The sequence below is a fragment of the Sinorhizobium terangae genome, from assembly GCF_029714365.1.
In the GTDB taxonomy this organism is placed as follows: Bacteria; Pseudomonadota; Alphaproteobacteria; order Rhizobiales; family Rhizobiaceae; genus Sinorhizobium; species Sinorhizobium terangae.
In genome coordinates this window covers 1-230,686 of sequence record NZ_CP121659.1, presented here as the reverse complement: position 1 = coordinate 230,686, position 230,686 = coordinate 1, and the positions used below count along the sequence as shown (strand labels likewise).

Annotated in this window: 202 protein-coding genes, 3 tRNA genes, 3 pseudogenes and 1 riboswitch (1 of these 209 cut by a window edge); of the genes and pseudogenes, 97 read left to right on the top strand and 111 right to left on the bottom strand. The window is 62.4% G+C overall.

The window, feature by feature from the left end:
* Window positions 1–373 carry the 3' portion of a methyl-accepting chemotaxis protein gene (locus QA637_RS01035; RefSeq protein ID WP_153438548.1) on the top strand. Its footprint begins 1,919 nt before the window's first position, so only the last 373 of its 2,292 coding nucleotides appear in the window; the start codon falls outside the window, past its left edge; it ends in the stop codon at window positions 371–373.
* Window positions 374–496: 123 nt separating this feature from the next.
* Here QA637_RS01035 and pncB read toward each other — a convergent pair whose 3' ends face one another.
* From pncB to QA637_RS01020, 3 genes are all read right to left on the bottom strand, one after another.
* Complete coding sequence (gene pncB, locus QA637_RS01030) at window positions 497–1,801, bottom strand: nicotinate phosphoribosyltransferase (RefSeq protein ID WP_153438550.1); 1,305 nt, start codon at window positions 1,799–1,801, stop codon at window positions 497–499.
* An 88-nt stretch (window positions 1,802–1,889) separates the two neighbouring features.
* Window positions 1,890–2,489 (bottom strand): bifunctional nicotinamidase/pyrazinamidase, encoded by a 600-nt coding sequence (pncA, locus tag QA637_RS01025; protein ID WP_153438552.1) that lies wholly within the window; start codon window positions 2,487–2,489, stop codon window positions 1,890–1,892.
* A gap of 116 nt (window positions 2,490–2,605) precedes the next feature.
* Entirely contained in the window at window positions 2,606–3,793 is a 1,188-nt protein-coding gene (locus tag QA637_RS01020) for a polysaccharide biosynthesis/export family protein (RefSeq protein ID WP_184108423.1), read from the bottom strand.
* 413 nt (window positions 3,794–4,206) lie between these two features.
* Between QA637_RS01020 and QA637_RS01015 the strand changes: the two genes are divergently transcribed.
* The 5 genes from QA637_RS01015 (at window position 4,207) to QA637_RS00995 (ending at window position 17,062) form a co-directional block, all read left to right on the top strand.
* A complete protein-coding gene (locus tag QA637_RS01015) occupies window positions 4,207–11,751 on the top strand; it encodes a type I polyketide synthase (protein WP_283062985.1) in 7,545 nt (2,514 codons plus the stop codon).
* Entirely contained in the window at window positions 11,748–13,163 is a 1,416-nt protein-coding gene (locus QA637_RS01010) for an aminotransferase class I/II-fold pyridoxal phosphate-dependent enzyme (protein ID WP_153438559.1), read from the top strand. The genes QA637_RS01015 and QA637_RS01010 overlap by 4 nt, the downstream gene beginning before the upstream one ends.
* Before the next feature lie 60 nt (window positions 13,164–13,223).
* Entirely contained in the window at window positions 13,224–14,027 is an 804-nt protein-coding gene (locus tag QA637_RS01005) for an SDR family oxidoreductase (RefSeq protein ID WP_153438561.1), read from the top strand.
* An 86-nt stretch (window positions 14,028–14,113) separates the two neighbouring features.
* On the top strand, window positions 14,114–15,730 hold the full coding sequence (locus tag QA637_RS01000) for an LTA synthase family protein (protein WP_184108422.1): 1,617 nt from the start codon (window positions 14,114–14,116) through the stop codon (window positions 15,728–15,730).
* A gap of 15 nt (window positions 15,731–15,745) precedes the next feature.
* On the top strand, window positions 15,746–17,062 hold the full coding sequence (locus QA637_RS00995; protein ID WP_153438563.1) for a capsule polysaccharide biogenesis protein: 1,317 nt from the start codon (window positions 15,746–15,748) through the stop codon (window positions 17,060–17,062).
* Between the two features lie 18 nt (window positions 17,063–17,080).
* Here QA637_RS00995 and QA637_RS00990 read toward each other — a convergent pair whose 3' ends face one another.
* From QA637_RS00990 to QA637_RS00955, 8 genes are all read right to left on the bottom strand, one after another.
* Window positions 17,081–18,091, bottom strand: a complete 1,011-nt coding sequence (locus tag QA637_RS00990) for a KpsF/GutQ family sugar-phosphate isomerase (RefSeq protein WP_153438565.1) — start codon at window positions 18,089–18,091, stop codon at window positions 17,081–17,083.
* A gap of 147 nt (window positions 18,092–18,238) precedes the next feature.
* Window positions 18,239–18,694, bottom strand: a complete 456-nt coding sequence (locus QA637_RS00985) for an RrF2 family transcriptional regulator (RefSeq protein WP_153438566.1) — start codon at window positions 18,692–18,694, stop codon at window positions 18,239–18,241.
* 275 nt (window positions 18,695–18,969) lie between these two features.
* Entirely contained in the window at window positions 18,970–19,179 is a 210-nt protein-coding gene (locus QA637_RS00980) for a hypothetical protein (protein ID WP_153438568.1), read from the bottom strand.
* 501 nt (window positions 19,180–19,680) lie between these two features.
* On the bottom strand, window positions 19,681–22,215 hold the full coding sequence (gene secD / locus QA637_RS00975) for a protein translocase subunit SecD (RefSeq protein ID WP_153438569.1): 2,535 nt from the start codon (window positions 22,213–22,215) through the stop codon (window positions 19,681–19,683).
* Between the two features lie 114 nt (window positions 22,216–22,329).
* On the bottom strand, window positions 22,330–22,740 hold the full coding sequence (locus QA637_RS00970) for a hypothetical protein (protein ID WP_234886839.1): 411 nt from the start codon (window positions 22,738–22,740) through the stop codon (window positions 22,330–22,332).
* 158 nt (window positions 22,741–22,898) lie between these two features.
* Complete coding sequence (locus QA637_RS00965; protein WP_283062981.1) at window positions 22,899–24,512, bottom strand: 5-guanidino-2-oxopentanoate decarboxylase; 1,614 nt, start codon at window positions 24,510–24,512, stop codon at window positions 22,899–22,901.
* Window positions 24,509–25,699 (bottom strand): pyridoxal phosphate-dependent aminotransferase, encoded by a 1,191-nt coding sequence (locus tag QA637_RS00960; RefSeq protein ID WP_153438573.1) that lies wholly within the window; start codon window positions 25,697–25,699, stop codon window positions 24,509–24,511. Before QA637_RS00960 ends, QA637_RS00965 begins: the two co-directional genes overlap by 4 nt.
* 28 nt (window positions 25,700–25,727) lie before the next feature.
* On the bottom strand, window positions 25,728–26,342 hold the full coding sequence (locus tag QA637_RS00955) for a TetR family transcriptional regulator C-terminal domain-containing protein (RefSeq protein ID WP_184108421.1): 615 nt from the start codon (window positions 26,340–26,342) through the stop codon (window positions 25,728–25,730).
* Window positions 26,343–26,616: 274 nt separating this feature from the next.
* On the opposite strand from QA637_RS00955, the gene QA637_RS00950 reads away from it, so the two are divergent.
* The 9 genes from QA637_RS00950 to QA637_RS00910 all read left to right on the top strand — a co-directional run bounded on the left by QA637_RS00950 (window position 26,617) and on the right by QA637_RS00910 (window position 36,383).
* Window positions 26,617–27,390, top strand: a complete 774-nt coding sequence (locus QA637_RS00950; protein ID WP_153438577.1) for an ABC transporter ATP-binding protein — start codon at window positions 26,617–26,619, stop codon at window positions 27,388–27,390.
* A gap of 36 nt (window positions 27,391–27,426) precedes the next feature.
* Window positions 27,427–28,209, top strand: coding sequence for a transporter substrate-binding domain-containing protein (locus tag QA637_RS00945; RefSeq protein WP_153438579.1), 783 nt, complete (start codon window positions 27,427–27,429; stop codon window positions 28,207–28,209).
* Window positions 28,210–28,361: 152 nt separating this feature from the next.
* Window positions 28,362–29,087: an ABC transporter permease gene (locus tag QA637_RS00940; protein ID WP_153438581.1), complete on the top strand. Its 726-nt coding sequence runs from the start codon at window positions 28,362–28,364 to the stop codon at window positions 29,085–29,087.
* 56 nt (window positions 29,088–29,143) lie between these two features.
* Entirely contained in the window at window positions 29,144–30,022 is an 879-nt protein-coding gene (locus QA637_RS00935; RefSeq protein ID WP_412766023.1) for an ABC transporter permease, read from the top strand.
* Window position 30,023: 1 nt separating this feature from the next.
* Complete coding sequence (locus QA637_RS00930) at window positions 30,024–31,190, top strand: M20 aminoacylase family protein (RefSeq protein ID WP_153438583.1); 1,167 nt, start codon at window positions 30,024–30,026, stop codon at window positions 31,188–31,190.
* A 226-nt stretch (window positions 31,191–31,416) separates the two neighbouring features.
* Window positions 31,417–32,802 carry an ArnT family glycosyltransferase gene (locus tag QA637_RS00925; protein ID WP_234886851.1) on the top strand — a complete coding sequence of 462 codons (1,386 nt, stop codon included), beginning with the start codon at window positions 31,417–31,419 and terminating at the stop codon, window positions 32,800–32,802.
* Window positions 32,803–32,984: 182 nt separating this feature from the next.
* Window positions 32,985–34,400, top strand: a complete 1,416-nt coding sequence (locus QA637_RS00920) for a cytochrome ubiquinol oxidase subunit I (RefSeq protein ID WP_184108420.1) — start codon at window positions 32,985–32,987, stop codon at window positions 34,398–34,400.
* Window positions 34,390–35,394: a cytochrome d ubiquinol oxidase subunit II gene (gene cydB / locus QA637_RS00915; protein ID WP_153438588.1), complete on the top strand. Its 1,005-nt coding sequence runs from the start codon at window positions 34,390–34,392 to the stop codon at window positions 35,392–35,394. Before QA637_RS00920 ends, cydB begins: the two co-directional genes overlap by 11 nt.
* Window positions 35,395–36,077: 683 nt before the next feature.
* Window positions 36,078–36,383 carry a chorismate mutase family protein gene (locus tag QA637_RS00910; RefSeq protein ID WP_153438589.1) on the top strand — a complete coding sequence of 102 codons (306 nt, stop codon included), beginning with the start codon at window positions 36,078–36,080 and terminating at the stop codon, window positions 36,381–36,383.
* A gap of 56 nt (window positions 36,384–36,439) precedes the next feature.
* On the opposite strand, the gene galE is transcribed toward QA637_RS00910, so the two are convergent.
* A complete protein-coding gene (galE, locus tag QA637_RS00905) occupies window positions 36,440–37,444 on the bottom strand; it encodes a UDP-glucose 4-epimerase GalE (protein WP_283062976.1) in 1,005 nt (334 codons plus the stop codon).
* 335 nt (window positions 37,445–37,779) lie between these two features.
* Between galE and QA637_RS00900 the strand changes: the two genes are divergently transcribed.
* Complete coding sequence (locus QA637_RS00900; RefSeq protein ID WP_153438593.1) at window positions 37,780–39,117, top strand: pilus assembly protein TadG-related protein; 1,338 nt, start codon at window positions 37,780–37,782, stop codon at window positions 39,115–39,117.
* 48 nt (window positions 39,118–39,165) lie between these two features.
* Here QA637_RS00900 and QA637_RS00895 read toward each other — a convergent pair whose 3' ends face one another.
* Window positions 39,166–40,332 (bottom strand): pyridoxal phosphate-dependent aminotransferase, encoded by a 1,167-nt coding sequence (locus QA637_RS00895; protein ID WP_153438595.1) that lies wholly within the window; start codon window positions 40,330–40,332, stop codon window positions 39,166–39,168.
* Window positions 40,333–40,576: 244 nt separating this feature from the next.
* Window positions 40,577–41,005 carry a large conductance mechanosensitive channel protein MscL gene (gene mscL, locus QA637_RS00890; RefSeq protein WP_153438597.1) on the bottom strand — a complete coding sequence of 143 codons (429 nt, stop codon included), beginning with the start codon at window positions 41,003–41,005 and terminating at the stop codon, window positions 40,577–40,579.
* 233 nt (window positions 41,006–41,238) lie between these two features.
* On the opposite strand from mscL, the gene QA637_RS00885 reads away from it, so the two are divergent.
* Window positions 41,239–44,793 carry a PAS domain-containing hybrid sensor histidine kinase/response regulator gene (locus QA637_RS00885; RefSeq protein ID WP_153438599.1) on the top strand — a complete coding sequence of 1,185 codons (3,555 nt, stop codon included), beginning with the start codon at window positions 41,239–41,241 and terminating at the stop codon, window positions 44,791–44,793.
* Window positions 44,794–44,945: 152 nt separating this feature from the next.
* On the opposite strand, the gene QA637_RS00880 is transcribed toward QA637_RS00885, so the two are convergent.
* Both QA637_RS00880 and QA637_RS00875 read right to left on the bottom strand, forming a co-directional pair.
* Window positions 44,946–45,593, bottom strand: a complete 648-nt coding sequence (locus tag QA637_RS00880; RefSeq protein ID WP_153438601.1) for a response regulator — start codon at window positions 45,591–45,593, stop codon at window positions 44,946–44,948.
* Between the two features lie 89 nt (window positions 45,594–45,682).
* Window positions 45,683–46,117 carry a hypothetical protein gene (locus tag QA637_RS00875; protein WP_283062972.1) on the bottom strand — a complete coding sequence of 145 codons (435 nt, stop codon included), beginning with the start codon at window positions 46,115–46,117 and terminating at the stop codon, window positions 45,683–45,685.
* 104 nt (window positions 46,118–46,221) lie between these two features.
* Here QA637_RS00875 and QA637_RS00870 point away from each other — a divergent pair, with 104 nt between their 5' ends.
* Window positions 46,222–46,569 carry a DUF952 domain-containing protein gene (locus QA637_RS00870; RefSeq protein ID WP_153438605.1) on the top strand — a complete coding sequence of 116 codons (348 nt, stop codon included), beginning with the start codon at window positions 46,222–46,224 and terminating at the stop codon, window positions 46,567–46,569.
* Window positions 46,566–47,654: a quinone-dependent dihydroorotate dehydrogenase gene (locus QA637_RS00865; RefSeq protein WP_283062970.1), complete on the top strand. Its 1,089-nt coding sequence runs from the start codon at window positions 46,566–46,568 to the stop codon at window positions 47,652–47,654. Before QA637_RS00870 ends, QA637_RS00865 begins: the two co-directional genes overlap by 4 nt.
* Here QA637_RS00865 and QA637_RS00860 read toward each other — a convergent pair.
* From QA637_RS00860 to QA637_RS00850, 3 genes are all read right to left on the bottom strand, one after another.
* Entirely contained in the window at window positions 47,630–48,997 is a 1,368-nt protein-coding gene (locus QA637_RS00860; protein WP_153438608.1) for an MATE family efflux transporter, read from the bottom strand. The two genes, QA637_RS00865 and QA637_RS00860, sit on opposite strands and share 25 nt — an antisense overlap.
* A gap of 147 nt (window positions 48,998–49,144) precedes the next feature.
* Window positions 49,145–49,648 (bottom strand): CAP domain-containing protein, encoded by a 504-nt coding sequence (locus tag QA637_RS00855; protein ID WP_153438610.1) that lies wholly within the window; start codon window positions 49,646–49,648, stop codon window positions 49,145–49,147.
* A 2-nt stretch (window positions 49,649–49,650) separates the two neighbouring features.
* Window positions 49,651–49,917, bottom strand: a complete 267-nt coding sequence (locus tag QA637_RS00850; RefSeq protein WP_153438612.1) for a DUF6460 domain-containing protein — start codon at window positions 49,915–49,917, stop codon at window positions 49,651–49,653.
* A 152-nt stretch (window positions 49,918–50,069) separates the two neighbouring features.
* Here QA637_RS00850 and QA637_RS00845 point away from each other — a divergent pair, with 152 nt between their 5' ends.
* The 4 genes from QA637_RS00845 to pdeM all read left to right on the top strand — a co-directional run bounded on the left by QA637_RS00845 (window position 50,070) and on the right by pdeM (window position 55,502).
* Window positions 50,070–51,008: a class I SAM-dependent methyltransferase gene (locus QA637_RS00845; RefSeq protein WP_153438925.1), complete on the top strand. Its 939-nt coding sequence runs from the start codon at window positions 50,070–50,072 to the stop codon at window positions 51,006–51,008.
* A 191-nt stretch (window positions 51,009–51,199) separates the two neighbouring features.
* The gene (locus QA637_RS00840; protein ID WP_153438614.1) at window positions 51,200–51,835 is read left to right on the top strand and encodes a YitT family protein; all 636 of its coding nucleotides are present in this window, start codon (window positions 51,200–51,202) and stop codon (window positions 51,833–51,835) included.
* Window positions 51,836–51,930: 95 nt separating this feature from the next.
* Window positions 51,931–54,477, top strand: coding sequence for a ligase-associated DNA damage response DEXH box helicase (locus tag QA637_RS00835; protein WP_283062966.1), 2,547 nt, complete (start codon window positions 51,931–51,933; stop codon window positions 54,475–54,477).
* Between the two features lie 299 nt (window positions 54,478–54,776).
* A complete protein-coding gene (gene pdeM / locus QA637_RS00830; protein ID WP_283065009.1) occupies window positions 54,777–55,502 on the top strand; it encodes a ligase-associated DNA damage response endonuclease PdeM in 726 nt (241 codons plus the stop codon).
* An 84-nt stretch (window positions 55,503–55,586) separates the two neighbouring features.
* On the opposite strand, the gene QA637_RS00825 is transcribed toward pdeM, so the two are convergent.
* The 5 genes from QA637_RS00825 to QA637_RS00805 all read right to left on the bottom strand — a co-directional run bounded on the left by QA637_RS00825 (window position 55,587) and on the right by QA637_RS00805 (window position 63,056).
* Window positions 55,587–56,144 carry a dihydrofolate reductase family protein gene (locus tag QA637_RS00825; protein WP_283062964.1) on the bottom strand — a complete coding sequence of 186 codons (558 nt, stop codon included), beginning with the start codon at window positions 56,142–56,144 and terminating at the stop codon, window positions 55,587–55,589.
* 228 nt (window positions 56,145–56,372) lie between these two features.
* Window positions 56,373–56,609, bottom strand: a complete 237-nt coding sequence (locus tag QA637_RS00820) for an Lrp/AsnC ligand binding domain-containing protein (RefSeq protein ID WP_153438619.1) — start codon at window positions 56,607–56,609, stop codon at window positions 56,373–56,375.
* Window positions 56,610–56,945: 336 nt separating this feature from the next.
* A complete protein-coding gene (locus QA637_RS00815; RefSeq protein WP_153438622.1) occupies window positions 56,946–57,749 on the bottom strand; it encodes a TIGR02186 family protein in 804 nt (267 codons plus the stop codon).
* Window positions 57,749–58,675: a sulfite exporter TauE/SafE family protein gene (locus QA637_RS00810; RefSeq protein ID WP_184108419.1), complete on the bottom strand. Its 927-nt coding sequence runs from the start codon at window positions 58,673–58,675 to the stop codon at window positions 57,749–57,751. The genes QA637_RS00815 and QA637_RS00810 overlap by 1 nt, the downstream gene beginning before the upstream one ends.
* A gap of 676 nt (window positions 58,676–59,351) precedes the next feature.
* Window positions 59,352–63,056, bottom strand: coding sequence for a peptidoglycan-binding protein (locus tag QA637_RS00805; protein ID WP_153438625.1), 3,705 nt, complete (start codon window positions 63,054–63,056; stop codon window positions 59,352–59,354).
* 427 nt (window positions 63,057–63,483) lie between these two features.
* Between QA637_RS00805 and QA637_RS00800 the strand changes: the two genes are divergently transcribed.
* From QA637_RS00800 to QA637_RS00785, 4 genes are all read left to right on the top strand, one after another.
* Complete coding sequence (locus QA637_RS00800) at window positions 63,484–65,280, top strand: acyl-CoA dehydrogenase C-terminal domain-containing protein (RefSeq protein ID WP_283062961.1); 1,797 nt, start codon at window positions 63,484–63,486, stop codon at window positions 65,278–65,280.
* 109 nt (window positions 65,281–65,389) lie between these two features.
* A complete protein-coding gene (locus QA637_RS00795) occupies window positions 65,390–66,598 on the top strand; it encodes an acetyl-CoA C-acetyltransferase (protein ID WP_283062960.1) in 1,209 nt (402 codons plus the stop codon).
* 23 nt (window positions 66,599–66,621) lie between these two features.
* Window positions 66,622–68,835, top strand: coding sequence for a 3-hydroxyacyl-CoA dehydrogenase NAD-binding domain-containing protein (locus QA637_RS00790; protein ID WP_153438631.1), 2,214 nt, complete (start codon window positions 66,622–66,624; stop codon window positions 68,833–68,835).
* 224 nt (window positions 68,836–69,059) lie between these two features.
* Window positions 69,060–69,641, top strand: coding sequence for a LysE family translocator (locus QA637_RS00785; RefSeq protein ID WP_153438633.1), 582 nt, complete (start codon window positions 69,060–69,062; stop codon window positions 69,639–69,641).
* Between the two features lie 33 nt (window positions 69,642–69,674).
* On the opposite strand, the gene QA637_RS00780 is transcribed toward QA637_RS00785, so the two are convergent.
* Window positions 69,675–70,148 carry an SRPBCC family protein gene (locus QA637_RS00780; RefSeq protein ID WP_153438635.1) on the bottom strand — a complete coding sequence of 158 codons (474 nt, stop codon included), beginning with the start codon at window positions 70,146–70,148 and terminating at the stop codon, window positions 69,675–69,677.
* 286 nt (window positions 70,149–70,434) lie between these two features.
* Between QA637_RS00780 and QA637_RS00775 the strand changes: the two genes are divergently transcribed.
* The 6 genes from QA637_RS00775 to QA637_RS00750 all read left to right on the top strand — a co-directional run bounded on the left by QA637_RS00775 (window position 70,435) and on the right by QA637_RS00750 (window position 75,100).
* Window positions 70,435–70,950 carry a winged helix-turn-helix transcriptional regulator gene (locus QA637_RS00775; RefSeq protein ID WP_153438637.1) on the top strand — a complete coding sequence of 172 codons (516 nt, stop codon included), beginning with the start codon at window positions 70,435–70,437 and terminating at the stop codon, window positions 70,948–70,950.
* A gap of 151 nt (window positions 70,951–71,101) precedes the next feature.
* Window positions 71,102–71,761: a S24 family peptidase gene (locus QA637_RS00770; protein WP_153438639.1), complete on the top strand. Its 660-nt coding sequence runs from the start codon at window positions 71,102–71,104 to the stop codon at window positions 71,759–71,761.
* A 13-nt stretch (window positions 71,762–71,774) separates the two neighbouring features.
* Entirely contained in the window at window positions 71,775–72,602 is an 828-nt protein-coding gene (locus QA637_RS00765; protein WP_153438641.1) for a thermonuclease family protein, read from the top strand.
* A gap of 47 nt (window positions 72,603–72,649) precedes the next feature.
* A complete protein-coding gene (locus QA637_RS00760; RefSeq protein WP_153438643.1) occupies window positions 72,650–73,060 on the top strand; it encodes a tellurite resistance TerB family protein in 411 nt (136 codons plus the stop codon).
* A 139-nt stretch (window positions 73,061–73,199) separates the two neighbouring features.
* Window positions 73,200–74,012, top strand: coding sequence for a sterol desaturase family protein (locus QA637_RS00755; protein WP_153438645.1), 813 nt, complete (start codon window positions 73,200–73,202; stop codon window positions 74,010–74,012).
* A gap of 139 nt (window positions 74,013–74,151) precedes the next feature.
* Window positions 74,152–75,100, top strand: a protein-coding gene (locus tag QA637_RS00750; protein WP_153441515.1) for an IS630 family transposase whose coding sequence is annotated in 2 segments (ribosomal slippage) — window positions 74,152–74,487 and window positions 74,489–75,100 — 948 coding nt in all. Because the reading frame shifts where the segments join, the coding sequence is not laid out codon by codon here.
* A gap of 170 nt (window positions 75,101–75,270) precedes the next feature.
* Here the strand turns inward: QA637_RS00750 and QA637_RS00745 are convergent.
* The 3 genes from QA637_RS00745 to QA637_RS00735 form a co-directional block, all read right to left on the bottom strand.
* On the bottom strand, window positions 75,271–76,122 hold the full coding sequence (locus QA637_RS00745) for a transporter substrate-binding domain-containing protein (protein ID WP_153438647.1): 852 nt from the start codon (window positions 76,120–76,122) through the stop codon (window positions 75,271–75,273).
* 172 nt (window positions 76,123–76,294) lie between these two features.
* Window positions 76,295–76,369, bottom strand: a tRNA-Gly gene (locus QA637_RS00740).
* 106 nt (window positions 76,370–76,475) lie between these two features.
* The gene (locus tag QA637_RS00735) at window positions 76,476–77,573 is read right to left on the bottom strand and encodes a 2'-deoxycytidine 5'-triphosphate deaminase (protein WP_153438648.1); all 1,098 of its coding nucleotides are present in this window, start codon (window positions 77,571–77,573) and stop codon (window positions 76,476–76,478) included.
* Window positions 77,574–77,647: 74 nt separating this feature from the next.
* Window positions 77,648–77,726: riboswitch (SAM riboswitch) on the top strand.
* Window positions 77,727–77,769: 43 nt separating this feature from the next.
* Here QA637_RS00735 and QA637_RS00730 point away from each other — a divergent pair.
* Complete coding sequence (locus QA637_RS00730; protein WP_283062952.1) at window positions 77,770–78,954, top strand: O-succinylhomoserine sulfhydrylase; 1,185 nt, start codon at window positions 77,770–77,772, stop codon at window positions 78,952–78,954.
* 51 nt (window positions 78,955–79,005) lie between these two features.
* Here the strand turns inward: QA637_RS00730 and QA637_RS00725 are convergent, their stop codons facing one another.
* The gene (locus QA637_RS00725; protein ID WP_153438653.1) at window positions 79,006–79,620 is read right to left on the bottom strand and encodes a CDP-alcohol phosphatidyltransferase family protein; all 615 of its coding nucleotides are present in this window, start codon (window positions 79,618–79,620) and stop codon (window positions 79,006–79,008) included.
* Between the two features lie 110 nt (window positions 79,621–79,730).
* Here QA637_RS00725 and apaG point away from each other — a divergent pair, with 110 nt between their 5' ends.
* Window positions 79,731–80,123: a Co2+/Mg2+ efflux protein ApaG gene (apaG, locus tag QA637_RS00720; protein WP_153438655.1), complete on the top strand. Its 393-nt coding sequence runs from the start codon at window positions 79,731–79,733 to the stop codon at window positions 80,121–80,123.
* A 75-nt stretch (window positions 80,124–80,198) separates the two neighbouring features.
* Here apaG and QA637_RS00715 read toward each other — a convergent pair whose 3' ends face one another.
* The 3 genes from QA637_RS00715 to QA637_RS00705 form a co-directional block, all read right to left on the bottom strand.
* A complete protein-coding gene (locus QA637_RS00715; protein WP_283062950.1) occupies window positions 80,199–81,194 on the bottom strand; it encodes an Hsp33 family molecular chaperone in 996 nt (331 codons plus the stop codon).
* Window positions 81,195–81,461: 267 nt separating this feature from the next.
* Window positions 81,462–82,379, bottom strand: coding sequence for an ornithine carbamoyltransferase (argF, locus tag QA637_RS00710; protein ID WP_283062949.1), 918 nt, complete (start codon window positions 82,377–82,379; stop codon window positions 81,462–81,464).
* A gap of 33 nt (window positions 82,380–82,412) precedes the next feature.
* Window positions 82,413–83,612 carry an aspartate aminotransferase family protein gene (locus tag QA637_RS00705; RefSeq protein ID WP_283062948.1) on the bottom strand — a complete coding sequence of 400 codons (1,200 nt, stop codon included), beginning with the start codon at window positions 83,610–83,612 and terminating at the stop codon, window positions 82,413–82,415.
* Window positions 83,613–84,029: 417 nt separating this feature from the next.
* On the opposite strand from QA637_RS00705, the gene QA637_RS00700 reads away from it, so the two are divergent.
* Complete coding sequence (locus tag QA637_RS00700; protein ID WP_153438662.1) at window positions 84,030–84,548, top strand: GcrA family cell cycle regulator; 519 nt, start codon at window positions 84,030–84,032, stop codon at window positions 84,546–84,548.
* Window positions 84,549–84,625: 77 nt separating this feature from the next.
* Here the strand turns inward: QA637_RS00700 and phoB are convergent, their stop codons facing one another.
* The 7 genes from phoB to phoR form a co-directional block, all read right to left on the bottom strand.
* Window positions 84,626–85,309: a phosphate regulon transcriptional regulator PhoB gene (gene phoB / locus QA637_RS00695; protein ID WP_034797168.1), complete on the bottom strand. Its 684-nt coding sequence runs from the start codon at window positions 85,307–85,309 to the stop codon at window positions 84,626–84,628.
* 121 nt (window positions 85,310–85,430) lie between these two features.
* A complete protein-coding gene (gene phoU, locus QA637_RS00690) occupies window positions 85,431–86,144 on the bottom strand; it encodes a phosphate signaling complex protein PhoU (protein WP_153438664.1) in 714 nt (237 codons plus the stop codon).
* 144 nt (window positions 86,145–86,288) lie between these two features.
* Window positions 86,289–87,104 (bottom strand): phosphate ABC transporter ATP-binding protein PstB, encoded by an 816-nt coding sequence (gene pstB / locus QA637_RS00685; RefSeq protein WP_153438666.1) that lies wholly within the window; start codon window positions 87,102–87,104, stop codon window positions 86,289–86,291.
* Window positions 87,105–87,117: 13 nt separating this feature from the next.
* Window positions 87,118–88,440: a phosphate ABC transporter permease PstA gene (pstA, locus tag QA637_RS00680; RefSeq protein WP_283062940.1), complete on the bottom strand. Its 1,323-nt coding sequence runs from the start codon at window positions 88,438–88,440 to the stop codon at window positions 87,118–87,120.
* The gene (pstC, locus tag QA637_RS00675) at window positions 88,437–89,921 is read right to left on the bottom strand and encodes a phosphate ABC transporter permease subunit PstC (protein ID WP_283062938.1); all 1,485 of its coding nucleotides are present in this window, start codon (window positions 89,919–89,921) and stop codon (window positions 88,437–88,439) included. The genes pstA and pstC overlap by 4 nt, the downstream gene beginning before the upstream one ends.
* 101 nt (window positions 89,922–90,022) lie before the next feature.
* The gene (locus tag QA637_RS00670; RefSeq protein WP_283062937.1) at window positions 90,023–91,057 is read right to left on the bottom strand and encodes a substrate-binding domain-containing protein; all 1,035 of its coding nucleotides are present in this window, start codon (window positions 91,055–91,057) and stop codon (window positions 90,023–90,025) included.
* A 193-nt stretch (window positions 91,058–91,250) separates the two neighbouring features.
* Complete coding sequence (phoR, locus tag QA637_RS00665; RefSeq protein WP_283062935.1) at window positions 91,251–92,510, bottom strand: phosphate regulon sensor histidine kinase PhoR; 1,260 nt, start codon at window positions 92,508–92,510, stop codon at window positions 91,251–91,253.
* A 140-nt stretch (window positions 92,511–92,650) separates the two neighbouring features.
* On the opposite strand from phoR, the gene ppk2 reads away from it, so the two are divergent.
* On the top strand, window positions 92,651–93,553 hold the full coding sequence (gene ppk2, locus QA637_RS00660) for a polyphosphate kinase 2 (RefSeq protein ID WP_283062933.1): 903 nt from the start codon (window positions 92,651–92,653) through the stop codon (window positions 93,551–93,553).
* 80 nt (window positions 93,554–93,633) lie between these two features.
* Here ppk2 and QA637_RS00655 read toward each other — a convergent pair whose 3' ends face one another.
* Window positions 93,634–94,788, bottom strand: coding sequence for a biotin transporter BioY (locus QA637_RS00655; RefSeq protein ID WP_283062931.1), 1,155 nt, complete (start codon window positions 94,786–94,788; stop codon window positions 93,634–93,636).
* A 394-nt stretch (window positions 94,789–95,182) separates the two neighbouring features.
* Here QA637_RS00655 and QA637_RS00650 point away from each other — a divergent pair, with 394 nt between their 5' ends.
* On the top strand, window positions 95,183–96,193 hold the full coding sequence (locus tag QA637_RS00650) for an NAD(P)H-dependent flavin oxidoreductase (protein WP_283062929.1): 1,011 nt from the start codon (window positions 95,183–95,185) through the stop codon (window positions 96,191–96,193).
* A gap of 76 nt (window positions 96,194–96,269) precedes the next feature.
* Window positions 96,270–96,345, top strand: a tRNA-Thr gene (locus tag QA637_RS00645).
* 114 nt (window positions 96,346–96,459) lie between these two features.
* Here the strand turns inward: QA637_RS00645 and QA637_RS00640 are convergent.
* Window positions 96,460–97,263 carry an aldo/keto reductase gene (locus QA637_RS00640; RefSeq protein ID WP_283062927.1) on the bottom strand — a complete coding sequence of 268 codons (804 nt, stop codon included), beginning with the start codon at window positions 97,261–97,263 and terminating at the stop codon, window positions 96,460–96,462.
* Window positions 97,264–97,536: 273 nt separating this feature from the next.
* Between QA637_RS00640 and QA637_RS00635 the strand changes: the two genes are divergently transcribed.
* Both QA637_RS00635 and QA637_RS00630 read left to right on the top strand, forming a co-directional pair.
* Window positions 97,537–98,196 carry a dienelactone hydrolase family protein gene (locus QA637_RS00635; protein WP_283062926.1) on the top strand — a complete coding sequence of 220 codons (660 nt, stop codon included), beginning with the start codon at window positions 97,537–97,539 and terminating at the stop codon, window positions 98,194–98,196.
* 4 nt (window positions 98,197–98,200) lie between these two features.
* Complete coding sequence (locus QA637_RS00630; RefSeq protein ID WP_283062925.1) at window positions 98,201–98,863, top strand: phosphoribosyltransferase; 663 nt, start codon at window positions 98,201–98,203, stop codon at window positions 98,861–98,863.
* Window positions 98,864–99,083: 220 nt separating this feature from the next.
* On the opposite strand, the gene QA637_RS00625 is transcribed toward QA637_RS00630, so the two are convergent.
* Together QA637_RS00625 and QA637_RS00620 are read right to left on the bottom strand one after the other, a co-directional pair.
* Complete coding sequence (locus tag QA637_RS00625; RefSeq protein ID WP_283062923.1) at window positions 99,084–100,262, bottom strand: AI-2E family transporter; 1,179 nt, start codon at window positions 100,260–100,262, stop codon at window positions 99,084–99,086.
* 177 nt (window positions 100,263–100,439) lie between these two features.
* Window positions 100,440–101,642: an MFS transporter gene (locus tag QA637_RS00620; protein WP_283062922.1), complete on the bottom strand. Its 1,203-nt coding sequence runs from the start codon at window positions 101,640–101,642 to the stop codon at window positions 100,440–100,442.
* 346 nt (window positions 101,643–101,988) lie between these two features.
* Here QA637_RS00620 and QA637_RS00615 point away from each other — a divergent pair, with 346 nt between their 5' ends.
* The gene (locus QA637_RS00615) at window positions 101,989–103,689 is read left to right on the top strand and encodes a long-chain fatty acid--CoA ligase (RefSeq protein WP_283062921.1); all 1,701 of its coding nucleotides are present in this window, start codon (window positions 101,989–101,991) and stop codon (window positions 103,687–103,689) included.
* Between the two features lie 301 nt (window positions 103,690–103,990).
* Complete coding sequence (gene pgi, locus QA637_RS00610; protein WP_283062920.1) at window positions 103,991–105,616, top strand: glucose-6-phosphate isomerase; 1,626 nt, start codon at window positions 103,991–103,993, stop codon at window positions 105,614–105,616.
* Between the two features lie 374 nt (window positions 105,617–105,990).
* Here the strand turns inward: pgi and QA637_RS00605 are convergent, their stop codons facing one another.
* The 7 genes from QA637_RS00605 to QA637_RS00575 all read right to left on the bottom strand — a co-directional run bounded on the left by QA637_RS00605 (window position 105,991) and on the right by QA637_RS00575 (window position 112,740).
* On the bottom strand, window positions 105,991–106,917 hold the full coding sequence (locus QA637_RS00605; RefSeq protein WP_283065007.1) for a carbohydrate kinase family protein: 927 nt from the start codon (window positions 106,915–106,917) through the stop codon (window positions 105,991–105,993).
* Window positions 106,918–106,997: 80 nt separating this feature from the next.
* The gene (locus tag QA637_RS00600) at window positions 106,998–107,696 is read right to left on the bottom strand and encodes an orotate phosphoribosyltransferase (protein WP_283062919.1); all 699 of its coding nucleotides are present in this window, start codon (window positions 107,694–107,696) and stop codon (window positions 106,998–107,000) included.
* A 77-nt stretch (window positions 107,697–107,773) separates the two neighbouring features.
* Complete coding sequence (gene pyrC / locus QA637_RS00595) at window positions 107,774–108,811, bottom strand: dihydroorotase (RefSeq protein WP_283062918.1); 1,038 nt, start codon at window positions 108,809–108,811, stop codon at window positions 107,774–107,776.
* A 207-nt stretch (window positions 108,812–109,018) separates the two neighbouring features.
* Window positions 109,019–109,639: a nucleoside triphosphate hydrolase gene (locus tag QA637_RS00590; RefSeq protein WP_283062917.1), complete on the bottom strand. Its 621-nt coding sequence runs from the start codon at window positions 109,637–109,639 to the stop codon at window positions 109,019–109,021.
* Window positions 109,636–110,418: an ATP-binding cassette domain-containing protein gene (locus QA637_RS00585; RefSeq protein ID WP_153438696.1), complete on the bottom strand. Its 783-nt coding sequence runs from the start codon at window positions 110,416–110,418 to the stop codon at window positions 109,636–109,638. Before QA637_RS00585 ends, QA637_RS00590 begins: the two co-directional genes overlap by 4 nt.
* Window positions 110,418–111,500, bottom strand: a complete 1,083-nt coding sequence (locus tag QA637_RS00580) for an ABC transporter permease (protein ID WP_153438698.1) — start codon at window positions 111,498–111,500, stop codon at window positions 110,418–110,420. The genes QA637_RS00585 and QA637_RS00580 overlap by 1 nt, the downstream gene beginning before the upstream one ends.
* A 214-nt stretch (window positions 111,501–111,714) precedes the next feature.
* Window positions 111,715–112,740 (bottom strand): sugar ABC transporter substrate-binding protein, encoded by a 1,026-nt coding sequence (locus QA637_RS00575; RefSeq protein WP_283062915.1) that lies wholly within the window; start codon window positions 112,738–112,740, stop codon window positions 111,715–111,717.
* Between the two features lie 388 nt (window positions 112,741–113,128).
* Between QA637_RS00575 and QA637_RS00570 the strand changes: the two genes are divergently transcribed.
* Window positions 113,129–114,361 carry an ROK family transcriptional regulator gene (locus QA637_RS00570; protein ID WP_283062913.1) on the top strand — a complete coding sequence of 411 codons (1,233 nt, stop codon included), beginning with the start codon at window positions 113,129–113,131 and terminating at the stop codon, window positions 114,359–114,361.
* Between the two features lie 16 nt (window positions 114,362–114,377).
* Window positions 114,378–114,806, top strand: coding sequence for an RbsD/FucU family protein (locus QA637_RS00565; protein WP_283062911.1), 429 nt, complete (start codon window positions 114,378–114,380; stop codon window positions 114,804–114,806).
* 80 nt (window positions 114,807–114,886) lie between these two features.
* Here QA637_RS00565 and QA637_RS00560 read toward each other — a convergent pair whose 3' ends face one another.
* Window positions 114,887–115,327, bottom strand: a complete 441-nt coding sequence (locus QA637_RS00560) for a DoxX family protein (protein WP_153438710.1) — start codon at window positions 115,325–115,327, stop codon at window positions 114,887–114,889.
* 214 nt (window positions 115,328–115,541) lie between these two features.
* On the opposite strand from QA637_RS00560, the gene QA637_RS00555 reads away from it, so the two are divergent.
* Window positions 115,542–116,246 (top strand): Crp/Fnr family transcriptional regulator, encoded by a 705-nt coding sequence (locus tag QA637_RS00555; RefSeq protein WP_153438712.1) that lies wholly within the window; start codon window positions 115,542–115,544, stop codon window positions 116,244–116,246.
* 5 nt (window positions 116,247–116,251) lie between these two features.
* On the top strand, window positions 116,252–118,132 hold the full coding sequence (locus QA637_RS00550; RefSeq protein ID WP_283062908.1) for a CHASE2 domain-containing protein: 1,881 nt from the start codon (window positions 116,252–116,254) through the stop codon (window positions 118,130–118,132).
* A gap of 9 nt (window positions 118,133–118,141) precedes the next feature.
* Here the strand turns inward: QA637_RS00550 and QA637_RS00545 are convergent, their stop codons facing one another.
* Entirely contained in the window at window positions 118,142–118,756 is a 615-nt protein-coding gene (locus tag QA637_RS00545; RefSeq protein WP_283062906.1) for a FecR family protein, read from the bottom strand.
* Window positions 118,757–118,975: 219 nt separating this feature from the next.
* On the opposite strand from QA637_RS00545, the pseudogene QA637_RS30960 reads away from it, so the two are divergent.
* A pseudogene (locus QA637_RS30960) lies at window positions 118,976–119,518 on the top strand (SEL1-like repeat protein); the annotation flags it as partial.
* 42 nt (window positions 119,519–119,560) lie between these two features.
* Window positions 119,561–119,836 (top strand): tetratricopeptide repeat protein, encoded by a 276-nt coding sequence (locus QA637_RS00535; RefSeq protein WP_234886853.1) that lies wholly within the window; start codon window positions 119,561–119,563, stop codon window positions 119,834–119,836.
* A 48-nt stretch (window positions 119,837–119,884) separates the two neighbouring features.
* Here the strand turns inward: QA637_RS00535 and QA637_RS00530 are convergent, their stop codons facing one another.
* Complete coding sequence (locus QA637_RS00530; protein WP_283062905.1) at window positions 119,885–120,919, bottom strand: proline racemase family protein; 1,035 nt, start codon at window positions 120,917–120,919, stop codon at window positions 119,885–119,887.
* 73 nt (window positions 120,920–120,992) lie between these two features.
* Window positions 120,993–121,172: a hypothetical protein gene (locus tag QA637_RS00525; protein WP_283062903.1), complete on the bottom strand. Its 180-nt coding sequence runs from the start codon at window positions 121,170–121,172 to the stop codon at window positions 120,993–120,995.
* On the opposite strand from QA637_RS00525, the gene spdA reads away from it, so the two are divergent.
* The 7 genes from spdA to QA637_RS00490 all read left to right on the top strand — a co-directional run bounded on the left by spdA (window position 121,159) and on the right by QA637_RS00490 (window position 129,600).
* Complete coding sequence (gene spdA, locus QA637_RS00520; RefSeq protein ID WP_283062902.1) at window positions 121,159–121,965, top strand: 2', 3'cyclic nucleotide phosphodiesterase SpdA; 807 nt, start codon at window positions 121,159–121,161, stop codon at window positions 121,963–121,965. The genes QA637_RS00525 and spdA overlap by 14 nt on opposite strands.
* Window positions 121,966–122,006: 41 nt before the next feature.
* Window positions 122,007–122,321, top strand: coding sequence for a YkgJ family cysteine cluster protein (locus QA637_RS00515; protein ID WP_283062901.1), 315 nt, complete (start codon window positions 122,007–122,009; stop codon window positions 122,319–122,321).
* Window positions 122,322–122,508: 187 nt separating this feature from the next.
* Window positions 122,509–126,216: a trifunctional transcriptional regulator/proline dehydrogenase/L-glutamate gamma-semialdehyde dehydrogenase gene (gene putA, locus QA637_RS00510; RefSeq protein ID WP_283062900.1), complete on the top strand. Its 3,708-nt coding sequence runs from the start codon at window positions 122,509–122,511 to the stop codon at window positions 126,214–126,216.
* A gap of 238 nt (window positions 126,217–126,454) precedes the next feature.
* On the top strand, window positions 126,455–127,039 hold the full coding sequence (locus QA637_RS00505; protein ID WP_283062899.1) for an IMPACT family protein: 585 nt from the start codon (window positions 126,455–126,457) through the stop codon (window positions 127,037–127,039).
* Between the two features lie 65 nt (window positions 127,040–127,104).
* Window positions 127,105–128,091, top strand: coding sequence for an aldo/keto reductase (locus tag QA637_RS00500; RefSeq protein ID WP_283062898.1), 987 nt, complete (start codon window positions 127,105–127,107; stop codon window positions 128,089–128,091).
* A 49-nt stretch (window positions 128,092–128,140) separates the two neighbouring features.
* Window positions 128,141–128,569: a DUF1810 domain-containing protein gene (locus QA637_RS00495; protein WP_283062896.1), complete on the top strand. Its 429-nt coding sequence runs from the start codon at window positions 128,141–128,143 to the stop codon at window positions 128,567–128,569.
* A gap of 353 nt (window positions 128,570–128,922) precedes the next feature.
* A complete protein-coding gene (locus QA637_RS00490; protein WP_283062894.1) occupies window positions 128,923–129,600 on the top strand; it encodes a methyltransferase family protein in 678 nt (225 codons plus the stop codon).
* A 12-nt stretch (window positions 129,601–129,612) separates the two neighbouring features.
* On the opposite strand, the gene QA637_RS00485 is transcribed toward QA637_RS00490, so the two are convergent.
* Together QA637_RS00485 and QA637_RS00480 are read right to left on the bottom strand one after the other, a co-directional pair.
* Complete coding sequence (locus QA637_RS00485) at window positions 129,613–130,242, bottom strand: helix-turn-helix transcriptional regulator (RefSeq protein ID WP_153438739.1); 630 nt, start codon at window positions 130,240–130,242, stop codon at window positions 129,613–129,615.
* Window positions 130,243–130,347: 105 nt separating this feature from the next.
* The gene (locus QA637_RS00480; protein WP_283062893.1) at window positions 130,348–132,063 is read right to left on the bottom strand and encodes a hypothetical protein; all 1,716 of its coding nucleotides are present in this window, start codon (window positions 132,061–132,063) and stop codon (window positions 130,348–130,350) included.
* 431 nt (window positions 132,064–132,494) lie between these two features.
* Here QA637_RS00480 and QA637_RS00475 point away from each other — a divergent pair, with 431 nt between their 5' ends.
* Window positions 132,495–133,688 (top strand): hypothetical protein, encoded by a 1,194-nt coding sequence (locus QA637_RS00475; protein ID WP_283062891.1) that lies wholly within the window; start codon window positions 132,495–132,497, stop codon window positions 133,686–133,688.
* A 186-nt stretch (window positions 133,689–133,874) separates the two neighbouring features.
* Complete coding sequence (locus QA637_RS00470) at window positions 133,875–134,690, top strand: class I SAM-dependent methyltransferase (RefSeq protein ID WP_283062889.1); 816 nt, start codon at window positions 133,875–133,877, stop codon at window positions 134,688–134,690.
* 122 nt (window positions 134,691–134,812) lie between these two features.
* Here the strand turns inward: QA637_RS00470 and QA637_RS00465 are convergent.
* The 5 genes from QA637_RS00465 to QA637_RS00445 all read right to left on the bottom strand — a co-directional run bounded on the left by QA637_RS00465 (window position 134,813) and on the right by QA637_RS00445 (window position 141,027).
* A tRNA-Arg gene (locus QA637_RS00465) sits at window positions 134,813–134,889 on the bottom strand.
* Window positions 134,890–135,058: 169 nt separating this feature from the next.
* Window positions 135,059–136,540: a sensor histidine kinase gene (locus tag QA637_RS00460; RefSeq protein WP_283062887.1), complete on the bottom strand. Its 1,482-nt coding sequence runs from the start codon at window positions 136,538–136,540 to the stop codon at window positions 135,059–135,061.
* 23 nt (window positions 136,541–136,563) lie between these two features.
* Window positions 136,564–137,988, bottom strand: coding sequence for a dihydrolipoyl dehydrogenase family protein (locus QA637_RS00455; protein ID WP_283062885.1), 1,425 nt, complete (start codon window positions 137,986–137,988; stop codon window positions 136,564–136,566).
* 17 nt (window positions 137,989–138,005) lie between these two features.
* The gene (locus tag QA637_RS00450; RefSeq protein WP_283062883.1) at window positions 138,006–138,803 is read right to left on the bottom strand and encodes a TVP38/TMEM64 family protein; all 798 of its coding nucleotides are present in this window, start codon (window positions 138,801–138,803) and stop codon (window positions 138,006–138,008) included.
* Between the two features lie 229 nt (window positions 138,804–139,032).
* Window positions 139,033–141,027: a methyl-accepting chemotaxis protein gene (locus QA637_RS00445; RefSeq protein WP_283062881.1), complete on the bottom strand. Its 1,995-nt coding sequence runs from the start codon at window positions 141,025–141,027 to the stop codon at window positions 139,033–139,035.
* Between the two features lie 331 nt (window positions 141,028–141,358).
* On the opposite strand from QA637_RS00445, the gene rpmH reads away from it, so the two are divergent.
* The 7 genes from rpmH (at window position 141,359) to QA637_RS00410 (ending at window position 145,714) form a co-directional block, all read left to right on the top strand.
* Window positions 141,359–141,493, top strand: a complete 135-nt coding sequence (gene rpmH / locus QA637_RS00440; RefSeq protein WP_012706673.1) for a 50S ribosomal protein L34 — start codon at window positions 141,359–141,361, stop codon at window positions 141,491–141,493.
* Window positions 141,494–141,514: 21 nt separating this feature from the next.
* Window positions 141,515–141,913 carry a ribonuclease P protein component gene (gene rnpA / locus QA637_RS00435; protein WP_283062873.1) on the top strand — a complete coding sequence of 133 codons (399 nt, stop codon included), beginning with the start codon at window positions 141,515–141,517 and terminating at the stop codon, window positions 141,911–141,913.
* On the top strand, window positions 141,913–143,697 hold the full coding sequence (gene yidC / locus QA637_RS00430; RefSeq protein WP_283065006.1) for a membrane protein insertase YidC: 1,785 nt from the start codon (window positions 141,913–141,915) through the stop codon (window positions 143,695–143,697). Before rnpA ends, yidC begins: the two co-directional genes overlap by 1 nt.
* Before the next feature lie 314 nt (window positions 143,698–144,011).
* The gene (locus QA637_RS00425; protein ID WP_283062872.1) at window positions 144,012–144,173 is read left to right on the top strand and encodes a hypothetical protein; all 162 of its coding nucleotides are present in this window, start codon (window positions 144,012–144,014) and stop codon (window positions 144,171–144,173) included.
* Window positions 144,174–144,210: 37 nt separating this feature from the next.
* Complete coding sequence (locus QA637_RS00420) at window positions 144,211–144,342, top strand: hypothetical protein (protein WP_283062870.1); 132 nt, start codon at window positions 144,211–144,213, stop codon at window positions 144,340–144,342.
* A 51-nt stretch (window positions 144,343–144,393) separates the two neighbouring features.
* On the top strand, window positions 144,394–145,050 hold the full coding sequence (yihA, locus tag QA637_RS00415; RefSeq protein WP_153438755.1) for a ribosome biogenesis GTP-binding protein YihA/YsxC: 657 nt from the start codon (window positions 144,394–144,396) through the stop codon (window positions 145,048–145,050).
* A gap of 127 nt (window positions 145,051–145,177) precedes the next feature.
* Window positions 145,178–145,714, top strand: a complete 537-nt coding sequence (locus QA637_RS00410; RefSeq protein WP_153438757.1) for a DUF1269 domain-containing protein — start codon at window positions 145,178–145,180, stop codon at window positions 145,712–145,714.
* An 87-nt stretch (window positions 145,715–145,801) separates the two neighbouring features.
* Here the strand turns inward: QA637_RS00410 and msrB are convergent, their stop codons facing one another.
* From msrB to QA637_RS00390, 4 genes are all read right to left on the bottom strand, one after another.
* Window positions 145,802–146,296 (bottom strand): peptide-methionine (R)-S-oxide reductase MsrB, encoded by a 495-nt coding sequence (gene msrB / locus QA637_RS00405; protein WP_283062868.1) that lies wholly within the window; start codon window positions 146,294–146,296, stop codon window positions 145,802–145,804.
* Window positions 146,297–146,548: 252 nt separating this feature from the next.
* Entirely contained in the window at window positions 146,549–147,106 is a 558-nt protein-coding gene (locus QA637_RS00400) for a fasciclin domain-containing protein (RefSeq protein WP_283062866.1), read from the bottom strand.
* Between the two features lie 160 nt (window positions 147,107–147,266).
* Complete coding sequence (locus tag QA637_RS00395) at window positions 147,267–147,977, bottom strand: anti-sigma factor (RefSeq protein ID WP_153438763.1); 711 nt, start codon at window positions 147,975–147,977, stop codon at window positions 147,267–147,269.
* On the bottom strand, window positions 147,974–148,513 hold the full coding sequence (locus QA637_RS00390) for a sigma-70 family RNA polymerase sigma factor (RefSeq protein WP_283062864.1): 540 nt from the start codon (window positions 148,511–148,513) through the stop codon (window positions 147,974–147,976). Before QA637_RS00390 ends, QA637_RS00395 begins: the two co-directional genes overlap by 4 nt.
* Before the next feature lie 174 nt (window positions 148,514–148,687).
* On the opposite strand from QA637_RS00390, the pseudogene argB reads away from it, so the two are divergent.
* Window positions 148,688–149,443, top strand: a pseudogene (gene argB, locus QA637_RS00385) (acetylglutamate kinase); the annotation flags it as partial.
* Window positions 149,444–149,457: 14 nt separating this feature from the next.
* On the opposite strand, the pseudogene QA637_RS30955 reads toward argB, so the two are convergent.
* The 4 genes and pseudogenes from QA637_RS30955 to QA637_RS00370 form a co-directional block, all read right to left on the bottom strand.
* Window positions 149,458–149,559 (bottom strand): annotated as a pseudogene (locus QA637_RS30955) (hypothetical protein); the annotation flags it as partial.
* A gap of 40 nt (window positions 149,560–149,599) precedes the next feature.
* Complete coding sequence (locus QA637_RS00380) at window positions 149,600–150,376, bottom strand: isocitrate lyase/PEP mutase family protein (protein ID WP_283062861.1); 777 nt, start codon at window positions 150,374–150,376, stop codon at window positions 149,600–149,602.
* A complete protein-coding gene (locus QA637_RS00375; protein WP_283062859.1) occupies window positions 150,373–151,452 on the bottom strand; it encodes a bifunctional transcriptional activator/DNA repair enzyme AdaA in 1,080 nt (359 codons plus the stop codon). Before QA637_RS00375 ends, QA637_RS00380 begins: the two co-directional genes overlap by 4 nt.
* A 65-nt stretch (window positions 151,453–151,517) precedes the next feature.
* Window positions 151,518–152,432: a DMT family transporter gene (locus tag QA637_RS00370; RefSeq protein WP_283062857.1), complete on the bottom strand. Its 915-nt coding sequence runs from the start codon at window positions 152,430–152,432 to the stop codon at window positions 151,518–151,520.
* Window positions 152,433–152,536: 104 nt separating this feature from the next.
* Between QA637_RS00370 and QA637_RS00365 the strand changes: the two genes are divergently transcribed.
* A complete protein-coding gene (locus tag QA637_RS00365) occupies window positions 152,537–153,250 on the top strand; it encodes a pyrimidine 5'-nucleotidase (RefSeq protein WP_234886844.1) in 714 nt (237 codons plus the stop codon).
* Between the two features lie 125 nt (window positions 153,251–153,375).
* Window positions 153,376–153,897, top strand: a complete 522-nt coding sequence (locus tag QA637_RS00360; protein ID WP_283062855.1) for an EF-hand domain-containing protein — start codon at window positions 153,376–153,378, stop codon at window positions 153,895–153,897.
* A 141-nt stretch (window positions 153,898–154,038) separates the two neighbouring features.
* Here QA637_RS00360 and QA637_RS00355 read toward each other — a convergent pair whose 3' ends face one another.
* Window positions 154,039–154,938, bottom strand: coding sequence for an LOG family protein (locus QA637_RS00355; protein ID WP_153438778.1), 900 nt, complete (start codon window positions 154,936–154,938; stop codon window positions 154,039–154,041).
* Window positions 154,939–155,243: 305 nt separating this feature from the next.
* On the opposite strand from QA637_RS00355, the gene dapD reads away from it, so the two are divergent.
* The 4 genes from dapD to QA637_RS00335 all read left to right on the top strand — a co-directional run bounded on the left by dapD (window position 155,244) and on the right by QA637_RS00335 (window position 159,474).
* Complete coding sequence (gene dapD, locus QA637_RS00350) at window positions 155,244–156,101, top strand: 2,3,4,5-tetrahydropyridine-2,6-dicarboxylate N-succinyltransferase (RefSeq protein WP_283062853.1); 858 nt, start codon at window positions 155,244–155,246, stop codon at window positions 156,099–156,101.
* 4 nt (window positions 156,102–156,105) lie between these two features.
* On the top strand, window positions 156,106–156,489 hold the full coding sequence (locus tag QA637_RS00345) for a DUF805 domain-containing protein (protein WP_283062851.1): 384 nt from the start codon (window positions 156,106–156,108) through the stop codon (window positions 156,487–156,489).
* Window positions 156,490–156,641: 152 nt separating this feature from the next.
* Complete coding sequence (locus QA637_RS00340) at window positions 156,642–158,522, top strand: DEAD/DEAH box helicase (RefSeq protein WP_283062849.1); 1,881 nt, start codon at window positions 156,642–156,644, stop codon at window positions 158,520–158,522.
* Between the two features lie 292 nt (window positions 158,523–158,814).
* On the top strand, window positions 158,815–159,474 hold the full coding sequence (locus QA637_RS00335; RefSeq protein ID WP_153438786.1) for a peroxiredoxin: 660 nt from the start codon (window positions 158,815–158,817) through the stop codon (window positions 159,472–159,474).
* Window positions 159,475–159,566: 92 nt separating this feature from the next.
* Here QA637_RS00335 and QA637_RS00330 read toward each other — a convergent pair whose 3' ends face one another.
* Entirely contained in the window at window positions 159,567–159,884 is a 318-nt protein-coding gene (locus tag QA637_RS00330) for a DMT family transporter (RefSeq protein WP_153438788.1), read from the bottom strand.
* 91 nt (window positions 159,885–159,975) lie between these two features.
* Between QA637_RS00330 and QA637_RS00325 the strand changes: the two genes are divergently transcribed.
* A complete protein-coding gene (locus QA637_RS00325; protein WP_283062846.1) occupies window positions 159,976–160,371 on the top strand; it encodes a winged helix-turn-helix transcriptional regulator in 396 nt (131 codons plus the stop codon).
* A gap of 32 nt (window positions 160,372–160,403) precedes the next feature.
* Here QA637_RS00325 and QA637_RS00320 read toward each other — a convergent pair whose 3' ends face one another.
* Window positions 160,404–161,315, bottom strand: coding sequence for a LysR family transcriptional regulator (locus QA637_RS00320; RefSeq protein ID WP_283062844.1), 912 nt, complete (start codon window positions 161,313–161,315; stop codon window positions 160,404–160,406).
* 139 nt (window positions 161,316–161,454) lie between these two features.
* On the opposite strand from QA637_RS00320, the gene QA637_RS00315 reads away from it, so the two are divergent.
* The 5 genes from QA637_RS00315 to QA637_RS00295 all read left to right on the top strand — a co-directional run bounded on the left by QA637_RS00315 (window position 161,455) and on the right by QA637_RS00295 (window position 168,780).
* Entirely contained in the window at window positions 161,455–162,282 is an 828-nt protein-coding gene (locus QA637_RS00315; RefSeq protein ID WP_283065005.1) for an alpha/beta hydrolase, read from the top strand.
* A gap of 29 nt (window positions 162,283–162,311) precedes the next feature.
* The gene (locus QA637_RS00310; RefSeq protein ID WP_283062842.1) at window positions 162,312–163,514 is read left to right on the top strand and encodes an efflux RND transporter periplasmic adaptor subunit; all 1,203 of its coding nucleotides are present in this window, start codon (window positions 162,312–162,314) and stop codon (window positions 163,512–163,514) included.
* A 132-nt stretch (window positions 163,515–163,646) separates the two neighbouring features.
* Window positions 163,647–166,832, top strand: coding sequence for an efflux RND transporter permease subunit (locus tag QA637_RS00305; RefSeq protein WP_283062840.1), 3,186 nt, complete (start codon window positions 163,647–163,649; stop codon window positions 166,830–166,832).
* A gap of 171 nt (window positions 166,833–167,003) precedes the next feature.
* The gene (gene dapE / locus QA637_RS00300; protein ID WP_283062838.1) at window positions 167,004–168,197 is read left to right on the top strand and encodes a succinyl-diaminopimelate desuccinylase; all 1,194 of its coding nucleotides are present in this window, start codon (window positions 167,004–167,006) and stop codon (window positions 168,195–168,197) included.
* Complete coding sequence (locus QA637_RS00295; protein ID WP_346283768.1) at window positions 168,184–168,780, top strand: hypothetical protein; 597 nt, start codon at window positions 168,184–168,186, stop codon at window positions 168,778–168,780. The genes dapE and QA637_RS00295 overlap by 14 nt, the downstream gene beginning before the upstream one ends.
* Window positions 168,781–168,811: 31 nt before the next feature.
* Here QA637_RS00295 and truA read toward each other — a convergent pair whose 3' ends face one another.
* The 3 genes from truA to def all read right to left on the bottom strand — a co-directional run bounded on the left by truA (window position 168,812) and on the right by def (window position 171,081).
* Window positions 168,812–169,555: a tRNA pseudouridine(38-40) synthase TruA gene (gene truA / locus QA637_RS00290; RefSeq protein ID WP_283062834.1), complete on the bottom strand. Its 744-nt coding sequence runs from the start codon at window positions 169,553–169,555 to the stop codon at window positions 168,812–168,814.
* On the bottom strand, window positions 169,555–170,490 hold the full coding sequence (gene fmt / locus QA637_RS00285; RefSeq protein ID WP_283062832.1) for a methionyl-tRNA formyltransferase: 936 nt from the start codon (window positions 170,488–170,490) through the stop codon (window positions 169,555–169,557). The genes truA and fmt overlap by 1 nt, the downstream gene beginning before the upstream one ends.
* 66 nt (window positions 170,491–170,556) lie before the next feature.
* Window positions 170,557–171,081 (bottom strand): peptide deformylase, encoded by a 525-nt coding sequence (def, locus tag QA637_RS00280; protein ID WP_283065003.1) that lies wholly within the window; start codon window positions 171,079–171,081, stop codon window positions 170,557–170,559.
* Window positions 171,082–171,231: 150 nt separating this feature from the next.
* Here def and QA637_RS00275 point away from each other — a divergent pair, with 150 nt between their 5' ends.
* The 3 genes from QA637_RS00275 (at window position 171,232) to QA637_RS00265 (ending at window position 176,111) form a co-directional block, all read left to right on the top strand.
* On the top strand, window positions 171,232–172,425 hold the full coding sequence (locus QA637_RS00275) for a DNA recombination protein RmuC (protein ID WP_283062830.1): 1,194 nt from the start codon (window positions 171,232–171,234) through the stop codon (window positions 172,423–172,425).
* Between the two features lie 52 nt (window positions 172,426–172,477).
* The gene (locus tag QA637_RS00270; RefSeq protein WP_283062828.1) at window positions 172,478–173,377 is read left to right on the top strand and encodes a ribokinase; all 900 of its coding nucleotides are present in this window, start codon (window positions 172,478–172,480) and stop codon (window positions 173,375–173,377) included.
* A gap of 343 nt (window positions 173,378–173,720) precedes the next feature.
* Window positions 173,721–176,111, top strand: coding sequence for a methyl-accepting chemotaxis protein (locus tag QA637_RS00265; protein WP_283062826.1), 2,391 nt, complete (start codon window positions 173,721–173,723; stop codon window positions 176,109–176,111).
* A gap of 269 nt (window positions 176,112–176,380) precedes the next feature.
* On the opposite strand, the gene QA637_RS00260 is transcribed toward QA637_RS00265, so the two are convergent.
* The gene (locus QA637_RS00260; protein WP_283062825.1) at window positions 176,381–177,325 is read right to left on the bottom strand and encodes a nucleoside hydrolase; all 945 of its coding nucleotides are present in this window, start codon (window positions 177,323–177,325) and stop codon (window positions 176,381–176,383) included.
* A 264-nt stretch (window positions 177,326–177,589) separates the two neighbouring features.
* Here QA637_RS00260 and QA637_RS00255 point away from each other — a divergent pair, with 264 nt between their 5' ends.
* Both QA637_RS00255 and QA637_RS00250 read left to right on the top strand, forming a co-directional pair.
* A complete protein-coding gene (locus QA637_RS00255; protein WP_153438808.1) occupies window positions 177,590–178,021 on the top strand; it encodes an Hsp20 family protein in 432 nt (143 codons plus the stop codon).
* Window positions 178,022–178,068: 47 nt separating this feature from the next.
* Entirely contained in the window at window positions 178,069–178,326 is a 258-nt protein-coding gene (locus QA637_RS00250) for a BQ00720 family protein (RefSeq protein ID WP_153438810.1), read from the top strand.
* 136 nt (window positions 178,327–178,462) lie between these two features.
* On the opposite strand, the gene trmB is transcribed toward QA637_RS00250, so the two are convergent.
* From trmB to mutS, 18 genes are all read right to left on the bottom strand, one after another.
* Window positions 178,463–179,161 carry a tRNA (guanine(46)-N(7))-methyltransferase TrmB gene (gene trmB, locus QA637_RS00245; RefSeq protein ID WP_283062823.1) on the bottom strand — a complete coding sequence of 233 codons (699 nt, stop codon included), beginning with the start codon at window positions 179,159–179,161 and terminating at the stop codon, window positions 178,463–178,465.
* Between the two features lie 159 nt (window positions 179,162–179,320).
* Window positions 179,321–180,604, bottom strand: coding sequence for a methionine adenosyltransferase (gene metK / locus QA637_RS00240; RefSeq protein WP_153438814.1), 1,284 nt, complete (start codon window positions 180,602–180,604; stop codon window positions 179,321–179,323).
* A gap of 265 nt (window positions 180,605–180,869) precedes the next feature.
* Complete coding sequence (locus QA637_RS00235) at window positions 180,870–181,289, bottom strand: helix-turn-helix domain-containing protein (protein WP_153438816.1); 420 nt, start codon at window positions 181,287–181,289, stop codon at window positions 180,870–180,872.
* Window positions 181,290–181,435: 146 nt separating this feature from the next.
* A complete protein-coding gene (gene lnt / locus QA637_RS00230; RefSeq protein ID WP_283062821.1) occupies window positions 181,436–183,031 on the bottom strand; it encodes an apolipoprotein N-acyltransferase in 1,596 nt (531 codons plus the stop codon).
* Between the two features lie 197 nt (window positions 183,032–183,228).
* Window positions 183,229–184,377, bottom strand: a complete 1,149-nt coding sequence (locus tag QA637_RS00225; RefSeq protein ID WP_153438820.1) for a hemolysin family protein — start codon at window positions 184,375–184,377, stop codon at window positions 183,229–183,231.
* A 12-nt stretch (window positions 184,378–184,389) separates the two neighbouring features.
* A complete protein-coding gene (gene ybeY / locus QA637_RS00220) occupies window positions 184,390–184,896 on the bottom strand; it encodes an rRNA maturation RNase YbeY (RefSeq protein WP_283062819.1) in 507 nt (168 codons plus the stop codon).
* A gap of 19 nt (window positions 184,897–184,915) precedes the next feature.
* Window positions 184,916–185,971, bottom strand: a complete 1,056-nt coding sequence (locus QA637_RS00215) for a PhoH family protein (protein WP_153438824.1) — start codon at window positions 185,969–185,971, stop codon at window positions 184,916–184,918.
* 26 nt (window positions 185,972–185,997) lie between these two features.
* A complete protein-coding gene (gene miaB / locus QA637_RS00210) occupies window positions 185,998–187,398 on the bottom strand; it encodes a tRNA (N6-isopentenyl adenosine(37)-C2)-methylthiotransferase MiaB (RefSeq protein ID WP_283062817.1) in 1,401 nt (466 codons plus the stop codon).
* 55 nt (window positions 187,399–187,453) lie between these two features.
* The gene (gene olsA / locus QA637_RS00205) at window positions 187,454–188,278 is read right to left on the bottom strand and encodes a lyso-ornithine lipid O-acyltransferase (protein ID WP_283062815.1); all 825 of its coding nucleotides are present in this window, start codon (window positions 188,276–188,278) and stop codon (window positions 187,454–187,456) included.
* A gap of 104 nt (window positions 188,279–188,382) precedes the next feature.
* Window positions 188,383–188,880 (bottom strand): GNAT family N-acetyltransferase, encoded by a 498-nt coding sequence (locus QA637_RS00200; RefSeq protein WP_153438830.1) that lies wholly within the window; start codon window positions 188,878–188,880, stop codon window positions 188,383–188,385.
* A gap of 6 nt (window positions 188,881–188,886) precedes the next feature.
* A complete protein-coding gene (gene tsaB, locus QA637_RS00195; protein ID WP_283062812.1) occupies window positions 188,887–189,546 on the bottom strand; it encodes a tRNA (adenosine(37)-N6)-threonylcarbamoyltransferase complex dimerization subunit type 1 TsaB in 660 nt (219 codons plus the stop codon).
* A 120-nt stretch (window positions 189,547–189,666) separates the two neighbouring features.
* On the bottom strand, window positions 189,667–190,233 hold the full coding sequence (locus QA637_RS00190) for a NifU family protein (RefSeq protein ID WP_153438834.1): 567 nt from the start codon (window positions 190,231–190,233) through the stop codon (window positions 189,667–189,669).
* 186 nt (window positions 190,234–190,419) lie between these two features.
* Complete coding sequence (locus tag QA637_RS00185; RefSeq protein WP_153438836.1) at window positions 190,420–190,911, bottom strand: universal stress protein; 492 nt, start codon at window positions 190,909–190,911, stop codon at window positions 190,420–190,422.
* A gap of 52 nt (window positions 190,912–190,963) precedes the next feature.
* Window positions 190,964–192,028, bottom strand: a complete 1,065-nt coding sequence (gene trpS, locus QA637_RS00180) for a tryptophan--tRNA ligase (protein WP_153438838.1) — start codon at window positions 192,026–192,028, stop codon at window positions 190,964–190,966.
* 104 nt (window positions 192,029–192,132) lie between these two features.
* Window positions 192,133–192,525 carry a VOC family protein gene (locus QA637_RS00175; protein ID WP_153438840.1) on the bottom strand — a complete coding sequence of 131 codons (393 nt, stop codon included), beginning with the start codon at window positions 192,523–192,525 and terminating at the stop codon, window positions 192,133–192,135.
* On the bottom strand, window positions 192,522–194,123 hold the full coding sequence (gene murJ / locus QA637_RS00170; RefSeq protein ID WP_283062808.1) for a murein biosynthesis integral membrane protein MurJ: 1,602 nt from the start codon (window positions 194,121–194,123) through the stop codon (window positions 192,522–192,524). Before murJ ends, QA637_RS00175 begins: the two co-directional genes overlap by 4 nt.
* Window positions 194,120–196,969: a [protein-PII] uridylyltransferase gene (locus QA637_RS00165; RefSeq protein ID WP_283062806.1), complete on the bottom strand. Its 2,850-nt coding sequence runs from the start codon at window positions 196,967–196,969 to the stop codon at window positions 194,120–194,122. Before QA637_RS00165 ends, murJ begins: the two co-directional genes overlap by 4 nt.
* A 315-nt stretch (window positions 196,970–197,284) precedes the next feature.
* Window positions 197,285–200,032 (bottom strand): DNA mismatch repair protein MutS, encoded by a 2,748-nt coding sequence (mutS, locus tag QA637_RS00160; protein WP_283062804.1) that lies wholly within the window; start codon window positions 200,030–200,032, stop codon window positions 197,285–197,287.
* Window positions 200,033–200,134: 102 nt separating this feature from the next.
* On the opposite strand from mutS, the gene QA637_RS00155 reads away from it, so the two are divergent.
* Window positions 200,135–202,420, top strand: coding sequence for an NADP-dependent malic enzyme (locus tag QA637_RS00155; RefSeq protein WP_283062802.1), 2,286 nt, complete (start codon window positions 200,135–200,137; stop codon window positions 202,418–202,420).
* A gap of 440 nt (window positions 202,421–202,860) precedes the next feature.
* On the opposite strand, the gene olsB is transcribed toward QA637_RS00155, so the two are convergent.
* The 5 genes from olsB to QA637_RS00130 all read right to left on the bottom strand — a co-directional run bounded on the left by olsB (window position 202,861) and on the right by QA637_RS00130 (window position 208,748).
* Complete coding sequence (olsB, locus tag QA637_RS00150; protein WP_283062801.1) at window positions 202,861–203,751, bottom strand: l-ornithine N(alpha)-acyltransferase; 891 nt, start codon at window positions 203,749–203,751, stop codon at window positions 202,861–202,863.
* Window positions 203,752–203,976: 225 nt separating this feature from the next.
* Entirely contained in the window at window positions 203,977–206,208 is a 2,232-nt protein-coding gene (locus tag QA637_RS00145; RefSeq protein WP_283062799.1) for an ATP-binding protein, read from the bottom strand.
* 55 nt (window positions 206,209–206,263) lie between these two features.
* Window positions 206,264–206,755, bottom strand: a complete 492-nt coding sequence (gene lspA / locus QA637_RS00140; protein ID WP_283062798.1) for a signal peptidase II — start codon at window positions 206,753–206,755, stop codon at window positions 206,264–206,266.
* The gene (locus QA637_RS00135) at window positions 206,752–207,612 is read right to left on the bottom strand and encodes a TrmH family RNA methyltransferase (RefSeq protein ID WP_283062796.1); all 861 of its coding nucleotides are present in this window, start codon (window positions 207,610–207,612) and stop codon (window positions 206,752–206,754) included. The genes lspA and QA637_RS00135 overlap by 4 nt, the downstream gene beginning before the upstream one ends.
* Complete coding sequence (locus QA637_RS00130; protein ID WP_283062794.1) at window positions 207,609–208,748, bottom strand: class I SAM-dependent methyltransferase; 1,140 nt, start codon at window positions 208,746–208,748, stop codon at window positions 207,609–207,611. The genes QA637_RS00135 and QA637_RS00130 overlap by 4 nt, the downstream gene beginning before the upstream one ends.
* Before the next feature lie 195 nt (window positions 208,749–208,943).
* On the opposite strand from QA637_RS00130, the gene QA637_RS00125 reads away from it, so the two are divergent.
* Entirely contained in the window at window positions 208,944–209,405 is a 462-nt protein-coding gene (locus QA637_RS00125) for an SRPBCC family protein (protein WP_153438858.1), read from the top strand.
* A 38-nt stretch (window positions 209,406–209,443) separates the two neighbouring features.
* On the opposite strand, the gene QA637_RS00120 is transcribed toward QA637_RS00125, so the two are convergent.
* The 3 genes from QA637_RS00120 to sppA form a co-directional block, all read right to left on the bottom strand.
* On the bottom strand, window positions 209,444–209,788 hold the full coding sequence (locus QA637_RS00120; protein WP_153438860.1) for a lipopolysaccharide assembly protein LapA domain-containing protein: 345 nt from the start codon (window positions 209,786–209,788) through the stop codon (window positions 209,444–209,446).
* A 135-nt stretch (window positions 209,789–209,923) separates the two neighbouring features.
* The gene (locus QA637_RS00115) at window positions 209,924–210,226 is read right to left on the bottom strand and encodes an integration host factor subunit beta (RefSeq protein WP_136506735.1); all 303 of its coding nucleotides are present in this window, start codon (window positions 210,224–210,226) and stop codon (window positions 209,924–209,926) included.
* A 121-nt stretch (window positions 210,227–210,347) separates the two neighbouring features.
* Window positions 210,348–211,301, bottom strand: coding sequence for a signal peptide peptidase SppA (gene sppA / locus QA637_RS00110; protein ID WP_283062789.1), 954 nt, complete (start codon window positions 211,299–211,301; stop codon window positions 210,348–210,350).
* A 260-nt stretch (window positions 211,302–211,561) separates the two neighbouring features.
* On the opposite strand from sppA, the gene lptC reads away from it, so the two are divergent.
* The 6 genes from lptC to ptsN all read left to right on the top strand — a co-directional run bounded on the left by lptC (window position 211,562) and on the right by ptsN (window position 217,005).
* Window positions 211,562–212,230, top strand: a complete 669-nt coding sequence (gene lptC, locus QA637_RS00105; RefSeq protein WP_283062788.1) for an LPS export ABC transporter periplasmic protein LptC — start codon at window positions 211,562–211,564, stop codon at window positions 212,228–212,230.
* Window positions 212,231–212,244: 14 nt separating this feature from the next.
* Window positions 212,245–212,808, top strand: coding sequence for an LptA/OstA family protein (locus QA637_RS00100; protein WP_283062787.1), 564 nt, complete (start codon window positions 212,245–212,247; stop codon window positions 212,806–212,808).
* Between the two features lie 12 nt (window positions 212,809–212,820).
* A complete protein-coding gene (gene lptB, locus QA637_RS00095) occupies window positions 212,821–213,633 on the top strand; it encodes an LPS export ABC transporter ATP-binding protein (protein ID WP_184108412.1) in 813 nt (270 codons plus the stop codon).
* 152 nt (window positions 213,634–213,785) lie between these two features.
* A complete protein-coding gene (gene rpoN / locus QA637_RS00090; protein WP_283062784.1) occupies window positions 213,786–215,345 on the top strand; it encodes an RNA polymerase factor sigma-54 in 1,560 nt (519 codons plus the stop codon).
* 447 nt (window positions 215,346–215,792) lie between these two features.
* Window positions 215,793–216,365, top strand: coding sequence for a ribosome hibernation-promoting factor, HPF/YfiA family (gene hpf, locus QA637_RS00085; protein WP_153442614.1), 573 nt, complete (start codon window positions 215,793–215,795; stop codon window positions 216,363–216,365).
* Between the two features lie 175 nt (window positions 216,366–216,540).
* A complete protein-coding gene (gene ptsN / locus QA637_RS00080) occupies window positions 216,541–217,005 on the top strand; it encodes a PTS IIA-like nitrogen regulatory protein PtsN (protein WP_153442597.1) in 465 nt (154 codons plus the stop codon).
* Between the two features lie 10 nt (window positions 217,006–217,015).
* Here the strand turns inward: ptsN and QA637_RS00075 are convergent, their stop codons facing one another.
* Entirely contained in the window at window positions 217,016–217,825 is an 810-nt protein-coding gene (locus QA637_RS00075) for a response regulator transcription factor (RefSeq protein ID WP_283062783.1), read from the bottom strand.
* A gap of 135 nt (window positions 217,826–217,960) precedes the next feature.
* Here QA637_RS00075 and QA637_RS00070 point away from each other — a divergent pair, with 135 nt between their 5' ends.
* On the top strand, window positions 217,961–218,728 hold the full coding sequence (locus tag QA637_RS00070; protein WP_283062781.1) for an SDR family NAD(P)-dependent oxidoreductase: 768 nt from the start codon (window positions 217,961–217,963) through the stop codon (window positions 218,726–218,728).
* 16 nt (window positions 218,729–218,744) lie between these two features.
* Complete coding sequence (locus tag QA637_RS00065) at window positions 218,745–219,980, top strand: D-arabinono-1,4-lactone oxidase (RefSeq protein WP_283062779.1); 1,236 nt, start codon at window positions 218,745–218,747, stop codon at window positions 219,978–219,980.
* A 76-nt stretch (window positions 219,981–220,056) separates the two neighbouring features.
* Here QA637_RS00065 and grpE read toward each other — a convergent pair whose 3' ends face one another.
* Window positions 220,057–220,680, bottom strand: a complete 624-nt coding sequence (gene grpE, locus QA637_RS00060) for a nucleotide exchange factor GrpE (RefSeq protein WP_153442593.1) — start codon at window positions 220,678–220,680, stop codon at window positions 220,057–220,059.
* Between the two features lie 154 nt (window positions 220,681–220,834).
* Window positions 220,835–221,914 (bottom strand): heat-inducible transcriptional repressor HrcA, encoded by a 1,080-nt coding sequence (gene hrcA / locus QA637_RS00055; protein ID WP_153442592.1) that lies wholly within the window; start codon window positions 221,912–221,914, stop codon window positions 220,835–220,837.
* Between the two features lie 157 nt (window positions 221,915–222,071).
* On the opposite strand from hrcA, the gene rph reads away from it, so the two are divergent.
* The 4 genes from rph to hemW are packed head-to-tail and all read left to right on the top strand — an operon-like array spanning window position 222,072 to window position 225,101.
* A complete protein-coding gene (rph, locus tag QA637_RS00050) occupies window positions 222,072–222,791 on the top strand; it encodes a ribonuclease PH (RefSeq protein ID WP_153442591.1) in 720 nt (239 codons plus the stop codon).
* 15 nt (window positions 222,792–222,806) lie between these two features.
* Window positions 222,807–223,226 carry a VOC family protein gene (locus tag QA637_RS00045; protein ID WP_153442590.1) on the top strand — a complete coding sequence of 140 codons (420 nt, stop codon included), beginning with the start codon at window positions 222,807–222,809 and terminating at the stop codon, window positions 223,224–223,226.
* Window positions 223,227–223,262: 36 nt separating this feature from the next.
* A complete protein-coding gene (gene rdgB / locus QA637_RS00040; RefSeq protein WP_283062778.1) occupies window positions 223,263–223,907 on the top strand; it encodes an RdgB/HAM1 family non-canonical purine NTP pyrophosphatase in 645 nt (214 codons plus the stop codon).
* Between the two features lie 12 nt (window positions 223,908–223,919).
* Window positions 223,920–225,101, top strand: a complete 1,182-nt coding sequence (gene hemW, locus QA637_RS00035) for a radical SAM family heme chaperone HemW (protein ID WP_283062776.1) — start codon at window positions 223,920–223,922, stop codon at window positions 225,099–225,101.
* Between the two features lie 24 nt (window positions 225,102–225,125).
* Here hemW and QA637_RS00030 read toward each other — a convergent pair whose 3' ends face one another.
* From QA637_RS00030 to dnaA, 6 genes are all read right to left on the bottom strand, one after another.
* Window positions 225,126–225,740, bottom strand: a complete 615-nt coding sequence (locus QA637_RS00030) for a glutathione S-transferase (RefSeq protein ID WP_283062774.1) — start codon at window positions 225,738–225,740, stop codon at window positions 225,126–225,128.
* 168 nt (window positions 225,741–225,908) lie between these two features.
* Window positions 225,909–226,772, bottom strand: a complete 864-nt coding sequence (locus QA637_RS00025; RefSeq protein ID WP_283062772.1) for a nuclear transport factor 2 family protein — start codon at window positions 226,770–226,772, stop codon at window positions 225,909–225,911.
* A 68-nt stretch (window positions 226,773–226,840) separates the two neighbouring features.
* A complete protein-coding gene (locus QA637_RS00020) occupies window positions 226,841–227,323 on the bottom strand; it encodes an SRPBCC family protein (protein ID WP_136506721.1) in 483 nt (160 codons plus the stop codon).
* Between the two features lie 73 nt (window positions 227,324–227,396).
* Window positions 227,397–228,662, bottom strand: coding sequence for an RNA polymerase sigma factor (locus tag QA637_RS00015; protein WP_283062769.1), 1,266 nt, complete (start codon window positions 228,660–228,662; stop codon window positions 227,397–227,399).
* Window positions 228,659–229,033: a YciI family protein gene (locus QA637_RS00010; protein WP_153442584.1), complete on the bottom strand. Its 375-nt coding sequence runs from the start codon at window positions 229,031–229,033 to the stop codon at window positions 228,659–228,661. The genes QA637_RS00015 and QA637_RS00010 overlap by 4 nt, the downstream gene beginning before the upstream one ends.
* A gap of 207 nt (window positions 229,034–229,240) precedes the next feature.
* A complete protein-coding gene (dnaA, locus tag QA637_RS00005) occupies window positions 229,241–230,686 on the bottom strand; it encodes a chromosomal replication initiator protein DnaA (protein WP_234887101.1) in 1,446 nt (481 codons plus the stop codon).

Sequence of the window (230,686 nt, the reverse complement as noted above, 5' to 3'; positions counted from 1 at the left end):
CAAGACCATCATCACCGCGTCTGCAGACGAGGTGGCGAATGGCGTATCGCTCGTGAGGGCGGCAGGCGACGCACTCAGCCGGATCTCCGGACAAATCCACGCTATCAACGACCAGATCTCGGAGATCGCCGCCGATGCGCGCGCCCAGGTGAGCGGCCTCCAGCACGTCAACGAAACCGTGCGCGCGCTCGACCGGATGACGCAGCAAAACAACGCGATGGTCGAAGAAAGCACGGCGATGACGCATCGTCTTTCGAACGAGGCGTCCGGCCTCTCGGAGCTCGTCTCGCAGTTCCGCATAGCCCTCGACCAGCCCGCCGAGATTGGCTACGTGACCGACACCGATGCCGAATTTGTGCGCCGGCGCGCGTGATCGCCGGCCACGGCGACCTTAACGCAAGCTTAAGATTCTATTGCTAAATCTGATAATGCGATGATGGACAATCGCAATCCCTTCTTGAAACCGGCGCTTGCCGGTTTCTTTTTTGGGGACCAATTAGACCCTGACAGTCTGCTCGACGAAATCCTCGGTTCCGAAGAACTTCAGATAGCGCTGCACTTCCTTGGGGTCTCCTGTCGCCTTGCGCGGGTTGTCCGAAAGCTTGACCGCGGGCCGACCATTGGCTTCGCTCACCTTGCAGACGATCGATATCGGGTTGAGGCCGCTGATTTCGGTCGGCGCGCAGCCGGCGAAATCGTTGGTAAGGTTGGTTCCCCAGCCGAAACTCATGCGCACGCGGCCCTCGAAATGGCGATAGGTCTTGATGATCGTGTCGACGTCGAGCCCGTCGGAAAAGATCAGCAGCTTTTCTCGCGGGTCGCGACCCATCTTCTTCCACCAGGCGATGATCTTCTCGCCGCCTTCGATCGGCGGGGCGCTGTCCGGTCGAAAGCCGGTCCAGTCCGCCACCCAATCCGGTGCGTCGCGCAGGAAGGCTGCAGTCCCGAAGGAGTCGGGCAGGACGATCAGCAAATTGCCGCCATAGAGCTGGTTCCAGTCCTGCAGAACCTTGTAGGGCGCCGCGGCAAGCTCCTTGTCGTTGCGTGCGAGCGCCGCCGCCACCATCGGCAGTTCGTGCGCATTGGTGCCGAGCGCCTCGAGATCGGTGTCCATGGCAAGCAGCACGTTGCTGGAGCCGGAAAACGAGCCGCCGATCCCTTCCTTCAATGCCTCGACGCACCACCGCTGCCAAAGAAAGCTGTGCCGGCGGCGCGTGCCGAAATCGGAAATCCGCAGGTCGGGATATTGTCGCAGCTGCTCGACCTTCGACCACATCTTGGCCTTGGCGCGCGCATAGAGCACGTCAAGCGTGAAGGGCCCCAGGCCTTTCATCGCGGCGCGCGAGCGCAGCTCGTTGATGATCGCCAGCGCCGGGATCTCCCACATCGTCGTTTCGACCCAGCGGCCGCGAAAGATCAGTTCGAACTGGCCGTCGCGGCGCGACAACTCGTATTCGGGTAGCTGGAACTTGGCGAGCCAGGCGAGGAATTCCGGCGAGAAGATCTGCTTGCGGCCGTAAAACGTGTTACCGGCGAGCCAGATCATCTCCTTCTTGCTGAAACGCAGTGTCCGCGCGTGGTCGAGCTGGTCGCGCAGTTCCTGTTCGTCGATTTCCTCGGCGAGGCGCACGGTCTTGGTGCGGTTGATCAGTGAAAAGGTTGCTTCGACATCCGGATGGAGCTTCCAGATCATCTGCAGCATCAGGAGCTTGTAGAAATCCGTATCCAAAAGACTGCGAATGATCGGATCGAGCTTCCAGGTATGGTTATAGACCCGCCGTGCGATATCGGTCTTTGGCATCTGCGACTACGCTCCTTCTGGATCATCCTGGCACTCGGCCGAGCCTGATCGATTTCGTTCTTTCGAGCGGTCCCGCTCCAGTGTGCGGCTAGACCAGCGTAACGCCCGCATCGCGCATGCGCTGCGTCATCGCCGCGAGAGATCCGTTCAGATCGATGCCACGGCAGGCGCCGAGCACAACGGAGGTGGAAAAGCCCTGGGCGACCGCATCGAGCGCCGAGAAGGCGACGCAGAAATCGGTCGCAAGACCGCAGAGCTTGACCTTGGAGATGCCACGCTCACGCAGGTAGCCGGCCAGGCCGGTGGGGGTCCGGTGGTCGTTCTCGAAAAAGGCGGAATAGCTGTCAATCTCAGTACGGAAGCCCTTGCGCACCACCAGTTCCGCCGTCGTCCATTCAAGACCGGGATGAAAATCGGCGCCCGGGCTGCCCTGAACACAGTGATCGGGCCAGAGCGTCTGCTCGCCATAAGGCATGGTGATCGTGGCAAAGGGCACCTCGCCGGGATGGGTCGATGCGAAGCTGGAATGGCCGGCCGGGTGCCAGTCCTGCGTGAGGATGACATGGGGCGACAGCTGGATGAGGCGATTGACGACGGGCACGACTTCATCGCCGCCGGCAACGGCAAGGGCGCCGCCGGGGCAGAAATCGTTCTGTACATCGATGACGATCAAGGCTTCCTCAGCCATGGGCCCACCTCGCGATCCGGCCGGACCGTGCCGGCCATCAACAAAATCGATTTAGCCCGAAGATCAATCACAGAATTTGCTTGGCAGCAAGCAGGTTCGCTGGCCGCCGAGCTCCATTAGTTCTGCAGATTGTCCAGGTTGTCCGCGATGTTGACGCCCGTATTCGCAATACCGATCGGCCGCGCCACGAAGTCGAGGAATTTCGAAATGTCGACGGAAGGATGACGCGATGCATAGATCACGTCGCGATTCTTGATCGGGAAGGTCTGGCCGACGATCAGGCTATCCGGATTGGTCATGTTGAAGCGATAGACGATCGGATAGCGCCCGACGCTGTCGGGCTTCATGCCCTTGCTCAGCATCGTGTTGAACCGCTCCCGCCCGAGCAGGCTCATGACGATATCCGGCTCTTCGTAACGGAAGACGAAATAGCCCTTGGCATCGACCGTCCGGTCCGAGCCGCCGCCCGCGAGCGCCACGGCTTCGAGCAGGTTCAGGTCATTGGCGCCGAACTCGACGCGCTGGTTCGCCCTGACCTGGCCAAGAATCGTGAACGTGCGCGGATCGCGGGTCACGAAGACCTGGTCGCCCGGCTTGACGTGAATATTTTCCGACGGGTTTTCGATGATCGATTTCAGCAGGACCGTGCCGGTCTTCTTGCCGCGCACGAGCGTGACGTAGGTCTCGTAAGGCTGCGCCGACGGACCGCCGGCCTTGGCGATGACTTCGTTGATCGACTCGCTGACGAGGTTCAACGGCACGACCGACGGACGGCCGACGGCACCGGAGACCGTGACGATGCGCGATGCCGTGGACGTGCTCGTCACGATGACATCGGGCTCCACGGCCTTCTGCTTCAGCGCTTCGAGAATTGCCTGGCGCGCCTGTTCCAGCGTCAGGCCGGCAAAGCGGACCGAACCGACGTAGGGAATGGCCGCCTTACCATCGGGCTGGACGACCAGATCGATGTTGGTCTGTTTTGATTCCGTTGTGGAAAACAGACCGTCGCTGCCGGCCTCGAAGATCGAAATTTTCAGCTGGTCGCCAACGCCGATGACGACCTGACCGACGCCGCCGCCAATGCCGAAGCGCCGGCTGAGCGTCGTTGAAACATAGTCCGAAACCAACCGTGCCGATTGGCCATCGACGTCGACGATATCAAAGACGGTCGCATTCTTTCTGCCGATCTGCGCACCGGACTGGCCAGCGTCCGCGACGATATCGGTTGTGAGAGGGCCTTCTCCCGGCACGGCCTGACATCCCGCAAGCGCGGTGCAAAGCAGAAGGGCAGTCACTCTTTTCACTACGATACTCCGTCTTCGGCACAGCGATGACTCTGCTTACAGATCTGCGCCGTATGTTTCCCCGGCAGGGAATCCGCCGGTCACTGCAAAGCACAATCGCCGTTCCACAACAAGCCACCTCACCGCCGGGCAACCAAAATATTCGGAACTGCGCCTTTCCGGTCATACCTCCTCGACATTGTTTACGATCCGTCGCCGTAATTGTCTGGATGGGGTCTTGCGACCTGTGTATCTAAGCCTTTGGGGTTGAAAGCTAGGTACTTTGAGTTAAAAGCTCACTAATACAGCGGGGACGGCTGGACGAATAAAATCGGGGAAAATAACAAATCGGTAATCTCACCAATTGCAATTTACGTTTGGCACGGCGATTGGCTAGGACAATTTTAACGGCAGTTTAGAGCGTTCGATCATACATGACTGTTGAAATCATAGGGCGTGCATGCCTTGCCCCCGGAGCGAAATCGCCTGAGGCGCTGTTTAGGATTCTTCGCCAGGGCAAATGCACCGTATCCAGCGTTCCCTCTGACCGCTGGGATTTGGCGCGCTTCTGGCATCCCGTCATGGGTGTGCAAGGAAAGACCTATTCTTTTGCGGCCGGCGTGCTCGATCAAGTCTACGATTTCGATCCGGCTGTCTTCGGCATGTCCCAGCGGGAAGCCATGTATATGGATCCGCAGCAGCGCGTGCTGCTGCAACTCGCCTGGCGCGCGCTTGAGGATGCCAATATTTCCATTGCGTCCCTCCATGGCGAGAATGTCGGCGTCTATGTCGGCGCGTCGAGCCTCGACCACGCAAACCTGACCGTCGAAGATCCGGCCGCCGCCGGTCCCTATTTCATGACCGGTAACACGCTGTCGATCGTCTCAAACCGCATTTCCCACATCTTCGGGTTGAGCGGGCCGAGCATGACGGTGGATACCGCCTGTTCCTCTTCGCTCGTGGCTCTCGATCAGGCGATGCGGGCGCTCAACGCCGGCGAGATCGACACCGCGATCGTCGGCGGCGTCAATATTCTTGCCCATCCCCTTCCCTTCGTCGGCTTCGCCCAAGCGCGGATGCTGTCGCCGGAAGGCCTCTGCCGGGCCTATGACAACGACGGCGCCGGATATGTACGCGCCGAAGGCGGCGTCGTCTTCATCCTGCGCCGCTCGGACCGGGCGCGCCGCGAACGCGACCGCAGCTATGCCAGGATCGTGGCGACCGGTGTCAACTCGGCCGGTCGGACCAACGGCATTTCACTGCCCTCACGCGAAGCACAGGCCAACTTGCTGAGAGCCATTTACGAAGGCAACGGCATCGACGCGAACCAGGTCGCTTTCGTCGAGGGCCATGGTACCGGCACGAAAGTGGGCGATCCGGCGGAAGTATGGTCCATCGGCACCGTCATTGGCGCCAAACGCAGGGCGCCGGTGCCGATCGGCTCCATCAAGTCCAATATCGGTCACACCGAGCCGGCCTCCGGTCTGTTCGGCATGATGAAGGCCGTTCTGGCGCTTGAACATAACTACCTGCCGGCGTCGCTGCACTTCGATACGCCGAACGAACACATCGATTTCGATGGACTGAACGTTCGCGTTACCGCCAACCCGATCGAATTGCTGAAGGGCAAGCGTGCACGGCTTGCCGGCATCAACTCCTTCGGCTTCGGCGGCGCCAACGCGCATGTGGTCATCAGCGACCCGGAGACGGCACCGGAAGAGAAAGCCGCGCCTTCGTCGGCTGGTCACGTGTTCATGGCCAGCGCCCACACGGCGTCGAGTCTTGAGAACCTGCTGAAGGAGTACAAGGCGCGCTTTGCGAGTGCCTCAAAGGAAGAGACGCGCGCGATGATCGCCGCCTCCGGCGCCAACCGCACCCATATGCGCCATCGCTTCGCGGCGCGCAGCGATCACCCCGAAGATATCGTGCGGGCGATCGCCAGCCATCTGGACAAGCCCGGTTCCGACATCGGCGAAGTGGGCGAAGCGCCGGTGAAGGATGCAAAAGTCGCGTTCGTCTTCTCGGGCAACGGTTCTCAATGGGCCGGCATGGGCGTCGAAGCCTTCCGCGAGAACCTGCACTTCCGCCAGTCCTTCACGTCCGTCAGCGCGCTCTTCAAGTTCCATTCCGACATCCTCCTGACCGATCTTCTGATGGATCCGGAACTCGACAAGAAGCTCTCGGATACGAAGATCGCGCAGCCGCTGCTTTTTGCTGTCCAGGCTGCTCTCTCCGACTCCCTGATCGCGATGGGCATCAAGCCTGCTGCGGTCTTCGGCCACTCGGTCGGCGAGATTGCCGCTGCCTATGCGGCCGGCGCCCTGTCGCTCGTCGATGCCGTGTCGATCGTGGCCAAGCGCTCGCTGCATCAGGACCTGCTAGCGGGCCAGGGAACGATGGCCGCGGTGATGCTCGGCGAGGCAGCCGCCCGGGCATTCGCGGAGGCGCGCGGTCTCAACGAACTCTGCGTCGCAGCCGTCAACGCGCATAATTCGGTCACCATGTCCGGTCCGGCCAACGAAATTTCCGCTTTCCGCGACGCTGCCCGCAAGGCCAAGATCCCGGTCCAGATTCTCGACATCAACTACCCGTTCCACCATCCGGTCATCGACCAGGCAAAGCAGGCCTTCCTTTCCGATATTCCGGATATTGCCCCAAGGCGGACAGAGCTGACTTTTCTCTCGACCGTGACCGGGGCCGCACTCGAGGGAACTGAGCTCGATCCGGACTATTGGTGGAAAAACGTCCGGGAACCAGTCCGCTTCCAGGCGGCTGCGGAGGCCGCACTCGAACTCGGCTGCCGGCTCTTCATCGAAATTTCCCCGCGCCCGATCCTGGCATCCTATGTCAAGGAAACGATCAAGCAGGCGGCCTTCCCGGCGGCGGTCGTTCCGACATTGCTCCGCGACGTCGGCGAGAGCGGTCACGATCCGATTTCGGCATCGATGGCGCGCGCCGTCGCGCACGGCGCGGCGGTCGACCGGCCCCGCGTCTACGGCAAGCGCAACGCTTTCGTCGAATTGCCGGCACTGCCCTTCGAACCGGTAGAATTGCGGCCTGCGGCCACGACCGATTCCACCGACCTCTTCGGCCGCTCCGGCCGGCCTTATCGCCTGACGGGCTGGCGCAGCGATCCGAACAGCGGAAGCTGGAAAAACCACATCGATGCGCATCTCTTCCCGGACCTTGCCGAGCATGTCGTCGACGGCAAGCCGATTCTGCCGGGCAGCGGCTTCATCGAAGTGGCGGTTTCCGCCGCGCAGCAATATTACGGCAGCGACGAGGTGGAGATCACCAATCTGGAAATCGTTCGCCCGCTGGAGCTCAACGACAGCCGCATCATGGAGCTCTCGACCATCCTGTCGCCCGAGACCGGTGACATCGAGATCCGCTCGCGCGAGCGCCTCTCGGAGGACGATTGGACGGTGCACGCCGTCGCGCGGAGCCGCAAGCCCGTGCCCGGAAAGAACAACGCCTCCCCGTCATTCGCCAAATTGGCGAAAACGGCGAGCGTCGATCCGTCGAAAGCCTACGAGACGGCGAAGCAATTCGGTCTCGACTACGGTCCGAGCTTCCAGCTGCTTTCAAGGGCGGTCGCATACGGCGACCGGATCATCGACGTCGAGCTGAAGGCGCCGAATGGGGCGGGGCACCCGCTCGTCAGCTATTCCCTTCATCCGATCTCCGTCGACGCCACATTCCACGGGCTCGTTGCGCTCTTCGACCGCTTTACGGGCGACAAGGGCGGCGCACCTTATATTCCGGTACGCTTCGGTTCCGTGCATGTCGTCAACGCTGGACGGCCAATCGCCCGTGCCACGATCGAGATCGAGCGCGTCAGCGCCAATTCGATCAAGGCAAGGTTCCATTTCTTCGACAAGTCGGGCGAAGCGATTGCGCATTTCGACGATTGTCGTTTCCGCCGCACTTATTTGCGAAAGCACAAGACGCTGGATGGGCTTTCCTTCCATTACGAGACCGTGCTGTCCGAGACGACGCTTCCCGGTGCCAATCCGGCCGTAGCCATGCCGTCCTTGCTGGCGACGCCCGCCGATGGCGACGACAGCGTGGACAACGCGACCTTGCTGTTCAACGCGGCGATCTACCGTGCCTGCCAGGAAATCGGGCTGAAGCTTGCAAGGGGAGCCGCCACGATCCGCGGCGATGCCCTGCCCGGCGACTTCGCCTTCCAGTGTTTCCTGACAAGCTGCCTCTACGTATTGGAGGACGCCGGGCTCAGCGAACATCAAAACGGGGTCTGGACTGTTGCGCGGGAGTTCAGCCTTCCGACCGTGGCCGAAATCCTCGGCGAACTCTATGGCGAGCGCCCCGATCGCGCGGTCGAAGCCGTACTCATCAACAATGCCTACGCCGAGGCCTTGAGCCGGCTCGACGCACTTCTCGCTGCTGGACCAGAAGGCGACCACACGCACGCCTCGAGCGCGGGCTTCATCAGCGACGCAACGCTCGACCACCAGGCCGTGCATTCCGTTGCGAGCCGGCAGCGCATGGAACGGGTATTCGGCGCGACGGAACGGGCACTGGCTGCGCAAACCGCCGGTATCCCCTTGCGCATTGTCGAATTCGGAAGCGTTTCGACGGGTTTCACGCGTCGGCTCGCCGACCTGGCGGCGCGTCATGGCGCGAGCCTGATCGTCGCCGAACCGCGCGACAACTTGCAACGCAACCTTGAGCTTGCATTCGAGAACGATGCGCATGTGCGTGTTCTGAAGAAAAGCGAATTCGCGACAATCGTCCCCTTCGATCTCGCCGTCAGCGCCTCGGACAATCTCTACCAGCTGATCGAGGATGAAACCGCGCTGCGCAGTGCATTGCGCTCGATGCTGCGTGAAGGCGGCGCGCTTGCCGCGGCCGTCAGCGCACCCTCGATCTTCGGCGACTTCGCTCTTGGCCTTTCCGACGGCTGGTTTGCCCGCAGCCAGACGGCCGAGTTCCCGATCGGCAACCTTGCAGCTGTACCGCATTGGCAGAAATGCCTTGCGGATCTCGGGCTGCGCGACATCGACATCGCGGACCATGAGTGCGCACACGGCAACATCATTCTGATCGAGGCCCGCGGCGCGGCCGCGACGACAGCATCCGGCGAAGCGGTGCAGGCGAACAAGACCGTTGCCGCCTCCTACCTGGTCATCCAGGTAGACGGTGCGTCGCCCGACGCGGCGTCGATGCCCAGCGATGCCGTGCCAGTTTCGCTCGTGGGCGACATGGCTGCGGACGTTGGCACGTTGCAGACCGCACTTGGCGCGTTGGGCGAGAATCCTGTTCGTGCAGTGCTTGTTTCGCCGGCGACACGTCACGCAAGCGACACCGATTCCGCCTCGTTGCAGGCTCACGTGCTTGCGCTCAGCGCCTTCGCCGAAGCGCTAAGGCAGCGTGTCGGAGACGCTGACCTATCCGGCGACGACCGCCCTCGGTTGGTGATCGTCGCTCCGGGCGGCGCGCCGGTTGCTTCGCGGGCAGATGGCGTCGCGTCCAGTTCCGGTGTGAATTCCGGCCTCTGGGCCTTCGCTCGTGTTCTTCAGAACGAATACGAATTCCTCGACGTCCATTCGCTCGACCTGGACGGGCATGACGACGCACGCCAGGAGGATAGCATTGCTTCGGCGCTGTCGCTGTTGACGGTGTCCGGTTCAAATCGTGAGTGGCTGCTCAACAAGGCCACTGGATTGCTCTCGGAAATCCGCGCCGTTCCCGGCCCGGCTGTCAGAACGGAAGGCAAGACAAGCGCCTTCGCGGCGGCGACCATCCGCCAGCGCGTCAGCTCGCAGGTTGCGAGCATCGCCTGGGAGGAAGCGGATGTGCCGCAGGCCGGACTGGGCGAGATCGTCGTCGCGGTCGCTGCTACCGGCCTGAACTTCCGCGACGTGATGTGGGCGATGGGCCTTCTTCCCGAGGAAGCGCTCGAGGATGGCTTTGCCGGCGCGACGATCGGCATGGAGCTTTCCGGCCATGTGGTCGCGGTCGGCAAAGGGGTCGACGACCTTGCCGTCGGCGATGCTGTCATGGCGATCGCGTCTTCGGCATTCTCGACGCATGTGGTCGTTTCCCGCGCCGGCGTTGCAAAACTGCCGCAGACCATCAGCCCCGTAGCCGCTGCCACCGTCCCGGTCGCCTTCCTTACCGCCTATTACGCGATGGTCGAGCTCGGCCGCATCCAGGCTGGCGAGACCATCCTCATCCATGGCGCTGCCGGCGGCGTCGGCCTCGCCGCGCTCCAGGTCGCCAAGCTCAAGGGCGCCAAGGTCATAGCGACGGCTGGAACGCGCGAAAAACGGCGCTTCCTGGCAATGCTCGGTGCCGATCACGTCTTCGATTCGCGGTCGCTCGGCTTCGTCAACGACGTGCGCGCCGTCACCGGCGGAGAGGGTGTCGATCTGGTACTGAACTCGCTGTTCGCCGAGGCGATGGAACAAAGCCTCGCGCTGGTGAAGCCTTTTGGCCGGTTCCTGGAACTCGGCAAGCGCGACTACTACGCGGACAGCAAGATCGGATTGCGGCCGTTCCGGCGCAATGTCAGCTATTTCGGCATCGACGCGGACCAGCTTCTGGTCAATGCGCCTGCGCTCACCAAGCGCATCTTCATGGAAATCGGTGTGCTTTTCGAGGAAGGCAAGCTGACGCCGCTGCCCTACCGCGCCTTCGATTTCGATGAAATCGGTAATGCCTTCCGCCTCATGCAGAATGCCGGCCACATCGGCAAGATCGTCGTCCTGCCGCCGGTCGCCGGCAAACACGAGATCGCCGCGAAGCCGCATAAGGGCGTCAAAGTGGATCCGGACGGTGTGCATCTCGTCGTCGGCGGCATCGGCGGCTTCGGGCTGGCGGCCGCCAACTGGCTGGTCGAGAAGGGTGCGCGCAGGATCGCGCTGTGCTCTCGCCGCGGCCAGGCGGATGCCGAAACGAGCGCGATGCTCGCACGCTGGAACAAGGCGGGCGTGTCCGCCTCGCTCCACGCCTGCGACATCACCGATGCGACCGCGGTCGACGGCCTCCTCGCGACGCTTCGCGCCGAGGCGCCGCTGCGTTCCATCGTCCATGCGGCGATGGTGCTGGACGACGCCCTGATCAGCAATCTCAACCGCGAGCGCAACCGGCCGGTGATTGACACGAAGGCCAAGGGCGCAGCGGTCCTCGACCAACTGACGCGTGGCGATGAGCTCGACAATTTCATCCTGTTTTCGTCGGCCACGACGCTCGTCGGCAATCCCGGACAGGCCAACTATGTCGCGGCCAACGGCTATCTCGAAGGCCTTGCCCGCGCCCGACGCGCGGAGGGTCTCGCAGGTCTCGCCGTCGGCTTTGGTGCGATAGCCGACGCCGGTTACCTCGTGCAGAACACCGATGTGAACGATCTTCTGGCCAAGCGCATCGGCAAGACCGCCTTGAAGGCCCAGGTGGCGCTGGACATGGTCGAAAGCCACATTGCCTCCGATCCCGGCACCGTCGATGTGGCGGTCGTGATGATCTCGGAGATCGACTGGACGGCGGCACGCAACCTGCCGGTTGCCCGTAACGCGCTCTTCGAAGTGATCCTGCGCAGCGCGGATCAGCACTCGTCCGGTGCCGAGGGAACGCAGATGGACCTCGTCGCGATGATCGAGGGGAAATCGCCGCAGGAAGCGGAAGACATCCTGTTCGATCTGGTGGCGGGCGAGATCGCCGCGATCCTTCGGGTGTCGAAGGATACGGTGACCCGCGGCAAGATCCTGAAGGAAATCGGCCTGGACAGCCTGATGGCAGTGGAACTCGGCATGAGCTTCCAGCAGAACACCGGCTTCGACATGCCCTTGAGCGGCGTCGCCGACAATGCGACCGTGGGCGACGTTGCGCGCAAACTCTACGAGAAGGTGAGCAAGCGGGACCAGGGCGAAGATGGCGAGGCGGCCGATGACCGGCTGGTAACCGAACTTGCACAGCGCCACGCCGGGGCGGACAGGGAAAAAGCACTGAGCCAATGAGCAACGACGGAAACGGCCAGACCTTCTCCAAGATGAACAGTAGCCTCAAGGAGAACCTGCTGGACAGGATGAGGAACACGCACCAATCGTCCGAGCGCAACCGGATGGCGCGCTCGGAACGGGAGTTGCCGCCGCCTCCCCGTCGCCGCCAGGCGCGTTTCGAGGACCTTCCGGAATATAAACAGGTGCTCACGCAAAAATTTGCGAGCGAGCAGCTGGGTATTGCCAACCCCTTCTATCGGGCACACCAGACGGCAGCCGGCGCGACGACCGTGATCGACGGCCGTACGATGATCAACTTCGCCTCCTACGATTACCTCGGGCTGAACCGCCACGCCCACGTACTCGACAGGGCACGCGACACGATCGGGAACTTCGGGATTTCCGCCTCCGCGAGCAGGCTCGTGGCCGGCGAGCGGCCCGTGCATGTCGAGCTCGAGGAAAAGATCGCGCGCTTCTACGGCGTCGAAGCGGCGGTTTGCTTCGTCAGCGGTTATCTCACCAACGTTGCCGCCATCAGCTGCCTGATGGGCCCCAAGGATCTCGTCATCCATGACGAGTTCATCCACAACAGCGCGCTCGCCGGCATCAAGCTTTCCGGCGCCACGCGCCGCCTCTTCAAGCACAACGACACGGCCGACCTCGAGCATGTGCTGCGCACGGTCGCCGGAGAATACCGTCACATCATGGTCATTGTCGAAGGCATCTATTCGATGGACGGCGATGTCGCGAACCTTCCCGCGCTGCTGAAGCTCAAGGCCGAATATGGCTTCTGGCTGATGGTCGACGAGGCTCATTCGCTCGGCGTTCTCGGGCTGCACGGCAAGGGTCTCGCCGAACATTTCGGCGTCGATCCCCACGAGGTCGATATCTGGATGGGAACGCTGTCGAAAACGACGTCGAGCTGCGGCGGCTATATTGCCGGGAGCGAGGCGTTGGCGGCGGTGCTCAAGGCATCGGCCGGTGGCTTCGTCTACAGCGTCGGCCTGGCACCGGTGCTCGGCGCTTCGGCGGTCGCCAGCCTCGATATCCTCGAACGCGAGCCGGAACGCACGGCGGCGCTCAGGCGCAACGGCGGTCTGTTCCTCAAGCTCGCCAAGGAGGCCGGCCTTGATACGGGTTTGAGCGGCGGCTTCTCGGTCGTTCCCGTCATCGTCGGCGATTCGTTGCGCGCCGTGCAGCTTTCCAACGATCTGCTCGCGGCGGGAGTGAATGTGCTGCCGATCATCCATCCTGCCGTGCCGGAAGGCTTGGCGCGGCTGCGCTTCTTCATTACCAGCGACCACACCGAGGAGCAGATCCGCCGTACCGTCGCGCTGACCGCCGAGCGCCTCAAGGATTTGACCGAACGGAATTTCGGGCTTGGCGGCGTCGATATCGAACAGATGTTGAAGGCGCTGTCGGCGCGCTAGATCATTTCGATGTTTCATTGAAACAACGAAGCCCCATTGAGCCGCAGGCGGAACCTCAGCATGACCCATGTGATCATCACCGGTGGCTCGAGTGGCATTGGCCTGGCACTTGCTTCGATCTACGCCGCGCGCGGGGCCCGGCTCTCGCTGATCGCCCGCTCGCGAGAGCTTCTGGAGCAAGCGGCCCAAAAGCTCGTCACGGAATACGGCGCCGGGAGCGGCGACATTCGCATAGAGACGGCCGACGTTGCTGAAGAGCAAGAGATCCAATCGGCGATATCCCGCTGTATCGAAACCTTCGGCCCGTGTGACATTCTCGTGACCTCGGCCGGCATCGTCGAACCGGCGCCTTTCGAGGAGCAGCAAAGCACGACCTTTCGCCGCCAGATCGAAACGAACCTCTCCGGCACGGTGCATGCCGTACGCGCCGTCTATCCGGAAATGAAGCGCCGGCGCGCCGGCCACATCATGATGGTCTCCTCGGGCGCCGGCTTGATCGGCATTTACGGCTATACCGCCTATTGCGCATCGAAATTCGCGTTGCACGGATTTGCGCAGGCGCTCAGGAGCGAGGCGCGCCGCTACAATGTCGGAGTGTCGGTGAGCTTTCCTCCGGATACCAAGACACCGCAGTTCGAGCGCGAACTTGGCCTGCGGCCGCCGGAAGCAAGCGTGGTGATGGGAGCGGTGCGGCCCTGGACCGCCGAAGCGGTCGCAAGCAAGATCGCGAAGGGCATCGACCGGCGCCGGTCCGAAGTCTATTTCGGCCTCACGCTTTTCCTGCTCGGTCGCTTCGGGCCGGCGGTCAGACCGCTCCTCGACTGGTGGTTCGACAGGGCTATTGCCCGTAACAGTGGACGGTGACCGCCACGGGGCACAGCCGCGCTTGTGCCGGCCTACATTAGCATTTAAGTGTCGAACGACGGCCTGCTGCCGAGGCGGTGTCGGCGGTGAAATGGCTCAAAGGTATCGGCTTGGCGCTTCTTCCCTTCCAGCTGCATGACTACCCGGCGGCGCTGACCCTGTTTTGCTATCTCCTGTCCTGTGCCGTGATTTTCTTCACGGATCGTTTCGCCCTGCCGGCGCGCGAGCGCCGGAGGAACAGGCCTCCCTACGGACGCAATCAGGACATCATCGACGCTATCGCGCGCCTTCCGGTCATAGCGCTCGTCTTTGCCGGTTTTTTCGCGATTTCCTGGCGGCCCCTCTATGCCGCCGCCGGCGTCATGAGCTTCTTCATCATCTTCACCGGCATTTCCCGCGCGAAGTTCAAGTTCATCCGCGAGCCGCTGGTATTCTCGGATATTGCCCTCGTCGCGGACGTCTTCAAATACAAGACGATCTTCTACGCGACTAAGCTCAATATCCTGTTTTGGATCGTCGCCTTTTGTTACGTGTTCGGCGTCTCCGCACTCTACATGTATTTCGAGCCGAACATCTTGCCCGCAAGAGGCAAGTTGTTCTGGATTCTCTTGATGGTCGTCGTTGCCAGCGCGCCCTGGGGCCTTTTGTTCTACGGGCCGGTGAACCGGCCGACAGCGGCCCTCGTGCAAGGGCTCGTCAAGGCCGTCAAAGTCAAGATGAATACGGTGCGCTTCGGGACGTTTGCCTCCGTCGTCTTCCATTTCATCATATGGCTGGGCGTGAAACGCGAAAAAATCGTCGCCGAACTCTCCGAACGGCTTCGCGCCGCAGTGCTCGATCTTATCGGGCACGAAGAAGCCCCGCTGATCGTCGTCTGGCAATCGGAATCCTTCATCGACATGCGCCATTTCGGCGTCAAGACAATCAAGCTGCCGACAATCGACCGGTTGCGCAAGCAGGCGATACAGTGGGGCCGCCTCAGCAACGTATTCGAGGGCGGCTATACCTTGCGCACCGAATTCGCCGTACTGAGCGGGCTTGTGCCGGACGATATTCATGTCGATGCGAGCTATCCCTATCTGCGCGCCTCCCACTATGCCGACGTCGTCTGGCCGGGGAAATTGAAGCGCGCCGGCTGGCATACACACTTCATCCACCCCTATGACCGCACCTTCTTTCTCCGGCACAAGGCGATGCCGCAGCTTGGCTTCGAAAAGCTCACCATGCTGGACGCCTTCGACCACAAGCCCGAGCGCGACGGGCTCTATGTCTCCGACGCGACGCTGACGGAACGAGTGATCGCGGAAGCGGAGAAGCTGCCGGAAGATGAAAGCGGCTTCTTCTTCGTCGCGTCCATGGCCAATCACGGCCCGTGGGAGCCCGGTCGCGTGGGCACACTCACAAATCCAGTCGATATCTATTTGGCAATCTTGCAGCAGTCGGATGCCGCCCTGAAGCAGTTGGTCAACAGTCTCAACAAGCTCGAGCGCCCCGTCTGGCTCGTCTTCTACGGCGACCACGCACCTCTCCTGAAATCCTTCGCCGACCCGTTCCCGGATCCCCGCACGGATTATTTTATCGTGCCGCTCGCCAAGGCCCGCCCCGCCCAATCGGGTGCGAAAGCACCGAAGGACGAGCACCCGTGGAACCTGATACGGTCGCTGCTCAGACATGCGAACCTGCAAAAGGATGCGCTGCAATAGCGGCGGCGACTGACAATGACAGGGGACACGACGATCAATCGCTCGACACTACGGACATTCCTGTTTCTGCAGGGGCCCTCGTCGTCGATCTTCGCCAAGATCGCAAACCGGCTCGAGGCATTGGGCCACACATGCCTTCGCATCAATCTCAATGTCGGCGACCAGATCTTCTGGCGACGCCGAGGCGCTTTCAACTATCGCGGCTCCATGTCGGGGTGGCCGGCCTTTGTTGAGGCCTTTATCCGTCGTCACGCCGTGAGCGACCTGGTTCTGCTCGGCGAAGAGCGCCCCTATCACCAAGCCGCGATCGCCGCTGCCCGCCGGACAGGTGCCGCCGTCTTCATCGTGGAGATGGGCTATTTGCGCCCGGACTGGCTGACGCTGGAGCGTGGCGGCATGTCGTCCAACTCGCATTTTCCGGCTGAACCGGACCAGATCCTCAGCGCGGCAGCCGGCCTGCCGGAACCGGACTGGCGGCGGCGTTACGAGCAGTCCTTCCTCGCCGAAGCAAGCTGCGATCTGCTCTACAATCTTCCGAACGTCTTCCTTTGGTTTCTTTTTCCGGGCTATCGCCGGCACGGGATCTTTCATCCCTTGGCGGAATATGGCGGGTGGCTCTTGCGCCTCGCCACGCAGAGGCGGCAACAACGCGCAGCCGATGCCCTCATCCGCTCGCTGGCCTCGGCGGGAAGCGATTATTTCGTCTATCCACTGCAGCTGGAGACCGACTACCAACTGCGCGCGCACTCGCCGTTCAACAGCCAGAAGGAAGCGATCCGCGCGATCCTCGCCTCCTTTGCGTACCACGCCCCCGCGGGCAGCAAGCTTGCGATCAAGACCCACCCTCTCGACAATGGCCTCATCCGCTGGCGCAAGATCGTTGCTGAAGCGGCGGGCAAGACCGGAATCGCAGACCGGGTCGCCTTTCTCGACGGCGGCAATCTGGACGCTTTGGTGCAGGGGAGCGCAGGCGTCGTCACGGTCAACTCGACGGCCGGCCTGCATGCATTGAAACAGGGTAAGCCTGTAAAGGTGCTCGGCAGTGCCGTATTCGATATTGCGGGGCTTACCGACCAGCAGCCGTTGGATACATTCTGGCAGGCGCCTCAGAGGCCGGATGCCGCCTTGAGTGCCGCCTTGTTCAGATTGATGGCCGCGGCGATCCAGGTCCGTGGCAATTTCTATTCAAGCGCGGGCACGAGCGCCGGTGCAAACGCTATCGCTGAGCGTTTGCACCAGGGTACGGTCAACGAGCCTGGGGCTTTCGTAGACCCTCCGCCCCGGCGAAAGCCGGCGAAAAGTGCGCCGTCCGCCGCCTTTGGCATTCGTTAGATCGCGATCGAAGATCTATCAGGCCACGCCGGCGCGCAAGAGATCGTGGATGTGCAGGATGCCGGCCGGGAGCCCGGCTTCGTCGACCAGAAAAAGGACGGTCACCTTGTGCTCCTGCATGAACTCCATGGCGGCGCTGGCAAGCACGTCGCCTTTGATGACCCTCGGATTGCGCGACATCACGTCCTCGACCCGCTGAGCCAGCAGATCGCCCGCCATATGGCGGCGCAGGTCGCCGTCGGTAATTACGCCGATCAGCGAGCCTCCTTCGTCGACAATACCGACGACGCCAAATCCCTTCGACGACATCTCGATGACGGCTTCGCTCATCGGGCGGCCGACGACGAGCAGCGGCACCTGTTCCGCCACATGCGCCAGTTCATGCACCAGGCGCAGCTGTGCGCCGAGCTTACCGCCGGGGTGGAATGTCTTGAAGTCTTCAGCCGAGAAACCGCGACGCTCCAGAAGCGCGATCGCCAAAGCATCTCCGACCGCAAGCTGCAGCATCGCCGAGGTCGTAGGGGCGAGCCCGTGCGGGCAGGCTTCCGGCACCTTCGGCAGCACCAGGGCAACATCGGAGTTGCGAGCAAGGATGCTGTCGCGATTGGCGCAGATCGAGACAACCGACACCTTGAAGCGCTTGGCATAGGTGAGCATGTTGCCAAGCTCGGCCGTCTCTCCCGACCAGGAAAGCAGAATCAGTACGTCCTGCGACGTGACCATACCAAGGTCGCCATGGCTCGCCTCGGTCGGGTGGACGAAATAGGCGGACGTGCCGGTGGATGCCATGGTCGCTGCGATCTTGCGGCCGATGTGCCCACTCTTGCCGACGCCCGACACGACGACCCGGCCCTCGCTGTCGCCGATCAATTCGACCGCGTCCACAAGGCTGCGCGCAAAGACTTCATCCGTCGTCAGGTGATCGGCAAGAGCCTTGATCCCATTGGTTGCAGTCGTCAGCGTCCTGCCGATCGAATCCAGTATCGCGGAACGGGATTGCCCATCCGCCTTTACTTCTCTCAAGCCCATCGTTGACCCTGGTCCCCCGCGACGAATTTGTCCGTAAGCCCGCTATTTCATCGAGCATTGGAGCATATAGAAGGCAGATAAGCGCTTTTTCTTGGCAAACCAAGTCTATTTGCGACTGTTTGCACTGAAACTGATTGTGTTTGGCCGTCAGCCCGCGCGTTTTTCTTCGATAACCTCGAGCGGCAGTTCACCATCGCCCGCAAATTCCGCGAGCGTCATCGAATCGAGGATGGCGGCGATCGCGTCACGAACCGTCGTCATCGATATCCGTACACGACAGGTCTCGGGGTCGCTGCAATCTTCGCAGACCTCATAGGCCGTGCGGCTGGCGCAACGGATCGGTGCCAGGGGACCGTCAAGTGTCCGGATGACGTGGCCGATGCGAATCTCCGATGCCGGACGGGAAAGCGAATAGCCGCCACCCGGTCCTTTCTTGGAACGGAGCATGCCGGCGTTGCGCAATTCGAGCAGAATCGTGTCGAGGAATTTCTTCGGTATGTTGTTGCGCTGAGCGATTTCATTGATGAACGCCGTCTCGCCAGGTTCGAGGCGCGCCAGATCGACGAGGGCCTTGAGGCCGTATTTTCCCTTCTTCGTCAGCATTCCCAGAAATTCTCCTCCCGGTTCCCTGAAACGCCGGGACCGTTGGCAACAACACACTCCTGTTTTGGCATAGCACAAGAAGCGCGTCGCCAATACACAATTTTGGTCGACAATTCGGGAGGATGAACTTCAAGTTTGATTGGATTTATTGCCTCATTGCGGCGGAGGCTGCAGCGCCGCGTGTCTCATCGGACGCGCAAGGGACGCTGTAGCACTTTGAGTTGCTGAATGTTTTCATCCTTAAATCGAGTACGATTTAAGGAACATGCAGTCGATCACGCCGCCGCAATGCCAACCTGATGGTTTCTGGCACCCTGGCCGGCGAGCAGGCGGCCGATCGCCGCTCGCGCTTCATCGGCCGAGCGGAAACGCTGCGCGTCCAAGTCCCAGACATGATACTTCACGGCCAAGAACTTCAGCCGGTCCTCGTCAGGGACAACAACGCCGACGGCTTCGCCGCCATATTCGATAACTTGCTTGCTCATGTAATAACGCTCCTCCACGCCTCGCGGCGCGGGTCATTCGATTCTCGGCAAAGATGAAATTTGGGAAGTTCAGACGGTCACATTCGGCGAAGTGCGCGAAGGTAACGTTTCACTGTTGCACGACAATAGGAACGCGAGCCGCAGAAAGCGGCGGTCGAGACGATTCCGGACATGTCACTCTCCTTTGGCTGGGGCCCGGCGCATCGCGCCGAGTCGGTTCATGAACAATGTGAGGCGGACTCCGCCCGTCACGGTTTCAAACTAGAATAATCTACCAAATTAGTCAATTTCAAAAACCGAGAGGAGAAAAATAATTCTCTACGCTCCCGCTTTGAATCATCATGGCGACAATTCTATTTCAGTCGTCCCCGCTGAGGACTCTGACGCTATCTAGGTAGCGACGAATCGATCTGCAAGGGACGATTGGTATAAAGACAGCACTTTCGGACGAAAAAGGGGCAGCCGCGGCCGCCCCTTTTGCTTTTGTCATTTGTGATCGGATCAGGCCGTCGGCGTTCCCGGCTGTTGCGCCGCGGAGCGGCCCGCCTCGCGATCTTTCCACCAGCGGCTCAGGAACAGCAGTATCGGACCACCGATGTAGATCGAGGAGGTCGTGGCGACGAAAACGCCGAAGATCATCGGCCAAGCGAAGCTGCGCACCGTTTCGCCACCCCAGATCGCCATCGGCACCAGCGAAAGGGCCGTTGCCATCGACGTGAAGATGCATCGTGCAATCACCTGGTTGATGCTCATGTCGATGAGATCGGAGAAGGGCATCGACTTGTACTTGCGCAGGTTTTCACGCATGCGGTCGTAGACAACCACCTTGTCGTTCACCGAATAGCCGATCATCGTCAGCAGCGCGGCAATCGCCGTCAGGTTGAAATCCACGCCGGTCAGGGCAAAGAAGCCCACCGTCTTGGTGATGTCGAGCAAGAGCACCGCGATCGCGCCGACGGCAAAGTGCCATTCGAAGCGGAACCAGATGTAGAGCAGGATCGCCACCATCGCGAGGCCGACGGCGAGGAAGCCGGAGCGCTGCAGCTCGCCGCTGACGGTCGGGCCGACGACTTCGGTCCGCTCCAGGGCCGCCCCCGGAACGGCGGTCGTCACGGCATCCTTGATGCGGTTCAGCGCAGCGGTCTGCTCCTGTTCGCCGCCCGGCTGGCGCTGGACGCGGATCAGCACCGATTGACCGTTGCCGAAGTCCTGCAACGCCACCTCGCCGAGATTGAGCGCTTCGAGCCCGTGACGCAGCGTGGCCAGATCGATCTTGTCCTTCGAGACCGCTTCTACCTGGATACCACCGACGAAATCGATGCCGTAGTTCAGGCCCGGCGTGAAGAACAGGACGACCGAGCTGATCGACAGGAAGGCGGAGAAGCCGATCGCCTGGAAGCGGCGCTTCATGAAGGAGATGGTCGGCAGGTGCGGAACCCCGCCGAAGAGCGACGGGATCTCCAGCTTCTTCATCTTGCGACGGATGACGACCTCGCGCATCAGCAGACGTACCACGGTGACCGAAGTGAACATCGAGATGACGATGCCGAGCATCATGGTGACCGCAAAGCCGCGGACCGGACCGCTGCCGAGCCAGAACAGAAGCACCGTGCCGGAGAGCGTGGTGACGTTCGAGTCAAGGATCGTGGCATAGGCCTTGTTGAAGCCGACATCCAGCGCCTTCATCGCACCGGCGCCCCCTTCCGTCTCTTCCCGGATGCGCGCGTTGATAAGGATGTTGGCGTCGACGGCCATGCCGATGCCGAGGATGATGCCCGCGATGCCGGGCAAGGTGAGCGTCGAACCGATCAGGCCGAGAACACCGATCGTCATGATCGTGTGCAGCACCAGGCCGACATTGGCGATCATGCCCCAGGCGCCGTAGAGCACGACCATGAGCGTCACGACGAGACCGAAGCCGGCAAGGCCGGTGTAGAGGCCCATGCGGATCGAATCGCTACCGAGGTTCGGGCCGACCGATCGCTCTTCGATGATCGTCAGCGGCGCCGGCAGAGCGCCAGAGCGCAGCAGCGCCGAAAGAACCGTCGCCGACTCGGCGGTGAAGTTGCCGCTGATCTGACCGCGGCCGCCGAGAATCGGCTCGTTGATGACCGGGGCCGTCAGCACCTTGCCGTCGAGGACGATCGCAAAAGGCCGCCCGACGTTTTCGCGGGTGATCTCGGCGAACTGACGGGCGCCGAGCGAGTCGAAGCTGAAATCGACCACCGGCTGGTTGGTGCGCTGGTCGAAGCCGACCTTGGCATCGTCAAGGCGCTCCCCGGAGATGGCGACGCGGCTTTCGACCGGATATTTGTTGTTGTCATTGGCGCCGGGAAGGATGTCGACGCCGCGTGGCGGCGGCTGCGTGACATCCACGGCCTGGTCGAGCATGTGGAAGCTCATCTGCGCCGTGGAGCCGAGGAGTTCGCGCAGACGGGTCGGATCCTGCAGTCCGGGCAACTGCACGAGGATGCGGTTCGAACCGATGCGCTGGATCAGCGGTTCGGCAACGCCGACCTGGTCGACGCGGTTGCGGATGATCTCCAGGCTCTGCTCGACCGCCTTGGTCATGCGGTCGGCAAGCCCCGCCTCGGTGATCGCAAGCGTCACCACGTCGGCGTTTGTCGTCACCTCGACCTCAGGAGTCGCGCCACCGAAGCCGATCGTGCTGACGGGGGTCGCCAGTTCCTGCAGCTTCGGCAGCACCTTTTCCCGATCGGCCGCGTCCGCGATGCTGACCGTCACGGCGTTGCCGCTGATGCGCGCCGACGAGGCGGAAACGCGTTCGCCGCGAAGAACCCGGCGGGTATCATCAAGAAGCGTATTGAGCCGCGCCTTCTGCAGGCCGGCCCCGTCGACCTCGAGAACGAGGTGCGAGCCACCCCTCAAATCAAGGCCGAGAGTCACCGGCTTGAAGGGCAGGATCGATGTGAATTGCTCTCTCATGGCCTGCGGCAGAACGCTCGGCACCGCCGCGAGGCATCCGAATATTATGATCGCGACATAGGCGAGGACCGCCCATCTGGATGTACGCATGTGGAAATTCCATGAATGCCAGAACGCGCTCAACCAGCGGCGTCCGGGCCAGGTTTTCATCAAAACTCAAGCGAAGCTGGAGATTGCCGGCTCCGCCAGACACTGAAGGATACTTTATGCCTGCGGTGGAGCGCGAATGCGTTCGCCGAAAAGCGCCACTCCTGCCGTGACGTCCGCCCGCGCAGACGACGACGGTCGAGCGCTTTCGAGGGCAGGCAAGCTGGCGAGGGCAAGGGGAAGAACCGGCGGGAGATCGCCTCCGGCCGTCGATTTTCCATCCGCCCGCTCGCCGACGAAACGGAGATCGGGCAAGGTAACGGCCCTGGAGCCCTGCCGCACTGTCGGGCGGTCGGAAGAACCGGTGTCCGGCCCAGCGACGTTGCCGGTCGACGCGCCTGCGGCGCGGCTGGAAACACTCTGCCCGACGGCAATGACCTGCATGGCAAAGGAGGCACAGAACAACCACAGCACGGCGAAGAGCCGGCTGGCCTGCATGCTCTTGCTGCCACCACCCAACAGGTCCATCGAGGACACTATCCCTTTTTCTCGACCGGGACACCGGCGAGACGAAATTCAGCCCGACTGCTTCAGCCTAGCGAAAGAACATGGCCGGATTCGAGCGTGCGCGCCCTTAACACCATTCCGGGGCGGAAAAGTCAAATCCGGCTCGGTTCGTCGCCTTGTCAGGCGGTGACGCCGACGGTCTTTGACTGGTGGATTTCAATCAGCGAAGGACCTGACCGCGCAGCGGCCTCAGAGAGCGCGCGCGGCAGATCGCGGACATCGGCCAGCCGCTCCGCCGGGACGCCATAGGCCCCGGCGGTCATGAGAAAGTCCGGAGCAGAGGGCTTCACGCCTTCCGGGGTGATACCGGAGCCGACCATGTAGGACTCGATTTCCTGATAGCCGTCATTGTTCCAGACGAGGAAGATCACCCTCGCCGCGGCATCGACCGCCGAGCCGATCTCGGCCAGCGAAAACTGGAAGCCGCCGTCGCCGACGAGGCAGACGACAGGCTTGCCGCGATCCGCCACGGCCGCGCCGACCGCCGCCGGTGGTGCATAACCCAGCGCCCCGTAACCGGTCGCCGAATTGAACCAACTCCGTTGCCGCGGCGCATCGCAATAGAGGTTGCCGGCGTAGACGGCCTGCGTGGAATCCCCGACGATCGTGCAATCCGAAAGCACCCGATAGATCATGTCGATCACGGCCACTTCCGCACGCATCTTGGCGGACAATTCCTTCAGCGCCGCCTTGCGAGCCATTTCCGCACGCTCCGCGCCGTCCTTTACACCCACATGGCCGGGCAGAAAGCCCAGGATGCCCGCCGTCGCCATCTTCGCGCCCGACAGAATGGAAAGTGCTGCCTGCGGCCCGCGGGCAAGCTGCGCGGCATCGATGTCGGTGCGGATCAGATTGCGGAGTTCTGGAAAGCCGCCATCGGCGTAGAGATCGTAGTCCGTTTGACCCATCTCCGTGCCAAGCGCCAGGACCAGATCCGCCGCGCGCAGCAGGGCGCGCACGGCCTTGAGGCTCGGGCTCGCCGGCACCCGTAAGGGGTGGCCCGCAAGCATGCCGCGCGCGTTGACGGTCGTGACCACCGGCGCGCCGATCTGCTCGGCGAGTTGCCTGACTACCGCTTCCGCCGTCAGCGCACCGCCCCCGCAGAGAATCACCGGACGCGCGGCGTCGGCGCACAGGATCGCTGCCTTCTGCAAGGTTTCACTATCGGAGCGCGGGCGGGTTGCCGCGGCAGGCATCGCCGGCTTGCTCTCGATCCGCAGAGCCATAACGTCGGTCGGAATCTCGATGTGCACCGGCCCGGGCCGGCCGGAAAGCAAAACCGCAAAGGCCCGGTCCACCACAAGCGGCAAATCGGTGGGGTTGAGCAGCGTGTGGGAATAAAGCGCCAGCGTCTTCATCATCCCGTGCTGGTCGGGCAATTCATGCAGCAGGCCGCGGCCGTGGCCGAGCGAATCGCGACGGTTGACGCCGGAAATGACCAGCATCGGGATCGAATCCTGGCGAGCCTGGGCCATCGCCGTAATCGTGTTGGTAAGGCCAGGGCCGGTGATGACCAGCGCCACACCAGGCTTGCCGCTGACGCGGGCATAGCCGTCGGCCATGAAGCCCGCGCCCTGCTCATGCCTCGGCGTGACATGGCGGATCTTCGATGAGGCAAGGCCGCGATAGAGCTCGACCGTGTGTACGCCGGGAATGCCAAAAACGACTTCGACGCCGTTTGCCTCGAGGAGATCGACAAGGACCTCGCCTACGGTTTTCATTTCAGCGGTCATGCGCGGCGCTCCCTGCGGGCGGTCAGGCGCTCCGCCAGGGAGCTGATGCGCTGGCATGCTTCGTCGATATCGACATCGGGCACGGTGAGGCTCACGCGCAGGAAATTCTGCGCTTCCTCGCCGAAGGAAGAGCCCGGCATCACCGCCACGCCTTCCTCTTCGAGCAGCGCCCATGCGAAGGCCTCGCCAGAGAAACCCGTACCAGAGACGTCGATCAGCGTGAACATGCCCGCTTCCGGCGGCAGGACAAAGACGCCCGGCGCATCGGCAAGGCCATCAACGATGCGCCGGGCGCGCCGCTTGTAGGCTTCACGCATCTTTTTCGCCGTGTCGATCTCGTGCGTCAGCGCATAAGCCGTCATGTCGGCGATGAAGGGCTGCACGCCGAAAAGCATGGTTTCGGAGATCGGCAGCAGACGATTGGTGAATTCGACAGGACCGACCGCCCAGCCGCTTCGGAAGCCGGGTGCGGCATGCGACTTGGAAATCGACGAGACGACCACGGTGCGCTCGGCAAGATCAGGATTGTCGAAGGGCGACGCGAACGCGGCATCGAAGACCAGTTCCTCATAGACTTCGTCGCAGACGATCCAGAGGTCGTGGCGACGGGCGACTTCGCCGATCGCGGCAATCTCGGCGGCGGTCAGCACCGCACCGGTCGGATTGTGCGGTGTGTTGAGGAGCAGCACGCGGCATTCCGGCGTGATGGCCTTTTCCAGGTCCTCCGCCCGCATATGGAAACCGAACTCGGGTTTCAGTGGGACGAGGACATAGTGGGCGCCGGTGGACCGGATGACGCCTTCATAGGTCGCATAGAGCGGATCGCCGACGAGCACGGCGTCGCCGGTCTCGACGAGGCCCAGCATGACGGCAAAGAGCGCCGTCTGCGTGCCCGGAAAGCACAGAACGTTTTCCGCGGTCACATCGGCCCGGCGCCGCCGGTATTTCTCCGCAAGAGCAGCGACGACGGACGGTTCGCCGCGCCCGTTCGAGTAGCGGTACCGCCCTGCATTCATGGCACGCTGGCATTCGTCAAGCAGTGAGCGGTCGGGCGGCAGATCCGGCTCACCGATCGTCAGCTCGATGATATCGGCCCCTTCCGCCTTCAGCTGGCGCGCGCGGATGTGCAGCGTCCATTTGCCGGAACCGAGATCGGCGAGACGTGAGGTGATCGACGCGTAGCGCAAATGTTTGCTCCGTTTTTCGAATTTCGATTTAATTTTCGATCGGCAGGCCGAGCACGGCCTCGACCGACGCCATGGCGATGCTGACCAGCTCGCCGTCGCGAAAGAGGTCGCCGGCCAGGCAGCCTTCGACCCAGAGCCCGTCTACCAGGCCGTTGATCGCAATCGCATAGCGGCGGCACGCTTCCTCGCTTGCGGGCCGACCCTTGGCGGCGAGGAACTCGCTCAGCAGTTCCTGCAAGGTGTTGCGGAAGGCGAGATATCCTTCGCGGTGAATCTCGGCGAGGATCGGATCGACCCGCACCTGGCTGATGAAGGCTGCCCAGAGCGAGACGCTGCGGCTATCGGCAACCGGCTCCGTGAAGTTGACCGCGATAAACTCTCTCAACCGCGTCGCAGGATCGCCTTCGACGTTCTGTGCCTTCTCTGTGAGAGAAGCGATGACGGCACGGTAGGCCTCCGCGACCATCTGGTCCTTGGATTCAAAATAATGGCGGACGAGCCCCGCGGTGACGCCGGCCCGGATCGCGATCTGCCGGACCGTCGCGCCTTTCAAACCGAATTCAGCGATACAATCGAGCGTCGCCTCGATCAGTTCCTGTCGCCGCTCGCCCTCGGGGGCGCGATGAAATGTGCGACGCGTCACTGCAGCCTCCGATACGCAGCGCCGCAAAACCAGATCGTCATTGTCAGCGAACCGGATAGGCTCATGCGTTGCTCCTGCGGTGATGCTCGTTCAGACAGCACGGCCAAAAAAACCGTGATGAAGTTATTATACGCTTGAATAATATCGGCACAAGTGCAACATTCCCCTCAATGAAACAGCGTGACAAGCCGAAGATGCTGCACGAGAGAACGACCAGGGGAACTGTTTTCATGCCTTCACGGAACGCTCTTCGAGCCACGGGAGTGGCGCGTCGATGACGAGTACGGCCCAGGCAATCGCAGTCACTGACCTGCACAAGCGTTTCGGGCCATTGGAAGTGCTGAAAGGTGTGTCGCTTACGGCTCGACAGGGCGACGTCATCGCGATCATCGGCGGCAGCGGCTCGGGCAAGTCCACCCTCCTTCGCTGCATCAACATGCTGGAATTGCCGTCGGCCGGACGCGTCAGCGTTCACGGTGAGGAAATCCGGATGAAGCCCGATGGTCATGGCGGGCTGATGCCCGCCGATCGCAAGCAAGTGCAGCGCATCCGCACCCAGCTCGGCATGGTCTTCCAGAGCTTCAACCTCTGGCAACACATGACCATTCTTCAAAACGTCATCGAAGTGCCGGTGCATGTGCTCGGCAAATCCAAGGCCGAGGCGATCGAGACAGCCGAAACATTGCTGCGCAGGGTCGGACTTTACGAGAAGCGCGACGCCTATCCGGCCTTCCTTTCCGGCGGCCAGCAGCAACGCGCAGCGATCGCCCGTGCGCTGGCGATCCAGCCGCTGGTGATGCTCCTCGACGAACCGACCTCGGCCCTCGATCCGGAGCTTGTCGGCGAAGTCCTCTCCGTCATCGGCGATCTCGCGCACGAGAAGCGCACGATGATCCTCGTCACGCACGAGATGAAGTTCGCCCGCGACGTCGCCAACCACATCGTCTTCCTGCACAACGGCGTCATCGAAGAACAGGGGCCGCCCGAGGCAATCTTCGGCGCGCCGAGATCCGAGAGGCTCAAGAGGTTCATCAGCTCCATTCACTGAATTCCGCAATGCTCAACAACCAAAAAAGGGAACAGCATGAAGAAGACATTGAAACTCCTGGCGGTCGCGGCCGCATTGTCGATCACCGGCGCCGTCGCGGCGCAGGCGGAAACGGTCAAGGTCGGCTTTGCCGCCGAGCCCTACCCGCCCTTTACCTCGCCTGACGCCAACGGCAATTGGGAAGGCTGGGAAGTCGAGTTCATGAAGGCGATCTGCGCCGAGGCGAAACTCGACTGCGTGATCACGCCGGTCGCGTGGGACGGCATCATCCCGGCGCTGACCTCCAAGAAGATCGACATGATCATCGGTTCGATGTCGATCACGGAAGAGCGCCTGAAGACGATCGATTTCTCCGACAAATACTACAACACGCCGACCGGCATCATCGGCACCAAGGGCGAGGACATCAAGCCGACGCCGGAAGGCCTTTCGGGCAAGACGCTCGGCGTGCAGGTTTCGACCGTGCATCAGGCCTATGCGACCAAGCATTTCGCCCCGGCCGGCGTGGAGGTCAAGGAATACCAGACGCAGGACGAGGCAAACCAGGATCTGGCCGCCGGCCGTGTCGACGCGGTGCAGGCGGATGCGATCGCACTCGACGCCTTCCTGAAGAGCGACCAGGGCAATGAATGCTGCGACTACAAGGGTGATGTCGCCCAGGATCTCGCCGTCCTCGGCCCGGGGGTCGGTGTCGGCCTGCGCAAAGGCGAAGCCGAGCTCAAGGAAAAGATCAACGCGGCGATCAAGGCGATCCGCGCGAACGGCACCTACGATACCTTCTCGAAGAAGTATTTCGACTTCGACATCTATGGCGGCTAAGCGTCTCGGCCGGCAGTCCCGCTGCTGCCGGCCGACGCTTTATAGCGCTGCGCACCCATTCGGAGCGCATGGTCGCTGTAACACCTTGATTGGCTGCATCTCTCCGGCTCGGCTCCGAGCTGGGGGCTATGCAGAAGGAGCATGAAGTCGCCATGGCTGCGGATTCCATCATCAACTGGAGCCTGCTTTCGCTCTCGGCGCCCGGCTGGGGCGGCGTATTGCTGCAAGGCTTTCTCCATTCGATTCAGATCGCGGTCGGCGGCTACGCGCTTGGCCTCCTGCTCGGCGTCGGCGGTGCCTTCGGCAAGCTCTATGGCGGGCCGGTAACGCGCGATCTTCTCGAATGCTACACCACCATCGTCCGGGCGGTGCCTGAGCTCGTTCTCATTCTCCTCCTCTACTATGCCGGGACCGACCTCTTGAACCAGCTTCTCGGCGCCGTCGGCTTCGAGGCGGTGGACATCAGCGGCCTGATGGCCGGCATCTTCGTCATTGGCGTCGTTCAGGGGGCGTATTCGACCGAAGTGTTGCGCGGGGCGATCAAGGCCGTACCCGCCGGCCAGATCGAGGCGGCGCGCGCCTATGGCATGTCGCCCGGAAAGGTCCTGCGGCGTGTCACCCTGCCTGCCATGCTGCCCTATGCCATCCCCGGCCTTGCCAATCTCTGGCTGATCGCCACGAAGGACACCGCCCTGCTCGCCGTCGTCGGCTTCAGCGAGCTGACGCTGGCAACCCGCCAGGCGGCCGGCGCAACCAAGGCCTATCTGCTTTTCTTCTGCGCGGCCGGCGCGCTCTATCTCGCGCTGACGCTCGTTTCCAACGTCTTCATCGGCGCGTTGGAAAGGCATGCCAGGCGCGGTTTCGTGGAGCAGCGATGACCAACGAAACAACCCACGCGCTCGATCACGCTGATTTTGGATTGAATCAATCCAAAATCACAAATGTGATCGATTCTAATAAGTTGGAGCGGGATGCGGGCGGAAAACCGCTTCACACTTTTCCTCATCCCGCTCTGGGCTTCACCCCCGAGGACCTGCCGAAGGGCGAGAGCTTCCTCAAACCGCATCGTATCGTGCTCATCCTCTTCGCCGCCGCACTCATAGTCGCCGTCGCAATCCTCATGCGCTGGGATTGGCTGCCGCGCTACCTGCCGAGGCTCGGCTCCGGCATCCTTGTCAGCATGGTGATGCTGTTCGCCACCTCGATTCTCGGTTTCCTGTTTGCCGTGCCGCTGGGTCTCGTCCAGGTCACCGGCCCCTGGTATCTCAAGGGCCTTGCCCGGATCTTCTGTACGGTCATCCGCGGGACGCCGCTGCTCCTGCAACTGTGGCTGCTCTATTACGGGCTCGGCTCGCTGTTTCCGCAATTCCCGGCGATTCGCCACTCGTTTCTCTGGCCGTATCTGCGCGAAGCCTGGCCGTATGGCGTCGCCGCACTCACCATCTCCTTCGCCGCCTACGAGGGCGAAGTGATGCGCGGCGCCTTTGCCGGCGTGCCCGCGGGCGAGCTGGAGGCGGCGCGAGCCTATGGCATGAGCCGCTGGACGATATTCCGGCGGATCTGGCTGCCGCGTGCGATTCACCGCGCGCTTCCGACACTCAACGGCGAAACCGTATTGCAGCTCAAGTCGACGCCGCTGGTCGCGACGATCACCGTCGTCGATGTCTACGCGGTCATCTCGAAGGTACGGCAGGAAACCTATCTCACCTACGAACCGCTGCTGCTGCTTGCTCTGATCTATCTGTGCCTTACGGGCATTCTGGTGATCGCCTTCCGCTATTTCGAAAACCGCATACCGACTCGTGGTGCCTGACATGAAGCTCTCCGCCGCCATCGACAACGCCCTGCCGGAACTGGTGGCGATCCGCCGCGACCTGCATGCGCATCCGGAATTGGGTCTCGAGGAGACGCGGACCTCGGCGTTCATTGCGCGGCACCTCGATGCGCTTGGCTACACGGTAACGACTGGACTTGCGAAGACCGGCGTGGTCGGCACGCTGAGGAACGGCACCGGGGGGCGCTCGATCGGCATCCGCGCGGATATCGATGCCTTGCCGATCCACGAGGAGACCGGTCTCGACTATGCCAGCACGACGCCGGGGTTGATGCACGCCTGCGGGCATGACGGCCATACGGCGATGCTGCTCGGCGCCGCCCGCGCGCTTGCCGAACGGAGGAATTTCGACGGCACGATCCATCTCATCTTCCAGCCGGCCGAGGAGAACTTCGGCGGTGCGAAGATCATGATCGACGAGGGCCTGTTCGAGAAATTCCCCTGCGACGCCGTGTTCGCGCTCCACAACGAACCGAACCTTCCCTTCGGCCAGTTCGCCCTGCGCGAAGGCCCGATCATGGCAGCGGTGGACGAGGCGCGGATCACCGTCCATGGCCGTGGCGGTCACGGCGCCGAACCGCAGGAGACCGCCGATCCGATCGTCTGCGGCGCCAGCATCGTCATGGCGCTGCAGTCCATCGTGTCGCGCAACATCCACCCCATGGACCCGACCGTCGTCACGGTCGGCGCCTTTCACGCCGGCTCCGCGAGCAACATCATTCCGGAGCGGGCCGAGATCGTCGTCGGCATTCGCTCCTTTGACCCCGCCGTTCGCGATGAGCTGGAGCGCCGCATCCGAATGATCACGGAGGCGCAGGCGACAAGCTTCGGCATGCGCGCCACCGTCGACTATCAGCGTAGCTATGACGCGACGATCAACCACAAGAGGGAGACCGATTTCGTCCGCGACCTTGCGATCCGCTTCGCCGGGCCAGACAAGATTGTTGATCTTGCTCGCCCGTTCATGGGCAGCGAGGATTTCGCCTACATGCTGAAGGAGCGGCCCGGCAGCTATTTCTTTCTCGGATCAAGAGTGACCGGCGACGAGAAACCGCTCCACCATCCCGGCTACAACTTCAATGACGACCTGCTGCCGATCGGCGCCGCCTTCTGGACCGAGCTCGCAGAGAGCTATCTTGCCGGATGAGCAACACTAGAAGCAGTTCTCAGCCCGAATCCAGCGTCTCAGCTTATTAGAGCCGATCACGTTTATGATTTTTGGGTCGATTCGGCCTAAAATCAGCGTGACCTAAAATGCATGCATGTAACGGTCAATGCGGGATGCCTTGTTTTGAGTGTCTGACAGCAACCAGACAGGTTCTCCGATCATGTTGTTGAGAGCAGCAACATCAGCGGAATCACACTGCGTGCATATGGCCCTTCCCGCGTGGACCAGGCTCGTTTGGCTCCCCCTCGTCGTTTTCATCCTCTTCCTGGCCGCGATTTCCTTCAGGCCGCTCCTGCCCATCGACGAGACGCGCTACACCAGCGTGGCGTGGGAGATGTATCTCAGCCAGGACTGGCTCAAGCCGCTGACGATGAACTTCGCGCCCTATCACCACAAGCTTCCCCTTCTCTTCTGGCTCATCAATGCCTCATGGGCAATTTTCGGGGTCTCTCGCTGGGCGGCAACGCTTCCGGTCGTGCTTTCGTCTCTGGCATGCGTATACCTTACGGTCGCTCTCGGCCGCGTGCTGTTCCCCGGTTTTCAGAGGCAGGGTGATCGCACGGCCATTATCATGGTCGCCGGCGCGCCCTTTCTCGCCTACAGCACTGTCATTTACTTCGACCTTACGTTGACCGTCTTCGTCTTGCTGTCCCTCATCGGCACGGTCGTCTATACGCGCGCGCGGGGTTGGCGCTCCGTGGTGCTTATAGGCGTGTCCCTGGGACTCGGTGTTCTCGCCAGGGGACCAGTGGCATTCCTCCACTTACTCTTCCCGATCTTGCTGGCACCGCTCTGGGCCAGCAATTTGAGGCAACCGGTGAGATGGTACCTCGGAATTCTTGCGGCCCTGGGTGTAGCGGCCGCAATCGTTCTCTGTTGGCTCATCCCGGTGCTGCAGCAGTCCGACGGCAAGTTTGCCTACGCGCTGCTCTGGATGCAGACCGTCGGGAGGGCGACCGGAAAGCTCGACGCCCACGTGCAACCCTTCTACTTCTATCTGCCCTTCTTGCCCGCGGCGCTTATCCCGTGGGTCTTCCTTCCCCGCTTCTGGAGAGGTGCTGCGGTGCTACGCGAAGGCTTATGGGAGACGGAAGGCATCCGGTTCCTCGTCTGCTGGTTCGTGCCCACATTCTTGTTGTTCTCCCTCATCAGCGAGAAGCAGCCGCATTATCTGCTGCCGCTGTTGCCGGCCGTCGTTCTTGCCATGGCCCTTTGCCTGAAGGAGGTCTCTACCCGGCAAATGGCGCAGGGCCTGGCGATCATGGTCGTCGCCATCGTGGCCGGCCAGGCCATCGCGTCGGTGACGATCCTGAAGCGCTACGATCTGGAGCCGGTGGCCGCCTATATGCGTGCAAATCGCGACAAGGACTGGGCTTTCGTCGAGAACTATCATGCCGAGTTGGGGTTCCTGGCGCGCCTTCAAAAACCGGTTGACGATGTCCCTCGGCATCGGCTTGCGCAATGGTTTGCCGACCATCCCGACGGGCGCGCCATCGTCGTATACCGGAACGCCAAGGACCTCGCCGGCTATCACTCGGTCTTGGACAATCCCTATCGGGCCAAAAGGATGGCTGTGCTCTCTGCTCAATGACAGGGGAGGCGGCGCGCGCCCAAAATGCCGCGGGCGAAACATTGCCGCAGTGTGACAACGTGGCGATCCGCCCGTCATTGACGTTTGGCAATATTGCTTCAGATTCAATCACACGATGAAATGACGGCTCCGGCTGACAGGCGGGCGCCTGGCTTTTCGGTAACGCCCAAGAGGATCACGTCGTGTTTGAATCCTTCGACGCAACCATGCTCGCCCGCATGCAGTTTGCCTTTACCGTCTCCTTCCACATCATCTTTCCGGCCTTCTCCATCGGCCTTGCCAGCTACCTCGCCGTCTTAGAAGCCCTCTGGCTCTGGAAGAAGGACGAGGTCTATCTGGAGCTCTTCAACTTCTGGAAGACGATTTTCGCGGTCACCTTCGGCATGGGCGTCGTTTCCGGAATCGTCATGTCCTATCAGTTCGGTACCAACTGGAGCGTGTTTGCCGACAAGGCCGGCCCGATCATCGGCCCTTTGATGGGCTACGAGGTCCTGACGGCTTTCTTCCTGGAAGCCGGCTTTCTCGGCGTCATGCTCTTCGGCCTGAACCGTGTCGGTCCGAGACTGCATTTCTTCGCAACCACCATGGTGGCGATCGGCACGCTGATTTCGGCGACCTGGATCCTGTCCGCCAATTCCTGGATGCAGACGCCGGCGGGTTTTGCGATGAACGGGGCCGGTCAGTTCATGCCGGTAGACTGGTGGGCGATCATCTTCAACCCGTCCTTCCCATACCGCCTTGTCCACATGGTACTTGCCGCCTATCTGACGACGGCGTTCGTCGTCGGCGCCTGCGGCGCCTGGCATCTTCTGCGCCAGACGGCACCACGCCGGGCCCGCACCATGTTCTCGATGGCGATGTGGATGGCGGCGATCGTTGCGCCGATCCAGATTCTCGCCGGCGACCAGCACGGGCTCAACACGCTCGAGCATCAACCCGCCAAGGTGATGGGAATGGAAGGCCACTTCGAAAGCCATCCCGACGGCGCGCCGCTGGTGCTGTTCGGCATCCCCAATTCAGCCGAGAAGCGCATCGACTACGCGATCGAGGTGCCGAAGCTCGGAAGCCTCATCCTGAAACACGATCTTGATGCGCCGCTTGCCGGACTCGACACGGTCCCCGCCGAATTGCATCCGCCGATCGCCGTGATCTTCTGGTCATTCCGCATCATGGTCGGCATCGGCCTCGCCATGCTCGGCATCGGGCTGTGGTCGCTCTGGTGCCGCTACCGCGGTACGCTCGACAGCGATCTCTGGCTCCACCGCGCCGCCGTACTGATGGGTCCTGCCGGCTTCGTCGCGGTTCTGGCCGGATGGGTAACCACGGAAGTGGGTCGCCAGCCTTACACCGTCTACGGTCATCTGCTGACGGCCAACTCGGTCGCGCCGATAGAAGCTCCTGCCGTTTCCGCTTCGCTTCTGGCCTTCATCATCGTCTACTTCTTCGTCTTCGGCGCGGGGACCTTCTACATCCTCCGGCTGATGGCGCGGCTGCCGCGCGACACCATGCCAGAGCTGGACGAGGGCCCGATCCGCGCGGCCGGTGTCGCACACGGCCCGGCAAGCGCCACATCCCATGGAGCGCATCATGGACTTTGATCTCCCACTGATCTGGGCCGCCATCATTGCCTTTGCCGTTCTGGCCTATGTCGTCCTCGACGGCTTCGATCTCGGTGTCGGCATCCTTTTCCCGCTTTTCCCCGAGAAGCATGATCGCGACGTGATGATGAACTCGGTTGCCCCCGTCTGGGATGGCAACGAAACCTGGCTCGTGCTCGGCGGCGGCGGCCTCATGGCTGTTTTCCCCCTTGCCTATGCGACGGTGCTGCCGGCGCTCTATGCGCCGATCATCGCCATGCTGATCGGCCTGATCTTCCGGGGCGTCGCGTTCGAATATCGCTGGCGCACCAAACGCGCCGAATTTTTGTGGAACTGGGCCTTTGCCGGCGGCTCGATGCTCGCCGCCTTCGCGCAAGGGATCGCACTCGGTGCACTCGTCCAGGGCATACCGGTCGAAAACCGCGCCTATGCCGGCAGCTGGTGGGACTGGCTGACGCCCTTTTCCATCGTTACCGGCATCGCGATCGTCGTCGGCTACGCCTTGCTCGGCGCGACCTGGCTCGTGATGAAGACGCACGGTGATCTCGCCGACCGGGCGCGCACGATTGCGCTCAGGTGCTGCTTTGCGACGGTCGGCGCGATGGGTGTCGTCAGCCTCTGGACGCCATTTCTCGAGCCGGTCTATCTGCAACGCTGGTTCGGCTGGCCGACTGCAATCTTCAGCGTCATCGTTCCCTTGCTCGTCCTTGGTTGCCTCTATCTCCTCATCAAGGGCATTCGTGACCGGTACGACGCGCAGCCGTTCGTCGCGGCCCTCGGCCTTTTCCTCCTTGGCTACATCGGCATCGGCATCAGTTTCTATCCCTATATGGTGCCGCCGTCGCTCACCATCTGGGAAGCGGCCGCGCCGCCGGAAAGCCTTGCCTTCCTGCTTGCCGGGGCGCTCGTGCTCGTACCGATCGTTCTCGCCTATACCGGCTATGCCTATTGGGTTTTTCGCGGCAAAGTCGATCCGGAGGAGGGCTACCATTGATGCGTGCGGACGGCACGGCCCGGAAGCTTCTCTGGTTTGTCGCGCTCTGGCTTGCAGGGGTGGCTGCAGTCAGCATCGTCGGCCTCGCGATCAAACTGGTGCTGGGCACTTAGCCTTTGTGTGCGCCTGATAAGGTGTGCTGCCGTCAGCGATAAAAGCCTCGCTCAAGTTTGAAGGCCTAGCGTCTTCATACACATCGGCGGGCGATCGTCGGCGGAGACAGGACCGCACCCTCCTCCCCGGCGATCACCCGCCGAGGTGACCACTCCGGGAGCCGCAGTGCCGGATCGAATCGATCCAAAATCATCGTAATTGTCATCATAAGTTTGAGCGGGATGCGGGTGGTAAACCGCACATTATTTTCCTCATCCGCCACTGCATGATTCCTTAAATCGAATCAATTTAAGGACAAAATCATGCAGCCATTCAAATTGCTAGAGCGCCCTTAGCGCTTCCGATTGGACGCGTGGCGCTGTAGGTCGCTGCGGTCGTTTTGCCTCTTCTCAGCCACGCTTCGCTTTGCTAGCAGTTCGGCCGCAACGAACCCTACGGCGCCGCGCGTCCTATCAGACGCCCAAAGGGCGCTGTAGCCTTTGAATCTCTGCGTGTTTTGTCCTTGGATCGCTACGATTCAAGGAAACATGCAGTCGGGCGGTTTCCGCCCCGCAGGAGCTGGACAAGCGATGCAGAAGACCCCCGCAGAATGCACGACAATGGCGGATGTGCGTGTCGAGATCGACCGGCTCGACCGCGCCCTGATGAAGCTGCTTGCGGAGCGCTGGGGTTACATCGATCGCGCGGCCGAGATAAAGCGTCCGCTCAAATTGAAAGCCGATATCCCGGCACGCGTGGCCGAAGTGCGGGCAAATGCGCGCAGGCACGCGAGCGAACTCGGCCTCGACCCCGATTTCTACGAGGGCATCTGGGCCCAGCTGATCGATCATGCCATTGCGCACGAACGCCGCCTGCTCGGCGAGGCTGAGGAGTAGCCCGCTACCTGACAATTGCCGCCATCGCAGCCGACACCGCGGTCCCGGCCAATTCTTCAGACCGCCTTGTCGTAGCTGTTCTTGCGGCTGAGATACCGCTCCCAGTCGAAGGCGCTCAGGACGATGTCTTCGAGGCTTGCATGGGTCGGCACCCAGTCGAGCTTCAGCCGCGCAAGCGAGGAGTCCGCGACGACCTGTGCGGCGTCGCCCGGACGCCGCGGTGCATAGTCTATACGGAAATCACGCCCCGACACCCGCCGCACCGCGTCGAGAACCTGCAGCACCGAAAAACCTTTGCCATAACCGCAATTGCTCGTCAGTGGTTCGCCGCCGCCTCTTAGATAGCCGAGCGCGTCCTTGTGTGCCGTAACCAAATCGGCAACGTGGATATAATCCCGAATGCCGGTACCGTCCGCGGTCGGATAATCGGTTCCGTAGACATCGACCTTGCGGCGTATGCCGAGAGCGGCCTCGCAGGCGACCTTGATCAGATGAGTCGCACCCGCAGTCGATTGCCCGGCGCGGCCGAGCGGATCCGCTCCGGCGACGTTGAAATAGCGCAGCACCACGTAGCGGAAATCATGAGCGGCAGCGGCGTCCTGCAGCATGATTTCCGACATCAGCTTCGAACGGCCATAGGGGCTCTCGGGACGCAACGTGGCTGTTTCCTTGACCGGGTCGGCAGTATCCTGAGTGCCGTAGACCGCCGCGGTCGATGAGAACACGAAATGGCGAACGCCGGCCGCGATCGTCGCGGCGACCAGCGTGCGCGTGTTCGCCGTGTTATTTTCATAGTAGGCAAGCGGGTCGGCGACAGATTCCGGAACGACCGCTGATCCCGCGAAATGGATGACCGCATCGATCTCGTTTTCCGCAAAGATCCTGCCAAGCAGCGTCCTGTTGCCGACGTCGCCGAAATAGAACTTTGCTTCCGGCGCGATCGCCCAGCGGAAACCTGTGGACAACCTGTCGACCACCACGACAGACTCGCCCGCATCGAGCAGCGACCACACCATGTGGCTGCCTATGTAACCCGCCCCGCCCGTTACCAATATCGCCATTGCCCGGTTTCCATCCCCTCAAAGATGGGGACAGGAAAGACGAGCTGAGCTTTCTGAATTGGTAAACTCGGGGCGCGCCCAGCGGCCTTCGCCCGATATTCTCGCGGTTGTAGTTAAATACCCATCTGCTGATTATCGAGAATTTTATACATCTGTACCGGACACGTGCCTTCAGCTTCCGCATGACTGGGCGTGAAGGGCGGTCATACATGCTCTTCTCACCTGAAACTCAGAAAATATTAAATTTTATTAAAAAACACACGCACTCACTAACGGATTCTGAAGTGGACATGCATTAGCCTTTCGAAATATTGGCCTTCCAGGGGGAACCACGAATGAGACGTGCGAAGTTCCATGCCCAATTGAGTCGATTGGCTCGCGACAAAAACGGCAATTTCGCCGTCCTCGGAGCAATCGCGATCGTCCCCATCATCGCCGCCGCCGGCCTGACGCTCGACTTCGTCGGTGCCTATCTCGAAGCCGAGAAAATGCAGGCTGCGCTGGACGCCGCCGCGCTTGGTTCCGTGCGAGCCTACGGCGAAGGCGCGGACGAAAGCGAAGCCTCCAAAGCGGCGGAGAAGTTCTTCTGGAGCAACTACGCGCTGCCGCAAGAAAACGTCGTCGACGGAGCCAATCTCGCGGACACACCCACGCAAGGCGCATTGTCCGTCGCGTTCACGCACAGCACGATCGAAGACGTCGCCGCAGCGGAATTCAGCTTCGACTATAAGCCGATGTTCCTGGAGCGCCTGCCGCTCAAAATCCGGCGCCAGGCCGTTGCGGCGCGCGCGGCCAGCGCGGAAGCCTGTATTCTGGCACTGCATAACACGGCCGACCGGGCATTCGAAGTCAGCGGCAGCGCAGCCGTCGATCTGACCGGATGCACCGTCATCTCGGACTCCAACGACGATCAATCGATCTATGTCGGCGGCACAGGCAAGCTCAAGGCGGAGTGTCTTTACGCCGCCGGCGGAATTTACAGTTCGCCGCTATCGGTCGAACTTGCTTGCGCCCAGGCGATGGAAGGCGCGTCACGCGTGGCCGACCCGTTCAAGAACAAGGTCCTGCCAAAAACATCGGCGTGGGTCGATCTTTCCGGTTGCGGACAGGACTTCATCGCCGGCGGCGGCGGCAATGGCGACTGTAACGGCACCGGCAAGACGCCTAAGAACAACAATGAGGGCTACGTCGTCACATTGAAGCCCGGAACCTATCACAGCCTGGACATCAAACGCGCCGTAAAACTCCTTTCCGGCAACTACATCATCGATGGCGGGCGTCTCGAATTCGGCAGCCAGGCCAATGTGACAGGGACCGGCGTCACTTTCTTCCTCATGAACGGCGCCGTGCTCAGCATCAACGGCTCTGCAACGTTCAATATCTCGCCGTCGCTCGTAGGCGATTGGGCCGGGTTCTCCATCGTCGCCGAGCATGGAAATGTGGAGACCGCGATCATCAACGGCAACAGCCGGTCGTCCTTGACCGGTATCGTCTACCTCCCCGACGCTGCTGAACTGCAATATTCGGGCAATGGCGCAACGAGCGGCGAGTGCATCCGGCTGATCGCCCAGGAAATCACCCTGACCGGTAACAGCACATTCAAGATGGATTGCACGACGGAGCTTGCCGACAAGAGCATCTACTACCCGGGCGCTATCCGGCTGGTGCGTTAGTCTCGCAGGGAATGGCCTGAGGACTGCTTCGGTCGAGCCGGGAGAATTCTACCGGCTCAATATGTAGCCGCTGAGGCGCTGGGCCGCCTCCGCTACTTGCGCCGGATCGCGCAGGAAGCAGGCGCGCATGAAGAGTGAACCGCCCTCGCCGAAGGCGGTTCCGGGCGCCAGTCCGACCCCCGTCTTGTCGACGATGTCGAGCGCCGCTTGCCGGGAATCAGTCACACCGTCGATCTTCAGGAATGCATAGAGCGCGCCATCCGGCTTCAGTGTTTCGACGCGATTGGTCGCGATCAGTGCGTCGCAGAGCAGATCGCGGCTCAGCGCGGCCTTGGCAATGTTCTCGTCGACAAAGGCATCTCCCTCATCGAGGGCCACAACCGCGCCGCGTTGCATGAATTGCGCAACGCCCGATGTCGAATACTGGATCAGATTTTCCAGCACCTGCCCCATCGCCGGAGGCGCAACGATCCAGCCGAGGCGCCAGCCGGTCATCGACCAGTTTTTGGAGAAGGAATTGACGAACAGGATCCGGTCGTCATCGTCCATGATGTCCAGGAACGACGGCGCTCGCCCGCCGGCATAGTAGTAAAGTGCATAGATTTCGTCGGCGATGATCCAGAGACCGTGCTTGCGCGCGAGCGTCAGAATGGCTCTGAGATCATCCTTCGTCGCGGTCCAGCCGGTCGGATTGGACGGCGTGTTGATGAACAAGGCCCGCGTTTTCTCGCCGATCGCGGCATCGAGGCTGTCGAGGTCGAGCTGCCATTTGCCATGCTCGAAACGAAGGGGCACGGAAACCGGCCGGGCTCCCGAAATCTCGGCGGCAGCGGCAAAGTTCGGCCAGGCGGGCGTCAGCAGCACAATTTCGTCGCCGGGCGACGTCACCGCCTCGATCGCGAGCTTGATCGCCTGCATCCCCGATCCCGTGACATAAAAATGTTCCGGAGACAGCGTCTTCTGGAACCGGCGCTGATAGTAGTGCACCAGCGCTTCGCGAAGCGGCGGGATGCCACGCTGCCAGGTGTAGAAGGTCTCGCCGGCCACAAGCGCTTCGGCCGCCGCCCGGCTGATGAAGTCCGGCGTGGCAAGGTCCCCCTCGCCCACCCAGAGCGGAATCACGCCTTCCCGACCGCGCGCATAATTCACAACCTCGACGATGCCGCTTTCGGGGGCCGAAAGAGACCGGGGGCTGAGAGTGTTCATGATCGTCATGTGGGGGCTCCTGCTGCATGACAAAATCGTGCAGCAATTCAATGTGCTACAGCCCGCAGCTTCTAGACGCTTTTGCGCGGACGATCACGCGACATTATCTGACTGGTTTATCGATTTTTGTGATGTTTCGCGGCACCTACAGCGCCGTGCGTCTTTTCAGACGCACAAGGGACGCTGTAGCACTTTGAATCCCTGGATGTTTTTACCGGCCAGCGAGATCGAAGCCGCAATCGCCGTGAGGCGATCAGGCGCGCTGTTTCAATAGATCGCGAATCTCGGAAAGAAGCAGGATATCCTGCGGCGGCGGAGCCGCGGGCGCCGCTTCCTTTTTCGTTTCGACCGAAGCACGTATCCGGTTCACGACCTTGATCATCAGGAAGATGATCCAGGCAAGGATCAGGAAATTGATGAGCACGGTGATGAAGTTGCCATAGGCAAAGACGGCGCCCTGCTGACGAGCCGCCGCAAGCGAGGGCGCGGTGACGTTCGCGGAAAGCGGAATGAAATAATTGGAGAAGTCGAAGCCGCCGCCGGTGATGGCGCCGACGATCGGCATTACGAGATCGTTGACGACCGAATCGACGATCTTACTGAAGGCGGCGCCAATGATCACGCCAACCGCAAGATCCATGACGTTGCCGCGGGCAATAAACTCCTTGAATTCGTTCAGCATGCGTCTCTCCGTGTAGTCCCCGTTTAAGAACGGCAACCGCATCTGTCCTAAGCGGCAACCGCTGGTTTGGAATCTAGACCAAAGGTCGCCCGGTGGGAACCGTTCTTTGCATTTGATCAAGTCGGATCAAACCCGGCCAAGAGAACGCCCGCATTCTTGGACTTAAGACGCATAGGCCAGGCAATTCTCAACCCGCTGGACTTGCCCTATGCTGACTTTCGGAGGAGTGAGGCATGCTTTCGGCTTCTGTTATTTTTGCCTCGGCCTTCGCCTATCTGCTGCTGCTCTTCGCAGTCGCAAGTTATGGCGACCGGCGAGCCAGGAGAAACAACGCTGCCAGCAAGGGCAGGCCGCTGGTCTATGCGCTCAGCCTCGCGATCTATTGCACATCCTGGACCTATTTCGGCGGCGTGGGACTGGCGGCCGAACGCGGGCTCGAGTTCACCGGCATCTATATCGGGCCGATCCTGATGTTCACGCTCGGCATGCCGCTAGTCCGCCGCATCATCCAACTCGCCAAGACCGAAAAGCTCACATCCGTCGCCGATTTCATGGCTGCGCGCTACGGCAAGAACCCGGCGGTTGCCGCGATCGTTGCGTTCATTTCACTGGTTGGGGCCATTCCCTATATCGCCCTCCAGCTCAAGGCGGTTTCGAGCTCGGTCGCGGCGATGATCGACACGAGCCATTATGGCATTGGTGCAGGGCAGACCTTCATCGATCTACCGCTGCTCGTCACACTTTTCCTCGCCTGCTTCGCGATCGTCTTCGGCACGCGCCATACCGATGCGACCGAGCATCAGGACGGTCTCATCCTCGCGATCTCCATGGAATCGGTCGTGAAGCTCGTGGCGATGCTCACGATCGGCGTCTACGTCGTCTTCGTCCTGTTCGATGGCCCCGCGAATCTGTGGGCGCAAGCCCAGCAAAGTCCTGCGGTCCTCGCCGCCCTCGAATACCGCACGCCGCCGGCGCGATGGATCCTGCTGATCGTGCTCTCGGCCTTCGCCATCATCATACTGCCGCGGCAGTTCCACGTCACCGTGGTCGAGAACCGGACCGAAACCGAATTGCGCACCGCGGGCGTTCTCTTTCCGCTTTATCTCATCGCAATCAACCTCTTCGTGCTGCCGATCGCCATCGCAGGCATCCTGACCTTCTCGGGCTCCGGCGACGCGGACCTCTACCTGTTGAAGCTGCCGCTTGCCGGCGAGGTCCCCCTCCTTTCGCTGACGACATTCATCGGCGGCTTTTCCGCGGCAACCGCCATGGTCATCGTCGCTTCGGTGGCGCTGTCGATCATGATTTCCAACGATATCGTCATGCCGGTGTTCCTGCGCCGGCGCCTCGGCTTGCGCGGCGGACTCCAGGAGGACATGGCGGGGACGCTGCTCAACATTCGCCGCACGGCGATCTTCGTCGTCCTTCTGCTCGGCTATGCCTATTATCGCTCGGCCGATATCAGTGCTGGCCTCGCTTCGCTTGGGCTTCTCTCCTTCGTTGCCGTATCGCAGATGGCGCCTGCGCTCCTCGGCGGCCTCGTCTGGCGGCAGGCCAATGCCCGCGGGGCGATCACCGGAATGGTCTGCGGTTTTCTCGTCTGGGCTTATCTCCTGTTCCTGCCAAGCCTTGGCGGACCTGACAATTCCCACGTCGCGGCGACGGTGCTGAGCTTCCTTCTGCCGTTCACCGATCTCTTTTCGGGGCCGGATGCCGACCCCCTGGTCAATGCCACGGCGCTCAGCCTTTTCGTCAACAGCACGGCCTACGTGCTTGCCTCGCTGACCCGGGCGCCAAAGCCCTTGGAGCGCTTCCAGGCCGGCGTGTTCATCACCCGCCGTTCGCGCACGGAAGGAACATTCCGCGGGCGCAAGACCAAGGTGACCGTGCGCGACCTCAAGACGACGATCGCCCGCTACATGGGCGAGGAACGCATGCAGCGCTCCTTCCACACCTATGAGCAGCAGTCCGGCCGTTGGCTCGACGAGAACGCCTCGGCCGACATGGCACTCATTCATTTCTCGGAACAACTGCTCGGCAGCGCCATCGGTTCATCCTCGGCCCGCCTCGTGCTTTCGCTCGTGCTGCAGCGGATGGACGATGCCTCCTCGGATACGGCCTGGCTGCTCGATCAGGCGAGCGAGGCCCTGCAGTATAACCAGGACATGCTGCAAACGGCGCTCTCGCAAATGGATCAGGGCATCGCCGTCTTCGACAATGCCAACAACCTGATCATCTGGAACCGCCGTTTCAGGCAATTGCTCGATTTGCCGGAGGCCGCAGGTCAGGTCGGCTTCCCGCTCTCCGATATCGTCGAGATCCTGACGAGACGCGGCGATATCCGCAAGGATCAGGAAAAGGCGCTGATCGCCAATTTCCTGACGCTCGACAAGCCCTTCCTGCTCGAGCTTGCGAATGGCGAGCGCATCATAGAAGTCAGAACCAACGCTATGCCGGACAAAGGCATCGTCACCACCTATACAGACATCACGCAGCGCGTCGCCGCCGACATGGCTCTGAAACAAGCCAACGAGACGTTGGAACTGCGCGTCACCGAACGGACGGGAGAACTGACACGGGTCAACCGGGAACTCGCCGAAGCGCGGGCGGCAGCCGAGGAAGCCAACATCGGCAAGACCCGTTTCTTCGCTGCCGCCGGACACGACATTCTGCAGCCATTGAACGCTGCGCGGCTCTATTCTTCGTCGCTCGTCGAGCGCCTCGGTGATTCCGACAACAGCACGCTCGTTCAGAACATCGATTCCTCGCTGGAATCGGTAGAAGCCATTCTCGGTGCGGTGCTCGATATTTCCAGGCTCGACACCGGGGCTATGAAGCCGCGCCTGCAATCGGTGCCGCTCAACGAATTGCTGCGGCGCATCGAGACGGATTTTGCTCCGATGGCGCGGGCGAAGGGTCTCGAACTCATCGTCATGCCGACATCCCTTGTCGTGCGCAGCGATCCGAACCTCTTGCGGCGAGTGGTCCAGAACCTGGTCTCGAACGCCGTCAAATACACGCTGAAGGGCAAGGTGCTCGTCGGCGTGCGTCGGCGCGGACGGGCCGCGACGATCGAGGTGCTTGATTCCGGTATCGGCATTCCGCCCTCGAAATTCCGCACCGTGTTCAAGGAGTTCGCACGCCTCGATGAAGGCGCGCGGACGGCGGCCGGTCTCGGGCTCGGCCTCTCGATCGTCGACCGCATCTCGCGCGTCCTCAACCACCCGGTCAGCCTTCAGTCGAAGCATGGCAAAGGCACAGGCTTCAAGGTCACGGTGCCGCTCGAGGCAAGCGTCAGCGAACGCGCCAAACCGCGAGATGCCGCGGCCGCGAAGGCGAATGACGCCCTGACGGCCTTGAGCGTCATCTGCATCGACAATGAGCCGAAGATTCTCGACGGCATGGCAGTGCTGCTCGGCGGCTGGGGCTGCAACGTCACCACGGTGGAATCGCTTGCCGGCTGCTCGGAAATGGGCCCCGGCCACCAAGCGAAGAGACCCGATGCGATCATCGCCGACTATCACCTCGACGATGGCACCGGCATCGAAGCGATTGACCGCATCCGCGCGCTTTGGGAGGAAAACATTCCGGCCCTGCTGGTGACCGCCGACCGCTCACCGGAGGTGCGCGGCGCCGCCGAGCGCGACGGGGTCGCCTTGCAAAACAAGCCTGTCCGTCCGGCAGCCATGCGCGCATGGTTGACCCAGCTCTCCATTGCGGGGAAGGCGGCTGCGGAACAGCGGCGCTATTTGGCCGAACAAACCGTGTGCAATTGCCCCTCACCCTAACACTCTCCCCGCAAGCGAGGAGAGGGGACTTGGAGGTTCGGCGGGTGCCGCGAGTCTCCTTCGCCCCGCGCGGGGGGAGAAAGTGGCCGGCAGCCGGATGAAGGGCGGAGACCCGCTCACATTTTCCGGGACTTTACCGACGAAGCGCCAAATCAGGCAGCTGCCACCGTACCTATCTTCGACAACTGGATGACGGCCTGCGTGCGGCTGTCGACGTTAAGCTTCAGCAGGATCGCTGAAACATGGGCCTTGATCGTCGCCTCGGAGACGCCGAGCTCGTAGGCGATCTGCTTGTTGAGCAGGCCCTCGGCAAGCATGCTGAGCACGCGCGACTGCTGCGGTGTCAGCGTCTGCAGGCGATGCAGGAGATCGGCCACTTCCGGCTCGTATTCCTGATTCTGGTCGTAGCCGGCCGGCACGAAAACTTCACCGGCGATCACCCTGGTGATACCGTCGCGAATTTCCTCAATGCCAGCAGACTTGGAGAGGAAGCCGGCGGCGCCAAGATCGATCGCACGATGAATGGTTGCCGGATCGTCATGGGCCGAGACGATCATCACCGGGAGGCTCGGAAACTCCGCCCGCAACGCGATGAGGCCCGAAAGACCGCTGACGCCGGGCATGGTGAGGTCCAACAGCATCAGGTCGGCATCCGGGTGCTCTGCGGCGGCTTTGCGCGCGGCCGCGAAGTCACCGGCTTCGACGATACCCGGAGCATCGGCCATGCCGCTCAGCGCCTGGCGCATTGCACCACGAAAAAGCGGGTGGTCATCGGCGATGATGATGGTCATATCCGGCATTGGATGCTCCCTCCCAAGAGCCTCAGCCCCGGATCCCGCGCATCCTCCAACGCGCCGGATCGCGTCTCAATGGTTCGTGCCGGCGCCCGTCAGGTCTTTTGCGGCACCCCGGTACCATCGGTGGAACCGTCTCCGCTCCCTTCGAGATCCTTCACGATCTCCATGAACTTGCGCATCATTCTTTCCATGATGCTCATCGTCCGGTCAATCTCTTCGTCGCTCGGAAGAGCCGGTTTCATCGCAGTTTCACCGCTTTTGACTGCCTTTTCCAGCGCCTCGACGCGCTTGGTCAAAAGATCGATCTCCCGCTCTAAGGCTGCCCGCTCATCGGCCGCCATCCTGCAGACGAGCTCGCCGTCCTTTTCCCGGCACAATGTAACCTCGCCCGTCTTAGTGTCGAGCCGCGCAATGCCGGTGTCCGATTTCTGCATGCTGTAGCGCCCCGGGGATACCTCCTGCGCATAAGCCGGCGCGACCCAGCCGAGCGCCAGCCCCATCGCCAGTGCCGCAACTACCTTCCTCATGACAGCGCCTCCATTGGATGCTGCGGAAATCCGCCTTCCGTGGTGGACAAGCGCCAATATTTGCGGCAAGGCCACGATTGGGTTTCACGACGGACAGCGGGCACATGAACGCCATTATATACAAGATCGTTCCGGCACTTCTATGGCAGGAGGCGCGGCGGGCAGGACAGTTCACGGGGGCTCCCGTCGACCTCGCCGATGGCTTCATCCATTTCTCGACCGGGGACCAGGTCGTCGAAACGGCCGCAAGGCACTTCGAAGGACAGGACGGGCTGCTGCTCATCGCCATCGACGGCGCCGCTCTAGGCGACAAGCTCGTCTACGAACCTTCGCGTGGCGGCGCGCTGTTTCCGCATCTTTACGGGCCGCTCCCGCTCGATGCGGTGATCTGGGAGAAGCCGCTGCCGTTGGGTGCCGACGGTCTCCACGTCTTTCCTGAGCTTCTACCATGATCGATGCGCTGAAATTCCTCTCACGCAGCGGCCTTTTCCTTCTCGATCCGGAGGCGGCGCATGGTCTATCGATCAAGGCGCTCAAGAGCGGGCTCGTGCCGCGTTGCGCAGCGCCGGCCAATCCGCGCCTCAGCCAAGAAATCGCTGGCCTCACGTTCCCTAACCCTATCGGCATGGCGGCCGGGTACGACAAGAATGCGGAAGTGCCGGAGGCGCTCCTGAAGATCGGCTTCGGCTTCACCGAAATCGGCACGGTCACGCCGAGGCCTCAGCGCGGCAACGACAAGCCCCGCATCTTCCGGCTGGTGGACGACCAGGCGGTCATCAACAGGCTCGGCTTCAACAACGAAGGCCATGGAGCCGCGCTCGCGCGCCTTCATGGCTGCTCGCGCCAGGCACTGATCGGCGTCAATATCGGCGCCAACAAGGACAGTGCCGATCGTATCAGCGACTATGTGGCGGGGATCCGGACATTCTATCCGGTCGCGCGCTATTTCACGGCCAACATCTCGTCGCCGAACACGCCCGGCCTGCGCGACCTTCAAGCACGCGAAAGCCTGGCAGCACTGCTTTCGGCTGTCCTCGCGGCCCGCGACGACGAAGCAAGGAAAAGCACAAAACGAATCCCGGTCTTCCTGAAGATCGCCCCCGATCTCACCGAAGAAGGAATGGACGACATCGCGGCAGAAGTGTTGGCGCATGATCTCGACGGCCTGATCGTTTCCAACACCACGCTTGCGCGTGACGGATTGAAGGATCAGCGACAGGCTCAAGAAGCGGGCGGGCTTTCCGGCAGGCCGCTTTTCGAAAAATCGACGGCGGTGCTCGCGCGGATGCGCAAGCGTGTCGGCCCCGCCCTGCCGATCATCGGCGTCGGCGGCGTCCACTCGGCGGAAACCGCAGCGGAGAAAATCCGCGCCGGCGCCGATCTCGTCCAGCTCTATTCCTGCATGATCTATGAGGGGCCGGGGCTGCCTGGCCGCATCGTGCGGGGCCTGTCAGAGCTCTGCGATCGCGAGAAGCTTGCCTCGATCCGTGATATCCGCGGCAGCCGCCTGGACTACTGGGCCGCGCGAAACGCCTGAGCGGCACGGCGCGGCACGAGGATCAGCAGGAACACGCCGCGCATCAGCAGGAACAGGTTGAGCCCTGCCCAGAGCCCGTGATTGCCGAAGGCCGGGATCAGTATAGCAAGCGCGAGAGCATAACCGATAAAGGCTGCCAGCATCATGTTGCGCATGTCACGTGACCAGGTGGCGCCGATGAAAACGCCATCCATCAGGAAGGCGAGCGCGCCGGTCAGCGCCGTCAGCGCCGCCCAGGGCATGTATTCGTAAGCGAGCGCCCGTACATCCGGCGCCGTCGTCAGCACGTCGACCAGGTCGTCCCCGAAGACAAGGAAGCCTAGCGTCGTCAGCGCGGCGAGCCCAAGCGACCAAAGCGCGGTCATCCGCAAGGCGCGATCGAAGGCCGGGCGATATCCGGCGCCGATCGATCGCCCTGTCAACTGCTCGGCCGCATTGGCGAGGCCGTCGAGATAGTATCCGGCGACCAGGAAGATCGTCATCAGCACGGCGTTGGCCGCAAGCGTCACAGGCCCGAAGGCTGTGCCGATCCGCGTCATGAGCGTGAAGGCTGCAAGCAGAACGAAGGAGCGGATCATGATGTCGCGGTTAAGACCGAACAGCGGCTTCAGCCGCTCGCGGGCGAAGATCGCGGCCCAGTCCGGTGCGTCGCGCCGGTCAAATCGCCCATAGACGATCGCGAAGCCCGCGAGCGCGCCGATGACTTCGCCCGTCACGGTCGCCAGCGCCACGCCCGTCACGCCCCAGCCGAGGACGAGGCCGAGCAGGATGGCGAGCACGATGTTGATGCCGTTGATGAGCGTCTGCAGCAGGAGGCCGATGGAGCCCTCGCCCCGCCCGAGGACGAAACCGAGGATCGCGTAGTTGGCGAGCGCCGCCGGCCCGGACAGGATCCGATAAAAGAAATAGGTGCGCGTGACCGCTTCGACCTCGGCACCGGGGGCCATCAGCCAGATACCGGCAGAAAAGAGCAGAGGCGAGAGCAGGACGATGGCGACGCCCGAGACAAGCGCGATCACCAGCGACCGCCAGAAGACCGCCTGCTGCTCCCGGCGGTCGCCCCGGCCATAGGCCTGCGCCACGAGACCGGTGGTAGCAGCGCGGAGGAAGTTGAACGTGGTGAAAATCAGGTCGAACATCACGGCGCCAATCGCGAGCCCGGCGAGCAGATCCGCCCGACCGAGGCGGCCGACCACCGCGGTGTCGACAAGACCAAGCAGTGGCGTCGTCAGGAACCCCAGCGTCATCGGCAGGGCGATCGAGAAGATCAGCCTATTGGTGACGTGAAACGGGCCGCCTTCGTTAGCGTGGGCGTCGCGTTCGAGGGTTTCCGTGGCAGCCATGTCAGGTTCCTTGCGGGCGGCTTCCGAACCGACCACTACAGCGGCATCCAATCAGACGCGCAAAGAACGCTGTAGCACTTTGAAGTGCTGCATGTTTTTATCCTTAAATCGGCTACGATTTAAGGAAACATGCAGTAGGGAATCAGGTCAGCCGGAGAGCACCATGGCCCAAAAAGGGCGGTTTCCGGAAGCGGAATTCTGCGCCACAGCAACACCTAGGCCACGGTAGTTGCCGAGCATGTTTTCGAGGTGCTTAGGAGAATGGAACCAGGCGTTATAGGCACTTTCGGCATCGTCTTGGCCCATGGCGATGTTTTCCGCAGCGGGAAGCGTGACGCCCTGCGATTTCATCCGGTCGTAGAAATTGTCGCGCCAGCCGATGTTGTGCTGCATCTTGCCGACGCGCGCCATGCGCGCCGCCTGGCTCAATGCCGCGACCGACGCGACCGGGTCGTGAACAAGCGACGTCATTCCGCGATCCTTCCGCAGCGCGTTGACGTAACCAAGCGTCGCGGTCGTCTGGTCACTCCCGCTGCCTTCGCCGGTAGAGAGGAGGTTTGACGTCGTGCAGCCGGCAAGCACACCGAGTGAAAGGAAACCGCCAGCCCGCAACAGGGCGCGCCTGCGGATGAAAAACTGCCGATGCTGCATGCTTACCGTCGATAGCTCAAAACACGAAGAATGAGGAAGGCGGGTATGACGATTGCTGCCCCGAGCAACAGATAGTCGCCGACCCTTCCGAGGGCCGCGAAACCTGTGCGCCAGAGGTCGAGCAGGAAATTGCGAATGCCAAAATAAATGTCGACAGGATACCAGTCGAACACGGTCATGACGAAACCGACCAGGATCGACACCACGACGAGCTTGACCAGCACGCGCAGCGGCGAATCCCCCAGAAACCTGTTAAGCCCGTCCGACATCGGCGAATATTCTCCTGTTACCCTTCAAATAAGCCGCCTTCACCGAGGTCGCAAGGCGCAAGAGAAAGCGAGTTGCGTAGTCTTTCAGATTCCGCTTGTATTTTGCCGTGGCCAGCGCCAGAAGCGTCCATCGCAATCATACCGTCATGTCGATGACCCTCAATCAGCTCTCCTCCGGCGATCTGATCGCCGACCGCCGCGCCGACTACGCAAAAATGCTCGCCGAAGCCGGTGAACCGCAAAGTGCGGCGGAACTGATGGCCCAGGCTCTCGAACGCGCGCCCGACTGGGCCGCCGGCTGGTTTCGGCTGGCGGACTATGAGGAAAAATCTGGCCGAAAAGAGGCAGCAATCGAGGCGCTCCGCAACACGTTAAGGCTCAATCCCGAGGACATTTTCGGCGCTGGCCTGAAACTCGCCCTTCTCGGCGCGGCCGAGACACCCGTACAGCCGCCGAGCGTCTATGTCGAACGCCTTTTCGACGACTATGCGGAACGATTCGACAAGGCCCTCGTCGAGAAGCTCGAATACAGCGTGCCCGAAAAGCTCGCAGCGCTGATCGATCGAACGACCGGCGGCCGCCGATTTCATCACGTTACCGACCTCGGCTGCGGCACCGGCCTTTTCGGCGAGCGCATCCGCCACCGCTGCGCTTATCTCGAGGGCTTCGACCTTTCCGCCAACATGCTGGCCAAGGCGGAAGCAAAAACGATCTACGATCGTCTGGCACAGGCGGACCTGTCGCTTGCGCCGGAAGACTCAGGCGCGTTCGGCGATTTCCCCGCCGCAAGAGCCGATCTCGTCAGTGCGGCGGATGTCTTGATGTATCTCGGCAATCTCGAAAGTGTCTTCGTGATCGCCGACCGACTGCTCGCACCCGGTGGCCTCTTCGCGTTTTCCGTCGAGGATGCTGCAACGGACGAGGATTTCATCCTGCGGCCGTCGCTGCGTTACGCGCATTCCGAACCCTATATCGCCGATCTCTGCGCCGAACGCGGATTTTCGCTGGTCGCAACGGAACGCACGGTCATTCGCATGGATGCCGGAAAGCCGATCGCGGGAATTCTCTTTCTCGCGCGGAAACCTGCATAGAACGCAAGGCTGTCACGCGAAAATAGGTCAGCATTGCTTACATATTTTTCTTGAATGTTTTTGTGCATTGCAGCAATGCTGATGACCGCAGCGCCGCGCGTCCAGCCGGACGCGCCAAGCTCGCTGCAGCACTTTGAAATGCTGCATGATAATGTCCTTCGGAGTCATGCAGCAGCAATCGGGGATTCGTCATGGCACAAGGCAGCAGCGTTTTCGGTCTCTGGAACACCAGCCCCACCCGCCACACGCCCGTCGAGGACGTGCAGGGTATCTTTTCCGGCAGCCTCGTCGCCGCGCTCGGGCTCTATTTCCTCGCGAGCGCCGGGCTTCTGACCGGCAGCACCGCCGGCGTCGCTTTCTTGCTGCATTACGCGACCGGCGTGAACTTCGGCCTTGCCTTCTTTCTCCTCAACTTGCCCTTCTTCTATCTCTCGCTGAAGCGGCTCGGGCCGGCCTTCACGATCAAGACGTTCATCGCCATCGCGTTGACGTCGTTCCTGACCGACACGCAATCGCGCCTGTTCCAGGTCGGCGGAATTCACCCCGCCTGGGCCGCCCTTCTCGGCGGGCTGCTGCTCGGATACGGGCTTCTGGCGCTCTACCGCCACCGCGCCAGCCTCGGCGGCGTCGGCATATTGGGCATCTACCTGCAGGAGCGCTTCGGCATTCGCGCCGGGCTCGTGCAGCTCGCGATCGACATGGTCGTCCTCGCCACCGCCTTTGCTGTGACGACGCCGTCGGTCGTCGTCTGGTCGGTCCTCGGCGCGGTCGTCCTCAACCTGTTCGTTGCCATCAATCACCGCGCCGATCGCTATATCGCGCTTTAACACCGCGGCCATTGCCGCGCGGACGCCGTCGCAGAGTCAAGTTGTCTCCGGCAACACCGCGCTCGGGCTTCTCTTTTCCCGAACATGATCTACTTTTGTTCCCCGTGAACAGGATCGATTCTCCATTGCCCGAAAGCGACGCGCTGACGTTGCCGGCGCCGTTTCTCCAGTGGTTCGCGGAGAAAGGCTGGCGACCCCGCGCCCACCAGCTCGAACTCCTGTCACGCGCAGAGGCTGGAGAAAGTACGCTTCTGATCGCGCCGACCGGGGCGGGCAAGACGCTCGCCGGATTTCTGCCGTCGTTGGTCGCGCTTACCCGGCGCGGCAAGGTCCCGCCCGGCTCACCATTCACCGGCATCCACACGCTCTACATATCGCCGCTGAAGGCGCTCGCGGTCGACATCGAGCGCAACCTGATGAAGCCGGTGGCGGAGATGGGTCTGCCGGTCAGGATCGAGAACCGGACGGGCGACACGCCGCCGGGCAAGCGACAGCGCCAGAAGCTCTATCCGCCCGATATCCTCCTGACCACGCCGGAACAGCTCGCCCTCCTCATCGCCGATGGCGAGGCGGAGCGCTTCTTCAAGGATCTGCGCTATGTCGTGCTCGACGAGTTGCACTCGCTGGTGACCTCGAAGCGCGGGCATCTGCTCTCGCTCGGTCTGGCACGACTGCGCCGGCTGGCGCCCGACCTCCAGACGATCGGCCTTTCGGCAACCGTTGCCGAGCCGATGGACTTGCAGCGCTGGCTCGTGGCCCAGAGCGAAGAACAGGAGAATCACGCCGGTCTGATCACCGTTGCCGGCGGCGCGAAGCCGGAAATTTCGATCCTGCGCACCGACGAGCACGTGCCTTGGGCAGGACATTCGGCGCGCTATGCGATCGCCGACGTCTATACCGCGATCAAGGATCACGGCACGACACTGCTTTTCGTCAACACCCGCAGCCAGGCGGAAATGCTGTTTCAGGAACTCTGGACGATCAACGACGATAACCTGCCGATCGCGCTGCATCACGGTTCGCTCGATGTCGCGCAACGCCGCAAGGTCGAGGCCGCCATGTCCGAAAACCGGCTACGCGCCGTCGTCGCCACCTCGACGCTCGATCTTGGCATCGACTGGGGCGATGTCGATCTCGTGGTCCATGTCGGCGCCCCCAAAGGGGCGAGCCGTCTTGCCCAACGCATCGGCCGCGCCAACCATCGGATGGACGAGCCAAGCCGGGCGATCCTCGTGCCCGCCAACCGCTTCGAAGTGATGGAATGCCAGGCGGCGCTCGACGCCAATTATATCGGCGCGCAGGATACGCCGCCGGTCGGCAGAGGCGCGCTCGACGTGCTCGCCCAACATGTCTTGGGAATTGCCTGCGCGAAGCCCTTCGACGCTGTCGAGCTTCATCGGGAGATCACCAGCGCGGCGCCCTACATGGACCTTTCCTGGGAGACTTTCGAGCGCATCGTCGATTTCGTCGCCACCGGGGGCTACGCACTTCGCACCTATGAACGCTACGCCCGAATCCGCAAGACGAAGGACGGGCTCTGGCGGGTGTCGAACCCGATGGTCGCTCAGCAATATCGCCTCAATGTCGGGACTATCGTCGAATCCCCGATGCTGAACGTGCGCATGGTCAAGCGCAATGCGCGCGGCTCGCTTGGCCGGGGCGGCATGACGCTTGGCAAGGTGGAGGAATATTTCCTCGATATGCTGTCGCCGGGCGACACATTTCTCTTTTCCGGCAAGGTCGTGCGTTTCGAGGGCATCCGCGAAAACGAATGCCTCGTCTCCCAGGCCTTCTCCTTCGACCCGAAGGTGCCGAGCTATGCCGGCGGAAAATTCCCGCTCTCCACCTATCTCGCGGCGCAGGTCCGCAAGATGCTAGCCGATCCGACCGGCCGCGCCTCATTGCCGGACCAGGTGCGCGACTGGCTGGCGTTGCAGAAGGACGTCTCCATGCTGCCGCGCGAGGACGAGCTGCTGATCGAGACTTTTCCGCGCGGGAGCCGCCACTACATGGTAATCTACGCCTTCGAGGGGCGGCTTGCGCACCAGACGCTCGGCATGCTCTTGACCCGCCGCCTCGACCGCGCCGGCCTGAAACCGCTCGGCTTCGTCGCCACCGACTATTCGCTCGCCGTCTGGGGTCTCGACGATCTCAGCAGCGCCTTCCGGGCGCGTCAGCCCTCGCTCGCGCAACTCTTCGACGAAGACATGCTCGGCGACGACCTCGAGGCTTGGCTCAACGAATCCTTCCTCTTGAAGCGCACCTTCCGCAACTGCGCGGTCATCGCCGGATTGATCGACCAGCGCCATCCGGGCAAGGAGAAAACCGGACGACAGATTACCGTTTCGGCCGATCTCATTTACGACGTATTGCGAGCGCACGAGCCGGACCACATCTTGCTGGAGGCAACACGCAACGACGCCGCGACGGGACTTTTGGACATCGGCCGGCTCGGATCTATGCTGAAGCGAATCAAGGGGCATATCACCCACCGCCGACTCGATCATATCTCGCCGCTCGCCATCCCCGTGATGCTGGAGATTGGCAAGGAAGTGATCCACGGAGAGGCCCACGACTTCCTGCTGTCGGAGGCGGCCGATGACCTGATGAACGAGGCAATGGGCGCCGGCCACGATGGATAGGGGAGCGATATGAGAGAGATTGCAGGCGTTCCGGGCAAGGTCTGCCGATCAGTTCGAAGGGAAGAACAGGGCCCCTCCCCAACCACTCCCCACAATGGGGAGGGGCTCCGCGGGGCCACCGTCTCGCCTCCTTTGCCAGTTCCACATGTGGCTGGAGCACGGCCAGTGTACGGAGTGCGCGGCAACGTAGCCCCTCCTCCTTGTGGAGAGGGGTTGGGGAGGCCTTGGCGCCGACCATGCCTCCGGCCGGACGGAGGTTCAGGCCCGCGCGGGACACTCCCGAGAATATCGGGGTGACCATGCAACGGCTCGTTCACGCGATAGCAACTCCGGCCGCAAACGCCTCCTTCCAGGCGCGCACGACGATCAACGGCATCGCCGCGATCTGCGACCCGCTCGGCGGTCTCTATCTCACGGAGAGCGGCACGCTCGTCGTCTCCGACCTGCATCTTGAAAAAGGCTCGGCCTTCGCCCGCCGTGGCATGATGCTGCCGCCTTACGATACGCTTGCGACGCTGCGCATTCTTGAGGCGGTGATCGCTCGCCACGATCCGCGCACGGTCATCAGCCTTGGCGACAATTTCCATGACCGGACCGGTTCGGCGGCAATGCCCGACACCTTTCGACAGATGATCGCGGCCATGGCCCGCGGCCGCGACTGGATCTGGATCAACGGCAATCACGATCCCGATGGCGCGTGGGGGCTACCGGGCGCCTCCATGGATGAACTCCGCCATGCCGGGCTCGTCTTCCGGCACGAACCGTCGAGGATCGACGCCGAGGGCGAGATCGCCGGGCACCTGCATCCGTCGGCGACCGTGCGGCGCCGCGAAAGGTCGGTCCGGCGCGCCTGCTTCGCAACCGACGGCAAGCGGCTCCTGATGCCGGCCTTCGGCGTCACGACCGGCGGGCTCGATCTGCGCCACCGGGCGATGAGCGGACTCTTCGATCGCGGCACGCTGGTCGCCCATATGCTTGGCCGCGATCGAATCTACTCGGTGCGTTATGACAATCTCATGGGCTAAGGCTACTGCATGATTGCTTAAATCGGACAGCGAGCTTGGCGCGTCCAATTGGACGCGCGGCGCTGCAGTCCGTCGGCAAGCGGTTCAGGCGGCTTCCGGGGCGTAGCGCAGAATGACGCTGCCGTTGGAAAGCGGACGTGCCTCGATCAAGCTGAACGGCTTCGCGGCCGCGGCCTTCTTGAAGAACGGTGTCCCCTCACCAAGCTGCACGGGAACGAGGCACAGCATGATCTCGTCGATGACGTTCTCCGGCAACAGCGAGGCAACAAGGTCGGCGCTTCCGAAGATATAGAGGTTCTTCTCGCTCTCCCCCTTCAGCCGTCGCAATTCGGCGGCGACGTCCCGCACGACGCGGCTGTTGTTCCAATCCGCCTTTTCCATCGTGCGTGAGGCGACAATCTTCGGAAGGGCGTTCATATAGGTCTTCACCCGGCCCTCCCCTTCCGCCGTCGGCCAGTAGGCCGCCATGCCCTCATAGGTGACCCGACCGAAGACCAGCGCCTGCGCCTTGTCTCCGAACTCCAGGCTGATTGCTTCCAGTTCCGGCCCCCAGGCACGATTGTGAAAGTCGAGATCCCATTTCTTCGTGCCTTCGAAGCACCCGTCGAGCGTGACCAAATTCCAGACAATGACCTTGCCCATGATTCCATCCTCCACGAAACCGCTTGCATAATTGAAGCAGTTTCATAATAGCGAACCGCTTTCAATTTGCAATCGGTAATTGGGGAGCACCTCGGGTCACCATCCGGCGTCGTTGCGGGCGCGCCGGGCGCGAGATTGGCAATGTAATTGCTGAAAATAGTCGGCGACCTTTGCGCGTCTGACAGACGCGCAGCGCTGAGGACGAAACGAGCCGCGCCGGGAGCGACCTCAGAAGGCGTTGAAGGTCAAGGTCGTCAGCGACCGGGAAATGCCCGGAACCGATGCAATGTTGTCGTTGATGAACTTGCCGATATCGTCGCCCTCCTGAATATAGATCTTCAGAAGCAGATCGTAATCGCCGCTCGTCGAATACATCTCCGAGACGATCTCCTTGCGGTAGATCTCGTCGGCCACCTCGTAGGTCCTGCCGGGAGCGCATTGCAACTGGACAAAAATCGGTTTCATGGGGTTTCCTCTGCTGCGCGGAGCGCCGCGCCCGTCGTCAAGGGCGCTCCGATGTCAAAATATCTTCCCTTCCTTAGAGCATTTCCTCGTCTTAGCAAAACGGGGAAATGCTCCAACTCTTTTGAGATGGCGCAATTCCGGACGGAAAACCGTGGCACACTTTTCCTGGAATTGCTTCTACAGCGCCGCGCGTCCAATCGGACGCGCCAAGGCCGCTGTAGCACTTTGATTTGCTGCATGATTTTATCCTTAAATCGATTCCGATTTAAGGAATCATGCAGTAGACCACCGCCGCACAAAAGGGAACGCGAAGAGGACGCATGTCGATAAGAATAGCTACTCCTTGCGGAATAGCAGGCTGGCGCCCCAGCCGGTGATGACCGCCAGAAGCACGGCAAAGAGACCGTAGATCATCGGCTGCTCGTGCGCTGCGCGCGTGATCGCTTGTTCGAGGCCGGTCTTGACGACCGTGAGCGGCAGGGCTTTCGCGGCGACGAAAAGACCATCCCGGAAAAGATAGGCACGCACGACATGGACGCCATTCGGGACGTTGGCGGGGAGGCGCACGGACGCCCTGAACAGGCTGGAACTGATGAACCGCACGCCGCCCGGGTCGCGCTGGAAAACACCGCTCTCCTCCCTGATCCGGCGGAACGCGCTGCGGAACTCGCCGAGATTGCTGCCGTCGCCGACGAAGCCCAGCGGCACCAGACGCATATGGTCGACGCCGATGCCCATGTTACCCAACTCACCCGGCGGCGCGATCGTCTCGATGTCACGCGTGCTCGACAGCGAATAGGATTCCGGCACCAGCTCGAAGGTCATCGAACGGGTGTTCACCCAGATGCCGAAGACGCGCTCCTTCCTTCGTACCGTCGCGTTTTCCTTGGGCCCCTCGAGCGTGACGATGATGCTGTACTTGCCCTGCGCGAGGAGCTTCTCGTCAAAGCCGTCTATGGCACCGAAGATCGTGAGGTCCGCGCCGCGAAAGTCGGACGTGATGGAGATTTCTTCCGTCGAGATGCCGATCTCGAGCTTCTCCGCGAATTCCGACACGTCGTCTTGCCGAATCTGGGCAGCCGCCGGCGCCGCCAGAGCGAGGACCAGAGAGACAAGACATAGGCGCGCGAGATCGAACATCAGAAGCCGAACCCCGCTGATACAACCGAATAGACATTCTTCGGCGGAATGATGAGCTCGATCGCCAGCCGGATGCCGACGGCAAGGACGAGCAAGGCAAGCAGCGCCCGCAACTGTTCGCCGCGCAGCCGCTGGCCGACGCGAACGCCGTATTGCGCCCCGATGACGCCGGCGATCATCAACACGAAAGCGAGCACGATATCGACGGTGTAGTTTGTCGATGCCTGGACGATCACCGTGTAAGCCGAGACGAAGACGATCTGGAAGAGCGAGGTTCCGACGACGACGCTCGTCGGAATGCGCAAGAGATAGATCATCGCCGGCACCATGATGAAGCCGCCGCCGACGCCCATGACCGAGGTCAGGATGCCGATGGCGAAACCGAGGGTGGCGACCGGAATGACGCTCAGATAGATCTTCGATTTCTTGAACCGCATCTTGAGCGGCAAGCCGTGAATCCAGTTGTGCTGCCCGGGCCTGCGGCGTGGCGTCGACTGGTTCTTCGCGGCCTTGCGCATGGCGCCGATACTCTCCCAGAGCATCAGGCCGCCGACCGAGCCCAGCAGCACGACGTAAAGCAGCGAAATCACCAGATCGAGCTGCCCCACCTGGCGCAACAGCGAGAAAAGCCAGACGCCCAGCGTTGCGCCGACGAGACCGCCGCAAAGCAGCACCGTGCCCAGCTTGATATCGATTGTGCCCCGGCGGAAATGCGTGATGGCACCGGAGATCGACGAGGCAACCACCTGATTTGCGCCCGTCGCCACCGCCACCACGGGCGGAATGTTGTAGAAGATCAGCAGCGGCGTGATCAGGAAACCGCCGCCGACGCCAAACATGCCGGACAGAAATCCGACGGCCGCACCCATGCCGAGAATGATGAGTATGTTCACCGACAACTCTGCAATGGGCAGATAGACCGTCACGGCCGGACCTCAATACGACAAAGGCCCGCGACGCGGGCGGAATTGCTGCTCCACAATCCCTAACCGGAATCGATTGAGGAATTGTGCAATGCCTACTGCATGTTTCCTTAAATCGGAACCGATTTAAGGACAAAAAACATGCAGCAATTCAAAGCGCTACAGCGACCTTTGTGCGTCTGAAAAGACGCACGATGCTGTAGGGTTGTTCGCATCCTGCACGCATCCGGAGAGACGCACGGCGCGACGTTTCAAAGTGGCAAGTGATTTACCACGAGCAGGAATGTATGGCGGCGGACCGCCCCCTCGGCGACGAGGGACAAGCGGCAATTCCTCATGCGCCCCATGGTCCGAGCTGTCAACCTTTTCAGGCACATGGCCTCCAGACTTCGCCCCTGAACCCTGTCGCGCCGATCTGCGGCTTTATTGCGGCGGCTAAAACCACAGCATGCGCGCGCCGCTGGAAGATCATTTCGTTGTTTTATTGAAACAGTGAAATGACCCAGCTCCTTGCTGCGACGCGATTCCGGACGGAAAACCGCTGCGCACTTTTTCCTGGAATTGCTCTTTGAAGCGACGCAATTCCGGACGGAGAACCGCTGCGCACTTTTCCTGGAATTGCTCTTTGAAGCGACGCAATTCCGGACGGAAAACCGCTGCGCACTTTTCCTGGAATTGCTTAGGAATTCCGCTTCAAGAGTTCCCTGACGAGTGCGTCGGTGATCTCTCCGGTCGGCTCCTGGCCAATGGATTTCTGGAAGGCCTTGATGGCGGCAATCGTTTTCTTGCCCAGGTATCCATCCGGCGTCCCGGCGTCAAAACCATTGTTGTTGAGAATCGCCTGAATATTGCGCACGGCCTTGCTCATATCGACCGTGGCTGTCTTGGTCGGCGGACCGACCCAGGCGTCGGGGATATCGACGCTGTTCGCCTTGGCGTCGGCCGGCTGGACTTTCCATGCGTCGGCCTTGGCCATGGCGCTCGCCAGTTGTTCGGGATTCATCGCCTTGGCAATCTCGTCGCGCTTTTCGCCGGCATCCTTGTCGCCGTCGCGAGCCGCAATCGAGAACCATTTGTAGGATTCTTCCAGATCCTGCTTGACGCCATTGCCGCGGGCATAAAGCACTGCGAGGTTGAACTGGCTGTCGCGGACGCCGAGGCTCGCCGCCTTCTCGAACCATTTGGCGGCCTCGGCGAAGTCCGGTGCCCCGTCGCGGCCGCTGGCGAGCATGACCGCGAGATTGTGGGTCGCGCTGGCGTTGCCCGCGGCCGCCGCCTTGAGATAGAGCGCCTTCGCCTTCACGGTGTCGCGCGCGACGCCTGCCCCTTTTTCATAGAGATTGGCAAGCCGGTACTCGGCGGGGATCACGCCGGCATCCGCCGCGCGCTGATACCATTTTGCCGCTTCCGCGGGATCTTCCTTGACGCCGCGGCCTTCGGTGAAGCGTGTGCCGATCTCATAGAAAGCGAGAGGATCGCCACCCTTGGCGGCCGTGACAAGAGCGGGAGGACCAAAGCCTTCGGGAAGGACTACGTTGCCGGCCTTGGCGATCGGCTCGAATGTGCCCGCCTTGGCGGTGACGGCGGGAGCGACCTCAAACGTCGATGCGCTCGCCTGCGCCGGTTCGCTTGCCGGATGCAGCAAGGGTGCGTGGCTGCCGGCGGTAACGGGCGCTGTCTCGGCCGCCTTCGCGGCGGGCACCGAATTCGCGGCCGGGGCGGCATTCGCTGTCGCAGCGGCCCCTGGCGCGGGCGCTGCTTTTGCCACCGGCGCCTCTGCCTGTGTCTTTGCAACAGGGGCGGCGGCCGTTTCGGTCAGACGGTCGTCCACCGCCTTCGCTTCTGCAACTTGCGGAACAGCCTTCTGCTCGATCACTGCTGCCGGCTGGATTTCGGGCGTGTCCTTGCCCTTGAGGACGGTGCTGACGAGGGGATAGGACATGATCGCCAGCAGCACCGCACCGACCGCCATCAGGATCGGACGGCGATGACGGGCAAAGGCACCGGCAACGGACCAACCGCTGCTGTCCTTCACGCTGAGCGTATCCGCCTCCTCGACCGCCAATTGCGCCGCGCGGCGTGCAGCCGCAATGAAATCGGCCTTGTCGCCCTCGAAGGCCGGCTGGCTGCCGCGGCTCATCTGACCGGCGCGGACGCGCTCGAGAATCTTCTTGACGTCCGGCGCGCCGGAGCCGGGCTCGAGCAGCTGGTTGGCATCCTCGGGGGCGAGCATCTCGGACGGGTCGATCGATGGAGCGGGTTCGACCACCTGCCGCACACGCTCAGGCAACGCGGCAGTTCGTTTTCCGCTGAAGCGACGGGTGAGCCCTGCGAGCAATCCCGTCTTGGCAGAGGGAGCCGGCTCCCGAACCTCGTCCTTTTCGACCGTCGAAACCGCCTCGGCAACCACCACATCATCGACTGCGGCGGAAGCCGGCTCGATGACCGTCGCCTCGTCTTCCGCCTGCAGCACCTGAACATTGCGCTCGGTATCGTCGTCGCGATCGTCGAGACCGGCTCTACCGAAAGTGTTGCCGAATTCCGGCTGCGCGGCCCTCGGCATTGCGGGAATGCCGCGCGTTATCGCGGCCTCGGAGCGCCCAACGGCTGCGACAGGCCCGCGGTCTTCGAGCAGTTCCAGCTTCTCGGCAATCTGAACCAGCGTTTCATGAAGGGCTTCGAACGTGCGTGCCGTGCGTTCGTTGCTCGAACGGCTGAGATCCTCGAGCGTCCTCAGATCCTCGGCAAGCGCCGAGATTGCCGCCATGTCGCCGCTGGCATGCATCGGCCCATTCTTGGTAAAGGCCTCCATGACGGCTTCGGCCGCCTGGCGCGCTGCCTCGATGATGTACTCGTCGCTCGTTGCCAGATAGTCTTCAAGCGCGCTCATCCGGCTTTCGAAATCCACCGGAGCCGCACCGACCTCGACGCGCGGCTGGCCGATCAGGGTCGACAGATTGGCGATCTGAGTCTCGAGGTTGCGCAGCGCCTCACGGTCGTCGAATGGAGCGGCATGCGTTTCCTCCAGCCGTTGCGCGATATCCGCAAGGCGGTCTTCCAGACGCTCGAAGCGCTGATCCGCCACGGGTGGCGCGGCGTGCATGTTCAAGTCGTCGATCCGGCGCGCGAGATAGTCGAGGCGTTCGGCCAGAGCCGAGTTGACGCTTCCCTGGTCCAGAGCCTCGATTCGCTGAGAAATATCGGCGAGATAGTCAGCCAATTCCGCTTGCGCGTTTTTCTGGTTGCTCTCAAGCAGCATCGAGAGTTCGTCGAGGCGCTCCTCGAGACGGGTCGCGGCCTTTTCGCCCGACAGCTCTTCGATGCGCGCGGTCAGCGCTTCGATCCGTGCCCCGAGCCCGGCCTCGACGGGTCGAGAGACTTCGTCGATCTGCCGCGAGAGATCGCCGAGCCGACTTTCGAGACGGCTGACGAGAGCGTTGTCAAAATCGGCCGCATTGCGGCCATTGACCGCGATTGCCCGGCTGATTTCATCGAACCGTGCGTCGAAATCGGCAAGCTGCGAGACGAGGCGGCCGTCCTCCGGCTGCATTTGCCGCCCCAGGAGCTCGATCGCATCGGCAATCGCGAGCAGCTTTTCCTGCAATCCGTCGAAGGCCGCTCCGTTATCCAACGCGCCGATTTGCGACTTGATGTCATCGAGCCTGTAGGCGAGAGCCACGAGCTCGTCGTCGCGATTCCGGTCGAAGGCGTTCAAGCGCTCCTCGACATCCTTCCAGCGGTTTTCCAGTCGGCGGATGCCGTCCTCGTTGGCCAGGCCGTCGATCAGCGCCCTGAGGCCATCGAATTCGGCGCGCAGCGCGTCCGCCTGAGCTGGCGACGCCTGCCGGCCGAGCTGATGAATGCCATCCGCCAGGCGCTGCATATCTGCCCGAATGTCCTCAGCGAAAAGATGATCCTGCGCCTCGGCCTTGATGCCGCGGATTTCCGATCTGAGAGCACTCAGTTCGCGAACAAGCCCGTCACTGATATCGCGCTTCAACTCCTGCCGCAGGCCGACCAGAGCTTCGGCTATATCGGCCGCAGCCGACGCGGATCGCGCGGGTGCGGCGGGCGTTCGCGGCGCCTCCTGGACGCGGCTGGAAACAAAACGATCGGCCTCCCGCGCGGCGATACGTTCGCGCAGCGACGTCCGCTCGCGGCTTGCGTTCAGGGCGCGCTGGCGCTCTAGGATTTCTGAGACAGCGTCGCTGGTCGTCGCCGAGCGCTCGGCCTGTCGCTCCTGGGCGTCACGCCCCGCGCCGCTCATCAAGCCTTCGATACGCGCCTCCAGGCCCTCTATCGTTCGGTTCAGGGCATCAAGCGACGGCCTGTCGCTGTAGGACGGGATGCTTGCGCGCTGAGGATTGGATCGCGATCCGTTCATTGTCTCTTCGCCCCTGTCGTTGACCATCACCGAAAGCCGCGACGGGAAGAGCCAGGCTCCGAGTGGCGGTGCGATCGATGTTGCCAAAGCAACAACAGCGCGTGGACGGGACCGGTTGCAGCTTTGACTATCTCACCACCCACAATTCCTTAAACGTGGTAAATAAGCAGTTAATCAGTCTCAATTATTTAACGTTTTGTCAGGATCACGGCCGTTGCGCGCGCTCGGGCACGGGGATTTCCCTTCATGACGGCGCGATCGCAAAACTTTTCAAAACATCCACATTTTGACGTTTACGCAAACGTCACAATTTCGTAGCATCCAGCCGGCGATGCGAGACCGCGCCCGGCGGTGTACGCTCGAAGCATTGAGAATCGGGCAGACCGCACTCTGGCGCGTGCCCGAAGGGAGATAAGGCGAGGAACGAATGCCCATCTACAAGGCCCCGGTTGACGATACCCTGTTCATCCTCAACGACGTGCTCGGCATCGAGCGGTACAACAACCTGCCGGGCTTTGCCGATGCAACCCCCGACACGGTGGCGGCGATCGTCGGCGAGGCTGCCAAACTCGCGGAAGAGGCGCTTCTCCCGATCAACCTCTCGGGCGACCAGGAGGGTTGCAGACGCCACGACGACGGCTCGGTCACCGTGCCGAAGGGCTTCAAGCAGGCCTTTGATCTCTATCGCGAAGGCGGCTGGCTCGGCCTTGCGGCACCGGAAGAATTCGGCGGCCAGGCCCTGCCCTACACACTGCACACCGCCGTCGGCGAATTCATGTCCGCTGCCAACATGTCGCTGATGATGTATCCGGGCCTGACGCAGGGGGCGATCGCCGCCATTCTCGTTCACGGCTCCGAGGAGCAGAAGCGAACGTACCTGCCGAAGATGGTGGACGGCACCTGGACCGGTACGATGAATCTGACGGAGCCCCATTGCGGCACCGACCTCGGGCTCCTGCGCACCAAGGCCGTGCCGAATGGCGACGGCTCCTACAGGATTTCAGGCCAGAAGATCTTTATCTCCGCCGGCGAGCACGACATGGCCGAGAACATCATCCATTTGGTGCTCGCTCGCATCGAGGGGGCACCGGAAGGCGTCAAGGGAATCTCGCTCTTTATCGTGCCGAAGTTCAGGCTCAACGATAGTGGCGAACCCGGCGAGCGCAATGGCGTCTCCTGCGGTGCGATCGAAGAGAAGATGGGCATTCACGGCAACGCCACCTGCGTCATGAACTACGACGAGGCGACCGGCTACCTGATCGGTGCGGAGAACAAAGGCCTCAGCGCCATGTTCGTGATGATGAACGAGGCCCGTCTTGCCGTCGGCATGCAGGGGCTCGCGATCGCCGAGATCGCCTATCAGAATGCCGCCAACTACGCGCGCGAACGCCTCCAGGGCCGCTCGCTTTCCGGCCCGAAGTCACCGGACAAGAACGCCGATCCGATCATCGTCCACCCGGACGTCCGCCGTGCACTGATGACGATCAAGGCGTTCAACGAAGGCGGCCGCGCCTTCACGCTCTGGACAGCGCTGAAATCCGATATCGCCCACCGCTCCGACAGCGAAGAGGATCGCCAGGCCGCCGACGATATTCTCGGCCTGATGACCCCGATCCTCAAGGGCGTCCTGACCGATCGGGGCTTCGACCACACGGTCATGGCACAGCAGGTCTTTGGCGGTCACGGCTATATCGAAGAGCACGGCATGAGCCAGTACGTGCGCGATGCCCGCATCGCCATGATCTACGAGGGTGCCAACGGCATCCAGGCGCTCGACCTCGTCGGCCGCAAGCTGGCGATGAACGGCGGCCGCGCCGTCATGGCGCTCTTCAAGGAAATCGGCGATTTCTGCGAGGAAAACCGCAGCGACGAGAAGCTGTCGGGCTACACCAAGGCACTGAAGAAAGGACTGAACGATCTGCAGGCGGCAACCATGTGGTTCATGCAGAACGCCATGGCAAAACCCGACAATGCCGGCGCCGGCTCCACGGATTACATGCATCTCTTCGGCCTCGTCGTGCTCGGCTACATGTGGGGCAGGATCGCCAAGACGGCTGAGGACAAGCTCGCCGGTGGCGAAACCGAACGCGCGGACTATCTCAAGAACAAGCTCATCACGGCCCGGTTCTACATGGAGCGCATCATGCCCGAAACGGCACTGCGGAAAGCCCGTATCGAAACCGGCGCCGACACGCTGATGGCGCTGGACGCCGCCGCGTTCTGATTTCACACTCGGAGCAGGATGGGGAAAGCGCGGGGCGGCTTCGGCAAGCATCCCGCTCCAATGCATCAAGCGCGGCTCGAAGCGATGCCGCCCAAAGGGAGATCAAGAGATGACGAAAGTCTTCGTTTACGACCACGTGCGCACGCCGCGCGGCCGCGGCAAGAAGGACGGATCGCTGCACGAGGTGCCTTCCGTCCGCCTCGCGGCCAAGATGCTGGAAGCGGTGCGCGACCGGAACGGCCTCGACACGTCGACCGTCGACGACATCATCATGGGTTGTGTCGATCCGGTCATGGACGCGGGCTCGGTCATCCCCAAGGCAGCCGCCTTCGAGGCCGGCTACTCTACCCGCGCTCCCGGCATGCAGATCTCGCGCTTCTGCGCCTCCGGCCTCGATGCCGTCAATTTCGGCGCCGCGAAAATCGCCCAGGGGGCGGACGACATCGTGATCGCCGGCGGCGTCGAATCCATGTCGCGTGTCGGCCTTGGCATGTCGGGCGGCTCTTGGTTCATGGACCCCTCCGTCAACCTGCCGGCCTATTTCATGCCCCAGGGCGTCTCTGCCGACCTCATCGCCACTAAGTACGGCTTTTCACGTGACGACGTCGACGCCTATGCAGTGGAAAGCCAGAAGCGCGCCGCGAATGCCTGGGAAAAGGGCTACTTCAAGAACTCGGTCGTGCCGGTCAAGGATCAGAATGGCCTGACCATTCTCGACCGCGACGAGCACATGCGCCCGACCACCGACATGCAGGCGCTCGCCTCGCTCAATCCCTCCTTCCAGATGCCCGGCGAGATGGGCGGCTTCGAGGCCGTCGCCATTCAGGCGCATCCGGAAATCGAGCGGATCAACTATGTCCACCACGCCGGCAACTCCTCCGGCATCGTCGACGGCGCGGCTGCCGTGCTGCTCGGCTCCAAGGCCGGCGGCGAATCCATGGGGCTGAAACCGCGGGCGCGCATCCGCGCCTTCGCCAACATCGGCTCCGACCCGGCGCTGATGCTGACCGGTCCGGTCGACGTGACCGAAAAGCTCCTGGAGCGCGCCGACATGAAGCTTTCCGACATCGACCTCTTCGAGCTCAACGAGGCTTTTGCCGCGGTCGTCCTCCGCTACATGCAGGCTTTCGACATTCCGCACGACCAGATCAACGTCAACGGCGGCGCGATCGCCATGGGTCATCCGCTCGGAGCGACCGGCGCGATGATCCTCGGCACCGTGCTCGACGAACTGGAGCGTCGCGACCTCAACACCGCGCTCGTCACGCTCTGCATCGGCGCCGGCATGGGCACCGCCACCATCATCGAACGCGTCTGATCCGATCCCCGGGGAGAGAGAATATGTCTTACACGAACTTCAAGATCGAAACCGACGCCGATGGCATCGCGCTCGTCACCTGGGACATGCCCGAAAAGTCGATGAACGTCTTCACCCAGGAGGTGATGGAGGAGTTGAACGCGATCGTCGACCAGACGACCGCCGACGCGGCCGTCAAGGGGGTCGTCTTCACGTCGGGCAAGTCGTCGTTCTCCGGCGGCGCCGACCTCTCGATGATCAAGTCGATGTTCACCTTTCAGGCCGAGGAAAAGAAGAAAGACCCGGCCAATGCCGCGCAAAAGCTCTTCGACCTTGTCGGCCGCATGACGGGCCTCTTCCGCAAGCTCGAAACGTCGGGCAAGCCCTGGGTTTCGGCGATCAACGGCACTTGCATGGGCGGTGCTTTCGAGCTGTCGCTCGCCTGCCACGGCCGTGTCGCGTCCAACTCCAAGGCGGTGAAGATCGCGCTGCCGGAAGTCAAGGTCGGCATCTTCCCCGGCGCCGGCGGCACCCAGCGCGTGCCGCGACTCACCAATGCGCAGGACGCGCTGCAGATGATGACGACCGGCTCGTCGCTGACCGCGGCACGCGCCAAGGCAATGGGGCTCGTGCACGAGGTGGTCGATCCGGACAAGCTGGTCGACGCCGCCAAGGCAATGATCAAGAATGGTCTGAAGCCGGTTCAGCCCTGGGACGAAAAGGGCTTCAAGGTGCCGGGCGGCGGCATCTGGACGCCGGCTTCGGCCCAGCTCTGGCCCGCCGCCTCGGGCATTCTTCGCCGCGAGACCTATGGCAACTATCCGGGCGCGATCGCCATCCTCAAATGCGTCTATGAGGGCCTGCAAGTGCCGTTCGACACCGGTCTCAAGATCGAGCAGCGCTACTTCACCGAGATCCTGCAGACGACCGAAGCCTTCTCGATGATCCGCTCGCTGTTCATCTCGATGCAGGAGCTCGGCAAGGGCGCGCGGCGCCCCGGAGGCGTGCCGAAGGCCGAAGTCAAAAAGGTTGGCGTCGTCGGCGCCGGCTTCATGGGTGCCTCGATCGCCTACGTCACCGCTGCTGCCGGCATTCCGGTAAGCCTCATCGACCGCGACATGGAAACGGCCGGGAAGGGGAAGACGCACTCGGAAGGGCTGGTGAGGGATTCGATCGGCAAGGGCCGGCTGACCAAGGAAGAAGGTGAAGCCCTGCTTGCCCGCATCACGCCGTCGGCCGACTATGACGACCTCAAGGACGCCGGCCTCGTCGTCGAGGCGGTCTTCGAGGACCGGCAGGTCAAGAAGGAGGTGATCGAGAAGATCGAAGCGGTGATCGCCGAGGACGCGATCTTTGCCTCCAACACGTCGACCCTGCCGATCACCGGCCTTGCCAAGAACTCGAAGCGGCCGGAACAATTCATCGGCATCCATTTCTTCTCGCCGGTCGAGAAGATGATGCTGACGGAAGTGATCCTCGGCAAGGAGACTGGCGACCGCGCGCTCGCGACCGCTCTCGACTATGTCGCCGCGATCAAGAAGACGCCGATCGTCGTCAACGACACCCGCGGCTTCTACGTCAACCGCTGCGTCTTCCGCTATATCCATGAAGCCTACGACATGCTGATCGAAGGCGTTCCGCCGGCAATGATCGAGAACGCCGCCAAGATGGCCGGCATGCCGGTCGGCCCGCTGTCGCTCAACGATGAGGTGGCGATCGACCTCAGCCAGAAAATCCTGAAGGCGACCGTCGCCGATCTCGGCGAAAAGGCCGTCGATCCGCGGCACATGGCACTGATCAACAAGATGGTCGACGAACTCGATCGCCGCGGACGCAAGAACGGCAAGGGCTTTTACGAATATCCGGCGAAGCCCGCCAGGAAATATCTCTGGCCGGAACTGAAGACGCTCTATCCGCAACAGAATGCCGAAAAGATCGACGTCGAGGTGCTGAAGCAACGGTTCCTCGCAACCATCGCTCTGGAAGCTGCCCGCACGATCGAGGAAGGCATCGTCACCGATCCGCGCGAGGCCGACGTCGGCTCCATCCTCGGCTTCGGCTTCGCCCCCTATACCGGCGGCACGCTTTCCTACATCGACGGCATGGGTGCAAAGGCTTTCGTCAAGCTCTGCGAGAAGCTCGCCAAGAATTATGGCGACCACTTCAAGCCGACGCCGCTGCTGAAGGAGATGGCGGATAAAGGCGAGACCTTCTACGGGCGCTTCGATCCTTATGGGGAGGCGAAGAGGGCGGCGTAAGGTCACCTGCCCTTCGCAAGCAAGAATCCAGGGCCGTGCCGATGGGTGCGGCCCCTTCTTCATCCTTCGCCGAGGCGAGTGCCCTAAGTGCTCGGGCTTGACACACGGAGAGGGCAGCTCGACCAGCTCCACGAAATCCCCGCTGCGGGCGATTGACCAAGGTCAAGTCGGCGGGTTAGCGGGTGCGCTAAGAGCATGTGGAGAGATCAACCAGAACACCGTCCATGCAGCCGCTCCAGTTCGCCCTCGCCATCCTCCTGCTCCTGGCAACGCCCGGGCCGACCAACACGCTGCTGTGGCTTTCGGGTGCCGCGGCCGGTTTGCGGCGTTCGGCTCCGCTGCTTCTTGGCGAGCTCGGCGGTTATCTGACGGTGGTCGTACCGGTCGCCGCCCTCACCGCGCCGTTTATCTCCGCCCATCCGGAGATCGGGCTTATCGTCAAGCTCGCCGCCGCTAGCTGGATCCTTTTGATGGCACATGCTCTCTGGACCGCGAAGGCGCACGATGGCGCAGAGCGGCCGATCACGCTTGATCAGGTCTTCATCACCACAGTCGTCAATCCAAAGGGGCTGATCATTGCGCTCGCGATCATGCCTCAGGCGGGGCTGGTAGCGATGCTGCCCTGGCTTGCAGGTTTCGCAGTGCTGGTGGTGAGTGCCGGCTCGCTCTGGATCATCGCCGGTACTTTTCTTGCGCGACTGCCGAGGCGGCCGATCGGCCAGCGGCTGCCCCGCCGCGTCACCGCCGCCTGCCTCGTCGTGTTCTCCTTCGGTATGGCCGGCAGCGCGCTGGCATCAATGCTGTAAGGTGGCCGCCAAGCAGCAACTGGCACCATTGCCTCAGGCCGCGGCCGCCGTTTCGCCGAGTTCGGCGGCAAGAAGGCCTATCAACTGCTCCCAGCCTTCCCGACGACATTCGACCTTGTCCAGTCCGTCGAGGAAGGCGGCCTGTTCGGTGAAGACGAGGCGGGTGCCCTTACCCTCGGGCAGCAGGTCCAGGGTGGCGATGGAGGCAGAAATCCGTCGGTCATCCTTCGCCATGGTGTAGGCCGAGACGATCCGCCTGTTCTCGACGATGTCGAGATAGACGGTCTCGTTGAAATGGAACGTCTTGCCGTCCTGGCTGAAACGACCGCTTTCACGCCCGCCAACGCGGAAGTCGTGCCGGTATTCCGCGACCGGCCAATTGTCTGCCCTGACGAACCATCGGTCATTCGTCGCAGGATCAGCAAAGGCGTGAAAAACCCGCTCAGGCGACGCGTTGAAGACCCGTTCTATGGTGAAGCTTGCGTGCTCTACGGATGGACTTGTCATGGTCTTCTCCTCTTTGGTGGCCGAACCCCCGCGCTCCTCCGCCGGGGATCCTTTCGGAACTGACGTCATCGCCGACAATCCCGCGACTGCGTCACCCGGCGGAATACTGCTCTTGAATTAAAAGCAGTTGCACATTAGCTCCACTGATGCGATAATGCAAGCAGTTAGTCCGATGTGGAAAGGTGCAGGCGGTTCGGCCGGCATCTCGCATCTCAACTTGCCAGAATCGTTCACGTTCATGATCTTGGGTTCAGCCGCAAAATCATCGTGATCAACAGGGACCAGAATGACAGACGACCATCGCTCCGGTTGCCCGATCAATCTTTCGCTCGAAGTCTTCGGCGACAAATGGAGCCTGCTGATCGTCCGGGACATGATTTTTGGCGGCAAACGGCATTTCCGCGAACTCCTGCGCTCGCAGGAAGGCATCTCCTCCAACATTCTCGCCGATCGGCTGAAGACACTGGTGGAAATGGGCATGCTGACGAAGAGAGATGACCCCAGCCACAAGCAGAAGGCGATTTACAGCCTCACCGAGAAGACGATCGCATTGGTGCCGATCATGGCGCATCTCGGGGCCTGGGGCCGCCGCTATCTGCCGGTCACTGAAGAGCTGAGCATCCGTGCGCAACTGATGGAGGAAGGCGGGCCGGAACTGTGGGACCGGTTCATGGACGAACTCAGGGTCGAACATCTTGGCGCAACGCCTGCGGCTTCGGATGGACCCACGGTGCGTCAGACGCTGCAGGCGGCCTATGAGCAGGTCATGGCAAGGAAGGCGAAGGCGCGCGAGCCCGCCTGACCGCAGCTACCACATCTATTCTTAAATTGTCGGCGCTGTAGCCGGCAAAGGACTATTTTCCTTCGCATTCTTTACGCCCCTTACCTGCTTCGCTAATCTAAGGTGAGAGGCAGAAGGAATGGCGTCACTCGCCCTTCCGGAGTTGAATCGAATGCTTTCACACGACAGCATCTGGCGCGCCATCGACGCGCTGGCCGAGCGCCATCGGCTGTCGCCGTCCGGGCTGGCGCGTCGTGCTGGCCTCGATCCCACATCCTTCAACAAGTCGAAGCGCCAATCCGCCGATGGTCGCGATCGCTGGCCCTCGACGGAATCGATTTCAAAAATCCTCGAGGCGACCGGTTCGTCCCTCGACCAGTTCATGACCCTGATGGGCCCCGCAGCGGAAAAGAGCGTGCCGGCGGGCCAGCGGGAGCAATCGGCTGACATCCCGCTCATTGGCTTCGCCCAGGCCGGCGCCGGCGGCTTCTTCGATGACGGCGGCTTTCCGGCCGGTCAAGGCTGGGATGTGGTCGACTTTCCGGCAGCGCTCGAGCGCCGTTCCGGCGTGTACGCCCTGGAGATCCAGGGCGACAGCATGCTGCCGCTTTATCGCGACGGCGATATTCTGATTGTCGATCCAACGGCACAGGTGCGGCGTGGCGACCGTGTCGTGGTCAAGACCCGCGAGGGCGAGGTGATGGCGAAGGTGTTGTCCCGGCAAACGCCACGCGGCATCGAGCTCCTGTCGCTCAACCCGGATCACCCGAACCGCAATTTCGAAATGCCAGAGGTGGAGTGGATCGCCCGGATCATCTGGGCCAGCCAGTAGGATATCGTTCCTGATGCGGCAACAATCGTTCACAATCGCTGGCGGGTTTTTCGCCCTCCTGCTTTATGCAGGCATCCTCTGGGGCGGTGTCGCCGTGATCCGCGATCAGGAAGGTGCCGGACCGGATTTCCCCCTCGAAACGCCGGATGCAGCAGCGGTCGAATCCCCGAACCCGCCGGCAGAGGTGCCTGCCGCCCCACCGCCGCAGACAATATCCAAGTCGCAAGCAGTACACGAGCAGAAGGCGGGTGCTGGAAAGGTCGACCGCCTGCCGGCACGGACAATCGAACCGCAGCTTTTCGCCGTGCCACAGGACGGCATTGCGCAGCCGCTCGAGCGCATTGCACCGCGGCCACCGCTCTCCGAACCGAAGGAAAAGCCGGCAGCGACCACGATTGTCTACCAGCGTCCGGTCGCGCTCGCTGCCGGATTGATCCGCTCGGGCGAGACGACCGTCCAGCTCAAGGATATCGGACCGGAAAACGCCGAGAAGACCTGCGAGCGCAACGGCCGCAGTTGGCCCTGCGGCATGGTCGCGCGCACCGCCTTTCGAAACTTCCTGAGGGCGCGCGCGCTCGTCTGCGATCAGCCCGAAGAGAGTTCCAAGAAAACCGTCACGACGGCCTGCAAGGTCGGAAACGAAAACCCGGCGGAATGGCTGGTCAGTAACGGTTGGGCGACACCGCTGCCTGGCAGCCCGCTTGAGGCCAAGGCGGAAGCTGCCCGAAGCGCCAAGCTCGGCTTCTATGGCGATGACCCGCGCGATCTGAGCCGTGCGCCGCTCGTCATCGACGAACCGCCGGTGGCGACAGTACCGGACGACGCGGCACCGGACTTGTAAGCCCGACGTGAAATTCCTAACTGCCGTCCGTGATAGGAGTCCGGCAAATGCCCACGAGCCTCAGCCAACACGAAGCGTTCATCTATGTCATGGTGATGATGTCCGCTGTCGATCGACACATGGCCGACGACGAGTTTGCCGGCATCGGCAGACTCGTCCAGTTTCTGCCCGCCTTCGACGGTTTTGACGAGGATCGGCTGATCGACATTGGGCGCGAGTGTTCGGCCCAGCTTGCCGCGCCGGAGGGCCTCGACGTCGTTCTCGAAATGATCCGCGAAGCCTTGCCGCAACGGCTTTATGACACGGCCTATGCACTCGCCGTGGAGATTGCGGCCGCCGATCAGCGTATTCGCAATGAGGAAATCCGGCTCCTGCAATTGCTGCGCGACCGGCTGGCGCTCGACAAACTGACCTGCGCGGCCATCGAACGCGGCGCGATCGCCCGCTTCCGGAAGTAGATCCTCTTGCGCCGGAACCCCTGGGAGCGCAGGCGGCAGGCCGAGCATCGTTCCGTGCAGCAATTCAACGTGCTACAGCGTCCCTTGCGCGACTGATAAGACATGCGGCGCTGTCAGCGCATCGACGAGGTCTAAACGGATGCTGTTTTACGGTGTTGCGGAACCGCTCTGGCGCCTCATCGCCTTTGGCGCTGCCTTTGCCCTCCTCGCGCTACTCGAACTCTCTCATCCGCGTCTGGAACGACCGGAGCTCGTGAAAGCCTTGAAGGCGCGTCGTTGGGCGACGAACCTTTCGATCCTCCTTCTCTCCTCGCTGTTCCTGCGCATCGTCTTTCCGGCCGCCGCCACAGGCGTCGCGCTCTGGGCCGGCATACACGGATATGGGGCGCTGCCCGCACTCGGCTTCCCACCGCTTCTCTCCGGCCTCATCGCATTCGTCGTCTTGGATTTCGCCGTCTGGCTGGAACATGTCGCGTCCCATAAGCTGCCGATCCTCTGGCGCATCCACCGCGTCCACCATACCGACCCCGGCGTCGACCTGACGACCGCGCTCCGCTTCCATCCGCTGGAAATTCTTCTGTCGATGGTGTGGAAGGCGGCGATCATTGTCACGCTTGGCGCTCCAGCCCTATCCGTCCTGCTTTTCGAAATCGTTCTCAACGCCGGCGCCATGTTCAACCACGCCAATCTGCGACTGCCGTCCAAGGCCGAGAAGAGGCTGCGGCGTCTCATCGTCACGCCGGACATGCATCGCATCCATCACTCCGTCGAGAGAAACGAGACGGATTCCAACTACGGGTTCAATCTTTCCATCTGGGACCGGCTGTTCGCGACCTATGTGGCACAGCCGGCAAATGGCGACGATGCGATCGAAACGGGCCTCCGGGCTTATGGGCGCGACAAGCCGACCAGGCTCGTCTGGTCGCTGATGCTGCCCTTCCGGCGCGGCTAGAGCATCCTGCTTTCAAGTGGAATCACTGAAAGCGGATAAGATGCTCTAGAGCGGTTCCGGTTTTGACTGAATCGGAGGGGATTCCGTTTTAGTCCGTTTTGTGATTCAAGATGCTGGCTGGAGCGGAGGCCAGCATCCGATGACGCGACCTCTTTCGAACGATCTTCGTGAACGTGTTGTTGGCGCCATTTCGGCGGGGGAAAGCTGCCGATCGGTGGCGGCTCGTTTCGGCATTGCCGTATCGTCGGCGGTGAAGTGGTCTCAGCGCTATCGTTCGAACGGGTCCGTGGCGCCCGGCAAGATGGGCGGCCACCGCAAGCATGTGCTGGAGCCGCACCGTGCGTTCATCGCGGAGCGGATCAACCAGACGCCGCATTTGTCGCTGCACAGGCTGAAGGAAGAGCTGGCGGCGCGTGGGGTGAAGGTGTCGCACGATACGGTCTGGCGGTTCCTGCGCCGCGAGGGGTTGCGGTTTAAAAAAAACGCTGTTCGCCCTTGAGCAGGCCCGTGCCGATATTGCCCGCCGGCGGCAACGCTGGCGCTCCTGGCAGTCCGGTCTCGATCCGAGACGGCTGGTGTTCATTGACGAAACCTGGATCAAGACCAACATGGCGCCGCTCTATGGCTGGGGGCCACGAGGCAAGCGCCTGCGCGGCTTTGCCCCGCACGGCCACTGGCGCACGCTGACCTTTGTCGGCGCTTTGCGCCACGACCGGCTGGCAGCGCCTTGCGTCTTCGACGGACCGATCAACGGTCGGTGTTTCCGCGCCTATGTCGAACAACAGCTCGTGCCCGTGCTCGAACCCGGCGACATCGTCATCATGGACAATCTCGGCTCGCACAAGTCGGCGGCCATCCGGCAGATGATCCGAGCCGCCGGCGCGCGGCTCTGGTATCTCCCGCCATACTCGCCCGATCTCAATCCGATCGAGCAGGCCTTCGCCAAAATCAAACACTGGATGCGGGCGGCTCAGAAGCGAACCGTCGAGGAGACATGGAAATACCTCGGCAGCCTTGTCCCCTCACTCCAGCCCGACGAATGCAGCAACTACTTCGCCAACGCCGGATATGCTTCTGTCAAAACCTGAAACGCTCTAGAATCAAAGTGCTATAGCGTCCTTTGTGCGTTCATTTGAACGCACGGCGCTCTACTGCATAATTCCTTAAATCGGAATCGATTTAAGGATAAAATCATGCAGCAAATCAAAGTGCTACAGCGGCCTTGGCGCGTCCGATTGGACGCGCGGCGCTGTAGGAGTCAGTAGATACCGTTCGGGAAATAGCGCAGATAAATCTCCTCGAGCCTGCCGCTGCGCGACAGCGCCAGCAAGGCGTGATCGATCGCCTGGGTCAATGCCGGCTCGGCCTTGCGGTTCATGATCGTCAAGCCTTCGCCGAGAAAGCGCTCAGAGAAATAGGCGCCATCGAGCAGAGCGCAGCATCCTCCGGCGGCGCTGGCCGAAACCCAGAAGGAGAGCTGCATGCCGTCGGAGAAGACGGCCGCAACCGAACCCTGCCGCAGTGCGGAGAGCATTGCATCCCGGTTCGGAAAGGCCTTGGCATCGACCTTCGGAAAGAAGGCCTTCAGCATGGCCTCGTGCGTCGTGCCGGAAACGACGCCGACGGGCTTGCCGTCAAGCGCGGCCGTGCTTGTCACGAGATCTTCGGCCTTGGTGTTGACCGCAAAACGAGCCGGCAACTGCATGAAGGGCCTGGAGAAGGCGAAGCGCTGGCGCAGCTCCGGGCGAACTGCGATGCCCGCGGCGACGGCCTCCCCCTGGCCTTGTTCCAACGCCGGGATGAGTTCCGCATAGGTCACCGCCTGAATCTGGCATTTGTCCTCGATCTCGAGCTCGCGGCAGATTTCGCGGGCGAGATCGACATGGAAGCCGGAAAGCTTGCCCGATTGGTCGATGAAATTGAACGGCGGGAAATCGACTGTCGTCAGAAAACGAAGCCGCGCGAGTCCGGTCAGGTCCGGTCGGGCGATGCGTTCGCGGGCGTCGAAGAGGAGGGGCAGATCCCGCGATTGCGCGAGCACCGGTTCGGCGATGAGGAAGGCGCAGAGCGCGAGGATTCCGCAAATTCGTAGACTCAGGGCACGCGTCATTGCGATCCGATACTTGACGATCCGACACTGGGAGCCGCGGCCTGGAAACACGCGGATTCGATTTGGTTTTCCAGAGATTATCAAGATGTTGTCCGACTGGCTACAGGAACCTTGACGAGACGGGCAGGCGCCACTCCGGAAGTTCCTTCATCGTTACAAGGGACAGAAGAAGTGGAGCGGGTGATCGGGATCGAACCGACGACATCAAGCTTGGGAAGCTGGCGTTCTACCACTGAACTACACCCGCGACAGAAGCGGAAATTTCATCAACGGCCGCGTTCTGTCAAGCGCCTACAGCGTCGTGCGTCCTATTAGACGCACAAAAGGTCGCTGTAGCGCCGTGAATCGCTGCATCACTCGGCGCGAAAATGCTTGGAAAGCTTCAGGCCTTGCGCCTGATAGTTCGAGCCGAGGTCGAGGCCATAGAGACCTTCCGGCCGCTCCATCATGTGCTCGTAGACGAGGCGGCCGACGATCTGCCCGTGCTCCAGAATGAACGGCACTTCGTGGCTGCGCACCTCCAGCACCGCCCGACTGCCGCTGCCGCCGGCCGACGCGTGCCCGAAGCCAGGATCGAAGAAGCCGGCATAGTGAACGCGGAACTCGCCGACCAGAGGATCGAAGGGCGTCATTTCGGCCGCGTAGAGCGGCGGAACATGGACGGCCTCCCGCGAGACGAGGATATAGAACTCGTCCGGATCGAGGATCAGATCGTCGCGGCCGCGGCTGTAAAGCGGCTCCCAGAAGTCGAAGACCGGGTGTTCCGCCTTCTTGTCGACATCGACCACCGAGGTGTGGTGCTTGCCGCGGTAGCCGATGAGGCCGTCCGGACCAGTGCCCTTGAGATCGATCGAGAGCGCAATGCCGCCGCCGGTGACGTTGGGCCGCTCGCTCGCCACGAGCACATCGCTTTCGTGCAGCGCCAGCAACTCCTGTTCAGAGAGCACGGCATGCCCGACACGGAAGCGGATTTGCGACAGGCGGGAGCCGCGCCTGACGACGATCGGAAAGGTGCGCGGGCTGATCTCCAGATAGAGCGGGCCGCTGTAGCCGGCGGGGATCTTGTCGAATTCCTGTGCCCTGTCGGTGATGACGCGCGTGAAGATATCGAGGCGGCCGGTGGAGCTCTTCGGATTGGCGGAGGCCGACATGTTCTCCGGTAGTGCGAGGCTCTCCATCAGTGGCACGATATAGACGCAACCGGTCTCCAGCACCGCGCCGTCGGTGAGGTCAATGACATGCAATTTCAGGCGATCGAGCTTATCCGCGACAAGGTGGGCCGGGCCGGGCATGAAGCTCGCCCGAACGCGAAACGCCTTGGCGCCGAGGCGCAGATCAAGGCTTGCCGGCTGGATCTGGTCCTCATCCAGCGGCCTCTCGCTTTTCAAGCGCCCCGAGGCAAACAGCGCCGCAATCGCGCGGTCGGCCAAAATCCCTGTCTCGCGAGCCATACCGATCCTCATTCCAGTTGCCAGACAAAACCAAACTCCGGGAATTGACGCAAGCACGCCCAGGCAGTATTGGAGCTTTATCCCGTGGTGATTTGGCCGGTCGGCTTGCAGCCACGTTAAACAAGTAGCTAAAAAGGCCGGGTGTCAAACCGGCCCGTTTCGCGGCCGGTTTTTTTGTTTTGAAAGTGATTGTCGCATGAGCAAGACCTGGCGCCCGGCAACCCAACTCGTCCACGGCGGAACCCTCCGTTCGCAGTACGGCGAGACCTCCGAAGCGATCTTTCTGACACAGGGTTTCGTCTACGAAACATCCGAAGCGGCCGAAGCCCGTTTCAAGGGCGAGACCGACGGCTTCATCTATGCGCGCTACGGCAGTCCGACCAACGACATGTTCGAAAAGCGCATGTGCATGCTCGAAGGGGCCGAAGACGCCCGCGCCACCGCCTCCGGCATGGCCGCCGTTGCCTCGGCGATCCTCTGCCAGGTGAAGGCCGGCGATCACATCGTCGCCGCCCGCGCGCTTTTCGGCTCGTGCCGCTGGGTCGTGGAAACGCTCGCGCCCAAATACGGCGTCGAATGCACGCTCGTCGATGGCCGCGATCTCGCAAACTGGGAGAAGGCGGTGCGCCCGAACACCAAGGTCTTCTTCTTGGAGAGCCCGACCAACCCGACGCTCGAAGTGATCGACATCGCCGGCGTCGCGAAACTCGCCGATCAGGTGGGCGCCAAGCTGGTCGTCGACAACGTTTTTGCAACTCCCCTCTTCCAGAAGCCGCTGGAGCTCGGCGCCCATGTGGTCGTCTACTCCGCCACCAAGCACATTGACGGCCAAGGCCGCTGCCTTGGCGGCGTCGTGCTTTCCAGCAAGGAATGGATCGACGAAAACCTGCACGATTATTTCCGCCATACGGGCCCGGCGATGTCGCCGTTCAATGCCTGGACATTGCTCAAGGGCGTCGAGACGCTTCCCTTGCGCGTGAAGCAGCAGACCGAAAGCGCCCGCCTGATCGCCGACTTTCTGGCCGAGCAGCCGCAGGTCGGCCGTGTCATCTATCCCGGCCGCAAGGACCATCCGCAGGCGGATATCATCGCCAAGCAGATGAGCGGCGGTTCGACGCTGGTGGCGTTCGAACTGAAGGGCGGCAAGGAGGCAGCCTTCGCGCTTCAGAACGCATTGGAAATCATCCGGATCTCCAACAATCTCGGCGACTCCAAGAGCCTGATCACCCATCCGGCGACAACAACTCACAAGAACCTTACGGAGGAAGCTCGCGCCGAACTCGGCATTTCCTCCGGCACCGTGCGCTTCTCCGCCGGCATCGAGGACAGTGAGGATCTCATCGAGGATTTCGCCCGCGCCTTGAGAAGCGTGAAGGCGTAACTATAGCAGGCCCCGTTTTGTTAATGCCGCCCGTGCATGCACGGGCGGTTTTTATTGCGGATCGAAGAAGCTGAGGCGGGCAAGAACGATCCGCGATACGGCCGTGTAAAGGCAGACGACCGCGAATACTGCCGCGAGAGGCGGGAACCACCCGGGAAACAGGCAGAAGGCCAGAAAAACAACGATGGTCTCGGTCGCTTCGGCGAGCCCTGTCGTGAAATAGAGCGACTTTGCTCCGCGCACGCTGGTCGTCATCGCGCGCTTCTCGGCCATGATGGAATAGGCGAGAAAGCTCGATCCGTTGACATAAAAGGAGAAAAGCAGAAATGCGCCGGCAAGGGCGTTCGCAGCTGGATCCGCGACGATGAAGGCGAGCGGGATTGCGCCATAGAAGGCGAAGTCGAGGACGATATCGAGAAATCCGCCGAAATCCGTGCCGTGGCTGGCGCGTGCGACGGCTCCGTCGAGACCGTCGCACAGACGGCTGAGCAGGATCATGACGGCTCCGGCGAGATAGAACCGGTATGCTATGAGACCGGCGGCCGCCAGTCCGAGACCGAGACCGAAAAACGTGATGGTGTCGGCCTTTACGCCGCGCTTGACCAGAGCGGCGCCGAGCCGGTCAAGGAGCGGATCAAGCTGCCTGCGCACCGCACCGTCGAGCATGGATCTCGGCTCCGCCTAATTTGAATGGGCCTCGTGCAATCTTGCTGTTATTCTTGCCGAAACCATATTGCAGTAGAATACCCAAATAGATTTGGCATAGGGTGTTGCACATGTATCGTGCCCTGACTCGCGACATCGAGGTCACCGTCGAACCGTACTATCTGGAAGAACAGTCGGATCCGGACGATAGCCGCTATGTTTGGGGCTATCGCATCGTGATATCAAACCATTCAGACATCACCGTTCGCCTGATGACCCGTTACTGGCACATTACCGACGAGAACGGCCAGGTGGACGAAGTGAGTGGCCCCGGCGTGATCGGCGAGCAGCCTCTGCTCAATCCCGGCGACACTTACGAATATTCCTCCGGTTGCCCGCTGGATACCCCCTCGGGCGTCATGTTCGGCCACTACAGCATGGAGGCCGAAGACGGGGAGACCTTCAACGTGGCGATCCCCGCCTTCTCGCTCGATTCACCCGGGCTTGTCCGCACCCTGAACTGAGGGTGCGGCTCCTACAGCGGCGCGCGTCTTACCAGACGCGCCAAGGACGCTTTAGCACCTCAGTCGAGGCGCGCCTCACTGGGAGCGCACTTCGCTCGCCTCGAAGCGATAGGTGGTGGAGCAGAACTCGCACGTCACATTGATCACGCCGTCCTCGATGCTGTTCTCGATATCGTCGCGGTCGAGCCCGGCCAATACTCCTCGGATCTTCTCGCGCGAGCAGCTGCAGCGATCAAAGACCGCTTGCGGCTGATAGACGCGGACCCCGCGCTCGTGGAACAGGCGATAGAGCAGTCTTTCCGTCCCGACGGTCGGGTCGGTCAGCTCGTCGGTATCGATCGTTTCGACCATCACCTTGGCTTCGGACCAGAGATCGTCCTCCTCGAAGAGATGGATGGCCTCCCCCTCATCGCCATCGCCACCCGGAAGGTCCGGCTGGCGCATGCGTTCAGGTGCGTCCGGCAGGAACTGGGCAACCATACCGCCGGCGCGCCAGCGGTGCCGCGGCTTTCCGTCCTCGTCGCGATCGAGAAGCTCGGCGACACCAAGGCGCACCTTGGTCGGAATCTGCTCCGACTGACGGAAATAGGCGCCAGCGATGTCCTCAAGCGTTGCACCGTCGAGTTCGACAATGCCCTGGTAGCGCTGCATATGAGCGCCCTGGTCAATGGTGAAGGCAAGGACACCCTTGCCAAGGAGCTCATGAGGCTCTGTGCGTCCATCCTGCTCGGCTGCAGCCAGAGCTTCCTGGCTGTAACGAGCATAGGCGCGGACTCGGTCCGGGGTGGAAAAATCGGCGACGACAAGATCGACCGGACCATCACCCTGGGTCTGAACGATCAGCTTGCCCTCGAACTTCAGCGAAGTGCCAAGCAGTACCGTCAGCACCACTGTTTCAGCGACCAGACGAGCCACCGGCAGCGGATAATTGTGCCGCTCCAGGATGGCATCGAGCATCGGTCCGAGTTGCACGGCGCGTCCGCGCACATCGAGCCCCTCGACGTGGAAAGGCACGACATGGTCGTCACCGGCAAAATCGAACTCGCCAAGCCCCCGTGCTGTTTCTGTCATATCTTGCTCCTTGCATCACGGGCGAAGTGGCGTGGAGACATGGATTTCTCCGGCGCAGCCTGCCCGTTATTTCATTTGATCCTGTCGCGAACGAACTTGTCCAGAAGGTTGTGCATTTCGACGGTGCACACGCGCCCGCAATGCACGATGACTGATGGCGGCCACTGTCCGGTAGCAGAACCGGAGCCGCCCGCTTGCCGCCCTAAATTGTGTTTCAGCCCGATAAATTCAATAGCCGTCCCGGTTTCCCAAGATCGGCGCTGTTCGTCAGACGACGCCCATGCACCAGGCGAGGATCGATTTTTGCGCATGCAGCCGGTTTTCCGCCTCGTCGAAAACGACCGATTGCGGGCCATCAATGACCTCATCCGTCACCTCTTCGCCGCGGTGCGCCGGCAGGCAGTGCATGAACAATGCATCCGGCGCAGCATGCTTCATCAGGGCCCCGTTGACCTGATACGGCTGGAAAACATTGTGCCCGCGTGCACGGTGCTCCTGGTTCATCGATACCCACGTGTCGGTGACGACGCAATTGGCGTCGGTGACGGCCTGCTCGGCCTCATGGCAAAGCAGGATCTCGCCGCCATTGTTGCGTGCCCAGTTGAGGAATTTGTCCTGTGGTTCGGACCCGAGCGGCACCGCCATGTTCATGCGATATCCGAAGCGCGCGGAGCCTTCGATCAGCGAATGAAGGACGTTGTTGCCGTCGCCCGTCCAGGCGATCGTCTTGCCCTTGACCGGTCCTCGATGCTCCTCGAAGGTCATGATGTCGGCCATGATCTGGCAGGGATGCGTATCGTCGGTCAGGCCGTTGATGACCGGCACCGTAGCGTGTTCGGCGAGCTCCAGCAGCCGCCGATGGTCGGTCGTGCGGATCATGATCGCGTCCACATAGCGCGAAAGTACCTTGGCGGTATCGCCGATCGTCTCGGCCCGGCCGAGCTGCATTTCCGTTCCGGAGAGAAACAGCGTCTCGCCACCGAGTTGGCGCATGCCTACGTCAAAGGAGACGCGCGTGCGGGTGGAGGGCTTTTCGAAAATCATCGCGAGCATCTTGCCGGCAAGCGGACGTCCGGCGGTGCCATCCTTCGTCGCCGTCTTGCGAACGCGGGCGTCGTCAATGATCGTCCTCAAGTCGGCGGCCGCCATCGCCGAGATGTCGAGAAAATGTCTGGTACCTGTCATTGCTCAGAATTCCTGTCCTGAAAGTCGGGCCGCTCAGGCCGCCGCGTTGCCGCTGTTGCTCTTGACCGCCTCGGCGGCGCGCTCGATCCTTGCGAGCCCTTCCCGGGCCTCGGCGGCGGTGGTGATCAACGGCGGCAGCAGGCGCAGCACGTTTTCGCCGGCGGGAACTACGAGCAGCTTCTCGGCGCGGATGGCTTTCAACAGGTCAGCCGAGGGCACCTTTGCCTTGATGCCAAGCAACAGCCCGTCGCCGCGGATTTCCTCGATCACATCCGGGAAACGGTCCTTGAGCGACGCGAGGCCCTGCCGGAAGACAAGAGCGACATCGCGCACCTGCTCGAGGAACCCGTCGGCAAGAACGACGTCGAGCACCGCGTTTCCGACCGCCATCGCCAGCGGATTGCCGCCATAGGTCGAGCCATGCGTGCCCGTGACCATGCCGGCTGCCGCTTCTTCAGTCGCCACGCATGCGCCCAGCGGAAAGCCGCCGCCGATGCCCTTGGCGACCGCCATGATATCCGGCCGGATGCCGGCCCATTCATGGGCGAAAAGCTTGCCGGTCCGGCCAATGCCGGTCTGGACCTCATCGAGGATCAACAGCAGGCCGAACTCGTCGCAAAGCGCCCGCAACTCCTGCAGGAACTCCTTGCTCACCGGGCGAACGCCGCCCTCGCCCTGGATCGGCTCGATCAGGATCGCCGCCGTCTCGTCATTGATCGCATCCTTGACCGCGGCGATGTCGCCGAAGGGAACCTGGTAGAAGCCAGGTGCCTTTGGTCCGAAACCCTCGATGTACTTCTGTTGGCCACCGGCCGCGATCGTCGCGATCGTGCGGCCATGGAAGGCGCCCTCGAAGGTGATGACATGGAATTTTTCCGGGTTCCCCCTGGCGAAATGATAGCGGCGCGCGGTCTTGATGGCGCATTCCAGCGCTTCTGCACCCGAATTGGTGAAGAACACGCGATCCGCGAATGTCACTGCCGTCAGCCGGCGCGCCAGGCTTTCCTGGCCCGGAATTTCGTAGAGGTTGGAAAGATGCCAGACCTTGTCCGCCTGCGACTTCAGCGCCTCGACCAGGTGCGGATGGGCATGGCCAAGCGCATTCACGGCGACGCCGGCGGCAAAATCGAGATAGCGCGAGCCGTCCTCGGCAATGAGCCACACGCCTTCGCCTCGCTCGAAACGCAACGGCGCGCGCATATAGGTGTCGTAGAGCGGCGTTGTTGCGGCCATGGCGAACTTCTCCTTCCGTCCTGTTGGCATCGATATCGGGCGATCGTGCCCAATAAAAATCAAAAATGCCGCCTTTCGGCGGCGCAGGCACTATTCCCATTTCGCACCGCAATGTCAACAAAACCAAGGCTTGCAGCGCGCTTGAATGCCCGGATTCCGACGTGCGAAAAAACGTGCCGCAGGGGCTTGCAAAAATGCAACGGCCAGCCAGCAAGTTGGGGAAAACTCCGAAATCGATTCGGCGCGATTCCCGCGACTCTTGCCACGGAGTCACCCTGCCAGTAGGTTAATATTCAATTACTAGACGCATGCGGCGGACCTAGTCACCAAAAGAGTTATCGCGTTGCAGCTCCGGACTTTTTTCCGGAGCTGGGTGATGGATTCTGCCATCCAACGCCGAGAACGGGGAGTGCAGAAATGAACTGGACTGACGAGCGGGTGGAGAAACTGAAGAAGCTGTGGTCCGAGGGCCTGAGCGCCAGCCAGATCGCAGCGCAACTGGGTGGCGTCAGCCGCAACGCCGTGATCGGCAAGGTTCACCGGTTGAGCCTGCCGGGCCGCGCGAAGGCGGGTGGCACGACCACTGCCGCGCGTCCGAAGCGCACCACGTCCGCTCCCCGGGCACCGAACTATGCCGCGCGGGTCGCCACCCGCACCGTCACCCGCACCGCCGGCGCGACCGTGCTGAAGGAAGAGGTCGAAGTCGATCTCGTCGCCGACCAGGACATCGAACTCGCACCGAACGTCGTCATCCCGATGTCGCGGCGCCTCGGCCTGACGGAGCTCACGGAGCGCACCTGCAAGTGGCCGATCGGCGACCCGCTGAAGGAAGAGTTCCATTTCTGCGGCAACGACTCGCCGGAATCGTCGCCCTATTGCAGCTATCACACGCGGCTCGCCTATCAGCCTTCCGCCGAGCGCCGGCGCATGCGCTGACCGACCGCGAGCAAACATAATTGAAAAAGGGGCGGTGACGCCCCTTTTTTGATGCCTGTGGAAGCGGGCGGGTGGCCTCAGCTTTCCAGTGAATAGCCGGCGCCGCGTACGGTGCGGATGACATCGGGCATGTTGGAGAAGTTCAACGCCTTGCGAAGGCGGCCGACATGCACGTCCACGGTGCGCTCGTCGACATAGATGTCATGTCCCCACACGCCGTCGAGAAGCTGCGAACGGGAGAAGACGCGCCCCGGCGAGGACATCAGGAACTCCAGGAGCCGGAACTCCGTCGGTCCGAGCCGGACTTCACGGCTGCGCCTGTGGACACGGTGCGTCTCGCGATCGAGTTCGATGTCGCCGCAGCGCAACAGCGTCGAAAGCACCTCGGGCTTGGCCCGCCTGAGCATTGCCTTCACTCTCGCCATCAGTTCCGGCGTCGAAAACGGTTTGACGACATAGTCGTCCGCGCCGGTGGCAAGCCCGCGAACGCGTTCGCTTTCCTCGCCCCGCGCGGTCAGCATGATGATCGGCAGGCGCTCCGTTTCCGGCCTCTGCCGCAGCCGGCGGCAGAGTTCGATGCCGGAAACCCCGGGCAGCATCCAGTCGAGGATCAGGAGATCGGGCAAGCGCTCCTGAAGGCGGATCTCGGCCTCGTCTCCACGCAAGATCGTATCGACGTCGAAACCTTCGGCCTCGAGATTGTAGCGCAGGAGGACGCTCAGCGCCTCCTCGTCCTCGACTACGGCTATCTTCGGCAACATTCGGTCATGCTCCTTCCTACGCGCGGGTGCCATCATGCCACCGCGGCACAGTATGGGCCGCGAAAAACCGCGACCGGTATAAGATCAACGCATGCACTAGGGCATACGGCTGTCGGGCGCTCTAGTCCGTCACAGAGCCTAGCGTGGACGTCGTGTCGTCCTTCGGCCGCTCGCCCTGCGGCTGGGCGCCCGTTGCCATGTAGTAGATCGTTTCGGCAATGTTGGTCGCGTGGTCGCCGATACGCTCAATGTTCTTGGCACAGAAGAGAAGATGCGTGCACGGCGTGATGTTGCGCGGATCTTCCATCATATAGGTGAGCAGTTCGCGGAAAAGCGACGTGTAGATCGCGTCGATCTCCTCGTCGCGCTCGCGGATGCTGTTTGCCTTTTCCGGCGAGCGGGAGGCATAGACGTCGAGCACCTCCTTGAGCTGAACCAAGGCCAGTTCCGCCAGGTGCTCCAGGCCACGGGCGAGCTTGCGCGGAATGCCGGATCCGGCGACCGCGATCACGCGCTTGGCGGTGTTCTTGCCTAGATCGCCGACACGTTCCAGATCGGCGGCGATACGGATCGACCCCATGATCTCGCGGAGATCCGAGGCCATAGGCTGACGCTTGGCGATGGTGACGATCGCCTTGTCGCCGATCTGGCGCTCGGCATCGTCAAGGATCGCGTCGTCGGAAATCACCTTCTGCGCCAGCGCCAGGTCGGAATTCACGAGCGCCCGGACGGAATCGGCCACCATCTGCTCGGCAAGCCCTCCCATTTCCGAGACGCGGCGCGTCAGATATTTCAGCTCGTCGTCAAACGCCGACGTGATGTGTGTAGGTGACATGTTTCGTTCCTCGAACTCGCAAACCCGTTGACCAGATCATTTCATGCTCCGTCGAAACGCTGAAATGACCTAACTCCTTGAACTTACACAAATCCAGAGGAGAACCGTTGCGCGCTCTTCCTGGAATTGCCCTGGTCGCCTGGCTTAGCCAAACCGACCCATGATGTAGTCCTGCGTGCGCTGGTCATCCGGATTGGTGAACATCTTATCGGTATCGTTCTCCTCGACGAGATTGCCGAGGTGGAACATGGCGGTGCGCTGCGAGACGCGCGCGGCCTGCTGCATCGAGTGCGTCACGATGACGATCGTGAAGTTCGCGCGAAGTTCGTGAATGAGTTCCTCGACCTTCGCGGTAGCGATCGGATCGAGTGCCGAACAGGGCTCGTCCATCAGGATCACCTCGGGGCTGACGGCAACGGCGCGCGCAATACAGAGACGCTGCTGCTGGCCACCGGAAAGGCCTGTACCCGGCTCGTGCAGGCGATCCTTGACCTCGTTGAAAAGACCGGCCCTTTGCAGGCTCGTTTCGACGATCTCGTCGAACTCAGCCTTGGTGCGAGCGAGGCCATGAATACGAGGACCGTAGACGACGTTCTCGTAGATCGACTTCGGGAACGGGTTCGGTTTCTGGAACACCATGCCGACACGGGCCCGCAGTTCCACGACGTCGATCGACGGATCGTAAATGTCGTCCTCGTCGAGCGTGATCTTGCCGGTCACGCGGCAGTTCTCGATCGTGTCGTTCATACGGTTCAGCGTGCGCAGAAACGTCGACTTGCCGCAGCCCGACGGACCGATCAAGGCTGTCACGGTGTTTTCACGGATATTGAGATTGACGTCGAAGAGCGCGCGCTTCTCGCCGTAATAGACCGACACATCCTTGCCGATCATCTTGTAGGGTACCGTGTTCATTTTCAGGTCCAGAACTTTTTCCACTGCAGCTTCCGACATCATGTTCATAGTCCTTACCCCACTACCAGCGACGCTCAAAGCGACGCCGCAAGAGAATTGCGCCCAGGTTCATGATCACAAGGAAGATCAGGAGAATGATGATCGCTCCCGAGGTCCGCTCCACAAAAGCGCGTTCCGGCTCATTTGCCCACATGTAGATCTGCACCGGCAGTGCCGTGGAGGGCTCCAGCGGCGAACCGGGATAGTCGACGACGAAGGCCACCATGCCGATCAGGAGCAGCGGCGCCGTTTCGCCAAGCGCATGCGCAAGGCCGATGATCGTACCAGTTAGAATGCCCGGCATGGCGAGCGGCAGCACATGGTGGAAGATCGTCTGCATCCTCGATGCGCCGAGACCCAGTGCCGCGGAACGGATCGACGGCGGCACCGCCTTCAACGCCGCACGGGTGGCGATGATGATTGTCGGCAGCGTCATCAGCGTCAGCACGAAGCCGCCGACGAGGGCCGCCGAACGCGGCATGCCGGCGAAGTTGACGAATACGGCAAGACCGAGAAGGCCGTAAACGATCGACGGCACGGCGGCGAGATTGTTGATGTTGACTTCGATCAGATCCGTAAGGCGGTTCTTCGGCGCGAACTCCTCGAGATAGATCGAGGCGGCAACACCGATCGGCAGCGCCAGGACCAGCACGATCAGCATCATGTAGAGCGAGCCGACAAGCGCGACGCCGACACCCGCCGCTTCCGGACGGCTCGACGCGCCAAAGGTGAAGATACCGGTGTTGAAGCTCTTCTTGAGCACGCCGGCATCGGCAAGCTGGTTCATCCAGGCGACCTGCTGATCCTTGACCTTGCGCCTGCCCTCATCCACCGACAGGTCGATCTGCCCCTTGAAAGCGGAGTCGATATTCGCCTCTGCAAGGAGCGTGACCGGCACGGTCTTGCCGATCAGCGACGGATCAGCAACGACCATGTTGCGCAGCTGCATGCGCGCGCTGGGCGAGATCATGTCCGTCGCCTGCTTGAGCAGCGGCCGCTTCGTCGGGTCGAGGCCGAGCTGCTTCACGAGAGCATTGCGTACGAGCAGAGGATAGTTTGCGGTCATCAGCGCCTTGGGATCGGTGGCGCGCTCGTTCTTCGGATCGATCACGTTCTCGGAGAATTCGATCGGCAGCGTGATCGTCGTCTGCAGGAAGGCGGTGTAACCGTTGGAGACGACTGTCGAGATGAGGATCGCCAGAAACAGGAGGCCAAGGGTGATCGCGGTGATGCCGTAGGCGCGGAAGCGCCGCTCCGCCGCATAACGGCGCTTGATACCGATATCGCGGCGTGTTTCGGCGGGACGGGTGGAGACCCTTACCGTGGAGGTGGCAAGCTCGGTCATTCGTACTGTTCCCGGTATTTGCGCACGATGTAGAGCGCGTAGATGTTGAGGCAGAGCGTGATGACGAACAGCGTGATGCCGAGCGCGAAGGCGACCAGCGTCTGCGGCGACGTGAACTCCAGGTCGCCCGTCAACTGATTGACGATCTTGACCGTCACCGTCGTCATCGGCTCGAAGGGGCTGAATTGCATGCGCGCTGCCACGCCGGCGGCAAGCACGACGATCATCGTTTCACCGACCGCTCGCGAGGCCGTCAGCAACAGTGCGCCGACGATGCCGGGCAGTGCGGCCGGCAGGATGACCTTCTTCACCGTCTCCGAACGCGTGGCACCAAGGCCAAGAGAGCCATCGCGCAGCGCCCGCGGCACCTGGGTGATGATGTCGTCGGACAAGGAGGAGACGAACGGGATGAGCATGATGCCCATGACGATGCCGGCCGTGATGACGCTCTGTGCCTGAATGAAGTTCTGGTAGCTGCCGGTGATGAGACCGCTCAATTGCGCCGAGATATCGCGCAGGAATGGACCGACCGTCACGAGTGCGAAGAAGCCGTAGACGATCGTCGGGATGCCGGCGAGCACCTCGAGGAGCGGTTTGGCGGTCGAACGCAGCCGCGGGCTGGCGTATTCGGCCATGTAGATCGCCGCGAAAAGGCCGATCGGCACGGCGAAAAGCATGGCGACGAAAGCAATGTAGAGCGTGCCGGCGAGCAGCGGCAGCAGACCGAACTGGCCCGAGGCACCGGAATTGCCGGCCGCGGCGAAACGCGGATCCCAGACGGTGCCGAAGAAAAACTCGACGGGCGATACCATGCTGAAGAACCGGCCGGCCTCCGACAGCATCGAACCGACGATGCCGATCGTCGTCAGGATGGCGATGGACGAGGCAACGACGAGCCCGCCCAGCATGACCCGCTCCACCTGGTTGCGGGCACGGAAACGCGTCGAGACATTGCGGATCGCGTAGAGAGCGCCGGCAACGGCAATCAGAACCACGACCGCGCTCATCAGCCAACGGCTGTAGTAACGCATTTCGTTGAACTGCTGCGCCGCCTCGATCATATACGGCTCGCCTTCGCCGGCAAGCGGCACGCCCTTGGCCGCGAGCGCCTCACGAAGGTTGGCACTACCATTTTCAACCGCTGTAAGTTCAGCAGGGCTCAAGCGGCTGAGACCCACGGCAACGGACTTGACCTGGCCGAGCGCGAGCTGGGTATTCGCCTCACCCTGGCTCTGCACAGAATCGGGAAGAGCCGAGCGGACGCTTGCATCGACGTAGATCGGCGAGGCGACCAGCCATGCGGCCAGCACGAGTACAGCGGGCAACATGGCCCATATGGCGACGTAGCTGCCGTGGTAGCCAGGCAGGGAATGCAGGTTCGAGAGCTTGCCGCCCGACCGCGCGAGCGAGCGCGCACGACCGGCAAAATAAGCAATGAAACCAATCAAAACAATCAACAAAAGTAGGAGCGAAGTACTCATCGGCACGTCTCCCTGGTAAAGGCCATGCCAAGCCACCGGCAATATCGAATGAACACACACCCCGGCGCAACAACGAGTCGCGCCGGGGTGCGTCTTTATAATCAGAGCATGTTGCCAGCTTCGAAGGACTTGCGAATTTCTTCGCGCTCGGCGTCCGGAGCGGAAACGAGGCCGTACTCAGCGAGCGGGCTGTCGGGGCCGATCATCTGGTCGTCGATGAAGAATTCGACATATTCCTTGAGACCCGGGACCACACCCATGTGCGCCTTCTTCACGTAGAAGAACAGCGGGCGGGAAACCGGGTACTCACCCGAAGCGATCGTTTCGGTCGAGGGAACGACGCCGTTGACGGTCGCAACCTTCAGCTTGTCGGCGTTGTTTTCATAGAACGAAAGGCCGAATACGCCGATACCGGTCTTGTTGGACGCGATACGGGCAAGCGTTTCGGTGTAGTCGCCGTCGATGTCGACAGCCATGCCGTCCTTGCGAACAGCGACGCACTTGGCGAGCTGTTCCTTGGCATCGCTGACGGCAGCCTTGATGACGTCCTGGGCGCCCGATTCCTTGCAGCCTTCGTTGAGGATCTTCTCTTCGAAGACTTCGCGCGTGCCGTGCTTCTGGCCCGGGATATAGGCGGCGATTTCGGCGTCCGGAAGCGAAGCGTCGATTTCCGACCACTTCTTGTAGGGGTTGGCGACGAGCTTGCCGTCGACGACGACTTCAGCGGCCAGAGCCTTGTAGAGGTGTTCCGGCTTCAGGGCGAGATCGGCGTTGCCAGCGTCGGTCGCGAACACGATGCCGTCATAACCGATCTTGACTTCCTGGATTTCGGTCACGCCGGCTGCCTTGCAGGCCTCGATTTCGCTGTCCTTGATCTTGCGCGAGGAGTTGGCGATGTCGATCGTGTCTTCGCCGACGCCCTTGCAGAATTCCTTCAGACCGGCGCCGGAGCCGCCGGATTCGACGACCGGGGTCTTGAAGTCCGGAAAGGCTTCGCCGAAGCTTTCAGCGACGATCTTTGCGTAGGGAAGAACGGTCGAGGAGCCGGCGACCTGGATCTGGTCGCGAGCCGCTGCGGCGCCCGCGAATGCGGCCGAGGCGACCAGGGCCGCTACAGTGAGTTTAAGAGCTTTCATAATGTTCTCCCGGAATGGGCTTGTGTTGGTGCGCTTCGGTTGCAGCGCTCTCTTCGCCGTATGATCGGCTGCCCCTTGTTAGCCGCCGATGGCCACATCTTTTATGTCAGTTCGATGAAACATTTATGACAGCCTATGTCGTTGAAGAAGCTGCTTTATTCCGAATTCCGCGATGCGGCGACGACGTTTTGTGTCAGAAGCGGACCGTGAAGATCGTGCCCTTGCCGACCTCCGAATGGACAAGAAGACGGGCGCGGTGACGCGTGAGAATATGCTTGACGATCGCAAGCCCAAGACCGGTGCCTTTCTTGGAACGGCTCGCCTCGACATTAACCCGATAGAAACGTTCGGTAATTCTGGGTACATGCTCGGCCGGGATGCCCGGGCCGTGGTCGGTGACGGTCACTTCGGCCTGCTCGCCCTCGCCGGCTACGAGACGCACCTCGACCTTCTTGCCCTCCTGGCCGTATTTGCAGCCATTCTCGATCAAGTTCTCGAAAACCTCGATCAACTCGTCGCGATCTCCGCGGACGAAGACCGGTGCATCCGGAACGTCGAGCGAAATCGCCACGTCGAGCTCGGTTGCGAGCGGCAGCAGGCTGTCGCGCACGTGCCCGAGCAGCGGCGCCAGATCGATCCTGTCTTCCGGGGCAAGATGCGACTTCAGTTCGAGCCTGGAGAGCGACAAAAGATCGTCGACGAGCCGGCTCATGCGGGTGACCTGCTCGTGCATGATGACGAAAAACTTCTCCTGCGCCTTCGGATCGTTGCGCGCCGGCCCCTGCAGCGTTTCGATGAAACCGCGGAGAGAGGCGAGCGGCGTGCGCAACTCGTGGCTGGCATTGGCGACGAAATCCGAGCGCATCCGGTCGATCCGGCGGGCCTGTGAAATGTCGCGATAGGTCAGCAGGAAGATACGCCGGCTCGAAGCGTCGGTTCCAATCTCGGCGGGCGCGACCCTCACAACATAGACGGCATCCGACGGCAGTCTCTCGGTGTGTTCGATCTGGTTGATCTTGCCGGTGGCGATTGTCTCGCGCACCATATCGAGGATGCCCGGGGAACGGACGCGCGCGGAAAGGTCGCTGTTCGGGGGGATCATGCCGAAAGCCTTCTCGGCAGCGCTGTTCTGAAACACCACGGTCTCATCCGCGGCGACCACGAGCACCGGCATATCGAGCGCGTTCAGCGCCGGAACCAGCGGGTCGCTTCCCTTCTCGGCGGCAACGACCCTTACTGGTGCCGGCGGCACCGACGGCACGCTGCGATTGAGCAGTGCGGCGGCAAGCACGATCCAGAACGGCAGCACGGCGAGGATATGAATACCGGCGAGCGTGGCGAGAACGGCGATGAGGACCGAAAGGCCGAGAACCCACCGTTCCGCCTTCAGCTTCGGCAGCAGCGTTCGCCAGAACACCTTTGCGTCGTCCAACACAACATCCTCATGACTCAATTGCCGTTCCCCCTGCTCACGATGCCGCGAAAGCAGAGAGATAGCGCTGCTTCATGACATGATTTTCACGACATGCTTGAATCCGCAATGCAATTATGGCCTCTTCCGAGGAAATCGAGCATCAGCGGGAGGCAAAGCAAATGGCAGCAGAAACAGCGGCAGCCGAGGCCAAACCGGGCAGCCGGGCGGTCGAATTGCGAATCGGCGGCAAGACCCGCGTCTTTGATATCGACAACCCGGAATTGCCGAAGTGGATCGATGACGAGGCCTTCTCGTCCGATGACTACCCTTACAAGAAGAAGCTCGAAGAGGACGAGTACGAAGAAACGCTGACCAAACTGCAGATCGAACTCGTCAAGGTCCAGTTCTGGATGCAGGCGACCGGCAAGCGGGTGATGGCGCTTTTCGAGGGACGCGACGCGGCCGGCAAGGGTGGCGCCATCCACGCGACGATGGCCTATATGAACCCGCGTTCCGCCCGCATCGTCGCGCTCACCAAACCGACAGAGACCGAGCGCGGTCAATGGTATTTCCAGCGCTACGTCGCGACCTTTCCGACGGCGGGCGAATTCGTGCTCTTCGATCGCTCCTGGTACAACCGCGCCGGTGTGGAACCGGTCATGGGCTTCTGCACACCCGAGCAGTACGAGCATTTCCTCAAGCAGGCTCCCCGCTTCGAGAAAATGATTGCCCATGACGGCATCCATCTCTTCAAATTCTGGATCAATATCGGCCGCGAGATGCAGTTGAAGCGATTCCATGATCGCCGGCATGATCCCCTGAAGATCTGGAAGTTATCGCCGATGGACATCGCGGCACTGAACAAGTGGGACGACTATACCGAAAAACGCGATCGGATGCTGAAGGAAACGCACACCGACCATGCCCCTTGGACGGTCATCCGCGGCAACGACAAGCGCCGTGCCCGGATCAATCTGATCCGCCACATACTCAAGAACCTGGACTATGACGGCAAGGACAAGGCGGCGATCGGCGAGGTCGACGACAAGATCGTCGGCTCCGGACCGGGCTTCCTGAAATGATCCGCGGCTTCGAACGTGCGCTCAAGTGAACGCATCAACAGCGTCGCACGCACATTCGCGACACGGGGCGCCTGACCGCGCTACTGCCCCGGCAGCACGCGAATCGCGAAAATGTCCAGGCTGTTGCCCGCCCCGCTGACGTCGCTGTTGAGCACGAGCCTGCCGGGACCGCTTGGCGCCTTGTTCTGATCAAACGAGATCTTGAAAAGCATATCCAGCCGCTCGTCATGCGCGGTGAACCGGTGGCGGCCACAGGCACCGAGCGAGGAGAAGTCGCATTCGACGGAAAATTCAGCCGTCTTGCCGGGCATGGCCTGGACGGTGAGCGCCAGTGTCGATGATTTGCCCGAGAGCTGTGCCAGGATATCGGCGGGAATTTCGAAGACGAGGTCCCCATCCCTGCCGGCGACTGCCGATGTCACCCGCACGCGCTCGCCCCCGTCGTCGTTCAATGGCTCGACGCTGGAGCGCGCACCCGGCTTGATCGCCGCGGCCTCCGCCGGCTTGAATACCTCGATCCACTCGCCCGAGAAGCCTTCCTGTGCGGCGAGGTTCTGAAGTCCTGCCGCGCCGTCGAAGTCTTCCGATTCCACCGTGGCAGGCGGATTGGCGACGCCGGTATCGGCCGGCGATTTCAGCAGCTCGTTCGTCTGGATCCACCACACGGTGGCGCCTGCCGCCGCCGCAAGCGTCGCCACAACCATGGCAAGGGAAAGCAGGCGCCCGCGCCGGCGCTTGCGCGGCCGCTTGTCCGCGGCGCCGACGTCGGGCGCGGCCGACGCGGCCTTGCCGCCCGCAGTTGCAGTTTGGGGCGTGGCGACTGTCCGCGCCGAGGCCAACGAATCCTCGCGATCGGCGCGCAGGGCACCAAGGTCGCTCTCGCCCTGCCCCGCGCGCCCTTGTCCTCCAGCAGGCGGCTCGCGACGGGCGGAAACGGAAAGATCCGCAGCCGCCGGATTGGGCGCCGCCCGCTCGCCTGTTCCGGCGAGGCTGACGGCCGGTGCTGCAGCGGGACGCGCCCGCAGGGCCGCGCGTTCCTCTGTCTCGATCGCGTGAATGACCGCTTCGAGCCGGTGGCGCTGTTTCGCGATCACCTCGGCGTCTTCGATTTGCTGTTTCTTCAGTCCGTTTTCCAGCGCCTGACGGGCCGACTGATAGATGCGTGCACGGATTTCCGCGTTGGTTCTGTCCGAGCGTTCCAGTGCATTTCTGATCGCAGTTTCGAGTCCGCTCACATCAAGTCCTTCTGTGCAACGAAGCCTTCTGGATGTTTCCATGGATCGTACTGATCCTAGGAAACATCCGCCAATTCAAGGCACTACAGCGACCCTTTGCGCGCCTGACAAGACGCACTGGCGCTGTAGCGGCGCCGCGGCCGAACGGGTATTTCCATCCTCTGAGGAGAGAACGGTGCCCTTCCCGATCCACGCCGTTGGTTTTATTAACGATTGGGTAACCGTTGCTTTCGGAATTCGCAAGTCCGGGCGCAAAACCACCGGGACTTCCACGGGGAAAAAGAGGGCGGGTGCCAATCGATGCGTGGAAAGCCTCCTTTGCAAGCCCTTTGGTTGCTGTTATCTATTTTGACGTTTACGCAAACGTCAAAATACTGTGGGATGGAGAAACCTGATGTCCTTGCCGCCAATTCTTTCCGGAACAATGAGGCTGCCGGTGGTCGGCGCGCCGCTCTTCATCGTTTCGCATCCCCGGCTCACAATCGCGCAATGCAAGGCCGGCGTCATCGGCTCCTTTCCCGCCCTTAATGCGCGCCCGCAATCGCAGCTCGATGAGTGGCTTGCGGAAATCACCGAAACGCTTGCCGACCACGATGCCAGGCACCCCGACCGGCCGGCGGCGCCATTCGCGGTCAATCAGATTGTCCACAAGTCGAACGCGAGGCTCGAGCAGGACCTGATGCTCTGCATCAAATACAAGGTGCCTATCGTCATATCGTCGCTTGGCGCGGTCCCGGAAGTGAATGCCGCCATCCATTCCTACGGCGGCATCGTGCTCCACGACGTCATCAACAATCGGCACGCCAACTCGGCGATCCGCAAGGGGGCGGACGGCCTGATCGCGGTTGCCGCGGGGGCCGGCGGCCACGCCGGGACGCTTTCGCCTTTCGCGCTTGTGCAGGAGATCCGCGCGTGGTTCGACGGGCCACTTCTGCTTTCCGGCGCAATCGCCACCGGTGGCGCCATCCTCGCGGCAGAGGCGATGGGCGCGGACATGGCCTATATCGGCTCCCCCTTCATCGCCACCGAAGAGGCGCGCGCCAGCGAAGCCTATAAACAGATGATCGTCGACAGCAGCGCCGCCGACATCGTCTATTCCAACTATTTCACCGGCATTCACGGCAACTACCTCAAACCCTCGATCAGCGCCGCCGGCATGGACCCGGACAGCCTGCCGGAGGCAGACCCGTCCAAGATGGATTTCGGCAGCGCCGCCGAAGGGGCGAAGGCCTGGAAGGACATTTGGGGCTGCGGCCAGGGCATCGGCGCCATCCGCGAGATCGCCACGGTCGCGCAACTCGTCGACCGGCTGGAACGCGAATACGACGCGGCCCGAACACGGCTCGGGTTCGGCGCCTATCGCCATGTTCATCCGCCCAAGGAATTTTCAAGTTCTCGAAACTGATGGCTTGAAATCTTGCCGCTTTGCGTTTATCAGCGCCTCACACTTCGTTCCGCGGCTCTCCGCGGGATCATCGAGGGCCGCTTTAGCTCAGTCGGTAGAGCACATCATTCGTAATGATGGGGTCACGTGTTCGAGTCACGTAAGCGGCACCATTAATTTCAAGCAAATTGTGTGGTCTTGCACGGGTCGCGAGGCGGCAGTGTTGCTATATTCTCGACGCAAAAATTGCTCGGGTTTTTGGCCCGGCTGCGCATGCGGCTTTATGCTCAGACGTATGGAAGCGTCCCGAGCGACGAGAAGCGTTCGTTCAGGCCATTGAGCGCCTCAAGGTCGTCCTCGCTGATATCGAAATCAAACACATCGATATTCTCTTCCAAATGTTGCCGCTGGTTGGCCTTGGGAACGGGGACCGTGCCGCGCTCAAGGTTCCATCGGATCAGCACCTGCGCCGGCGATTTGCCGTATTTCGCGGCAATCTCTGCAAGCGTCGCATCACCGAGCCGTTTCGTGCGCGTCAGCGGACTGTAGGCCTGGATGACGATCTGCCTTTCCCTCGCATAGCGCAGCAGATCATCGCTGTGCCCGAACGGGCTCCACTCGACCTGATTGACGGTCGGGACTTCGCCGGTTGCATCTATCAACCTGTCGATGAGCTCGATCGAGTAATTGCTGACGCCGATGTCCTTCGTAAGGCCGTCCTCCTTCGCCCGGATCAGACTTCGCCAAAGATCCTCTCCCGCACCGGTTCGCGGTGGACGGTGTATGAGCATGAGATCGGCATAGTCGAGCTGCAGTTCGTCGAGATTTTTCCGCGTCGCGTGATACGCGTCCCCGACTTCCTCCACTTTCGTCACGAGGTAAAGGTCCGCGCGCTCGACGCCGCTCCTGCTGATCCCGTCTGCGATGCCCGGCTGCGTCCCGTAGTCTCCGGAAGTGTCGATCATTCGATAGCCGAGCTTCAGGGCAGTTGCGATGGTATCCGCCGTGTCGGTCGTCAACTGCCATGTCCCGACGCCCATGACAGGCATCCTGTTGCCGGTGTGCAGCTTTAGCTCGGTCCTCGGGTCCATGATTGCACCTTTGCCTTGGTGGGGGCGTTTCGATCCAGGGCGCCGCGGCGCTCTGCTCCCACCACCAAACCTCCGCTCGGGAAAAGGGTTCCAGCCGATCGTCTTGTGAAGCGGGGAACAATCGGCGCCTGCGGGGATTGGAGCACATGAGGTCGGCGGAACGCTCCAGCCAGTCACCACGCCGAACCTTGTTTCCGGTGGGAAATCTGACCGGGGCGAAGCCGAAAGCTCCAGCGACGACAACGCCTGCGCCACGACTGAGAGGGCAACCAGATGGCCTTTTCGACACCTGAAGATGTACAGTCCGTAAGAATCGACCCAGCGGGCATCGAGGCCTTTCTCGGGGTTCCTTCCGGCGCGAGCGGCCTCGTGATCTTTGCCCATGGCAGTGGAAGCGGGCGCTTCAGCCCTCGCAACAATCGTGTTGCGGCCGCACTGCGGGAAGCAGGATTGGCGACACTTCTCGTCGATCTCCTGAGACCCGAAGAGGAACAGGACCGCCGGAACGTCTTCGACATCGATCTCCTCGCCGATCGGCTGGTGGCGGCCAAACGTTGGGTCACCGAAGTTCCCGAAATATTGCACATGGCGGTCGGCTACTTCGGCGCAAGCACAGGCGCCGGCGCGGCGCTACAGGCGGCTTACGCTGAACCGGATGTAGGCGCGGTGGTATCGCGCGGCGGCCGCCCTGACCTTGCGATACAGATGCTACCGGGCGTTCGCGCTCCAACCCTTCTTCTCGTCGGAAGTCTCGACGGACCGGTGATCGAGATGAACCAACGCGCCTTCGAGGCGCTGACCTGCGAGAAGAGGCTCATCATTATCGACGGTGCGGGCCACCTGTTCGAGGAGCCCGGCACAATGGATCAGGTAATCCGGCATGCGACAGATTGGTTCTTGATCCATCTCGGCAACACTCAAAGAGGGATATGAGACCATGACATCTCCACAGCAGAAATTTGCAGATCGACGGGACGCCGGACGGCAGCTCGCAGGCGTTCTGGAAAAATATGCCCAGTCGGACCCCCTGATCTTGGCCTTGCCGCGCGGCGGCGTGCCCGTGGCATCCGAAATAGCCAAGGCCTTGCACGCACCGCTCGAGCTGGTTCTGGTGCGCAAAATCCGCGCGCCGGGGCATCCTGAATATGGCATCGGCGCTGTGGTGGACGGCAGTGACCCGCAGTTCGTATACAACGAAGAGGCAATGCGCACCGTCAATCCGAACGCTGCTTACGTCGAGGCCGAAACTCGGCACCAGCTCGCCGAAATCGAGCGGCGACGCGAAGTCTATCAGGGAGCCCGATCTCCGACGCCAACCGAAGGGCGCACCGTGATCGTCGTGGACGACGGCGTCGCGACCGGCGGTACTGTCAAGGTTGCCATGAAGGCGCTGCGCAAAGCGGGAACGGGCAAGATCATTCTTGCCATTCCGGTCGCAGAGAGCGACGCCCTCGAGCAACTGAAAGCGGAAGCTGACGACGTCATATGTCTGCAAACCCCGGACACGTTCCGGACGGTCGGCCGCCACTATATCGACTTCGACCAGACATCGGACGAAGAGGTCAGCAGGCTTCTCGACGAGGCTCGCGACGCGGCTTGAGCTGCCTGCGTCTTCAATCTGCCGTTCGCCGTGCCAGCAGCGAATACGCTTCCTCGCGCGACGACGCCGAACAGTCGCCGCGACGATTCCCGGTGACCGCCTGGCTAGCGCATCGGCCCGAAAATCGGACCCGATTTTCGGAAAGCACGATGCGCGGAATCAAAGGGTTACAGCGTCCTTTGTGCGTCCTAAGGGACGCACGGCGCTGTAGGCCAGCACATCACTTCAAGGATATATCCGCCCGCGAGATGTGGTTGACGGTCGGCTGCTCGGGCTGCGTGGTTACCTCGTGCAGCCATTCCCGCCAGATGGCGACAAGCAAAGCCATAAGCACAGGGCCAACGAACAGGCCTAGAAAGCCCATCGTCTTCACGCCGCCAATCAGCCCGAAGAAGGTCGGCAGGAATGGCAGCTTGATCGGTCCGCCGACGAGTTTCGGCCTCAGCGTCTTGTCGACGATGAAAAGCTCGGTCGTGCCCCAGGCGAAGAGGGCGACGCCCTGCACGGGCGAACCGCTTGCCACGAGATAGATCGACACGAGCGTGAAACAAAGCGGCGCGCCGCCGGGTATCAGCGCCATGATGCCGGTGATGATGCCGAGGGTTACCGGCGACGGGACGCCGGCCAGCCAGTAGGCCACCCCGAGAACGATGCCTTCGCCGATCGCGATGATGCCCATGCCAGTCACCGTCGAGCTGATGGTCAGCGGCACGACGCGGGACAGCCGCTCCCAGCGCATCGGGAAGATCCGCTCGCCGAGGTGGTCGAGCTGCCTCGAGAAGGACTGGCCGTCGCGATAGACGAAGAACAGCGTGATCAGCATGAAGAGCAGCGTCAGGAACGACTGGAAGGCGGATGCGCCGACCACGAGTACGCCGCGATAGATATTGCCGATATTGGAGCCGCTGACGAGCTGCACCAGTTCGCCGAGCGCCCCCGGATGGCCGATATATTTCACCCATTGCTCACCGAGCCAGGGACCGGCAATCGGGATCGTCGTCAGCCAGGCGGGCACCGGCGCGCCATTGGCATTGGTCTCGACCGCCCAGACCAACCAGTCGCGCACTTCGTCGACCGCATAGGCCGCCGCAAGCGAGATCGGCACGACGATGAAAGCGATCACGGAGATGATGGCGATCGTAGCTGCCAGGGTGCGGTTGCCGTTCACCGCGTCAAGCAGCCGTCTGTAAATCGGCCAGCTCGCAAAGCCGATGACGACGGCAGCGAGCACCGGCACCACAAAGCCGTGGAAGAAATAGACGCCCGCAAGCAGAACGAGGACGAGCAGCCAGCGAGCGGCCGAGATCGGCAGGACGAGGGCAGAACGTGAATGGGCCGGCTGCCCGAAGAGCCTCGGCTCCGCGGGAAGGTTTTCTCGTTCACGATTGCCCAATTGCACCTGTCATCCTCCGTCTTTTAGAAACCTTACAACAAAGCCGAGGCCTTGCCAGCCCATCCGCTGTGTTGACACTCAGTTTCCGATCGCCACGAACGTTAGCGGCGGGACATGACAGGGAAATTTAGGCACACTCAAGATGTCGCGCGAAATTTCGGGTCGACAGATCTCTTCAAAGGCTCATTTTGCCCGCCGCTCGCGGCGGTCGACGAGGATCGAGGCGAAGAAGATGGCAAAGCCGGCAAGGCCGAGAACCGCACCGACGAGCCCGGTCGAGGTCCAGCCGTAACCGGCGGCGATCGACACGCCGCCGAGCCAGGCGCCGAGCGCATTGGCGAGATTGAACGCGGAGTGACTGAGGGCGGCCGCGAGCGCCTGCGCCTTGCCCGCCACGTCCATCAACCGTGTCTGCACGCCAGGCACGACCGCAAAGCCGCCACCGATGAAGAGCACGTTGACGATCGCTATCCACGGGTTCGACGTGGTGAAATAGAACAGCACGTAGGCGAAGATGTTGAAGGCGATCGCAATGCCGATCGCCGGCAGCAACGACCAGTCGGCGAGGCGTGAGCCGACGATGTTGCCGAGAATCATGCCGGCGCCGAAGACGGACAGCATGACCGGCACATTAACGAGCGAAACGCCCGCCACCTCCGTCAGCGCCGGTGTGATGTAGCTGAAAACCGCGAACATGCCGCCGCAGCCGATGGCGCAAATGCCGAGCAGCAGCCAGACCTGCAACTTCCCGAGTGCGCCGAGTTCGCGCAGCGGCGTCGCCTGCGGATCGCCCTCGTCCCGCGGCACGTGGAACCAGGTCAGGACCATCGTCAGCAGGCTGATGGCGCCGACGACGGTGAAGGCGGTCCTCCAACCGAGCGCTTGGCCGAACCAGGCAGCAAGCGGCGTACCGAAGAGCGTGGCAATCGTCAGCCCCATCATCACCCGGCCGATAGCCCGTGCCCGCTGGTTGGGTGCCGCAAGGCCGGCAGCGACGACCGCCGCGACGCCGAAATAGGCGCCGTGCGGCAGCCCGGCGAGGAACCGCGCCGCGACAAGTGTGTAAAAATCCGGAGCTGCCGCGCTGGCAAAATTGCCGAGCGCGAACAGCGCCATCAGGACGAGAAGAACTTGAAAACGCGCAAAGCGGGCGGCGAGAACGGCAATCAACGGGGCGCCGACGACGACACCCAAGGCATAGGCGCTGATCACCGCGCCGGCTTTCGGCACCGAAACGGCTACGTCTTCGGCGACCTGGGGCAGCAGCCCCATGATTGCAAATTCACCTGTGCCAATGCCGAACCCGCCGACGGCGAGCGCAATCTCGGCGGCAGACACGCGGCTGCGACGTGTCAGAAGGGCGGAGGGAAGGACGTCTTCGGACATGGAACAGCCTTGCTGCGGCCTTCAGCCGCTGCTCAAGAGTCGATATGTGGAAATGCCGCGAACGGCGTGACACCAATGATGCCGGGGAGAGTTATGCTGCGGCGCACTATAGATTGTTTGCCAACGATCGCAAGGAGTTATGCTGGAGCACGCATCAAAATCTCGTGCATTCTCCCGGTGTATTACACGACGCCCTCTTGTTGACGTTTACGTCAAAGTCATATAATCGGATTCACGGCTTGAAGAGGCGCTGCAAAAGCTTCATCTTCGACGGAGAGGAAGATCGGGAGGGATTTTTCTTCGCCGTGAGCACGGCCGGTCAGTGGCGACCACAGGGAGAGAGGTCATGGCGGAAGCAAGCACGCAGCAGGCGGGTTCCAATACGGGAAAAATCTGGCTGAAATCCTATCCGCCCGGCGTGCCGGCCGAAATCGGCCCCCTGCCCTATCGCTCCATCGGCGAGTTCTTCGACCACGCTGTCGCGCAATATTCCTGGCGTCCGGCGTTTACCTGCATGGGCAAGTCGCTGAGTTTCGCCGCCCTCAATACCCATTCGGCCGCGATCGGCGCATGGCTGCAATCGCTCGGCCTCAAAAAGGGTGATCGCGTCGCCGTGATGCTGCCGAACATCCTGCAGAACCCGGTGATCGTCTACGGCATCCTGCGTGCGGGGCTGACGGTGGTCAACGTCAATCCGCTCTACACGCCGCGCGAGCTCGAGCATCAGCTTGTCGATGCGGGCGCCAAGGCGATCTTCGTGCTGGAGAATTTCGCCCACACGGTCGAGCAGGTCCTCGCCCGCACGGTGGTCAAGCATGTGGTGGTTGCAAGCATGGGCGACATGCTCGGCGTCAAGGGTGCGGTCGTCAATCTCGTCGTGCGGCGCGTCAAGAAGCTCGTGCCGGCCTGGTCGCTCCCGGGGCATCTCTCCTTCCGGACCGCGCTTGCCAGGGGTGCGAAACTGACCCTCACGAAGCCCCACACGGCGCCGTCGGACGTTGCCTTCCTGCAATATACCGGCGGCACGACGGGCGTCTCCAAGGGCGCCACCCTCACCCATTCCAACCTGCTTTCCAACATGGCTCAGATGGAGCTGTGGCTGGAGACCGCCTTCCGGCGCAAGCCACGTCCGGAAAACCTGACCTTCATGTGCGCGCTGCCGCTCTATCATATCTTCGCGCTGACCGTGAATTCGCTGATGGGCCTTTCGACGGGCGGCAACAACATCCTCATCCCCAATCCCCGCGACATTCCCGCCTTCGTCAAGGAACTCGGCAAGTACCGGCCAAACATCTTCCCCGGCCTCAACACGCTGTTCAACGCTCTGATGAACAACGCCGAATTCAAGAAGGTCGACTTTTCTTCGCTCGTGCTGACGTTCGGCGGCGGCATGGCCGTGCAGCGGCCTGTGGCCGAGCGTTGGCTGGCGATGACAGGCTGCCCGATCCATGAAGGCTACGGCCTTTCGGAGACCTCGCCGGTCGCGACCGCCAACCGGCTCGATACGGGCGATTTCACCGGCACGATCGGCATGCCGCTTCCCTCCACCGAGGTCGAGATCCGCGACGAGCAGGGCAATTCGCTGCCGGTCGGCGAAATCGGTGAAATCTGCATCCGCGGCCCGCAGGTCATGGCCGGCTATTGGCAGCGTCCGGACGAGACGGATAAGGCGATCTCGCCGGACGGCTTTTTCCGCACCGGCGACATCGGTTTCATGAACTCCGAGGGGCTGACGAAAATCGTCGACCGCAAGAAGGACATGATTCTCGTTTCCGGCTTCAACGTCTTCCCGAACGAGATCGAGGAAGTCGCGGTAACCCACCCCGGCATCCTCGAATGCGCGGCCATCGGCGTCGCCGATCCGCATTCCGGAGAGGCCGTGAAGCTTTTCGTCGTGCGCAAGGATCCGGACCTCACCGAAGAGGACGTCAAGCGCCACTGCGCCGCCAACCTCACCAACTACAAGCGGCCGAGGCACGTGGAATTCCGCAACGAGTTGCCGAAGTCGAATGTCGGCAAGATCCTGCGCAAGGATTTGCGCGGCTAGGCCCCCCCTTCGCTCCAAAGTCCGCGAAGCCCCTCATCCGGCCTGCCGGCCACCTTCTCCCCGCAGGCGGGGCGAAGGGGATCTGCCGCAGCCGCCTCGCTCTATAATTCCCTGAAAAGTACGCCGCGCGTCCCCGCCTGCGGGGAGAGGGCTAGGGTGAGGGGCAGACTCCCGGCCGGCGTAAACGTGTGGGCCGAAGCTCGGGCGCCGCCTTTTTTCGCTGCAGCGCACACATGCCCTTGATTTACCGCAAACAAACCGACTAGCTATCGCAGCCAATTTCCGATGCAAGGAGCCTGCGATGAAAGCGCTTGTCGAAAACCTCAAAGCCACTGCACGCGAAACCAATGCAACCGACATTCGCGCCGCCTTCGCGGCCGACCGGAACCGCTTTTCCCGCTTCAGCACGGCGCTCGACGACCTCCTCTTCGACTATTCGAAATGCGCGGTGAATGACCGGATTCTCGATGGTCTTGAAGCCCTGGCCAAGGCTGCGAAGGTGGAAGAAAAGCGGGACGCCATGTTCCGTGGCGACATCATCAACATCACCGAAGGCCGCGCCGTGCTGCACACGGCGCTCAGGAACCGGAGCAACCGGCCCGTGCTTGTCGACGGCAAGGACGTGATGCCCGATGTCAACGCTGTGCTCGATGCGATGGGGGCCTTTGCCGATGACATTCGTTCGGGCGCCTTGAAGGGCGCCACCGGCAAGAAGATCACCGATGTCATCAACATTGGCATTGGCGGTTCAGACCTCGGCCCTGTGATGGCAACGCTGGCGCTCGCTCCCTTCCACGACGGCCCGCGGCTGCATTTCGTTTCCAATATCGACGGTGCGCATATCGCCGACACGCTGAAACTTATCGACCCGGAAACCGCGCTCTTCATCGTCGCCTCGAAGACCTTCACCACGACCGAGACAATGACCAATGCGGCCACCGCCCGCGCCTTCATCGCCGGCAAGCTCGGCGAGGCGGCAGTCGGCCACCACTTCGCGGCGGTCTCCACCGCGCTCGACAAGGTCGCGGCCTTCGGCATCGATCAGGCGCGCGTCTTCGGCTTCTGGGACTGGGTCGGCGGACGCTATTCGATCTGGTCGGCGATCGGCCTGCCCCTGATGATCGCGATCGGCAAGGAAAATTTCGGGCGCTTCCTCGACGGCGGCCATGCCATCGACGAACATTTCCGCAACGCCCCGCTGCGCCAGAACGTTCCGATGCTGCTTGGCCTGATCGGCTTCTATCACCGCAACGTGCTCGGCTATCCGTCGCGGGCGATCCTGCCCTACGACCAGCGCCTTGCGCGCTTCCCGGCCTATCTGCAGCAGCTCGACATGGAATCGAACGGCAAGGGCGTCACCATGGACAGCACACCGGTCGAATTCTCGACCGGTCCCGTCGTCTGGGGCGAACCGGGCACCAACGGCCAGCACGCCTTCTACCAATTGATCCACCAGGGCACCGACATCATCCCGGCCGAGTTCATGATCGCCGCCAATGGCCACGAAAAGCAACTGCGTCACCAGCACCAACTGCTGATGGCGAACTGCCTGGCGCAATCGGAGGCCTTGATGAAGGGTCGCACGCTTGCCGAAGCCAAGGCACAACTCACCTCGAAGGGCATGGATGACGCCAAGGCCGACAACATCGCGCCGCATCGCGTCTTCACCGGCAACCGGCCGTCTATCACCATCGTCTACGATGAGCTCGATCCCTTCGCGCTTGGGCGTCTGATCGCGCTTTACGAACATCGCGTCTTCGTCGAAGGTGCGCTCTTCAACATCAATTCCTTTGACCAATGGGGCGTCGAGCTTGGCAAGGAATTGGCCACGGGGCTGCTTCCGGTCGTTGAAGGCAAGGAAAGCGCCGAGGGGCATGATTCTTCGACGGCCGGCCTTGTTGCGGCGTTGTTGAAGGCGGCGCGCTGAGCGAAAGCAGCGAGCGACGCCCCCCTCTGCCCTGCCGGGCATCTCCCCCACAGGGGGGAGATTACTGCATGATTCCTTAAATCGGAATCGATTTAAGGACAAAGTCATGCAGCAATTCAATATGCTACAGCGACCTTTGCGCGTCCGATTGGACGCGCGGCGCTGTAGCTGGGGGCACGCTCCTGGCCGGAGATACCTCTGCACTGGATACCGCGGGTTTGGCGGAGCGAGACTTTGCCGCTTGCCGATCTCCCCCTTGTGGGGAGATGCCCGGCAGGGCAGAGGGGGTGGCGACGATTCCGGTCCAGATTTCTCCGTACTGCGATCAAATGCCGATCATATCGGCCGATGGCCTGATGTCGCAGGTATCAACCTCAAAGCCCGAGCTCATGCCGCCATGGCGGATTTGCGCCGGCACGCGAGACTGTGACCGCGGCTGCCTTTGCGCCGAGCGCCAGCGCCTGACGGACCGCCTCTTCGCTCAGATTTGCCACCGCACCCCTGGTCAGCAGGCTGTTGAGCTTCAATGAAGCCAGCACGCCGGCATCGAACGTATCGCCGGCGCCGACCGTATCGACAACCGCGACGCGTTCGCCAGCGACTTCGACCTTGTGGTTTCTTGTATAGCCCACCGCGCCATCGGCGCCCTTTGTGATCAGCACCAGCTTGGGGCCGCGTTTCAGCCATTCGGCGGCAAGCTCGTCATGGCTCCCTTCCATGCCGAACCAGGCGAGATCCTCGTCCGAGAACTTGATGATGTCGGACATCGCGGCCATGCGGTTCATGCGGCCGAGATGCGCCTCGCGGTCCTTGATGAAACCGGGGCGGATGTTCGGATCGAATGAGATCACGCGTTTCTCGTGCTCGCGCACCATCAAGGTTTCATAAGTCGAGCCACATGGCTCGGGAATGAGGCTGATCGCCCCGAAATGCAGCGCTTCGCAGGAATCGCCGAGCGCCGGCAGATGCTCGCTGGTGATCATTCGCCCCGCGGTGTTCTCGTCGAAGAAGGCATAGCTCGCATGACCGTTGACGAGTTTCACGAAGGCAAGCGTCGTGTGCAGCGGCAGGGTCGCGCAAGGGCCAAAATCGACATTCGCGGCTTTCAGCGTAGCGCGCAGGATATCGCCGAACATGTCATCGGAAAGGCCGGTAAAGAAGCCGGTCGGGATGCCGAGCCGCCCTAGCGCGATCGCGGTATTGAAGATCGCGCCGCCGGCATAGGGGGCAAAGGCGCTCTCCCCGGCTGCCGTGTCGCGCGGCAGCATATCGATCAAGGCTTCCCCGCAGCAGACGATCATCGGCATTCCTCCCTCAACGGTTATTTCTCCGATTATTCAATCGATTTAAATCAGATTTCCTGCCAAAGCCAGCGGAAAGCTCACTGGGCTGCGAGTGCGCTGACGCCGCCGTTGCGGCCGGACCAGGCGAGCGGAGCGTTGAGGAAGGCTTCGACCTCGTTCAGCGTCTTCTCGTCGAACAGCGCCTGCTCGCGGGCAACCGCCAGCACGTTGCGCCACGTGGCGATGAAGTGCAGGTCGACGCCCTTCGCTTTCATGTTGCCGCGCGCTTCCGGGAAGATGTCGTAATAGAAGAGCGCGATGCCGTGGTCGACAATGCCGCCGGCCGCACGGATCGCATCGATGAACTTGAACATCGAGCCGCCGGCGGTCGTCAGATCCTCGATCACCAGGACGCGCGCTCCTTCCTGCATATGGCCCTCGATCTGGGCATTGCGTCCGTGGCCCTTCGGGACCTTGCGCACATAGATCATCGGCAGGCCGAGCCGCTCGGCAAGCATGGCCGCGAAGGGAATGCCAGCCGTCTCGCCGCCGGCGACAACGTCGAACTGTTCGAAGCCGGCCTCGCGAAGGATGGTCGCGGCGGCGAAATCCATCACCGCCGAGCGGATGCGCGGATAGGAAATCAGCTTGCGGCAGTCGATATAGACGGGGCTCGCCATGCCGGAGGAGAGCTTGTAGGGCTCGTCGGCGCGGAAATGCACCGCCTTGATCTCCCAGAGCATTTTCGCGACCAGTTCGGCCATCACCGCCTTGTCGGTGAACGCGTTGGAAAACATGAATCACTCCTTCTAGCGTGACCCGAAAGCGAGAACCGGTTCTCGGCGTCAGTCGCGCGACAAACAAAACTCGTTAATCAGACAACCGCCCAGTGGAGCGGGAACATCGGATCGAAAACCGTGACCGGGCCTGCTTCCGTCTCGACCTTGGCGGGATAGCGGACAGGCTCTTCGCTCTTGCGTAATGTGATCGTCTCTTCGTTGACTGGCAGGCCATACCATGCGGGACCGTTCAACGATGCAAACGCCTCGAGGCGGTCGAGCGCGCCCTCCTCCTCGAAGACATGGGCAAGGCAGCTCATGGTATTGATCGAGGTGTAGATGCCGGCGCAGCCGCAGGCGCATTCCTTGAGCGGATCGACATGGGGCGCGGAATCGGTGCCGAGGAAGAAGCGAACGTCACCGGACGTTGCAGCCGCGCGCAGCGCCAGGCGGTGCGTTTCGCGCTTGGCGACCGGCAGGCAGTAGTAGTGCGGCTTGATACCGCCGACGAGAATGGCGTTGCGGTTGATGATCAGATGGTGGGTCGTGATCGAGCCGGCGAGATTGGCCTTCGACGACCTGATATAGTCGATGCCGTCCTTGGTTGTTACGTGTTCCATCGTGATCCGAAGCTCCGGCAGCCGCCGGCGGAGCGGGTCGAGCACAGTTTCGATGAACACCGCTTCGCGGTCGAAGATGTCGACGTGTGCGGTCGTCACCTCGCCGTGAACGCAGAGCGGCACGCCGATCTCCGCCATTCGCTCCAGAACCGGCATCGCCTTCTCGATGTCGCGAACGCCGCTGTTGGAGTTGGTCGTCGCCCCGGCCGGATAGAGCTTGACCGCCTTGACGAGGCCACGCCTGTAGCCCGCCTCGACATCGTCCGGGTCGGTGCCCTCGGTCAGGTAGAGCGTCATCAGCGGCTCGAACCGATCTTCCGCGGGAACGGCGGCTTGGATGCGCTCGCGATAGGCGGCCGCATCTGCGGTGGTCACGACCGGCGGCACCAGATTGGGCATGATGATGGCGCGGGCGAATTGGCGGCTCGTGTCCGCGATCACGCCGCGCAGCATACCGCCGTCGCGCAGGTGAAGGTGCCAATCATCCGGGCGGCGGATAACGAGTTCTTGCATGGTCAGCGTTCTCCCGATGCTCGCGTCCGATCGGCGCGAGCGGCATTGCGGCCGGCCGGTGCGCTCGATGGGCGGGACTTCATTTGGTGAAACCGCGCCTCGATATCATCATTGCGCCGCAAAACACAATGGCGATTCGAAAATCTGAGAGCGGGATGCGGGCGGAAAACCGCGCACACTTTTCCTCATCCCGCTTCGAGCCATCTCTCAGAAATCCCGGATGACGAGGTCGGCCGGCCGGTAACTGCCGAGAACGCGCCGGGCGTTTGGAATGTCGTTGCCGAACGCCTTCGCCTTGGCGGTCTCGTCGTCATAGCCGTGTTCGAACCAGCGTTGCAGCAATCGCCGCTCGATCACCTCAAGGCCAGGATCGATGAAGATCGAAAAGTCGAAGGCGCCGTCGAGCCTGTTCCACGGCGTCTCATCGAGCATGAGATAGTTGCCTTCGACAAGGATGATGCGCGTTTCCGGCGCCACCACCCGCGCGGACGCAATTGCCAGTTCGCGCGACCGGTCGAAGATCGGCACCAGAACTTCGCCGTCATTGGCCCGTACGGCGACGACCGTCGAGAGAAACGATCGGAAGTCGAAGGTTTCCGGCGCGCCCTTGCGGGCAAGCAGTCCCTTCTCTTCGAGCACGGCATTGTCCATGTGGAAGCCGTCCATCGGCAGGACAGCCGTCTTCGCTCCGGCCGCGACGAGCGCCTTGGCGAGCGCTTCGGAGAGCGTCGATTTGCCGGCACCCGGGGGGCCGGCGATCGCAACGACGAAACGGGCGGCGCCGGCCGCCCGTTTCAGGATCTCGTCCGTCAAGGCCCGCACATTCATGCAGCCAGCACCTCGCCGGGCGGCGCCTTGGCACCGGTCATGAAGGCGACCGCATCCGACATCGTGTATTCCTTCGGATTGATGACGCAGAGCCGACGGCCGAGGCGGTGGATGTGGATCCGGTCCGCCACCTCGAAGACGTGCGGCATATTGTGCGAGATCAAGACGATCGGCAGGCCGCGACGGCGAACGTCGAGGATCAGTTCCAGCACGCGGCGGCTTTCCTTGACGCCGAGCGCCGCCGTCGGTTCGTCCATGATCACTACCTTGGAACCGAATGCCGCGGCACGCGCGACGGCAACACCCTGCCGCTGACCACCCGACAGCGTCTCCACCGCCTGGTTGATGTTCTGGATCGTCATCAGGCCGAGCTCCGAGAGCTTTGCCCGCGCCTGCTTTTCCATGGCCGCGCGGTCCAGCGAGCGGAACCACTTGCCCATGATGCCCGGTTTGCGGATCTCGCGGCCGAGGAACATGTTGTCGGCGATCGACAGCGCCGGCGACAGGGCGAGGTTCTGGTAGACCGTCTCGATGCCGGCCTTCCTGGCCTCCATCGGCGAGCGGAAATTCACGGGCTGGCCTTCGAGCTGGATCTCGCCCTCGTCGGGGGTGATCGCGCCGGAGATCGCCTTGATCATCGAGGATTTGCCGGCGCCGTTGTCGCCGATCACGGCCAGGATTTCACCCGGGTAAAGATCGAAATCGGCGTGGTCGAGAGCGGTCACGCGACCGTAGCGCTTGACGAGACCGCGAGCGGTGAGAATGGGTTCCTGTGCCATCAGGCTGCTACCTTTCTGATCCACTGGTCGATTGCGACGGCGATGATGATCAGCAAGCCGATCAGGAGATAGGTCCATTGCGGGTCCGTGCCCATGAGGCGAAGCCCGAGCGAGAATACGCCGACGATCAATGCGCCGAAGATCATGCCGAGAATGGAGCCACGGCCGCCGAACAGCGAGATGCCGCCGATCACCACGGCGGTAATCGATTCGATGTTCGCGAACTGGCCTGCCGTCGGCGAGACGGAGCCGATGCGGCCGATCAAGGTCCAGCCGGCAAGCGCGCAGATCAGACCCGAAAGTGTATAGATAGTGACGAGCATACCCTTGACATTGACGCCGGCGAGCTTGGCCGCCTCCGGGTCGTCGCCGACCGCGTAGACATAACGCCCCCAGGCGGTGCGGTTGAGCACATACCAGAGCAAGGTCACGAGAAGCACCATGGCGACGACGCCATAGGTGAAGACGGCGTTGCCGATGCGGAAATTCTGACCGAAGAACTGCAGGATCGGTGCGTTGGCGGAGATATCCTGTGCGCGGATCGTCTCGTTGGCGGAGTAGAGGAAGTTGGAGGCGAGCACGATCTGCCACATGCCGAGCGTGACGATGAAGGGCGGCAGCTTCATGCGCGCAACAAGCGTGCCGTTGATAAAGCCGCAGAGCGCGCCGACGCCGAGACCGCAGAGGACCGACAAGGCCGGTGGCAGGCCGTAGCGGAACGTGAACTGTCCCATGATCACCGATGACAGCACCATCATGGCGCCGACCGAGAGATCGATACCCGCCGTCAGGACGACGAGCGTCTGGGCAGCGCCGACGATGCCGACGATCGCTACCTGCTGCAGGATAAGCGTCAGCGTGAAGGCAGAAAAGAACTTGCCGCCGAGAATGGCGCCGAAGGCGATCAACGACAGGACCAGCACGATCAGCGGAACGGCGGCCGGGCTTGAATGAAGGAAATGCTGAAGCTTCTGAAGCGGCGTCTTGTCGTGCGTGTCGAAGGACGCCACTTCCGTCGAGCTGTTGACCAGGACCTTTTCGAATTCCTGGGATGTCGGTGCGGCTGTATTTGGTTCGGCCATGGAGACTCCTCCCGTGAACCCCACTCCCAAGGGGGTTGCATTGCTGCCGGATGCGGCCCGCCTGTGATCGCGGCGAGTTTCAGCAATTACTAAAAATTGTGCAGGTTTTCCGCGCCTTGTCAAAGACTGCGGCGCTTACACGAAGGGCGGCCGGGGCCGCCCTTCCCTGTCACATGATCTGGCTGGACATGATCTGCCTGGACTGGGAGCCCGATCAGCCCCAGCACTTGTCCGTGCCGACCTTGGTGTCGATCGAATCGACGCCTGCGGCCGGCTTGTCCGTGACCAGCGAGACGCCGGTATCGACGAAGTCCTTGCCTTCGGTCGGCTTCGGCTTCTCGCCGGTGTCGGCGAACTTCTTGATTGCTTCGATGCCGAGCGCGGCCATCATCAGCGGATACTGCTGCGATGTCGCGCCGATGACGCCGTCGGCGACGTTCTTGACGCCCGGGCAACCGCCGTCGACAGAAACGATCAGCACGTCCTTTTCACGGCCGACGGCCTTCAGCGCCTCATAGGCACCAGCGGCGGCCGGTTCGTTGATCGTGTGCACGACGTTGATGGTCGGGTCCTTCTGGAGAAGGTTCTCCATGGCCGTGCGACCGCCCTCTTCGTTACCGTTGGTGACGTCGTGGCCGACGATGCGCGCGTCGTCCTCGTCACCGATCTTGTTCGGGTCCTTCGGGTCGATGCCGAAGCCGATCATGAAGCCCTGGTCGCGCAGAACGTCGACGGTCGGCTGCGACGGAGTCAGGTCGAGGAAGGCAACCTTGGCATCCTTAGCGGCGTCACCGAGCGTTGCGGCCGCCCATTGCCCGATCAGCTTGCCGGCAAGCAGGTTGTCGGTCGCGAAGGTGGCATCAGCGGCATCGAGCGGCTCAAGGGGGGTGTCGAGCGCGATGACCAGCAAGCCGGCTTCGCGTGCCTTCTGCACCTGCGGCACGATGCCCTTGGTGTCGGATGCCGTCAGCAGGATGCCCTTGGCACCATCGGCAATGCAGGTTTCGATCGCCGCAACCTGGCTTTCGGAATCACCATCGATCTTGCCGGCATAGGATTTCAGCGTCATGCCGAGTTCCTGCGCCTTGGCAGCGGCACCTTCCTTCATCTTCACGAAGAAGGGGTTGGTGTCGGTCTTGGTGATGAGGCAGGCGGAGACATCGGCCGCCTGCGACGGCGAAGCGGAGGCCACGCCAAGTGCGAGCGCGCCGAATGCGGCAGAAAGAACTGTTTTCTTCATAAAACCCTCCCAAGGATGAAAAGCGCCGGTGGGCCGGCTTCCAGGCATCGCCGCCGCAGCATTCTCCTCCTGCAGACGGCGCTTCCGAAGATAAGTCAAACACCAAACTTTCAGGGTGTCAATAAATAAATCAAATTGAATTATTATTTGGTTGTGGCATTCTGAGACTCAAGGACGATCTCGGGAGGAAGCTCGACCGTCCGTCAAATTGACAGATCCACCTGAAGTGGAAAGAACAGACTCGTGCCAAGCGAGCATCTACAGCGCCGCGCACTCCACCGGACGCGCGACGTCGCTGTAGGCCTTTGAATTTGCGGCATGATTTTGTCCTTGGATCGTTCCTGATTCAAGGAGCCATGCGGCGGTGCCAACGGGAGGAGACGGTGGCATGTCACTGACAGATGATTCCCGCGAGGGATCGACGCAACCGGACGTGATAGACCCAAGCGGCGGAGCGAACCAGACCCGGGTGCGCGCCTATAACGAGCGCCTGGTCATGTCGCTGGTCCGCCGCCACGGCAGTCTGTCGAAGGCGGACATCGCCCGACGTTCCGGCCTCTCCGCCCAAACCGTCTCGGTCATCATGCGCGCGCTCGAACGCGACGGCCTCCTGATCCGCGGCGCCCCGGTGCGCGGCCGGGTCGGCCAGCCCTCGATCCCGATGCGCCTCAATCCCGATGCGGTCTACTCCTTCGGCGTCAAGATCGGCCGGCGCAGCGCCGACCTGGTTTTGATGGATTTCGTCGGCAATATCCGGCTGCACCTGCATCAGATCCACACCTACCCGCTACCCGAGGATCTCGTCACCTTCATCGTCGGCGGCATTGAAAAACTCGAGCAGCAACTCGCGCCGGAGCAGCGCGCGCGGATCGCCGGCGTTGGTATCGCGACGCCCTTCGAACTCTGGAACTGGGCCGAGGAAGTCGGCGCACCGCGCGAAGAAATGGACCGCTGGCGTGAAGCCAACCTTCAAGGGGCCGTGGCCGCGCAGATACGCCACCCGGTCTTCCTGCAGAACGACGGAACGAGCGCCTGCGGAGCGGAGCTCGCCTTCGGTGTCGGCTCGAGTTATCCCGATTTCGTCTATTTCTATATCGGCTCCTTCATCGGCGGCGGCATCGTCCTCAACTCCGCCCTCTTTTCCGGGCGGACGGGGACCGCAGGCGCGGTCGGCCCGCTGCCGGTCTCGGGCAAGGACGGCAAGTCCACGCAATTGCTGAAAATCGCTTCGGTTTTCGTGCTCGAAAACCTGCTGCGCGAGCGCGGCATCGATCCGCAGCCGCTCTGGTACTCGGCGGACGATTGGATCGACTTCGGCGAACCGCTCGATATCTGGATCCAGGACACGGCCGCGGCCCTCGCCCAGGCCGTTGTCTCCGCCGCATCGATCATCGATTTCTCGGCAGCGGTCATCGACGGGGGCTTCCCCCCTTGGGTGCGGGCGCGCATCCTTGCGGCGACGCGCCGGGCGCTGCAGACGCTTGACCTCCAGGGCGTGACGGTTCCGGATCTCGTCGAAGGCGCGGTCGGAAGCCACGCCCGGGCGATCGGCGGCGCGAGCCTTCCGCTGTTTTCCCGTTATCTCTTGGACACCAATGTCCTCTTCAAGGAGCTTAGTTGATGAAGGAGCTTAGTTGATGTTGAAAGGAATAAACCCGCTGCTCGGCCCGGAACTTCTCGCGGCACTGAGGGCAATGGGTCACGGCGACGAGATCGCGCTCGTCGACGGCAATTATCCGGGCCAGGAGCACGCGCGTCGCCTTGTCCGGCTCGACGGACACGGCCTTATCCCGGTGCTCGACGCAATCTTGAGCGTCCTGCCGATCGATGATTTCGTGCCCGAGGCGATCTTCCGCGCCACGGTCAAGCAGGACAAGCAGGCGCTGGACCCCGTGCATCGGGAAATCATCGAATGCTGCGGCAGGCATGAGCCGTCACGCAACGTCGTGCCGCTGCTCGGCGCCGACTTCTATCCGCGCGTTAAAGCCGCCCATACGGTGGTGCAGACCAGCGAGCCGCGCCTTTACGGCAACGTCATTCTCCGCAAGGGCGTCATCTATCCCTGACAGAACGCGACAATGCAAAGAGCCCGCCGGGACAGCCGGCGGGCTCTTTGTTTTTGGTCAGAAACGTTTTTCGTCACGCCTTATGCGGTGGCGAGAACCTTTCCAGTGCGGGCATCGACCGAAAGAGCGCCCGGACCGAAGGCGGCTAGCACCAGGAAGGCACCGGCGATCGTGATGTTCTTCATCATCATGATCTGGTTGAAGACCGTCAGCAGGCCGTTGGCAGCCGCCGGAAAGTCCGGAACGTTGATGGCGCCGCTGTGGAAGACGAGACCGGTAACCAGCGCGAATGCGGCCAGCAGGTAGGACGCGATGCGGGTCTGGAAACCGACGAGGACCGCGATGCCGGCAACGAGTTCAAACAGTCCGGCGAGATAGGCGAGCGCGGTCGGAGCCGGCCATCCGGCGCCGGTAATCATGCCGGCGGTTGAGGTGGGATCGGCCAGCTTACCGAAGCCGGACATGATGAACATGATCGAAAGGAGGATGCGCCCGATGAGGACGATAACATTCTGAGACATGCGCGAGGCTCCTGTTGGAAGGGTGTTGGCACCAGAAATATCAACATTTTCAAAAACATCTAGTTGCACAACCGACAACACATCGTTCACAATATGGAGACAGCCGCGAGCCATCGTCAACCACTCTCCCATCCAAGCAACTCTTTTCTGTTGCAAGGAAGGACGGACTGGGTGAAGAATTTCAAGGCGTTGCAGGGAACGCAGGGGAGATCTTATGAGCGAAGTCAACAGAAGTCCGGCCTTCTGGCGATCCTTTCCGATTTTCGAGGAATTCGACAAGGAGACGCTGATGGAGCTCGCCGGCATCGCCACGTACCGGAGATGGCCGGCAGGAACGGTCATCTTCCAGCGCGGCGACGAAGGCAATTACATGGTCGTCGTGGTTTCGGGCCGCATCAAGCTCTCGCTCTTCACACCCCAGGGCCGCGAACTGATGCTGCGCCAGCACGAGGGGGGCGCCCTCTTCGGTGAAATGGCTCTGCTCGACGGCCAGCCGCGGTCGGCCGACGCGACGGCGGTCATCGCATCCGAAGGCTACGTTATCGGCAAGAAGGCCTTTCTCGATCTCATCATCCACCGGCCGCAGATCGCCGAGGCTGTGATCCGCTTTCTCTGTGCGCAGCTTCGCGATACCACCGAGCGGCTGGAAACGATCGCGCTCTACGACCTCAACGCCCGCGTCGCCCGTTTCTTCCTGGCAACGCTCAAACAGATCCACGGCCACGAGCTACCGAGCAGCGCCAATCTGCGGCTGACCTTGAGCCAGACCGACATCGCCGCCATTCTCGGCGCAAGCCGGCCAAAGGTTAATCGCGCCATTCTCTCGCTTGAGGAATGCGGTGCGCTGAAGCGCACGGACGGCATCATTTGCTGCAACGTCGATCGCCTCCTGAATGTCGCCGATCCGGAGGAGGGCTAGCTCGATTGAGCGCGAAGCACCGCGGCCGCCATCGCGTCACCCCGCTCTTCGGCGGGATCGTCGCAAGCCTGGCGGTGGCGCTGCTTCTCTATCTTTATGGCGAAACCGTCTTCAAAACCCCGCGCGAACTGTTCTTCGACAACCTCACGCAATGGGTGACCTCGCCCCGGTCACCGGACATCACCGTTATCGACGTCGACCGCAAGGCGCATGAAGCGCTCGGCTCCGGAAACTGGGACCGGGCGGCGACGGCGGCGCTGATATCGCGGCTGGCCGCGGCGCGAGCGAAGGTGATCGCGGTCGATTTCGTCTTCAGCTCCGATTGCGAGACCGACGCCGCCGGCAATGTCGCGCTCGCTTCTGCGATCGCGGAGGCGCCTGTCGTTCTGGGCTTTCTCGCCGCGGACCGTCCGCTGGAGCATCCGCGTCCCGTTCCTCCGCTTGCGCTCAGGCGCCCGCTTGCGGTGCCGGAATCTTGGTTCATTGCAGGGGCGGAGACGTCCTGCCCGGCATTCATGGACTCGTCCAAAGCGGCGACCGCCGGATTTCTCGTCGGCGACGAGGATGCGCGCGTGCGCCGCGCGCAGGCTTTCACGATCCTCGGCAACGACGCTTATCCGGCGCTTGCGATCGAAGCGGGACGGCTCGCGGCCGGGAGCAGCACGCCGGTGCTTGGCGGCGAGCCTGCTTGGCTCCGGCTCGATCACGCCGTCATCCCCCTCGACGAGGCGGGCAACCTGCGCTTCGTCGCAAGCTCGGAAGATGCAATTGCCGCACGCACGCTCTCGGCTGCCGACGTCATGGCAAACACGGCCGACCGGAACCGCCTTGAGGGAAAACTGATCTTCATCGGCAGCAGCATGCCGAGCCTCGGCGGTTTGAGGCCCAGCGCCTCGATGCCGCTTGAGCCTTCGGTGCAGATCCACGCCGACATCGCCAACGCCATCATTACCGGCTTCGTACCCTATCGGTATGGCGGGCTGCCGCTGCTGGAAGCCTTGTTCAGCTTCGCTGCCGGCACGCTTGCAGCTGTTTGCGCGACGCGGCTTCGGCCGCTCGCAACCCTTGTCTTCGGCCTTCTCGCCCTGCTCTTCGTCGTCGCCGGCGCCGGCGGGATTTATGCCGCGACCGGCTGGCTCATCGATGCCGTCGGCATCGGTGCGGCGCTAATGGCTGTGCTCGTGGTAACGAGTGCGCTGCACCTTGCCCATGTACGCCGCGCCGAGGCGATCGCCCGGGAGAAATTCTCGCAATACCTGCCGCAGTCCGTCGTCGCGCGCTACATCGACCAGCCGAATGCCGGACGCGTCGCCGGCGAGGAGCGCGTGGTCACCGCGCTCTTCACCGATATCGAGGGATTCTCGACCCTCGCTCACAAGCTCGGCCCTCACGAGCTCGTGGCCCTCCTCGACATCTATTTCGCGGAGGTGAACGCGCTCGTCTCGCGCTATGGCGGCATGGTCGACAAGGTGGTCGGCGATGCCGTGCATGCGCTCTTCAACGCGCCGGAAGACCTCGACGATCACGTCGACAAGGCGATCGGATGCGCCGTCGCGATCCACGCCTTGACCGAAGAAATGCGGCGGCGGCCCCAATTTGCAGAAAACGGCTTCGGCCGAACCCGGATCGGCGTCGAAACCGGGCCTGCCGTACTCGGCGAGGTCGGCGCGGGTGGCAAGCTCGACTACACCGCTCATGGCAACGCCGTGAACCTGGCGGCGCGGCTTCAGGACGCGAACAAGTTCCTTGGAACGGCAATCTGCATCGGGCCGGCGGCCGCGGCCCAATCGGGCGTGCCTCTCCAGGCGCTCGGACGCCACGATATCCGCGGTTTCGGACCGATGGAGCTTTTCACAGTCGCCGACCTGCCATCAACGGCAGCGTGACGGCGTGCGTTACAAGCCGACGCTTGCATAGGCTTCCCGGATGCGGGCCTGCCCCCAGTTTGTCAGCTCCGACGGCGCTGCGCCGGGCCGGTCGAAGTCGACGCCCTGGCCGGCTGTAACCGTGCGCGTCACGCCGCCGCCCCGGACCGAGACCGCTCCACGCTCGACGAAGACGGCAAAGGCGGCCCTGCTCGGGCCGCAGAAGAATTTCGTGCCGCGCACGCCGATCATGCCGAAAGCCGTGCGCACTGCCACGTTCACCTTCGAAAGCCCTTCCGGACGGTCGAATACCATCCGGCCAAGACCGAGTTCCAGCGTGCCACCCTGGCCGGCGATGAACCTGTCGATCAAGAGTTCCGTTTGCGGACCGAGCAGGATGCGCGTCTCGCTGAGCGCCAAATCGGCAAAGCTGTTGGTGCTCGTCGACACATAATCGTTGTCGAGAACGTCACTGCCGACGGCAAGCCGCGCATCGTCCTCTCCCTGCCGACGGCGTACATTGCCGCGTATCTTTTCCGCCTTGCCGACCACGGAATTGGGCGCCGCCCGCGCCGACCGGCCGGCGATCGCCGCCAGCATCAGGCCGCCGACAAAAAAACGCCTTTTCACAAATATCTGCCGCATCGGCTTTGCTCGCTGCTCCCGCAACGCTCCCTGTTCGAGCCTCCGGCGTTTCAGAGGATAACCGCACGCATAGGCGAAGCAAGACGCATCTCGCCTTTGCACGACGCAGGCGCCTCCCCCCCGCGACTTCGCCGCCCGATGTGAAGCGCCGCTGTTTCCCCAGGAACAGGGCCGGCGCAGCGACCGCCGTAGGATGGGGGTACTAAGAGGGAAACCGTCATGAGCAACCGGATCAATCAGTGCATTCGCATCGCCAACGTCCTGCTGTTGGCGGCCATCATGCTCCTTTCGTTTGCTGCGATCGCGCTGCCCGCGGCGCGCGCTTCCGACCTGACCGCCGCGGAACAATGCGACCGGGAAGCGGGCAGCGAATTCGACCTCGAGCGGAACAGATCGTTCCCGGCGGTTTCCACGGAAGATATCCGCATCGGTATCGCGCTTTCCGCCTGCCGCGAAGCCTATAACCAGAATGGCGATGCGCGCACACAATTCCAGCTCGCGCGTGTCCTCGACAAGGCCGGGCAGAAAGTCCAGTCGCGCCGCATCCTCGAGGAAGCCGCGCGCGGCGGTCATGCGCTCGCCATGGTGAATTACAGCGCCCTGCTTGCCGAGGCGGGCGAAGCGCAAACGGCGTTCGACCTCTATCAGCGAGCAGCTGCAGCCGGAAACATCCTCGCCGCCTACAATCTCGGTGTCGCCTATCGCGACGGTGTCGGTACTGCCGCTGACGGCGCGCTTGCAATCCGCTGGTTTGAGCGGGCATCGATCGCCGGCGACGACGTCGCCGCATTCAATCTGGCGGTGATGCTCGACGAGGGCAAGGCGGTGCCGGAAGACAATCTAGAGGCCGCAAAATTCTACGGGCTCGCCGCCGAGCGCGGCAATGTCGACGCGATGATCAATCTGGGCCTGATGTTCGAAAGCGGTGAAGGCGTGCGGCGCAACCCTGTCGCCGCACAGGAACTGTTCAGGCAGGCAGCCAATCGGGGCGATCCGCTTGGGCAACAAAAGCTCGACCCGATCGCCACCGGCAGCGTTTTGCGCACCGCCATGCTGGCAAAGATGGACCAGTCCAAATGAAGACACCATCTGTGCGCGGCGGGATAATGCCCGCCGCACGATCGGGCCTCAGCGGATCTCGCCCGCCTGCGGCCCCCAGGTATCGGTCAGCGCAAATCCTTCGGCGAGCGGATCGAACGGATCCAGCGCCACCTGATGCAGGCCGAACGTCCAGCCCCGACCGGAGATGGTCGGAATGACTGCCGGCCGGCCGGCGACCGTCGTCACGCCCTCGAGCCCCACCTCGAACTCCGAGCCGATGATCGACCGGGATTTCAGCACGTCGCCCGGCTTGACTTGGCCGCGCGCGTGAAGCGTCGCGAGGTTGGCCGAGCTGCCGGTTCCGCAAGGAGAGCGATCGACGCGGCCTGGCCACATTGTCGTGCAGGTGCGGACCATGCCATCCGCCTCGGTATCGCGAAACATCACATAGGCGACGCCGCTGATTTCGGGGATTTCCGGATGGACGACCGGGATCGTGCGATTGACGAGGTCCTTGAGCAGCATGCCCGCCTCGACCAGTAGCCGCGCATTCGCCTTTTCGATCGTCGTGCCGATCTGGCGGACATCGACCAGCGCATAGAAAATGCCGCCGAAGCAAAGATCGAGCTTGATGCGGCCCCATTCCGGCGTTTCGACCTCGACATCGAGCTCCTGCACGAAGGACGGCACCATGGTGAGCTTCACCCTTTCGCACCGTCCGTCGCGGCAGGTGGCCGTCGCCTTGACGAGGCCTGCCGCCGTGTCGAGCACCACCACCGTCTCCGGCTCCTTCATCTCGATCATGCCGGATTCGAGCAGGGCCGTCGTCACGCAGATCGAATTGGAACCGGACATGGCATGGGCCTGATCCGCCTGAAGGATGATGAAACCGGCATCGGCCTCCGGCCGCTTCGGCGGCACGAGCAGGTTGACCGAGCCGATCGATCCGGAACGCGGCTCAAGGCAAAGGAAGCGGCGCAGGCTGTCGTCGACCGTGTTGATGTGGTTCAACTGCTCGGCGATCGAGTTGCCCGGGATTTTCGGCACGCCGCCGATCGCCACCTTGCCGATCTCACCCTCGCAATGAACGTCCAGCAACTGGATCGTGCGCTTCCATCTCATGACCTATCTCCGGATATCGCGTCTTCTCGCCGTTCACCGATCTCGAACCAGGTCGGCGCCGCCGCCTGATATATCAGACGGGGTGATGTTGCATACAGTGTTCATTGGCCTGCTGCAAGACGGCCGACGACACCGTCTCGACAAGTACATCGACCTGTTGCCCATTCACCCAAAGTTGCCGCTTGACGGTTGTGCCGCGGCGCGGGAGCGTGAAAGTACCGCCTATCACCGGAACGAGCATGACGAAGTTCATCCTCTTCACCGACCTGCATATGGTTCCCGAAGGTGTGACGATCATCGGGCTCGATCCCTATCGGCGGCTCGCCTGCGGGATCGCTCACGTCAATCGTTACCAGGCGGATGCGGATCGGGTGATTTTTGCCGGAGACCTCACCCACGGGGCCGACCGACCGTCCTACGAGCGCCTGAAGGTACTTCTTGGTGAACTCGTTCCGCCGGCGGCGATGATGATCGGCAATCATGACAGACGCGAGGTTTTCCTCGATGTTTTTTCCGGCGCGGCAACCGATGAGAACGGCTTCGTCCAGCAGGTCATCGATTTTGACGACTGTCGCGCCGTGCTGCTCGACACGCTGTTCGCGCCGCCTTACGACTATCCGGTGAGCCACGCTGGGCATCTTTGCCAACAGCGCCTTGCCTGGCTCGACCGGCAACTCGCCGAGGCCGGCGGCCGGCCGGTGCTGATCTTCATGCACCATCCTCCGCATATGACCAGCTTCACGAGCATCGACATGATCCGCCTTGTCAACGGGCAGGAATTCTACGAACTCGTGAAACGCCACGGCAACGTGCGCCACATCTTCGCCGGTCATGTTCATCGCACGATCAGCGGCTCGAGCCACGGCATTCCGTTCTCGATATTCAAGAGCCCGGTTCATCAGCAACCGATGCCCTTCGATACGCCCGACGCCTCGCTCTCCGTCGACGAGCCGGCGGCCTATGGCATCATCCTCATTACCAGTGACGGAGTCATTGTCCACACGGAAGACTACGAAATTGCCCGGCGCGACGCGGCAATGGCGTGACGACCATTTCGACGCCACTGCCTTCGTGTTAGGCTGGGGCCATGAGCCATTCCGTTTCATCCAGCCTGGATTTCGACTGTCAAAGCTGCGGCGCCTGTTGTGCCTATTCGGCCGATTGGCCGCGTTTCTCGCTGGAGACAGACGAGGAACTCGATCGCATTCCGGCGGAATATGTCGCTGCCGATCTCGGCGGCATGCGTTGCGAGAACGATCGATGCACGGCGCTCGATGGCACTCTCGGCCGCTTCGTCGCTTGCAAGATCTATGCGGTACGACCGATCGTGTGCCGCACATGTATGCCCGGTGACGACGAATGTCTGATCGCGCGCACACGCCATTTCGGCGCAGCCGCCTGACCCCGGATCATTCGGCACTGACGGCGACACTCCGCATGTTCCGCCGTTTGCTGGCGGGTCGATAGCGAAATATCCCGAGAACGGTGAAATTTGCCGGATGGATGTTCGGCGTTGTCAAGCGTATTTTCTGCCCACGAAATCAGGGGTGCCAGGCGCCCCGTTACCGCTCCGTGGAGGACTCCGTTCGATGAGCCAGACCAAGCTTCAAAAATCCCCCCCAGCCACGGACGCGGCGCCGGCGCCCTTTGCCGACTTCGCACCGCCGATCCGGCCGCAAACCACGCTTCGCCAGGCTATCACCGCCGCCTATCGCCGTCCCGAAACGGAATGCCTGCCGGCGCTCATCGAGGCGGCGACGCTGCCCAAGGAAATCCGCGATGCCGCCGCCAAAACCGCCCGCAAGCTGATCGAGGCGCTCCGTGCCAAGCACAAGGGATCGGGCGTCGAGGGGCTCGTGCACGAATATTCGCTGTCGAGCCAGGAGGGCGTGGCGCTGATGTGCCTTGCGGAAGCGCTGCTGCGCATTCCCGATACGGCGACCCGCGACGCGCTGATCCGCGACAAGATCGCCGACGGCGACTGGAAGTCGCATCTCGGCGGCGGTCGTTCGCTCTTCGTCAACGCCGCAACCTGGGGCCTCGTCGTCACCGGCAAGCTGACCTCGACCGTCAACGACCGCAGCCTTGCTGCTGCGCTGTCGCGGCTCATCGCGCGCTGCGGCGAACCGGTGATCCGCCGCGGCGTCGACATGGCAATGCGGATGATGGGCGAGCAGTTCGTCACCGGCGAGACGATCGACGAGGCGCTGCGCCGCTCGCGGGCGCTCGAACAGAAGGGCTTCCGCTACTCCTACGACATGCTCGGCGAAGCGGCGACCACGGCGGCTGATGCGGAGCGCTACTACAAGGACTATGAAACCGCGATCCACGCGATCGGCAAGGCTTCCGCCGGCCGCGGCATCTACGAAGGCCCCGGCATCTCGATCAAGCTCTCGGCGCTCCACCCGCGCTATACGCGCGCGCAGGCCTCCCGCGTCATGGGCGAATTGCTGCCGAAGGTTAAGGCGCTCGCGCTCATCGCCAAGAAATACGACATCGGTCTCAACATCGACGCCGAGGAGGCCGACCGGCTGGAGCTGTCGCTCGATCTCCTCGAAGAGCTCTGCCTCGACGCCGACCTTTCCGGCTGGAACGGCATGGGCTTCGTTGTGCAGGCCTATGGCAAGCGCTGCCCCTTCGTTCTGGATTTCATCATCGACCTCGCGCGCCGCGCGGGCCGGCGCATCATGGTGCGCCTCGTCAAGGGCGCCTATTGGGATGCGGAGATCAAGCGCGCGCAGCTCGACGGGCTTGAGGATTTCCCCGTCTTCACCCGCAAGATCCATACTGACGTTTCCTATATCGCCTGCGCCCGCAAGCTGCTTTCGGCGACGGACGTGATCTTCCCGCAGTTTGCCACCCACAACGCGCAGACGCTCGCTACGATCTACCACATGGCCGGAAAGGATTTTCAGGTCGGCAAATACGAGTTCCAGTGCCTGCACGGCATGGGCGAGCCGCTCTATGACGAGGTCGTCGGCCGCGCCAATCTCAATCGTCCGTGCCGCATCTATGCGCCAGTCGGCACGCACGAGACGCTGCTTGCCTACCTCGTCCGCCGCCTGCTCGAAAACGGCGCAAACTCCTCCTTCGTCAACCGCATCGCCGACCCGAAGGTCTCGGTCGACGAGCTCATCGCCGATCCGGTGGAAATCGTCCGCTCCATGCCGGTGGTCGGAGCAAAGCACGACCAGATTGCCTTCCCGGCGAAGCTTTTCGGCGAGACGCGCACCAATTCCGCCGGCGTTGATCTTTCGAACGAAGAGAGCCTCGCTTCGCTGACGGAGGCATTGAAGGCGAGCGCCGCGACCACCTGGGCAGCCGTGCCGCAACTCGCGACCGGCGTGGCCTCCGGCGAAACGCGCCCGGTCCTCAACCCCGGCGACCACCGCGACATCGTCGGTTCGGTGACGGAAACCTCGGACGAGGATGCCAAGCGCGCGGCCCGCCTCGCTCTCGACGCTGCCGACGCATGGGCCGCGGTCCTTCCGGCGGAGAGGGCCGCCTGCCTCGACCGCGCGGCCGACCTGATGCAGGCGCGCATGCCGACGCTCCTTGGGCTGATCGCCCGCGAGGCCGGCAAGTCGCTGCCGAACGCGATCGCAGAGGTGCGGGAGGCGATCGACTTCCTGCGCTACTATGCCGAACAGACGCGCCGCACGCTCGGTCCAGCCCATAAGCCGCTCGGGCCGATCGTCTGCATTAGCCCCTGGAACTTCCCGCTGGCGATCTTCACCGGCCAGATTGCCGCCGCACTCGTTGCGGGCAATCCGGTGCTTGCCAAGCCGGCGGAAGAAACGCCGTTGATCGCCGCCGAAGGCGTCCGCCTGCTGCATGAGGCCGGCGTCCCGGCCAATGTGCTGCAACTCCTGCCCGGCGATGGCCGTGTCGGCGCGGCGCTGGTCGCGGCACCGGAGATTGCCGGCGTGATGTTCACCGGTTCGACGGAGGTCGCGCGCCTCATTCAGGCGCAGCTTGCCGACCGGCTTTCGCCTGCCGGACGGCCGATCCCGCTGATCGCCGAGACCGGCGGCCAGAACGCGATGATCGTCGATTCCTCGGCGCTTGCCGAGCAGGTCGTCGGCGACGTGATCGCATCAGCCTTCGACAGCGCCGGCCAGCGCTGCTCGGCGCTGCGCGTGCTCTGCCTGCAGGAGGACGTCGCCGACCGCACGCTCAATATGCTGAAGGGGGCGCTGCACGAACTGAACATCGGCCGCACCGACCGCCTTTCCGTCGACGTCGGCCCGGTCATCACCGCCGAGGCAAAGGGCATCATCGAGAAGCACATCGACGCGATGCGCGGGCTTGGCCGCAAGGTGGAGCAGATCGGCCTTGCCGCCGAGACGGATCAAGGCACCTTCGTGCCGCCGACGATCATCGAGCTTCAGAAGCTCTCCGATCTCAAGCGTGAGGTCTTCGGGCCGGTGCTTCACGTCATCCGCTACCGCCGCGATGATCTCGACCGGCTGGTCGATGACATCAACGCCACCGGTTACGGGCTGACATTCGGCCTCCACACGCGCCTCGACGAGACGATCGCGCATGTGACGAGCCGCGTGAAGGCCGGCAACCTCTATGTGAACCGCAACATCATCGGCGCCGTCGTCGGCGTGCAACCCTTCGGCGGGCGCGGCCTTTCCGGCACCGGCCCGAAGGCAGGCGGCCCGCTCTATCTCGGCCGGCTGGTGACGACCGCGCCGGTGCCGCCGCAGCACAGCTCGGTTCATACGGATCCTGCCCTCCTCGACTTCGCCAAGTGGCTCGATGGCCGCGGCGCGACGGCCGAAGCGGAAGCGGCACGCAATGCCGGCAGCAGTTCGGCGCTCGGGCTTGAGCTGGAGCTGCCGGGGCCGGTCGGTGAGCGCAATCTCTATGCGCTCCACCCGCGCGGTCGCATCCTGCTCGTGCCTGAGACCGAGACGGGCCTCTACCATCAGCTCGCCGCCGCGCTCGCGACCGGCAACAGCGTCGTCATCGACGCCGCCTCCGGCCTGCAGCCTTCGCTCAAGGACCTGCCCCAGAGCGTCGCCGCGCGTCTCTCCTGGTCGAAGGACTGGGCCGCGGACGGACCCTTCGCCGGCGCCGTCGTCGAGGGCGACGCCGAACGCGTCCGCGTCGTCAACAAGGCGATCGCGGGACTACCCGGTCCGCTGGTGCTCGTCCAGGCTGCGTCGAAGGAGGAGATCGTCCGCAACCCCGACGCCTATTGCCTCAACTGGCTCCTGGAAGAGGTCTCGACGTCGATCAACACCGCAGCGGCCGGCGGCAACGCCAGCCTGATGGCGATCGGCTAAGGGCGCCGATTTGCCCCTGACCCTAACCCTCTCCCCGCATGCGGGGAGAGGGGACGTGCTCACGCCGACGGTATCACTCTGCGGCTTTGCGAAGGGCGAGGCCGTGCCGCGAGTCCCTTCTCCCCGCCTGCGGGGAGAAGGTGCCGGCAGGCGGATGAGGGGCAGACCCGATGACCTGCGCCCCGCTAGCGCCCCCTTCCCCAATCCGCTATCACCGCCTGAAAAACGGAAGCAGCGGATGTTCACGCTCCAGCGCATCGAGACCTCGACACAGGAAATCAAGAAAAGCCGGTTCCTGGCGATCGCCGGCCCGGTCGAGGACGAGCAATCGGCAAAGGCCTTTCTCGCGGCCCATTCCGACCCGAACGCCAATCACAATTGCTGGGCTTGGCGCATCGGCCAGACCTATCGGTTCAGTGACGATGGAGAACCCAGCGGGACGGCGGGCAAGCCTATCCTTGCGGCGATCGACGGCCAATCGCTCGATCGCGTCGCAGTCGTCGTCACCCGATGGTTCGGCGGGGTCCTGCTTGGAAGCGGCGGGCTGATCCGCGCCTATGGCGGCACCGCTGCACTCTGCCTGAGGGCTGCCGAAAAGGCCGAACTCGTCGACACGCAGCGCGCGACGATCGTCTGCGACTTTGCCGATCTTGCCCTGATCAAAGCGCGACTGACGGCCCGCGGCGTAGCTCTTGCCGGAGAAACATTCACCGATAGAGGGGCGGTCCTGACGGCCGATATTCGGAAGGACATCGCGACGGAGGTCGTTGCACTCGTCACCGATCTCAGTCGCGGCAAGGCGATCGTCTCGCTCGAAAACTGAACTTCCATGCGAAGTACAACCAGCATAGAAGTCACACCGACGCAGAACACGACGAGGACATCGAGATGAAAACGAGAGTTTTGGGACGAACGGGTGCAACGATCTCGGAAGTCGGCTTTGGCGCCTGGCAGATCGGCGGGGCCTGGGGCGACGTCAGCGAAGAAGACGGCAAGCGCGCGCTTCACGCCGCGCTCGACAGCGGCGTCACCTTCATCGACACGGCCGACGTCTATGGCGACGGGCGTTCGGAAAAGATCATCGCGACGGTGCTGAAGGAGCGCGGCGGCGAAAGACCCTTCGTTGCCACCAAGGCCGGCCGCCGACTCAATCCGCATGTCGCCGACGGCTATACGGCCGCCAATATCGAGGCCTTCATCGACCGCAGCTTGAAGAATCTCGGCGTCGAGACGCTCTATCTCGTGCAACTGCACTGCCCGCCGACGGATGTCTATTATCGCCCGGACGTCTTCGAGGCGCTCGACCGGCTTGTCGCCAATGGCAAGATCCGCAACTACGGCGTTTCGGTCGAAAAGGTCGAGGAAGCGTTGAAGGCGATCGACTATCCGGGCGTCGCCACGGTTCAGATCATCTACAACATCTTCCGTCAGCGTCCCCAGGAATTGTTCTTCGCCGAGGCGCGGAGGAAGGATGTCGGCGTCATCGTGCGCGTTCCGCTCGCCTCCGGCCTGCTGACCGGCAAGATCGGCAAGGACACGGTTTTTGCGGCTGACGACCACCGCAATTTCAACCGCCACGGCGAAGCCTTCGATGTCGGTGAAACCTTCGCAGGCGTGCCTTTCGACGTCGCGCTCGAGGCGGTGGAAGAGTTGCGCGCGCTGGTGCCGGCCAATGTGCCGATGGCCCAGTTCGCACTACGCTGGATCCTGGAGCAGCCGGCGGTTTCTGTCGTGATCCCCGGCGCCCGCAACGAGGCGCAGGCGCAGTCGAACGCCGCGGCAAGCGCGGTTTCGGCACCCGACAATGCGACCCTGGCCGCGATCGCCGTGCTTTACGAGCGGCTGATCAAGGTTCATGTTCATCAGAGATGGTAGAGCACCGGCGCCCTGCGGAAAGACGCGGAGCGCCGGAAGGAAGGCGCCGATGCAAGAGGCCTTCGATCTTGAGCGCTTCGTGAAAGCGCAGGAAAGCACGTATCGCGCCGCGCTCGCGGAACTCACCGCCGGCGCTAAGAGAACCCATTGGATGTGGTTCATCTTTCCGCAGATCGAGGGCCTCGGCCATTCACCGACGGCGCAATATTATGCGCTCGCGAACCTGGACGAGGCGCGCGCCTATCTCAGGCATCCGCTGCTTGGCCACCGCATTCTTGAATGCACGGAGGCGGTCAATGCCGTTCTGGGCCGATCGGCGCTCGAGATTTTCGGCCGACCGGATGACCTCAAGTTTCGCTCGTCGATGACGCTGTTCGAAAGCGCCGGCCCGACGGTCGGCGTCTTCGCAAGGGCGCTCGAGCGCTATTTCGACGGGGAGAGGGATCCGAGGACGCTTGAAAAGCTCGGTAAAGGCTGACGCCGACGTCTTCACAATGTTTACAGAAGGAAAAGCAGCATCAGCGTCGAGAAGACAGCGAGCCCGACGATGACGAACATGAGTTCCTTCATCATATAGCGATACATAAAGCCCTCCTTCCCGGCGGACCGGCGTCGGGAAGCACGCTTTTTATATGGGTATCGAGCAAAGGGTTGTTAAGCAGCGACCTGCACACGACAGCGTGAAGGCGACTGCCATCACAGCTCCGCTTGAGCCGTCGCAGGGCAGATTTCGAACGTGTCGAGAAGGAGTGTCGATCGGCGGAAAAGTCTCTTCAGGCGAGCGGAAAAGTCCTCCACTGTGTAGGTCGCACAATCATCTGGAGCGTGACCATGGTCGTCAGGCTGATCGTTCAAACCCTCATCTGGTTCGGGATCATCGCAATGGTGCTCTTCGCATCGGCTGGAACCCTCGCCTGGCCAGCCGGATGGGTTTTCCTCGCGATGATGCTGACGGTCTCGCTGATCGCCGGACTGTCACTCGCCCGGCATGATCCGGAACTGCTCAAAGAACGGCTATCGGCACCGATCCAGAAAGATCAACCCTTCGCGGACAAGGTGCTCCTCACGATCATCTTTCTATTCCTGTTCGGCTCATTTGCGTTCATGGCGCTGGATGCCGTGCGGTTCCGATGGTCGTCGGCTCCGCCATGGGTGCAGGTGCTCGGCGCCTTGGCGCTCCTGCTCTCGATCTGGCTCAACTATTGGACATTCAGGGAAAACAGCTTCGCGGCACCGGTCGTGAAAATCCAGAAGGAGCGGGCACAAAGGGTTATCACCACCGGGCCATATCGCCACGTCCGCCATCCGCTTTACGCCAGCGCCCTGATCTTCGTCGCAGGCACATCGCTGCTCCTCGGCTCCTGGTGGGGGCTCGGGGCGGTGTTTGTGTTGACCGCCTTGCTCGCAATTCGCATCCGGATCGAGGAACAGGCGCTTCGGACCGGGCTCGCGGGATATGACGACTATGCAGCGCGCGTTCGCTATCGCCTTATCCCTTTCGTCTGGTAGCTCCGATCGACGTTACGGCGCGCTTGTGCCGCGCTCGGCCCGGAGGATGCGATCGGTAGCTTCCGACATTTCGGCACGAGCACGGCTATCGCCGCGTGCCGGGGGCTGCGATGTTTGCCCGGGCGGCATCAGGAGTTCCTCGAGGAAATAGGCAGAAAGCGCAGCCCGGCCGGAGAGTTCTGCCTTGTGGTAAACTGCGGTCGCTTGCTGGCGTATCGTCGCCTCGCTGGCCCCGCGAAAGCGCGCGATCTCCTTGTGACTGAACCCCTTGAGCAGCAGAAGTCCGACCTCCTGCTCCGCCTGGGTACAGCCCCAGGCGGCGAACTGGCGTTGGATCGCGGCACCGAGTTCCTGAAAATGATCGGCCAGGTCGGCACGCCACTGTGCATCGCGTGCTCGAATGCGCGCCACCTCGTCACGTAGGCCGAAGCTTTCCGCCTCCTGCTCACGCAGCCGAGAGGACAGCAGCGCAACACAGGCCGAACAGCCGACGAGAAGCGCGATGCTCACCGCCTCCGTCAACAGTTCTGTGACTGTTAGCTCCTCCTCCTCTTTCACGACCTCAAGGCCGAGCAACAGCGCAAATGCCGATACCGCACCCGCGACAAGGATCGTTCGGCCACGTCCCCTGGTCCAATCCATGGTTCGCCTCCCCGGCTCATCACGGTGGCGTCCCGCAATTTGCTGTGCCGTCGTGATTTTGCGCCCGCAGGCCTGACTCCGCAACAGACGGGGCGCAAAAGCGGCTCAGGCGAAGAAGAAACCATCGGCACTCAGAGAGGCGGCGCCGGTGGCTGCGACATCGACATTGCCCGGGGCGATCAAATCGGTACCGTCGAGCCAATCATCGTGGATGCGTTCGCCAAAAGAGAAGGCCCAATCCTCGGCCACGACCAAATGGCCCCCGCTGGTGCCGAAATCTGTGGCCCGCTCATGCGGCGCCGCGTCGGCGAACTGGAAAGTGTCGCCGGCAAGCCAGTCTCCGAGGGGATCTTCGTCCTGATCCCCGGCCCGGTCGTCGGCCGGGAGGTCACCTGCGCTGATGCCGATCGGCTCACTGCCACCCGTCGCTCCGGACTTTGCGCCTCCGGCTTCGCGAACGAGTTGACCGAGCGTCTCGGACGGGAGCGGCATATCGCTGACCGCAACGATCGCGTCGTTGAAATCGCCGTCATAGTCGGGACTGGTGTTCAACCGGTCTTCGAAGCCGACGATCTCGATCCCGGCTGTCCCGGGCACCTTCGAGGAAAGCCCGATCGCCTGCATGCTGCCGGCGGGGTTCAACAGATTTGACCCATCATCGGCCCCGAGAGCGCTCAAGGGCTGAATCGGCAGAATGTTGCCGGCGTCGTCCATGATAGTCGGCGCGAATGGATCGTTCGCGTTGGCCGTCGCACCGGTCAGGAGGTTCTTGAGCTGCAGGCCACCATCGGCGAACTGCTCCAGATCGACTCCGATCTCGTCCACGCCGCGCACCAGGAACAGGCACAGGCTCTGGCCTTCCGGCACGTCGACAGCCACCGAGTCGCCGTTTGACGCATCGGAGAGATCCGATACCAGTATGCGCGCTTCGCTGATAGCGCCGGTCGCGGTGTCCACGAAATAGGCGCCCAGCGCGTCGGTGCTGTCGGTGGAGCCGCCGAGCACCGTCACCTGCTTCGTCGTCCCGGTCCCGGTGAAGTCCGCCAAATCAAGGTCACGTATGTCGGGGAGATCCTTTACCTCCTTGCCTTCGTGAAGCGAAGCCAAAGCAGGCGTGACGTCGTCCGTGTCGTCATCCGCCACGCCGACCACGCCTCGTCGGTAGAGATCGGCCTTCGACGTGATACTGCCGTCGGGCGCCAGCTCAAGCTCGGCGATTTCGCCCACGCCGGGCGCGTAAAATTTGAATTCGGCACCGGTGGACAGGGCGGAACTGTCGATCGTTTTGATTACGTCCTCGAATTTCCCCAAGGGCGTCTTCATGCTGAGCCCTATCTCCGCGAGGATACTTTCGTCCTCCGCAATGCCCGGCGCGAATTCTTGATAATAGGCCGTGCCGAATTCCGGGGTCGCCTTCATGGCCCAGCCCGGCTGGTTGCCGGGATCATCGGCCGACCATTGGCCTTCGTGATTGACGCCGATGAAGTTTCCGTCGTCATCGTACTCGTAATTGACGACGATCTCGCCGAAGTACCACACATTGCCTGCGGTATCCTGTGCATACCAATCGAAGGTGTCCTCGAGAATCACGTCGTCCTCGTAGACCGTGTCGCGGATTACCGTCGTACTCACTCCACGGACCTCGAACGTCGCGGAGGTGGTGAAGACGTCGTTGCGCTCCGTCGTGACCTCGCCGGTATTGGGATCGATCTCATCGCCCTTGTAGCTCAAGACGTGACCGGGGATCAGCGGCAGGTAAGGGTTGTCGATCCGCGCGCCGGGAATGAAGGTCGCCGCACCGAAATCGGGTAAGATGGCCATGGCATGTCCTCCGAGGTGATCGCGTCGCGGACGCGCCCCAACCGCCCGCTCGCCGCTGCAGCAACATGCGGCGGTTGTCCGCTCGCGGGAATCCGGCAGGTGTGACGTAGGAAAGGCTCAAAGGTTCAAGGGCCTGGGCGACCCATCTTACGGATGTGAGATATGCAGGCCCGCCCGATCGTCCTCACAAAGGGCGAATTCCGATGCTGGTGGCCGCCCATCATTCCGATCAACTGGACCTCGTGGGAACACTCTGCCGGCTGGCTCCCTTTCGCGGCGACATTGGTGGTGGGCACTTCATGCGCTATGGTCGGCCCACAGGGTGTCAACCGGGTATTCGACGATCATGCGGATTTCGCTTTATTCGGAAGGGAGCAAGGGAAAGTCCGAACCCCGCCAGGCCGACGGCGAGAGGAGCTGACTGGCCCGCCATGCGTCTTCTCGCCTCCGCCTGCGTCGGCACGCTGTTGCTGGCGCTCCCAACCACAGCAATGGCCGAAGACGCCGTGCCAGCGCTCGCCGAAGGCTGCACCGCGCCCTGTGCCAGTTACGAAGTTTCTACGGAGCTCCAGAATGACTGGTTGTTTGCCGCCAATCCCTCTGTTTTGAGGTCCGACGAACTGCAGCCGACAATTACCGTCGATCTGTTCCTCGCGCCGACGGACTATTTGCGGTTCGTCACGTCGATCATCACGGAGCCGGTTGTCGAGCCAGAGCCTGGCGAGAACATGTTTTTTGAAGGGATCGGGACCTACCTCGCCGAACTTTACACCACGGTCGAAGCGGGCCCGGCCACTGTGAGGGCCGGAAAATTCGATACGATCTTCAGCCTTGCCAGCGAAGTCGCGCCCGGAATCAATGCCACGGACCTGGTGTCGGATTTCGACGCGGACGAGCGCGTCGGTGCCGAGGTCGTATTTAACTTCGACGGTCTCGGGATGGATCAGGCCCTGGCCGCAACTCTGTTCACCACCGACCGATCGATCTTCAGCGATTCCCTGTTCACCGCTCGGGGGCGGACGCGACTGTCGGATGGCGGCGCCGGCAACACCGATGGCCTGTCTTCGCTCTCGCTTGTCCTTGACGGCTGCAGAGGGGCGGAGCCGAGTGATTGCTATCTGGACGGTGATTACGGCTACAGGCTGGGCTTCCGGTACCAGAGGGCCGGAGAGCCTACCGGCGAGGACATGGAAGAAGGGCTGACACCCGAAGACGAACTGGCCTACCTGGCGTCGGCGACCGCAAGCCTTCAGATGAACGAGATGACGCTGAGGCTGCTCGGCGAGGCGGCCTATCTCCGGCATTTCGACAGCGGTCCGGTCGATGCATTCGTCCTCACGGGTTCGGCCGCGCTTGAGCTGGAGCCGTTGACCTATGTCGCGAGCTATACCCAGCAGCTCAATCTTGTTCACGGCGGGCCGGACACACGTCAGCACCTGGCTGACCTCGAGGTCATCTATGATCCCGACGAGGAGCATGGCGAAGGCATGCCGTTCGAAGGCACGGGATGGAAACTCGCCGCCGCTTACACATTTACACGCAATGCTGACGAGGAAACGGCCCACATTTTCAGTGTTCGAGCGGTTTACGATTTCGACGGAGACGTGGAGTTCGATGCGCCGTGAGACGGGTCGCCGTCTGCGGTCATGTTCGGTTTTCCGTCCACATCACCGCTCCAGCGCATTTAAGAAGGAGGAGTATGATCTAGCCGACGCTCCTTCTGCTCGGATCCGGCAGCGTCAGATCGTGAAGTAGCCGCCAGACCCATCAAGTGGTGAAATGGGCGCCCCCAATAACCGAAGGAGGGTTTCATGTCGGAACATGTCAGCGATGGGATCCTGGAGCACAACCGGGAGGCGGCGGCACTCTGGGGAGCAGGAGGCATGCACTACGACCTTGTCAGCTTCGCGATCTCCGACGCGCTGACGCATGCCGCCCAGCGATTGAGCCCGAAGCCCGGCGACAAAGTGCTCGACGTCGCGACCGGCACCGGCTGGAGCGCGCGCAATGCGGCGCGCTTCGGCGCAAACGTCACGGCGATCGATATTTCGGCCGATCTCATCGACGCTGCCCGCCAGCTTTCATCCGGCGTCGAGCCGCCGATCGACTTCCGCGTCGCCGATGCCGAGAACCTGCCCTTCCCGAACGAAAGCTTCGACAAGGTGCTCTCGACCTTCGGCGTGATATTCGCCGGGGATCATCGCCGCGCGGCGAGCGAACTGGCGCGCGTCTGCCGCAAAGAAGGGCGGCTCTGCATCTCGGCTTGGTCGCCGCCGGGCGCCGTCGCCCGCTTCTTCGCTGTAATCAGCGCGCACACGAAGGCGCCGCCTCCGAAGGAATCGTCGCTCTCGTGGGGTGATCCGGCCCGTGTTGAAGACCTGCTCGGGCAAGAATTCAGGCTCACTTTCGAACACGGAACCAACAACGCCTATCATGAAAGCGTCGAGGCGATCTGGAACTGGTATCTGCGCGGCTTTGGGCCGTTGCGCATGCTCTACGAAGGCTTGAACGAAGGCGAAAGGGCAGCGCTGAAGCGCGATGTCGACGCCTATCACGCGCACTACCAGGTCGAGGCCGGGCTCCACATCAAGCGTGAGTATCTCGTCATCATTGGCGAGAAACGATAGATGTCCGTCGGCGGGACGTATCCGTGGCGAAGCAAGGGGATTGGCAACGCTTTCGATGCGCTGTGACTGATCCATCGGCAACATCGATGCGATGGGCTGCAATGTAGTGCCTTGAGGGGAAGTGGCGCACCCGAAGAGATTCGAACTCCTGACCCCCAGATTCGTAGTCTGGTGCTCTATCCAGCTGAGCTACGGGTGCTTGCCTGAAGCGGTGAGAACCGCTTGCGTGGCGATCCTCTACTGGGTCCTTTCGGCGATTGCAAGCGCCTTTCGGGAAAAAATTTCATTTTTGCGACAACAGTGGATAAGGCCCGGAAAGACCGATTGGGGCCGGGCGATGAGAACGCTGGCAGCCCAAGGAGGGAATATCAGGGCCGCGCCTTCGAGCGGAAAGCGTCGAGCGGCACCGGGCGATCCGGCAGTTCGATGCGGAACAGCGTGCCGGGTGTCGGCTTTTCGACGAGCGCGATCGTGCCGCCATGGGCGAGTACCAGTTCGCGGGCGATGGCAAGCCCGAGGCCTGTGCCGCCGGAGCGCGCCGAGCCGCGAAATGCGGCAAACAGGTTTTCGCGTGCCTTGGCCGGCATGCCCGGCCCCGTATCGTCGATGGAAATCGTAACCACGCTGCCGGTTCGCATGGCCGAAACCGAGATCGACCTGGAGCGGCCGTCCTCCGGCTCGTGATTCGTCAACGCCTCGACGGCGTTGCGGCAGATATTGTGGACGACGCGAAAAAGCTGCTCGCTGTCGGCGTCGACCACGACGTCGTCGCGTATCTGGATCTCGAAATCGATGCCGCTCTGGCCGTCGATGGCGAGGAGTTCCGAGACGTCCTCGACGAGCGGACGCAGCGCGACAAAGCGGCGGTGCGGCTCTGCCTCAGCCGTGCGCCCGTAGGAGAGAACCTCCTGTGTATAGCCGACGGCGCGGTCTATCGTCCTCAGCAGCGTCGGTGCAAAGCGTTTGACCACCGGATCATCGACATCGGCGAGCCGGTCGGAGATGAGTTGCGCGGACGAGAGAATGTTGCGCATGTCGTGGTTGATCTTAGAAACCGCGAGGCCGAGTTCGGCGAGGCTCTTCTGCTGTTTCAAGGTTTTCTGCAATTCGCGCTGCATGCTCGCGAGGTGCTGACCGGCGATCGCCAGTTCATCACCGCCGTCCGGCGGAACGAGCAGTCGCTCCGGGTTCGACGGCTCCTCGGAAAACTCCTGCATGCTCGTCGTCATCCGCCTGATTGGCACGATCAGCATGCGGTTGATGGCGAGGAAGATCAGTGCCGCCGTAATCAGCGAAATGGCGATCGACAGAAGGAAAACGTTGCGCGAATAGACAAGCATCGCATTGCGCAGGCCCGCATCCTTCATCACCAGTTCGATCGTCGCATCGCTTTCGCCGAGCGGGCCATAGACGCGCACGATGCGCTTGCCGCCGAAAAGCAGCGTATCGAACGCATCGCGTATCGCACCGGCGGGGGTGAAGTTGGCGATGTCGTATTCGCCGTCGATCGCCGGCGGCATGTCGACAGTGGCGATCATCCGCGAGGCATCCTTGCGGCGAATGACGATGGCCTTGGTTCCGGTCGCCATCAACGTGTCGCGCTGCACCGCCCGCGGAAGCTCGACATTCTGCAGTCCGTCGACCACGACGGCCGCAGCGGCGACCGTGTTCAGCCGATCCTGAAGCCAGCGGATCCGCATGTTGGCGACCGACGGCACGAAGATCAGCACTTCCGCCAGCATGACGAAGGCAACGGTCAAAAGCAGCAGCTTGCCGGAGAGCCCGCGGAGAAACCCCACGGCCGCTCGGGGCATACCATTCGCATTGGCCGGACGCGTGTCTTCCACCATAATTCTAGGACATTCCCTGCAACTCAGCCGAAATACCGCAGCATTCCAATCACGGATCGCACGAGCGGATTTCGCGCCATAGGGCCATAATAGGAGATCGATGCCTGTTTTCCAATCTCGGACAAGGTGGGATAGGGCGCCACATAACCGCGGAAATGCTTGAGCGTCAGCCGATTGGCGACGGCGAAAGCAAAGCCGTTGATCATCTCTCCGGCACCGGCGCCGGCGATTGCAGCACCGACGATCCGACCACGCCGAGTGACCGTGATCTTGATGAGGCCCCGGCCGAGGCCGTCGGTGCGGGCGCGGTCATTGGCTGAAAAGTCCCAGCGGGCGACGTCGACACGACCGAACTTTTCCCGTGCCTCCGCCTCGCCGGGGCCGACCTCGGCCAGTTCCGGGTCCGTGAACGTGACCCTTGGGACAATGCCTCGGTCTTCGCGCGCCGGCAGGCGGAACAGGATCTGCTGCAGCACGAGCCGCGCATGATAGCTCGCGACATGGGTGAACTGCAGCCCGCCTGCGGCATCGCCGATCGCATAGGCGCGGCGATTGCTTGTGCGCAGGTCCGGGCCAACGGCGATCCCCTTCGCGTCGTGGCGAATACCGGCCGCGTCGAGATCGAGAGAAGCGTGATTGGGGGCACGGCCGGCGGCCAGCAGCAGATCGCTGCCGTCGATGAAAAAACGCCCTTGCGCATTTTCGCAATGCAGCCGCACGCCGCCCGCGTGCCGCTCGACGGACAGGATGGCGGTTTCTTCATAAAGAACGGTACCCTCGGCCCGGATCGCCTCCAGAACGATCGCCACCAGTTCCGGATCGCCACGCGAAAGCGCTTTGCCGCTCTCAACGACCGTCACGCGTGTGCCGAGCCGGCGATAGGCCTGGGCCATTTCCAACCCGACGGGTCCGGCACCGACAATGACGAGGTGTTCCGGCAGCCGTTTCAGATCGAACAGCGTTTCATTGGTGAGATACGGCGTATCGGAGAGCCCGGGAATTGCGGGAACGGCCGGCGACGAGCCGGTAGCGATCACGAAGCGCCGGGCCCGGATGAGATGATCGCCGACTGCCACCGTTCTCTCGTCGATGAAACGGGCCGCATCGGCGATGACTTTCACGCCAAGGCTCTCGAAGCGCTCGGCGGAATCATGCGGCGCGATTTCCCCGATGACCGCGTGGACCCGCGCCTGCAACCGTTCATAGTCGATGAGCGGCTCGCCTGCGGAAATGCCGAATTCCTCTGCCGCGCGGATCGCCTGCGCGTGTTTCGCGGCCGCGATCAGCGCCTTCGACGGAACGCAGCCAAAGTTCAGGCAATCCCCACCCATCCGGCCGCGCTCGATCAGAACGACCGGCACGCCGAAGGCTGCGGCGCCCGCGGCCACAGACAAGCCGGCCGCACCGCCGCCGATTACGCAGATATCCGGATTGAGGACATTCGCCACGCCGCTTGCCGCCCCTTTCAGACCGCCTTGCGGCGCGACTGTATTAGCTTCAACGCCAGAGGCAATGCCGCGATGAGGGTCAATGCCGCGAGCCCCAGCGAAATGTCCCTCGTCGCGAAATCCGCAAGCGTAAGCTCGCCGCCTGTCGCCCCCGAGCGCGCGATCACGGCGTCGAGGCTGCGACCGAGCCAGGCATAGGCGAGCGTGCCGGGCACGATGCCGATCAGCGTCGCGAGGGCAAAGGTGCGCAGCCGCACGTCAAAGAATGCGGGTGCGATATTGACGACGAAGAAGGGAAAGATCGGCGCCAGCCGCAATACCAGGAGATAAAGGAACGCATTGCGCCGGAAACCTTCCGCCAGACGCTCCAGAAAGCGTCCGGCGCGCGGGCGCAGGAGGTCGCCAAGAACGCCGCGCGCGGCAAGGAACAGAAGGCACGATCCGAGCGTCGCCGCGGCGATCGCGATGATCCCGCCTGTAACACAGCCAAAAAGGAACCCGGAAAATATGGTCAGCACCGATGCAGCCGGAATCGAAAAGACGACCACCGCGACATAGACCGCAAAGAAGGCAGTTCCCGCATGGAGCGGATGAGTATCGACATAGGCGCTGAGTATCTCGCGGTGATGGACGAGCGCCGTCAACGACAGGTATTGCGGCAGGCCAAACGCATAGCAGACGGCACCACCGAGAAGCAGGAGAGCGAATGGCACGAACCGCCACGGCGAACGGCGCGGCGCATGTTCAGCGTCGCTCCGCCCTGACGAGGGGTTCAGGGCTGCTCCTTCTGCCCCGTTTCTTACTCCATTGTTCATGCGGCCTTGCTTTCGGCGAGATCTACTCCTGAGTTAGAGGGAATCGGGACCCGGAACCAATAACGAATGGTCGCGCCGTCAAACGTCAACGTGAACAGTTCGCCCTGACAACTCACGTTGCCGTGAAAAGAAGAACTATCGTCCCTGGTGTCGCTGGAGCCGCTGCATCAAGGTTTCTCCCGCGGAGACCGGCAGGGCCGTCCGCGAGAAAAGATCGTGACGTGGAGGCTCAGAATTCCTCCCATTCGTCCCGCGCCGCCGCGGCACTGCCGCCGAAGGCTCGAGCGACGCTGCCCATCATACGCCGGGCGGGCGAGGCAACCGGGCGGCTTGTCCCCTTTGCCGGCGCGATCGCCCCGACGGCATCGCGATCGACCTTGAAGTAGGCGATCAGGTTCGCAAGGTTGCCGGTTTCGGCTGAAAGCTTGTGTGTCGCGGCGTTCGCCTCCTCGACCATTGCGGCATTGCGCTGCGTGACCTGGTCCATCTGGTTGACGGCCGTGCTGACCTCGGCAAGCCCTGTCGATTGCTCGCGTGCAGCCGTCGCGATCGAATGGATATGGTCGTTGATCTTCAGGACGCGCGTTTCGATCTCGCCGAGCGCGGTTCCGGTCGCCTGAACAAGCTTGACACCGGTCGCGACTTCGCTGCCCGACTTCGAAATCAGAGCCTTGATGTCCTTGGCGGCACTGGCGGCGCGTTGAGCGAGTTCACGCACCTCCTGGGCCACGACGGCGAAACCCTTGCCGGCATCGCCTGCCCGCGCCGCCTCGACGCCCGCGTTCAGCGCCAAGAGGTTGGTCTGGAAGGCGATTTCATCGATGACGTTGGTGATCTGACCGATCTCGTTCGAGGCCTGCTCGATGCGGCCCATCGCCTCGACCGCGCTGCGGACGACGGACGCGGACTCGGCGGCGCTTTGATTGGCCTCGGTGACCATGACCGACGCTTCCTGCGCCCTCTCGGTCGAGCTGCGGACCGCGGCTGTGATCTCGTCGAGCGCGGCCGAGGTTTGCTCGAGCGAAGCGGCCTGCTGTTCCGTGCGTTTCGAGAGGTCGTCCGCCGCCGAGCGCAATTCGGATGCGTTGCCGTTGATCGAATCCGTCGTCGTGCGCACCTCGCGCAGGGTCTTCTGCAAGGTCGTAAGCGTGTCGTTGACGTTCTTCTGCAGCTCCGCGAAGGCACCCTGAAACTGGCCGTTCATGCTTTGCGTCAGGTCGCCGGCGGCAAGGCTCGCGATGACGCGGCGCGTTTCGGAAATCCCGCTGTCGACGCTGCCGACGAGTTCGTTGACGCTCGCGGCAAAGCGGTTGAGGTCGTCGTTGCCGTAGTCCTTGCTGATGCGCCTGGTGAAATCGCCCGCGGCGGCCGCAGATACGACGACGCCGATGCTCGACTGCAGGTCAGCGCTCTTTTCCCTGAGGGCCGCTTCCTGGGCATTGAGCTCGCGCACGGCAAGTCCGTTCTGCTTGAAGATGCCGACGGCGGCAGCCATGTCGCCGATCTCGTCCTTGCGGCCGGCAAAGGGTACGTCGACGGAGAGATCACCTCCGGCAAGCAGCTTCATGGCGCCGGTCAGGTCGAGAATCGGACGGCTGAGCTGGTTGGTGCCGATGTAGAAGGCCGTCCCGATGCCCGCGACCAGGCCGAGGCCGGCAATGCCGAGCACAATGAGAATAACGGAGCGCTCAAAGGCTGCGATCTCATCCGTGATCGCCTCAAGCGACTCGAGGTTGGCGTCCACGACCCCGTCTATTTCGGCCTGGAAAGCCTTGCGGTTGGCGCGATTGGCGTCGTTGTTGCCCTGCTCGTTGGCAGCCTGCGGCGAAACCTCTTGGCCGAGACGGGCCGTCTCGGTGCGGAAGGTCTTGAACTCTTCCGCGCGCTTCACCAGCGCATCGAAGGACGAGAGCTTGTCCGCAGGAACCAGCGGGCGCCAGTCTTTCAGCAGTGCGTCGATCTTGTCGAGGTTCTTGAGGAGACCTTCAGCGAAGGGTTTTGCCTTTTCGATCGTCGGCGCCGCGTAAATGCCGCGCGCTTCCATGACGACGCCGGTCACCAGGCGGTTGAGCCGCTCGCCCTTGAACGCCCGCTGGGATGCGCTCTGGAATTGATGAAGCTTGTCGTTGTACTCCGACACGATCAGCAGCGACATGCCGGTAATGGCGATCGCAAGCAGGCTCATGATGCCGACGATCAGATAGATTTTCCCGCGTATTTTCATTTCCTGCCCCCCACCGCGTACTCGCCCAAAACGGGAAAGTAACCTGCGGTCCACACGTAATTGAATAAATGCTAAAATACTCTTGGTTAACAAAGGGCTCATCGGCTGCCCCTTAGTTCTTACAGCTGGGACACTGCAGGGGGCCATCGAATCTACGAGCCCATCGTCTCGAAAAGCCCGTCGGGAATTGACTTTGCCGGACATTTGTCCTTATAAGCCGCGCACGTCCGGTCAAGCCACCCTGCCCGCAAGGCGGAGCTGTGCCCGGTTACGTAAACGCTCTTGCAATATGCAAACCCAAGAAGGGCCGCACACCGCGGTATTTAAATAAATGAAGCGTACCTACCAACCGTCCAAGCTTGTTCGCAAGCGCCGTCACGGCTTCCGTGCACGCATGTCCACCAAGGGTGGCCAGAAGGTCCTCGCAGCCCGCCGGGCTCGTGGCCGCAAGCGTCTCTCGGCCTAAGCCGAGCCTGCCCGAAACCTCATGTCCGGGCATATGACGTCAGACAAAGACAAGACGACTGTCGGGCGGCTGAAAAGCCGTCCGCAGTTTTTGGCCGTCAGAGCTGGAGAAAGCCGCAAAGGCCCACTATTTCTGCTCGAAGTGCTCGACCGCAAGGATCTCGATGGTGATGCCCGCGTCGGTTTCACAGTCACCAAGAAGCACGGCAATGCCGTAGAGCGCAACCGAATGCGCCGACGCCTCAAAGAAGCAGTGCGGCTTTCAGCCGGGTTTGCAATGAAACCCGGACACGACTATGTGATTGTCGCCCGACGCGATCTGCTGCATGCCCCCTTCGACACATTGACCCGGGCGCTCTGCGATCGCATCGAAAACAAGCCGAAACAGAAGCGGCCTTCGGCCGGTTCCAGGAAACCATGATGGAAAACAACCGCAATTATTTCGTGGCGATTGCACTGTCCGTGCTGATCCTCGTCGCTTGGCAATTTTTCTATGTCAATCCGAGGATCGAGAAGGACCGCATTGCTGCGGAACAGGCCCAGCAGACGCAACAGGCTCAACCGCAGGGCGGTACGCAGCAGGCGACACCGGGCCAGGCGCCCGCGGGCGGTGCCATCCCGGGTGCCGGCGAAAACCGCGACCAGGCGATCGCCAAATCTGCACGTGTTGCGATCGATACGCCGGCGCTTTCGGGATCCATCAACCTGGCCGGCGCACGCTTCGACGATCTGAGGCTCAAGGGGTACCACGAGACGGTCGATCCGAAGAGCCCCGTCATCACCCTCTTCAGCCCCGCGGAAACGGCGGACGGCTATTTTACCGAGATCGGCTATATCGGTAACGACGCGTCCGGCTCGGTTCCGGGGCCACAGACCGTCTGGACGCTTTCGAGCGGCGAAAAGCTGACGCCTTCGACACCCATCACCCTCTCCTACACCAACGACAAGGGTCTCACCTTCCTCCGGACGATTTCCGTCGACGATCGCTACATGTTCCAGGTCGTCGACAGCATCAAGAACGAGAGCTCGGCACCAATCTCGCTGTCTTCCTACGGCCGCGTCACCCGCTTCAACAAGCCGACGACGCCGAGCGTCTATGTGCTGCACGAGGGGTTCATCGGCGTGGCCGGCGAAAACGGCCTGCAGGAGGTCGGCTACTCGAAGGTCGAAGACAATCAGCCCGTCGAACCGGGCAAATCGACTGGCGGCTGGCTGGGCATCACCGACAAGTACTGGGCCGCAACGATCGTCCCGCCGCAGGAGACGCCGTTCGACATTCGCTTCTCGCACTTCACCGATGGCCGCGCCCGCTACCAGAGCGACTACAAGGGCGACGCGATCACCGTCGCGCCGGGCCAATCCGCAGAGGTCAAGAATCTCGTCTTCGCCGGTGCCAAGGAAGTTCCGGTCGTCGACAGCTACGAAGCCGCCTACTCGATCCCGAATTTCGACAAGCTGATCGATTGGGGCTGGTTCTACTTCATCACCAAGCCGATGTTCAAAATGATGGATTTCTTCTTCCGTCTGTTCGGCAATTTCGGCATCGCGATCCTGATCACCACGATCGTCGTCAAGCTTCTCTTCTTCCCGCTCGCCAACAAGCAGTATGCGTCGATGGCGAACATGAAGAAGGTCCAGCCGAAGATGGAGGAACTGAAGAAGAAGTTCGGCGACGACCGCATGGGCCTGCAGCAGGCGATGATGCAGCTCTACAAGGACGAGAAGATCAACCCGCTGGCGGGCTGCTGGCCGATCCTGATCCAGATCCCGGTGTTCTTCGCGCTCTACAAGGTGATTTACATCACCATCGAGATGCGCCATGCGCCGTTCTTCGGCTGGATCAGGGACCTCTCCGCGCCCGATCCGACGACAATCGTCAACCTCTTCGGCCTGCTTCCCTTCGACGCACCGTCGTTCCTGCACCTTGGCGTCTGGCCGCTCATCATGGGCGTTACGATGTTCCTGCAGATGCGCATGAACCCGACGCCCCCGGATCCGACCCAGGCGATGCTGTTCACCTGGATGCCGGTGGTCTTCACCTTCATGCTGGCGTCCTTCCCGGCGGGCCTCGTCATCTATTGGGCCTGGAACAACACGCTGTCGATCATCCAGCAGTCGATCATCATGAAACGCCAGGGCGTCAAGATCGAGCTCTTCGACAACCTCAAATCGCTGTTCGCGAAGAAACCCAAGCCGGCGGAATAGAGCAATTCCGGGAAAAGTGTGTAACGATTTTCCGTCCGGAATTGCGTAGATCTAGCCGCCGGCTCCCATCCGCTTCAAAAGCCCCGGATCGAACGATCCGGGGCTTTTTCTTTGTCATTCCGCTTTGCGACAACCGACTGTCGCGAAGACCAGGGCCTGCAACCGGCAAGCGCTCTATTGTCTGCCGGTTCTAATCCGGATTCCGATGATGTCGCAGCCGACCGTCCTGCCGAATACCGCCGCCGGTTCAGGGCCGTGCAACCGGGGTCGCGCTCGTTCTCGGCTCGGCCGTCGTCTGGAGCTTTGGCGGCACCTTGGCGCGTTTCCTCGAAATTGACGACAGCTGGATCGTCGTTTTCTGGCGGTCGTTCTTCGCCGCCGCTTTCCTGATCACCTTCATGCTGGTCCGCGACGGGGCCTCGAACATGATGCGGCTCTTCCTGGACATGGGTTGGCCCGGTGTGGCCGTCGGCTGATGCTTCGCGACAGCATCGACGAGCTTCGTGCTGGCCCTTGCCTGACGAAATCCCCCGCACCAATACCATCATTGGCGGGTCGATCGTGCTCTTCGCCCTCTTTGCCTATCTCGCCGTCGAACTCTGGCGGCAACGCCGGCTGCGCACGGAAACTGGTGCGAGTCCTTGACAAGGAGGCGCAAAACATTGAAGCCGACCGGGCAACGGAAAAAATCGAGCGATGACCGGAAAGAAGAAAAACCAGAACGATTCCTCCGCCTTCGGCCGCCCGTGGATCTTCATCCGCGGCGTTCCAGCCATGAAGTTCCTGCCGCCCGAGGGCCCGCTGGAGATCGCCTTTGCCGGCCGCTCGAATGTCGGCAAATCGTCGCTGATCAACGCTCTTGTCGGACAGAAGGGCCTCGCGCGCACATCGAACACCCCGGGCCGCACACAGGAGCTCAACTATTTCGTGCCGGACGGCTATTCCGGCGAGGCCGGCGACCTGCCGCCAATGGCGCTCGTCGACATGCCGGGCTACGGCTATGCGCAGGCACCGAAGGAGCAGGTCGACGCCTGGACGAAGCTCGTCTTCGACTATCTGCGCGGCCGCTCCACGCTGAAGCGCGTCTATGTGCTGATCGACGCCCGTCACGGCATCAAGAAGAATGACGAAGAGGTGCTCGCGCTCCTCGACAAGGCCGCCGTTTCCTATCAGATCGTGCTCACCAAGACCGACAAGATCAAAGCGGCGGGCGTGCCGCGGCTGATCGCGGACACGATCGAGAAGATCAAGAAGCGCCCAGCCGCATTTCCCGAGGTGTTGTCGACCTCCTCGGAAAAGGGCACCGGCATCGAAGAACTGCGGGCAGCGATCGATCTCGCCGTCGCGCGCTGAAACGGGTATCTCTCTCCCACCCGAAGACAAAAGTCTTTGATCTTCGTCACTACCCTGACACGCAAAGCGCTCTATTTCTGCGAGCGGCGGCACTCTTGCCGGCCGGGCCAAGATGCAGGAGAGAGACATGTCCGATTTGATTGTCGTAGGGTTCGATTCGACGGAAGAGGCCGACAAGGTTCTCTTGAAGCTGAACAGCCTTAAGAAAGAATATCTGATCGACCTTGAGGATGCGGTCGTGGTCGTGCGCGACGGTGAGGGCAAGGTGCACCTGAAGCAGAGCCTCAACCTCGCCGCCGTCGGTGCAACCTCGGGCCTTCTTTCGGGTTCGCTCTGGGGCGGCCTCGTCGGCCTGCTCTTCCTTAATCCGCTCGCGGGTTTCGCGATCGGCGGCGCGCTCGGCGCCGGCGCCGGGGCGCTCTCCGGTTCGCTTGCCGACTACGGCATCGACGACGAGTTCATCAAGTCGCTCGGCAACACGATCCCAAACAATTCCTCCGCACTCTTTATTCTGGTGCGCAAGGTGCAACCGGAAAAGGTACTCGCCGAGCTTACGGGGCTGCGCGGCCGCGTACTGAAAACATCGCTGTCGCCCGAGCAGGAGCAGAGGCTGCAGGCTGCGCTCTCCGACGTGCAGGCTCCGCCGCAGGCCACCGCGTCCTAGACCCGGGTGGCCTGCGGCCTGCTGTCTCCTTTTCCCATTTGGATGGGGAGAAGGAGGCAAGCCAAGGGGCAAAAATTTCGTCTCGCTTCATGCGGCGGCCGGCGCAAATGTCAGCGCCAGACCGTTGATGCAGTGCCGCTTGCCGGTCGGCGGCGGGCCATCGTCGAAAACGTGGCCGAGATGCCCGCCGCAGCGGCGGCAGTGGCATTCGACCCTTGTCATGAACAGGGAATTGTCCTCGCGTGTGCGGACTGCGTCGGGAAGCGATTGCCAGAAGCTCGGCCAGCCAGTGCCGCTGTCATACTTCGCCTCGGATGAATAGAGGGCGAGCCCGCATCCCGCGCAGTGGAATATCCCCTTGCGTTTCTCGTGGTTGAGCGCGCTTGTGAAGGGCCGTTCCGTGTCCTCCTGCCGCAATATGCCATACTGGTCCGCGGTCAGGATCGCGCGCCACTCCTCGTTCGTCTTCACGACTTCGAAAGTCTCGCCGTCGGCCGCGCGTACGGCGAGGCCAAAGCTACGCGCCACCATCCATGCGGCGAGCGCGGCGCCCGCCATCAGGAACTTGCGACGGTTCGTCATCGGAACCTCCCGTGCAAGAGGGGCCCGCTGCATGTTGCCTTTAATCGTAGCCTATTGAAGGACAAAAACATGCAGCAATTCAAAGTGCTACAGCGTCCTTTGCGCGCCTGATAAGACGCGCGGCGCTGTAGTGTTTACTTGGAGACTAGCGGTCCGAGAGAACCACGACAAAACAAAGTCCATCAAACCGACGTGAGAGCAGTATGGCAAACGGCTTGAGCGGCGGGCCGATGCCCGCCGCCCGTAAGCGGATCATCCCTTCGGCAGCAGCACCTTGTTGATGACGTGGATGACACCGTTCGACTGTTTCACGTCGGCAATCGTCACCCAGGCGGTGCCGCCGGTTTCGTCGGTCAGGTTGATCTTGCCGCCGTCGGCCTTGGCCTTCAGGATGCAACCGCCAACCGTCTTGACGTCGTGTTCCCCGCCGTCATCCTTGATCATCTCAGCGACCGCCGACGACATTGCGTTGGCGGCGACGACATGGCAGGTCAGCACAGTCGTGAGCTTGTCCTTGTTCTCGGGCTTCAACAGTGTGTCGACGGTGCCGGCCGGCAGGGCCGCGAAGGCTTCGTTCGTCGGCGCGAAGACGGTGAACGGCCCCTTGCCCTCAAGGGTCTCGACAAGGCCGGCGGCCTTCACGGCCGCAACCAGCGTCGTGTGGTCCTTCGAGTTCATGGCATTTTCGACGATATTCTTGTCGGCAAACATCGGGGCACCGCCGACCATCGGGTTCTCGGCGTAGGCGACGACCGAACCTGTCGTAATCACGGAGGCGACAAGTGCCGAACGGATCACAAACTTGAACATCTCTCTTCCTTCCTGTTGCGCTTGCCCACGGAGGGCGATTGCTGTTCCTCTCGGGAACATCACAAGCAACGGGAGGCGTGGAGAAAGAGTTTCAGATCACGCGATTTGACGCTAAGCATTTGAAAAGATAGCGTCTTTTTTGGGGCCGCTGCGGGCAACCCTAGAGATGGCGGGCCGTGCCCTGCGCGACAACCGCACCGGTGGGAGCACCCGTCGGCGAACCGCCAAGCGGCTCGACACTGACGGCAAGGGTCGAACCTTCGTCGAATCTCGTCCGCATCTCGGGCGGCACCAGGATTTCGCCTTCACCGGACTGGGGCAGTACCCCCAGCGAAACTGCCGGATTGTCACCCTCTATCAGCCAGAGTTCGAGAGACTTTTGCTCCGCCTGCCGCGCCGCAACCGGGGTCAACTTCAGGCTCCCGGACGCTCTGTCGAAGCGTGCCACGAGATTGATCGCATTGCCCTCGCCGGAGAGTTCCGCCACCAGTGGCTGGCTTTGCGGCTCACTGAAGAGGCCGGCCATGGACGCACCCATGATTGCCACTGCAGCGAGCGACGCGACGGCAAGGCTGCGCCAGAGAAGAAGAGAGTTCCAGAATCCGACCCGAGGGCTGGCTGCCGGCGGCGGGAAGATGCGGCTCTCGACAGCAGCAAACACGTGGGCTGGCGGGCGGACCGCTTCGTAGGCATCGTCGAAAGAGGCGAGATTGTGCTGCCAGCGATCGACCATGGCGGCGAAGTTCCGGTCGGATGCCATGCGCGCCTCGACCTTGCGGCGGTCCTCTTCGGACAGAACGCCCAACACGTATTCTCCCGCGATCACCTCGTCGCGGCGAAAATCTCCGCTTTCGGGATTCTGCGTCGTCATCGCTCCATGCACTCTCTCAGTTTCAGGAGGCTGCGTCTCAACCAGGTCCGCATCGTATTGAGCGGTACCGCGAACATCTCGGCCAGTTCCTGGTAGCTCAATCCTTCGACATAGGCTCGGCGCACCGCCTCGGCGCGATCCTTCTCGAGCTCCTCCATACAGGCGTCGATCCGCCTGCCTTCCGACCGGACTGCTGCCAATCGTTCCGGATCTGGAGCAGGATCAGCCAAATCATAGACCTCGTCAATCGCGTTTGCGACGGGTTTTCGCGCCCGGATGAGGTCGATTGCATGGTTGCGTGCGATTGCCGTCAGCCAGGACATGGGGCTTGCCTGGCCTGTCGTGAAACGGTCGGCGCGCTGCCAAATCTTGACGTAGATTTCCTGGAGTGCTTCTTCCGCTTCGCTGCGATCCTTGAGTATACGCAAACAGACGCCGAAGAGTTTCGGGCTCGTCTGGCGATAGAGCGCCGCAAAGGCATCGCGGTCTCTCAGGACCACGCGGCCGAGCAGCGCGGAGATCTCCTCATCGGCCATGGCGCCTGGGCCCCTTGCGGCTTCAAAGCATCACCATAGGATAGAGGGAGCGCCAGAGCCAGCAGCAGTGTCATTAGGGCTTTATGCTGCGGCCCGATCATTCCGGCCTTCCGGAACTTGCGTTTTCGCCGTGAAAGGCTCTAAACAGCAGCCGATATTCTTCGAGGGTCCGCCATGTCCGCATCAGAAAGTGAAATCCAGGCACGCCTGCTCACCCAAGCATTGCCCTACATGCAACGCTACGAGAACAAAACGATAGTCGTCAAATATGGCGGCCACGCCATGGGCAATCCGGAACTGGGGCGTGCGTTCGCTAGCGACATCGCGCTCCTGAAGCAGTCCGGCGTCAATCCGATCGTCGTGCATGGCGGCGGCCCGCAGATCGGCGCGATGCTCTCCAAGATGGGCATTGAATCGAAATTCGAGGGCGGGCTGCGCGTCACCGACGAGAAGACCGTCGAGATCGTCGAGATGGTGCTCGCCGGCTCGATCAACAAGGAAATCGTCGCCCTCATCAACCAGACCGGCGAATGGGCGATCGGTCTTTGCGGCAAGGACGGCAACATGGTGTTCGCCGAAAAGGCCAAGAAAACCGTCCGCGATCCGGACTCCAACATCGAGCGCGTTCTCGATCTCGGCTTTGTCGGCGACGTCGTCGAGGTGGACCGCACGCTGCTCGATCTGCTGGCGCGCTCGGAAATGATTCCGGTGATCGCGCCGGTGGCGCCCGGCCGCGATGGCCACACCTACAATATCAATGCCGACACCTTTGCCGGTGCCATCGCCGGAGCGCTGAACGCCACCCGCCTGCTTTTCCTGACCGACGTGCCGGGCGTGCTCAACAAGCAGGGCGAGCTGATCAAGGAGCTGTCGGTGGCGCAGGCACGTGCGCTGATCGCCGACGGCACGATTTCCGGCGGCATGATCCCGAAGGTCGAGACCTGCATCGATGCGATCAAGGCCGGCGTGCAGGGCGTGGTCATCCTCAACGGCAAGACCGCCCATTCGGTCCTGCTCGAGATCTTCACCGAACGGGGCGCCGGCACGTTGATCGTGCCGTGATTTGGCACGACAGCGCCGCGGATATTATGTAGCGGCGCTCTCGTAGACTTTCTGCGCCTCACCGCGCAGCCACGCGATCATGGCGCGGTAGGGAAACGGCCCGTAGCTGACCCGACCGACGCCTGCCGCCGCGAGCGTGGCGAGATCCGGTGCACCAGGCTTCATCATCACGTTCACCGGCAAGGGCGACGCCGCACAAAGCCTGCCGATCAGTTCCACATCGGCCAGCCCCGGCGCAAAGAAGCCGCTGCCACCGGCCTCGGCATAGGCCTTGGCGCGCGCAAGCGCCTCATCGAGCAACCCCGCATGGCGCGTCGCGTCGCCTTCCTGGAGGAAGAGGTCGGTGCGGGCGTTGATGAAGAGCGTTATGCCGCGACGCTCTGCCATTTCGCGGATCGCCCGGATGCGCGACGCCTGCATGTCGATGGCATGGACACCGCCCTTGCCCACCACCTGGTCCTCGAAATTGATGCCGATCGCCCCGGCATCGATGAGCTGCGCAACATTGGCCGCGCCCTGCGCCGCATCCTCGGAGTAGGCGCCCTCGAAATCGACCGAGAGCGGGAGGTCCGTCGCACCGTCGATCAGCCGGACGATTTCGAGCAGGAGCGCGAGCGGTATCTTTTGCCCATCGCCAAACCCTTGCGCCGCCGCCACAGACCAGCTTCCGGTGGCAAGCGCCTTTGCCCCGGCCTCGGCCACGCAGCGGGCGCTGCCGGCATCCCAGATATTGTAAAGAACGACCGGGTCGCCCTTGCGATGCAACGCTCCAAAGGCGAGCGCCTTTTCCTGCTGATTCATCGAACATCCTCCGCAAACAATCCAACGGGTTTCATCTTTCCCTCATGACGCAGCAGCCATTGCTTTCGCCAGAGACCGCCGCCATAGCCGGTCAGTGATCCGTCCGAGCCGATGCAACGATGGCACGGGATGACAATCGCGATGCGGTTGGCGCCATTTGCCTTGGCGACGGCGCGCACCGCCTGGAGCGTGGCGACCTCCCGCGCAATATCGCTGTAAGACCGCGTCTCTCCCACCGGTATCTTTACAAGCTCCGCCCAGACCTCCCGTTCAAAGGCGCTGCCGTCGAGCGCGAGCGGCGTGCGGAATTCGCTCAAATCGCCGGCAAAATAGGCTTTCAGTTCCGCCTCGATCCGATCGATCGGCGGCACCCGGCCAGGTGCCACGGCGGATCGTGTCTTGCGTTTCAGGCTTTCCATTTCGGTCGGCAGGGCCTTGCGGTCGTGGAATTCGAGCAGATGGAGATGCGTCTTGTCGGCGACCGCTATCATCGGCCCGAGCGGCGTTTCGATTGTATCGGCGAAGAGCAATTGGCGCCCCTGCGACATAGCAGGCGCCTCACCGATCAGCTTCGCGAACGCGGCGCGGAACCCGCTCGGCGAATCATATCCGGCATCGATCTGCGCTTCGATAACGCTGGCGCCGCCCGAAAGCTGACGGGCGGCCTCGCCCATCCGCCGCTGACGGGCGAGGTCGAGAAAGGTGACGCCAAGCACCCGCTTGAAGGCACGACGCACGGTAGATGGATCGAACCCGCGCCGGACGAGATCGTCCTCGGTCCAGCGGCGATCCGGAGCGCGGTCGAGCAGTTTCAGAAGGTCGTTGACGAGCGGCTCCTTGTCGGAGGGTCGGTTGAGCGGGCGACACCGCTCGCAGGGCCGGAAGCCGGAATTGGTACAGGCGGCGATGCTGTCAAAAAACAGCGTGTTTTCCCGCTTCGGCTTGCGGGCCGGGCAGGAGAGCCGGCAGAAGATGCCGGTGCTCTTGACGCAGACGAAGGCCTGGCCTTCGTAATCGACGCTTCGGGCCAGAAGCGCGTCGTAAAGGATATCGTCGTTCGGCAAATCGAAAAGCATGCCGCTGTTGTAACACCGGACGGACGGGTCGTCCGCCGAAATTCGGGCGGCTATTTCGGGCGCCCTTAAAGAACGATGAGCATTACGACGCCGGCCACGATCAGCAGACAGCCGAACAATTCGAGGCGGTTGATCCACTCGTGGAAGACGAAAAAGGACGAGGCGAAGGTGAAGAGCATTTCGACCTGCGCCACGACCTTGACGACCGCGGCCTGCTGCAGGGTCATCGCCATGAACCAACCGAAGGATGCCGAGGCGCCGACGAAGCCGACGACGAAGGCCGGCCTCCATGCAGCGCCGATGCGTTGCAGTTCTTCCGGTTCGCGAACCACGATCCAGGCAAGCATCACGACGGTCTGAAGCAGGATGACGAAGCCGAGCGTGAAGCTCGCCTGCATCATGTAGTCCGGTGCAGGAAGGCTGGGCGCCAGCGCCAGCGAGGCGGAGCGATAGGAGACGGCCGAAAGGCCGAAGAACGTGCCGGACGTAAGCCCAATACCGGCGGTGCGGCTGAATACCGAAGTCACCAGCGATCGCGGGCTGAGCATGGTGCGGGCAACGGAGATGAGCATCACGCCGACCACCGAAATGGCGATCGCCACCAGCGCGCCCTGGCTCGCTTTCTCGCCCAGGAAGATCAGGCCGAAGAGAGCTGCCTGCGCTGGTTCGGTGCGGGAATAGGCCGTACCGACGGCGAAGTTGCGAAACGAGAAGAGATGGACGAGCAGGAAGGTCGCGGCGATCTGCGCCAGTCCGCCGATGACTGCCCAGAGAAAGAACGTGCCGTTCGGGGCCGGCAGGGGGTGCCCCGCGCCACGCCAGAGGACGACGAGGTAGAAGAGTGCGAAAGGCAAGCCGAAGCCGAAGCGCACGAAGGTCGCGCCGGTGGTGCCCATGACGCCCTTCAGGTGCTTCTGCATGGCGGAGCGGACATTCTGAAGGAAGGCCGCGGCGACGGTGATAAGAACCCAGGTTTCCATTTTCGCGAGCTAGCACGCGCGCGGCGGACAATCCATTGGTGCGCGCGGTGCGAGACAAAATAAATCCGTTTTCCTTCGTAAGCCTGCCATGTCATAACCCGGCCATGAAAAAGCTCGACCGCCTTCCGACCCATGCCGAGTTCGCCCATGTCACAGACTGGGTCTTCGATCTCGACAACACGCTCTATCCGCACCACGTCAATCTGTTCGCGCAGATCGACCGCAACATGACGGCCTATGTCGCCGAGCTCCTGGCGCTCGAGCCGGCGGAAGCGAAGAAGTTGCAGAAGGAATATTACCGCGACCACGGCACGACGCTGCAGGGGCTGATGATTCATCACGGTGTCGATCCCAACGACTTCCTGCAGAGGGCGCATGCGATCGACTACAGCGTGGTTCCGGCCGACCCCGCGCTCGGCGAGGCGATCAAGGCGTTGCCGGGCCGCAAGTTCATTTTCACCAATGGCAGTGTTCACCATGCTGAGATGACGGCGCGCGCGCTCGGCATTCTCGACCATTTCGACGACATCTTCGACATCGTCGCCGCCAATTTCGTGCCCAAGCCGGCCGGCGACACCTATGACAAGTTCATGAGCCTTCACCGCGTCGACACCCGCAACGCCGTCATGTTCGAGGATCTGCCGCGCAACCTCCTGGTCCCCAAGGCGCTCGGCATGAAAACCGTGCTGCTCGTGCCGCACAACCTCGAATACGAATTCGCGGAAGCCTGGGAGACGTCGAGCGACGCGGACGAGCAGATCGACTACGTCACCGAGAACCTCACTGGATTCCTGCGGCGGGTCGTGGCGCAGGCCTGACGCAACACGATTCAACCACTGAAAAACCGCTTTTCCGCCAGAGACTTAAATTACCAAAGTTTAACTGGTGCCGGGACCGCGCTTGCCTATCCTTTGCTCAGGATAACTGATCGAAGGAAAGCATGATGCGCAACAGGACTTTCATTCTCGGCGCCACGGTCCTCGCCGTGGCACTGACCGGTCTTTCAGCACCTTCATTTGCCGCCAAAAACAAGCTTACGCCCGAGCAGCGCGCGGAGCGCATGATCAAGCGCCTCGACACGAGCGGCGATTCCAAGGTCTCCCTTCAGGAGCTCCAGGCGCGGATCTCGAACAATTTCAAGAGCTTCGACACCAACGGCGACGATGAGATCAGCCGCGACGAGATCGAGGCAAAGCGCCAGGTATTCCGCGAGGCGCGCAAAGCATGGCGCGACGCCCGGGCGAAGACCGGCGCGGAGCGGGACCAGGCGGTCGCCAGGCTCAGGGAAGCTCGCCCGGCCATGCTGCCGGGAATGCGGCCGCGTGCCTTCGCGCGCATCGATGCCGATGGCAACGGCACTCTCAGCGCAGCCGAAGTGGCTGCAGCCACGGAAAGGATATTCAAGCGCCGCGACCGCAATGGCGACGGAATGATCGACGCCGCCGACTTTACCAGAAAGGTCTGATGCGTCTCGCCCTCTTTGTCATCGAAGAGGGCAAGATCTCCTACTGCATGTCCCGACCTCGATTTAAGGACAAAGACATGCAGCAATTCAAAGTGCTACAGCGACCTTTGCGCGTCCGATAAGACGCGCGGCGCTGTAGTTCTAGCGCCGTCCGGATGCCATCGGTATCGACCGCGGATCGATGCTCTCGTAGAACCGGGCGATGATCTCCCAGGCCTCTTCGGCGGTCTCGACGAAATGCACGAGATCGACGTCGTTCGGCGCAATCGTGCCGAACTCGGCCAATGCCTCGAAATTGATGATCGTGCGCCAGAACTTTTCACCGAAAAGGATGAGCGGCACCAGGGCCAGACGGCCCGTTTGCATCAGCGTTAACGTTTCGAACAATTCGTCGAGCGTGCCGAAGCCGCCCGGAAACACCGTGACCGCCTTGGCGCGCAGCAGGAAGTGCATCTTGCGAATGGCGAAATAGTGGAAATTGAACGACAGCTCCGGAGTCACGAACCGGTTGGGCGCCTGCTCGTGGGGGAGCACGATGTTGAGGCCGATCGAAGGGGCGCCGGCATCCGCCGCGCCGCGGTTTCCCGCCTCCATCACCCCCGGGCCGCCGCCGGTGACGATGACATATTCCTTGTAGCCGAGCTTGGCGGACTGCTCCGAGCAGATCCGGGCGAATTTGCGGGCTTCGTCATAGTAGATCGATGCCGCTTCGAGATTCTTGCGCTGCGTGTCGTTCTTGGCCGCCCAAGCCTCGCCGCCCGGTTCGGGGATACGCGCGCCGCCGAACATCACCACGGTCGAATTGATCCCCCGCTCCTCGAGCATCATCTCCGTTTTCAGGAGCTCGAGCTGCAGGCGTACCGGCCTCAGTTCCTCGCGGCAGAGAAAATCATCGTCGACATAGGCGAGACGATAGGTCGGCGAGGCCGACTGCGGCGTCAGCGGCACGGTCGAGGCGCGCAGCCTGCTCTGCGAGCTGTCGGCCAGCGGATCCCAAACCCCATCCTTGCGGCGCAGATTGCGCTTCTTCATGCGTGCCATATTTCATCTTCCCGTCGCGTTTCGAACAGACGGCATCTCGTCCGGACGCGCCCTGTCGTGTTTCCTCGGTCATAGAGGCGTCCCTACTGCCGGAAACACGGAAGTTTGCCAAGTCCTGCTGAGATGTCGGAGCCAAAAGCGCTTCAACTTTTCAGATTTATGCCTCTGCAGCGCAACGCGTCATCAAGACGCGTGAGGTCGCTGTAGGACTTTGAATTGCTGCATAACTTTGTCCTCAAATCGGTTCCGATTTAAGGAATTATGCAGTAGAGCTTGCACGACAACGCCGAACATAAGGAATTCCGATGACGACCCACGACCTTGCCTCCCTGTCGCAGACCATCGAGACCGCCTTCGACAATCGCGAAGCCGTCAATACCGGCACGCGCGGCGCGGTCCGCGAAGCGGTCGAAGCGGCGCTGAACCTGCTCGATAGCGGCAAGGCCCGCGTCGCCGAACGCGGCAAGGACGGCACCTGGACCGTCAATCAGTGGCTGAAGAAGGCCGTCCTTCTGTCCTTCCGCCTGAACCCGATGGAGCTCGTCAAGGGCGGTCCCGGCGAGTCGGTCTGGTGGGACAAGGTTCCCTCCAAGTTCGACGGCTGGAGCGTCAACGAGTTCGAGAAGGCCGGGTTCCGCGCGGTTCCGAACTGCGTCGTCCGCCGCTCGGCCTATATTGCGCCGAACGCGATCCTGATGCCGTCCTTCGTCAACCTCGGCGCCTATGTCGGCGAGGGCACGATGGTTGATACCTGGGCAACCGTCGGTTCCTGCGCCCAGATCGGCAAGAACGTGCACCTTTCCGGTGGCGTCGGCATCGGCGGCGTGCTGGAGCCAATGCAGGCAGGACCCACGATCATCGAGGACAATTGCTTCATCGGCGCCCGCTCGGAAGTGGTCGAAGGCTGCATCGTGCGCGAAGGCTCGGTTCTCGGCATGGGCGTCTTCATCGGCAGGTCGACCAAGATCGTCGATCGCGCGACAGGCGAGGTGACCTACGGCGAAGTGCCGCCCTATTCCGTCGTCGTGGCAGGCTCGATGCCGTCCGGCTCGACCATGGCGAACGGCCAGCCGGCGCCGAACCTCTATTGCGCGGTCATCGTCAAGCGTGTCGACGAGAAGACGCGCGCCAAGACCGGCATCAACGAACTGCTCAGAGACTGATGCGATGGCCGAGGAGGGGCAACAGCCGAGCATGACCTGGCTGTTCTTCAGCCCCTCCGGCCGCATCGGCCGCCTCCCCTTCTTCCTTTCCTGGCTTTTCTGGTTCCTCGTCGGCGGCGTCTTCCTCATGCAGATGCTGAAGAACGAAAACGAGGAGACCGCATTAGCGCTCTGGACACTGGCGCTCGTCGTGTCCGGCGTCCTTTCGACCGTTTCCATCGCGATGCTGGCGATCAAGCGCCTGCATGACATCGGCTATCCCGGCCCGCTAGCGCTCTGCCTTTTCATTCCGGTGCTGAGTCCGATCGTGTTCATCGCCCTCTGTCTGTGGCCGGGCACGAAGGGCCAGAACGAGTTCGGCGGCCCCAACAACGGTCCCGGACACTAAAGATTCCGCCTGTACATTAGCGCTTCCGCCGCGTATGTAGCGCGCCATGAACAGGCCCGCGACGTGTTGGCCGCGGCAATTGACGCCTGATGACGACCTGATCCAAATCCGCTCGTCTGTCGGCGTGAAGACCGAAATCCGAAAGACAAGATATGACTGAGTTCGAAGGGATCGCGCCCGCGATCGCCGAGGCATTGGCAAGACGCGGTTACAACGAGCTGACGCCGGTACAGAAGGCGATGCTCGATCCGGCGCTTGATGGCGCGGACGCGTTGGTTTCGGCCCAGACCGGGTCCGGCAAGACCGTGGCCTTCGGCCTTGCGCTTGCGCCGACGCTGCTCAATGGCACAGAGCGTTTTGGCGCAGCCGGCGCACCGCTCGCGCTCGTCATTGCGCCCACACGCGAACTGGCGCTGCAGGTCAAGCGCGAACTCGACTGGCTCTACGAGGTGGCGGGCGCGACCATCGCCTCCTGCGTCGGCGGCATGGATATCCGCAGCGAACGGCGCGCGCTCGAACGCGGCGCCCACATCGTCGTCGGCACGCCGGGACGGCTTTGCGACCACATCCGCCGGGATTCGCTCGACATCTCGGCGCTCCGCGCCGTCGTGCTCGATGAGGCCGACGAGATGCTGGACCTCGGCTTTCGCGAGGATCTGGAGTTCATCCTCGAAGCCGCGCCTCAAGACCGGCGCACGCTGATGTTCTCGGCGACCGTGCCGCGCTCGATCGCAACGCTTGCGAAAAATTACCAGCGCGATGCCATACGCATCAGCACCGCATCGGAACAGAAGCAGCATGGCGATATCGAATATCGCTCACTGCTCGTCACTCCGAGCGACCGCGAGAACGCAATCATCAACGTGCTTCGCTACTACGAGGCACGAAACGCGATCGTCTTCTGCTCCACCCGCGCTGCGGTCAATCACCTGACGGCCCGCTTCAACAATCGCGGCTTCTCTGTCGTGGCGCTATCCGGCGAACTCAGCCAGAACGAACGCACCCATGCGCTGCAGGCGATGCGCGACGGACGTGCCCGCGTCTGCATCGCGACGGATGTTGCGGCACGCGGCATCGACCTGCCGGGACTGGAGCTGGTGGTCCACGCCGATCTGCCGACCAATCCCGAGACGCTGCTGCATCGAAGCGGGCGTACGGGTCGTGCGGGCCAGAAGGGCGTCAGCGCGCTGATCGTCCCCGTCAATGCACGCCGCAAGGCCGAAAGGCTCTTGGAAAATGCGCGCATCACCGCGACCTGGGCAAAGCCGCCGTCAGCGGACGAGGTTATGAGCCGTGACGACGAGCGCATCGTGGCCGATACGGCGTTCGACGAGCCGCTGCGCGAGGACGAACAGGCGATCGTGCGGGCTCTGATCGACCGTCACGGCGCAGAGAAGCTGGCAGCCGCCTTCGTGCGGCAGTTCCGTTCCGGTCGCTCGGCGCCGGAAGACCTCGCCGATGTTTCTCTCGCGGACGACCGCAGGAAAGGGCGGCGCGATGCCGCTCCGACGACCCGCGATGATTTCGGCGCGCCGCGCGCCGACTTCACGGATGGTAGCTGGTTTTCGCTCTCGGTCGGCCGCAAGCAGAATGCCGAACCGCGCTGGCTGATCCCGATGCTGTGCCGTCATGGCAAGCTTTCAAAGCGCGATATCGGCGCGATCCGGATGCAGCCGGAAGAGACCTATGTGGAACTGACGGCCGAAGGCGCGGAACGCTTCCTCTCGGCAATCGGTCCGAGCCGGACGCTCGAAAAGGGCATTCGCGTGAAGCCGCTCGCGGGCACCCCGGATCTCTCCCAGCCGCGGCAGGAAAAGCCCGAATTCGCGAAGAAGCGGACCGCCGACGCAGCACGCGAGGATTTCAAACCGAAGCGCAAGTTCGAAAAGAAGCCGGCCTTTGCCGAGGAGACACGCCTTGAGAAGCGGGACGACAAACCCCGCGGCAAGAAGGGCAAGCCGGGAGCGCAAAAGGACGCTGGCGGCTTCAAACCCAAAGCGAAACGCGCCAACGCCAAGAACAGGCAATACTAATCACCGTGATTTTGGGCCCGCGTTGTCTGCTGCCACCTTGGCGGCAGCGCGCCTGGCCTCCTCCGGACGCCGTGGAGCGTAACAGCCAGGCAGTGCGAAAGCGTTTGCATTCCTCGAGCATTTCCCGATGAGTGCCAGCACTGCGTGTACCTCAGCGATATTATTCTCCAAAAGCGGTAAATCACGCCGCGGACATTCTTTTTGCGGATCGTTCCCGCACGTTTCCTCCTCGAAAAGCGCCACGATTGCGCTATTCTGCGCGAAACAATCGCCAGCCGCAAAGGAGCAGACCATGGGCCTCCGTATCAACCAAACCGCCCCAGATTTCACCGCCGAGACCACGCAGGGCACGATCAATTTCCATGAATGGATCGGCGACGGCTGGGCCGTTCTCTTTTCCCATCCGAAGAATTTCACACCCGTGTGCACCACCGAACTTGGCGCCATGGCCGGAATAGAGAACGAGTTCCGCAAGCGCGGCGTCAAGATCATCGGCATCTCGGTCGATCCGGTGGAAAGCCACAGCAAGTGGAAGAACGACATCAAGGTCGCAACCGGTTTCGACGTCGAATACCCGCTGATCGGCGACAAGGACCTCAAGGTGGCCAAACTCTACGACATGCTGCCGGCCGATGCCGGCGAAACGTCGGAAGGCCGCACACCAGCCGACAATGCCACCGTGCGCTCGGTCTACGTCATCGGCCCGGACAAGAAGATCAAGCTGATCCTCACCTACCCGATGACAACCGGCCGCAATTTCAACGAGATCCTGCGTGCGATCGACTCGATCCAACTGACCGCCAAGCACCAGGTTGCGACGCCGGCGAACTGGCAGCAGGGCGAGGACGTCATCATTACCGCTGCCGTATCCAACGAGGACGCGATCCAGCGTTTCGGCTCCTTCGACACGATCTTGCCTTATCTCCGGAAGACGAAGCAACCGACCGCGTAACACCTGCAAACTCGTAGCGGCGCTGAATAAATGGCCCATGAAACGTTCACCCGGCGCTTCATGGGCCACGGGCGATCGAAGGCCAAGCTGGTTCAAGCCTCCAGAAACCGCAGCCCTGCGACGGCGACGATGATCATGGCGATGCAGACGAGGCGAAGCCAGGATACCGGATCGCCGAAAAGAACGATGCCAAGCACGGTGATGCCCACCGATCCGATGCCGGTCCAGGCAGCATAGGCGGTGCCCGCTGGCAGTTCCCGCATCGCGATCGTCAAGAGATAGACACTGGCGAGTGCCGCGACCACACCGATGATGCTTGGAACAAGCCGCGTCCAGCCCTCGGCATATTTGAGCGCAAGCCCCATGGCGATTTCGACGGCGCTCGCTGCCAGCAACGTGATCCATGCCATTGGCATCTCCATCCAGATTTTTGAATCTCTGGACCCAATCTGGTAGCGTAGGCACCAAAGGACAATTACGCACCTTTTGGTAACTATGAAAATGTCTTCAGAGCCGGCAGAGAATTCCGAGACCTCGGCGCCGAGCGTCTTCGATCCGACGTGCTCCTCCCGTCACGCGCTGGAGCTTGTCGCCAGCAAATGGGCGATGCTTATCATCTCCGCTCTCGATCAGGGGCCGATGCGCAATGCCGCGCTGATGCGCAAGCTTGGCGACGTGTCGCAGAAGATGCTGACGCAGACGCTCAAAGAACTGGAGCGCAACGGACTGGTGATCCGCGACGACAAGCAGACCGTGCCGCCGCATGTCGAATATCGCCTGAGCGCGGTCGGGCGGTCGCTGAGCGATACGCTTGTGGTCCTCGATCGCTGGGCCGAAACCCATTTCGGCGAACTCGACGCCGCGCGCGAGCGCTATGACGCGGAACGCCGCGATTGAGCTGCGGGGATACCACGTCAAGCTCGATTGGCCTACTCGCCATCCATCTGCGACTGTGCGATCACCTTCACCGCCCAATCAGCGAAAACCCGCAGTCGACTGCTCAAATGCCGGTTGGGTGGATAGACGAGATAGATCGGCGCCGGTTCGATCTGCCAATCATTGAGCACCGGTCTCATCGCACCGGATTGCAGATCGTCGCGCACCATGAAGCGTGGTGCCTGGACGACTCCGAGCCCGGCCCGCGCGGCGGCAAGATAGGTCGTCGCTTCGTTTGCCGCGACTGCGTAACGGCCTTTGACTTCGATCTCCTCGTTTCCTCGCTTGAAATGAATCGGCATCGGCTGCCCGGTCTGCGGCCGGAAATAGCCGACGACATAGCAATTCCTCTCGAGGTCGGCCGGATGCTGCGGCGTGGAGTGGCGATCGAGATAGGCTGGCGACGCGCAGGTGATGAAGCTCATTTCCGTAATGCGCCGGGCGATCAGCGACTGGTCGGTCAGCGTGCCCACGCGGATCGCACAATCGACGTTCTCGGCGACATAGTCGATGGTCCGATCCGAAACCCCGAGGTCGATCTGGATGTCGGGGTATTTCTTGTGGAATTCGGGGAGCGCGGGAAGGATGACGAGATTGGCGATCGCACTCGCCATTTCAACCCGCAGCCGCCCCTTCGGGAGGCTCTGCGCGCTCGACAGGCTGCCGTCCAGTTCGTCGAGATCGGAAACAAGGCGTGCCGCGCGCTCGTAATAGAGTGCGCCATCCGGTGTCACCAGGACGCGCCGCGTCGTGCGGTTGAGCAATTTGGTGCTTAAGTGCGCTTCCAACCCCTGGATGAGGTTAGTCACCGTCGCCTTCGGCATATTGAGCGATACGGATGCCCGGGTAAAATTGCCGGTCTCCACCACTCGAAGAAAGGCGCGCATGGCCGTGAGCTGGTCCATTTTCAATAACCGAATTGTTCGAAATACCGAATAGTGTAGTCAGAACCCGCCGACTATTCCAGACGAAAGACAATGTTATGCTGCAAACATCGCGGGCTGTCCCTCATCTAGGGATTGCCCTATGGTTGAGACAAGAGAGATGAACGCGCATTTTACCGAAGAGACGATGCAGACGGCCCACGGGGCGTGCCGCGCGCGCGTCTACCGCGGCGCGTCGTTGCTCGTTCCGCCTCCGGTCGTGCTTCATTTTCACGGCGGGTCCTTCGTCGGGGGATCGGTCGCGGCCGGCGAGAAAGTTGCGAGCGCGCTTGCCGCCGCCGGGGCTGTGGTCGTTTCGCCGGAATACCCTTCGGCATGCTTGAGCCCGTTCCCGGCGGCGCTCGAGGCCTCGTACGCCATGCTGTCGTCGATGCGCAGCCGCTGTCCGCAGTTTGCGAACAAGAAGTCCATGCTGTTCATTGCCGGCGAGGAAGCGGGCGGAAATCTCGCGGCCGGCCTGGCGCTGATGGCGCGCGACCAGTTCCTCCCGGATCTCAAGGGGCAGATCCTGCTGTCGCCGTTGCTTGATCCCTGCATGGCGACCGCTTCGTTCCGGAAGTACTGTCCCCAGACTTCGGTGCAGTCGATCGCTGATGGCTGGCAACGCTACCTCGGCGAACGTAGCGGACTGACGCATCCTTATGCGGCGCCCGGCCATTGCACGCGACTGGGCGGGCTCGTTCCCGCCCTCGTCATCACCAGCGAGCAATGTCCGATGCGCGACGAAACGGAAGCTTATGCAGAGCGGCTTCGCAAGGCCGGCGTCCCGGTAGAAATGCACGTCCTGCCGGGGGGCGCCGCCTGGCTGCCTGCCAACACCTCGTCGCAGGAAAGCTGGCCTGCGCAAGAACAGACGATATCCGGCATTTTCTCCCGCTTCTTTCAGGAAGCGGGGGCGAAGCCAAAATCGCAGATGAAAACGAACTAGGCCGGGCTCCCAACCGGCAAGGAGAAAATATGACATCGACCGTTACCCGCCGGGTCCTTTGGGGCGCCGGCCTGAGTATCCTATTGTCCATCGCCGGAGGAACCGCCGTTTTCTTCGGCGTGCCCTATCGGTTCACGGCTGACGCCGCGACCGACGCGGCCGCGCCGCCGCCAGCCGTGCCTGTCTCGGTTGCGAAGGCAGAATCGCGCCGGATTACCACCTGGGAGAATTTCTCCGGGCGACTCGAGGCGATCGAGCGCGTCGAGGTGCGTCCCCGCGTCGGCGGTGCCGTTCTCCAAGCGCATTTCCGCGAAGGCGCGCTGGTGGAGAAGGGTGACCTCCTCGTCACCATCGATCCCGAACCCTACGCCGCCGCCGTCGAGCGCGCAGAGGCGCAGGTTGCGGCGGCCGAAGCGCGCGTCGCGTTGGCAAAAACCGAGCTCGAACGCGGCCGCAAGCTGGTTACCACCAGTGCGATCCCGCAAAGCGGAGTCGATCAGCGCCTGAGCGTCTACGACGAAGCGCAGGCGAACGTCCGCTCCGCGAAGGCGGCGCTGCGTTCGGCGCGGCTGGACCTTCAATATACCGAGGTCCGTGCGCCGATCTCGGGCCGTGTCGGCAGGCTCGAAGTGACGGCCGGCAACCTGGTGGCCGCCGGGTCTACCTCGCCAGTGCTGACCACGCTCGTCTCGATCGATCCGATCTATGCGAGTTTCAACGTCAACGAGGAGGTGGTCGCCGCAGCCTTGGCCAAACTTTCCGCCTCCGCCGGCAGCAACGCGATCGAGCGCATTCCGGTCGAGATCGGCACTGCCGCCGACCAGGGCACGCCAATCACCGGCCACATCCAGCTCATCAACAACGAGGTCGACGCCACCACCGGCACGATCCGCGTACGGGCGGCGCTCAACAATGCCGACGGCCGCCTGATCCCCGGTCAGTTCGTCCGCATCCGGATCGGCGATCCGGCTCCAACCGAGAAGCTGGTGATCAGCGACCGCGCCATTGGCTCGGACCAGGACAAGAAATTCGTGCTGGTCGTCGGCGCCGACAACAAGGTCGAATACCGCCAGGTGACCCTCGGACCGACGGCCGATGGCCTGCGGATCGTCGAAGCCGGGCTGAAGCCGGGCGAGAGCATCGTCGTCAACGGGCTGCAGCGCGTCCGGCCCGGCGTACTCGTTGCCCCGCAGCCGGCCGAAGAGGCCACGGCCTCGATCGCCAAGCGATAGTCGAACGCGCCGCCTCGCGCTCCTTGAGGGGACACGCGGCGGCGCCGACCGAACACCTAACTGCATGCTTCCGCGCTCGCGGCGAACATCCTCGCCGCGGATGCCTGGCTTTTTGTCCCAAGGGGGATCGTTATGAATTTCTCACGCTTTTTCGTCGACCGCCCGGTCTTCGCGGGCGTTCTTTCAGTACTCATATTCGTCGCGGGCCTGATCGGCATGACCGGTCTGCCGATCTCGGAATATCCGGAAGTCGTGCCGCCGCAGATCGTGGTGCGCGCCCAGTACCCCGGCGCCAACCCGTCGGTGATCGCCGAGACTGTTGCGACCCCGCTTGAAGAACAGATCAACGGTGTCGAAGGCATGCTCTACATGCAGAGCCAGGCAACGGCCGACGGCCTGATGACGCTGACCGTCACCTTCGAACTCGGCACCGATCCGGACCAGGCCCAGCAGCTCGTGCAGAACCGCGTGTCGCAGGCCGAACCCCGCCTGCCGGAAGAGGTGCGCCGCCTCGGCGTCACGACGGTCAAGAGCTCGCCCGACCTGACGCTCGTCGTACACCTGATTTCGCCGAACGGCCAATACGACATCAACTACCTGCGCAATTACGGCGTCCTGAACGTCAAGGACCGGTTGGCCCGCGTCGAGGGCGTCGGCCAGGTGCAGATCTTCGGCGGCGGCGACTACTCGATGCGCGTCTGGATCGACCCTGAAAAGGCTGCCGAGCGCGGGCTTGCGGCAAGCGACATCGCCAATGCCATTCGCGGACAGAACGTCCAGGCGGCCGCCGGTGTCATCGGCGCATCGCCCTCGGTTGCAGGGCTCGACCTGCAACTCTCCGTCAATGCACAGGGGCGGCTCAGAACCCCGGAAGACTTTGCCGACATCGTCGTCAAGTCCGGCGCCGATGGCGAGATCACCCGTCTTGGCGACGTCGCGCGTGTCGAAATGGGTGCGGCGGACTACTCGCTACGCTCACTCCTCGACAACAAGGCCGCCGTCGGCATGGGTGTCTTCCAGGCACCCGGCTCCAACGCCATCCAGATCTCCGAGAACGTCCACAAGGCGATGGCCGAGCTGAAGCAGACCATGCCGGAGGGCGTCGATTACGAGATCGTCTACGACACGACCCAGTTCGTCAGAGCCTCGATCGAGTCGGTTGTTCATACCCTGCTCGAAGCGATTGCACTGGTTGTGCTCGTCGTCATCATCTTCCTGCAGACCTGGCGCGCGTCGATCATCCCGCTCGTTGCCGTGCCGGTCTCGATCGTCGGCACCTTCGCGGTGATGTATGTCTTCGGCTTTTCGATCAATGCGCTCAGTCTCTTCGGCCTCGTGCTGGCGATCGGCATCGTCGTCGATGACGCCATCGTCGTCGTCGAAAACGTCGAGCGCAACATCGCGCAGGGGCTCTCGCCGGTGCAGGCGACCTATCGCGCCATGTCGGAGGTTTCCGGCCCGATCATCGCAATCGCGCTGGTGCTGGTCGCGGTCTTCGTGCCGCTCGCCTTCATCACCGGCCTGACGGGACAGTTCTACCGCCAGTTCGCACTGACCATCGCGATCTCGACGGTGATCTCCGCCTTCAATTCACTGACGCTTTCTCCGGCGCTCGCCGCCCTTCTCCTGAAGGATCACCATGCGCCGAAAGACCTCTTGACACGCGTGATGGACAGGCTGTTCGGCTGGTTCTTCCGCGGCTTCAACCGCTTCTTCGGAAAGAGCTCGGAGGCCTATGGCCGCGGCGTCGGCGGGATTCTCTCGCGCAAGTCGCTGATCATGGGAGTCTACGTCGTCCTTATCGGCGTCACCTTCACCCTGTTCCGGGCCGTCCCCGGCGGTTTCGTGCCGGCCCAGGACAAGCAATACCTGATCGGCTTTGCGCAATTGCCGGACGCGGCGACGCTCGACCGCTCGGAAGATGTCATCCGGCGCATGAGCGAGATCGCACTCAAGCATCCGGGCGTCGAACATGCCATCGCCTTCCCGGGCCTGTCGATCAACGGCTTCACCAACTCGTCGAACTCCGGCATCGTCTTCGTATCGCTGAAGCCGTTCGAGGAGCGCACGACGCCGGAACTCTCGGGTGGGGCGATCGCCATGCAACTGAACCAGGAGTTCGGCGCGATCCAGGATGCGTTCATCGCCATGTTCCCGCCGCCGCCTGTCCAAGGCCTCGGCACGACCGGCGGCTTCAAGCTGCAGATCGAAGACAAGAACGGACTCGGCTATAGGGCGCTTGACGATGCGGCCAAGGCATTCCTCGCGAAAGCGATGGCAACGCCAGAACTCGCCGGGCTCTATTCGAGCTATCAGATCAATGTGCCGCAGCTCTATGCCGACCTCGACCGCGTCAAGGCGCGCCAGCTCGGCGTGGCGGTCACTGACGTGTTCGAAACGCTGCAGATCTATCTGGGCTCGCTCTACGTCAACGACTTCAACGCCTTTGGCCGCACCTACAGCGTGCGCGTACAGGCCGATGCGAGCTACCGGAGCCACGCCGACGACATCGGCCGGCTGAAGGTCCGCTCGCAGTCGGGCGAAATGATTCCGCTTTCGGCGCTGTTGAAGGTCGAGCAGACCGTCGGCGCGGAACGGGCGATACGGTACAACGGGTTCCTGTCCGCCGATATCAACGGCGGTCCGGCACCGGGCTACTCGTCCGGCCAGGCGCAGGCCGCGATCGAAAGGATCGCCGCCGAGACACTGCCGCCCGGCATCTCCTTCGAGTGGACGGACCTGACTTACCAACAGATCCTCGCGGGCAATTCGGGCATCCTGGTGTTCCCCCTGGCGCTGCTGCTCGTCTATCTCGTGCTGGCGGCCCAGTATGAAAGCCTGTTGCTGCCGATCGCCATCGTGCTCATCGTGCCGATGGGCCTGATGGCGGCGCTCACGGGCGTCTGGCTGACCGGCGGGGACAACAACGTCTTCACCCAGATCGGCTTGATCGTGCTCGTCGGGCTGTCGGCCAAGAACGCTATCCTGATCGTCGAGTTCGCCCGCGAGCTCGAACTTTCCGGCAGCAGCGCGGTCGCTGCCGCGATCGAGGCGAGCCGGCTGCGTCTGAGGCCGATCCTCATGACCTCGATGGCCTTCATCATGGGCGTCGTACCGCTCGTCACCTCCACCGGTGCCGGTGCGGAAATGCGCTCGGCCATGGGCGTCGCGGTTTTTGCCGGCATGATCGGCGTTACCGCCTTCGGCATCTTCATGACGCCGGTCTTCTACGTGCTGATCCGCAAGCTCGCTGGCGAGCGGCCGTTGAAGCACGCCGGAGCGCACATCGAAGCGCCTCACCTCGCCCCCGGCGAGTGAGGCCCCCTCCCCTGCCCCCTGCGCTCCCTGCGGGCCGGACGACAATTCGTCCGGCCCGTGTGCCTTTGCCGAGAGTCGAGCCCATCACGCGTGACAGCCGACACCCGATCGGATAAACCAGCAACCTCCGACCTCACAGGCCTGCGTGCCCCGCAGATGGCATTCCGATAGATGACCTCCACCGATCCGATTACCAATCTTGCCACCCTTATCCGCTGCCCCTCCGTCACCCCCGCCGAAGGCGGCGCTCTCGCCGCTCTCGAACAGATGCTGAAGCCGCTCGGCTTCACCGTCGACCGCGTGGTGGCGAAGGACACCGGGACCCCGGACATCGAAAATCTCTACGCCCGCCTTGGAAGCGATGGACCACACTTGATGTTTGCCGGGCATACCGACGTTGTGCCGGTCGGGGATGAGGCCGCCTGGACCCACCCGCCCTTCTCCGCGACCATCGCCGACGGGGAGATGTATGGCCGCGGCGCCGTCGATATGAAGGGCGGCATCGCCTGCTTCGTGGCTGCGGTCGCGCGCCACGTCGAAAAGCATGGAGCGCCGAAGGGTTCGCTCTCGTTTCTGATCACCGGCGATGAGGAAGGCCCGGCCATCAATGGCACGGTAAAGCTTCTTGAGTGGGCGGCTGCGAAAGGCGAACGCTGGGACGCCTGTCTCGTCGGCGAGCCCACCAATCCCGATGCGCTTGGCGACATGATCAAGATCGGCCGGCGCGGCTCGCTCTCCGGTCGGATCACCGTTCACGGAGTCCAGGGACATGCGGCCTATCCGCATCTCGCCGACAATCCTGTGCGCGGCATACTGCAGCTCACCGAGGCCCTGATGGACCCGCCCTTCGATAGCGGTACCGAGAGTTTCCAGCCATCGAACCTCGAGGTCACGACCATCGATGTCGGTAATCTGGCCGTCAACGTCATTCCGGCGAAGGCGAGCGCCAGCTTCAACATCCGCTTCAACGACATCTGGACCGCCGAAAGCCTGATGGCGGAGATCATCGCGCGGCTCGATCGTGCCGCAGCGAAAGACAAGCTCAGGCCCGGCCGCACACCGGTCCGCTACGACATCGTCTGGAACGAGCGTCCGAGCCACGTCTTCCTCACGCGCAACAACGCCCTCATCGATTCGCTTTCCGGCGCGGTCGAGGCCGTCGTGGGGCGCCAGCCGAAGCTCTCGACCACCGGCGGCACATCGGATGCGCGCTTCATCAAGGATTACTGCCCCGTCGTCGAATTCGGCCTCGTCGGGCAGACGATGCATATGGTCGACGAGCGCGTTGCCGTCGCCGATCTCGAGACCTTGACCGGGATCTACGAGACCTTCATTGCCCGCTGGTTCGGTCATGCCGCTGCTTGAGGAGGTCCTCACCTATGTCAAGGGGTTATGGCTGCTGATCCAGGGCAACCGCGAGGGCTTTCGCTGGCTGGACATCAGCGAAAGCGGCCTATGGCGCTCGTTCGCGGCAATACTCTGGTCTCTGCCCGCGATCGCCGTGACCTGGGCATCCTGGCGGCTCTATTATCTTTCGGCCATGCCGACCGGCACAACGATCGGCTTCGGCTTCATCCTGAAGCTGCTTGTCGTCGACCTCGCCAGCTGGCTGCTGCCAATCATCCTGGTCATCATCCTGTCCCGGCCACTGGGTTTTCAGATTTTTGTGGTGCCGGTGATCGTTACGACCAATTGGCTCTCGGTGCCGCTCTCCTACGCCATGGCACTGCCTGCAGCAATTCGTCTGCTCGTCCCGGGCAGTCAGGGTCTGACCAGCCTGATCTGGCTCTTGCTGGTGGTCGTCAGCGTCGGCTTGCTCTTCCGGCTTCTGCGCACGGTTACCGGCAACCAGACCTTGCTGGCGGCCGCGTTGACCGCACTATTCCTGCTGCCGTCGATGATGATCGGCGAATTTCTTCAACGTTTCTTTGGTCTTGTTCCAAGCTAGCGCTGACGCACCGCGCTACGCCCGGAGAAGATCAATAATCCACCTGCATGAAGTAGAGGCCGTCCGGCGGCGCGACCGGCCCGCAGGCCTTTCGATCACGCGCTTCGAGCGCCGCCTGCAAATCGTCCGGCGTCCACTTGCCCTCGCCCACCAGCTTCAGCGAACCGGCGAAGGAGCGAATCTGGTTGTGCAGAAAACTCTGGGCCGTCGCGCGGATCTCGATGAGATCTCCCGCTCGCGTCACGTCGAGCCGATCAAGCGTGCGCAGCGGGCTCGTCGCCTGGCAGTGGGCGGAGCGGAAGGTCGTGAAATCGTGGTGGCCGACCAGTCGTTGTGCGGCCACATGCATCGCCTCGTGGTCGAGCGTTTTCGGCACCCACCAGGCGCGCCTTGCTTCGAGCGCCAGCGGCGAGCGGCGAGAGATGATGCGATAGAGATAGTGGCGCCGAACCGCCGAGAAACGCGCGTCGAAATCCGGCGGCGCTTCAAGTGCGTCGAGAATCGAGACACGTTCGCCGGCAAGCGTCAGGTGGGCATTGAGCGCGTTGCGCAACGTGTGCGTCTTCCATTCGCGCGTGAGGTCCGCATGCGCCACCTGGCCCATGGCATGGACGCCGGAATCGGTGCGTCCCGCCCCACGGACGGACACTGTCTCTCCGGTCAGCGACAGGATCGCTTTCTCGATCGCGCCCTGGACAGACGGACCGTTTTCCTGACGCTGCCAGCCGACATAGTCTGAGCCGTCGTATTCGACGGTGAGGCGATAGCGCGGCATCAGGCGATCCTCGTGCCGCGGGCGACGGGCGTCCCCCGCAGGAACTCGGCGATCGCGAGCGGCTTGCCGCCGGCCTTCTGCAGTCGAGTCGGCCGCACCGCACTCTGGCCGCAGGCAATGGTCAATGTGTCATCGAGAACGGTGCCGGCTTCGCCGGCTCCGTCGACCTTCTCAGAATTCAGCACCTTGATCCGTTCCGGTTTCCCGGCAATCGTCAGCTCGAACCAGGCCCCCGGAAATGGCGAAAGACCGCGAATGTGGTTGTGAACCTCGGAGGCCGGCTTGGTGAAATCGATGTGGGTCTCCCCCTTGCTGATCTTGGCAGCGTAGACCGCGCCCTCTTCCGGCTGCGGCGTCAGCGGCAGATCGCCCGCTTCGAGCTTCGCCATCGCCTCCTTCATCAAGGCCGCCCCGACCTGCATCAGCTTGTTGTGCAGCTCGCCAGCCGTCATCGTCTCTCCGATCGCAACGGCCTTGCTGAGTGCGACCGGACCGGTGTCGAGCCCCTTGTCCATCTTCATCACCATCATGCCGGTCTCGTGGTCGCCGGCCATGATTGCCCGCTGGATCGGCGCCGCCCCACGCCAGCGCGGCAGGAGCGAGGCGTGTCCGTTGTAGCAGCCGTGCCTCGTTCCCTGGAGAATCGCCTCGGGCAGGAGCAGGCCATAGGCGACGACAACGGCGACGTCAGCATTGAACTTGGTGAAGGTCTCGCGATCGCCGGCGTCCTTGAAGTTCGGCGGGGTCAGAACGGGGATTCCGAGAAGTTCGGCGGCTTGGTGGACTGGCGATTTTTGCAGGTCGAGACCGCGCCGCCCGCCGGGACGCGGCGGCTGTGTATAGACGGCAGCGATCTCATGGCCCGCCTCGGCGAGGGCGACCAGCGTCGGTACGGAGAATTCCGGCGTTCCCATGAAAATGATGCGAAGCGGCAAGGCGGCAAACTCCGTCTCTTGAAACCAGGCTGTGTCCGCGACTTCTGGCACCGAAGCGGGCGTTTGTCAGATCGCCTTGGCGCCGCGGGTCTTGGCCGCCTTGGTGAACTTGCGGATCACCATATCCCGCTTGAGCTTGGAGATATGGTCGATGAACAGCACGCCGTTCAGATGATCGATCTCGTGCTGCAGGCAGGTGGCAAGCAGGCCATCCGCCTCGAGCGTCTGCTCCTTGCCGTGGCGGTCGAGATATTCGACGGTGACGCCCGCCGGGCGCTCCACTTCCGCGTAGTAGTCCGGGATCGACAGGCAGCCTTCCTCGTAAACCGAGCGCTCATCCGAGGATCTGACGATTTTCGGGTTGATGAAGACGAGCGGCGTCTTCTCCTCGTCCTCCCTTGACACATCGAGAACCAGGAGGCGCTTCGGCACACCGATCTGGATTGCCGCAAGGCCGATGCCCGGCGCGTCGTACATGGTTTCGAGCATGTCGTCGGCGAGGCGGCGGATATCGTCGTCAATGTTCTCCACCGGCTTGGACACCTGGCGCAGAACCGGATCGGGAAGGATGATTAGCGGCTTGATCGTCATGCTGATCCCATAGCCGATCTTTCCGCTTGCGCGCAAGAACATTGCCTCCAGTCGAGGTCACACACGCAGCACTTGCCATCTACAAAGCCCGAAGCATGTTTGTTCTTGTTTTGATCTGGTCTTCAGGCGCGAATCTGTTAGGCTGCCGCCATGGAGCCCATCGCCTTTTCCTTCGACCAACCTTTGTTCCTGCTTGGAGCCCTGCCCGTCACGGCCGGTCATCTCGTCACGGCCGCCGCACTTCTCATGGCGCTCGCCTGCCTCCTGTTTGCGCGCCGTGCGAGTTCTGCCCGCGCCGGCGAGCGAGACGAGCAGATGGCGACGCTTCTTGCCGCGCAGACGGAATTGCAGGGCCGCATCGCCGCGATGGCGGATGTTTTCGGTACCCGCCAGGCGGAGCTCAACCAGTCGATCAGCCAGCGCATCGACGGCATGACGCACCGGATCGGCGCATCGATCAGCGAGCAGACGAAGGCGACCCACGAGAACCTTCGGCGCCTGCAGGAACGGCTTGCCGTGATCGATAACGCCCAGAACAACATTCAGTCGCTCGCCAAAGACATGGCCGGTCTGCAGAACATTCTGGCAAACAAGCAGACGCGCGGGGCCTTCGGCCAGTCGCGCATGGAAGCAATCGTTGCCGATGGATTGCCGATGGGCGCCTTCGCCTTCCAGGCAACGCTTTCGAACGGCGCGCGCCCGGATTGCACGATCCGCATGCCGAACGGCCAGCCGCCACTTGTCATCGACGCGAAGTTTCCGCTCGAAGGATGGAACGCAATGCGCGATGCCGCTACGGCCGAACGGCGGCAGCAGGCGGCGCAGGCCTTTCGCCGCGACATGGAGGTCCATATCCGCGATATCGCCGGCAAATATCTTTTGCCGGGAGAGACGCAGGAGACCGCCTTCCTGTTTGTTCCTTCCGAGTCGATCTTCGCAGAGATCCACGAGCACTTCGAGGCGATCGTGCAGAAGGCGCATCGCCAGCGCATCGTCATCGTCTCGCCGTCTCTGCTGCTTTTGTCGATCCAGGTGATCCAGGCGATCCTGAAGGATGCCCGCATGCGCGAGCAGGCGCACCTGATCCAGGGCGAAGTCGCCCGCCTGATGGACGACCTCTCACGGCTCGACGAGCGTGTGCGCAAGCTCCAGGGCCATTTCGCCATGACTCAGAAGGACGTCGAGGACATTCTCATCTCGTCGAACAAGCTGACGAGGCGCGGCGCCAAGATCGAGGCGCTGGAACTCGCGGCCGAATCCGCGCCCGGAGAGGGCGAGCAGGGCGGACGGCCGCTCGACAACCGGATGGGGCAACTCAAGCTGCGGGTGGTTGACGAGGACTGACGCGGTCGGGCACTCTTCGCGAAAATCAATAATCGGACGAGGGCATCTCCACATGATCACTGTCCTTGGGTCCATCAACATGGACCTGATCGCCACGACCGCACGCCTGCCTAAGCCCGGCGAAACCGTTGCCGGGACCGGCTTCTCGACCGCCGCCGGTGGCAAGGGTGCAAACCAGGCGCTGGCCGCCCGCCGCGCCGGTGCGTCGGTGCGCATGGCCGGCGCCGTCGGCTGGGACAGTTTCGCCGAAGGCGCGCTGGCGCTCTTGAAAGCGGCCGGCGCCGACCTCAGCCTCATCAAGACGGTCGATGCTCCGACCGGTACGGCGCATATCATCGTCGGCGGCGATGGCGAAAACGTCATCGTTGTCGTCGCGAGCGCCAATGCGACGGTGAACGAGAGCGACGCAACGGCGGCGCTCGATCAGATGTCGACCGGCGATACGCTGATGCTGCAGCTCGAAATTCCCGCCGCCTCGGTCGAGACGGCGCTTTTGGAAGCCAAACGCCGCGGTATCCGCACGATCGTCAACATCGCTCCGCTGACGCTCGACGCGGCCCGTCTCGGCCGGATGGCTGATATCGTGATCGCCAACGAAACCGAATTCGAACTGCTGGCCGGCAAGACGGGCATCGACAGCGCCGAGCGCGAGGCGGCGATGAAACGGCTCCATGACGAGACCGGGCGGACCGTGATCGTGACGCTTGGGGCCGAGGGCGTGATCGCCATCCATGACGGTGCCGTTCATTGTGCCAAGGGTCTGACCATCGAACCCGTCGACACGGTCGGCGCCGGCGACACCTTCTGCGGCTACCTCGCCGCGGGCCTCGACGCCGGCCTCGCCTTCCCCGACGCCCTGCGGCAAGCGGCGGTTGCCGGATCGCTTGCATGCCTCAAGCCCGGTGCACAACCGGCCATACCGCAGGCGTCCGAGGTCGCGGCCTATCTGTGACGGACAACGCCGCGATTTGCCTCCTGTCCGCTTTTTCGCAAACCCGACAGTTTATGTCGCGCCGGTCAAACCCGGCGCACAAAACTTGCGTGTCGCGACCATGATTTGGCCGCGGCGTTGGCTGGATCTTAAGATTTGATCCTCTATTCAGACACATGAGAAGGTCGACCGTACCTACAGCGCCGCGCGTCTGTTGAGACGCGCAAAGGACGCTGTAGCGGTTTGGCTGCCTCCTCCGTGCCGGTTGGCATCTGGCGCTCCATGATGGAGTTTCACCCCACAATTCGGAATGCGTCACGCCGTGGGCGGCAAGCCCGCGGACCTCTCAGTATGTGAGGATTTCATGTTCAAGTTCCAAGCCAAATCACTGGCGACCAAACTGATCGCTGTGACAGGCGGTACGATCGCACTCGTGCTGCTCGCCTCGAATTTCGTTCTCATCTCCCAGACACAGAACCGCGTCGAGACGCTGGTCCTCGACGACGCGGACAGCGAAGCGCACGCCATCGCATCCGAGATCGCGGGCAGCGTCGGTGAACTCGCGGCCGCCGCGCGCACGATGTCGGGCGTTCTCGGGCGCGGCCACGCCGGGGAGTCCATCGATCGCGCCGGCGCCATCAATCTCCTGAAGGCGAACCTGGAGCAGCACCAGTTCGCCTTCGGAAGCTGGTTCGCCGAGGAACCGAAGGCCTTCGATGGGAAGGACGTTGCCAACAACACGGAGCTTGGCGGTAACGCAGAGGGCGCATTCACGCCCTATTGGTCCAAGGACCGTAACGGCAAGGCACAGCTCTCGACCTTCAAGGCCGATTATGCCGCCGAATGGTATGCCCTCGCGGCCAAGAGCGGCAAGGGTGCAATCACCCAGCCCTACCTCGCCGAAGGGACCGACGTCCCCACCACGATGAGCTCGATCGCCTATCCGGTGATGTCCAACGGCAAGATGATCGGCGTCTCCGGCGTCGACATCTCGCTCGCCTCGCTCGCCGACGACCTTGCAAAGGTCAAGCCTTTCGGCTCGGGTCGGGTCTACCTGCTGTCGCAGAGTGGCAAATGGCTCGTGTCGCCGATCCCGGATCTGTTGATGAAAGATTATGACGGCGAAGGCGCCGATATCGTCAAGAACGCCCTGTCGTCGGCGACGTCCGGCGTGATCAAGAATCTCACCTATGACGGAAACGAGCCCTTCAATCGCGTCGTCTATCCCTTCAAGCTGCCGAACGTAAACGCCAACTGGGTCGTGCTCGTCGACGTGCCGCGTGCGGTAATCAACGCGCCGGTCCGCGACCAGACCTATATGATGATCGTCGGCGGCCTTGTCGTCCTCGGTGCCGTGCTTGCCGGTCTTTACTACGCAGTCCGCGGCTTCGTGCAGAAACCGCTGGCCGGCCTTGTCAGCGACGTCCAGACGCTCAGCAACGGTGACTACACTCAGCCGATCGCCGGCCAGGATCGCTCGGACGAAACCGGTTCCGTTGCCAAGGCGCTGGAAGGCTTCCGCCATCAGCTCGCCGACACCAAACGCCTCGAAGGCGAAGCCCGCCATCAGCGGGAGCAGGCAGAGATGCAGCGCAATCAATCGGAAACAGAGCGCGCCGAAAGCAGCGCCCTACAACGCGACATCGTCGCCCGCCTCGGCAAGGGCCTGTCACATTTGTCGGCCGGTGACCTCGCCTTCCGCATCACCGACGAATTCCCGGGTGAATACGCGCAGCTGAAGCGTGACTTCAACGCGACGATGGAGAGCCTCGAGGAGACCATCCGGACCGTCAATCACTCGGTCGTCAATATCGGCAGCGGCACATCCGAAATCAGCAATGCCGCCAACGACCTGTCGCACCGGACGGAACAGCAGGCCGCGAGCCTTGAAGAAACCGCAGCCGCGCTCGACCAGCTTACTTCGCAGGTGAACGCCAGCGCCGAGAATGCCAAGGTTGCGGCAAAATCGGTCGAGGTGGCGAGCAGCGACGCCGAACAGTCCGGCGAGGTCGTGCAGAAGGCCATCGCAGCCATGCAGGGCATCGAGCAATCCTCGCACGAGGTCAGCCGGATCATCGGCGTCATCGACGAGATCGCCTTCCAGACGAACCTCTTGGCGCTCAACGCGGGCGTCGAGGCTGCCCGCGCCGGTGACGCCGGCAAGGGCTTCGCGGTCGTCGCCCAGGAAGTACGCGAGCTTGCACAGCGCTCGGCAAATGCTGCGAAGGAGATCAAGACGCTGATCAATACCTCCGCAGGCCAGGTCCGCGAGGGGGTGGACCTCGTGGGCAAGGCGGGCAGTGCGCTCGAAAAGATCGCCGAGCAGGTGGTGCAGATCAACAGCCTGATCCGCCAGATCTCCAGTTCCGCCTCGGAACAGGCGGTCGGTCTGAAGGAGATCAACTCCGCCGTCAACCAGATGGACCAGGTGACGCAGCAGAACGCGGCGATGGTCGAAGAAACGACCGCCGCCAGCATGGCGCTGAACGACGAAGCCGGCGCACTGAGCACGCTGGTTTCCCGTTTCCGGGTCGCCCAGCAGGCGCCGGCCCAGTCCTCGCCCGAAATGTTGCGCGGTGCAGCCGAGCGGATGCGCGCAGCCGAGCGTCCCGCCTCTCCTGCGCCCGCCGCCAAGGACAACCGGCCGCCGCAGGCAGCGGCAAGGAGCAGCGGTTATTCGGCATCGACGCAGCGCGTGCTTGCCCAGACATCCGGTGCCAATGCGCTCGTCCAGGACAATTGGGAAGAGTTCTGATCAGACCACGTAACCAACAACGAAACGGCGCCCGATCGGGCGCCGTTTTCGCTTGAGGGGTCGGAAGCGGTGAGCGGTTGCACAAGCCCGATCTGAACGAGCCCCTCCCCAACCCTCCCCACAAGGGGGAGCGCTTCGGAACTCGCGGCAATCGCCTGCCATTCGCATCCCTTGCGTCCTGCGCAGCCGCGCATTGGAGGCGTAGAGGTGCGGCGGGTAAGCCCCTCTCCCTTGTGGGGAGGGGTCTTAGGGGCGCCGAAGAGGTGAACCTAGATGCGCGCCAGGCGCTCGGTGAGGAGATCGAAAAAGCCCTCGTCGTCGATGTGGCGCATGACCTTGGCATTGTGCTCGCGGCCTGTCACCTGCCACCAGTCGACGACGGTCATGCCGGCCGTCAGGGCGGACGCCGTCTCGATCTCGACATTGCAGTCGCGCCCGGTGAACAGTTCCGGCCGCAGGAGGTAGGCGATCACCGTCGGGTCATGCAGCGGCCCGCCGTCCGTACCATATTTTTCGATGTCGAAGCGCTCGAAGAACTCCAGCATTTCGGCCATCGCGATCGCCGCTGGACTGCCGATCTCGCGAATCTTCTGGACGCGGGCTTTGTGGGTCAGGACGCGGTGGGTGACGTCGAGCGGCATCATCACGATCGGGATGCCGGAGCGGAAAACGATTTCGGCGGCTTCCGGATCGACGTAGATATTGAACTCCGCCGCCGGCGTGATATTGCCGCCCTCGAAAAATCCGCCGCCCATCATCACGAGCTCGCGTACCCGCGGCGCGATCTCCGGCGCCTTGGTCAGGGCAAGGGCAATGTTGGTCAAGGGGCCTAGGGTGCAGAGCGTGACCGTGCCCGCATCCTCGGCGAGCAGGGTCTCGATGATGAAATCGACGGCGTCCTGCTCCTGCAGGGGCATCGTCGGCTCCGCCAGATCCGGCCCATCGAGCCCCGACTTGCCATGGACATGCTCGGCCGTGACCAGCGGACGCGCGACCGGCCGCTCGGCACCGGCAAAGACTTTCACATCCGTCCTGTTGCAAAGCTCGCAGATGATGCGTGCGTTGCGGGCCGTCAGCGAAAGCGGAACGTTGCCGGCGACGGTGGTGATGCCTAGGACGTCGATCTCCTCCGGACTGCCGAATGCGAGCATGATGGCGGCTGCATCGTCCTGGCCGGGATCGGTGTCGATGATTATCTTTCTCGCGCTTGACACTTTCTCGATCCTCCTGGGCCACGATGATAGCGGATCTCTTCGATCCACGAACATGGCCAATTCTCTAAGACATTGAAGCAGGATTCGGACAGAAAAGCGCTTCGCATTTCCACTTCCCGCTCTGATTTGGCGCAGCGAACTATGATTTGCGTGCGCAGCCGAGGCAAGCGGCTTGCACTCGTTGCTCACAGCTACCATATTGCGGCGTGGATGCTGCTTGGCAGGTCCCCAAAGATGGTCGCTTGAGATGCAAGGACTTGGGCAATGAGCAGGATTACGCCCTTTACCAGCCCGCTACTGCTGGGCTTTGACACCATGGAAAAGACCCTTGAGCGCATCGCCAAGGGCAATGACGGATACCCACCCTACAATATCGAGCGCATTCGCGGCGACGCATCTTCGGATGCGCCGGAGCGGCTTCGGATCACGCTCGCCGTCGCCGGCTTCTCCGAGGAGGACCTAGACGTCACGACGGAAGAAAACCAGCTGGTCATTCGGGGCCGCCAGGTCGATACGGGCGAGCGGGAATACCTGCACCGCGGCATTGCCGCCCGCCAGTTCCAGCGCACCTTTGTTCTCGCCGACGGCATGAAGGTTCTGGGAGCCGAGTTGCGCAACGGTCTTCTTTCCGTCGACCTCGTGCGGCCGGAGCCGGTGCGTATGGTAAAGAAAATTAACATTTCCGTCCCAGAGTAGGATAACCGGCGGGATTCTCCCCTGTCCGGCGACCACGGAGTATCACCATGGGACTGAAAACCATCAACACATCGCTGTCGAAGAACGACCTCGCCCATCTTGGCGAGGGCGAAGTCGGCTATATCCGCAAGATGCGTTCGGAGGAGGTCTCCCGTTGTTTCCCGGAAGCTCCTGAGATGGGCCCCGGAATCGATCTGTGGGCCCTGTTCGGCGCCGACGGCACGCCGATCCTTTTGACCGACAATCGCTCCAGCACCTTCTTCAAGGCGGCCGAAGACGATCTTCGCACCGTCAGCCTGCACTGAGCGGCAGTACGGGCGCGTGAACGCCCCTCATCCGGCCTGCCGGCCACTCCCGCCAGCGGGGAGAAGATGGCTCGCGAAGTCGCCTCAGTCCCCCCTCTCCCCGCGAGCGACACGATGAGGGGCCAAATCCAAGATTCTAAACGCGCCGGAACGTGAGATAGGCGGAGTTCCGTCCTTCCCGGCGCGCCTTGGCCTCGTAGCGCGTGCTCGGCCATCCCGCGAAAGGCGTGAGCCAATCGGCCGATTTTTCGGCCGTCCACTCGAAGGCTGCGTGGTCGCGGCAGTGAAGCAGCGTCCAATTGACGTAGGTGTCGATATCCGAGGCGAAGCAGAAGAGCCCGCCAGGGTTCAGGATGCGCGCGAACCGGTCCAGGTTGACCTTGGAAACGAAGCGCCGCTTCCAGTGCTTACGCTTCGGCCAGGGATCGGGATAGAGCAGATCGATCTGGTCGACTGAAGCCTCGGGCAGCCAGTCCAGCACCTGCGTCGCGTCGTCGTCATAGAGCCGGACATTGGTAAGCTTTCGCGCCTCGATCTGTCCGAGCAGCTTCGCCATCGAGTTGACGAAGGGCTCGACGCCGATAAAGCCGGTTGCCGGATCCTCCGCGGCGCGGTGGACGAGATGTTCCCCGCCACCGAAACCGATTTCCAGGCGAATGCGCCTCACCGGCTGCGGGAAGAGCGTCGCCAGGTCAGCCGGCGCCGGCTCGGCGAGATCGAGCCGGAGCGTGGGGAGCAGATGCTCGAGATGGGCAGCCTGGCGTTCGCGCAAGGGCTTGCCCTTGCGGCGGCCAAAGAAGGCCTCCGTGGCTCTGGCGCGGCGCGGTTCGGTCATCACGATCTTCCTTCAAACAGCAAAGCGGACACTCCACCGGGAGCATCCGCTCTTGATCCCGCAATGTGGTGCGCCTGAATAGCAGTGCACCGGACCATTGCAATATTTTTCAACGCCCCGTGGCTTCGCGGCGCTGGAGATGCCCCGTCAACGGCGATGTCAGGCAGCGCGGCCGGATGCTCTCGGCACGGAGTAGGAGGCCGCGTCAAGCTCGATCGCTTCCTTGAGCGGCTTGACGAGATCGAGCTTCTCCCAGGAGAACGAACCATCGCGACCGGCCTTGCGGCCGAAATGGCCGTAAGCGGCGGTCTTGGCGTAGATCGGCTTGTTGAGGTCGAGATGACGGCGGATGCCGGTCGGCGAGAGATCCATCGTCTTGCGAATGGCGTTTTCGACCTGATCTTCCGTGACCTTGCCGGTTCCGTGCAGATCGACATAGATCGACAGCGGCTGGGCGACACCGATCGCATAGGAGAGCTGGATCGTGCAGCGGTCGGAAAGGCCGGCTGCAACGACGTTCTTCGCCAGGTAGCGCGCGGCGTAAGCGGCCGAACGGTCGACCTTGGTCGTATCCTTGCCCGAGAAGGCGCCGCCGCCATGCGGGGCCGCGCCACCATAGGTGTCAACGATGATCTTGCGGCCGGTGAGGCCAGCGTCGCCGTCAGGTCCGCCGATGACGAACTTGCCGGTCGGGTTGATGTACCAGGTGCAATCGTCGGAGATCTTCAGATCGGAAAGCGCTTCGCGGATATAGGGTTCGACGACGGAGCGGACCTTGGTGGAATCCCAGCTCTCATCGAGATGCTGCGTCGAAAGCACGATCGAGGTGACTTCGGCCGGCTTGCCATCGACATAGCGCACGGTCACCTGGCTCTTCGCGTCGGGGCCGAGCTTGGCGACTTCGCCTTCGCCCTTCTTGCGGGCAGCGGCGAGCGTCTGCAGGATGCGGTGCGAGTAGTAGAGCGGCGCCGGCATCAATTCGGACGTCTCGCGGCAAGCATAGCCAAACATGATGCCCTGGTCGCCGGCACCTTCCTCGCCCTGCTTGTCCGAAGCGTTGTCGACGCCTTGCGCGATGTGCGCCGACTGGAAGTGCAGGAGCACGTCGATCTTCGCCGTCTTCCAGTGGAAACCGTCCTGCTCGTAGCCGATGTCGCGGATCGCCTTGCGGGCGGCGGACTTGAACTTCGAAGGATTGATGACTTCGTTGCCGTTCTTGTCCTTCTTCAGCAGACTCGGCGGCAGGCGGACTTCGCCGGCAATCACGACGCGGTTCGTCGTTGCCAGTGTCTCACAGGCAATGCGCACACCCCAGGGATCGACACCCGTCTTCGCCGCCTCGCGGTAGACCAGATCGACGATCTCGTCGGAAATACGGTCACACACTTTGTCCGGATGACCTTCGGCTACGGATTCACTCGTGAACAGGTAGTTTGCGCGCATGCGGGAAGTCCCCTCAATGAAAGAAGCGGTGCGAACGTGTTAGTGGTTTTGCCGCCGAAAAACAAGCGAACAACGACATAAATATATCTTTATATCGGTATTGCCAGCCGAAATCTCAACCTGCATGTCTCCTTGAATCCTACCCGATTCAAGAGTGCGGCAGCGACGGTTGCGCGTTTGGCAAGAGCGCCGCGCCGCAGGGCGAAGCGCGCAAAAAAAGCGGCACTCAGGCCGCTTTGTTTTTGTGGTCTGTGAACCGCGCTGGCTATTCGCTTTCCGCCTCGGCGGCCAATGCCTTTACCAGGTCGACCAACTTCCGCCGTACCTTCGGGTCGGAAATCTTGACGAAGGCCCGATTGAGCTGAAGTCCTTCGGAGGACGACAGAAAATCAACCACGTAGTTGGAGCTGGAGGCTTCGGCCATGCCGGATGCGCCGCCGGCGCCTTCCCCGGGGGCATCCTCGAAGAAGAACGACACCGGAACGTTGAGGATAGCAGAAATGTTCTGCAGACGGCTCGCGCCAACGCGGTTCGTTCCCTTCTCGTATTTCTGGATCTGTTGGAAGGTGATCCCCAGGGCTTCGCCGAGCTTTTCCTGGCTCATGCCCAGCATCGTCCTGCGGAGGCGAATCCTGCTCCCGACATGAATGTCGATCGGGTTCGGCTTCTTCTTGTTTTCAATCATGTCCGCGTTCCTAAACACGCTGTTTCGGGTGCCCGCAACCTGGCATCGCGCAGATCGCTCCTTTGCAACCTTGCCGGCAATCAAGAGCCCCACCCGTGGGTGAAGGTTGAGGGATTCGGCCACTATGCAATTTTAGGGGTTTTAGGTCAATTCTTCCTAATATTAAAACCAGCGCGCGAAATCGCTGCAACCAAAAAGAGTATTCCGGCTGTTAACCAGAAGATTCGGCAGCGCGTGGCAGCATCCGTTACGCTAAGCATTTTTCCCGGCAGAATTGTGTCTGTAACCCCCTTGTAATTGTATCCCAATCCTACCACTAAAACACCACGTGCATCAACAATTGCTGATATACCGCTGTTGGCTGCCCGGATCATCGGCGTTCCAGTCTCGACTGCACGCAACTGCGCCTGATGAAAATGCTGGCGCGGACCGGGTGTGTCGCCGAACCAGGCGTCGTTGGTGATGTTGAGCAGGAAGTCGGCTAGCGGAGCGTTGCCATCGATCTCTTCGGGGAAGATCGCTTCATAGCAGATGAGTGGATAGGCCGTCCTGCCGCCCGGCAGCGTAAGAAGCGCACGGCTTTGGGCAGGCGAAAAGCCGCCGGGCATCGAGGCAGCGACAGCGCTTAGCCCCCAGGAGGCAAGAACATCCTCGAACGGCAGATATTCGCCGAAGGGGACGAGGTGAACCTTGTCTGCGGCACCGACGATCTGGCCGCGATCGTCGATAACATAGATCGAGTTGTAAAAGCGCCGCGGCAGGCCGGCCCCGGCATCCTCGACGCGGACAGCGCCGGCAATGAGGATCTGCCCGTCGTCCAAGACCTCAGCGATGCGTGCCAGCGCGTCCGGGTTGTCGGTGAGTATGAACGGGATCGAGGTTTCCGGCCAAACAATGATGTCCGGACGTTTTCCGCCATCCTTGGCCGGTGCGGTCGTGAGAGCGAGATGCTCCTCGAAGACCGATGAGCGTTCGCGGTCATCAAGCTTTTTCGCCTGATCGACCACCGGCTGAACCAGGCGCACCGTCAACTCAGGCGCCAGCGGTTGGGGCGCCGGCTGTGAAAGGCGATAGAAGCCGAAAGCCAGATGCGCGCCAAAGAGCGCGACGGCAATCGCGAGGCCCGCACGCGCGCCCTTTCCGGTGGCGACGAGAGCCGGCGCTGCAAACACGAAGACCGCGAGCATATTCATCGTTGCAAGGTTCACGACGCTCGCCGACTGCATCATCACGGGCATCGGCATCAACGCATACCCGATGGCATTCCAGGGAAAGCCCGTGAACAGAAAGCCGCGGAGCCATTCCGCGATGCCGAAGCCGAATGCAAGGGCGGCGATCCTGCCCAGGCCATCCGACCAGATACAACGCGCCAGCGCGACTGCGAGGGCGTAAAAGAGCGCGAGAAAGGCAGGCAGGCCGACAACGGCGAGCGGCAGCGCCCAGGCAAACAGATCCGCCTCGATCAGCAAGGCATTGCCAAGCCACCAAAGGCCGCCAAGAAAGTAGCCGAAGCCGAAGCTCCAGCCGATCGACAAGGCCGGCCAAAGCCTGCCGAGCCGGCCCCTCTCAGGATCACCCGGCGCGCCGTCGATAAGCCAGACGAGGACAGGGAACGAGACGAAAGCGGCCGCGAAGATACCGAAAGGCGGCTGGGTGAGAACGGTCAAGAGCCCCGCGACGAAGGCAATGAATACCCGCAACGCCCCGGAGATGAGCATAATCCTGCCTGCCAGCCCTGCCATACAGCCTCCAATAGACGCAGAATCGCACCTCGACCATGCGCAGGAAAAACCACCGAATCATTCCGCGGCAGTCTTCCAAAAAAGCGGCTGCTTGTCCCGATCGCATACGTTGCACAGCATGGCCTTGCGCCAGAAAATCGAATCGATTTTGGGCTATCCCAGATCGTTTGCGGTTTCGCTGAGACCGTGAAGCGAAGCTATTGTTCCGGCGTCGGCTGCGATCCGGCACCGACCTCGGCGTCGCGGCCGACGGGCGTTTCCCGCTCCGTTTTCACTACCCGGCGACGGGCCAGCGGGCGCTTGCGCATGATGCGCACCCGTTTGACGCGCCGCGGGTCGGCATCGAGGATCTGAAACTCAAAACCAGGAATGGCCTGGACCACTTCGCCGCGCACCGGAATGCGTCCGAGCGAAGCGAAAACCAGTCCGCCGAGCGTGTCGACGTCCTCGAGCTGCTCGCGCACGTCGAAATCCGGGCCGATCGCCTCGGCGATCTCTTCCAGTTCGACGCGGGCATCGGCGACGAAGACATCATCCGAGCTGCGCGCGAACATGACCTCTTCATCGTCATGCTCGTCCTCGATATCTCCGACGACCATCTCGACGATGTCCTCCAGCGACACGAGACCGTCCGTGCCTCCGTATTCATCGATGACGAGCGCCATCTGGATGCGCGCCGCCTGCATCCGCTGCATCAGGTCCGAGGCCAGCATCGACGGCGGCACGAACAGGACCTGGCGAACGATGCCGGCCTCTTCCACTGTCTTCCCGAGATCGACACGCGAAAGATCGAAACCCGCTCGTTGCTGCCTCGGCATCCGTTCCGCCCCAACCGGGACCGTCGGCTGCGCCTTGCCGTTGCGGCGCCGGTTGCGGGCCTGCTTGGTGACATAGGCGAGCAGATCGCGGATGTGCACCATGCCGCGCGGGTCATCCAGGCCCTCGTTGTAGACTGGCATGCGCGAGCGTCCGGACTCCTCGAATATGACCATGAGCTCGCCGATCGTGATGCTCTGGTCCACGGCCTCGATATCGGCGCGCGGCACCATCACGTCCTCGACGCGAACCTCGCGGAAACGCAGGATGTTGTTGAGCATTGCCCGCTCTTCGGGCGAGAACGCGGCATTGCTGTCCGCATCCGTCATCAGAGCGTCGGCGAGATCTTCGCGCAGGCTCGACGGGCTCGCTCCGCGCAGAAGGCGCGCGGCTCGGCTCCAGAAGGAGGTGGTGGATTTGCTGCTCTCCTGTCGGGGAGCGGCGGTGCTACTACTGCCCGCCTCGGCCTCTCCGGAAGCTTCCGCTTCGTCGGCCACAACGGCAGCCGGCTGTGTGTTGGTGTCGCTCATCGTTCCAAACTGTTAATCCGGGGAACGATCCCCGTAGGGATCAGATAGGCCAAGACGCGCCAAAATGCGAGTCTCTAGGCCCTCCATTCTTTCCGCTTCGTCGTCTTCGAGGTGATCATACCCGAAAAGATGGAGGAATCCATGCACGAGGAGGTGCATCAGATGCGCGTCAAACGGCTTCTCCATCTCGACCGCCTCGCGCTTCAGCGTTTCATAGGCAACGATGATGTCACCGAGCATCGGCCCCGGCATCTTGCCCGGCGTCACAGGAAAGGCAGGAAAAGACAGCACATTGGTCGGCTTGTCCTGGTTTCGCCATTCCGCGTTGATCGCCCGCATGGAAGCGTCATCGGTGAAGACCAGCGAGACTTCCAGCGCGTCCGGCGGAAATGGCTGCTTTTCCTCGCGCGCAAGGAAATCGGCCGCCGCCTCGAGAGTGCGTTCCGAGAAGGATTGCAGCTCATCTTCCGATGGCCAATCGCCCTCCTCGACGCTGATCTGAATATCCAAAACCGTCATGGCTGCAACGAACCGCCGGTCAGCGATCGCTCTGCTCGCTCTCGTCGTGAACCGCGGTGTGGGCTTCATAGGCCCTGACGATCCTCGCCACCATCGGATGGCGGACGACATCGGCATCCTTGAAGCGGATCACCGAAACGCCCTCCACGCCATTGAGGATCTGCAGCGCCTCCACGAGGCCCGACTTGACGCCGCGCGGCAGGTCGATCTGGCTCGGATCGCCGGTGACGATCATCCGGCCGTTTTCGCCAAGACGGGTCAGGAACATCTTCATCTGCATCGATGTCGTGTTCTGGGCCTCGTCGAGGATCACGGCGGCATTGGCGAGCGTGCGCCCACGCATGAAAGCGAGCGGCGCGATCTCGATCACGCCCGCAGTGATCGCCCGCTCGACCTTGTCGCCGGGCATCGTGTCGTAGAGCGCATCGTAGAGCGGTCTCAGATAAGGGTCGACCTTTTCCTTCATGTCGCCCGGCAGGAAGCCCAGGCGCTCGCCGGCTTCGACCGCCGGCCTCGAAAGAACGATGCGATCGACCGCGCCGCGCTCAAGAAGCTGAGCGGCATGAGCAACGGCAAGGTAGGTCTTGCCGGTGCCGGCCGGGCCGATGCCGAAGACGAGTTCCGCTCGCTCCATCGCGCGGATATAGGCATCCTGCATGGGTGTGCGCGCAGCGATGGTCTTCTTGCGCGTCGAAATCTGCGCCATCGTCAACTTGGCTTTGCGTTCCATGGTCGGCAACTGCAACTGGTCGTCAGCAGCGACCGCCATGCGGATCGCTCCCTCGACATCGGACGTATCGATCGAACCGCCACTCTGCAATCTTCCGTAGAGATAGTCGAGAGCGCGCCGCGCCTGGTTTGTCGCCACCACATCGCCCGAGATGGCAACAGAGTTTCCTCGCGGCCTCGCATCGATGCGCAGGCGCTCTTCAAGCAGCTTCAGATTCTGGTCGAACTGGCCAAAGAGTTCGCTGGCAAAGCGGTTGTTCTCGAAAGTGAGCACGAAGTGATTGGCGTCTGTCGCAGATGTTTTTGACTGGCGCGGTGATGAAGAAATCAATTCGTGTCCGTCCAAGCGGTTAAGCTCCTCGCTCTCGGTCCCTATGCGATCATCTCGGCAAAGAGGCTATTGGAGCCTGCTTTGATGATTCGTACTTTGATAATGTCACCGATTTGCGATGTTTTTGCATCAACATTCACCGGCTGCAGCCAGGGTGAACGACCGACGAGCTGGCCGGGCATGCGGCCGGGCTTTTCCAGAAGCAGATCGATCTCGCGTCCGATACAGGCATGAGCGAATTCGCGCTGCTGTTTCATGAGCAAAGTCTGCAATCTTTCCAATCGCTTGGCCTTCACGTCCTCTGGAACCTGATCCTTGAGTTCGGCCCCCGGCGTGCCGGGGCGGCTCGAATACTTGAAGGAAAATGCCTGTGCATAACCCACCGCCTCCACGAGACGCATGGTATCCTCGAAGTCTTCGTCGGTTTCACCCGGAAAGCCTACGATGAAATCGCCGGACAGGGCAAGGTCGGGCTGAGCCGCGCGGATGCGATCTATCAGAGCGAGGTACTCGGCTGCGGTATGGCGCCGGTTCATCGCCTTCAGGATGCGGTCGGATCCGGACTGAACCGGCAGATGCAGATAAGGCATCAGCTTCGTCATCGACCGATGCGCCTCGATGAGGCTGTCATCCATGTCGCGCGGATGGCTGGTCGTATAACGCAGGCGTTTGAGGCCCTCGATTTCCGCAAGACGGACGAGAAGATCGCCCAAGCCCCAGTCGCGGCCATCCGGGCCGGCGCCATGCCAGGCATTGACGTTCTGCCCGAGCAGGGTAATTTCGCGTACCCCGCCTTCGACCAGTTTTTCGGCCTCAGCAACGATCTGAGCCACCGGTCGCGACACTTCCGAGCCGCGCGTATAGGGGACGACGCAGAAGGTGCAGAACTTGTCGCATCCCTCCTGCACCGTCAGGAAAGCGGTCACGCCGCGGGCTCGTGTCTTCGCCTTGTCCGGTGCGGGCAAATGCTCAAACTTGTCCTCGATCGCATAGTCGGTCTCGACGACGCGCTCGCCGTCCCGCGCTCGCTTCAACGCCTCGGGAAGGCGGTGATAGGTCTGCGGGCCGATGACGAGGTCGACCGCCGGGGCGCGGCGAAGGATTTCGTCGCCTTCGGCCTGCGCGACGCAGCCGGCAACGCCGATGACCATTTCGCGGCCTTCGCGCGCCTTCTCCTTCTTCAATTCGCGCAGCCGGCCAAGCTCGGAATAGACTTTTTCAGCCGCCTTCTCGCGGATATGGCAGGTGTTGAGCAGGACGAAATCCGCTTCCTCCAGGACGTCAGTCGAAACATAGCCGTCGCGCGAAAGCGCATCCGACATGCGGTCGGAATCGTAGACGTTCATCTGGCAGCCATAGGTCTTGACGAAGACCTTGCGCGAGGGTGCGTGTTCCTCGCCCGGCACCGGCGTTTTCGACAGAAGAGCTGTTTCCTGGGTCATGCGGGGTTCTTTAGTGCATGGCGGCCCAAAGTTGAAGCATTTTCGGCGCGGATGCCTATCGCTCCGCCCGCGCCACTACCCGCTCCAACTTTGGCCGACCCCTCAGGCGGTCCGACAGCATGCTGCGAATGCGCGCCTCGATCGTGCGGCTCACGTCTTTCCGATTGGCATGGCGGTCGTAGTCCACCGCCTCACCGAAATCGACGTCCACGTCGAGCGCGCCTTCCCGCAGCACGCCAAGAAGGTGCGGCACCAGTCCGATGTCGCCGGGCCAGGCGGCGATCGGCCTGTTGTAGCGCCCCATGGGCATGCCGTGTATGCCGGTGTAGGAAATGGCGAGTGGTTGAACATGGACCACCCCGGTCGGCGAGTGCGGAACCGCAGAAGCGGCGGCGCCGAAGAGCGAGGTCTTGATGTCGAGCAACCGGTTGCCATCCGACGTCGTGCCTTCGGGGAAGAGCACGACGATCTCTCCATCGGCGAGCCTTCGGCCGATCTCGTTCACCTGGTGACCGGTCGTGCGCTTCTGGTCGCGCTCGATGAAAACAGAGGCCTGCAGGCGGGCGAGAAGCCCGAAGACGGGCCAGGTCTTCACCTCGGACTTGGCGACGAAGACGACGTCGGCCACGGAAGACAGCACCAGAATATCCTTCCAGGACACGTGATTGGCGCTCAGTAGCAACGGACGCCGGCGCTCGGGCTCGCCATGAACGCGAACGCGAAGACCGAGCAACAGGCATGCCACGCGGTGCCAGAAACGCGGCAGCCACCGCCGCGGCTTCAAATCCAGCCAAAGACAAAGGATCTGCACCGGCATCAGCACCAGCGAGACCAGGACAAGCAGCGCGCCGCACAGGGCAACCCGGACCCAATTGATCATTCGCGAAGGCTTTCCAACCCGCTCATCTTTCGTTCATCGTTCGGGCCCGCGCCATTTTCGGAACGCGGCCATACGCATCCGAACGGGAAATGTGATGAATCGGACTAACGAAGATCGAGTCGCATGACAAGCGCCGCCGTGCGCGCTCCTGTCGAGCTCTGGTAGTAAGCCCGGCGTTCGCCAACCTTGAGGAAGCCGAGTTTCTGATAGAGGCCGAGTGCGGCCTCATTCGTTTCGTCGACTTCGAGGAAGAGCGCCTCGGAACCTTTGACGAGCGCCTCGCGCATGGCGGCCTGCATCAGGCGCCAACCGAGGCCCGAACGGATGAAGCGCGGATCGACGCCGATGGTCAGGATTTCGGCCTCACCGGCTACGGCCCGCGACAGCACAAATCCGCCGAACGCAGGGCGAAAGGCGCCGCTCGTCTGGCGCGCCACGAAGCCGAAGACGGTATCCTGCGACAGCAATGCGTGAATTTCACCGTCGCTCCAAGGAGAAGCGAAGCGTTGGCGATGCAGCGCCGCAGCGGCAACAAGGTCACCCTCCTCGAGCGGGAAGATATCGAACTCCGTCCGACGGGTGAAATAATCGGTCAAACTCATCGTGGTCTAGGCTCGGGTTACGGCAAAACCTGCCTGAGGTTTCGCATCCGGTCCACGCAAGTATAGCGGTTTCGGCTTGGCCGAGGCTGGATCGGCATTGGCACCCAACCGGCCAACAACAGCAATGTCGATATCGTCCGGCATTCCACCTGTCCGCACATGGCCAACGAGAGAGGCGCCGGAGCCGCAAACGGTGCCTTCGAAGCCGGAAAGCCGGTCGCGCGCCTCCGTCACCGACAGGATTTCGGGCTCGCCCATTGCTCGACCGGAGGCGTCGAAGCGTTGGACGTAGACTTCGTCCCGCTTTGCGTCGATGACGACGAGAATCGGCTGGCCGGGTGTCGTCAGCCTGGCGCTTTCGGCGGCGACCTCGAGCGTGGTGATCCCGACAGCCGGCTTGCCAAGCGCGAGCGCAAGGCCGCGTGCGGCCGCAACGCCGACACGAATTCCGGTGAAGGATCCGGGGCCGATTGTGACTGCGATACGGTCAATGTCTGCAAGTTGCCTGTCGGCGGCGAGCAGCGCCTCGTCGACGAACTCCAACAGACGCTCGGCATGGCCACGTCCAATGTTCGCGCCCGCACGGCCCACAACCTCGGCGGAGGCGCTGTCATAGACCGCAGCGGAGCAACCGCTGCCGGACGTATCGATGGCAAGCACTAACATGTCAGCCGCAATGGCCTCCTCCATTGCTTCGCGCACAGATCCGGCGCGAAGTGCCCTTACAGCCGCTCTTGGCACGCGCTCTCGCACGCGACGGACAACGACGGGACAGGGCGCCCCGGATCAGACGGATTCGACTGCTTCAACTTCCGGAACGAAGTGGCGCAGCAGGTTCTGGACGCCGTGCCTCAACGTAGCGGTCGAGGACGGGCAACCGGAGCATGCGCCCTTCATGTTCAGGAACACGGTGCCATCCTTGAAGCCGCGGAAGGTGATGTCGCCACCGTCCTGGGCAACGGCCGGACGAACGCGGGTTTCAAGCAATTCCTTGATCGTGGCGACGATCGCTTCATCGCCCTCGTCGAAGAACTCGCCTTCCTGGTCCGTTTCTTCGGCGCGCCCGGCACCCGACATGACCGGCTGGCCCGACATGAAATGCTCCATGATCGAGCCGAGGATGGCGGGCTTCAGGTGTGGCCACTCCTGGCCTTCCTTGCTGACCGTGATGAAGTCATAACCGAAATAGACGCCGGTTACGCCCGGGATCGAGAAGAGCCGGGACGCCAAAGGCGACCCTGCACGGGCTTCTTCTTCGCTCCGGAATTCGGCCGTACCGTTCTCCATCACCACCTTGCCCGGCAGGAACTTGAGCGTGGCCGGATTTGGCGTGGCTTCCGTCTGGATGAACATCTCTCTCTCCGTTTCGCCGGAAGCGCTTACCGACCGGCTTTTTAGAATTGTTCAAAAATATAGGTGTTTCGCGCCGCCCTCGCAAGGGCTCATCCCGTCGCACGTGGACCGCGAAGATCGGGACGGCGGAGCGTGGCAAGACCGTGTCTTCCCGACTTGGCCGCAATGCCGCACGGAAAAAGCGCTCTAACTCAGTGCGTCTATTTCCTCGTCGGTCAGCATATCGGGAATGACGGTCACGGGGATCGGAAAGGCCGCGGCCTTCCCGGCGATGGACGACACCAACGGTCCCGGCCCTTCCTTCGCAGATCCGGCTGCAAGCACCAGAATGGCGATGTCGCGGTCATCCTCGATCACGGCGTGGATCTGCTCCGTGGCGATCCCTTCGCGAATGACGATTTCCGGTTCGATACCGATGCTTTCGCGCACCGTCTGCGCCACCTTTGCCAGCGTCGCTTCGGCCTCTTCGCGCGCTTCCGCGCGCATGATCTCCTCGACCCCCAGCCATTGCTGGAAGTCGCCATCGGCGATCACGTAGAGCAGCACCAGGCCGCCATTGGAGTTCTTCGCGCGCATGCCGGCATAATGCACGGCGCGGCTGCATTCGGGCGTATCGTCGATCACCGCCATGAACTTGCGGCGATGACCTTCCAGTCGTGAGAGTCGGGTGGAAACCATGCGGCGAACATTACATTGCCGTTCGCCGCCCGCAAGGTCTCATTTTTGTCCGCTACTGCAAAAACCCGATGATTTCGCGAACCTCGCGCATCGTCTTTTCCGCGCGCGCCCGCGCCCGCTCGCCACCACGCCTCAGGATTGCGTCGATGTGCGCGGTATCATCCATCAGGCGACGCATCTCACCGGTGATCGGCGACAGCACGTTGACGGCAAGATCGACCAGGGCCGGCTTGAAGACCGAGAACTGCTGGCCCCCGAACTCCGCGAGAACCTCGTCCTTCGTCTTGTCGGAAAGCGCCGCATAGATGCCGACGAGGTTTTCGGCCTCCGGACGGCCGGCGAGGCCGTCGACTTCGCTCGGAAGCGCGTCGGGGTCGGTCTTGGCCTTGCGGATCTTCTTCGAGATTGTCTCGGCATCATCCATCAGATTGATGCGCGACAGATCGGAAGGATCGGACTTCGACATCTTCTTCGTGCCGTCGCGCAGAGACATGACGCGCGGCGCCGGCCCGCCGATCAACGGCTCGACGGGCGGGAAATAGGCATGGATCGGCTCTTCACCGACGACGATATCGACGCCGTAACCGCGCGCCCGGATATGCTCCATGAAGTCGATGTTGAATTTCTGGGCAATGTCGCGCGTCAGTTCCAGGTGCTGCTTCTGGTCGTCGCCGACCGGAACGTGCGTGGCACGGTAGACGAGAATGTCGGCCGCCATCAGGCTCGGATAGGCGAGCAGGCCGAGCGAGGCGTTTTCGCGATCCTTGCCGGCCTTGTCCTTGAACTGGGTCATCCGGTTCATCCAGCCGATACGCGCGACACAATTGAAGATCCAGGCGAGCTCGGCGTGTTGCGGCACGGCCGACTGGTTGAAGACGATATGCTTTTCCGGATCGATGCCGGAGGCGATGAAGGCGGCCGCGATCGAGCGGATCTGGCCCGGCAGGTCCTCATGCACAAGCTGCGCGGTGATCGAATGCAGGTCGACGACGCAATAGATGCAGTCATTGTTTTCCTGCAGGGCGACGAACTTGCGGATCGCGCCGAGGTAATTGCCGAGATGCAGGTTGCCGGTCGGTTGTACGCCGGAAAATACGAGCGGCTTGAATTCGTTCATGTCGTCCTCAATCGGGCTTGTGGAGGGCCCGTCTCCAGTTGATATCCGCCGCGCTTATGCACGGCAGGCAAAGTGCAATCAAGGGGGTGCGGGCGTACAACGGATCACGATGCCGGCTGCAGCAGATCCCAAAGATTGCCGAATGGGTCGGCAAACACCGCGACCGAGCCGTAGGCCTCATGGCGGGGCGCCTCGCGGAATTCGACGCCGGCAGCCACCATCGCGGCGTGATCACGGGCAAAGTCGTCGGTGAACAGGAAGAAACCGACCCGGCCGCCGGTCTGGTTGCCGATCGCGGCCCGCTGCCGTTCATCCGCCGCCCTGGCGAGAAGCAAGGCGGTCTCCGTAGCACCTTTCGGCCGAACGAGAACCCAGCGCTTGCCGCTGCCGAGGTCCGTGTCCTCGATCAGGTCGAAACCGAGCTTGCCGCAATAAAAGGCGATGCCGTCGTCGTAGTCCGGCACGACGATGGTGACGCGGGCGACCGTCTGTTTCATGACGCGTCGGGCTCCCGGCTGGCTGCAGTTTCGACGGCAGCCCTGCGCTTTAGATTGTGGCGAATCATGCCGAGACTCGCGCCGCCGAGACCGAAGGCGAAAGCGAAATAGATCACCATTGCCGCCGCCACCAACCCACAAAGGGTCACGGCTCGTGTCAAAAGCGGGGCGGCGGAGGAGAGCGGGAACGCCAGCCACTGGATCGCAAAATGCAGCGCCACCGCCATGACCGCCGCCGCAACGATCAGGCGCGGAATCCGGGTCAACAGCGGAATGTCGCGCCCCCAATGGCCACGCCAGACGAGGGTTGCGAACAACAGTATGGCATTCACCCAACCGGCGACGATCTCCGCCGTTGCAATACCGCTCGCGGCAAGCGTCGGAAACAGCGTCAGCGCCAGCGACACGTTCACCACCACGGAAATGGCGGCGAAGATCATCGGCGTGCGCGTGTCCTCGCGCGCGAAGAAGCCCGGAATGAACGCCTTGATCAGGACGAAGGCCGGCAGACCAAGGCCGTAGATCGCCAGGATGTGGCCGACCACGACGGTCGATTCCGCTGAGAACTTGCCGCGTTCGAAGAGCAGCCGGACGATCGGTTCCGACATGACAAGCAGCGCGGCGGCGGCCGGAAGCGTCAGGAACAGCGTGAACTCGACGGAGCGGTTCTGCAGGTTCGATGCCTCGTTGAGATTGCCGGCGCGCAGCGCCCGTGCAAGTTCCGGCAGCAGCACGGTCGCGACCGCGATGCCGACGACGCCGAGCGGGAGCTGGTAGATGCGGTCGGCATAGACGAGCGACGACACGGCACCCGCTTTTGCCGAGGCGATATTGGTGTTGATCAGAAGGTTGATCTGCGTGATGCCGCCGGTGATTGCCGCCGGCAGCGCCAGCACCAGAAGCCGCCTGACATTCGCCGTCAGCCGCGGACGGCGAAGCCCGATCCGGATCCCGGCATTGCGCACCGCGAACCATACGATCGCAAGCTGCACCAGCCCTGCAGCCAGGACGCCCCAGGAAAGGCCGTAACCGACGGCGACGGCGTCATGCCCGTCGTACCAGGCATAGGCAAGCACGCCGATCAGGATGACGTTCAGAAAAACCGGCGCAATCGCGGCGGCGAAATAGCGATGCAGCGAGTTGAGCATGCCCGCCATCATCGCCGCCAGCGACATGCAGGCGAGATAGGGGAACATGATCGTCGCGAAGGTTACGGTGCTTGCGAATTTAGCCGCGTCATTCGCAAAGCCCGGTGCGATCAGTTCCCTGACGATGAAGGGCATCGCCAGTTCCATGGCGATCGTCAGAATCAGGAGAACGGTGAAGAGCACACCGAAAACCTCTTCCGAGAAGCGCCGCGCACCGTCCATGCCGCGCGCTTCGATCTCCCTTGCAAAGAGCGGCACGAAGGCGGAATTGAAGGCGCCTTCGGCGAAAAGCCGGCGGAAGGTGTTCGGCAGACGGAAGGCGGTGTTGAAGGCATCGGCAACCGGTCCGGTGCCGAGCGCCGCCGCCATGAAGGTTTCGCGGACGAAGCCGAAGACGCGGCTTCCGAGCGTCGCGCCGCCGACGGTTGCAAATTTCTTGACCAGGCTCATGTTTCGGCTTTTGTCGTTTTGGAAGCATGTGAGGTGCGCGGCGCGGGAGCCGGCGCGATGATGCCGGAGGGCATGCGGTCACGGACCTCGTCGACCTCGCCCGCCAGCACTGCCTTGAGGCGCGCAGCGATGTGAGTCTGCCGGTTCTCGCCGGTGATCTTCGAGCCGACCAGATCGGTCACGTAGAAGGTGTCGATCACCTTCTCGCCGAATGTGGTGATATGGGCCGAGGCGATGTCGAGTGAGAGGTCGGATAGCACTGCCGTCACCTCGGAAAGGAGACCGGGCCGGTCGAGGCCCTCGACCTCGATGACTGTGAACTTGTTCGACAGCGTGTTGCTGATCGTCACTTCCGGCGTGACGGTGAAGGCCTTGCTGCGCTTCTTCACCCGGGTGCGGCTGGCGATCACTTCCGGCAGCCGCTTGCGGCCGGAAAGCACGTCCTCGATCAGCTTGCCGATGCTCGCCGCCCGGCGCATCTCGTCCTCGTCGACCGGAAATTCGCGGTTGACGAGAATCGTATCCAGCGCCCGCCCATCGGACGTCGTGAAGATCTGGGCGTCGACGATGTTAGCGCCCGCCGCGGCGCAGGCTCCCGCAATCACCGTCAGCAGGCGCGGGTGGTCCGGGGAAAGTACGGTGATTTCGGTGATGGCGTGAAACTGGTGGGTGCGCACCATGGTCGCCAGGGTCCTGCCGCCCCGGTCCGCATCGCGAATGAACTCCGCGTGCCGAACCTGATCCTCGAGCGCCACCGAAAGAAGATAAGGCTGATAGTGCAGCCGAACATAAGCCTGGCGGTCTGCCTCGGGCCACCCGGTCAGCGCCTCCTCCAGCATGTGGGCCGCATGCTTTGCGCGCTCCTTTCGGGACAATTCCGAGAAGCCGCCGGAGAGTAGAAGCTCCGTCTCGTAGTAGAGCGTGCGCAGCAATTGTCCCTTCCAGCCGTTCCATACGCCGGGCCCCACCGCCCGGATGTCGCAGACCGTCAGGATGAGCAGCATTTTCAGGCGGTCGAGCGACTGCACGCGTTCGGCGAAATCGACGATGGTCTTGCGATCGTTGAGGTCGCGGGTCTGGGCCACCATCGACATGGTGAGATGCTCCTCGACCAGCCAGACCACGGTTTCGGTCTGCTTCGGAGAAAGCCCCAGACGCGGGCAGAGCTTGCGCGCCACCTTGGCGCCGGCGACCGAGTGGTCCTCCGGCCGGCCCTTGGCAATGTCGTGCAGCAGCACGGCGACATAGAGCGCCTCGCGATCCTCGATGCCCGGCATCAGCGTCGCCGAAAGCGGATGCGCCTCCTCCTCGATGCCGCGCTCGACGCGCGAGAGAATATCGACGGTGCGCAGCAGATGCTCGTCCACCGTGTAGTGATGATACATGTTGAACTGCATCATCGACACGATCTTGCCGAAATCCGGGATGAAGCGGCCAAGCACGCCGGACTCGTTCATGCGCCTCAGGATCAGTTCCGGATTGCGCCTGGATGTCAGGATCGAAAGGAACAGCCTGTTGGCTTCTTCATTTTCGCGCAGTTGCGGCGTGATCAGGCTCAGCGAGCGGGTCACTTGCTTCAGCGCGGCCGGATGGAACTCCAGGCCGTTTATGTCAGCGACGTGGAAGAGCCGCAGAAGGTTTACCGGATCGCGCTTGAAGACATCGGGGCTCGACAGCGTGATGCGTCCGCCATCGTCGACGAAGTCGAGCGTGCCGGCGATCTTGCGGGTGCGGTGCTTGAAACGGCTGATCACCCCGGAAATCCCCGGTGCGTCCTTCGCCTGCTGGTCCTCGAGCGCGGCGCAGAAGATGCGCGTCAAATCACCCACGTCCTTGGCGACGAGGAAGTAGTGCTTCATGAAGCGCTCGACAGCCGTGAGGCCGGGATGATCGTGATAGCCAAGCGCCTCGGCGATCTCGCGCTGTATGTCGAAGGACAGCCGCTCTTCCGCCTTGCCCGTCAGGAAATGCATGTGGCAGCGCACCGCCCAGAGGAAATCCTCCGATTTCTGGAAAAGCTTGTATTCCTGTCGCGACAGGACGCCGAGCTTGACGAGATCGGCCGAGTCCTTGACCCGGTAAAAATACTTGGCGATCCAGAACAGCGTGTGCAGATCGCGAAGTCCGCCCTTGCCCTCCTTGATGTTCGGCTCGACGAGATAGCGGGTGTCGCCAGCCTTGCGATGGCGCTGGTCGCGCTCGGCAAGCTTGGCGGCAATGAAATCGGGACCGGTATTGCGAACGATCTCGCGGTCGAAGCGCGTTTCGAGTTCGCTCGCCAGCGCCTCGGAGCCGCAGATGTAGCGGCATTCGAGGATCGCCGTGCGAATTGTCATGTCGGCGCGTGACAGCCGGATACATTCCTCGATCGTGCGCGTCGCATGACCGACCTTGAAGCCCAGGTCCCAGAGGATATACAGCATGAACTCGATCGCCGGCTCCGCCCAGACCGCCTTTTTTGCAGGCAGCAGGAAGAGCAGGTCGATGTCTGACCCCGGCGCCAAAGTCCCGCGGCCGTAGCCGCCGACGGCCGTCACCGCGATGCGAGACGCCGCCGGCGCCTTCGCCGCATCGAAAACCTCGTTCAACACGAAATCATGCAGGAGAGTAATGAGTTGGTCCTGGAGCCAGGAGATGCGCTCGGCGCATTTGATCCCGGCGCCGTCGACAGCAAGCAACTCGCGCGCCTTGGCGCGGCCCGCAAGATTGGCCTGCTTGAATGCGGCAAGCAGGGCCTGGCGCATCGGTTCTCGCTGCTCCGCATGAGCAGAGGCGATAAAGCTGCATTTCGCTCTGAGCGCCGCAACATCGAGAATTTCGGGAAAGGAAGTTTCGTGTCTGGCCATGAAGTGCCGAGGGGCGTCCTGTCCGACTGGTTGTGTATTCCGCTGCATCTGCCAGCGCTCCTGCATGTCGCCGTGGACTGGCCGGAAACATGCAGCATTTCAAAATGCCACGTCCTCAAGGTGCCATAGCGACCTTTGCGCGTCTGAAGGCGCATGGCGCCGTAGAAGACACGCGGCGCTGTATAGCCTTTCTATCCCGCAAATAACAGGAAAAATCGGCTTGCAGCACCGCGCGTCTTTTCAGACGCGCAGAGGACGCTGCAGCACTTTGAGTTGGCGCATGCAATAGCCGGTCGATGCCGCGCTCAAGCAAGGTCAGCGGGCATCCAGCTGTTTCTTCAGCGAATAGAGCGCGTCGAGGGCATCGCGCGGCGTCATGTCGTCGGGATTAAGCGCCTTCAGCGCCTCCTCGACCTTCGAAGGGCCAGCCCTTGTTGCCGCCTCCTCCCGCCGGATTGCCACCTGGAAAAGCGGCAGGTCGTCGATCAGCTGGCTCGCCGGGTTCTTGCGGTCGGCGTCCTCGAGCTTGGCAAGTACGTCCTTCGCCCGCGCCACGACCGATGCCGGCAGACCGGCAAGCCGGGCGACCTGGATCCCGTAGGACCGGTCGGCGGCACCGGGACCGACCTCGTGCAGAAAGATCACGTCACCGTCCCATTCCTTGACCCGCATTGTCGCGTTCGAGAGCCGCCCGAGCTTCTCGGAAAGCACCGTCAGTTCGTGGAAATGCGTAGCGAAGAGCCCCCGGCAACGATTGACCTCGTGCAGATGCTCGACCGCGGCCCAGGCAATCGAGAGGCCGTCGAAGGTTGCGGTGCCGCGGCCGATCTCGTCGAGGATCACCAGCGAGCGGTCCGTCGCCTGATTGAGGATCGCCGCCGTCTCGACCATCTCGACCATGAAGGTCGAGCGGCCGCGGGCGAGATCGTCGGACGCGCCGACGCGCGAAAATAACCGGTCGACAATGCCGATATGCGCCGCCGCTGCCGGAACGAACGACCCCATCTGCGCCATGATCGCAATCAGCGCATTCTGGCGCAGGAAGGTCGATTTACCGCCCATGTTGGGACCCGTGAGCAGCCAGATCGCGCCGCCCTCGTGACCGTCCGGCGGCGAGAGGTCGCAACCGTTGGCAACGAAGGCGTTGGCCGCCTGACGCCGGAGCGCCTGTTCGACGACCGGATGACGCCCGCCATCGATCGTAAACATCCGCGAGCGGTCGACGACGGGGCGTGCATAGTTCTGCTCTTCGGCAAGGACGGCGAGGCCGGTCGAGACATCAAGCGTTGCGAGCGCGAGTGCTGCGGCCTTGATCGCCTCGGCCTGCGTGACGACCTCGCCCGACATCGCCTCGAACGCTTCAAGTTCGATCGCGAGAGCCCGGTCGGCTGCATTGGCGATCTTGGTTTCCAGTTCCGCGAGCTCGGTCGTCGTGAACCGCATGGCATTCGCCATGGTCTGGCGGTGTATGAAGCGCGCGCGTCCTGCGTCCGTGTCGATCATCGCGCCGGCGTTTCCCGCCGTCACCTCGATGAAATAACCAAGCACGTTGTTGTGCTTGATTTTCAGCGATTTGATCCCGGTTTCCTCGCAATATTGCAGCTGCAGGCCCGCAATCACCCGGCGCGACTGATCGCGCAACGCCCGCATCTCATCGAGTTCGCCATGCGCTCCTTCGCGCACGAAGCCGCCGTCGCGCTTCAACAGCGGGAGTTCTTCCGCGAGCATCGACTCGAGTCTGTCGAGCAACGCCTCCGGCAATGCGTCGATCGCGGCATGCGCCTCGGTCAGTTCTGTCGAGAGACTGCCGCGCGACAGCAGCGCCGATATCGCTGCTGCGGCCCGAAGCCCGGCCTTTATCGCTCCAAGATCACGCGGGCCGCCACGGCCGAGCGCCAGCCGCGACAGCGCGCGCGGCATGTCGGGCGCGCGCCGCAAGGCGTCGCGCAGATCGGTCGCGAAACTCGGCTGGTCGGCCAGGACCTCGATCGAATCGAGCCGGGTGTTGATCCGATCGGGATCGGTCAGCGGCGACATCAGCCGCTCCGCGAGAAGCCGTGCGCCGCCGCTCGTCACCGTTCGGTCGAGGGCTCGGAGCAAGGTTCCCTCGCGGGCGCCGGAAAGCGTCTTGACCAGCTCGAGGTTGGCGCGGGTCGCCGGATCGATGAAGAGCGTCGAAGCGGCGCTTTCTCGCTCCGGAATCCCGAGCGCCGGGCGTTCGGCGAGCTGAGTCTTCTCGACATAGGAGATCGCGGCCGAAGCCGCCGCGAGCTCGGCGCGCGAAAAGCTGCCGAAGCCGTCAAGTGTCTTCACCCCGTAATAGCGGGCAATGCGGCCTTCCGCCGTCGCACTGTCGAACAGCACGGCCGGCTGCGGCACCGCGACTCGGCCGAGCACGTCGAAAGCCGGCCGGAGCTCCGGATCGTGAAAGACGGTATCCGGCAGGATGAGTTCCCGCGGCTCGATGCGCAGTATGTCGGCGAGCAAGCGGCCCTCGGCCGTCTCGGCAAGGCGGAAGATGCCCGTCGAAATGTCGATCCAGGCGAGCGCATAGGCCGGTTCCGAGCCGCTGCGGATGCGGGCAAGCGCCATCAGATAGTTCGATTCTGCCGGCGAAAGCAGCTTGTCCTCGGTGATCGTTCCGGGCGTCACCAGCCGGACAACGTCACGGCGCACGACCGACTTGCTGCCGCGCTTCTTCGCTTCGGCCGGATCCTCGACCTGCTCGCAGACGGCGACCCGAAAGCCGAGGGCGATCAGCTTCTGCAGATAGTCGTCGGCCGCGTGAACCGGCACGCCGCACATCGGGATCTCCTGGCCCAGGTGCTGGCCGCGCTTCGTCAGCGTGATCCCGAGCGCGCGGGAGGCTTCGACCGCATCCTGGAAGAACAGCTCGTAGAAGTCGCCCATCCGGTAGAACAACAGCGAATCCGGATTGTTCGCCTTGATCTCGATGTACTGCTCCATCATCGGAGTCGCGGTCGAGCGGCTCTCCTCGCTCGCCAGATCGGACACGGAAAGGACATCGCCCGTGCGGCTCGATGGGTCTGTCACGAAATTCATGATTGTTCCAAAAAAAGAGATGTCACACTATCCGCAAGCATTTATAGACGACAATAACAAAGAGGCTGACCTCGGCGGTCGCCCACAGGAGGTTGAGGAAACATGCCGGCTACCGACAAGACCGACCGCACGATGACAAGCGTCACCGCCCAGGAAGCGCTCGATTTCCACTCACAAGGTCGGCCCGGAAAACTGGAGATCGCCCCGACGAAGGCGATGGCGACTCAGCGCGACCTGTCGCTCGCCTACTCGCCCGGCGTCGCCGTGCCCGTGAAGGCGATTGCCGAAAACCCGGCAACCGCCTATGACTACACCACGCGCGGCAACATGGTTGCGGTGATTTCCAACGGTACCGCGATCCTCGGCCTCGGCAATCTCGGCGCGCTTGCCTCGAAGCCGGTCATGGAAGGCAAGTCCGTCCTGTTCAAGCGATTTGCCGACGTCGATTCGATCGATCTCGAGGTCGACACCGAGAATGTCGACGAATTCGTCAACTGCGTGCGCTTTCTCGGCCCGTCTTTCGGAGGCATCAACCTTGAGGACATCAAGGCGCCGGACTGTTTCATCATCGAGCAGCGGCTGCGCGAGGTCATGGACATTCCCGTGTTCCATGACGACCAGCATGGCACTGCAATCATCGCCGCCGCCGGCCTCATCAATGCGCTGACGCTCACGGGGCGTGACTTCAAGACGACCAGGCTCGTCTGCAACGGCGCGGGCGCCGCGGCCATCGCCTGTATCGAGCTCATCAAGGCGATGGGTTTCAACGGGGAAAACGTCATTCTCTGCGATACCAAGGGGGTGATCTACAAGGGCCGCACGGACGGGATGAACCAGTGGAAGTCGGCGCACGCGGTCGACACCGACCGCCGGACGCTGGCCGAAGCGCTCGAGGGCGCTGACGTGTTCTTCGGCCTGTCGGCAAAGGGTGCGCTCTCGACGGAGATGGTGCTTTCCATGGCGCCGAAACCAATCATTTTCGCTATGGCCAATCCGGATCCCGAAATCACGCCCGAGGAAGTCGCCCGCATTCGCGACGACGCGATCGTCGCGACCGGCCGTTCCGACTACCCGAACCAGGTCAACAACGTTCTCGGTTTCCCCTATATCTTCCGCGGCGCCCTCGACGTGCGCGCCTCGACGATCAACGACGCCATGAAGATCGCCGCGGCGGAAGCCCTTGCGAGCCTTGCGAAGGAAGACGTGCCCGACGAGGTTGCCGCCGCCTATCAGGGCAACAGGCCGCGTTTCGGGCCGCAATACATCATTCCTGTTCCCTTCGATCCGCGCCTGATCTCGGCCATTCCGATTGCCGTTGCGAAGGCGGCCATGGAAACGGGCGTCGCGCACAAGCCGATAACCGACCTTTCCGACTACGCCCAGCAGCTTTCGGCGCGGCGCGACCCGATCGCCTCGACGCTTCAGCGCATCTTCGAACGCGTCCGCCGCCAGCCGAAGCGCATCGTTTTTGCCGAAGGCGAAGAGGTGCAGATGATGCGCTCCGCGATCGCCTATGCCAACCAGGCGCTCGGCACGGCGATCCTGCTCGGGCGCGAGGAGCAGATGCGCGAAACCGCCGAGCGGGAAGGCATCGACCTCAACCGCGCCGGCATCCAGATCGTCAACGCACGCCTCTCCAAGCGCGTCGGCGCCTATACGGATTTCCTTTATGCCCGGCTCCAGCGCAAGGGCTACCTTCACCGCGACGTGCAGCGGCTGATCAACAACGACCGCAACCACTTCGCCGCCTGCATGGTGGCGCTCGGCGACGCCGACGGCATGGTGACGGGCCTGACGCGCAACTATTCGACCGCGCTCGAAGACGTGCGCCGCTGCATCGACGCCAAGCCCGGCCACCGAGTCATCGGCGTATCGATCGCGCTCTGCCGCGGTCGCACGGTACTCGTCGCCGACACGGCGGTCCACGACATGCCGACGGCCGAGGAATTGGCCGACATCGCCGAGGAAGCCGCCGGGCTCGCCAAGCGCCTTGGCTATGTGCCGCGCGTCGCGATGCTCGCCTATTCGACCTTCGGCCACCCCTCGGGCGAGCGCTCCGAACGGGTCCGCGAGGCCGTGAAGATCCTCGACAGGCGCCGCGTCGATTTCGAGTTCGACGGCGAGATGGCCGCCGATGTGGCGCTCAATGCCCGGGTCATGGAGCAATATCCGTTCTGCCGCCTTTCCGGCACCGCCAACGTGCTGGTCATGCCGGCGTTCCACTCGGCCTCGATCTCGACGAAAATGCTGCAGGAACTGGGTGGCTCGACGGTTATCGGCCCGCTGCTCGTCGGTCTCGACAAGTCGGTGCAGATCGCTTCCATGTCGGCCAAGGATTCGGACCTCGTCAACCTGGCGGCGATCGCCGCCTACAATGCCGGAACCTGACGGAAACGGTGCACCGTTTCGAGACAGGCGCTGTGTCGGCCGAAAACATTGCCTGGCGGAACGTGCAGCAATGACACACGTATTTCCAATAAAACAAGAGCCCACTTCTCCGGCAAAGGAAGTGGGCTCAATCTTTTATGGCAGATCCATCGCTTAGGTCATAAAAATCGGAGGAATTTGACTGCAAAATACGCGCCCCCAGACGCATTGCAAATCTTTCCCTTTATTTTTTACATTCCTTCGTCATAAAATCCAGATCAACCATGGAAATACACTTTGATCCTTCACCAAGGAAAGTCAAACACATCCTTAACAACTGGTTAATACTGCAGTCGGCCGCATAAAGCGTGTCGCGCTCAATCGGACGCATGCAATGCGCTTTAAATGTTTTTGTGCATGACATTGGCCCAAAACCGCTGCACACTTTTGGGCGACATGCATTAGGACACGGTTGAAGAAAAACGCCCGGCGTCCGCGCCGTAGTAGTTGAGATAGCGGCCGGAAATATTGCTGATCGGCAACACGATCAGCACGTCGGTCGTGCGGAAAGCATGATCGACCACAGCGCCGTCGCCGACCATTGCGCCGAGCCGCATGTACCCCTTGATCAGCGGCGGGAGGGCGGCAAGCGCCCTCTTGGGATTGATCGCTTCCGAGGGCATCAGGTCCATGGTCCGATGAAGTTCCGGCCGGGCGCAAACCGCCCACTCCCCTTGAGCCAGAACATTGTGGTGCAGGAAGGAGAGTGCCAATGCATGCTCTTCCGGAACGACGCCCGGGAACGAGCCGCATCCGAACATGGCGTCGACGCCATGTTTCAAAGCATAGGCCCAATTGCCCTGCCAGAGCAGTTCGACCGTGCGTTTCGTCCGATATTCCGGCAGCACGCAGGAACGACCGAGTTCCATGAAGCGCTTGCCCGGATGGCGCTGAAGCAGTTCGGCGATCGCAAACTCCGAAGCCGAGTAGAAGCCGCCCGCCCGCTCTGCGACGTCCTGCCGCAACAGCCGGTATGTGCCGACGATCTGGTCTTCGGGGTCGCCTTCGATCGACGTGTCGAGAACGAGCAGATGGTCGCAAATCGAATCCCAGCTATCGACGTCGCGCTTGCGCCGCTCGGCATCCGGCCCCACCTGCGCCTTCATCTCCTCGACGAAGACCTTGTAGCGTACCGCCTGTGCAGCATCGACCTCGGCGGCGGAGCGGGCAAGCCGCGTCTCGAGATTGCCGATCCGCCCGAGAACCTCGGTCGCCGGAGTCGCAATCGTCTTGCGGATGCAAGGCTGTGAAGTGTCGACCACGTTCGCCGAATCCAGAAGTTCGATCGTCATCCCGTGTTATCCCGAATCGCTTGTGCCTGCCGGGCTTAAACCACGTTTCTGCAACAAGATAGTGACACGGAGGCGGCTTGCAAGCCTGGAACCCACGGGGATGGTTGGCGCGCCGGACCCCACGGCCCCGCGCGTCTTATCGGACGAGCAAGGGACGCTGTAGCACTTTGAATTGCGACAGTTTTTATCCTTGGATCGGCTGCGATTTAGGAAACATGCAGGAACTCAGGCGTCGAGAAGGCGTGCAATCTCGGCCGTGAGGCGCCCCGGTTCCGGCGGCTTCGGCAACACCGAGTCCGCTCCGGCCGCGATCAGAAGCTCCCGCAGGTCGCCGCGTGTATCGGACGTCAGGACGACAACGGGCAAGCGGCGGTGACCCGCCTTTTCCTGCTCGCGCAGGCGCTTCAGCATGGCAAGGCCATCGCCGCCTGGCATATTGAGGTCGGTAAGAACCAGACGGGCCGTCTTATGAGCCGTTTCGCCAGCCCCGTGCAATGCGTGATCGAGGCTCGCAAAATCTCCGACGTGGCGAACCAGATAGCCTGCCCGCCGAAGCATCGTCCGCAAAATGAGCGCGTTGACAGGATCGTCCTCGGCAAGAAGAATGTCGTAATCGCCCTGTTCGCCTGCCTCGCCCGAGGGCAGCGCCTCCCGCAGCACGGGCCGGTTGTCGTTGATCGCATCCCGCTTCTCGATGCCCTTCAGCCGCCCGAGCAGAACTTCCACCAGCGACTTTTCGCGCAAGGGGCGGATCAGCCATGCCTCGTAGCCGTCGATCTGGTTCACTGGATGAGCGGTGCGCTCCTCCGGGTTGATAAGGTAGGTCCGGCGCAGCGCGAGGCTGCCGATCTCCGGTTGCAGTGCAAGAAGACGGCGGAACTCATCCGAATGGCGATGGTCGACGATGATGTCGGTCAGCGGCAGGTCGTTTGACAGAACGGCGGCGGCGATCGCTTCGGCGGCGGCAAGCGTCGGCGCGCGATGACACACGCCGCCAAGGGTCGTAATCGTCGCGGCGAGCGCGTTCAGGACGGGGCCATCAGGAGCCAGTGCCAGCACGTGGGCGCCAGATAGCACGCCATCTCGTGCGGCCGAAGGACCACCCCCGATCAATGGAAACCGGACTTCGAACCGGCTTCCCCGGCCGGAGGCGCTGGAAGCGGTCAGGCTGCCGCCGAAAGCCTCCATGATCCTGCGTGAGATGGCGAGCCCCAGGCCGGTGCCCTTGGCCCGCTGACTATCGTCCCCGGCCTGCTCGAATTCCTCGAACACGCGTCCGAGTTCATCGGCCGACATGCCGGGACCGGTGTCGTCGATCCGGATTCGGACGCCGCCATCGGCAATGTCGGCGGCAACGAGAACGCCACCCCTCTCGGTGAATTTCACGGCATTGCCGATCACGTTGAAGAGCACCTGCCGGAGACGTGCGGCGTCGAACACCATCCCCGCCGGCACTTCGGTTGCAACGGTGGCTGCGATCTCTATTCCCTTCTCGTGGGCGCGGTGCGCGAGCATCTCCACCACACTCTCGATGACGAGGCGCAGGTCCTGCTGTGAAGGGCGTAACTGAAACCGCCCGGCCGAGAGCGAAGAAAAGTCGATCAGATCCTCGACCAGTTGAACCAGTGCGTGGCCGGATTGCTGGATACCGGCGAGGTAGTTCTTCTGCTCCGCCGACATCGGGGTCTGGCCGAGCAGGTGGCTCATACCCAGAATACCGGAGAGCGGCGTACGGACCTCGTGGCTCACGGTAGCAAGAAGGCGCGACTTCGCGCGGCTTGCCTCCTCGGCGCGGCGGCGGGCTTCCTCCCGTTCGCGCGCGGCGTGCGCCTCTTCGGTCACGTCGCGGGCGATGCTGTGACGCATCAGCCTGCCGGTTGCCGGCTCACGGGCGATCAGGTCATGCCAGTCGTAGAGGCGGGTTCCTGTCGGCGTCGAGATTCGCGCAAGATAATGGTTTGGCTCAGGCTTCGGCTCGAGGCTTAAGCCTATCGCCGCGCAGGTCAGTCCGCGCACGTCGGCGCGAGCACAGACCTCGTGAAACACCGAGTTGGCATAGACGATCTGGCCGTCCATCGTGCGCACGATGGCAAGATCGCCAAGCCCGTCATGAATTGTCGAAAGCAGGGCCGAGGTTTCAAGCCGCCGCCAGTCTTCGTCACCGGCGGCCTCGCGTAACGCTATGCCACGCCTGTCGGGCGTCTCGATGCCTCCGGCGAGAAGCAGGAAGGCCCCCGCAAGGCCGCCCGAAGCGACAATTGCCGAAAACAAGGGAAGGCCGTTCGCTGCACCCGTCGCAAAGAGGATCGCCGCGGCGACGATACCTGCGAGAGCGCAGGCGGCGCGCGTCGGCCAATGGCCTTTGGCATCGGTCGCCAACGGTGCGGCCGGGACCGCACGGGCTCCCGTACCGAAACCGGAATCGATCCGCCGCTCAAGTCGTGACGCTTCGCTCATGCCATCGAAGTAGCATGGCAAGCGTTCCGAATGCCTTCAGCCCGTTTCTAAAGTTTTAGCGATCGCGCCTTTTCGCCAGCAAGAGCTCGTCGAGGATGATCGCGCCCGCGCCGACCGTGATGAAGCTGTCCGCGAGGTTGAAAACCGCAAAGGACCAGTTGGCGGTGTGGAACAGGATATAGTCGATGACGTAGCCGAAGAGCAGCCGGTCGACCAGGTTGCCGAGCGCGCCCGCGATGATCATCGCATAGCCGAGGTGCGCAAAGAACCGGTCCTTCGGCGTGCGGCGCCAAAGCCAGAGCACGAAGGCAACGACGGCGAGGCGCATGCCGATTATGAACCAGTCTTCCATCCCCGAAAGCATGGAGAAGGCCACGCCGTAATTGTAGGTCCGGTAGAGGGCGAGCATCGGAATGACCGCGACCGCCTGCTGGAAGGGCAGCAACGTCTCGACCAGATATTTGATGATCTGGTCGGCAACGAGCGCTACCAGAATGAAGACCGCGATCGGCAGCGACCGCGAAAACAGAACCTGCCGCTCACTCATGCGCCGGCATCCAGCGACAACAGATGGCGGCGCGCTTCGAACAGCATGATCCCGGTGGCGATCGCGAGATTGAGCGAATCCGCCCGGCCCGCCTGCGGGATGCGGGCGAGCGCGCCCGCTTCGCGGGCAAGCTCTTCGGGAAGGCCAGCCTGTTCGTTGCCCATCAGGAGCACGACCGGTTTCGACCTGTAGTCGATGGTGCGGTAGTCGACCGAGCCTGCCAGATGCGTTGCCACGACCCTGACGCCGGCCGCCTTTTGCCACTTGAGGAATTCTTCGGCGCTGCCGCGCGCGACGGGCATGGCGAAGACCGAGCCCATCGTCGCCCTCACGGTCTCGAGCGAAAAGGGGTCGGTGGTCTCGCCGACAAGGATGATGCCGGAGGCGCCGGCCGCGTCCGCCGTCCGGATGATCGTGCCGAGATTGCCGGGATCGCGAACGCGGTCGAGCGCCACATAGGTCTCGCCTTCCGCTGGTCGAACGTCCTTCAGCGCGCGATAACGCTGTTCGAAGATACCGACCACCATCTGCGGATTATCGCGCCGGGTGATCGTCGAAAGCACCTTCTCACTGACCTCGAGCACCAGGCCGCCCTTGGCAACGGTCTTGGCCGCCACCTGCTCGACCTGCGGCTTGCCTTTCGCCGCCTTGGCGTAAACGAGTATCTTGATCTTCCAGCCGAGATCGAGCGCATCGATCACCAGCTTCAGACCTTCCGCCATGAAGGAACGCGTCTCGTCGCGATGCTTCTTCTGCGCAAGCAAGCGGATGTCCTTGATGATCGGATTGGTGAGGCTGGTCACCTCCTTCACATGGCCGACGCGCGGCGTGCCGTGATCGCTTCTGTCAGTGGTCATTTGGGTACCCAGCGGCTGAAGAGGGAAGTGGAAAGCGCCCGCCCCGGCTCCTTGCCGTCGAGACCGCCCTCGCGGATGATGAGCTCTCCCGACTCGACCCGGCCGCCGCGCCCGCGCATCGTTTCGCGCATGAGCTCGTGGATAGAATAGAAGCTTGCGCGGATGGAATAGGCCGTAAGCACAAGCCCGCGCGCGTCAGGCGACAGGATCTCGCGGCAGATGTCGAGCATTGCTGCCAGATGGTCGAAGAGCTGCCAGACCTCGCCGTTCGGGCCACGGCCGAACTTGGGCGGGTCGGTCAGGATGATGTCATAGCGGCTGCCGCGTCGTTCCTCGCGCTGGATGAACTTCATCGCATCGTCGCAGATCCAGCGGATCGGCAGTTTTTCGGCGCGGGCCAGGGTCTGGTTTTCGCGTGCCCAGCCGATCGCCTTCTTGGAGGCGTCGACATGGGTCACCTCCGCGCCCGCCTTGGCGGCAATCAGCGAGGCGACCCCGGTGTAACCGAAGAGATTGAGAACCTTGAGCGGCCGCCCGGCCGTCGCCACTTGATCCTTCACCCAGGACCAATGGGCAAGCTGCTCCGGGAAAACGCCGACGTGGCGAAACGAGGTGAAGCGACCGAGAAAATCGGTATCGAGAAGCTGCATCGGCCAGGTCTCGCCCAGCACCTCCCGCGGGAAACGCCAGCGCCCCATACCGTCTTCGTCGGTATCGCCCGTGAACACGGCATCGGCCTTCTCCCAGATCGAGGCCGGCAGCGCCTTCGGCCAAAGCGCCTGCGCTTCGGGCCGGACGATGCGGTAGGGACCGTATTGTTCGAGCTTCTCACCGTTGCCGCTGTCGATCAGATGGTAGCCCGCCGTCGCCGCGGTTTCGAGAATGAGCGGCACGGTCTCGGCCGGCTTGTCGCCCGTTCTTTGCCGGACGGGACGCGCTGGAAGCGCCTCCTGAGCGGAACGCTGCCGCTCGCCCTTGTCCGGTGCGGCTTTTGCAGGCGGTCCACCGCTCCTGGCCTTGTAGCCGCCCTTCGCAGGCAGGTGCCTTTGCTCGTGGCGGCCGCCACGCGCCTCAGCGCCCCGGCCTTTCGCCGCCGTGACCGAGGCGTTCTTCGACCGCCGATCTTTTTCTTTCACGCGCTGATCCTTGGACTTCAATCAAACCACTCGACGTATCCGCTCATAGGTCGAAGCCGCAGCCAACCGGCCTTCACACCCTCTGTCGGGCGGGCGATACGCTTAAACCGTGCAAATAGCACTGCCGATGCTCTTGGCAAAGCCGTTTCCGATTTGCCAAGATCGAAGCCCAAGAGCAGGACGGGAGGAACAGGCATGGAAATGACCGGCGAGGAACGCATCGCGGCGCGGCGCGACGTAGTTTGGCAATGCTTGAACGATCCGGAGATCCTGAGGCGATGCATTCCCGGCTGCCAGTCGCTCGAGATGATATCGCCGACGGAACTGACGGCCGTGGTCAAGGTCAAGATCGGACCAGTTTCGGCGACCTTCAACGGTCATGTCATCCTTTCCAACCTCAATGCGCCTCAGAGCTACACGATATCCGGCGAAGGCAAGGGCGGCATCGCCGGTTTTGCCAAGGGCGGTGCAGATGTCACGCTTGACGAGGCCGGTGATGAAACGCTGCTGCGCTATAACGTCAAGGCCGTGGTCGGCGGGAAAATCGCGCAGCTCGGATCGCGCCTGATCGATTCGACATCGAGAAAGCTCGCGCAGCAATTCTTCGCGGATTTCAACCTGGCGGTCAGCGGGGGTGCGGCGGAAGCAGCAAGCTGAGCAGCCCGCCGGTCATGCGCAACTAAACACGCGGAGGATCAGTTCTGCGGCGCAGGCAGGCTCGTCTGCGATGCAAGTTTTTCGGCCTGACTGCGGTGCTTTTCCGCCTCACGATGCCATTTCAATGCCTCGTTTGCCTCGTTGCGGGCGCGGCGACGGTATTTTCCCTGGCTGAGCCAGGTCGCCGCCGCCCCGAGGATCAGGCCGACGATGACGGCGAGAAACAGGAACACGAAAAAGGGGGCCGAAACGGAAAGCACGCTGTCGGCCGGGTTGAACGGATTGAACGCGAAGGTTACCGACTGACGATTGGCAACGCTCAGTACGATCAGGATGATCCCCAGCGGCGCCAGTATAACGATATTGATCAGTTTCTTGAGCATGCATCCGTTCCTGCTGTCGCATCGGTCCGCGAAAATCGCGACAGTCTTCGCAAGGCCCGACGCCCAGAGTTCAAGGGTAGCCTTTCTCGCCTGCCGGAAAGACTCCACCGCTTCATCGATCCGAATTATCGCGATCTAGTCGTCGTCGTTGCCGTTCATGCCGGGATTGAGCCGCTCGCGCAGTTCCTTGCCGGTTTTGAAGAAGGGCACCCATTTCTCCTCGACGAAGACGGAGTCGCCAGTGCGCGGATTGCGACCCGAACGCGACGGTCTGTTCTTGACCGAGAAGGCACCGAAGCCGCGTAACTCGACGCGGTTTCCCGCCGCCAGCGCATCCGTGATCTCATCGAGAACCGCATTGACGATATTTTCGACGTCGCGGTGGTAGAGATGCGGATTGCGTGCGGCCACAATCTGCACCAGTTCTGACTTGATCACTGTCGCCCCCTTGATTTTTTGCTTTTTCTGTCAGTTTCGTGGCTTCGACTGGCGTCACAACGCTCGCTCTGAGCCAAACGAGCCTCCGGCTCAGGACAACAAATGGCGCCGTCTCCTCTTGTCACTCAACCTGCCAAACCGAAACAAGACCGTCAAGAAACAACTTCTCGCCGCCGATTTTTTCGAGTCCCTTCATCGCCGGAAAAGCGTCATATCCCAAAGCCTTGATCCACTCCGAGACGACGCCGCCGAGGCCGAAAGGCAGGTTTCCGCGCGGCGCCTCCCAGTCCACCACCGGAAGGCTTTTCGGGACGTTGCGGCTGGCGAGGAATGCCCTGATCTCCTCGTCCCCGCCGAGCGTATCGACGAGCCTGTCCTTCAGCGCCTGCCGTCCCGTGAAGATGCGGCCATCGGCAAGGGCGAGCGCGTCCGGCCGCGCGATCTTGCGGCGTTCGGCCACGAGATCGACAAACCAGCCGTAGCTGTCATCGATCATCGCCTGGATCATCGCTCTCGCCTCCTCGCTCGGCGGATGGAAAGGAGATGGTTCGGCCTTGAGCGGCCGCGATTTTATCGACTCGAGCGAGACACCGAGCTTGTCCATCAGGGCCTTGACCTGCGGATACTGGAAGATGACGCCGATCGAGCCTGTGATCGAGGTCTCGCCGGCGACGATGTGGTCGCCCGCAAGCGCGATCATGTAGCCGGCCGAGGCGGCAAGCGTGCGGACGTCCGAAACGACCGGCTTCTTCGCGGCGACCTTGCGGATCGCCTTGTAGATGACCTCGCCGCCATAGGTGGTGCCGCCCGGCGACGAGATCTTCACGATGAGCGCCTTGACCGAATCGTTGTCGGCGATCCGCTCCAGCCGCTCGACCAGCTCCTGGTCGTCCTGGATCAAGCCCGAGACGGCAACGCGCGCAACGTGCTGGCGCGCGCGCCCGGTCACCTCGCTCCAGCCAGAGAAGGCATACAGCACGAGGCCCACGCCCACCAGGATTGCGGCAGCCGCCCAACGCCAGAAGCTCAATTTGCGGCGCAGGCTGCGACGATCGGCTATGGCAAGTTCGTCCATGGGTCTCTCCCGTTTTTCTTGGCTCGAGGTCCTGTCAGTTTCCAACGGAACATGCTATTTGCGCGAGCCGCGGCACATTAGATAGCGGTGGTTGATGGCCGTTAAAAGCCGCAACCGTCTTTTTCGCAGCCTTTCAAAGTTTTTGTCGCTCCATTGTCGGACGACAGGAAAATAACCATATTCGCGGTGACTTACGCCATTGTATGTATATGCGGATCCTCCGGGGCCGCCGAGACTCAAGGGAACCGACAGGCCTCTCCATGCTGAACGAAGCACGATTTCCCGGAATCTTTCCAGATTCGGGCACGAGTTCTTCCGATGCCTACGCTTCGGCGGCGCGGCACTCTGCGCGCGTGAGACGCCTCAAGGTCATATTGCCGCTTGCCGCCAGCGTCATCGCGATGATCTTCGTGGCCGTCTCCTTCGTGCGCGCCTTCCTGCCGGAAGAGCTGCAACTCGAGACGGCGACGATCGAGAACGGCAAGATCGTCATGCAGAATCCTGCCATCTCCGGCCGCAACAAGCAGGACATCAGCTATTCCATGAAAGCGCAGCGTGCGCTTCAGGACATAGTCAACCCGGACCTCATCACGCTCGAAACCATTCACGCCGAAATGCCGGTGAACGACACGCTGATCGCCACGGTGGACGCGGCAAGCGGCATCTACGATCGCGGCGCCAACACGCTCGATATGAACGCACCGTTCACGATTTCCATGAATAATGGCGTCAACGCCGATTTTCAGTCCGCCTATCTGGACATCAATGCCGGCGAGATGGAAACGAAGCGCCCGATCGCGATCAGCATGAACGGCGGATCGATTATTGCGCAGACGCTGCGAATGACAGATAAGGGACGTATTGTAACATTTGAGGGCATGGTCAAGGTCAACGTCGACCCGAGCACCATCCGCAAGAACGCAAAATAGGACCTGGTGCACCTATGTCGGTCAAACCTGCCGTTTTTTTTAGACTTTCAGCCAGTCTCGCCGTCGCCGGACTCGGTGCGTTGATGATTGTTACCAGCGCCTCCGCGCAGGCCACCTCCAGCCGGATGAAGGGCCTTCAGCTTTCGAACGACAAGCCGATCCAGATCGAGAGCGACAAGCTCGAGATCAAGGATCCCGAGAGCAAGGCGATCTTCACCGGCAACGTGAAGGTCGTCCAGGGCACGACCACGTTGCAGGCGGGCAACATGACCGTCTTTTACAAGACGGAAAGTGGCGCTACGGTGACGAGCGGCAATGCCGACATCGATCGGATCGAGGTCAGCAACAAGGTGTTCCTCAGTTCCGGAGCGCAGCAGGCGACGGGCGACAGCGGCCTTGTCAACATGACCGAGCAGACGATCGTGCTCAAGGGCGACAAGGTCGTCCTGTCGGAAGGCAAGAACGTCTTCGTCGGCTGCCAGTTGAACGTACAGATGGATACGGGCGAAGCACAGCTCGAGGCCTGCGGCGGCCGCGTGCAGATCCAACTTGACCCGCAGTCCCGCAAGCAGAACTGACGTAGACCGCTCGTGCAGATTCCTTTTTTTCACAAACGCAAACGGGTCAAAAAGCCGTCGGCGGGCGCCAGCGCCGTTCATGCGGTCGACAAGGCGCGCTACGACGGCACCCTGATCGCCCGCGGCTTGACGAAATCCTATCGTTCGCGCTGCGTCGTGAACGGGGTCTCGCTCGTCGTGCGCCGCGGCGAGGCTGTCGGCCTGCTCGGTCCGAACGGCGCCGGCAAGACGACCTGCTTTTATATGATCACCGGCCTGGTGCCGGTCGACGAGGGTTCGATCGAGATCAACGGCAACGAGGTCACGACGATGCCGATGTACCGCCGAGCCCGCCTCGGCGTCGGCTATCTGCCACAGGAGGCGTCGATTTTCCGTGGGCTGACGGTCGAGGAAAACATCCGCGCGGTGCTGGAGATCCACGACCAGAACCTCGACCGGCGCGAAGCCAAGCTCGATGACCTGCTTGGTGAATTTTCGATCACGCACCTGCGCAAATCGCCCGCCATCGCGCTTTCCGGCGGCGAACGTCGGCGCCTGGAAATCGCCCGGGCGCTTGCCACCGATCCGACCTTCATGCTGCTCGACGAACCCTTCGCAGGCGTCGACCCGATCTCGGTCGCCGACATCCAGGCGCTCGTGCGACATCTGACCTCGCGCGGCATTGGTGTGCTTATCACCGACCACAATGTCCGCGAGACCCTCGGTCTTATCGACCGGGCCTATATCATCCATGCCGGTGAAGTTCTCACGCACGGCCGCGCCAACGACATCGTCACCAATCCCGATGTCCGCCGCCTCTATCTCGGCGATAATTTCAGCCTATAGACGACATTGCGGGCGAATCCGCCACTTCCGCCCGCAGCCGTGCTTGACCAAAACACCTTAATAAGCAATTTTTGGGCCAACTAATAAAAAGGCCTGTCGAGAGAACCTGGCGACACGGCCATCGGAGATCGTGACGGGGGTTACGCGTCAGCATGGCTTTGTCTGCCAGCCTATATCTACGCCAGTCTCAGTCGCTGGTCATGACGCCGCAACTGATGCAGTCGATCCAACTGCTTCAGATGACCCACCTGGAGCTCAATCAGTTCATCGCGCAGGAAGTCGAAAAAAACCCGCTGCTCGAATTTCAGGCGGGCGACGAGATGATCACGGCCCAGGATCGCTCCGCGGGCGAGGATCCCTCACCCGTTTCCGGCGAGACGGAGCCGGATGAGGTTGCCGGCCAGGGCGACCTTTACGACAGTGCGACATCGAGCCCGGGCGAGAGGCTCAGCGAACAGCTCGACGCCGATTTCGCCAATGTCTTCCCGGACGACACGCCACCGCAACGCGCCGATGCACCGGAACTGCTCGGCCAATGGAAGTCGATGCCAGGTAGCGGCGAAGGTGAGGGCAGCGAGGAATACGACCTCGACGATTTCGTCGCCAGCCGAAAAACCTTGAGGGACGTCCTCCTGGAACAACTGCCCCTCGCACTGGCCGCCCCCGGCGACCGGCTTATCGCGCAGCACCTCATCGACCAGCTCGACGCGGCGGGTTACCTTAACGCCGACCTCGCCGAAACGGCGGCGAGCCTCGGCACGACCAGCGACGATGTGATGCGCGTTCTTCTCAGCCTGCAGCAATTCGACCCGCCGGGCGTCTTCGCACGCACGCTCAGCGAATGCCTTGCCATTCAGTTGCGGGCACGCGATCGTCTCGATCCGGCAATGGAGGCGTTGATCGACAATCTCGAGCTCCTGGCGCGCCGCGACTTCGCAAGCCTCAAGAAGATCTGCGGTGTCGACGAAGAAGATCTCGTCGATATGCTTGCCGAGATCCGCAAGCTCGATCCGAAGCCCGGCACCAGCTTCGAGACGAGCGTCACCGAGGCGATCGTGCCGGACATCATCGTGCGTTCCGGACCCGATGGAGGTTGGCTGGTGGAGCTCAATCCCGACGCCCTGCCCCGGGTTCTCGTCAACCACGACTATTTTGCCGCGATCTCGCGCGGGACCCAGAAGAACAGTGCCGATCAGGCCTTTCTCAGTGATTGCCTGCAAAATGCCAACTGGCTGACGCGCAGCCTCGACCAGCGAGCCCGCACGATCATGAAGGTGGCGAGCGAGATCGTACGCCAGCAGGACGCCTTTCTCGTCAACGGCGTCGACCACCTTCGCCCGCTCAATCTCAGGATGGTGGCCGACGCGATCAAGATGCATGAATCGACGGTAAGCCGCGTCACCTCGAACAAGTACATGCTGACACCGCGCGGGCTTTTCGAACTGAAATACTTCTTCACCGTCTCGATCGGCTCGGCCGAGAACGGGGACGCCCACTCGGCGGAATCCGTTCGTCACCGCATCCGTACCATGATCCAGCAGGAGAGCGCAGAAGCGGTGCTTTCCGACGACGACATCGTCGATCTGCTCAAGCGGGCCGGCGTCGACATAGCCCGGCGCACTGTGGCCAAATATCGCGAGGCGATGAATATCCCCTCCTCGGTCCAGCGTCGACGTGAAAAGCGCGCGCTTGCCAAGGCGGCTGGCTTCTAGGCGCATCGGCCCGAAAATCGGACCCGATTTTCGGAAAGCACGATGCGTGGGATCAAAGAGTTACAGCGTCCTTTGTGCGTCCTAAAGGACGCACGGCGCTGGTAGAGCGGGATGAGGAAATGTGTGTGCGGTTTTCCGCCCGCATCCCGCGTCTCAACTTATTAGAATCGATCACATTCACGATTTTAGGTCGATCCGACCTAAAATCATCGTGATCTCGAGCGCCGTGCATTTGACCGCGAATGCGGATTTTTTGCGACCCGCAATTGACTCCTTGCGACACAAGCGATAAGAGCGCGCCGCAATCGCCGAGGACCTACTCCACTTCGGCGGTTGCCGAGCGGCCGAACCGCGGTGCAGACGCGCCGCCCTTGCGTGAAAAGCTTGGATGACGAAGGCGCTTGGAATAGACTGGACGCGCAAATCACGAACGAGAGAGGAAACTCCATGAGTGTGCGTGTATCCGGCAAACATATGGAAATCGGCGATTCGTTCCGCGCCCGAATCGGGGAGCAGATCGACCAAGCGGTTACCAAATATTTCGATGGAGGATATTCAAGCCAGGTCACTGTGGAAAAGTCTGGATCGCGTTTCAGCGCCGACTGCAAACTTCATCTCGACACGGGCGTGGTATTGCAGGCGAATGGCCAGGCGAATGAGCCGCAGGCGGCCTTTGATGCGGCCTCGGACCGGATCGAGAAGCGGCTCCGGCGCTATAAGCGTAAGCTCAAGGATCACCACAACGGCAACGGGCAGAATGCCGCCGAAGTGGCCTACACGGTGATGGACTCGGTGCCCTACGAGGACGAAGAAGTCCCGGAGGATTATGCACCAACCATCGTTGCCGAAAGCACGAAACAGTTGAGGACAATGTCCGTCGCGAGCGCCGTCATGGCACTCGATATGACGGACGAACCGGTGCTGATGTTCCGCAGCCCCGGCAAGGAAGATCTGAACATCGTGTATCGGCGTAACGACGGAAATATTGGCTGGATTGACGCCGCCAATATCAAGGCATGAGTGGGACAGGGGAATGTCGGGGAAGCCCGCATTCCCCGCCGCTCATATACGCGGACAGCCGGAAAAAGCCCGACTTTTCTGTGCATGGTAACCGCCAATATAAAGATGGTTAGAGCCAGCAAGACACATTTGTGATGATGTTGTCGGGCTCTAACCGGCGAACGAGGACAAAAGAATGGCATTGGCAGGTTTGCTGCATCAAAATGCAATTATCCCGGCCATGAGGGCCAACTCGAAAAAACAACTCCTTCAGGAATTGGCGGCAAAAGCATCCAAACTCACCGGACTTCCGGAGCGTGAAATCTTCGACGTCATTCTGCAGCGGGAACGGCTCGGCTCCACCGGGGTCGGCAACGGCATCGCCATCCCGCACGGAAAGCTCAACAACCTTCCCTCGATTGTCGGCATCTTCGCGCGGCTCGACACGCCCGTCGACTTTGAGGCGTTGGACGACCAGCCGGTCGATCTCGTATTCCTGCTGCTCGCGCCCGAAGGCGCCGGTGCCGATCATCTGAAGGCGCTCTCGCGCATTGCTCGCGTGCTTCGCGATCACGACATGGTCGCGAAGATCAGGGCGAGCGACTCCGCCAGCGCGATCTACACGCTGCTCAACGACGACACGACTTCGCACGCCGCATGAACGGCCGCCGTCAATAAAGCTGACGGCGGTTCAAATGATCGATGAAAATCCGAAACAATGCGCCCTGGCCGGAAATGCCGAGGCGACGATAGATGTTCTTGCGGTGGATCCGAACCGCGCCTTCGGCGATATTCATCGTCTTTCCAATTGATAGATTGCTGTGGCCGCGCAGGATCAGCCGGACGATCGTGCGCTGTTGCCTGGTAAGCCGGTCCGCACACAGACTGTCGAAGGCTCGCTCCATGGCATCGGACGCGTTTCCCGCCGCGCCCGCTACCGCCATGCCGCTTTGACGCCAGTTCGACCGGATCGCCTCACGCACGATCGGCTCGTAGAGCCTCAGCCGCTCCAGTTCCTGGTCACTGAAGGGCGCACCATCGCGGCAGCGCATCAGGGAATAGGTCGCCTGCGTCGCCTCGCCGAGCGGAACGACGAAGCCCACCTCCTCGATCAATGATCCGGACTCCATCGACACGCAGGGATGCACCTCGCTCGACGACGAAAAGTTCGACTGGAAGAACCGGTCGGGCGCAAGCTCCCGCATCCGCCACAGACCTGCCGGCTGGCCATTGTTGCAGGCAACGTAGAACGGATCGAGCAGATAGGCGCCACCAAGATAGGCCTTCAATGCTTGCGGCGAGACGCCATGCGTGTAGCCGTCGTGGAGCAGGATCGGGCGTGCATCATAGGGAAAGGCAAAGACGACCGACAGGTCGAAGGGCGCGATCGCGCGCAGCATGGCATCGAGCGCGACGCCGAAATCCGGCGTGCCGATAAACCTGATCATCGTGGAGATGTCTGCCGATTCCCGTGCCAGCATCGCTTGAGCGTCCCCCCGTCTCCGTATCCCCCATGGGATATCGACAGCCCCCGCTTCGTCAACAATAATTGCCGAAACATGCGATGACGGCCTGCCTACAGCGCCAAGCTCAAGCGGGCGGAAAGGGGAAGCGTGATGGCAGGCAGGCTTTTGGGAAAAATTGCGCTGATCAGCGGGGGCGCCGGCGGATGCGGGCTGGCGGCGTCGCAGCTCTTTGCTCGCGAGGGCGCCAAGGTCGGCATCGTCGACCTGCCGAAGAGCAAGGGCGAAGAGGTGGCGGCAGCGATCCGGGCCGAGGGCGGCGAAGCCGTCTTCGCCGCTGCCGACGTTTCCGTGTCCGCCGAGGTCACTGCCGCGGTCAATGCCGTCGAGAGCGCGTTCGGTCCGATCACCGTGCTCTTCAACCATGCCGGCATACTTGCGGTCGGCCCTTTCCTCGAAACGGAAGAAGCGGAGTGGGACCGGCTGATGGCCGTGAACGTGAAGAGCATGTTCCTGATGACCAAAGCGGTTCTCCCGGGCATGCTCAAGGCGGGTGGCGGCAGCATCATCTGCACCTCGTCGATCTCCGCCGTCGCCGCAACGCCGATGGAGGTGCTTTATGACACCACCAAGGGCGCCTGCCACATGTTCGCCCGTGCAATCGCCGTCGAATTCCGCGACCGGGGTATCCGCTGCAACGCCGTCTGCCCCGGCTTCATCGCCACCGACCACGGCAAGCGTGAGATCGTAGGCCTCAGCAAATACGGCGTCGACGTGTCCGAGGCGGCGATCGCCGCCCAGCAGGGGCGGATGTGCGACCCGATGGAGGTCGCGAACGCCGCCCTGTTCCTGGCAAGCGACGAGGCGAGCTTCGTCAACGGTACGCATCTGTTCGTTGACAATTGCTTCACGGCAGTCTGAAAGAGGGGAGACAGGAATGCTGGATTCGGGCGGCCACTGGCGCAACTGGGTCGGAAACCAATCATGCATCGTGCGCCACAAGGGCGCACCGGAGAGCGAAGCGGCGCTTGCCGAAATGGTCCGGGAGGCAACCGCGCTCGGACTCAATGTCCGCTGCGCCGGATCGGGCCACTCGTTCACCCCGGTCGTCGCAACAAGCGGGCTGCTGCTTACGCTTTCCGGCATGCAGGGCGTGGTCAACATCGACCAGGCGCGCAAGCGGGTCTCCGTCAAGGCGGGGACGACGATCAATCAGCTCGGCAAGGTCCTGAAATCGAGCGGGCTTTCACTCATCAACCAGGGCGATATCGACAGCCAGGCCCTTGCCGGTGCGCTGACGACAGGCACGCACGGCACCGGCGCCAAGCTCGGAAACATGGCCTCGCAGATCGTCGGCATGCGCCTCGTCCAGCCCGACGGCAGCATTCTCGTCGTCGACGAGACGACGCCGGACCTCCTGGAAGCCGCACGTGTTTCCGTAGGCATGCTCGGAGTGATCTCTGAAATTACCCTTCAGACGATGGACGCCTACAATCTGCATGAGAAGCTCTGGCGCTGCGACTTCGACGAGTGCATGGAACAGCACGACGAGCTTGCCGCCAAGCACCGCCATTTCGGCTTCTTCTGGTGCCCGGTGCCCGAAAGCCGGCATTGCTACTGCCTGCCGGACACGGCTGCGGTTTCGACCACCGGCGAGACGTCCGACGTCTGCGAGATGAAGGTGATCGACATCACCGACCGGCCGCCGATGGAGCAGGCATTCGAAAAGATCGCCTATTCCTCCGAAATCTACCCGATCGAATACGTACCCAACTTCCACGAACTCGAATATGCGGTCCCCGTCGCGCACGGCAAGGATGCCGTCCGGGCGGTGCGCAAGCTGATGCTCGAAAAGCATCCGACCTGCATCTATCCGATCGAGTACCGTTTCACGGCCGGCGATTCCGGTTGGATCAGCCCGTTCTATGAGCAGGATTCCATCACGCTGTCGGTCTCGGGCGAGCCCGGCACCGACTACTGGGAATACCTGAAGGACGTCGACACGATCCTGCGCCAATACGGCTCGCGGCCGCATTGGGGCAAGCTGCACTTCCTTGGAGCCGAGGACGTGACGGCGCTCTATCCGCGCGCCGGCGATTTCCGCGCGCTCCGCGCCCGGGTCGATCCCGAAGGCCGCTTCCTCAACGATCATCTCCGGCAGCTGTTTGCCTGAGCGGATCGGTGAAACGACAAACGCGCACCTCCAAAGGAGGCGCGGCGTTTCAAATTTCCTCAACTTACCGGCAGGCTCAGGCCGACGGCGTGCCGTTTTCGGTCGCGGCGGCCTTGGGGCCGCCCTTGGAAACGCCGACCATCGCCGGGCGCAGCACGCGCTCGCCGATGACATAGCCCGCCTGGATGACCTGGACGACCGTGTTGTTTGGAACCTCGGCGTTCGGCACTTCGAACATCGCCTGATGGAAGTTCGGATCGAACTTCTGACCGGTAGGATCGAGCTTCTTCACACCATGACGCTCCAGCGCTGCGAGCATCGAGCGCTCGGTCATTTCCACGCCTTCGATCAGGGCATTGAGCCCCGCTTCACCCGCTTCCTTCGCTTCGGGCGGGATCGCCTCGAGGGCGCGACGCAGGTTGTCGGACACGGCCAGCATGTCGCGCGCGAAGCCGGCAACCGAGTAGGACTTGGCATCCTTGACGTCACGCTCGGTGCGACGGCGCAGATTGTCCATCTCGGCGGCCAGGCGCAGGTATTTGTCGCGCAGCTCCGCATTCTCCGCCTTGGCGAGCTCCAGCGGATCCGGCGTGGCCGCAGCAGGCTCGACTTCCTGCACCTCCGCCTCCGGCGTGGCGGTGTTCACAGGTTCTTCTGCCGCAGTCGCCTCAGGTCCGTGTTTGTTCGTGTCGTCGGTCATGACGTTCTCCGGAATGTCTCTTTTCTGTCTTCGACATCGCCAAGCAAGCGCAAGCCGCTTTGCTCGACCTTGGTCTTGTCTGGATTTGAAGCCGATATCGAGGTTTGGGGTCGAAAAATCAAGGGTGGAATGCCGCTAAGCCGGAATTGCCGCTTCAACGCGACAGGCGCGACATCAACTGCGCCGTGTAATCGACCATAGGGACGATCCGCGAATAATTGAGCCGGGTCGGGCCAATGACGCCGACCGCGCCGACAATGTGGTCGTCGCTGTCACGATAAGGCGCGACGATCAGCGACGAGCCGGAGAGCGAAAATAGCTTGTTTTCCGATCCGATGAAGATGCGCACGCCGGGGCCGCTCTCGGCGAGGTCGAGAAGCTCGATCAGGCTGTCCTTCTTTTCGAGGTCGTCGAAAAGCATGCGAAGGCGGTCGATGTCCTCGGCCCCTTCCAGTCCCTCGAGCAGGTTGGCGCGGCCACGGACGATAAGGCGCGTCGGCTTTTCGTCGCCTTCGCTGCCGGACCAGATCGCCAAGCCCCGTTCGACGAGGTCCTGCGACAGGATATCGAGCTCGCCGCGGACGGTGGCTTTCAGCTTTTGCAATTGCGCACGCACCTCGGCGATGGTTTGCCCGCCAAGATGGGCATTCAGGAAATTGGCGGCCTCGGTCAGTTGCGCGCTCGTGACGCCCGCCGGCAGCTCGATGATGCGGTTTTCGACCTGATCGTGTTCGCCCACGAGGACCGCCAACGCCTTGGTCGGCGCCAGCCGGATGAACTCGACGTGCTTCAGCACCGGATCGCTCTTGGTCGTGATCACGAGACCCGCACCGCGCGACATGCCCGAAAGCATCTGGCTCGCCTCGGCGAGCAGACTTTCCACCGGCTGGTCCCGATCGCCCCGGCGAACCTGCCGTTCGATCGAAGCGCGCTCCTCCGCCGAAAGGTTTCCGACCTGCATGAAAGCGTCGACGAAGAAGCGCAGACCCGTCTGGGTCGGGAGGCGGCCGGCGCTGACATGGGGCGAGTAGATGAGGCCAAGATGCTCGAGGTCGCTCATCACATTGCGCACGGAAGCCGGTGAAAGCGACATTGGCAGCAGCCGCGACAGATTGCGCGACCCGAGCGGCTCACCGCTCTCCAGGTAGGTCTCCACAATGCGGCGAAAGATTTCACCGGAACGCTCATCCAGCGCCGCCGCGATCTCTCTCGCTCCGGAATTGCGCAGTACCATATCACTCCGTGCAGCAGTCATTCCTATCAAGCTGAAATATAGTGGGCCGCGCCGGTTATGGCAAAAGGGAAAAATCAATCCCCCCAGCCGATATCTGCCGGTTCCCTTTGCGTCCGCCATGCTCTAGAAGGCTCAGCAGAGAAAACAGGAGTTGACGATGCGGCCATCCGGCAGAAAAACCGACCAAATGCGCAAGGTTTCCTTCGAGCGCAATTTTTCCAAGCATGCGGAAGGTTCCTGCCTCGTGCGTTTCGGCGACACGCATGTGCTGTGCACGGCGAGCCTCGAGGAAAAGGTCCCCGCCTGGCTGCGCAATGGCGGCAAGGGGTGGGTCACGGCCGAATACGGCATGCTGCCGCGTGCGACCGGCGAGCGGATGAAACGTGAGGCGGCGAGCGGAAAGCAGAGCGGCCGCACGCAGGAGATCCAGCGGCTGATCGGACGGTCGCTCCGCGCCGTCGTCGATCTGCCGGCACTCGGCGAACGTCAGATCTCGATCGATTGCGACGTCATCCAGGCAGACGGCGGCACGCGCACAGCCTCGATTACCGGCGCCTGGATCGCGCTCCATGACTGTCTGAAGTGGATGGAGGCGCGCAACATGGTCAAGGTCGAACGCGTGCTCAAGGACCACGTCGCTGCCATTTCCTGCGGTATCTTCGCCAACCAGGCGGTGATCGACCTCGACTATCTCGAAGATTCCGCCGCCGAGACGGATGCCAATTTCGTCATGACCGGCAGCGGCGGCCTCGTCGAGATCCAGGGAACGGCCGAGGGCAAACCCTTCAGCGAAGAGGAATTCGCAAGCCTGATGTCGCTCGCCAAGAACGGCATCGCCGAACTCATTGCGCTGCAGAAGCAGGCAATCGCTGGCTGATCGAAAGGACGAGATTTGACCCCGGCGCTGGAAGGCATTCTCGAAACTGCGCTCTATGCGGAAGATCTCGATCGCGCCGAGGCCTTTTACGGTACGCTGCTCGGCTTGCAGCGGATCACCCGTGCCGGCAATCGGCACGTGTTCTTCCGCTGCGGCGCAGGCATACTCCTGATCTTCAATCCCGCCGAAACAATCAAGCCGCCACCGGCCGGGGCGGCGCTCCCCGTGCCGCCCCACGGGACGACGGGCAAGGGGCACATGTGCTTCCGGGTCGCCGCGCAGGCGCTCGACGCATGGAAGGAAAAACTCGAAGCCGCCGGTATTCCAATCGAAGCGGACATCCGCTGGCCCAACGGCGCCCGCTCCTTCTACTTCCGCGACCCGGCCGGCAACAGCCTGGAATGCGCGGAGCCGGGCCTCTGGGCGATTGATTGAATGCGGCTGCAGCCGCCTTGATGGAACAGAAAAAGAATGCGCAAACTGGATGACAAGACGCTCGTCGTCGCGAGCCACAATGCCGGCAAGATCCGCGAAATCCGCGACCTGATCGGTCCGCTCGGCTTCGAGGCGAAATCGGCCGCCGATCTCAACTTCATCGAGCCGGAGGAGACCGGCACGACGTTTGAGGAAAACGCCACGATCAAGGCGCTTGCCTCGGCAAGGGCCTCCGGCCTGCCGGCGCTCTCGGACGATTCCGGTCTCGCGATCGATGCCCTCGATGGCGCGCCGGGCGTCTATACCGCCAATTGGGCCGAGCGCGAAGACGGCACCCGCGACTTCGGCATGGCGATGGAAAAGGTCGAAAAGGCGCTCAAGGAGAAAGGCGCGGTGACGCCCGAGAGCCGGACCGCGCGCTTCGTCTCCGTGCTTTGCCTTGCCTGGCCGGACGGCCATGTCGAGCTCTTCCGCGGCGAGGTCGAGGGCCAGGTCGTCTGGCCGCCGCGCGGAACGAGCGGATTCGGCTATGACCCGGTCTTTCAACCGACGGGCTACGACACCACCTTTGGCGAGATGACCGCGGAAGAGAAGCATGGCTGGAAGCCTGGCGACGAGAGCGCCCTTTCGCACCGCGCCCGCGCCTTCAAGCTGTTCGCCGAAACCTGCCTCGGCGCCTGAAAGACGAATGCAATGCATGTGACCCCGCTCTCGGCGATCGGTGACGGCATGGACCCCGGCTTCGGGGTCTATGTGCACTGGCCGTTTTGCGCGGCAAAGTGCCCCTATTGCGACTTCAACAGCCATGTGCGCCATCAGCCGGTAGACCAGCCGCGCTTCGTCACGGCCTTCCTGCGGGAAATGGCGGAAGCCCGCGAACTCTCCGGTCTACGGACGGTCACCAGCATCTTCATGGGCGGTGGCACGCCGTCGCTGATGGATCCGGCGACCGTCGATGCAATCCTGAACGGGATTGCCAGCCATTGGCACGTGCCGGATGGCATCGAGATCACCATGGAGGCCAATCCATCGAGCGTCGAGGCAACGCGCTTCCACGGCTATCGTGCCGCCGGCGTCAACCGCGTCTCGCTCGGCGTACAAGCGCTCAATGACCGCGATCTGAAGTTCCTGGGGCGCCTGCACAATGTCGAGGACGCGCTGAAGGCGGTCCGGTTGGCGCGGGAAATTTTTCCGCGCATGTCTTTCGACCTGATCTATGCCCGTCCGAACCAGACCGTCGAGGAGTGGGAGCGCGAACTGAAGGAGGCGGTCTCCTATGCGGTCGACCATCTCTCGCTCTATCAATTGACGATCGAGGAAGGGACGCCCTTCTACGGGCTGCACAAGGCCGGCAAGCTCGTCGTTCCGGACGGCGAGCAGTCGGCCGTACTCTATGAGGCGACGCAGGAGATTACCGCGGCAATCGGCATGCCGGCCTATGAAGTGTCCAATCACGCACGGCCGGGTGCGGAAAGCCGGCACAATCTCACCTATTGGCGTTATGGCGACTATGCGGGTATCGGCCCCGGCGCCCATGGACGGCTGACGATCGGCGGCGCCAAGGTGGCGACAGCGACGGAACGAAAGCCCGAAGAATGGCTCCGCCTCGTCGAAGAGCAGGGCCATGGCATGATCGAGCGCGAACTGCTGGACCTTGAAGCCCAAGCCGACGAACTCCTGTTGATGGGCCTTCGGCTCAGGGAAGGTGTGGATCTCGCTCGCTGGCAGAGCCTTTCCGGCCGCGATCCCGATCCGGATCGTGAACAGTTCCTGATCGAACACGGCTTCATCGAACGGCTCGGCAATTCGCGGCTGCGCTGCACGCCGGCCGGGATGCTGATCCTCGACGCGGTGGTCGCCGACCTCGCCTGCTGACACGAAACCGGGATGCGACGGCGGTCAATCATGTGTCTCGCCGAAGAGCGGCGTCGCCAGCATCGAAGGCCTTTTCTCGAATTCGTCGATCCATCGACTTAGCTTCGGCCGAGCGCGAAACGACGGCAAGTCGCGGAACTCCATCCAGGAGAGGGTCGTCGCCAGCGCGACATGACCGACATGAAGCGGCACCGTCGGGTCCAGCGCGGTTTCCAGCCAGTCATAGGTAGCTTCTATTTTTTCGACGAAACCGTCGCGAAGTGTCGCGTAGCGCAGCTGTTCCGGCCGTCGGGCAGTCTCCCAACGGAGATTGATCGCGGTTTGCGCCAGCCCTTGCGCGACCGACTGCAGAACCAAGGCGTTCCAACGGGCCTCGCCACTTTCTGGAATGAGCCTCCTGCCGTCATGAAGAGTGTCGAGATAGGCACATATCACATCGGAATCGAAGATCGCTGGTCCGCCTGCGCGAAGCAGCACGGGAACCTTTCCGAGTGGGTTTTCGGCATAAACCCGCTCATTGCGTCGTGTCGGGCTCGTTTCGTGGTGAATGACCTCGATCCGGCCCGCAAGCCCGGCTTCGTGGGCGAAAACGAGTGCCTTGCGCGCAAAGGGCGAATGGGTTTGGTAGTAAAGGATCATATTGCCTCGCTCGGCAGGATCGGAGAGTTGCCCGCGAGGGTAGTGCATGAACCGCGAAAATTGCGCTCTGTTCCAGCGCGCACTTTGCAAGTTCGTTTCGTGCGGGCCAAGAATGATGCTTGTCCCGCAAGTTGCCTGCTCGTTGGCCAGAATCGGCAGGCCGCTGCGTCAATCCTTTTTGACTGGCGCGACAATTGCCCAAAGGACGCCGAAGGGATCGCGGAACTGGCCATAATAGTCGCCCCAGAAGGCGACCGCCAAAGGCATCGTCACCTCTGCCCCCGCGGCGACGGCGCGCTTCCACCAGAAATCCGCGTCGTCGACGACGAGATGCAGGACGACGCCTTCCTGCGGCTTCCAGGGATAGCCGAATTCAGGAAACGGATCGTTCAGCATCAGCGCGCCGCCATTGATCGTCAGATGGCAGTGGATGAGGCGTTTGCCGTCCTCGGCATATCTGCGGTCCACCTCCCTGGCGCCGAAGGCACGGCCGTAGAATTCCGCCGTGGCATTCGCGTCCTGGACGTTAAGATAGGCGATGACGCCGGCCATCGGCGGGCGCGACGGCGCCTGCCAATCGACCTCTGACTTCGGATCGAGATCGATCGCCGCCTTGAAGCTCCCGTCCATGTAGAAGGGCACCGATTCGTGCTGGTGGGCGATCTTCCATCCGTTCTCGGTGCGCCTCAAACCCAGCGTCTGGCGAAACCAGAGCGCTGCCTTTTCACCGTCCAGCTTCTCGCCTGAGAGATGGGTGAGCGCCGTCGCGAAGGCGACGTCGCCGCCTGCCGAAATTTCCAGCTCCTGAAGCTGGTAGCCGAGCGGCCCTTTCCAGGTCGAGAACCACTCCTCAAGGCCCTCGGCGCCCGCTGCTGGTTCCTTAAGAGGTGGCGCCAGCGAATAGACGAGGCAATCTTGCGTACCGTGGGCAAGCACGCGGGCCGCGTCTTTGACCCGCATCGCTTCAGTCCAATCCTCGATCACCGCACGGATCTCGTCGGCGGCGGCAGTTCTCGTTCCGATGTCGGACATGGTTCATCTCCTTGATCGATCTTTGTGCCTGAAAGACGCAAGGCGCTGTCGGCCACCGCCCGTTCGCGTCAGAGTTTTGCGACAAGCGCGGCGAGCTGGTCGGCGCATTGACCCCAGCCCTCGTGAAAGCCCATCTTTTCGTGCGCCTCCCGGTCCGCCGCGCTCCAGTGGCGGGCGCGGGCCGTGTAGCGGGTCTTGCCGTCTTCATCCTCGAAGGTCAGGATCGCCGTCATGAAGGGTTTCTCCGAAGGCTTCCAGGCTTCCGTATATGCGTCGGTCAGCACAAGCTTCTCGTTCGGAACAACCTCCAGATAGACGCCCTGATTGGGATAGAGTTCGCCTTCCGGGGAGCGCATGACGAACCGGTTGGTACCGCCTGACCTGACATCGAGCTCCGCTTCCGTGATCGTCCACGGCAAGGGTGCAAACCATTGCTTCAAGAGTTCGGCATCCGTGAAGGCGCGATAAACCTTTTCGCGTGGCGCATCGATAAGGCGGGTGAGCACCAGTTCGCGCTCGTCGGCGGGCTTGATGTCGGTCGCTGCGGTCATTTCCAATCCTCCGTGGTGGTTTCGGTCTAAGGACGACGCGGAAAATCAGAGTCCGACAGTGACAGCCGAATTTTTATTGTTTTTCCTCGGCAAGGTCCGTTTCCGCCGCAAGATGATCGAGCTGCGTGCGGATATAGGCGGCCTCCGCTGCATTCGTCGCAAGCGAAATGGCGCGGTCGAATGCAACGCGCGCCTCGCAGACGCGGCCCATCTGCTTAAGCAGGGCCCCGCGCAGACCGTGATAGTAGAAATAGCCGGACAGCCTTTCGCCAAGCGGATCGACCAGTGCCAGTGCCGCTTCCGCCCCCTTGCGCTTCGACACTGCGACGGCGCGGTTGAGAGTGACGACGGGCGACGGTTGCAGACGTTCGAGCGTCTGATAGAGCAGATCAATCTCCTCCCAGTCGGTCAGTTCGGGACGCTCGGCGCGCGCATGAAGCGCGGCAATCGCCGCTTGAACCTGGTAGGGGCCGGGGCGCCGGTGCCGCATGGCCTTGTCGATCATCGCGAGCGCCTCGGTGATCATCCCCCTGTTCCACAGCCGCCGGTCCTGATCTTCGAGCAGGACGATGGCGCCGTGGGCATCGAAGCGCGCCCTGGCGCGCGAATGCTGAAGCAACAGCAGCGCCGTCAGGCCCATGATTTCCGGTTCGGCCGGAAACAACCTGAGGAGCAGCCGGGCGAGCCGGATCGCCTCGTCACAAAGATCCGCCGACACGCCCTCCGGGCCATTCATCGCCGAATAGCCCTCGTTGAAGACGAGGTAGATCATCGTCGCGACCGCCGCGAGCCGCTCGGCGCGATCGGCGGCATCGGGCGTCTCGAAGGGAATGCCGGCCGCCGCGACGCGCGCCTTGGCGCGGGTAATGCGCTGCTCCATCGCCGCCTCGCTGACCAAGAAGGCGCGCGCGATCTGCCTGACAGAGAGGCCGGAGACGACCCGGAGCGCCAGCGCGATCTGCTGGGTTGCCGGCAGGGCCGGATTGCTGCAGACGAAGAGCAGACGAAGGATGTCGTCGCGGTAATGCGAGCCGTCGAGGCGGTCAGCGAGCTCGCTCTCCCGGTCTTCGAGGTCCGACAGCAGTTCCTCCGGCGGCAGCACCGTCTCGCGCGCCTGGCGCCGCACCTTGTCGATGCCGCTGTTGCGGCCGACGAAAATCAGCCAGGCGGCGGGATCCCGCGGCGGGCCACTCTTCGGCCAGGCCGTCAATGCCCGGATGCAGGCCTCCTGGAAGGCCTCCTCGGCCATGTCGAGATTGCGAAAATAGCGCAGAAGCGCGCCCATCGCGTGCGGCCGGGCAGATACCAGAGCGAGGTCGATCCAGGCAGTGTCTGTCATGAGGGAAGCTCACCGGGCTTAAAGAGAGAAAGCGGGCGGATCTCGTAAGAGCCCGCGCTCGGATTGGCGGCACTGAGCTCGCGGGCGAAATCGAGGGCCTCGTCGAGCGATCCGCAATCGATCAGATAGAAGCCGAGCAGCTGCTCCTTGGTCTCGGCGAAAGGGCCGTCGATGACAATTGTCTCGCCGGCGGCGTGGCGCAGCGTGGTAGCGGCCGTCGTCGGCAGGAGGCGCGCAACCGGTCCAAGCTTGCCGGCTTCGACATACTTGCGCTGGACGGCGGTAAGGTCGCGCATGACCTTGTCGTCCTCCTCCTTGCTCCAGGCGCTCGTGACACTTTCATCGTTGTAGCAAAGCACCGCATAAAGCATTGAAATCTCCTCGGCTGGTCTGAAGACGAATGGAGCTAGTGATAGCCGACAAGCGAGGCGAAAAAAATGTATCGATTGCGGAATTGGCCCGCCGGCGAGTGAGGAAAGCGCGCATGGTCTTGCGCGCGCATCCCGCTCTGCAGCAAGCGCGCAACAAAAAGGCCCGGCGGAGCCGGGCCAGTTCGTAAGCGTCAGCCTACAGAATGCTTATTCGTTGATCAGCCGCTTCAAGAGTTCGATCTCATGGCTGAGCTTCGTGTCAGCGGCGATCATCTCCTCGATCTTGCGCACCGCATGCAAGACGGTCGTGTGATCGCGACCGCCAAAGCGCCGGCCGATTTCCGGGAAGGAGCGCGGCGTCAGGGTCTTCGACAGATACATGGCGATCTGGCGCGGCTTGACGATGACGCGGGTGCGGCGGTTCGACACCAGTTCCTGGCGCGAAACGTTGTAGTGCTTGGCGACGACGCGCTGGATGTCTTCGATGCGCACTCGCCGTGGCTCGCCGGCGTTGACCAGATGGCCGAGCAGTTCGTCGACGCGCTCGATCGAGAGCTGAGGCTCGAAGGAGCGGCGGAAGAGCAGCTGATTGAAAGCCCCCTCCAGTTCGCGGCCGCTGGCCGTGACGTTGCGCGCCACATGGCACAGGATATCGGTCGGAATATCGAGCGATGCGTCATCCTGGCGAGCGGCCTCGAGCCGCCGCTTCAGCATCTCCAGACGCATTTCGTAATCCGGACCTTCCATCTCGATCGCAACACCGCCCTGAAGCCGCGAGCGAACGCGACTGTCGAGCGATTCCAGCTCCCACGGTGCGCGGTCGGCAGCGACCACGACCTGCTTGGCCGAATCGAGCAGCATGTTCAGAAGATGGCAGAACTCGTGCTGGATCGACTTGCCCTGCAGAAACTGCATGTCATCGATCACCAGAAGATCGATGTTGCGCAGCGATTCCTTGAGAGACAGAGCATCGTTGTCGCGGATTGCCGTCGCGAAGCGCCACATGAAATATTCCGCCGTCAGATAGACGACGCGTGGCGCCCGCGCGCTCTGCAGAGCGGCAATCGCGATAGCCTGCAGGAGATGCGTCTTGCCAAGCCCAACGCTCGAATGAATGAAGAGCGGATTGAAGCGCACCGCGCCGGCACCCGCCTCGGCGATGGTGCGTGCGGCGGCGAGCGCCACCCGGTTCGACGAGCCTTCGACGAAACTGTCGAAATTGTAGCGCTGATCGAGCGGCGAGCCGAAAAGCGGCGCCTGGGCCGGTTTCTGGACCGCCGCTACTGCCGCCGCGGCGACCGAGGCGATCGGCTGGGCCGCTGCCGGACGACGTGCCGGGGCCGCCGGAGCCGTTTCTGCCGCAGCCGGCATCGCTTCTTCGTGGGAACCCGGGCGGGCACCGCGCGTGGCGGTGCGGACGAGGATTTCCACTTTCAGAATTTCGCCGTCTTCCTGCTGGAACAGGCTGGTGATGAGATCGAGATATCGGTTGTTGATCCAGGACTTCAGAAACGTCGTGGGCACCGAAAGGCGTACAACGCTCTTGGAAATCGAATGGAGCTTGAGACGTCCAAACCAGCTTGCGAAGACATCCGGACCGACTTGAGCTTTCAAACGCTGACTTACGCGCTCAAAAAGTGCGTCATGCCGCAT

Excerpts from the sequence above, each read along its gene's own strand:
- pncB (WP_153438550.1), bottom strand. The coding sequence starts at position 1,801 with ATGCCAAAGACCGATATCGCACGGCGGGTCTATAACCATACCTGGAAG.
- pncA (WP_153438552.1), bottom strand. The coding sequence starts at position 2,489 with ATGGCTGAGGAAGCCTTGATCGTCATCGATGTACAGAACGATTTCTGC.
- QA637_RS01015 (WP_283062985.1), top strand. The coding sequence starts at position 4,207 with ATGACTGTTGAAATCATAGGGCGTGCATGCCTTGCCCCCGGAGCGAAA.
- QA637_RS01010 (WP_153438559.1), top strand. The coding sequence starts at position 11,748 with ATGAGCAACGACGGAAACGGCCAGACCTTCTCCAAGATGAACAGTAGC.
- QA637_RS01005 (WP_153438561.1), top strand. The coding sequence starts at position 13,224 with ATGACCCATGTGATCATCACCGGTGGCTCGAGTGGCATTGGCCTGGCA.
- QA637_RS00995 (WP_153438563.1), top strand. The coding sequence starts at position 15,746 with ATGACAGGGGACACGACGATCAATCGCTCGACACTACGGACATTCCTG.
- QA637_RS00990 (WP_153438565.1), bottom strand. The coding sequence starts at position 18,091 with ATGGGCTTGAGAGAAGTAAAGGCGGATGGGCAATCCCGTTCCGCGATA.
- QA637_RS00985 (WP_153438566.1), bottom strand. The coding sequence starts at position 18,694 with ATGCTGACGAAGAAGGGAAAATACGGCCTCAAGGCCCTCGTCGATCTG.
- QA637_RS00980 (WP_153438568.1), bottom strand. The coding sequence starts at position 19,179 with ATGAGCAAGCAAGTTATCGAATATGGCGGCGAAGCCGTCGGCGTTGTT.
- secD (WP_153438569.1), bottom strand. The coding sequence starts at position 22,215 with ATGCGTACATCCAGATGGGCGGTCCTCGCCTATGTCGCGATCATAATA.
- QA637_RS00970 (WP_234886839.1), bottom strand. The coding sequence starts at position 22,740 with ATGGACCTGTTGGGTGGTGGCAGCAAGAGCATGCAGGCCAGCCGGCTC.
- QA637_RS00965 (WP_283062981.1), bottom strand. The coding sequence starts at position 24,512 with ATGACCGCTGAAATGAAAACCGTAGGCGAGGTCCTTGTCGATCTCCTC.
- QA637_RS00950 (WP_153438577.1), top strand. The coding sequence starts at position 26,617 with ATGACGAGTACGGCCCAGGCAATCGCAGTCACTGACCTGCACAAGCGT.
- QA637_RS00945 (WP_153438579.1), top strand. The coding sequence starts at position 27,427 with ATGAAGAAGACATTGAAACTCCTGGCGGTCGCGGCCGCATTGTCGATC.
- QA637_RS00940 (WP_153438581.1), top strand. The coding sequence starts at position 28,362 with ATGGCTGCGGATTCCATCATCAACTGGAGCCTGCTTTCGCTCTCGGCG.
- QA637_RS00930 (WP_153438583.1), top strand. The coding sequence starts at position 30,024 with ATGAAGCTCTCCGCCGCCATCGACAACGCCCTGCCGGAACTGGTGGCG.
- QA637_RS00925 (WP_234886851.1), top strand. The coding sequence starts at position 31,417 with ATGGCCCTTCCCGCGTGGACCAGGCTCGTTTGGCTCCCCCTCGTCGTT.
- cydB (WP_153438588.1), top strand. The coding sequence starts at position 34,390 with ATGGACTTTGATCTCCCACTGATCTGGGCCGCCATCATTGCCTTTGCC.
- QA637_RS00910 (WP_153438589.1), top strand. The coding sequence starts at position 36,078 with ATGCAGAAGACCCCCGCAGAATGCACGACAATGGCGGATGTGCGTGTC.
- galE (WP_283062976.1), bottom strand. The coding sequence starts at position 37,444 with ATGGCGATATTGGTAACGGGCGGGGCGGGTTACATAGGCAGCCACATG.
- QA637_RS00900 (WP_153438593.1), top strand. The coding sequence starts at position 37,780 with ATGAGACGTGCGAAGTTCCATGCCCAATTGAGTCGATTGGCTCGCGAC.
- QA637_RS00895 (WP_153438595.1), bottom strand. The coding sequence starts at position 40,332 with ATGACGATCATGAACACTCTCAGCCCCCGGTCTCTTTCGGCCCCCGAA.
- mscL (WP_153438597.1), bottom strand. The coding sequence starts at position 41,005 with ATGCTGAACGAATTCAAGGAGTTTATTGCCCGCGGCAACGTCATGGAT.
- QA637_RS00885 (WP_153438599.1), top strand. The coding sequence starts at position 41,239 with ATGCTTTCGGCTTCTGTTATTTTTGCCTCGGCCTTCGCCTATCTGCTG.
- QA637_RS00880 (WP_153438601.1), bottom strand. The coding sequence starts at position 45,593 with ATGCCGGATATGACCATCATCATCGCCGATGACCACCCGCTTTTTCGT.
- QA637_RS00875 (WP_283062972.1), bottom strand. The coding sequence starts at position 46,117 with ATGAGGAAGGTAGTTGCGGCACTGGCGATGGGGCTGGCGCTCGGCTGG.
- QA637_RS00870 (WP_153438605.1), top strand. The coding sequence starts at position 46,222 with ATGAACGCCATTATATACAAGATCGTTCCGGCACTTCTATGGCAGGAG.
- QA637_RS00865 (WP_283062970.1), top strand. The coding sequence starts at position 46,566 with ATGATCGATGCGCTGAAATTCCTCTCACGCAGCGGCCTTTTCCTTCTC.
- QA637_RS00860 (WP_153438608.1), bottom strand. The coding sequence starts at position 48,997 with ATGGCTGCCACGGAAACCCTCGAACGCGACGCCCACGCTAACGAAGGC.
- QA637_RS00855 (WP_153438610.1), bottom strand. The coding sequence starts at position 49,648 with ATGCAGCATCGGCAGTTTTTCATCCGCAGGCGCGCCCTGTTGCGGGCT.
- QA637_RS00850 (WP_153438612.1), bottom strand. The coding sequence starts at position 49,917 with ATGTCGGACGGGCTTAACAGGTTTCTGGGGGATTCGCCGCTGCGCGTG.
- QA637_RS00845 (WP_153438925.1), top strand. The coding sequence starts at position 50,070 with ATGACCCTCAATCAGCTCTCCTCCGGCGATCTGATCGCCGACCGCCGC.
- QA637_RS00840 (WP_153438614.1), top strand. The coding sequence starts at position 51,200 with ATGGCACAAGGCAGCAGCGTTTTCGGTCTCTGGAACACCAGCCCCACC.
- pdeM (WP_283065009.1), top strand. The coding sequence starts at position 54,777 with ATGCAACGGCTCGTTCACGCGATAGCAACTCCGGCCGCAAACGCCTCC.
- QA637_RS00825 (WP_283062964.1), bottom strand. The coding sequence starts at position 56,144 with ATGGGCAAGGTCATTGTCTGGAATTTGGTCACGCTCGACGGGTGCTTC.
- QA637_RS00820 (WP_153438619.1), bottom strand. The coding sequence starts at position 56,609 with ATGAAACCGATTTTTGTCCAGTTGCAATGCGCTCCCGGCAGGACCTAC.
- QA637_RS00815 (WP_153438622.1), bottom strand. The coding sequence starts at position 57,749 with ATGTTCGATCTCGCGCGCCTATGTCTTGTCTCTCTGGTCCTCGCTCTG.
- QA637_RS00805 (WP_153438625.1), bottom strand. The coding sequence starts at position 63,056 with ATGAACGGATCGCGATCCAATCCTCAGCGCGCAAGCATCCCGTCCTAC.
- QA637_RS00800 (WP_283062961.1), top strand. The coding sequence starts at position 63,484 with ATGCCCATCTACAAGGCCCCGGTTGACGATACCCTGTTCATCCTCAAC.
- QA637_RS00795 (WP_283062960.1), top strand. The coding sequence starts at position 65,390 with ATGACGAAAGTCTTCGTTTACGACCACGTGCGCACGCCGCGCGGCCGC.
- QA637_RS00790 (WP_153438631.1), top strand. The coding sequence starts at position 66,622 with ATGTCTTACACGAACTTCAAGATCGAAACCGACGCCGATGGCATCGCG.
- QA637_RS00785 (WP_153438633.1), top strand. The coding sequence starts at position 69,060 with ATGCAGCCGCTCCAGTTCGCCCTCGCCATCCTCCTGCTCCTGGCAACG.
- QA637_RS00780 (WP_153438635.1), bottom strand. The coding sequence starts at position 70,148 with ATGACAAGTCCATCCGTAGAGCACGCAAGCTTCACCATAGAACGGGTC.
- QA637_RS00775 (WP_153438637.1), top strand. The coding sequence starts at position 70,435 with ATGACAGACGACCATCGCTCCGGTTGCCCGATCAATCTTTCGCTCGAA.
- QA637_RS00770 (WP_153438639.1), top strand. The coding sequence starts at position 71,102 with ATGCTTTCACACGACAGCATCTGGCGCGCCATCGACGCGCTGGCCGAG.
- QA637_RS00765 (WP_153438641.1), top strand. The coding sequence starts at position 71,775 with ATGCGGCAACAATCGTTCACAATCGCTGGCGGGTTTTTCGCCCTCCTG.
- QA637_RS00760 (WP_153438643.1), top strand. The coding sequence starts at position 72,650 with ATGCCCACGAGCCTCAGCCAACACGAAGCGTTCATCTATGTCATGGTG.
- QA637_RS00755 (WP_153438645.1), top strand. The coding sequence starts at position 73,200 with ATGCTGTTTTACGGTGTTGCGGAACCGCTCTGGCGCCTCATCGCCTTT.
- QA637_RS00745 (WP_153438647.1), bottom strand. The coding sequence starts at position 76,122 with ATGACGCGTGCCCTGAGTCTACGAATTTGCGGAATCCTCGCGCTCTGC.
- QA637_RS00735 (WP_153438648.1), bottom strand. The coding sequence starts at position 77,573 with ATGGCTCGCGAGACAGGGATTTTGGCCGACCGCGCGATTGCGGCGCTG.
- QA637_RS00730 (WP_283062952.1), top strand. The coding sequence starts at position 77,770 with ATGAGCAAGACCTGGCGCCCGGCAACCCAACTCGTCCACGGCGGAACC.
- QA637_RS00725 (WP_153438653.1), bottom strand. The coding sequence starts at position 79,620 with ATGCTCGACGGTGCGGTGCGCAGGCAGCTTGATCCGCTCCTTGACCGG.
- apaG (WP_153438655.1), top strand. The coding sequence starts at position 79,731 with ATGTATCGTGCCCTGACTCGCGACATCGAGGTCACCGTCGAACCGTAC.
- QA637_RS00715 (WP_283062950.1), bottom strand. The coding sequence starts at position 81,194 with ATGACAGAAACAGCACGGGGGCTTGGCGAGTTCGATTTTGCCGGTGAC.
- argF (WP_283062949.1), bottom strand. The coding sequence starts at position 82,379 with ATGACAGGTACCAGACATTTTCTCGACATCTCGGCGATGGCGGCCGCC.
- QA637_RS00705 (WP_283062948.1), bottom strand. The coding sequence starts at position 83,612 with ATGGCCGCAACAACGCCGCTCTACGACACCTATATGCGCGCGCCGTTG.
- QA637_RS00700 (WP_153438662.1), top strand. The coding sequence starts at position 84,030 with ATGAACTGGACTGACGAGCGGGTGGAGAAACTGAAGAAGCTGTGGTCC.
- phoB (WP_034797168.1), bottom strand. The coding sequence starts at position 85,309 with ATGTTGCCGAAGATAGCCGTAGTCGAGGACGAGGAGGCGCTGAGCGTC.
- phoU (WP_153438664.1), bottom strand. The coding sequence starts at position 86,144 with ATGTCACCTACACACATCACGTCGGCGTTTGACGACGAGCTGAAATAT.
- pstB (WP_153438666.1), bottom strand. The coding sequence starts at position 87,104 with ATGAACATGATGTCGGAAGCTGCAGTGGAAAAAGTTCTGGACCTGAAA.
- pstA (WP_283062940.1), bottom strand. The coding sequence starts at position 88,440 with ATGACCGAGCTTGCCACCTCCACGGTAAGGGTCTCCACCCGTCCCGCC.
- pstC (WP_283062938.1), bottom strand. The coding sequence starts at position 89,921 with ATGAGTACTTCGCTCCTACTTTTGTTGATTGTTTTGATTGGTTTCATT.
- QA637_RS00670 (WP_283062937.1), bottom strand. The coding sequence starts at position 91,057 with ATGAAAGCTCTTAAACTCACTGTAGCGGCCCTGGTCGCCTCGGCCGCA.
- ppk2 (WP_283062933.1), top strand. The coding sequence starts at position 92,651 with ATGGCAGCAGAAACAGCGGCAGCCGAGGCCAAACCGGGCAGCCGGGCG.
- QA637_RS00650 (WP_283062929.1), top strand. The coding sequence starts at position 95,183 with ATGTCCTTGCCGCCAATTCTTTCCGGAACAATGAGGCTGCCGGTGGTC.
- QA637_RS00640 (WP_283062927.1), bottom strand. The coding sequence starts at position 97,263 with ATGGACCCGAGGACCGAGCTAAAGCTGCACACCGGCAACAGGATGCCT.
- QA637_RS00635 (WP_283062926.1), top strand. The coding sequence starts at position 97,537 with ATGGCCTTTTCGACACCTGAAGATGTACAGTCCGTAAGAATCGACCCA.
- QA637_RS00630 (WP_283062925.1), top strand. The coding sequence starts at position 98,201 with ATGACATCTCCACAGCAGAAATTTGCAGATCGACGGGACGCCGGACGG.
- QA637_RS00620 (WP_283062922.1), bottom strand. The coding sequence starts at position 101,642 with ATGTCCGAAGACGTCCTTCCCTCCGCCCTTCTGACACGTCGCAGCCGC.
- QA637_RS00615 (WP_283062921.1), top strand. The coding sequence starts at position 101,989 with ATGGCGGAAGCAAGCACGCAGCAGGCGGGTTCCAATACGGGAAAAATC.
- pgi (WP_283062920.1), top strand. The coding sequence starts at position 103,991 with ATGAAAGCGCTTGTCGAAAACCTCAAAGCCACTGCACGCGAAACCAAT.
- QA637_RS00605 (WP_283065007.1), bottom strand. The coding sequence starts at position 106,917 with ATGATCGTCTGCTGCGGGGAAGCCTTGATCGATATGCTGCCGCGCGAC.
- QA637_RS00600 (WP_283062919.1), bottom strand. The coding sequence starts at position 107,696 with ATGTTTTCCAACGCGTTCACCGACAAGGCGGTGATGGCCGAACTGGTC.
- pyrC (WP_283062918.1), bottom strand. The coding sequence starts at position 108,811 with ATGCAAGAACTCGTTATCCGCCGCCCGGATGATTGGCACCTTCACCTG.
- QA637_RS00590 (WP_283062917.1), bottom strand. The coding sequence starts at position 109,639 with ATGAATGTGCGGGCCTTGACGGACGAGATCCTGAAACGGGCGGCCGGC.
- QA637_RS00585 (WP_153438696.1), bottom strand. The coding sequence starts at position 110,418 with ATGGCACAGGAACCCATTCTCACCGCTCGCGGTCTCGTCAAGCGCTAC.
- QA637_RS00580 (WP_153438698.1), bottom strand. The coding sequence starts at position 111,500 with ATGGCCGAACCAAATACAGCCGCACCGACATCCCAGGAATTCGAAAAG.
- QA637_RS00575 (WP_283062915.1), bottom strand. The coding sequence starts at position 112,740 with ATGAAGAAAACAGTTCTTTCTGCCGCATTCGGCGCGCTCGCACTTGGC.
- QA637_RS00570 (WP_283062913.1), top strand. The coding sequence starts at position 113,129 with ATGTCACTGACAGATGATTCCCGCGAGGGATCGACGCAACCGGACGTG.
- QA637_RS00565 (WP_283062911.1), top strand. The coding sequence starts at position 114,378 with ATGTTGAAAGGAATAAACCCGCTGCTCGGCCCGGAACTTCTCGCGGCA.
- QA637_RS00560 (WP_153438710.1), bottom strand. The coding sequence starts at position 115,327 with ATGTCTCAGAATGTTATCGTCCTCATCGGGCGCATCCTCCTTTCGATC.
- QA637_RS00555 (WP_153438712.1), top strand. The coding sequence starts at position 115,542 with ATGAGCGAAGTCAACAGAAGTCCGGCCTTCTGGCGATCCTTTCCGATT.
- QA637_RS00545 (WP_283062906.1), bottom strand. The coding sequence starts at position 118,756 with ATGCGGCAGATATTTGTGAAAAGGCGTTTTTTTGTCGGCGGCCTGATG.
- QA637_RS00535 (WP_234886853.1), top strand. The coding sequence starts at position 119,561 with ATGCTCGACGAGGGCAAGGCGGTGCCGGAAGACAATCTAGAGGCCGCA.
- QA637_RS00530 (WP_283062905.1), bottom strand. The coding sequence starts at position 120,919 with ATGAGATGGAAGCGCACGATCCAGTTGCTGGACGTTCATTGCGAGGGT.
- spdA (WP_283062902.1), top strand. The coding sequence starts at position 121,159 with ATGACGAAGTTCATCCTCTTCACCGACCTGCATATGGTTCCCGAAGGT.
- QA637_RS00525 (WP_283062903.1), bottom strand. The coding sequence starts at position 121,172 with ATGAACTTCGTCATGCTCGTTCCGGTGATAGGCGGTACTTTCACGCTC.
- QA637_RS00515 (WP_283062901.1), top strand. The coding sequence starts at position 122,007 with ATGAGCCATTCCGTTTCATCCAGCCTGGATTTCGACTGTCAAAGCTGC.
- putA (WP_283062900.1), top strand. The coding sequence starts at position 122,509 with ATGAGCCAGACCAAGCTTCAAAAATCCCCCCCAGCCACGGACGCGGCG.
- QA637_RS00505 (WP_283062899.1), top strand. The coding sequence starts at position 126,455 with ATGTTCACGCTCCAGCGCATCGAGACCTCGACACAGGAAATCAAGAAA.
- QA637_RS00500 (WP_283062898.1), top strand. The coding sequence starts at position 127,105 with ATGAAAACGAGAGTTTTGGGACGAACGGGTGCAACGATCTCGGAAGTC.
- QA637_RS00495 (WP_283062896.1), top strand. The coding sequence starts at position 128,141 with ATGCAAGAGGCCTTCGATCTTGAGCGCTTCGTGAAAGCGCAGGAAAGC.
- QA637_RS00490 (WP_283062894.1), top strand. The coding sequence starts at position 128,923 with ATGGTCGTCAGGCTGATCGTTCAAACCCTCATCTGGTTCGGGATCATC.
- QA637_RS00485 (WP_153438739.1), bottom strand. The coding sequence starts at position 130,242 with ATGGATTGGACCAGGGGACGTGGCCGAACGATCCTTGTCGCGGGTGCG.
- QA637_RS00480 (WP_283062893.1), bottom strand. The coding sequence starts at position 132,063 with ATGGCCATCTTACCCGATTTCGGTGCGGCGACCTTCATTCCCGGCGCG.
- QA637_RS00475 (WP_283062891.1), top strand. The coding sequence starts at position 132,495 with ATGCGTCTTCTCGCCTCCGCCTGCGTCGGCACGCTGTTGCTGGCGCTC.
- QA637_RS00470 (WP_283062889.1), top strand. The coding sequence starts at position 133,875 with ATGTCGGAACATGTCAGCGATGGGATCCTGGAGCACAACCGGGAGGCG.
- QA637_RS00460 (WP_283062887.1), bottom strand. The coding sequence starts at position 136,540 with ATGGTGGAAGACACGCGTCCGGCCAATGCGAATGGTATGCCCCGAGCG.
- QA637_RS00450 (WP_283062883.1), bottom strand. The coding sequence starts at position 138,803 with ATGAACAATGGAGTAAGAAACGGGGCAGAAGGAGCAGCCCTGAACCCC.
- QA637_RS00445 (WP_283062881.1), bottom strand. The coding sequence starts at position 141,027 with ATGAAAATACGCGGGAAAATCTATCTGATCGTCGGCATCATGAGCCTG.
- rpmH (WP_012706673.1), top strand. The coding sequence starts at position 141,359 with ATGAAGCGTACCTACCAACCGTCCAAGCTTGTTCGCAAGCGCCGTCAC.
- rnpA (WP_283062873.1), top strand. The coding sequence starts at position 141,515 with ATGTCCGGGCATATGACGTCAGACAAAGACAAGACGACTGTCGGGCGG.
- yidC (WP_283065006.1), top strand. The coding sequence starts at position 141,913 with ATGGAAAACAACCGCAATTATTTCGTGGCGATTGCACTGTCCGTGCTG.
- yihA (WP_153438755.1), top strand. The coding sequence starts at position 144,394 with ATGACCGGAAAGAAGAAAAACCAGAACGATTCCTCCGCCTTCGGCCGC.
- QA637_RS00410 (WP_153438757.1), top strand. The coding sequence starts at position 145,178 with ATGTCCGATTTGATTGTCGTAGGGTTCGATTCGACGGAAGAGGCCGAC.
- msrB (WP_283062868.1), bottom strand. The coding sequence starts at position 146,296 with ATGACGAACCGTCGCAAGTTCCTGATGGCGGGCGCCGCGCTCGCCGCA.
- QA637_RS00400 (WP_283062866.1), bottom strand. The coding sequence starts at position 147,106 with ATGTTCAAGTTTGTGATCCGTTCGGCACTTGTCGCCTCCGTGATTACG.
- QA637_RS00395 (WP_153438763.1), bottom strand. The coding sequence starts at position 147,977 with ATGACGACGCAGAATCCCGAAAGCGGAGATTTTCGCCGCGACGAGGTG.
- QA637_RS00390 (WP_283062864.1), bottom strand. The coding sequence starts at position 148,513 with ATGGCCGATGAGGAGATCTCCGCGCTGCTCGGCCGCGTGGTCCTGAGA.
- QA637_RS00380 (WP_283062861.1), bottom strand. The coding sequence starts at position 150,376 with ATGAATCAGCAGGAAAAGGCGCTCGCCTTTGGAGCGTTGCATCGCAAG.
- QA637_RS00375 (WP_283062859.1), bottom strand. The coding sequence starts at position 151,452 with ATGCTTTTCGATTTGCCGAACGACGATATCCTTTACGACGCGCTTCTG.
- QA637_RS00370 (WP_283062857.1), bottom strand. The coding sequence starts at position 152,432 with ATGGAAACCTGGGTTCTTATCACCGTCGCCGCGGCCTTCCTTCAGAAT.
- QA637_RS00365 (WP_234886844.1), top strand. The coding sequence starts at position 152,537 with ATGAAAAAGCTCGACCGCCTTCCGACCCATGCCGAGTTCGCCCATGTC.
- QA637_RS00360 (WP_283062855.1), top strand. The coding sequence starts at position 153,376 with ATGCGCAACAGGACTTTCATTCTCGGCGCCACGGTCCTCGCCGTGGCA.
- QA637_RS00355 (WP_153438778.1), bottom strand. The coding sequence starts at position 154,938 with ATGGCACGCATGAAGAAGCGCAATCTGCGCCGCAAGGATGGGGTTTGG.
- dapD (WP_283062853.1), top strand. The coding sequence starts at position 155,244 with ATGACGACCCACGACCTTGCCTCCCTGTCGCAGACCATCGAGACCGCC.
- QA637_RS00345 (WP_283062851.1), top strand. The coding sequence starts at position 156,106 with ATGGCCGAGGAGGGGCAACAGCCGAGCATGACCTGGCTGTTCTTCAGC.
- QA637_RS00340 (WP_283062849.1), top strand. The coding sequence starts at position 156,642 with ATGACTGAGTTCGAAGGGATCGCGCCCGCGATCGCCGAGGCATTGGCA.
- QA637_RS00335 (WP_153438786.1), top strand. The coding sequence starts at position 158,815 with ATGGGCCTCCGTATCAACCAAACCGCCCCAGATTTCACCGCCGAGACC.
- QA637_RS00330 (WP_153438788.1), bottom strand. The coding sequence starts at position 159,884 with ATGGCATGGATCACGTTGCTGGCAGCGAGCGCCGTCGAAATCGCCATG.
- QA637_RS00325 (WP_283062846.1), top strand. The coding sequence starts at position 159,976 with ATGTCTTCAGAGCCGGCAGAGAATTCCGAGACCTCGGCGCCGAGCGTC.
- QA637_RS00320 (WP_283062844.1), bottom strand. The coding sequence starts at position 161,315 with ATGGACCAGCTCACGGCCATGCGCGCCTTTCTTCGAGTGGTGGAGACC.
- QA637_RS00315 (WP_283065005.1), top strand. The coding sequence starts at position 161,455 with ATGAACGCGCATTTTACCGAAGAGACGATGCAGACGGCCCACGGGGCG.
- QA637_RS00310 (WP_283062842.1), top strand. The coding sequence starts at position 162,312 with ATGACATCGACCGTTACCCGCCGGGTCCTTTGGGGCGCCGGCCTGAGT.
- QA637_RS00305 (WP_283062840.1), top strand. The coding sequence starts at position 163,647 with ATGAATTTCTCACGCTTTTTCGTCGACCGCCCGGTCTTCGCGGGCGTT.
- dapE (WP_283062838.1), top strand. The coding sequence starts at position 167,004 with ATGACCTCCACCGATCCGATTACCAATCTTGCCACCCTTATCCGCTGC.
- QA637_RS00295 (WP_346283768.1), top strand. The coding sequence starts at position 168,184 with ATGCCGCTGCTTGAGGAGGTCCTCACCTATGTCAAGGGGTTATGGCTG.
- truA (WP_283062834.1), bottom strand. The coding sequence starts at position 169,555 with ATGCCGCGCTATCGCCTCACCGTCGAATACGACGGCTCAGACTATGTC.
- def (WP_283065003.1), bottom strand. The coding sequence starts at position 171,081 with ATGACGATCAAGCCGCTAATCATCCTTCCCGATCCGGTTCTGCGCCAG.
- QA637_RS00275 (WP_283062830.1), top strand. The coding sequence starts at position 171,232 with ATGGAGCCCATCGCCTTTTCCTTCGACCAACCTTTGTTCCTGCTTGGA.
- QA637_RS00270 (WP_283062828.1), top strand. The coding sequence starts at position 172,478 with ATGATCACTGTCCTTGGGTCCATCAACATGGACCTGATCGCCACGACC.
- QA637_RS00265 (WP_283062826.1), top strand. The coding sequence starts at position 173,721 with ATGTTCAAGTTCCAAGCCAAATCACTGGCGACCAAACTGATCGCTGTG.
- QA637_RS00255 (WP_153438808.1), top strand. The coding sequence starts at position 177,590 with ATGAGCAGGATTACGCCCTTTACCAGCCCGCTACTGCTGGGCTTTGAC.
- QA637_RS00250 (WP_153438810.1), top strand. The coding sequence starts at position 178,069 with ATGGGACTGAAAACCATCAACACATCGCTGTCGAAGAACGACCTCGCC.
- trmB (WP_283062823.1), bottom strand. The coding sequence starts at position 179,161 with ATGACCGAACCGCGCCGCGCCAGAGCCACGGAGGCCTTCTTTGGCCGC.
- metK (WP_153438814.1), bottom strand. The coding sequence starts at position 180,604 with ATGCGCGCAAACTACCTGTTCACGAGTGAATCCGTAGCCGAAGGTCAT.
- QA637_RS00235 (WP_153438816.1), bottom strand. The coding sequence starts at position 181,289 with ATGATTGAAAACAAGAAGAAGCCGAACCCGATCGACATTCATGTCGGG.
- lnt (WP_283062821.1), bottom strand. The coding sequence starts at position 183,031 with ATGGCAGGGCTGGCAGGCAGGATTATGCTCATCTCCGGGGCGTTGCGG.
- QA637_RS00225 (WP_153438820.1), bottom strand. The coding sequence starts at position 184,377 with ATGAGCGACACCAACACACAGCCGGCTGCCGTTGTGGCCGACGAAGCG.
- ybeY (WP_283062819.1), bottom strand. The coding sequence starts at position 184,896 with ATGACGGTTTTGGATATTCAGATCAGCGTCGAGGAGGGCGATTGGCCA.
- miaB (WP_283062817.1), bottom strand. The coding sequence starts at position 187,398 with ATGACCCAGGAAACAGCTCTTCTGTCGAAAACGCCGGTGCCGGGCGAG.
- olsA (WP_283062815.1), bottom strand. The coding sequence starts at position 188,278 with ATGATCAATTGGGTCCGGGTTGCCCTGTGCGGCGCGCTGCTTGTCCTG.
- QA637_RS00200 (WP_153438830.1), bottom strand. The coding sequence starts at position 188,880 with ATGAGTTTGACCGATTATTTCACCCGTCGGACGGAGTTCGATATCTTC.
- tsaB (WP_283062812.1), bottom strand. The coding sequence starts at position 189,546 with ATGTTAGTGCTTGCCATCGATACGTCCGGCAGCGGTTGCTCCGCTGCG.
- QA637_RS00190 (WP_153438834.1), bottom strand. The coding sequence starts at position 190,233 with ATGTTCATCCAGACGGAAGCCACGCCAAATCCGGCCACGCTCAAGTTC.
- QA637_RS00185 (WP_153438836.1), bottom strand. The coding sequence starts at position 190,911 with ATGGTTTCCACCCGACTCTCACGACTGGAAGGTCATCGCCGCAAGTTC.
- trpS (WP_153438838.1), bottom strand. The coding sequence starts at position 192,028 with ATGAACGAATTCAAGCCGCTCGTATTTTCCGGCGTACAACCGACCGGC.
- QA637_RS00175 (WP_153438840.1), bottom strand. The coding sequence starts at position 192,525 with ATGAAACAGACGGTCGCCCGCGTCACCATCGTCGTGCCGGACTACGAC.
- murJ (WP_283062808.1), bottom strand. The coding sequence starts at position 194,123 with ATGAGCCTGGTCAAGAAATTTGCAACCGTCGGCGGCGCGACGCTCGGA.
- QA637_RS00165 (WP_283062806.1), bottom strand. The coding sequence starts at position 196,969 with ATGGCCAGACACGAAACTTCCTTTCCCGAAATTCTCGATGTTGCGGCG.
- mutS (WP_283062804.1), bottom strand. The coding sequence starts at position 200,032 with ATGAATTTCGTGACAGACCCATCGAGCCGCACGGGCGATGTCCTTTCC.
- QA637_RS00155 (WP_283062802.1), top strand. The coding sequence starts at position 200,135 with ATGCCGGCTACCGACAAGACCGACCGCACGATGACAAGCGTCACCGCC.
- olsB (WP_283062801.1), bottom strand. The coding sequence starts at position 203,751 with ATGACGATCGAACTTCTGGATTCGGCGAACGTGGTCGACACTTCACAG.
- QA637_RS00145 (WP_283062799.1), bottom strand. The coding sequence starts at position 206,208 with ATGAGCGAAGCGTCACGACTTGAGCGGCGGATCGATTCCGGTTTCGGT.
- lspA (WP_283062798.1), bottom strand. The coding sequence starts at position 206,755 with ATGAGTGAGCGGCAGGTTCTGTTTTCGCGGTCGCTGCCGATCGCGGTC.
- QA637_RS00135 (WP_283062796.1), bottom strand. The coding sequence starts at position 207,612 with ATGACCACTGACAGAAGCGATCACGGCACGCCGCGCGTCGGCCATGTG.
- QA637_RS00125 (WP_153438858.1), top strand. The coding sequence starts at position 208,944 with ATGGAAATGACCGGCGAGGAACGCATCGCGGCGCGGCGCGACGTAGTT.
- QA637_RS00120 (WP_153438860.1), bottom strand. The coding sequence starts at position 209,788 with ATGCTCAAGAAACTGATCAATATCGTTATACTGGCGCCGCTGGGGATC.
- sppA (WP_283062789.1), bottom strand. The coding sequence starts at position 211,301 with ATGGACGAACTTGCCATAGCCGATCGTCGCAGCCTGCGCCGCAAATTG.
- lptC (WP_283062788.1), top strand. The coding sequence starts at position 211,562 with ATGCTGAACGAAGCACGATTTCCCGGAATCTTTCCAGATTCGGGCACG.
- QA637_RS00100 (WP_283062787.1), top strand. The coding sequence starts at position 212,245 with ATGTCGGTCAAACCTGCCGTTTTTTTTAGACTTTCAGCCAGTCTCGCC.
- rpoN (WP_283062784.1), top strand. The coding sequence starts at position 213,786 with ATGGCTTTGTCTGCCAGCCTATATCTACGCCAGTCTCAGTCGCTGGTC.
- hpf (WP_153442614.1), top strand. The coding sequence starts at position 215,793 with ATGAGTGTGCGTGTATCCGGCAAACATATGGAAATCGGCGATTCGTTC.
- ptsN (WP_153442597.1), top strand. The coding sequence starts at position 216,541 with ATGGCATTGGCAGGTTTGCTGCATCAAAATGCAATTATCCCGGCCATG.
- QA637_RS00075 (WP_283062783.1), bottom strand. The coding sequence starts at position 217,825 with ATGCTGGCACGGGAATCGGCAGACATCTCCACGATGATCAGGTTTATC.
- QA637_RS00070 (WP_283062781.1), top strand. The coding sequence starts at position 217,961 with ATGGCAGGCAGGCTTTTGGGAAAAATTGCGCTGATCAGCGGGGGCGCC.
- QA637_RS00065 (WP_283062779.1), top strand. The coding sequence starts at position 218,745 with ATGCTGGATTCGGGCGGCCACTGGCGCAACTGGGTCGGAAACCAATCA.
- grpE (WP_153442593.1), bottom strand. The coding sequence starts at position 220,680 with ATGACCGACGACACGAACAAACACGGACCTGAGGCGACTGCGGCAGAA.
- hrcA (WP_153442592.1), bottom strand. The coding sequence starts at position 221,914 with ATGGTACTGCGCAATTCCGGAGCGAGAGAGATCGCGGCGGCGCTGGAT.
- rph (WP_153442591.1), top strand. The coding sequence starts at position 222,072 with ATGCGGCCATCCGGCAGAAAAACCGACCAAATGCGCAAGGTTTCCTTC.
- rdgB (WP_283062778.1), top strand. The coding sequence starts at position 223,263 with ATGCGCAAACTGGATGACAAGACGCTCGTCGTCGCGAGCCACAATGCC.
- hemW (WP_283062776.1), top strand. The coding sequence starts at position 223,920 with ATGCATGTGACCCCGCTCTCGGCGATCGGTGACGGCATGGACCCCGGC.
- QA637_RS00030 (WP_283062774.1), bottom strand. The coding sequence starts at position 225,740 with ATGATCCTTTACTACCAAACCCATTCGCCCTTTGCGCGCAAGGCACTC.
- QA637_RS00025 (WP_283062772.1), bottom strand. The coding sequence starts at position 226,772 with ATGTCCGACATCGGAACGAGAACTGCCGCCGCCGACGAGATCCGTGCG.
- QA637_RS00020 (WP_136506721.1), bottom strand. The coding sequence starts at position 227,323 with ATGACCGCAGCGACCGACATCAAGCCCGCCGACGAGCGCGAACTGGTG.
- QA637_RS00015 (WP_283062769.1), bottom strand. The coding sequence starts at position 228,662 with ATGACAGACACTGCCTGGATCGACCTCGCTCTGGTATCTGCCCGGCCG.
- QA637_RS00010 (WP_153442584.1), bottom strand. The coding sequence starts at position 229,033 with ATGCTTTATGCGGTGCTTTGCTACAACGATGAAAGTGTCACGAGCGCC.
- dnaA (WP_234887101.1), bottom strand. The coding sequence starts at position 230,686 with ATGCGGCATGACGCACTTTTTGAGCGCGTAAGTCAGCGTTTGAAAGCT.